Genomic DNA, 218,452 nt, shown 5'->3' on the forward strand with positions numbered 1-218,452 from the left:
CTGCAATCCCGAAACTTGATCTGTAAACTCGGAACTGGATTTTTCTAAATTTTCCAGTGCCACATTTTTTTCTTGTTCTACACCTGACTGTAATTCCAAAAGTCGCGATGTAAATTCGAAGCGCAATTGCTCTAAACTTTCCAGAATTTTGTTCTTTTGCTGCTCCGTCTTAGACTGCAATCCCGAAACTTGATCTGTAAACTCGGAACTGGATTTTTCTAAATTTTCCAGTGCCACATCTTTTTTCTTGTTCTACACCAGACTGTAATTCCAAAAGTCGCGATGTAAATTCCAAGCGCAATTGCTCTAAACTTTCCAGAATTTTGTTCTTTTGCTGTTCAGTATCTGAGTGCAATCCTGAAACTTGAACTGTAAATTCCGAACTGGATTTTTCTAAATTTTCCAGTGCCACATCTTTTTGTTGTTCTACACCAGACTGTAATTGAGACAGTCGCGATGTAAATTCCAAGCGCAATTGCTCCAAACTTTCCAGAATTTTGTTCTTTTGCTGCTCCGTCTTAGACTGCAATCCTGAAACTTGAACTGTAAACTCGGAACTGGATTTTTCTAAATTTTCCAGTGCCACATCTTTTTGTTGTTCTACACCAGACTGTAATTGAGACAGTCGCGATGTAAATTCCAAGCGCAATTGCTCCAAACTTTCCAGAATTTTATTCTTTTGTTGCTCAGTATCTGACTCTAATTCAGACAGGTGGGTGACAAACTCCGAACTCGATTTTTGTAAATTCTCAAGGGCGATATCCTTTTGCTCTTGAACACCCACTTGTAATTCCGACAGTTGTGATGCAACTTCTGTTTCTAATTTTCCTAAATTTTCAACAGTTATATTTTTTTGTTGTTGGGCTTGCAATTGTAAATCAGAAACTTGAGAGGAAAATTCAGATTCTAAACTTTTTACCTCTTGTTTAGAGTTGTTTATTGCTGTTTCTAATTCTACTAAAAATTGCTTTCTTGACTGAGATATTTCAACTGGAAGTCTAGATAAATTTTCTTGCTCTATTTTGATTTTTTGTTGAAGTGCTTCTACTTCCTTGTCTAAGTCAGAAGTGATATTTTTAGTTTCTTGGATCAGCTTTTGTGCTTCTTGCTTAACAGTGACTAGCTGTTTTTCTAATTCTTCCAGTCCCTGTAGCCGTTCCATTGCTCTATCAACTATCTCACGAATGGCAACCCGTCGCAGGAGCAATAAAGCAGCAATGACTGTGAGTGGAACTACAGTCACTATGGCTAGCCAGACATGAAACAAGATAGTTTTATCAACAGAGTCGCGATCTTCTTGTGTCAGTCGTGGGAATTCTTGCCGATTTTGATTAGACAGCGCAGGCTGTGGGGAAGAAGGTGTTCTTTGCGCACTGGCAATACCAACGGACACTAGCACGGGTGAAAAGACTATAGCGCTTCTCAACAATAAGGCGAAGATGACTTGATTCTTGCTCTTCATAAAGATAATCTCTATCCGTTGGTCAGTTTTGGAAGCAGCACAACACATATTTCCAATCTAGCAGTCCTGATTGGGTAATTGAGTTACATTTGTTGAGAAAAGGATGCTAGCTAAACTACCCCGACCGTCTATCGACTGCATTGGTTAATTATACAGAGTTTTTGTTTTTTGTCAATAAAAAATATACTTAATTTTTTCGGTTCGTACTCGACTACGCCGACAGATCAATAAAACAAAGGGTGCCTCATTTTCTTATCGGCGAGTTTCGCCAGTGCAGAGCAAATCGATTCATCAAATAGCTGACAAAACCTGGAATGGGGTTTGGTCCCTTCAACACTGGCGGTCGAACGATTCTTTGGATTTGAAGGCATGTACATAATTTGCAAAGGGCAAATCAAAGGCGTTATTATATCGAAGGGAATATTTTACCGCAAGCAGAATTCGTATCTCAAATTTTTGGAGTGGTTGCTTCTCTCGATTCTTAGTCAAGTCAATCGCTTGTCATACTCCAGTTTTTGCAACACAACCCATGATACTCATCGGGAGAGAGTTCAATGATTGGCCTAGCCGGAGTCGCCATCCATTGCAAAATCTATTCAAGTTCAACATCTTTGGTGTATCGGGGCATCAGAGTGCAAGATGAGCGAGCGATTGCGCGAAGCGCACTGCCAGAGGCAATCATTGTAAAAATGCTTAAGCAAGATTATCCCTCTGCGCAAGAAGTAACCCGCTACAGACAAGAATATGAAATTACCCGTTCCCTCAAAGAGGAAGGAGTTGTTAAGGCATACAGCCAGCAGGAGTATCAACGCACTCTCGTCATTCTCTTAGAAGACTTTGGCGGAGAGTCCCTAGAGCAATGGATGCACAAGCGCCCAGACTTCTGCCCGATGCCCTTATCCACGTTTCTGCGTCTTGCGATCGCTCTCACAGACATTCTCGGCAGAATCCATGCAGCTAATGTCATTCATAAGGATATCAACCCTGGAAACATCGTCCTCAATCCGGATACTGGCGTTGTCAAAATTATTGACTTCGGGATTGCCACCCGCTTTAACCGCACGAATCCGACGTTCAAGAGCCACTATGTTTTAGAAGGGACACTCGCCTACGTGTCTCCAGAGCAAACAGGGCGGATGAACCGTTTGCTCGATTATCGCACGGATTTTTACTCGCTCGGTGTAACGTTCTACGAACTTCTAACCGGACAGTTGCCGTTTGCAACAACGGACATCCTTGAGCTAGTCCATTGTCATATTGCTAAACAGCCTGTACCGCCTCATGAGGTGAATGCAACGATTCCCAAACGAGTTTCAGATATGATTCTAAAACTGATGGCGAAAAATGCGGAAGATCGCTATCAAAGTGCCTGGGGCATCAAAGCGGATTTAGAACGGTGTGCTAACCAACTCATAGAAACAGGGCAAATTGATTGCATTCAATTAGGTCTTCAAGATGTTTCGGATCAGTTTCAAATTCCCCAAAAACTGTATGGACGCGAAGCGGAGATTGCAGCATTATTGGCGGCATTTGACAGAGTGGCTGGAACGGGGAATGTTGGCGAAGCCATTAGACCAGAGGAAAGCATAGGAAATTCTCAATTCAAAGTCGAAATGATGCTGGTCTGTGGCTACGCTGGCATTGGCAAATCAGCGTTAGTGCAGGAACTCTACAAACCCATCACGGCAAAGCGTGGCTATTTTATCTGTGGCAAGTTTGATCAATTGCAGCACAATATTCCCTACAGCGCTGTAGCCCATGCCCTGCAAAAATTGGTGCAGCAATTGCTCGGTGAACCAGACGAACAGTTGCAACAGTGGCGATCGCGCCTGATCACGGCATTAGGCAGCAATGGACAACTCATCATTGATGTGATTCCCGAAGTAGAACTCATTATTGGCAAGCAGTCACCCGTACCAGAAGTTGGAGCAACCCAAGCTCAAAATCGCTTTCATCGAATTTTTCAATCGTTTGTACGGGTGTTTTGTTCAGAAGAACATCCTCTTGCGATTTTCTTAGATGATTTGCAGTGGATCGACTCCGCCACGCTGAAGTTAATCGAACTGATGCTGCTTGATGAGCAAGCCCAATTCTTATTTTTGATTGGAGCGTATCGAGACTCGGAGGTCAATTCAACACATCCCCTGGCATTAACGCTCTCGAGATTGCGAAAAGGGGGGGCAGTGCTTCAGGAGATTGTTCTAGCCCCCTTAGCGCTGGAACCGTTGACTCAGTTGATTGCCGAAACGCTATATCAGAATACAGACTCCGTTCGTTCCTTAGCCCAATTAGTGCTGCGTAAAACGGAGGGCAATCCCTTCTTTGTGAACGAATTTTTGCGGATGCTGTATAGCGAAAATTGGTTGACCTTTGATGCCCAGCAGCGAAGCTGGCAGTGGAACATTGCTCAGATTGAAGCCCAAAATATCACTGATAATGTGGTGGAGTTGCTGCTTCACCAGTTAAAGAAACTACCAGAGAACACACAGCAAATTCTCCAGTTAGCGGCTTGTATCGGTGCCGAATTTAATTTAGATACGTTAGCAATCGTTTGTGAGCAATCCCCTAAAGCAGTTTCTCTAGATTTACTGGTAGCCATCCAAGCTGGATTAATTCAACCGCTGTCTGAATTAGACGAAAACTTGTTAGTTCAAGAATATAAGTTTTTGCATGATCGCGTGCAGCAGGCAGCATATGCCTTAATCGATGAGTCGCACAAACAAGTTGTTCATCTCCAAATCGGTCGCAATCTACTAGAAAAGACCTCACCAGAGCGGCTATTTGAAATTGTTGATCATCTCAATCATGGGATTGAACTTGTCAGCGAGCAACCCGAACGAGATGAAATTGCCAAATTGAATTTGATGGCAGGTCAGAAAGCAAAAGGGGCGATCGCCTATAGTATGGCTAAAAAATATTTGGCGACAGCAAGAGTTTGGCTGGGAGCTTCTAGCTGGCAAACAAACTATGACCTGACATTAGATTTGTATTTAGAAACAACAGAAGTCGCGTACTTGTGTGGCGATTTTGAGCAGGTAGAATCTTGGGCAGCGATCGTTCTACAAGAAGCCAAAACGGTTCTCGATACTATAAAAGTTTACGAAGTCAAAATTCAAACCTGTATCGCGCAGGTTCAACTATTAGAAGCCATCCATACTGCATTGCAAATTTTGCAGCAACTAGGAATCAGTTTTCCTGAAACGCCCAGTCAGTCAGATATTCGCCTCGAACTAGACGCGATCACATCTCTCTTCAGTGAAAAACCGATCAGCGGCTTGACCCATTTGCCCCAAATGACCGAGCCAGAGAAACTGGCGGTGATGCGAATTCTATCCAGCATCACGATTACCGCCTATATTGCGGCTCCTGATTTGATGCCGCTCCTTGCATCTAAACAGGTCAACTTGTCAATTCAGTATGGTAATGCGTTTGTGTCTCCCTTTGCTTATGCCATCTTTGGAATGATACTTTGTGGAACAATCGGAAACATCGAGTCTGGCTACCAGTCCGGAAACATCGAGTCTGGCTACCAGTTTGGACAGCTTGCTCTAGGGCTGTTATCGCAGCCGAGTACTCATTCACTTAGAGCTAGGACATTGTTCATCGTTCATAACTCTATCATTCACCACAAAAAACATCTAAGAGGAATATCGGAGCCATTACTAGAGGCCTATCAAAGTGGGTTAGAAACCGGAGATTTAGAGTTTGCCGCCTATTGCGCTCATGTTTACTGCTTTCAATCCTATGTCACCGGCAGGGAACTCGTGGAACTTGAACGCAACATGGCAATATATGGCGAAGCAATCCGTCAAATAAAACAGAAAACTGTACTAGCCTGGAGTAAAACATACCGCCAAACGATCGCAAATTTGATGGGACGCTCGGCCAATCCAACTCGTTTAATTGGCGAATTCTACAATGAGGAGAAGGAACTACCACAACACAAAGCAGCAAATGATGGAATCGCAATCTTTGGTGTTTATTTCAACAAACTTTTCCTATGCTACCTATTTTCTGAGTATGCTCAGGCAGTTGAAAACTCCACTTTAGCAGAACCTTATTTGAGCCGCACCACAGCGACACCCCTTGAGCCTTTATACTACCTCTATGATTCTCTGGTAAGACTAGCAACATACCCTGGAAGCAGTGCTCAAGTGCAGAAGGAAATTCTTCAAAGAGCTGTGGTTAGACAGGAGAAAATGAAGCAATGGGCACATTATGCACCAATGAATTGTTTGCATAGATATCATTTGGTACAAGCAGAGATAGCGCGAGTTATGGGTCAGTTGCTTGAGGCGGAAGAATTCTACGAACAAGCAATTCTTGGAGCGAAAGAAAATGACTATCTTCAAGAAGAAGCCTTAGCCTATGAGTTAGCCGCTAAATTTTATCTAGAGCGGGGTCGGGAAAAGTTTGCCCAACTCTACATGAAGGAAGCTCACTACTGCTATGAACGGTGGGGAGCAACTGCGAAAGTAAGAGATTTAGAGACTCGTTATCCAAAGTTTTTTCCTCAGTCGTCCAGCGTGGCTGACACGCCAATCCGCACCACTGCTGGAACTACCTCTAATAGCTCAGATATCGCTTTCGATTTAGCAGCGGTGATGAAAGCATCTCAAGCGATTTCGAGTGAAATTGAACTGGAGCAGTTGCTCCGTTCCTTGATGAAGATCTTAATCGAGAACGCTGGCGCACAAACGGGGTTTCTGCTTTTGGAAAACGCAGGAGAATGGGTGATTGAAGCGTCTGGTGAACTCAATGATGGCGAGAATGTTTCTGCTACGCAAGTGCTGCAATCGATCCCAACGGCAAATCGCTTACCCGAATCAATTATTAATTATGTTATTCGTACTCATGAATCTATCATCTTAAATAATGCGACTCGTGAAGGTAATTTCATCAATGAGCCATATATTCAGCACAACCAAACGAAATCACTTCTCTGTTTGCCACTGCTGAATCAAAGTAAGCTCGTCGGCGTTTTGTATCTGGAAAATCAATTAGCAACTGGAGCATTTACACCAGAGCGAGCGCAAGTTTTGAATCTGTTATCGACCCAGGCAGCGATCGCCATTGAAAATGCCAAACTCTACTCAAAGCTCCGCGAAGGCGAAAGTAGAATGGCTCAATTTCTAGAAGCGGTTCCAGTGGCAATTGCAGTATTAGATGCGGCGGGTCGCCCCTACTACGCTAATCAACGGAGAATTGAGTTAGTAGGTAAAGGGATTGATCCTTCTGTCACACCAGAGCAATTCGCACAAGTGTATCAATTTTATCTGGCGGGAACGGATCAAAAGTATCCAACTGAGAACCTGCCAATCATCCGGGCGTTGCGCGGCGAACGCACCACAGTTGACGATATGGAAATTCACCGAAATAACGCAACCATTCCAATTGAGGCGTGGGGAACTCCAGTATTTGACGAACAGGGCAATGTGGCTTATGCGATCGTAGCCTTTCAGGACATCACAGAGCGGAAACAAGCAGAACAGTTCTTAGCCGATTACAACCGCACTTTAGAGCAACAGGTAGCTCAACGAACGGCGGCTTTACAGAAAAGCGAAGCCGCACTGCGCGATGTCTACGACGAACTTCGCTTACGAGAACAGGAATTACGACTGATCACCGACGCTCTACCGGTTTGTATCAGCTATGTAGATGCCAATCAACGCTATCGATTTGTCAACCGCACCTATGAGGTCTGGTTTAGCTGTAGTCGAGATGAGATTCTGGGCAAGTCTGTTCGTGAACTGCTGGGTGAGGCGGCTTATCAAATTGTTGAACCGTATATCAATCGGGCGTTAGAAGGGCAAACTACAACCTTAGAAGCAGAAATCCCCTTTTCGCTTCGTAAAAAGTATATCAGTGCTACCTTGATCCCCGATTTCGATCGCAATGCTCAAGTCAGAGGATTCTACGGTCTAATCACAGACATTAGCGAACAGCGAAACGCTGCACTGCGTGAAAGCAAACGCGCTGAAGCCGCCTCAATTCTAGAAGAACGCAACCGCATGGCGCGAGAAATTCACGACACTCTAGCGCAAGCCTTTACTGGCATTGTACTGCATGTCGGAGCAGCGACACAAGTGCTAACGGATGATTTAGAAGCGACACAGGCACATCTAGAAATGATCGATGAATTGGCACGAACTGGGCTTGCCGAAGCCCGTCGTTCAGTCACAGCACTCCGTCCCCAGCTATTGGAAGATGGCAGCTTGCACAGCGCCCTTTATCGTCTGGTGACTCAAATGAGAGCCGCTACCGATACCGCTCTTATCTACGAAATCAAAGGCACAGCCTATCCCTTGCCTAACGAGGTTGAGAATAACTTACTACGGATTGGACAGGAAGCATTAACCAATGCCATAAAATATGCTGATGCTGGCGAAATTCGTGTTGAGTTGGTGTATGACAATGCACAATGTATCTTGCGCGTTAAAGACGATGGACGGGGCTTTGGGGTTGGTATTATACCAAGATTTGGCGGATTTGGATTGCTGGGAATGAGCGAGCGGGCAGAACACATTGGAGCACAACTGACGATTGCGAGCCAACCTGGGCAAGGGACAGAAATTGTTGTCACTATCAATCGAGAGTAAGAATTATTAAACAGGAATGCATTATAAATGCAACGTGTAGTAACATCTCAATTTCTAATTTTGTACTTTCAATTTCTTAATAATTATGAGCCAATCAACGAATATTCGTGTTCTGATTGTTGACGATCATTCCATTGTTAGACAAGGATTGGCAACCATCATTAACCGCGATCCAGAAATGACGGTGATTGCTCAAGCAGAAGATGGACAACAGGCGATTGATTGCTTTCGTGAATACCAACCGCATGTAACACTGATGGATTTGCGAATGCCGCAGATGGGAGGGGTTGAAGCTATTACTGCTATTTGTGCTGAATTTAAACTTGCCCGCATTATGGTGCTAACAACCTACGATGGTGATGAAGATATCTATCGCGGATTGCAGGCAGGTGCTAAAGGATATTTGCTCAAGGATGCTAAACCCAACGAACTTCTGAATGCGATTCGCAGTCTGCATCGCGGTCAGCAGTATATTCCACCATCCGTGGGGGCAAAACTGGTGCAGCGAATGAGCAATCCAGAACTGAGTGAACGAGAGCTAGAGGTGCTCCGTTTAATGGCGCAAGGAATGAGTAATTTAGACATTGCTACTGCTTTAAGTATTGGTGAAAGTACCGTCAAATCTCACGTTAATCGAATTTTAAGTAAGTTAGGAGTGAACGATCGCACTCAAGCCGTGATTGTTGCGGTTAGACGAGGGATTGTCAGTTTGTAAGCAAGTCGTACTAAGGTTTGAATTTGGATTCCAACTTTAGTTGGAGCTTACCTTCCATTTTTATATGGACTGATTCATCAATCACTTTAGGCTGATTACAGCAATGGGGATGCGGGATGAGACAGAAACACTGGACATGGCGCTGCTTGCGCGCATTTCCGCCGAGATGGGCGATGAAACCCTTGATCCGCCTGGAACCCTACCCTCCGCTGCTACGAGAACATAGCAAATCCATTCCAGCGAACTACGGGTACATGGGGTTGAGGGATTGCGGGTAGTTGATGCCTCCATCATGCCAACAATCACGACAGGAAATACGAACGCACCCACCATTATGATTGGCGAAAAAGCAGCCGATTTAATTAAAGCCGCAAGTCGCGTTTCATAGCAAGTAGCTTCAGTAATTGCAAGCTAACATCGAGACTTTCCTCTGTGACGTTGAGGGCATGAACGCCTTCTTTATCTGAGTCGAAAGCTTGAGAGCTAAGGCAACGTACCTTGGCAGAGTTCTTCGCTTAGGTGCTGTATCACCCGCACAAACCCAGATGGATCATCCAATCCCTGAGATACAATCAATGAGCCTTGAATCGCGGTCAGTGCGTCTTCTGCACGCTGTTGGGCAAGTCCCTCATTCATACCACACTCAATTAGCACGGTGGCGATCGCATCAATCCAGACCCGATAAATTGCTTTCACTCTGTCATGAAAGACATCGCGGGCGGAACCCAACAGCAAAATCGCAGATAAGCAAGGTTGCTTTCCCCCTTCATAGACTTCATTGACGTGATCGCACATATGTTGCAATCGGGATAAGGGTTCGCCTCGGCTGTTGAGCGTTTGCACAACATTTTGATCTAACCAGCACTCAAGATAATCCAGCACCACTTCAACCATCTCATCCTTGCCGCCAGGGAAGTGATGGTAAAGGCTAGCTTTCCCTAATCCAGTTGCTTCAGAAATCTTGGATAGGGTTGCGCCATCGTAACCATACTGCCGGAACAGGCGCAGCAGATAGGGAATATAGGTTTCTTTAGGCATAAGAGCGCAAGGCAAAAAGTTTTCTCTTGACATTATACCAAACGTTCAGTACAGTTAATTGTACCGAACAAACGGTACAGCAGGAAATCTGATTCCGTCTTATCTGATTTGGAAGACTAACCCATGATTAAGCTCTATGGTCACGAACTGTCTGGCAACAGCTACAAAGCAAAATTAATGCTCTCGTTGCTGGGCTTAGACTACGAGTGGATTAAAGTCGATTTGTTGGCAGGGGCGCACAAACAGCCGGAATTTCTGGCATTGAATTCGTTTGGGCAGGTGCCGGTGTTGGTTGATGAAAATACCGTTCTACCGGATGCTCAAGCGATTCTCGTTTACCTGGCTCGGCAATATGGTGGTGAATCCTGGTTGCCAAGAGAGGCTTCACCGATGAGCCGCGTGATTCGATGGCTATCGACCACAGCGGGAGAAATTCGGCAAGGTCCAGAAGCCGCACGTTTGTACTACCTGTTGAAAGCGACCAGCATCAACCTGGAACAGGCAAATCAGAAAGCAGAGTTCATCTTGACTCAACTGAACGATCATTTAGCAGATCGCCAATGGCTGGAGTTAGAACGTCCGACGATCGCCGATGTGGCAGTCTTCCCTTACGTTGCCCTCGCCCCGGATGGCAAAATTTCCCTGGACAATTATCCAAATGTGCTTGCTTGGATCGAGCGCGTCAAACATCTTCCTGGTTTTGTCGGCATGATTGGCATTGCAGAGCCTGTTGCAGCGTAAGGAGGGTACCATGCCACGTAAGTTTGGAGAAATTGCTTTTACGCCTGAAGTGAAAGCCGCACAAGAACAACGGGGTTCGCGGCAGACCTATGAACGCTACATTGCGAATGGTCCTAGCAATGATGCTATCACCCCAAAGATTGAGGAATTCATCGCGCAACTCAATGGGTTTTACTTGGGAACCGTCAGTTCTAATGGCTATCCCTATATCCAGTTTCGGGGCGGACCACCCGGTTTCCTTAAGGTTCTCGATGAGAAAACCCTCGGCTTTACCGACTTTACTGGAAATGTGCAGTACATCACGGTGGGCAATCTATCTGGCAACAACAAAGCGTTTTTGTTCTTGATGGATTATCGGCATCGCAAACGCATCAAGATTTGGGGAACAGCCGAATATGTTGAAGATAATCCAGCATTAATTGAACGACTACGAGTTCCAGATTATCCTGCCGCAATTGAACGCGCTATCCTCTTCCACGTGGAAGCCACCAGCGAGAATTGTCAAGAGCATATTCCCATCCGCTATTCAGAAACAGAAGTTGAGGCGATGATCGCTCCCCTGCAAGCTCGGATTGCCGAGTTAGAACAGCAGTTGAGCGATAAGCCGGAGGCTTGACGCTACGCGTATCGCACTTGTTCAACTACTGCTGATTATGCATAACGCTATGAAAACATAGCAATCCTCTTAGCCTAGAACAAAAAATTAAACCCTTGATTTTGTCCTGAGCTGCGGTGCTAATAAACATGTCCTTGTGCTTGTTTTTCTGCTTTCAAGGGCTTTGGAGAGCGTTCATTCACCTGAACAATCAAGTTCTGAAGGAGAACTAAAGCAGTGTTCTGACCGCTATTCAACTGCTGTCTTTCAAACTTGCTAAGGAGTTATTTTTGAAACTCTCACAAACTGAAACTCTCTTTTTCACTCTAGTCCAGCCAAATCTATTGCCAGAAAAAGGTTTAACTTAGAATAGCAGAAAGACTCAACCTAAACTTTCAATTATTTGGGTGAAAGAATTTGATAGAGAGCGTGAGCGCTTAGTGGCGCGATGGTTTACACAGGATTAGCTTCTCAAAAAGTTGCAAAGAAAAGTTTGTAAGCAAGTCGTACTAGGGTTTGAATTTGGATTCCAACTTTAGTTGCAGCCAATCTTCCATTTTTAGATGGACTGATTCATCAATCATTCTATTGTGCAAAAGTTTCAACTCTTAGTGGACGACAAAGTTAGAGACAATTGCATATTATTGAGTTCAATCCTCTTCTCACTGCCTTTCACGTTACCGTCTCTCGCCTGCGTAAGTCGTATCTGACTACATTAATCCATTACAGACAACACAGCAGGAGAATTTTATGACTCAGTATGACTATATTGTAATTGGTGCAGGTTCGGCAGGCTGCGTTGTCGCTAACCGTCTGACCGAGGACAGTGACACAACTGTGTTACTACTCGAAGCGGGTAACCCAGATACGAAACCGGAGATTCACATCCCGGCGGAATGCCTCAGCCTACTAGGCTCTGAGGTGGACTGGAGCTATTTCTCTGAACCAGAACCATACCTGAATAACCGCAAAATCTTTTGTCCCCGTGGCAAAGTCCTGGGAGGCAGCAGTTCGATTAATGTCATGATTTATATGCGGGGCAATCCTCACGATTATGACCACTGGCAGTCATTGGGGAATCCCGGTTGGTCGTACCTTGATGTCTTGCCATACTTCAAGAAATCGGAGCACTCCTCACGAGGCGCGTCCGAATTTCACGGGGTCGATGGAGAGTTGAGCGTGACCGATCTCAGTGATTTTAAGTGCTGGCGCGTTCGATTCGCCTATTGGCCTACCCTGGTAGAAACTTGGGATTCGCTTTGGACGGCCGGATATGGTGAAACGATTTCTGGCGAGTCGTCGAACCGGATTTTACTTGCGTGTTTTGCAAGAGGGTGAAGTTGGAGCCGGAGACACGAAGAGAGTTGGTGAGCCGAGATGACAACAATATTACGGTTGCCGATATCACTCAACTTTATACCCGTGAGCAGGACAATCCAGAGTTACTTCACCGTGCTGCTCAACTTGAAGCCTTACCCGAAAGTTGGCGCGACTACTTCCAGGAGCAAAGTCGTCGTCAGGATGTGAGATAGATTAACTTGCCGTAATTTGAATCGGTTCAGTCATTCTAACTGAGCCAAAGCATTACACAAAACCTTGAACAAGGAGTCTTTTCCATGAGCAATACGATTCAAGTGGGTCCTGGCGGTATGCCGATCGAACCAAGTCCCGATCCGAATGTCGTGATTGAGTGGAACAACGTTGCTTCGGATGCGATTCATGATACGGATACAGGACCGACCGTGGCAGCACGCACGCTGGCGATCGTGCAAACTGCCATCTTCGATGCCTGGGCAGCTTATGATCCAGTTGCGGTTGGGACACAGCCTAACGCTCCGGCGCAGCGCCCTGAATCAGAAAACACACAGGAAAACAAAGAGACAGCGATTAGCTATGCGGCTTATCGCGCTTTAACCGCGTTGTTTCCTAACGATACCGCCAGATTTGATCCCCTGATGACCCAACTCGGCTATGATCCCGCTGATACTTCCACGGACACCACGACTGCAACGGGAATTGGCAACGTTGCTGCCAAAGAAATCCTGGAAGCCCGCCAGTATGATGGCTCGAACCAATTAGGCGATTTGCATCCCGGTGCCTACTCTGACTACACGAACTATCAGCCAGTGAATACGCCAGACAATTTTAGTTACCCTGATCGCTGGCAGCCGCAGCTAATTTCAGACGGCAAGGGCGGCATGGTAGCTCAACAGTTCCTCACGCCCCAGTGGGGAATAGTTAAGCCGTTTGCGCTGGAGTCGGGTGAGCAATTTCGTCCAGTGGTTGGTCCAAAGACGATTGAATCTGACCCAGACGGCTACAAGCAGCAGGCAAAAGATGTCTACGAGATCAGCCAAAATCTAACTGATAAGCAAAAAACCATTGCCGAATTCTGGGCACAACTACCCGGAACTGAAACCCCGATTGGCACCTGGAATCGGTTTGCTGAAGCCATCTCCAATCGGGATAACCACGACCTGGACGATGATGCCAAGATGTTTTTTGTGCTGAACAACGCGCTGTTCGATTCTACGATTTCCTCCTGGGATACTAAACGCGTCTACGATTCCGAGCGTCCTATCAGCGTGATTCAGTCTTTGTATGACCCAGGCTGGACTCCTTACTTGAAGACCCCGCCTTGGTCCGAATACGTTTCTGGACACAGTGCCTTTAGTGGGGCAGCGGCAGAAGTGCTGAGACGGTTTACCGGAAGTGATGCGTTTAATGCTTCTTATACTCAGCCTGCAGGCGTTTCTGGCTTACCCGATAAACCTGGGCACGATACGGATGTGACGCTGCACTGGGATACTTTTAGCGATGCAGCCGATGAAGCAGGAATTTCCCGTCGCTATGGTGGCATCCACTTTGAAGATGGAGATTTGGTGGGACGGCAAATGGGTCGATACGTGGGAGGTGTGGTCTGGAACAAAGCGATGAGCTATATTGATCCGGAATCGGCTTCAGCCCAGCAAACAGATCCATTGACAGGTTACTTACTGATGGAAGGATACGACCAGGATACGCTAGTAGGCAGCGAAGGGAGCGATCGCTTTAGATTAACCACAGACGAGACAAATACGATTGTTGACTTCACACAGGGACAAGATCAGATTGAGCTAGACAACATCCCGTTTGACCAACTGACAATCTCTCAGGGGACAGGGATGCAGCAAAATGACACATTGATTCAGCTTAACATGGGCGACACCAGCAAATTGCTCCGTATTCTAACAGGAGTACACTCCAGTACAATCACGCCTGCTGATCTTGTCACAGTCTATGCAACCCCGCTTTTTTAAGACAGGTAAACCAGATATGCTGCTCCCTGATGAATCATCCCAAATATGCAATGGCTCATGCTCGTCATTACCACAGCCACAATCGGATGTGAGCGTTTGAATAAACGCCATCACTTGCTTGCTAACTATGTTGAATGATTTGAATCTAGGGGTTGATTTACAATTTTTTCGCCGTTCAATCATCTGGCTCAATGACATTGTTCAGTTACTTGATCTGCTGTATGTCGCCACAATTTAACCTTTACAAACTTACAAGGAGAACGAGATCGTTGATGAAAGTTGCTCAATATCGAACAGTGATCGTGGTTCTTCACGCGATCGCTTTACCTGACTTTTCCCGTTAAGTCTCAAAAAGCTTGCTCAGATAGGATTGTGGAAAAAGGACAGCATACACGGTAGAGTAATTGAAATTCGGTATTAAAGGTGACAAGCAATGTTGGATTGGTGGGAGAAAAATTTTGCGACCTGTGAGCTAGGCGAACTGCCGGAGGCGGCAGCGCTTCGCTATCGCCGATTGAATGAGCGTGCAATGTCGATAGGCTATGCTCTAAGTCAAGGATTTGGCAAAGCACTATCGGAAATCTTCAGTGGAGCAACTGTACTCAAGAGAGCCTATGAGTTTTTGCTAACCCCAAAGTGGAATTTTCAAGTATTATAGAGCCGCACTGTCAAATGACGGCGGAAACTGTTGCAGAATACGATGTGGTGCTGTGTGTCGGAGACACCAGTTTTCTTGATTATGGCAGTATTGCGGCTAAAAAGGAAGGTTACGGTCCAATTGGTAAGGGAGGTAACGGTTTAATATTACACAGCGCTTTAGCTATAGAACCTGAAAAAGGTCAATCGATAGGTTTGTTGTGGCAAAAACTCTGGAATCGAGAACCAAAACAGAAGCCACCCCAAAATGAAACACCAGCCAAGAAGAAAAAACGGCAAGCAGCAGCAAGAATTGAAGCGCGAAAACGTCCCTTTGAAGAGAAAGAATCTTACAGGTGGGTAGAGGCACTTACCACTGTAGAAAGCCTTGTAAGTAAGCATACACGAGCGGTTCATATTTTTGACCGAGAAGGTAATATCACAAAAGTTTTTGATCAACTTCGTCAACTTCAGCACACAAGAGTTTTAGTACGTGCGGCTCATAACCGTAGTTTAGATTCTGATAGCGAACGTCTTTGGTCAAAGATGGAAGCACAACCTATCAGTTTGGAAAAGGAAATTGAATTACCCAAGACTTGTAAGCGTTCTGCCCGCAAAGCCAAGCTGTCTGTACGATTTTGTTCCGTGAATCTCCGTACTCCCTATCGTTTTGACAACCGTGCTCCTCTACTCGTATATGCTGTTTATGCTACTGAAGTTGATTGTCCAGAAGGCGAAACACCTGTAGAATGGATGTTGTTAACCACTGAAGTTGTCGCAGATATTCAGGCTGCTTCTACGATTTTACGTTGGTATTCTTACCGTTGGCGTGTGGAAGAATATCACAAAATTTTTAAATCGGGCTGCCAGGTCGAACGATACAGACTTGCTGCTAATGGGATGAAAGCTTTAGTTGGTTTTTTGAGTGTAATTGCTGTGGAACTCTTGCAATTGACTTATCTACACCGCACCCAGCCAACTGCTGACGCAATTATTGTCCTCAATCCCCTTCAGCTTCGCATTTTGAAAGCTAAATCACCCAAACTACCCAAGATATTAACAGTTAGTTGGGTGCTTGGTTGCGATCGCTCGTTTAGGGGGTTACTTAGAACATCGACATAAAACCCCTATTGGTATCCAGGTACTGTGGCGAGGCTGGTTAAAATTGCACGACCTTTGTGAGGGTTGGCAGCTTGCTAGAGAGACTTAACGGGAAAAGTCAGTCGCTTTACTGGTACATAAAAATGCATACTTGGCGATTTTTGTAAATGCGTCTAGTTAAGTCAATGTTGATTCAAAAACTTAGTACATGCGAAGAATTCATCGCCGGAGATGGCACACTTTTGCAAGAACTTTTGCATCCTGATAAGCAACCTTTGGAATTACGGTATAGTCTAGCTCATGCAGTAGTGCCAATTGGAAAAACGTCAACTTCCCACTCCTTGACAACTTCCGAAGTCTATTACATCCTCAGTGGGAGAGGAGAAATGCATATAGATAGTGAACTTCAGATAGTAGAACCAGGAGATGCGGTGTACATTCCACCGAATGCTAGGCAATTTATTCGTAATTGTGGGGAAGAGCCGCTGGCATTCATTTGCATAGTCGATCCCGCATGGCGTAAGGAAGATGAAACGATCTATCCTGTTTAGTCACTTTGAACAACTCAAGTAAACAGCCGACTATCAGTCTCGTGACTTAATTGTGCTGTATCCACAGGTTCCAAACCTCAGCACTCTCCTGGCTAAGTTTGACGCAATTCACCACCACACTGACCATGAAGTCCATGAATACAACTAACGGCATTATCAGCCAGCCCAGTCAATATTCAGTGACTGAAACTATTAATCGCTTAGAAGCCGTCCTTCAGGCAAAAGGCATCACCATTTTTGCCCGCATTGATCAACAAGCTGAAGCTGAAAAAGTCGGGCTCAGTCTGGGTCCGACGCAATTGTTACTGTTTGGCAACCCTAAAGCTGGAACTCCGCTCATGGTGGCAGAACCGATGATCGCCCTGGATTTACCCTTGAAAGTGCTGGCATGGGAAGCGGCTGACGGCAAAGTATGGCTGAGTTACAATGATCCCAACTACTTAAAACAGCGGTTTTCTCTCTCTGAGGAGTTGGTTAAGGATATCGCGGTCATTGCACCTTTAATCCATCAAGCAGTGCTATAAACAACTCACTCAGCGGACGAATGGTGGCGTTGCATGATCGTTTGCATCTCTCTATTGCAGCCAGGAACTCGACCATGAGAAAATCACGTCTAAAATTTGCCTTCCTGAAATCCAATCGCATTACGATCCCTGCTTCTTTTTTTAGTATGATTCTAGGTTTAGTGGGGTTAGGAAGCTGCTGGCGGGTAGCTGCCAAGATCTGGTACCTGCCGATCTGGATTGGCGAAAGCATTATGCTGCTTGCAGTTGCAGTCTGGCTCCTGTTGTTGCTGCTCTATGTCAGCAAATGGCTGTGGGCGAGGGAGGCTGCCCTAACTGAGTTCGAGCATCCCGTTTTGTGTTGCTTTATCGGGTTAGTGCCTGTGTCTACAGTGCTGGTGGGGCTAGCGATCGCGCCCTATGCTCATGCGATCGCTGTCTCATTGTTTGTGATTGGTGCGATCGGTCAATTGAGTTTTGGCGTGTATCGTTCCGGTCAGCTATGGATGGGCGGACTTAATCCAGAAACGATTACACCTGTTCTCTACCTGCCGACAGTTGCGGGTGGTTTTGTCAGCGCGATCGGTGCCAGTACTCTTGGTTATCGAGAGTGGAGTGCGTTGTTTTTTGGAGCGGGAATATTTTCGTGGTTGGCACTGGAGTCCATTATCATGCATCGCTTATACCTGCTGCAGGCTTTACCCATCTCCCTACGTCCAACACTGGGCATTCAACTGGCACCCCCTGTTGTCGGTTGTGTTGCTTACCTGGACATCACCAGTGCTCGGCCTGACACCTTTGCGCAGATTCTCTTTGGCTATGGACTGTTGCAAGCATTGATTCTACTGCGGCTGCTACCGTGGTTGTTGCAACAACCCTTTGCTGTATCCTACTGGGCATTGACGTTTGGCGTTGCCGCCCTGGCGTTGGCATCCTTGCGTTTTGTCGAACGCGGCATGACCGGAATGATGGCAGGCTTAGCAGTGCTGCTATTCATTAGCGCAAATATCGTTATCGGTAGCATTGCTCTAGGGACATTACGACTCTTGCTGCAGGGCAAACTACTACCGCCATCAATACCAGCGAAAGTTCCCTGAACCCAATCGATCATCGAGAAAACCACGAAATTATCCTAATTTCACGCCACAATTCCACACGAGATTCTAATGTCACAGTTAAGTTGATAACTGGGAGTTCTCGCGGCTTAGGTCGATCACTTGCCGAAGCGTTATTAGCCCAAGGACACAAGCTCGTCGCCACGGCGCGTAATCCTGTACAGCTTTCGGTGCGCTAGCCCAATACCAGCGCGATCATAACGGTGTCCAGGTAGGCGATTCTATCAAAGCTGCCTCCGTCATCCTCTACATCACCAGCCTTACTGAACCATCGGTGCGGCCGCAGCTGGGAAGCGATGCCGTTCATACAGCAGAGCAGAATAATATAGCGCGACTAGAAACCGACAGGAAGTGGCGGGAGTTAAGCATCTCCAGCGACTTTGAAGCAGGTGGCGGTTCCAAAGTCTATCCCTGGGAGCGAGAGCTGATAGATTGCTTAGCAATCTATCAGGTAAAGAACCTGTCGCCGGAGTGCTAACAGCTTAGCTGGGAGGAAAAGAAAACCGTGAACATCAACAAATTAGGAGAAAAACCATGAATATCAACAAAAGCGACACCGCTGTAGTTGTCATCGATCCGCAGAATGATGTATTGAGCGAAAAAGGGGTTTCCTGGGAGTTGGTGGGTGACAGTGTTAAGGAGAACAAGACTGTCGAGAACATCGAGCGAATCTTCAAAGCCGCGAAGCAGAATGGATTTGAAGTTTTCATCTCCCCCCACTATTACTACCCCACCGACGATGGCTGGAAATTTGCCGGAACGCTGGAGCAGATGGTGCTTGAGTCCAAAGAATTTTTTCGCAGCGGCGCATTAAGCCTCGACGGTTTCTCTGGTTCTGGTGCTGACTGGCTCGAGCGCTTCAAGCCCTTCATTGAGGATGGCAAGACGATCGTGGTCAGTCCTCACAAAGTCTTTGGACCGCAGAACAACGACCTGGTTTTACAACTGCGTAGGCGCTACATCAGTAAAGTCATTCTCCTGGGAATGTTAGCAAATCTCTGTGTAGAATCTCACTTGCGCGACCTGCTCGAGCAGGGATTCGAGGTCGTCGTCGTCAAGGACGCAACGGCTGCCCCTCGACATCCGGAACTGGGCGATGGCTACAAGGCGGCACTGATAAACTATGGGTATCTCGCCAATGCAGTTCTGTCTACGGATGAAGTTGTAAAAGCAATGAAGTAATGTCACACTCAAAGGAGATATGGAATGGACACCCAATACTACGATGACATTATTATCGGTGGCGGTAAAGCGGGTAAAACGCTTGCACCAGCATTGGTTGCGGACGGACGGAAAACCGCTCTGGTTGAACGCAACTTAGACATGATAGGTGGCAGCTGCATCAACGTCGCCTGCATTCCTACCAAAACGATGGTGGCGAGTGCTAATGTGGCAAATATAGTCCGAAACAGTGCTGCTTATGGTGTTAAAGTTAATGCATCCACCGTTGATTTAGCAGATGTGATCCGACGGAAACGAACAGTTGTGCAATCCATGCGTGAAATGAACTTGCACAATCTAGAAACTGCTTTGGGTCACGAACTGATCATTGGAACGGGACGGTTTGTTGCTCCCAAAACGATTGAAGTGACAACAGCTAAGGGCAATACTCAGTTACTCACCGCAGAACGATTCTTTATCAACACAGGCACGCGACCGTTGATTCCATCGGTGCCGGGGCTTAAAGAAACTGGGTTTTTGACGAGTGAGTCGATCATGGAGCTAGAACAGTTGCCTGAGCACCTGATAGTTCTCGGTAGCGGCTACATTGGGTTGGAGTTTGCCCAGATGTTCCGGCGCTTTGGCTCGAGCGTCACTGTGATTGGGCATAGTGAGCAAATCCTGTCACAGCAAGATCCAGATATTGCGATCGCCGTGCAAACGCTACTGGAACGAGACGGCATAGAATTCTTGCTGAAGGCTAAAGTGTTAAGGGTCGAGCGCTCTGGCAATGATACCGTACTTCAGATCCAGATCGCTGATCGTGAGTTCAGCATCCAGGGAACGCATTTGCTTGTCGCAGTCGGTCGTGCGCCAACAACCGATACTTTAAATTTAGCCGCTGCTGGTGTGGCGGTGGATACACGCGGATTTATTCAAGTCAATGATCGCCTAGAAACGAACATACCGGGAATTTGGGCGTTAGGCGATATTAATGGTGGACCGCAATATACCCATGTGTCGCTCGACGATTATCGGATTGTCAAAGCGAATCTGATTAATGGGGGCAACCGCAGCACGCGCGATCGCTCCCTTCCATCGTGTCTATTCATCGATCCAGAACTGGCTCATGTGGGTTTGACCGAAACAGAAGCGCAGCAACAAGGGTATTCCATCCGAGTGGCTAAGCTGGATGCGTCAGCTGTTCCCAGAGCGAGAACAGTTGGTCGAACCGATGGGCTGCTGAAGGCGATCGTAGACACTGAAACAGGACGTATTCTCGGTTGTTCACTGTTGTGTCATGAAGCGGGTGAAGTGATTTCGACGGTGCAGATGGTGATGCAAGCTCAGATGCCCTACACTGTTTTGCGGGATGGCGTGTTGACTCATCCCACGATGACTGAAGGGTTAAATATGCTGTTTTCAAAGGTGTAAGAAGGCATTCAGAAGGGTGTAGGGGGTAGGGTGTAGGGCTGACGGTAAAAACGTGGTATTGAAATAAGGACGCTGTATTTCATCGCACTGCGTGTCTCGAAATACATCTTTTTTTTACGCTTGCTTAAACCCAGAACTAAAGTTTTCTCTCCATCCCCCACACCCCACACCCTGCTTTTTGTAAGTGCAGACACCTCACAATGGTTTACACCCAAATGAGGCTTTTAGGCTAAGTGCCAAGTGGGCGATGTCCTGCGCCAACCGCTCATTCATCCTGTACGTTCTGGTGGTTCAGCGATCACCCTTGGCGGGCACTCTGCGCCATTGCCTTTGGTGATCGCTCTAGAAGGTAATCAAAACAGAACAATGCAACGCCTGTCATGCAATAATGCCTTCTCAAGCTGCAATCTTAAGTTCCTGTTTAACGTCACAATCTTGAGCGGTCAGAAATTAGATTATGTTACACACTGCAATAAGTTGTTGTTCTTGAGTAGTTCCAACCCAAAGGACGAACAGGTGTTTCAGACACTAGAATTTTTCAGCTTCAAAAAACATCAACACAATTTAGAAATCTACGTTTGCGAAGGTATGTAGTTTACATCGCTAATCCTTTGTATAAATTCAGCTTACGACCCTAAGGAGAGAAAGCAGTGATTGCCCAAACTCAAATTGCGAACCAAACTCAACTCGATGAGCTGTGCATTAACACGATTCGTACTCTATCGATGGATGCGGTACAGCAGGCAAACTCTGGGCATCCAGGTACACCAATGGCAATGGCTCCTGTCGCCTACTGTTTATGGCAGCGATTTTTACGGTTCGACCCCGAAGATCCCATCTGGGCAAATCGCGACCGCTTCGTGCTCTCGAATGGTCATGCCTCCATGCTGCTGTATTCGTTGTTACACTTAACTGGTGTCAAAGCAGTTAATGCCAAGTATGAGCAGTTGGGTGAGCCATCCGTTACGCTGGATGATATTAAGCAGTTCCGTCAACTTGATAGTAAATGTCCTGGTCATCCTGAATACCGTTGGACTTCTGGTATTGAGACAACCACAGGACCATTGGGACAAGGAGTGGCGACGAGTGTGGGGATGGCGATCGCCGGACAGTGGATGGCGCAATACTTTAATCGACCTGATTTCGAGTTGTTCAATTACAACGTTTATGCTCTATGCGGAGACGGCTGCATGATGGAGGGCATCTCCAACGAAGCAGCTTCTTTGGCAGGGCATCTCCGACTCTCAAATCTGTGCTGGATTTACGACAACAACCACATCACCATTGAAGGACACACAGATTTAACCTTTAATGATGATGTGGGTACTCGGTTTCTTGCCTATGGCTGGAACATTCTTCGTGTCAGTGATGCCAATGATCTAAATGCGCTGGAACAATCGTTCAATATCTTCCAGCAAACCCATGATCGCCCTACGTTGATCATTGTCGATAGCCATATTGGATATGGGGCACCGGATAAGCAAGATACGAGCGCGGCTCACGGAGAACCCTTGGGGGAAGACGAAATCCGGTTAGCAAAGCGCAGTTACGGCTGGCCAGAAGATGCGAAGTTTTTCGTTCCTGATGGTGTGCGTGAACACTTCCAGACGCAACTGGGACAGCGGGGACACAAACTACGTGCCCAGTGGATGCAAACTTTCACTAAATATGCTGCTGTGCATCCAGAAATGGCAGACCAACTTTACAAAATGCAACATCGCCAACTTCCTGATGGTTGGGAAGTCGCATTACCAACGTTTCCAACTGATGCGAAAGGAGTCGCCGGACGAGATGCTTCTGCAAACGTGCTTAATGCGATCGCCCAACAAATCCCTTGGTTGATTGGTGGTTCTGCTGACCTAGCTCCCTCCACCAAAACACGCCTCACCTTTGATGGCGCAGGCGATTTTAGCGCAGGCGATCGCTCTGGTCGTAACTTTCATTTTGGCATCCGCGAACATGCAATGGCGGCGATTCTCAACGGACTCTCGCTCAGCAAAGTGCGTCCCTATGGTTCCGGGTTCTTTATTTTCAGCGACTACTGCCGTCCATCCATTCGCCTGAGCGCGTTGATGGAGATTCCAGTCATTTATATCTTCACGCATGACTCGATTGGGGTAGGTCAAGATGGACCGACTCATCAACCCGTTGAGCAGTTGGCGTCCTTGCGAGCGATTCCGGGACTAATTACTCTACGACCTGCCGATGCTAACGAAGTTGTGGAAGCATGGCGAGTGATTATGCAGTTGCAGCATCAACCAGTCGTGCTGGTACTGAGTCGGCAGGCATTACCTACGCTTGACCGCACTCAATATGCAGCCGCATCGGGTTTAGCAAAAGGTGCGTATGTGTTAGCTGATGCCGAAGATGGCAAACCGGAGGTGTTGTTATTAGCTACAGGAAGTGAAGTATCCCTCTGCATTGCGGCGTATGAACAACTTAAGGCAGAAGGAATTAAAGCGCGAGTGGTGAGTATGCCATCCTGGGAGTTATTTGAGCAGCAAAGTCAGGACTACCGCGATAGTGTGCTCCCACCCTCGATTACTGCCCGTGTCTGTGTAGAACAAGCATCCACGTTTGGCTGGGGTGAATATGTCGGTTCGAGAGGGGGACGGATAGTTATGCACACATTTGGTGCCTCAGCACCGCTTAAAGAGCTGCAGCATAAGTTTGGCTTTACCCCTGAGAAGGTTGTTGAAGCCGCAAAAGCCCAGTTAGCAGGGCGACTTTGATATCTACATGCTAGTACGAAATTTTAAGCTAGACAATTCGTGCCAATTCAATTAAGGATATGAACTGATGAGTACTGTGCCAGCATTACAAACAAAAAATCCTTTGAAGGCGTTACAATCCTACGGACAATCCGTCTGGTTGGATTATATTCGTCGCAGTTTAATTAGCAGCGGTGAACTACAACGCTTTGTTGACGAAGATGGATTGCAAGGCGTCACCTCAAATCCTTCGATTTTTGAGAAAGCGATCGCGGGCAGCACTGACTACGATACAGTCTTAACTACGCTCGAACAAAGCCAGGATCAGGATGTCATGTCGCTATATGAGACCTTTGCCATTACTGATATCCAAGCAACTGCAGATATCTTGAGACCTATTTACGAGCAAACCAATCGGCGTGATGGTTACGTCAGTCTGGAGGTTTCACCTTATCTAGCAAACGATACTCAACAAACTATTTCAGAAGCTCGCAAACTATGGCAGAAGGTTAATCGTCCTAATTTGATGATTAAAGTGCCTGCGACATCTGCTGGAATTCCTGCGATTCAACAACTGATCGGCGAAGGCATCAATGTCAACGTGACGCTGCTATTTTCTCAAGACGTTTATGAGCAGGTCACGAATGCCTACATCACAGGCTTAGAGTTGCTGGCGGCAAAAGGTGGAGACATCAGCCGCATTGCCAGTGTCGCTAGCTTCTTTGTCAGTCGGATTGATACGGCAGTTGATAACCAGATTACGGCTCAACTTAAAACCACAACCGATGCAGCTCAACGTGATTTGCTCAAAAGTTTATTGGGCAAAGTGGCGATCGCCAATGCCAAGCTTGCATATCAGCGCTATCAAAACATATACAGCTCTAGTCGATGGCAAAAATTAGCCAGCCAAGGGGCACAAACCCAACGGCTGCTGTGGGCAAGCACAGGCACTAAGAATCCGCAGTATAGCGACGTGGTGTATGTTGAAGAACTCATTGGTTCCGACACTGTGAATACAATTCCACCAGCCACGCTATCTGCCTTCCGCGATCATGGACATCCGAAGTCTAGTTTGACTGAAGGTCTTGATGATGCTCAATCGACCTTATCAAAACTACAGAAAGCAGGAATCTCTTTGGAGCAGATTACAAACCAATTATTGGCAGAAGGGGTACAAGTTTTCATTAATGCCTTTGATCAATTGTTGAGTGCAGTCGAGAAAAAGCGGACAGCGATTCTTGGTAAAAAGCTTGATCGCCTCACCTACAAATTGCCTGATGCACTGAATACGGCTGTTGAAGCATCTCTGGACGATTGGCAGAAGAACGGCAAGATTCGTCGCCTATGGGCACAGGATGCGACCTTGTGGACAGGGGCAGATGAAAACAAATGGTTCGGTTGGCTTGGTATAACTGAAGACCAACTTGCGCACATTGAGCATCTCAAGCAACTGGCGCAAGAAGTCCAAAATCTAGAATTCACTCATGTGTTGCTGCTAGGGATGGGCGGTTCATCACTCTGCCCAGAGGTGATGAAGCTCACCTTTGGTAAAGCGCAAGGCTTTCCCGAACTGCTGGTACTCGATTCCACTGATCCGGCTCAGATCAAAGCGATCGAAAGTCAGATTGACCTCACCAAAACATTGTTCATCGTGTCGAGCAAATCTGGCAGTACACTAGAGCCAAATATTTTTAAACAATACTTCTTTGATCGTGTGCAGCAAATTGTAGGTGCAGAATCAGCAGGCAATCGCTTTATTGCCGTGACTGATCCCGGTTCTAAACTGCAACACATTGCCGAAGGTGATGATTTCCGCCATATCTTCTTTGGGGTGCCAAGTATCGGTGGTCGCTATTCTGCCCTATCGAACTTTGGCATGGTACCTGCGGCGGCGATTGGAGTGGATGTAGCAAAGTTCTTGAATACGGCTGAAGTCATGGTGCATTCTTGTGCATCATCAGTTCCGGCAAAAGAGAATCCCGGCGTTGTGTTGGGAAGCATTTTGGGTGTTCTGGCAAAGCAAGGACGAGACAAAGTCACGCTGATTACGTCACCGGGAATTGCAGACTTGGGCGCATGGTTAGAGCAACTGTTGGCAGAGTCTACAGGTAAAGATGGCAAGGGATTGATTCCAGTGGATCGAGAACCGTTAGGAACTCCAGATGTGTATGGGAGTGACCGCATCTTTGCTTACATTCGCCTAGATTCTGCTCCTGATTCTGCTCAAGATGCTGCTGTCACAGTGTTGGAGCAGGCAGGACAACCTGTAGTTCGGATTGCGATCGCTGATTCGTACCAACTTGGTCAAGAGTTTTTCCGCTGGGAAATTGCGACTGCTGTAGCAGGTTCCATCATTGGCATCAATGCCTTTAACCAACCGGATGTTGAAGCCAGCAAAATTGTTACCCGCCAGTTAACAGATGAATACGAGAAAACCGGAAAACTGCCGCCCGAAAGCCCAATCTTCACGGTAAATGACATTCAACTCTTCAGCGATCCAAAAAATGCAGCGGCACTGAAAGAGGTAGTAGGAACCGCTGAATCGTTGACTAATTATTTACGTGCCCACTTGAATCGACTACAAGCGGGAGATTATTTTGCACTGCTTGCGTATATCGAACGCAATGATATACACCAAGCACAGCTTCAAGACATCCGAGAAAAAATTCGCGATGCAAAGCAAGTCGCCACCTGCCTTGGCTTTGGTCCCCGCTTCTTGCACTCCACAGGGCAGGCTTACAAAGGTGGACCAAACAGCGGTGTTTTTCTCCAAATTACCTGTGATGATGCCACTGATCTTCCTGTTCCTCAGCAGAAATATACATTCGGAGTTGTGAAAGCAGCTCAAGCACGGGGCGATTTTCACGTTTTAGCGGAGCGTGAGCGACGGGCGTTGCGCATCCTTCTTGGCAAAGATGTTCAAGCTAGTTTAGCTACTTTAAAAACCGCGATCGAGCAAATTCTGTAAGCACGTTCTGTAAGGGTAAGGCAGTTGCGAAGGAATTGTTGAATGCTGCAACAGCACTGACTAAATGCTTTACCCATAAACAGAATGACACTGACTTAAGAAAAATGGCACTGAAATAACAATCCGCTCCGCCCCCCAACTCCCAATCCTGGGGGAGCTGGAGTTCAAAGTCCCCCAAAATTGGGAGATTTAGGGGGCAACTGATTTATCTATAAATAAAAATGTCCAACCTCCAAGACGATAACCCTTTTCTTAAAATCAAAGCCCGAAATCTATTTCTTTGGTTTTTTATAATCACCATTTTAGTTGGTATAGCCTCTGCAATAATTATTGGCTATACTGGCTTTTCTCGAAAAGACCCAATTATGACCTATATATATTACTGTTTGAGTTTTGGGTTGCTCTGCGTTTGGGTGTTGCGGCGATTCTATAAGCTCAAAATCAACGTCAGGTATTTGATTGGAAATTTCCCAAAGGGCTATAATTTGCTACCAGTTTTTGGTCTAGTTGTTGCTGCTCTAACATTTTCATTAGGCGCTGGTCTACTATCCTTTTACGTACTATCGTTAATTGCACCTTCCTTCTGGGAATCGTTGCTCAAGTCCATGAATGCCGATCAAGCAAAATTTTCCTCTGTCCCAATCCTTTACAACTCCCTGAAAGTTTTTTCTCTAGTTTTAGTGGCTCCAATAACTGAAGAGTTCCTATTTAGAGGTGTTCTATTGCATAGATGGGCGACTAAGTGGGGGATTACACCTGCAATATTATCTTCTTCTATTCTTTTTGGATGTCTCCATATGAATCCTTTTGGTGCATCAATTTTTGGGATTGTAATGACACTACTTTACTTTAAAACCCGCACATTAATTGTTCCGATGATTGCTCATTCCATGAATAATTTTCTTACTATTTATATACATTTTAGTAAAGCGCAAACTAATAGTGCAAACTTTCATTTGTGGTTTGGACTACTTTGCGTAGTTCTTTCAGCTCCGTTCCTCGTTCGTTTCATCTACAAAAAATGGCCAAATCAGCGTATATCTTTACCTTACTTCGCTAATGCCTCACATTAATTACGTAGGTTGGTGAGGAAAAAGGGGAGAGAAAAGACATAAGTAATACGGCATTCTCCCTCCCTTTGTCCCTTGTCCCTTATCCTTTATCCCTTGCTTTAAAAATTTAGGAGAAAGAACAATGCAACTTGGTGTAATTGGTCTAGGACACATGGGCGCGAATATCGCCCGACGACTGCTACGAAACGGGCATGACTGCGTTGTGTTCAACTTCTGTTTTTGATGCAAAATGGTTTCACCACGGGGACAGTGCTGCATGTTGATGGTGGACATCGTTTGATTTGATGTCAATATCCCGAACTCAGGTTAATCACTTCAAATAGGAGTTTTTTGTAATGAATGGACACCAAGCACAAGTGGCAATCGTAGGTGCTGGTCCGGGAGGATTAGTAGCTGCAAAATGGTTGAAACAATATGGTTTTGAGCCTGTAATTTTTGAACAAAGTGATGACATCGGTGGACAGTGGAATGCTCATGCTTCCCATAGTGGAGTATGGTCTTCTATGCGGGCAAACACCAGCCGTTTAACGACTAGCTTTAGTGATCTTCAATATGAGCCAGGTACGTCTGTCTTTCCCTCTAACCAACAGGTTCACGCTTACTTGCAACGCTATGTAACTCAGTTTGAACTCGACTCCCACTTGCGGTTAGGTACACAGATTAAACAAATTGGGCGTGCGACTGACAACGGATGGGCAATTACGTTTGTAAGCCAAGTCGGTGAACTACAAACTGAATCTTTTCCCTATGTGGTCATTGCATCCGGTCGTAATAACAAACCAATGATTCCATCAGTCCTTGGACTTGACTCATTTTCTGGTGCAGGTGGAATCATTCACACCTTTGAGTACAAAGACCCCGATCGCTATCGTGGGCAACGAGTACTGGTAGGAGGTGGTAGCATCAGTGCTCTGGAAATTGCCAGCGATTTAGCCAATTTGGGTGCGACTCGTGTCGTTTCAGCCAATCGTCGTCAACACTATATCCTCCACAAAATCCTGGCAGGAGTTCCTACAAGTGATATTGTCTACACCCGATTTGCAGCCCTAGCCGCAGAATCCATGCCGTTGGAAGTAATCGCTCAAGAACTAAAGAACTTTGTGGTGCAAACTAGTGGTAGTCCTGAGCAATTCGGTGCTCCTAAACCCGCAGATAATATTTTTGAGGCGGGTTTATCTCAAAGTCAGCAATATTTACCCTTGGTTGCTGAAGGTCGAATTACAACAAAACCCTGGATTCGTGCTGTTAAAGGTCAGATGGTTCACTTCACAGATGATACCAAAGAAGAGATTGATGCCATGATTTTTGGCACAGGTTACACGCTACATTTACCGTTTCTCAGCCAAGCCATTCGTCAGACGCTAAATCTAGATACTCACCATCTTGACCTCCATAAATTTACCTTCCATCCTGACCTACCTGGTCTTGCATTTCTGGGACTGTTTAAGCAGCCAAGTCCTTATTTTCCAATCCTGGAATTGCAAGCTCGTTGGCTCACCTATGTGTGGAGCAACGTTTGCCCGACCCCTTCGCGAGTCGAGATGGATATGGGTTTAGCCATGTATCGAGCGAGACGAGGGCAACCCCAAGAGATGCGCATGCATGACATGGCACTTTTGTTTGCACGAGAGGCAGGTGTAGAGCCTGATCTGTATCAGTGGAGCGATCACCTGCGAGCACTCCTGTTTGGACCGTTGAGTGCTACATCATTTCGCCTTAGCGGACCCGATAGCCTACCCGATGCGGCTCAACGCTTTGCCGAAGAGGCGATCGCCTTTGGTGCTGTTCCCTCACCTCAGCTCAAACCTGAACAGCAGGCTCAACTAAAAACATTAGCCGCGATCAGTAACAATTCTGATCTTGCTCGCCTTATTAATCCGGTGAAACTAACCGAACCTGTTAGCATCTGAGGACTGTATAGTTGCAGTTCTAAAAATGATTTTTGAGGCAAAGAATTATGACCCTAGAAGAAGTGAACTTACTGCATCAGCCTCGTTGTTTCCTACGCTCGCAGATCGCGATCGCTTATTAAATATGGAGGCATGCAGCTTAACTAAGTGCCATTTTGCTTTACCCATAAACAGGATGTATTTCAAAAAATTGAGAATCACATAGGAGAAAGCTATGCAACTTGGTGTAATTGGTCTAGGACGCATGGGCGCGAATATCGTTCGCCGACTGCTGCGAAACGGGCATGAGTGCGTTGTGTTCAATCGCACACCTGACAAGGTGAAACAGCTTGAATCAGAAGGGGCGAAAGGGGCATACACGCTCGACGATTTTGTACAAAAGCTCGACAAGCCCCGTGCCATCTGGTTGATGGTGCCTGCGGGAGATCCCACCGAGCAGATGGTCAAAGAACTGGCTGAAAAACTCGACTCAGGCGACATCTTGATTGATGGCGGCAACTCCTACTACATCGACGACATTCGACGAGCGAATGATCTGGTACCAAAGGGCATTCACTATGTGGATGTGGGAACCAGCGGCGGAGTGTGGGGACTAGAACGTGGTTACTGCATGATGATCGGCGGCGAACAGGTTGCAGTTCAGTACCTCGACCCCATCTTTAAGACACTGGCTCCCGGACGGGGAGAGATTCCGCGTACTCCTGGACGTGAGAAGGTCGGCGGTTCGGCGGAAGAAGGCTATTTGCACTGCGGAGCGAATGGAGCTGGCCATTTTGTCAAGATGGTGCATAATGGCATTGAATACGGATTGATGGCAGCTTACGCGGAAGGGTTGAATATCTTGCATCACGCGAATGTTGGCAAGCAAAGCCGTGCTACTAATGCTGAAACCACTCCACTCCGCAATCCTGAACACTACCAGTACGATTTGAACCTGCCAGATATTGCCGAAGTGTGGCGACGGGGTAGTGTGGTCGCTTCGTGGTTGCTAGATCTGACGGCGATCGCGCTACTCCAGCAGCCTGACTTAGCAGACTTTGCCGGTCGTGTGTCGGATTCAGGTGAAGGACGCTGGACGGTTACAGCAGCAATTGACGAAGGCACACCTGCTCCTGTTCTCAGCGCTGCCCTGTATCAGCGCTTTAGCTCACGCGGGGAAGATGATTTTGCTGATAAGTTGCTGTCTGCGATGCGCTTCCAATTTGGCGGACACGTTGAGCAACATACGGAGACAAAATCATGACAATTGCAACTGCACCTCATTCTCAAGTTGAAACCTCAGTTCGTCCTGCCGATCGTTGTGTGATTGTCATCTTTGGTGCTGCCGGAGATTTGACCAAGCGTTTATTATTGCCTGCACTTTACAATTTGGCACGTAGCAATTTGCTGCCGCAGGAGTTTGCGATCATCGGGGTTGCTCACACTCAAATGAGCCAAGACGACTTTCGCAGCAAACTCAGTCGAGATATTCACGAATTTGCAACGGTTGTAGTTGATGACCACCTCTGGCAGCAGTTTGAGCAGCGATTGTACTACCTTCCCGGTGAGTTTCAGGATGCTAAGACGTACCAACAGTTGCAAGATTTGTTGACTCAGGTAGACCAGAACTGTGGCACTCAAGGAAACTATTTATTTTACCTGGCAACCGCTTCTAACTTCTTTTGCGACATTATCGCGCAGCTTGGTTCAGCGGGACTGTTGCAGGAACACAACGGACACTGGCGGCGCGTCATTATTGAGAAACCATTTGGGCATGATTTGGATTCTGCTCGCACCTTAAATAAGAACATCAGTAGCGTGCTGAAGGAAAGCCAGATTTACCGCATTGATCACTACTTGGGTAAAGAAACCGTCCAAAATATTCTGGTATTTCGCTTTGGGAATGGACTGTTTGAACCAATTTGGAATCGGGAACATATTGACCATGTGCAAATTACTGTGGCTGAAACGGTCGGCGTAGAGGGCAGAGGTAACTTCTACGAAGGAACGGGTGCAGTACGCGATATGGTGCAAAATCACCTGTTTCAATTGCTAGCGATGACTGCAATGGAGCCACCCGTTTCATTTGATGCAGATGCCGTTCGCGATGAAAAATCTAAATTGCTCAAGGCAATTCAACCGTTAACTCCCGAAGATGTACTAAAGTATACTGTACGAGGTCAGTATGGTGAGGGAGCGATAAACGAGAAACCTGTTCCGGCTTATCGTTCAGAACCACGGGTTGCTTCAGACTCTACCACTGAGACCTATGCTGCCTTAAAGCTCACAATCGATAACTGGCGTTGGGCAGATGTGCCGTTTTACCTCCGAACCGGGAAACGGTTGCCGAAGCGTACTACTGAGGTTGCGGTTCAGTTTAAGCGAGTTCCCTCACTGCTGTTTCGTCAAACTTCAGTTGATCAATTAACGCCCAATTTCCTTGTCCTCCGCATTCAACCCGATGAAGGAATTAACTTCCAATTTGGCGCAAAAATTCCCGGTCCGACAGTGCAGATGGGCAGCGTGAATATGGATTTCTGCTACGCCGATTACTTTGGCTCAACCCCCAGCACAGGCTATGAAACTTTGCTCTATGACTGCATGATTGGCGATGCCACCCTGTTTCAGCGAGCGGACAACGTGGAATTGGGTTGGAGTGTAGTTACCCCAATTCTGGATGTTTGGAGCGCATTACCAACACGAGAGTTTCCCAACTATGCGGCAGGAAGTTGGGGACCAAAAGATGCTGACGAACTGCTCTGGCGCGATGGTCGGCAATGGCGTTGTTGAAACTAACAATGTTCGAGGTAACAAACAATGTTTGCCAAAATTTCTGAACGACAGGCGCACCGAGTTCGATGGGTACTTACAAGCGGTTGGCTGCTGCTGATTGTTTCTCTTTTTTATGACCCCATCTCGCCTTGGCTAACGGATTCAACAAATTTGATAAGTCCCTTTCGCATCGATCTAGCAAGCTGCGTGAAGGTTCAGGGCAATTGTTTAGAAGAAGTTCCTTATGCCCTAGGAGCGCCCATCTTTTGGGGCATCGTTCTTCCATCGGCTATTTTTAGCCTTCTAGTATTTGGACACGAGTTTTGGCGACGGATTTGCCCGTTGTCGTTCCTTTCCCAAATTCCTCGCGCCTTGGGACGACAGCGACAGCGGAAACGTACCGATCCAAAAACTGGGAAGGTGCGGTATGAACTCGTTAAAGTTGCTAAAAATTCCTGGCTGGCTCGCAATTACCTCTACCTGCAATTTGGATTACTCTTCCTGGGACTGTGCAGCCGCATCCTGTTTGTTAATTCTGATCGCCTTACCTTGGGAATCTTCCTAGTTGCGACTATCCTAGCAGCCATTACCGTTGGCTACCTCTATGGCGGCAAATCGTGGTGTCAGTATTTCTGCCCGATGGCTCCTGTCCAAAAAATCTATGCTGAACCCAGAGGATTGCTCGCCAGTACAGCTCATGAGGACGATCACCAAACGATTACCCAATCGATGTGCCGTAGCGTGAATCCGGAGCAGAAAGAGCATAGTGCTTGCGTAGCTTGTCAAAGTACGTGCATTGATATCGATGCGGAACGCTCCTACTGGGAAGGTGTCACCAAGCCCGAACAGCAATGGCTCTACTACGGTTACGTCGGATTGGTCGTTGGCTACTTCGTTTACTATTACCTGTATGCAGGCAATTGGGACTATTACTTCTCTGGAGCCTGGGCGCATCAAGAAAATCAGCTACCCACATTACTCAGTCCGGGGTTTTATGTCCTCGACCGTCCGATTCCAATTCCCAAATTAGTGGCTGTACCGCTGACACTCGCTGCCTTTACCACAGCAGGTTATTTCCTAGGACGTAAATTAGAAAAACGCTATAAAGGATATCAGTTGCGCCGACAGCAACCGCTGAGCCTGGAACTCCTGCGGCATCGAATTTTTACACTGTGTACGTATTTTATTTTCAATTTCTTCTTCATTTTTAGCGGACGTCCGTTTATTCAGTTGCTGCCTGCACCCGTGCAATACTTGTTTACCGTTGTGATAACCGCTTTGAGTACCCTTTGGCTCTATCGGACGTGGCAACGGAATCCAAACCTGTATTCGCGAGAAGGTCTCGCTAGCCGACTCCGGAAGCAGCTCGGCAAGCTCAATCTGGATATTGGGCGCTTTTTGGAGGGGCGCTCACTTGACGACCTAACTGCCGATGAAGTCTATGTGCTGGCAAAGATCCTTCCCGGCTTTTCTAAGGAGAAACGGCTTCAGGTTTATAAGGGAGTTCTCCGGGAGGCGATCGAGCAAGGCGATGTTGACTTCTCCGATAGCCTAAGACTTCTCCAGGAGATGCGCCAGGAACTCGATATCTCTGAGGAAGACCATCTAGCAGTCATAACGGAGCTGGGAGTTGAAGATCCAGAGCTGCTCCATCCTGCTAAACAACGCAGCCGCGAGGATGGGTTACGATTAGAAGGCTATCGCGAGGCTCTCCTAGACAAGGTGGCGGAGTCTTGAAAACAGCGCCCTGCTTCAGCAGGGCTGTTTCATTCCACAAGGGCAAGGAGTTTGTCAATATCATTAGAAAGAAATCTATGAGCAATTGTGATGGAAGTATGACCATTGCGGCGGAGTATATTCCAGGGCGAACGCATCTAAATATTGACAAAGCGATAGGTAAGGTGTGTACAAAGTAGTACAGATAAACTAAAGAAGGGTATCCGGAGCGATCGCTCTGGTGGGGGTAAGCAATCGGACTTTGATGGTAAAGTCATTGTAAAAGTAGGAATATTGTCCCATAAAGCGTGAAGCTCAAGCCCAAAATCACCATTGCTGACAACTTTGCACAAATGTCAGACCCAAGAATAGACCGCACGAAGCGACACAAGTTGATAGATATTTTGACAATTGCAATCTGTGCGGTGATATGTGGAGCAGACAGTTGGGTGGCAATAGAATTGTATGGGTGCACGAAGTATGAGTGGTTAAAAACATTTTTAGAGTTACCAAAATTTTTTACCTATTTTCTGGGATGACTTTATTGATTTACGCCTAAATGCTAAGTTATTGTAGCTTTAAGCACATTGTTTTGTGGTAAATAAGCAAATTGATAATTTTGGGTATTTTTGATTTATTCGGTTTATCATTTCCTCAAATTTTGCAATTATAGAGATTATTTTGAAATGCTGATTAGTTTTTATTAGGAAATAAGGTGCGTTGACCCTGAACAACACCCTTAGACTAGAACGATTGGGCAGCAAGGGCAGCAAGTGCTCACCCGTTCTCTGGTATCCCACTTGAGGGCAAGTACGATGTTTATCCTAAGATGGCAGCAGTCAGTTTGTGGACGACAGCAACGGACTTAGCCCTAGTTGGCGTCGAACTCTTACGAGTATTGCATGACAAGCATGCCGCTGTATGGAGAAGAACATACAGTAAGTAGGTGCAGGGGTTTTTTGTTAGTAATCCAACTGCTGAATTTTCTACATAGGCTGTTCCTTATTTTGTTGAGGCTCCTCTAAGAGGGGAATAAATTCCGTTTCTTGAGGCACTTGCTCAAACCGTCCCTCCTGCCAATCCCGCTTTGCTTGCTCAATGCGATCAAGACGGCTTGAAACAAAATTCCACCACTTGTGCCGCTTTCCCACAGGTTCACCTCCAACCACAATACAGCGAGCATCGCCCTTACAGGAGATGTCTACCGATACGCCTGAAGTCAGAACAGCTAAACGATGTTGCTCCAGAGGGACACCGTTAATTTGCAGTCCTTCAGTCACGCTGTAAACCGCTTGCTCACTGTAATCGCCAGGTAAAGTAAATTGCGTTCCAGCAGCCAGTTGCACATCTAGGTAAATCATGGGTGAAAACGTTCGCACCTTAGATGTGTGACTATACGCTTCTCCGGCAATCAGTGTGAACGAAACTCCTGCATTTTCCCAAGTAGGCAAATCGGTTGCTGGATGATGCCTGAACCAAGGGTCAGTTTCCTCATGCTCGTCAGGAAGTGCTACCCAGGTCTGAATTCCGTGAAGTGTTGCTTCTTTACTGCGTTCATGGTCGGGTGTACGTTCTGAGTGGACAATCCCTCGTCCTGCTGTCATCCAGTTCACGGCACCAGGATGAATTTCCTGAACGCTGCCTACACTGTCGCGATGCAGTAAAACACCTTCAAACAGGTAAGTGACTGTTGCAAGGTTGATGTGCGGATGCGGTCTGACATCAACGCCCTTGCCGGGTGGAAACACTGCAGGACCGAGATGATCAAAAAAGATAAACGGACCTACTAGTGTCAGAACATTTGAGGGAAGGAGCCGACGGGCTTGAAACCCTCCCAGGTCTTGAATATGTGGCTCAATGATGTGCTGAATGTAATCAGTCATGATGAATGTTGAAGGGGTGGTCTAGGTAGCAGCGTTAGAGATAATTGTGAATTATGCAAGGGTCAATGCAGGCAGCGTCGCTAAGTTGAGCAAATTCTAGAGGATCTTAATTTGAACTTGATTGCGGTATCGGCGATCGCCTTTAGAATGACTTCCAAGTTTGATAGATGCCGAAGTGGATTGCACCTTTAACAGTGAACAGTGAACAGTGGACAGTACCAGCCGCAGTGAACAGTGGATAGTGGACAGTGAACTGTTAATTGTTAATTGTCAACTGACAACTGACAACTGGTAACTGATAACTGATAACTGATAACTGATAACTGATAACTGATTTAATAATTCTTTTGTTGCTCATCCACAAAACACCACAACCATTGCTCTCCTAATTCCGCTGAACTGATCACCATATGTCCGGTTTCCTCATAGTGACGGCGAGAATGCTGATGTTCAGACGAGTCACAGCACAGCATCTTGCCACAAGTCTGACAAATGCGAAGATGCACCCAGCGACCATTAATCCGAATGCACTCTTCACAACGAAATACAGGGTAGTTCGCTTTAGAGATTAGGTTTTCCTTCTTCAGTTCATTAAGATGTTGGCAGGGCATAAAGCTTCCTGATAAGTGGATGAGTTGGAGTTGCTCATTGAATGCTTCCAATTCTAGAGTCTAACCTGGCGGTGCGATGTAGAAAAGTCGATCTCAAGTAAGAGTGACATAATTTAATCGATGCCCTCATCCATTAGGCGACACTCCCATAACAACTTGGCGTAAAGCTAGAGAAAGTGCCACCAGGTGCCCCCAACCCCTAAGCGGTTGAAAATACAGGTATGATTGGTTTTAGCTATTTTCTTTCAAAGCACACGCTCATTTTACACAGTTCCGGTTTCTAGTAGTGTCGGAACATTTCTCCCACAAGGTGCGAAAAATTGATGAATTTTTGGCATCAAAATCAGGAGAAACAAGGATAAATAAGCTATATTCAAGCAAAAGCTATAGACCGATATTTTCTCCCCAATAACTTCTAATTGGTGGAGAATACTCGCTACAATCGGGAGAACTGCCTGGTTGTGCAAATCCCCGGGCGCGATTTTCAATTGCTAAGATGCGGTCAGTATCTCGCACGTACAAAGGAACGATTGCTTCGAGCTGTTGCAACAATATGGGTAAATCTATTACCATCGGTTTACCTGAATGGAAAAGCGATCGCGCTGCTTTCTCCACCATCCGCGCCAACTCTGCACCAGTGCAATTCACTGTCTTATTGAGAAGATTCTTTCACTCTTGTTGGCTGAGAGGGTCACCACCATCCCTGTAACGCTCGTCAAATCGTGCCGCATGAAGGGAAATAATCTGCTTGCGCTCAAAAGCATTGGGAAAACCCACATAAAAGATTTCGTCAAATCTTCCCACCCTGGTTAGTTCTGGCGGTAGCACATCTAACCTGTTAAGGGTGGCGACGACAAACACAGCACTGCCCTTGTCTTGCAACCAAGTGAGCAGAATTCCCAGAATGTGCCTGCTATCACTATCTTCCCCTGAAACGCCTACTGCAGTAAAAAGTTTATCCAACTCGTCAAAGTAAAGCAGTACAGGAGCGCAAGCTTCTACCCTGCTCAAGAGGCGCTTGAGGTATACCGCGTAAAGCAGTACAGGAGCGCAAGCTTCTACCCTGCTCAAGAGGCGCTTGAGGTATACCGCACCACCCACAACAACTGCACCTGTATCAATGCTAATAAGGGGAAATCCCAACTCCCGCGCCGAGACGTTAGGTGCCAGGGTTTTACCTGTTCCTGGTGGTCCTACAAGCAAGCATCCTTTTGGCAGTGGGATATTTGCAGTGCGTGCATCGGGTTGGAAATCTCGTTTGGCATCTTGAATAAAACGCCTGAGGTTATCTAGCCCGCCGAAGTTATGCACGTTCGGTTCTGGGACAAAGTTGAGATTGAAAGAACGAAACCGATTGATTTTGTAATGGGGCGTGAGTAGCAACGGAACAGAAAACCGGGATAGGCGTCACCGTGCCGAAACGGGAAAATTGTACGCTAAGGCTGGAAGTGCCTCAGAGTAAGCTTTTCAGACGATAAATGTACACCCATCTCTTGAGTACAACCTCAAAGCCTTGAGAATAGCTTGTTTTGAGCCATTTTGACATCCTCATATACCACACCGAAGCTTGAAGGTGCATTTAGACTCAGTTTGATGGTGCAGAGTAGTATGCATTAAGAGCACCTTGATAGTATTTTTAGAAAAAAGTATTTTTTACTGCCACATAATAAAGTTATGTACTGAAATTACTCCAAAAAATCTGGTAAAGTTTTTAACGCCAATTGTGCCACTTCTTCTGCATGTTGTGACGTGACTTTTTGATACCGTAATGTTGTCTGAATGCTTTCATGTCCCATGAGTGCCCTGAGTTCTTCAATCCCCATTAGTCCCACTCGCTCTGTAGCAAAAGTATGCCGTAGGTCGTGAATACGAATTTCTTGGAGTTCGGGACTGTCTCCAATCAGGTTAGTCCAAGATTTGCAGCTAACCTCAATCCCTGGATCAAGATTTCCTTCGGTCAGCTGTTCAGTTCTGCTGGTTCTGAGAAAACTGTAGCAGGTATTGCAGGTACTGCCAGTCTAATGTTCACCCGGTTTATGAAGAAGAACACCTTAGGGTGCTTTGTGGGCAAGACCACTCTGCCCTTGGAAATCAAGGGTAAACAGATGATTATCTTTGGTTTGGACAGGGAACGCAGAAATGCTGTTGATCCACTATTGTGTAGCATCCTTCATATGACTGTCGCTAGGGCGATCGCCAAAAAACGTTTTGACCCCCTCATCGTCGTGCTGGACGAAGTGCCTTCCCTATACCTGCCCCAATACGGTTCAGTTAAGCCTCAAAGTCATGTAAAGTAGGCATTATTACCATGAATGAAAACTGAGTGTAGTGCATCTTAAGGATTTCTCGTTGGTGTCTCCTGAGATACAAAGTGGTGATGTGCTGAAAGCAATTGAGATGGCAATCCCAGCTTTTGTCATCGAGCAGGCGAGCCTCCCAAAGGGAGGAGCTTCGCTAACGCTAATACCCAAAGCGAACAGGAACGCAAGCGCTCGCTACCAGCACAATTAGTAGTAAGTCTGGTAATAGCAATGAGTTTTTGGTCTAGAGACTCAATGCGAGATGTACTTAAAAACCTCATAGATGGGATGAGTGATGCATGGGTGAAAGTTGGTAAATACTGGCGGGTGCCCTGTAAATCAGCTCAGGACTTACGCAAGTGGCACAGTGTTGATGCTCTCACATGCATACAGATGAGTACTCTGAAAGCTCTTGGCTTAGGCTTTTTCGCCTCGCCTGAAGAAGAAAGTGGAAGAGCGATTGCATGCGTAGCGCACTGCCCTTACGGGCAATCGCACTCAAGTGGCAGGAAACTTTGAAAGCACCCTAGTGTGAGAAAATGAAAAAGTGGCTGCTAGCAATAATAAATAATCGTATTTCTGAATAAGCAACTAGCATCAAGGAGCGAGTAATTAGGGCTATGAAATTTACGAAACTTGACTATTGTCAATACTTACTTAGTAGTCAAGTTAATTATACTCTGACTAATTTAGCAGAGCATCTGGAATCGATTAGCCACGATAGGATTAATCGTTATTTGAAAAGAGAAAAATTAACACCACGCATGTTGTGGGAAAATGTTCAACCTCTCATAGTAGTAAATGAAAAGGCTTTTAACCACAGTTGTTACCCCGTCAGGGTTTCAAGTGGGAAGCATTGAGTGCTGGGGCTAATTGCGTAGTTGTCAACAACTGCACTAAACTGAGGTTCAAAGGTGCTTGAGTGATCGCTTTAGCATAGGATGCACTTAGATAGGACTGGTACTCTGGTTGATTAGCAACATATGTTTTTGCAAAAACCACACTAAGTACCTTTAGGTAACGTTTGGCTAAGGCTGGTTCTAGACCGTTCAACTCTGGTGGAAGAACGGGCAACCCACTGTTAGTAACTGACTGGCTCAACATGGAGAAGTGGGTGCCCTTTTCGACCAAGACCAGATACTTATGCAGGTTTGTCAGCTGAGTGAAGGGAAGAATCTGTTCTGGTACTGCTGGCGCAAAAATATCTCCTTGACTTGCAACTAGCATCACAGGGACTTGAATTTCGCTCAAGCCTCTTGAGCCGAAGATACTGCTTACTGGATTAATAGCAATGACTGCTTTAACCCGTTTGTCCTGCAATTTGTAGGTCAACGACGGTAGCTCAGTAGCTCGACACTGAACCAGTAGTGACAAATTCAAGAATATGTCGTTAGGTTTAAGTTGACCACAATCTGCACGCAACTGTTCAAAGTTGAGTTCCGCACCAGCTACAGCTAGAGCGGTGTAGCCACCCATAGACTGACCAATCACCCCCACATGGGTTAGATTTAGCCGACCTTGCCAAGCTGGTTCGGACTGAGACCGACGCTGAAGTTCATCCAGCAAATACGTTACATCCAAAGGGCGGTTAATGAATTCGGTTGGTTGCGGTAGCTTATCAAAGCCAGCAAAGAATTGCTGAAATCGTTGGGCATTATCAGCGTGTTCAAGCACAGCTACCGCAAAACCATGAGATGCAAGATGTTGAGCTAAATACGCAAAGGTATTGCGGTCTGAAGCCAGACCATGAGAAATTACAATCACCGGAGCTGATTGCTTAGTTCTTCCTTTGCTTTGAGTTTGAGGAAGGTATATATCAGCAGGAAAAACACGATTCCGGTTGCGGTCATTGAGGGTCAGTGTTTCTTTCTGCCAGGTAAACGCTCCTAAAAGCGACAAATCAGGTTTTGAAGAAAAATCTATTTGGCTTGCAAAGGTCGCCTCGGCATTTGTCTGTTGCAAAATTTTCCCGATGATAGCTTCTCTTTGCTTTAAGAGTTGTGCCATCTCTGTGGTCATTCGGAAACTACGGTTTACGTCAATCCGGATACTGTCATTCGGGAACTTACGTAACATATTCAGTATTGTCAAGCCTTGTGCATCACCAGCAGCTAAAATGCAAGCAGCTCTAAGTGCGTAAAAGCCATTTTGACCAGATTGTGTTTGCAAAACCTGTCCTAGAAGTTCTAGGAACTTTACTCCAATCGGCGAGTAAGTAAATTGAGCAACATTGGTAGAATTTACCTCTAAACGTTTAAGTAAAATATCCCGCAGTAGAGCCCGTTGTTGCGGATTGATACGCTTAGCATAAAAGGCAAATTTATCCGTTATTTTGCCTTGCTTAGCGTATAACTCCAAATCTTCAATTGGAAGGGAAAACTCTAAGGCACCATTTACGAAAGAAATCTGCTCCGCGCCAAAGGCTGGAACCTCTACCACTGCTGTAGCAAGCAGGCAAGGCCCCAAGCAGCCAAGTACTATGTTCATCCTAACTGACTGTCTACTCATTAAGTAGATTCTCTGATGCAGCCAAGCACTGTGAGCAAAAAAAGACAGGACTAGAAAAAGGCGGTTTTTAGGTTTACAGTTCCCGATTTTTTTCTTTAGGAGTTGTGTATTGGACATAGTTCTAGCAACTTGGGTTTTATAGTCTTGCCTTACCCTGGAATAATTTTTTATTTGGAAGTCCCTAATGCTGTTCGGTACTCAGATTTAACCTGTTGCTGATGACCAAGCATAAGAGAAGTGATGTTCTCCTTCAGTTGATTGATTGCGCCAATATTTGTAATCAGTTCTGCTACCGTTGAACCCCGCTGACCCGCTATGGTCATTTGACCGTCGTAAACAAAGGTGTAAGCTGTTCTTTCTGGAAATGTGTTGATTTGTTTGATGTACTTCGGCTGTGAATTGACCGTTGAGGCGTACTCAGGGGACGTAAAGAAGTTAGCCATATCCAGGGGATTAGAGAAGGCAATTTCAAAAGCAGCCTGATATTGCTTCTCTAAAGGTTCAACATGAATGACCCCTGGTGCATCTGGTCTGGAATTGTCTACTTCTTCAAACAGATGCAGTCGGAACTTGAGAACTGAATCACTCTTGACAATAGCGGGGGCAAAGTTGTCTGTCATGTATTTGCGAAAGGCTTCCACACTCACGGCATCTGTTTTTTTGACCATGACGTGAAACTTCAGAATCCCTAACTCTCCGTTGGGGTCGCCTGTGGGAATACCATCGACATAAGTTTGAGAATTGCCAGGACTGGTATTGTATCCAATTGCTTTGCTGAAGATGTTGTATTCGTCATCCATCAGAATAGCAGCGGCATTGAACCAAGTCTGACGGTCGGCAACTGTTGCAAAGGTTAATTCGGCAATGCCATCGAACTGGTCTGATTCTGAGCAGCTATAATCTATGCCATCCAGAGTGGGCCACATACCGCCTTCATTGTGAGCTACGTGAAATTGCCAGTATTGGTATTGACCTGGTAATCTAGCGCAGACTGGGCCATGTACATTGCGCCAGTAGTCATCAAACATCTTTAAGGTGATGCCTTTTCTTTTCCACAGGAGAACGTAGAATACTGCTTTTCCATTGCGATCGCGGGATGCATAGTTGACTTTTGTTGTTTTCTGATTGATGGTTTTCATGGCTGATAACTACAATATTTCGATTCCGTACTTGGGAGCAACTTCGAGCATTTTTTTGATTTGGTCTGCAGGCATTTAGGGACGCGGGCGTATCCTTCTACTGCCTTGGTGGCAGTAGCTAAAAATACCGCTATAACTTTAATCGAGTTTCATCAAGCGACTGAGGGACGGCTTTGATACAAATCTTGAATGACTTGGACAGCACAGACTAAAGCTACAAGTCCGATTACCACAACGGGCAACAAGCCTTTGCCAACTATAGCAAGTACAAGAAGGACAACCGCAGAGCGAAGGCGGAACCTGGAACGGACTTTGCAGTAGCGTATAACTCCAGTACGATGCAGAAGAGCTAGAGCCAGCAAGCACAGGGCTACTGCGCCACAGAGAAGCACACGCTCTGGAGCGGGGAGTGCTACACTAGGCTGACTGGATACAATGTGTTCCACGCCAACTCCGGTAGCAGTAAGTCCAATAACCAGCGGTAAATGCCCGTAAAGCCAGATTTGATAAACCCCGATTCGACCAGTTGCACCAACAGACCTCAGAGCTGAGCTACCGATGTTCTCGAAGTAGATCCACCACAAGCTAAAAGCGATGCTAAAGCCGAATACTGCGGCGATTGCCCAAGGGGCCGTGCCGAAGGCAATCGCGCTCTTACCATCCCATTTCTGATTGGAAAGACCATTGACGACCGCTATAATTGCTTCGCCTAGGACAATTATGGTAAACAGCCCGAAACGCTCCGGTAAGTGTTCGACGTGGTGGGTTAGCCCTAGCTGCAAGCGTTTTGCGCTGAGCGGCGTGGCGAAATCCACGATTAATCCTAACGCCCAAAAGCCGAAACGCAATGGAATGGGTACAAATGCTGATATCAGCCAGAGGGCGGCAGCGATCGCAAAACCCTGTGCGTAACGAGTTGCCAGTGGACGCGCTAGGGGAATGTGCCTTGCAGCACGCAGATATTCGATGACAAGCACGACCCTTCCAGCACCATAGGAAAGGGCGAAGCCAGCTGAACTTTGGCCCAAGCCATGGTGTATGTTCACTGCTAAAGCGGTGATCGCGATCATTTGCACACCAATCAGCAAGCGATGACCTATGTCATCGATATCAAATCGGTTGGCATAGAATGTAGTGCCAATCCATGCCCACCAAATCGGCATAAACAGAAACACAAAGCCGAAAAATCCTGATAGAGAAATATTTTCGCTAAGGTTATGGGCGACTTGTGAGACCGCTACCACAAACACCAAGTCATAGAACAGTTCCAGCCAAGTAGCGCGGCCGTTTTCTTCTTCGCTTTCTGCATTAATGCGTAGGCGAGGAGGTTGCAACCAGGTTTTCACTTGTAAAGCCTCAGATTTTTTAGTTAATGACCTATGATAAATACACGTAGGTTTTATCGGCATAACACCAGCCCCAGTTCTCACCGGGCTCCAAAGACTTTACGAGGGGATGACCGGTGCTGTGGAAGTGCTTGGTGGCGTGCTTGTTCTTGGAAGAGTCGCAGCAACCAACGTGCCCGCAAATTAAGCAGATCCGCAGATGTACCCAGGTGTCTCTACTTGCCAAGCATTCCTCACAGCCATCAGCACTGGGTGTGACTGGTTGTAGCTGACTCAGATGTGTACACTCGATAGTCATTCATTCTCCTTTATGCACTCTAGTCAAGTAAGCGCTGCTTCACTTTTACCTTTGTTCATTTCTTGAAACGGGCGAATGGGTATAGTAACCTGAAAGCGTGTGTCGCCTGGCTTTGAAAAGCAGCGAATCTCTCCGCTATGCTGACCTACTACAATCCGATAGGCAATTTCTAGACCTAGCCCTGTCCCTACACCAATACCCTTAGTTGTGAAGAACGGATCGAAGATCCGGGACTGAATTTCAGGGGGAATACCTGGTCCATTATCCGCAATTTCCACCGTAATGCAATCTTGGGCACTGGATGTACGCACCCAAATCGTACCCCCCTCGCCCAAAGCGTCAATGGCGTTGTCAATCAAATTCGTCCACACTTGATTCAGTGCACTTCCGTAGGCCTCAATAGTTGGCAGCTTCTGCTCGTATTCACGCATCACTTGGATACGGTGTTTTCTAAGTTTATAGCTTAAAATAGTGAGCGTGTTCTCGATACCTTCATGAACAGTTATCTCCTTTAGTGGAGACTGATCCATATACGAGTAGGCCTTGACAGCATTGACAAGCTCAGAAATGCGAGTAACGCCCTGATCAAGGACATTTAACACACTTGCTATAGCCAACGTTGCCTCTAGCCAAGTCAGTGCACCGCTAAGTGCATTGGCGCTCACCTGCTCGCCAATCACTTCTAACTGCTGAACGTTAACTCCGGCTGCAACCAGGGTTGGAACAAATTTCCACCCATCAGCAACACCATGTGATTCCAGCCAGTCCGTTAGTTCATCTTCCAAATCAATTTGAACCAAAGGATCGAAATTGCAGGGTTGAGCGGTTTGCTCAATGGCCTTACGCTTGATCTCCAAAAGGTACTCTAGTTGAGATGAGGTGAAGTGTTGTTCAATAGATTCAAGCGAGAGGTTGTGCAAGACATTTACCGTATCGTGCAATTGTCCCGTAGCCCGACGTGCCGCTGCTGTTGGATTACCCAGTTCATGGGCAAGACCGGCTGCTAGCGTACCCAGGGAAATGAGCTTATCGTGTTGCTGAGACAACATCTGTAACTCTTGCATTCGGCTTGCCATAAAACCGAGAACAGCTTGTCTCACCGATGGGCAGAACATGAGCATTTGCCAAAACTCTTCCTCGTGTAAACAATACACGTGACATTCGCCTACTGCTTGCCCGCTTGCAAGATGAAGTGTGCCCGCAAGAAGAGGGACTTCACCAAAAAATGTACCAGCGTCGTATGTAGCTAAAACAACTTCTTGGTTACCAATCTCTCGTGTCAGCCGGATTGCTCCTTCAAATACCACGTAAAAGCATTTTGCGGGCTCTCCTTGCTTGAAGAGCAAATCTCCTGGATTCAGCCGGATGTGCGTGCCGTTCATCAAACACATCAGCTGATTCTCAGTCAAGTTTTGAAACAGGGGTATTTTATGCAACAACTCAAGCATGGCTAAAACCTAAATGTTTCTACAAGGATGAGAGATATTGATGTATAAATTGAATGGCGATCGAACCCTCACCTACCGCTGAGGCAACTCGTTTCACTGACTGATAGCGTACGTCACCTACCGCGAAAATTCCCGGTACGTTAGTTTCGAGAAGATAGGGAGACCGAGGTAGTGTCCATCCTCGCGGGTACATCTCACCATGCAAAACGTCAGGCCCGGTCAGGATGTATCCCTTTGAATCTCTCTCTACAATATCTTGCAACCAGTTGGTACGTGGCATTGCACCGATAAAGGTGAAAAGGGCGCAGGCGGGGACAGTTTCGACTTCACCAGTTGCTGAGTTAGCAATGGTTATTGCCTCAAGCTTGTCTTTGCCGAACACTTCAGTAACTTCGGTTAACACCTTTACTACGATATTGTTCATCTCTTCGATCTGATCGATCAGATACTTAGACATGCTTTTCTTGAGTGAATCCCCGCGTACGAGAAGAGTCACTGAGCGAGCGTACTTAGAAAGATGCATCGCAGCTTGTCCAGCTGAATTGCCTGCCCCAATAATAAATACGTCTTCGCCTTTGTAGCCCATTGCTTCGGTCATTGCTGCTCCGTAGTACACGCCAGCACCTGTTAGTTTGTCACTGCCAGGCACGTTAAGCTTGCGATACGATACGCCAGTTGCGATGATTAGGGTGTGGCAGCTTAACTCTGAGCCATCTGCTAGGGTCACATATCGATATTGACCGTCTACACGAAGGCTAGTTACTTCTTGCGGCGCGAGAATTTCGGCTCCGAACTTCTGAGCTTGTGCGACAGCACGTCTGGCTAAATCTCCCCCAGTTAGTCCCGACGGGAAACCGAGATAATTCTCAATCCGGGAACTGGTTCCCGCCTGTCCGCCTGGAGCTTCTCTTTCAACCATGACGGTGTGCAACCCTTCGGAAGCAGCATACACCGCTGCGGCTAGGCCAGCCGGACCAGCACCCACAATGAGCACATCGTAAAACGGCATTTCGGCACGAGTTTTCAGCCCGATTCTCTCAGCAATTTGGATGTTCGTCGGCTGTAAAAGATGTGAGCCGTCAGGGAAGAGCAGTAGTGGTAGTTTGAGTTCATCAAGGTAAACGTCCGCAGTCAACTTGCGTCCCTCCTCTGACTCAATGTCCAGCCATAGATAGGGAATATGATGGCGAGCCAAGAAATCTTTGGCTTGATGTGTTTTGGGTGACCATCGATCGCCAATTACGCGAACACCTTCAAACGATGGGAGGAACGTTTTTTTCCAAACCTCAAGCAAATCGTTAAGCACTGGAAACAAACCCTGTTCCGGGGGAGTCCACGGCTTCATCAAATAATAATCAATCTTAGCCTTATTGATAGCACGGATAGCCTCATCAGTGTCGGCATAGGCCGTAAGTAAGGCGCGTTTGGCGTCTGGGACGATTTCCATCGCCTGTTCAAGGAACTCTACACCGGTCATGTTCGGCATCCGCTGGTCTACTAGCAACAAAGCTACTGGTTGGTTACGCAGTTTCAGTCTTTTCAGCGCCTCTAGGGCTGCTTGACCGGAGTCTGCGCGTAGTACCCGGAAGTTTTCGCCGTATTCACGGCGTAAATCGCGCTCGATCGCCCGTAGAACTTCTGGATCGTCATCTACTGTGATTAGAACAGGCTTAGCCATAATATTTCCTCATTCGTTAACGTGGCGATCAAATCGATACTCTTTCCGTGCCAGAAGGTGCAGCTTGTTGCTAGCAGACGGAAATCATGATCTTTTGGTGTAGACTGTTGACCTTACAAGAATTTTCGGGTAAATGAACCATACCCTTTGTAAGGGCGATCGCGCAGCATGCCGACCAAGGAGGCATACGGCCGTTCACCCCTACGGCTGTAGTCTACTGATTTAAAAACTGCTGTAACTACACGCTAGCCAGCTCAGCAGTTTCATACTTATCTGCCATTATGATGCCTTCGCAGAATGCACTCACCCTCAAGAATTGCTCCACTTGTACTTGTGCGCCAATGACATACAACTCCACGTCAGCGCCCAGCTTTTGCTTGATGAAAATGAGGGCCCGCATACCAGCAGTGGTTATACATTCTAGGTCTTGTAGCAGTAAAACGAGGCGTTTGACTGGCTTTTGTGTTGCTTTGGCCAACTCTTCCTGAAAACGTGGCACAGCATCTGCATCCAATAATCCAGTTAAGGATATCTTGGCAGTACCATCAGTTACTTCCAACACAGTTGCGTCAAAAAATACTTGAGCCGGTAGAAGTCTCACTCGAACTTTCAATTCGTCTTGAGAGGATGGTAGTTTAACTGTCAGGCTTTCAGCATCAAAATCGGAATGCTTTTGCCCGTTGATCCATACTTCGCCAATACGCACGCTGCCAGGTGGCAGGATATCTGGTGCAACCCGCAGGATGTTGTCCTTAAAGCCAGCCGGTTTTGGCTTGAAGTACAAATCCATTGGCTGCTTAGTAATCAGCAAGTTCGTATAAACTGTAGCCAAGTAAGCCAACTCGAACGAGTGGTAACCGCTCATGGAGTGGCTACCCTTAGCTCGCTCCGTTCCTAGCAGGTAGGGAACCCCATTTGCCAAAACATTAAAGTAGACACCTCCAGCTTCATTATCGAGAAACCAAGCGTTATAGAAAGCTGCTGATTCACGTGCCAACCGTTGATGCTCAGGTTTATCCAATGAGCCAGTCAGGATGAGGTAGGCTAAGATAGCCTGTTCCTGCTGCCACCAAGCCTTGCGGTCATGCCAGACAAAGCGGTTTACCTCTTGTCCTGGTTCTAGTATGCGCTCTACGACGTCGTACCACCCTCCACGCTGTCGATCGCTGCCAACTGCAGGCATGATTTCTGCAATCTTTTCGGCTAGGGCGACATACTTTTCTTTTGGTTTCAGGTGATTCATGCGCATTAAGTTCCAGGCAATTTTAAGGTTGTGACCTACGACTGCTCGATTTTGCTGCCATCCCCAAGTTGTGTCATGACTCCAATCCTCATGAAAACGTTCTTGAACGAATGGGCTATGGTCGTAATCCGGGAACCGCTTTTCAATGGTGTCAAACGTGTACTCAAGGAAATCAGCGTATTTTTCCTCGCCAGTCGCTAACCAGAGATTGATCAAATAGGCTGGAGCATGGTCACCTACCGAGTTCCAGTTCTTCTTTGCGCGGTTATGGCCTAAAGTCTCAGAGTAAGGGCTGAGAGTAATTGGGTCAATGTGGGAGAAAAATCCTCCAGATTCCTTTTTGTCCAGGTAATACTTGTTAAACAAATTGACGGTCAACTCAATATCGTTCATAATACGGGGATCGCCCGTCACCCGATAGGTTTGAGTAGGACCAGCCAGCGCGTAAATCTGCTCGTAAGCTGGAACAGCATTATAATCATCCCCAAATTCTGAGGAAAATATTTTCTGCTCGCTGCCATCTGGCTTCACGTCAACAGCGTGGTACCAATAGCAAATCCCTTCGCCCTCATCCAGAAAACGCATATGTTGGCGCAGGTATTCGGTGCCTTTTTCTGCAGCTTCTAGGTAGCGGTCATCCCCAGTCATCATGTAGGCTGTAGCAAAACCGTAAACTAGGCGCGAAATGGTGTCAGTCTCCTGACGATTACTATCTTCCTTAGAGCCAACTAAGCCGATACCAGTGCGATATTTTCGATAATCAATTTCGCCATCTTCAAACTGAGCTTTCAGATAAAAATTGGCAAGGCTTTGTATCTGCTTGACCCACCAATCTTGCTTCTCAAATATATACTCCTTTTCTGTCCTGCCTAGAAAAACTATGTGTTTGCCTTCAAACTTGTGTTCACCCGCTTCAGCATAGAAAATGCCATACACAAAAAGATAGCGATTTGGAACAAGCATTGCTCCCATCTGGCTAGTGCAATCGTAATAAGGTTCTTCTAGATTGCGTACCAGTTCAGCATAAGTGGTTGAGGTTAATGCTATCTTAAAGTTCCTTCCGTCTGATGTCTTGAGACCGAAAGTGCCATTCGCTCCCTGATGCGGGTCAAAATCAGTGACATACCCAGCGAGCATATCTGAAAACGAAAAATCTATGTTATTCATTAAATCTCTTCCTAGAAGTGAAGTTGATGAGTTGAAATTATTGGGAAATTAGAACGACAATACTGCGATTTTTGACGATATATACATCATCTGAAACCATAATTTCTTTCCCTCTTTCCACAATATCCATAGGAGAAGCAAGAGCTGTGTCTATGACTTTATACCACCTCCTGTCTTGAACAGAGGGAATTTCAAACTCTATATCCTCCCAGTACATATTAAACATGACGTGAATATCTGCGTTTCCGTCGAAGCCCCCCAAAGTATATGCGAGAACTCTGGCATGAGGGTCGTGCCAACCCGGGCTATATAACTTACAACCATGCCAAGAGATATCCGCTAGACCGCGTTCATTAACTTCGCCGTTGAAGAAATAACTGCGCCGTAAGCCAGGATGACAATAGCAACTACGGAAGTCAATCATCAGCTTAAAGAACCTGAATATATCTGCGTTCTTCTCGACAAGATCCCAGTCAAACCAACTTATCTCGTTATCTTGGCAGTAGGCGTTGTTATTGCCCTTTTGAGTGCGTCTGACTTCATCACCAGCCACTATCATTGGAACGCCCTGAGAGAGCAAAAGAATGGCTGCAAAGTTTTTAATTTGTCGTCGCCGCAATGCATCAATTGTTGGGTCGTCAGTCTCTCCTTCAGTGCCACAATTCCAGCTCAAATTTTCATTGATACCATCTTGGTTGTTCTCACCATTCGCTTCATTGTGCTTGTCGTTGTACGAGACCAAATCATTGAGGGTGAACCCATCATGGCAAGTAATGAAATTAACGCTATTAATCGGTAGATGTCCGGTTTCTTGATAGAGATCGGCACTTCCGGCAATGCGTACAGCGACTGCCCCAACCAGTCCTGGCTCCCCTTTGACAAAGCGCCGAATGTCGTCTCGGAAGCGCCCGTTCCATTCTGCCCAACGATATCCAGGAAAGTCGCCAATCATGTAGAGCCCAGCAGCATCCCAAGCCTCAGTAATGATTTTGGTTTCAGCCAAGGCTGCGGATGTTTCAATGTGCCAGACTACCGGCGGATGGGCCATGGGTACTCCGTCCTGCCCACGGGATAAAATAGACCCTTCATCAAACCGGAAGCCATCAACGTGCATTTCTTTCACCCAAAATTCCAGGCACTCCACAATTAACTTTTCCGCAATTGGGTGATTGCAGTTGAATGTATTTCCACAGCCGGAGTAGTCCATGTAGTACTGTCTATCCCAAGATACAAGGTGATAGTAAGTACTATTCCCAAGACCTTTGAAGTTGATGGTTGGACCCTGATGGTTGCCTTCACTGGTGTGGTTAAAGACGACATCCAGGATGACCTCAATCCCTTCCTTGTGCAACGCCTTAACCATATCCCGAAACTCGTTAATCGGGCTTTTCTCCTGAGGAGCATAACAATAAGAGGTTTCAGGCGCGAAGAAGCTGTGGGGGTTGTATCCCCAGTAGTCTTTCAGTGGTGTTCCGTTAACTTCTCGGACAATTTCCGTTTCGTCAAAGTCAAATATTGGCAGCAATTCAACAGCGGTTATGCCTAGTTTTTTTAAGTAAGGAATTTTCTCGATGACTCCAGAAAATGTACCGCTATGTTTGCAGTCAGAGGAAGGTGACTTAGTAAATCCACCAACATGTAACTCATAAATGATAGTGTCACTCATTGGCCGATTGAGACAACGGTCGCCTTCCCAATCATAATCAGATATATCAATGACTACACTACGCATTGAGGTAGCCAGATTATCTTTTGAGCCTAAAGCATCAATACGGTTCCAAAGGACATTGGCGTTTCCCTTAGAGTAGGGATCGAGGAGTACCTTATTTTTGTTGAAACGGTTTCCTGTTTGGTGTAAATCCTGAGGACCGTCAACTCGATAGGCGTAGCCAGTTCCGGGTTTCAACCCCTTGACATAGATATGCCAAAAGTGGAAGGTTTTATTGTTCTTTGGGTCTAGTTTAATAATCTGGATAGGTTCCAGGTCATTAGGGTCTTCAAATAATAAGAGTTCGACAGATGTCGCATGTTCTGCAAAGACTGAGAAGTTTACTCCATCTTTGCATAGTGTTGCACCCAAGGGATGTGTCCGTCCCACTTCTACTTGGTACTTTTGTCCAGCCAGTTCTGTCTGGAATTTAGGTGTTGTTGCAGTCATTTTGCTCTTTTTCTTACTTAAGAGTGTTAATTAATCATCTACCCCAATTCGGTGCGATGTTTTAAGCCTCGCAAAGATATTGCCGTCTGGTTAACTGCTTCCTTATTTGATGCGTAGGCGGTTGCACAAAATCTTATCTGATAGAATTGCACAAACCTTCGTGCTCGTATGAATTTCCAGCTGAGCATCCGGCGGTGCTTCAAATAAAAGACGTTGTCCTGGGAAAATAACTCGCTCAAAGTACCAATTGGAAACATTCACGATCCGAGCAATCTGAATCTGGCTAGTGGCATTAACGTAGGCGCAGAGAATCTTACCGGGCTGCTCTGAAGGTAGAAAATCAAGTATTTGAGTCATAATTGCAGGTTTGATGCTGAATCTTCTGCTAATTAGCCACTCCAGAGTTCGACCGTTAACCCAAATTTTAACGTGAAACCGAGGGAGCGGCCTTTTTCCCACCTAAAAAGCTCGGTTCTTTAGTTCTAGTTTAGTTTTACTTTCCTACTTGGTCAGTACCTGCAATTGCTGCTCCTTAATTGCCTTTAAGAAGATGTCCATAAACTCGGCGACTACATTAGGGTGTTTGGCTGTGATCAGATTGCCATAGATATGTAAGTCCTTGGTACCATCACCATCGAAGATAATGATGCCTCCAGCGTTTTCGACATCACACAAGATGTTATGGGCACAAGTAACCTCACGGTTTTTCAGCAGTTCTGGATCGGCAGTAAATAGCCATAGGCTATGGCAGATAGTTCCAATCTTTAATCTGCCAGCATCCATAGCCTTGACAGCTTTTCGGAGAAATTTAATGGCAGGAGCTTGGTTGGGTTGACCCTTTTTATGACGCTCTTCATAACGAAGACGATCCATAGCATATGCACCAATTAGAAGAATGCCTTCATAATCGGTAGGCTCAATATCGTTCACTTCTACCGTAACTGTGACTTCTTCTGTTAAGTCAATACCCTTAAAGGTCAATTGCTCTTGGTTCCATAGATGGGATATGTACTCTACCTCGTATCCATTCGCAGGGAAGAACTCGTTGAATGCTCGAAATTCAATTTCGTCAAAGTGCTCCTCAATGAGTATACCTATTTTTCCCTTAGTCTTAGAAGCTGTAGTTGCCATGTTGTCTTTTGTCCCTTATCATCTGGGCTGATAAATTTTCAGTGTGCCGCCTGGTAACTTGCTACATTTCCTATTAGCGCTTGATCAACTGCAGCAATTCAGTTGGTGCAAAAACATCGCGATAAAAGGTAAGTTGCTCGCATTTTAAGTGGCATGCGCCTCTGTGCCCGCGTCGGAGCCAGGTTACGTTTCCCTTAGCGATGACTTCATTCGTCTCGTCATCCATACAGTACCATTCAAAGTAAACGACTTCACCATGAAACATAACGATGGGCCAAGTCATCGTTACATCTGGTTGGGCAATAACTGCCCACCAATTTACCTCTCTCTGTGTCCCAGCTGTTCTACCAAGAAAAGGTCCATCAGCGCACAGGTAGACAAGATTATTGGCGTATTCACCTGCTAAAATGTCTCCCCTGCCTTGTCGCAGGGCTTCACAGTGGGTTGGCCACCAATCTCTGTTTTCCTTTTCTATTTGCGTTAAGTTGTATTGCGGAGTTATTTCAGGTAAGGTTTCTTCACGAAGAGAAATGTATTCCTCAGCGTCCTTGATCAGTTTGCCTGCTAACACACTGTCAACTAGACCTGGCTTTGAATAATCTGCAGACAGTTCTTGGTAGTAGTTAGTTCGTTTTTTCATCTGAAACCTCTGTGATAGTAGTAAAAATTGCAGTGCTCGGTTGTACACTTTACTAATCGGCTGTAGTCAGATAGTGCAGAGTTGCAATAAATGACTGAAATAGAGGATGATTTGGTGTTTAAGCACGTGATCACGCACTGAATTATTCTGCAATTTATCAACTCTATGAGCCTTTTAGAAGATCATGCTGAAGAGCCGAGAATATCATTCAGGGTACCAAAGCACCCTGCAGCCTTATTGAATCCTGCGTAAACGCACATGAACAAAAGAAGTTCTTCGATTTCTGCACGTGTGGCTCCTTGTTGGATAGCCATATTCACGTGGGCTGCAAAAGGGCTACCAGCTCCTACTTGATCTTGATTCACAACATCAACAGCGACTGTTATTAGAGCCTTGGTTTTTTGGTCAATTAATGGAAGACCCCATGCTTCGCCTGCTACGCGGGTACAAAAATCTCCAAATTTCGGATTGATGCTTTTTAAACCATCTTGAAGTTTTTTATCATCTAAAACCGCATTTTTGTATGCAGTTGCCTTTCCATCTTGAACGAGTGTCCCAGAATCAGCCTGTTTCATAGTTTCTCTCCACCTCTTAGATGAGTTTTGCTATTCTATTGCAAAGATTGTTTTGAAACACACAAAGCCGCTAAGTGAGCTCTGCTTGTGTGGTAAGGCTAAAAACTTTAATGACAAACTTGACACCTAGATTTCCATCATACGTAAAGGTGCAGTTATCCTTATCATTACTCTTTTTACTGCACTCTTATCAAGGATGGAACGCTTTTCGTCTTTTAGTTTTTCAAGTCTGGAAAGTTTTAGCCAGAGAAAATCGTTAGGTTAAGGATCAACTTAAGCGGTTTCACTATAACTTAAGTATTTTTGGGTTACTCACATCTTGCACCTAACCGTATAAGGCCGTACAAACCAAAAATATGCGCTTATAAGCTACATTATTTTTCTTGGCTTTTCTCCCTAAATAAAGGGCTTTTGGTTTCATACTGAGTGACAAAATCCCATCAATTTTTCTTGAACAAAAATGTGAGGTAACTTATTTCCATTTTATGATTCTACTTAGTTATTCATTGGCGATTAGAAGGTATCTATAAAAACAATATTAAGGAATTGGATACAGAGTTCTAAAGGTGAGATGTTTAATGTAAAGCCAGCGATGGAGCGAAAAGCATATCTTATAGATCTGATACCAATTCTATGTGAGCTTGCGCTTTATTCACCCACAGCCCTTAGCGTACGAGCAACGCGGGCAGACAAACAAAGCCTGCGGCTGAGCCAGGTTGATTAAGTGCATCTTTATAAAGAAACGGTATGAATGATAAACAGTGGCTAATCATCGAACCATTACTACCAGTAGCGAAGTCGGCAACTTGACATTTTGCACCAAGTCCTAACGAATGAAATTTGTATGGTAGTTGTGGGACTGTCGGTGGACGATTGAAGCTACTGTTATGCAATTAAAATTGCGCTTGTACAAAATTTGAGCAACCTCGTTGTTGTCAAAAACGCACTGTCAACTTACAAGAAATAGTGAACGCAATCTTGTATTGGAGTCGTGGTGATTGCCCGTGGGAGGTTACAGCGCTTTTCATATGCATAGACTACAAACCACATAGTAAGGGCACAGCAATGCTGTGCCCCTACAGCCAACCTGTATTCTACCGAATTGAAAACTGCTGTAAGCTGTGAGACGTTTAATTTTCCCATGTTGGCGAGGGGGGAGTGGGAGAGTGTGGAGATTATAGGGGTAAACCAAGTGCTTGCTGCATGTTCCTATTGCAGTTAAGTTTGTCCTTAACTTATCAATCTTTAATAGACAAAACTCTACCTAGGTGAAAAACTCAGTAAGAACTCTCTCAAGAAACACATTTTGTAAGCCTGATACAGCAAAGCTTTTAAGGATTTAGATAAATGTGTTTCTTTCATCTGTTATTAGCAGCTTTGGGCAGCTAGTAAGAGACTTATATTTTGCACCACGTCACCCTCCCTTTAGAAAGGTGGATCACGACGAATAAAGCCTGCAGAGGCAGGCCTTGAAAACCATGACTTTTCGCTCGTCTTGGCAGGGGGACTTAGTACAACTCGTCATTAATCGGGGTCGGAAATCAAAATGTTGACAACTCTGGACAATAATTTATTCCTCAGGCGAATTCCGAACCCTCTTGTATGGTGACCTCTACTTAGTACGTGTAGTCCTAGATTTCTAGCGTGATAGCGTGAGGTGCATTCCGGTGAATTGAAGAAACACAAGACCACACAGACAACACAACTCAACCAAATACATCAAAACTCAATCTCTCAAAAGAAAACACATATGTCTAAGAATATGAATGATTGGCTCAATAAGAATTTAGAGGAAGTAGAATTGCCTTGCAATGAAAAGAAATCACTGATTCAGAGGTATCTACAAAACCCCTTTTCTATAGTATGGTCAAAGTTGACTGCCCTGATTAAAGCTACCCAAGCTCCTAGCCAACCAGAAGCGCTTGAAAACAATCAATTTGAAGAACATGAACTCAAGTCTATCCGAGAGCATTATTTATACACTCATTTCACAGACAGGGTTGAGCCCTCACTCTACTACCAATACCTTCGCCAATTTTGAAGAGGGGTTGTGGTAGTAAGGTGGGTACCAAGGAGTGTAAGAACTGAAGTTGAGACGCTTATTAAGGGGCGATCGCCAGCAATAGTCTCAACTCCAGTTAGCCGTGATGAAAAGGTGTGATCACAGATCAACCGGAAATGATCGGGTTGTCTCAATGTGGCACAAGAGGGGTTCCATTGGTGTCAACTTAAAGGAATTGCGATTGGCAATGCCTGTGCCCCGTTCGGCTGAGCGCTCACGGCAAAGCCTTGGGCAATCACCCCTTGGGGGTGCCTCTGGGAGCATAGTTGAAAGCGGCCACTCGATGCCATCCCCCAGTGGCGGGCGCTCCTTTGTCATTGCTCAAAAAAGATTTTTCGTGTGAGTTCGAGTTGCGTTCAGGGCATATAAGTTAGCACGCCTGTTCTACCGGATATGGACAACTGGTGGACAGTATGTTGACCCTAGCATGGACTACTATGAGCAGAAATACCATGAGCAAGTCCTTAACAATCTCAAAAAAAAGCTCAGTCTTTAGGCTTTGACGTCGTTGCTCAACCTACTGCCACGGAATGTCTTTATTGAGAGTATAATTACATTTTACAGCATGGAAATTGTTAGCACTAAGTTCAGCTTTAACGTACATATCTTAACTGGTGAAAACAGGTTTGAAGATAAATAATATTATTCATAACTTCTTTCTTCTTTAATGCCATTACCACAATAAAGGGCAAAGGTGAAAAGTTAACTTTTCACCTTTTTCTTATTCCTTAATTTCCTCTGCCCTCTTCTTTGCTTTTACAAAGCATACTTTTGCTGAGAACATATAGTCGCTAATTGCTAATTGTTGTATCACCATGAGCTATTAGCAGTCTTCAGAAACTAACGTTTCTTTGTACGACTTACTTATAATTCATGGAACAGGAAGGGTTTGTCAATGCATTGGGTAGGAACCACTTGGAGTGAGTCGTCGATTAAAGTTGGAGGCAGTCAGCAGTCAGCAGCTAGCTTTAAACTAGCTGTTCAGGTGAAAAATTGTCCTTGCTGCTCCCATCGACTGTTGCAACATATTCGTAATAAGCGTGTGTACTGGTTCTGCCGAAGCTGTTGGCAAGAAATGCCGTTGCTGAATTTAGAAAGCCATAACTCATTATCCGCTTCTGTTGCAACTATTAGTTTGGAAAAAAAATTGATTCATTTTGGAGAACAAAGATGAACCAAGGAGTAAAACAAATTCTCAGTAGGTACGGTAGATTGCACTGGCCTGAATATGGTGCAGAATTTCTTGGAACTGCATTTAATCTCTTTGTGGGACTCAATGCAGTTGTCTTCAATTTTGGTAAGGGTTTGCCAATGGAGGCTCTTATACCTGACAAAGGTACTCGTTTGCTGATTACAGGGTTATTGTTTGCTGGCAGTGGGTCACTCTTTGCGATTTCTCCATTGGGGAAATTGAGTGGATCTCACCTCAATCCTTCGGTGTCGCTGGCATTCTGGGCGCAAGGCAAGATGCATCAACATGATGTTATCGGATACATCATTGCACAATTTTTTGGTGCAATTACTGCTGCTGTCTTGGTGGTTTTTATTTGGGGAGATTACGCTGCTAGTGTCAGTAATGGTATGACTGTGCCTGGGCAGAGTTACGCTCTTTGGTATGTATTTCTAGCTGAAGTAACCATAACCTTTTTACTGGTGTTGTCTATTTTTATCTTTTTAAGCAATCATCGGCTTATGCGTTGGACACCACTAATGACATGGCTTTTAGTGGCAACAATAGTCTGGTTAGAAGCTCCTATTTCTGGTACAAGTTTAAGTCCCGCACGCAGCATTGGACCAGCTTTAGTCACATGGTATTGGAAAGACCAGTGGCTTTACTGCATTGCTCCACCAATAGGAGCGATCGCTGCGGTAGTTGTCTTTCGACTCCTCGCTATGGGTAAAGGCGAGATTCTGACAGGCAAGCTTTTTCACGTTCCTAATTATCGTTGTATTTTCAAAAATGTTAAAGTACCACATCGTACTGAGTAGTCTGATTGACCCTGTCCACGTAGGACGGTAAGCGCTTCTTAGCCAGAGCCATAAAAACCGGATTTTAGCCTATGACGTATTGTCACCAGGAAAAGTCGGACTACAAAAAGTGTTTGCTGAACTCCTTATCAAACAGGGAGAGCAAATCAACAATAAGCCTAACGGGATATGTCAGGACTCGAAAGGGAACTTTTACGTCGCTCATTATGGTATGCGTCAAGTGCAAGCCCTCAATCCTAATGGTCACCTGCTTTATCAATATTCAAGTGCTAACCTCATTAAGAGGAACAGTGTTTTTGGCGGTCTGAATCAGGATTATCTCTTCGTGACCAGAAAGAAAAAGGTACAAGCCCCTAAATTTATTTATGGAAAAACAAAAAATGTATTTCATCGAGTAGGCGCAAGAAATACGGGTCCGGTGACTCAAGCCCCCAACTTCAGTTATGGGGTTCTTACTTTTGACTTTTGAATGCGTGACTTTTGACTTCCCCGTAAGCGCAAAGCGCACGCTACGCGAACGCGCAGCGTCTCCGATAGGAGAAGGGGCTGACTGGTGGTATGGGAACGGAAGATGATCCAGGAAAAATCTACCGCCTAGATTTAAGGGTGCGATAGTTGGACATCCGCTTTTAGCGCGATCGCCCGTATAGCCCAATAAGCTTGGTGATAAGAGTTGATCCCCCTAGCCCCCAAGATTCGGGGGGGGAATAAAAACCCCCAATGTATCGGGGGGTTGGGAGGATCTTCGAGGATTGAACATGGTTAATTGAACTGTATTGCCATATAGCTTCGGTAGATTTCTAGAAGAAATCTGCCTCCAATCTTAGAGGGACAGGGCAACAATCGCACAGAGTGCGGTTGAAAGGAAGGGTGCGCTATGCGATCGCCCTTGCCCCTACCTTAAACAAAAATTACCAGCAGACAACAGACCAAACCCAGAGATTAAACTATGACTAAGAAAATTATTAATCTGACACTCTCAGCAGTTGTTGAAGAAATTGAGAATGTTCTAGAAACTTATCCTTATCATCCTTATCGACAGCTTTTCTCAATTCCTGACTTACGTCAAGAACTAATTGCTTATGTTTTAAGTCGAGTTTCCAATCGTTATGTAGCAGTTGATCAAGAACAACAAGCATCTTTTAAGTCCTTACATTTGCTTACAGAAGAAACGTTATGTATCAAAATTTTGATTCATAAAGGTATTGAGAAAATTCTTCATAAAAAGGAAGAACACATGACTCACTTAATTCCAGGAGTTGTTGATCCAGGTTTCGCTCCTTCTAATTGGTTTGGCTGATCTCACAAAAAGGTGACAAGAAGTGCCCATAACTTTCACAGAATGGGAGGAGAAAGGCACCGCCGCCCTTTTTCACACGCTTTCACTGCTCAAAAGTAATACAAAGGACTTTTGACAAATGACTTTTGACAGGAAATCCCCCGGATCTTTATGAAACTAAGCAAGAGCGATATGTTCTTGTCCGGGGTATGAGTTAAAGTCAGCTTTACCGAAAACTTTTCTAAAAGACTTAAGCGGCCTTCATTTGAGCGAGGAAACACAATATACCGAAATCCTTCCATAGTCTGCCTTTTGGGCAACAGGCTCGTGGGTGCCAAGGGTAGCGATCGCTTTTACTCCTAAGATGCACATTTTATAACCTTTATACAGCAAGGCTTTCACCAAAGCTAATAAAAATGTGCTTCTTTCATTTTTTGCGAGGAGGCTTAATACTTTTGAATGCGTGACTTTTGATTTTTGACTTCCCCCTCGTGGGCGCTCACCGGAATGCACCTAACCGTATAAGCCCGTACAAACCAAAAACATGTGCGATAAAGCTACATTATTTTTCTTGGCTTTTCTCGCTAAATAAAGGACTTTTGCTTTCATACTGAGTCACGAAGTACCATCAATTTTTCTTGGTGCAAGATGTGAGTTTACTCGCTGTGATCCATTCCAAAAACGCAGCCTGAAACCCTCATTCTTGCGTTGACTGACAAAACTTTTCGGTAAAGCTGAAAGTAATTCAAGATCCAAACCCACCAGCGCCGAGGGAGAAACTCAAAAAAGTTTCTCCCTCGGCGCGAACTGCAAGTCGGCACGGGCGAACGTTCATACAGTATTTGGGATTGCTCTATCCTACAAGTGCATAAGTTGATTTTACTTACATCTATTACGAAGACAGAAAAAACTTAAAAGGCTTAACTATGGAATTGAGTGAGCGCACCTACAACCAGCATTTACTAGTTATCGATGTATATTGAGGTAATTTTGTCAATGTGTAAGTCCTCGGTCATTAAAACAGTACCAGCCGCAGTACCAGCTGTAAGGCGTATGGTGGGATCACGCTCACACCACTTGCTCTACGCCGTGGTTCCCTAAGTTTCCAGTGGTGAACCACTAACGCTTTGATCCAATCGGTGGACCTTTAAGTTACCCAAATGATGAAACTGATAACTGAAGCGTGCAGATACTTGATAACTGATAACTGTTACAATTTTTATGGAAGTTAGATTTCTTAAAAATTTGTAAAGTTTAAGGGACTTGCGTCTTTAGGCACTTTTTGTGGTACTATTTGATGTATATTTGATACCATTTTTAGGGTGTTTGTCCGCAAGTTTGATAAAAAGCAAGTAGCAAGTTGTAGTTGCAGATCTTAAATAGTCCGCATCATAGCACCTAAGGGATTGTAGCTCCGCTTTGGTTATGTTACTGCTTTCAAGCTGGTGTTTATAATGAAACTCTCAAAGAACAAGCGTAAACGCGGTATTATTCTTACTCCTGAAGGATTGGAAAAACTTCAGTCTGCTAAACTGGCATCTGAATTAAATGAAAATTATGGAAACAGGTACACCCTTGAAGACTTAGGGGAACGTATTGGAATTAATACTGCTACCATTGCTAAGGTATTGTCTCGCGAAGGCGGGGTTGACAAACGAACACTTGAGCTTTTTTTCCAAGCTTTTAATTTAAAACTGGAGAAAGATTACTATACGAACTCAACGCAATCTCAGCGCCTAGATTGGGGAGAAGCGATTTGCGCGTCAGTTTTTTATGGACGCACAGAAGAAATAGCCACCTTAGAGCATGTGCTTGTTGAGGAGCGCTGTAGATTAGTGGCAGTGTTGGGAATGGGGGGATCGGTAAATCTGCTCTATCTGTAAAACTTGCAGAAGAGATTAAGGATAATTTTGAGTATATTATATGGCGATCGCTACGAGAAGCTCCTCCCGTTAAAGCTATCCTGGGTAACTTGATCCAGTTTTTGTCTGATGAGCAGGAAACAGAAGCTTCATTACCAGAAAGCGTCGGCGAGCGAGTGTCGCTGCTGATTGATTATCTGCGAGCCTCACGCTGTCTGCTGATACTAGATAATATGGAGTCGATTTTGCGTGGTGGTAGTCGAGCGGGAGTTTATCGAGAGGGATATGAGGGGTATGGGGATCTGCTCAGACGGGTGGGAGAATCAACTCACCAAAGCTGCTTGCTGCTGACAAGCCGGGAAAAACCGAAAGATGTGGCGTCATTAGAAGGAAACACGCTATGCGTACGCTCATTCTGCCTAAGTGGTCTAAAATCGGTTGACGGGCAGGAAATCTTGAAAATGAAGGGGATCACTGCTTCTGAGTCAGAATTCAGAAAACTGGTAGAGCGCTATGCAGGCAATGCCTTAGCTTTGAAGGTAGTTGCTACGGCTATTCAAGATGTTTTTGATGGTAATGTTACTAAATTTTTGCAACAAGAAGCAACTGTTTTTGGCGATATTTGCGAGCTTTTAGACCAGCAGTTTTCGCGCTTGTCATATTTAGAAGTAGACATAATGTACTGGCTGGCGATTAATCGTGAGCCAGTTTCGCTTTCAGAGTTACGAGAAGATATTGTATCACCAGTAGCATCACAGAAATTACTGGAAGCGCTGGAGTCTCTGGTCAGGCGATCGCTGGTTGAAAAAAGCGCAGCAACCTTCACGCTACAACCTGTAGTCATGGAGTATGTGACTAATCGATTGGTAGAGCAGGTTTGTGGAGAGATTGAGACTCAGAAAATCGATTTGTTCAGGTGCCATGCTTTGATGAAGGCGACGGCGAAGGACTATGTGAGGGAAACTCAAATTCGCGTCATCCTTAAACCACTTGTAGATGGGCTGCTCACTGTTTTTAGAAGCAAAAGAAATCTTAAAAATCAGCTAACTCAAATTCTAGCAAAGCTACGAGAAGAATCTCCGCTAGAACAAGGTTACACGGCTGGAAATATTCTTAATCTGCTTTGTCATCTGGAAGCAGATTTAAGTGGTTATGATTTTTCTTATCTAACCGTTTGGCAAGCGGACTTGCGGAATGTGGATTTGCACGATGTAAATTTCGCTCACGCTAATCTAGCTAAGTGTGTTTTTGCTGAAATCCTTGGCGGTATCCATTCGGTAGCCTTTAGCCCCAATGGGAAAGTTTTGGCTACGGGAGATACTTATAACGATATTCGCCTGTATCAGATAGGGGATGGAAAACAGCTGCTTAGCTGCAAGGGACACACGGGTTTCGTCTGGCCGATTAGCTTTAGTCCCGATGGTTGTGTTCTTGCCAGTGGCAGTGATGACCAAATGGTAAAGTTATGGGATACTAGCACCGGGCAATGCCTCGCAACCTTACAGGGGCATAATGGTGGGATCTGGTCAGTCGCCTTCAGTCCTCAAGGTACTATGCTTGCCAGTAGCAGTGAGGACAAAACAATACGATGCTGGGATGTTAGCACTGGTCAATGTCTCAAAACTTTGCAAGGACATAGTAATCGGGTTACATCAGTCGCCTTTAGTCCTCAAGGTACTATGCTTGCTAGTGGCAGTGATGACCAAACGATAAAGTTGTGGGACACTAGCATCGGGCAATGCCTCAAGACCTTACAAGGTCATAACAGTGGAATCCGGTCAGTCGCCTTTAGCCCAGATGGTCAAACTCTTGCCATTGGTTACCATGACCCAACGATACGCTGCTGGGATATCAGCACTGGTCAATGCCTTGAGACTCTACAGGGTCATAGTGACTACGTAAATTCAGTTGTCTTCAGTTCAGATGGCTATACACTAGCCAGTGGCAGCGATGACAAAACGATGAAGCTGTGGGATATCAATACAGGTCGTTGCCTTACCACTTTAAAGGGACATGGTAGCAGAGTGTGGTCAGTCGCATTTAGTCCAGATAGTCAAACAGTGGTGAGTGGCAGTGATGACCAAACTGTAAGGTTATGGAATGTTAGTACTGGTCAATGCCTAAAGACCTTGCAGGGTTATTGTGATGGGATCTGGTCCGTCACCTTTAGTCCCGATGGTCACCTGCTTGCTAGTGGCGGTAATGACCAAACGGTAAAGGTGTGGGATGCTAGTACTGGTTATTGCCTCAAAACTTTGCGGGGACATAGTAATCGAGTTATATCAGTCGCCTTCAGTCCCGATGGTCATCTGCTTGCTAGTGGCAGTGAGGACCAAACGGTGAAGCTGTGGGATGCTGATACTGGTAAATGTTGCACAATTTTGCAAGGGCATAGTAATCGGGTCACATCAGTTGCCTTTAGTCCCGATGGTCACATATTAGCTAGTAGCGGTGATGATCAAACTGTGAAGCTGTGGGATGTTGATACTGGTCAATGTTTCAATACCCTTGTGGGGCACACTCATCGGGTATGGTCAGTCACCTTCAGTCCAGACGGACATATATTGGCCAGTGGCTGTCATGACCAAACAGTTCGATTGTGGGATGTCAGCACAGGTCAATGTCTCAAAATTCTACAGGGTCACACTGACTGGATATGGACAGTCAGCTTCAGTTTTGATGGTCGTATGCTGGCGAGTGGCAGCAGTGACCAAACAGTAAGGTTGTGGGATGTCAGCACAGGTAAGCATCTCGAAACCTTGCAGGGACATTCCAGTGCCGTACACTCAGTTGGTTTTCTTGATAATTGCATGCTGGCGAGTGGTAGCAATGACTCCTCAGTTAAGATATGGGATGTCATCACAAGCAGAGAAATAAGAACTTTGTCGGGACATTCCAAGTTAGTCTGGTCAGTCGCCTTTAGTCCTCAAGGTAAGACCCTAGTCAGTAGTAGTCAAGATGATACGATTAAACTTTGGGATGTCAATACTGGTGAACACGTGAAAACTCTGAGAAGTAAAAGGTGCTACCAAGGCATGAACATTATCGGTGTTTCAGGTTTAACCGAGGCAACTATTAGCGCTCTAAAAGCTTTAGGGGCAGTTGAGTCCAAAGAAGACTAGCGCTTGAGTTACTCTCTATTTGTTCTGAAAGGCGTTTAGCTAATTCCACATTCCGTACTTACTTGTCTTTGACAAAACGGATACTTTTGAAGCGAGTAAGAGTGATGATTTCTCACCATTCATTAGACCTGCCTTACTGTGCGCTATATCCCCCATCTATCATCATGTTCTGGCCCGTGACAAAGGAAGCTGCGTCTGAACACAACCATACCACAGCCTCTGCAACCTCCTCCGGCTTACCACTACGTCCTATGGGATGCTTTGCCATAATTTGATTGAGCACATCTACAGGATGGATAGCCAGCATATCGGTATTGATGGCACCTGGGCTCACGATATTGATACGGATGCCAGACTTGGCATATTCTATCGCTGCCGCTCGGCTTAAGGCGATGACCCCGCCTTTACTCGCACAGTAGCTGGCATAGCCTGCGAAACCAACAATCCCACCGACGGAAGCTACATTTACAATCGCGCCGCTACCCTGCTCTAGCATGGCTGGAATCTCGTACTTGAGGCAGAGCCACGTCCCTTTGAGGTTCACGTCGATTACGCGGTTCCAATCATCTTCAGATACATCGGTGAGCGAACCGGACGATGGGATACCGGCATTGTTGAAGGCACAGTCCAGACGACCATAAATATTGACGGTCTTGTTAACTAGCGCCTCTACTTCAGCAGCATTTGACACATCAGTTTTGACAAAAATAGCCTCACCTCCTACCTCTTGTATGCGCCGCACCGTCTCCTCCCCCTCAATAAGACGACGGCTGGCAGCCACAACCTTTGCTCCAGCGCGTGCAAATGCAATCGCTGTCGCCCGACCAATGCCTGATGAAGCTCCAGTGACTAGCGCGACTTTTCCATATAATTGACTTATCATGCGTATGCTCCTTTTAATTTCTTTGTTTTGCACTAACTGATAGCTATTTGCGTTTCCGTAGCAATACTGCACCTAAAGCACCAAACGCTAACACTCCTAACACAATGGAAGGTTCGGGGACAGGCAGTGGCAAGAGTGCTGAAAATGCTAATTCTCCAATTAGCTTATGAGTAGCAGTTGTCGGATGGACTTCGTCCCAGAACAAAAACTTGTCTGGGGTACAGGCAACTGGCTGTCTAGAAACGTTTATGGGTACCACCGATAAGTCTCCAATACAAGAGTCGGTTACATTCATAAAACCGAATTCCCCGGGAGCAGCGATGATCCGATTAAATAAGGAATTAACATCGAGAGGAATGATGTTGATCTCGGGGCTTAGTTCTTGGCTCAAAAAGTTAAGAACCGTGGTCAAACCAGAGTTATGTGCATTCGTGAAAGTGCTTAATACGCCTGCTACCTGACTATCGCCGCTTGTAATTGGAAACTTCCCCAAATCCGGCAAGTTAACTACCATGATATTTTGAGCGCCGACGGTGGCAAGCGAGGTTACTGCTGTTGATAAATTTGTGACTGGCTCAATTGGGTTAGGAATGTTACCAAAAAAGTAATCAAGGTAATCATTAGTACCGACCCACACGATATAAAGGGCGTTCGGGTCAGCGGACTTATTTGCTGCCGTAAAGTCATTAATTTGTTGCTGTAATCCCGGTAAAATAGCGAGTCCAAGGTTCTCGAATCCAGTGGTCGCACCACCTATGGCAAAGTTAATGTTCAAATTGAAAGTTAACCCTAGCTCAGAGGCGAGATATTCCACCCAAACTGGACCATTGGAAAAACGTCCATTAAAGTAGGTTGGACTAGGGGGAATAGCTCCTTTAGTGGTATCAAATACATTACCTATATCAGAGAAGCTGTCACCAAAGACATAAATCTCGTCATAATTCTTTGCCGAGGCTTTGAGCGGAAACATCAAAGACAACAGGAAAAATCCTGTCACCAGAATTTGTTTTTGCACAATCAACTACTGAGTATGCTTGAAATTTTGATAGATATACTTAACAAAGAGCGAAGCTACGGTCTGAGGAACTTTTCAGTGCTGAGTTAGGTTCGATGAGATATGGAACAGAACCTAGCGCCACGTTGCCCCAGCGCATCACACATGCAGAGGAGGCACCTGCTGCACCTAAGCCATATACAAGAACTAGGTCATTTTCGTGAATTTGGCTCAACTGTGCAGCATAGTACAGATTGGCTACCGTGATTACTGGTCCAATGTTTGCAAACTGAGGGTAGAGGTTGATTGTGCGTTCTTGGTCAATGCCCAGTACGCGCGTGCAAAAGCGTGCCCCCCAAGCAGTGGATGTATTGAAAATAAAAAAGTCGATTTGCTCAATAGTTACACCGGCTGCGGCGATAGCGCCCTCACAACACGTACGCAGAAGCCCTACAGCCGTTTCGCGGATCGCCTTGTTTGCACCCTTGCCCATCTGCATATGCACCTGCGGATTGCCCTGCTCGTCGGGAGTGAGTTTAGCAAAAAAACTGTCACATAAAGCAGCAGTATGAATGGTCTTGGTACCGAGGATTCCCTGGTTGGCTTCGAGTGAACCGACCACGAAAGCTCCAGCACCGTCACTCATAAACCACGAAAGGGTATCGTCTTCATCGAAAAAGCGAGAGTAATTACACGAAATAACCACCAGGACATTGCGGTACTCTCCCGTTCGTAGTAGGGCACAAGCAGTTTGAAGCGCAACCGGGGTAACCCCGCACGCTGCATCGAGATTCCATGCCGCACCCTGCAAACCCAGTTGACGGGCAAGGAACGCTGCATCACCAAATCCTATTTGTTCAGGCCAAATCGAGGCGACGAGCAAGAGATCGACATCTTTGGGAGTAAGATTTGCTGCGTCGAGGGCGTCACGAGCCGCACGCTCTTCCAGCATCAGCGACGATTCACCTGGACCTAACACTCGCCGTTGAACGGTGCCGCGAAAGGGGTCCTTAAGATAGGGCAACATCTCCAAGTCAAACTCGTTTTTGGGAATAGAGCCAGCAAGCGAAAACAGCTTTGCTAAGTTTTTTTGCTCTGCCCGAGCGACTAGCTCAGGGTATTTTTCCTTGTAATAATCATTTGTACGTGTGATGCTTGGAAAGTTTACAGCAAGCGAGCGAATACCTACAGGAGGATGCATCATATCTAATCGCCTCTTAATAATTCGTAGCGCCTTGTGAAATCAGACTTTGATTGCGACTCTCAGAGGGTGGTATCTGCGTGGGGTCGATGACCACGTCAATCACAAATGGCTCGCTTGCTGCGAGGGCTTTCTCTAGCGCTACATGGAGGTCGGACTCCCTTTCAACCCGAATACCCTCCGCTCCGATCCCACAAGCAATTTTGACGAAATCCACCTGCGGAATCGTTGCATCCGCACCCTTGAAACCTACATACGCCATGCCCTGCTCGCACATATTGTAGCGCCCATCGTTGAGTACAATCCAGACGGCGGGGATTTGATATTTCACAGCTGTGCTTACCTCGTTGTTCATGAGCATCGCACCATCCCCGACGATAGCAGCAGCCTTACCCTTGCATGCCAGCGCCGCACCCACAACGCCCGTGACGGTATGACCCATAGCCCCGAAGCTGGTACTGACCCGGAAACGACCTGGTTTGGTAAATCGCAGTAGGTTAATTGCCCAAGCAAATGAGTTTCCCCCCTCAGCCATCACTACTGCATCGCTCCCCTCAACAATTATCCGTTGCATCACATTCATAAGTACTTCGGGTCGCACCGGACCCGAAGCGCTGGGATTGATTACATTACGCTTAGGTCTTGGAAACGACAGAGCCTTTGACCGACTTTGACGCTTCGGGAAGTGCTTCAGCAGCCCCTTCACAAACATTCCCACGTCGGACTGAATGGCGAACGTCTCAGCAGATGGATACGCGGTTCCAGGCACTTCCGGGTCGATATCAACATGCACAAAGCCTCGCTTGGGGATCATCACGGGGTTCCAAAACGAGGTAAATTCACCAAGGCGTGTTCCAAGTACCAGCGTCCGCAAAGGACGATACTCTTGCATATATCTCAAAACCGACGAATGCCCAGCAAAGCCCGTAACGCCCACGAACTGAGAATGATCCTCCGGAAAAATACCTTTACCGCGCGGCGAACACATCACCGCAGCCCCCGTTTTCTCGGCAAGCTGGCGAATCTCTGCAGCAGCAAAGCGCGCACCAAAGCCAACCCAAATAGCAAATGGTTCTTCCGACAACAACCGCGCACATTCCGCAATCGTTTCCTCACTTGCGGCTGCGGGAGCGGCAGAGAGAGCCACTCGTGATAATGATGTCTTGACTGAACTTGTTTGGATGTTGGTGGGGATACTCAAGTGTGCTACAAAGCCATCCGGTCGGGCAAAGCCTTTCGCCAGCCGTCGATAGACTTCTGGGAGTTCATCACTGCATTCGAGAGTGGTTGCGTAATGAAACAGATCTCCCGAGGTAAAAATTCCAGCGTTGGGCATGGTGTAAGTGCTAGTTTCTTGGAGTGCCCACCGTCCGCGTTGCGATGTCGAGGTGGAAGCCGACAGGAAAATCACCTTAGCACCCTCCCAACGTGCAGCGAATAACCCAGTTAACGCGTTCGTGATCCCCGGACCGGTTGTGGTAAACACTACGACCGGACGACCACTTGCAAAGTACGCTTCAGCGGCTGCAAAAGCTGCTCCCGCTTCATGACGAAAGTGCAATACGCGTATGGAACTATGTTGCAGTGCCTGCCAAAGGGGGGCGATCGCACCACCGGAAACACCAAACGCATATTGCACTCCCATATCTTCCAGCATCTTGGCGATCGCCTCAGCTACCGAAAAAGACGTAGATTGCTGGCTGCTAGAGCAAGGCAGGATATCCAACCGGCGATTTAAATGGACATCTGCAAGAGGAATCGAAGAGTCAGATGAAGACTTTCGCTGCTTAGCATGATCTGGCGCGAATGAAACAAGGGTGTCTCGTTTTAACTTTCCAGTCGTCTTCTTATTAATAGGATGATCTATAGCGCTCATAATCGGTAAAGTAGATGCACATAGGTTGACAATCAGCCATTTTTGTGTTATTGAACCAACAAATAAATTATCCAATATTGTGGAGTGGGCATCCCGGTTCCTCCAGTTTCTAGGACGGGCACCAAGCTTCTCCCACAAGAAAAAATTGGATATTTTTTAATTTGGAAGTTCCCAAAAGCTATAGGGCATTCGCTAGAAAGGCAATTGAACGCAGCGGCGGCGTCCGCAAGTGGTTCAACATATCAATGGTCACGGCTAGCGACCTACTATAAATCTCGTTGACATCGCACACACCATTGACATAATCGATGTCACTACCGAGAAGTTCCAAAGAGTGGCAAAACCGAATCGGCAGTAGTTCACCAAGGTGTGCTGCCTTAAGTAGCCGCGTCAAACACCTCACATTTTGCAGCGGCTGCATTACTCCAAAATACATATGTATATTAATGCAAAACTAGGGTGGTTTGTCAACTCTATAATGTGTGTTCATAGCAAAATGCAAAGTAAATAGGACTTATGCATTGACATACATTCAATTCTGTGTTTTGTACGTACTTGAAAAACTGAAGGTCAGTTAAATTTGGTGAGATTTCCCTTCTATATTCTTCATAGGTGTAAGCAAAATCTACTTATGCACTTAAGGGATAGAAATACTTTTTGTGCCAGCAAATCGCTCAAAAACTGGACATCTGACAACTACGCAACCGTGCTGCTTGGCGCATGGAAACAACAATATGTTTGCAAAGTGCGTAAGTCCTAGTAAAGTTACTCCTGATCATGTTTTGCTCTTAGAGCATGTTTTAAAAGTGGTTAGTTATGTATCAAAAACTTTTCGGTTTCCCTAAATCTCCTTTATTAAGGGGGACTTTGAGGTTATTTTCCCCCCTTTGTAAGGGGGGTTAGGGGGGGTTCTCGATACAACTCGGTACTTTACAAACATCCTCTTAAGGAATTCCAAATTAAAAAATCTCCAACTTTTTCTTGTAGGAGTGGCATTAAGCGCCCGTCTTAGAAAGTGGGCGCTTAAGGATGCCCACCCCACACTCTTATTGGATAATTTATTTGTTGGAAATCCCTTAAACGCAATACGCAACTTATCTCTAGTAGGTGCTTTCTTCGTTTAAAACCTCTGTTGGTATGTAAATTCTAAAGTCCTTTACTATTAAAGTACTTTGGGCAGAAAGTACTTTTTCAAGGTCTAAAATACTTATTAAAACTCGTTTATTACTGCTCAAAAGCTGTTAAGCCCTACAGATTCTCCAACAGCTTCCTACATTCTCAGCCAATACTCTAAAAGTTGCACATCGCATTCTAAAGTCTTGGGGCTAGAGCACGCTTAGTATCTTAAAGGAAATTTCTTATTGCAGCTAGACTCAGGACAATGCAATATGCACTGGAATCGTCCCAACTGCCCTTGTCGTTCTGATTGGGTAATATGAATTCCAAAGTACCCTTTAATTGCAACATTGGTGACAAAAGCATGGCGAGTGACACATCTGGCCAATCATCAACTATACTCTGTTGAAGCCGCTGTCGGGTAGCAGACTCAATCTGTGATGGCAAGAGAGAATGTCCAGGCAAAGCGGAAGAACTAGACACGATGCCCCCTTTTCTTGTATAAAGTAGTTTTAAATGTCTCAGGGTATATAGCAGCAAGTCATCGATGAACAACTCGCTCCAAGACGATTTTTGAAACCATTTAGAGACGCTTTAGTTCATCTGCTTTAATCACAAAGACTTTAATGACTTCATATTTTATACCTCGATACAACTGCTTTTTTGAATAGCTCGGTCTACAACTGGTTGCAGATATGCATAACAAACGAAACTCCGTAAGCTAACCAGGCAAAATGTAGCAATCGTAACTTATTTAAGCTTTTTTTAATTTTTTTCACCCAATTGTTAGATTTATTTTACTACATTTTTACAACTTTAGACTGAAGTACAAAATTTTTTATTTTGATACATAACTTAGGTTTTGCTAATACCCTTCGATTCCAATTCATTTTTCGCTTTTCATTTTTCGCTTTATTGCCTGAAATTGTAAGTTAGTAACGAGTACAGGTATTTGACCTCTATGCACAGACAGGCTTAGTTTGTGTAGTTCCAAGTTTCTAACCTGAGGAACAAAAGCAGTCTGTTGAATGCAGATTTGGTATTACAGGTTGGCTTAACCCTTGATTAGTTCAGGACAAATCTATCTAAATTGATATTGACAAAAAAAATTATGTATCAAAGAAAGAATCAGAATTTATCGTTTGATTGATTTTCCATGGCTCAGAGCGATTGCCCTGCATTACACTGCTCTGGGCGTAATCGCCTAAAATTTTGTCAATAAGCGTTCGCGTTGACTGCGATTCTTTTCCGGTTTATTGACATTGAAATGTTGTTCTTGACAAGATGCATTTGCGCTCTTGATTAGTCTGATAAGACAAAGATTGCTCTGTTCAGGCAAATTCAAAATTTAAAATAACAAAATAAAATCAATTTTTAATTTTGTTTTATTGTTCATAATCGTTTAAGTGGACTGAAGTTTTCTGTTACTGAGTTTTTCAACTCTGTGAAGTTTAGTCCATTTAAGATCCACAATTTAAGGACAAATTTAACAGCAATAGGTATGAATCTGCTGAAAGACTTGATTTGTTCTTATATTCTTCACCTGGAACTGTCGAATCAGGTATTTTCCGATTTTTGAAAAACTGAGAGTTAATAATTTTAGCCGAGATAGGATGCTCGATGAAACCACCGCAAGCATCAAATTTTGTATAAAGGGAGAGATTTTGGCAAAATAGTCGTAAGCATTCAGGTGGGCTACCTTCTATAGCAATTTAATTAAAGCGGCAAATACCCACAAGTAGAACCACCCCTTTCTATCCATTGCTTGATGAGCATATATAAGACAGAACGTATCGTAACTCGTTTCTGAGTGCAGAGCATTTTGAACTGAAGCTTTAAAGATTTTGGGACGTATGCTTTAACATCCTCAGGGTCTTGGTTAGACATATCCATAGAGGATTCAGTAATAGGCGCATCTGCTTGTATCCATTGCCTGATCAAATCCTCCAACACCTCACTCATCTCCAATTCTTTCTGTACACAAACAACTTTGAACCGAAGCTTTAAAGTTTTCGGTATAGCTCCCTTCACAACTACAGTTTCCTCACTATCTTTCTTAGCCACAAACTTATAAATTTTGCTACAATAGTTGATTAATAAATTTTCCTTACTACTATAAATAGCAATTGTAGATGATTAGGTAAGCTGAGAAATCCAGTTTTTTGAAGAAACCGGGTTTGTGAGAGCAAGATTTCTTACAACTTAAATCAAATTGCTATAGCTCTTTGCTTCTTCGTTGACAAAATTAAGCTAATGTGGTTATAAGTTACATATCTGTCGTTAAGACGGTTAGCGGTTAGTCGTTTAAATCCTGATATCTTGTACCAAAAAAAGTTAAGGTAACTGACCAGAAAGAAAAAGTACAAGCCCCTAAATTTATGATGTTGTTGGTCAATTCGTGTGGGGTAATACCCCTGATAAACTCGTTTCCAGCCTCAGGCTGGAAATGCCAGCGAAGAGGCTCTGCCTCTAAGTACCGGAGGCCGAGCCTCCTAGTAGTGCATTCCCTGGCTGAGCCAGGGAACGAGAAACTTAGGGGGTGTGGCTCCTCATTTATTCGCCAACAACTATTTATGGGGTTCTTACTTTTGACTTTTGACTTTTGACTTTTGACTTTTGACTTCCCCGTTCGCGTAGCGTGCCCGAAGGGCTTAGGGGCTGACCTCTCCCCTACCCCTCTCCTACAAGGAGAGGGGATAATTTGCTCCAGGGTAAGCACATCTAAATTAGACTTGACAAAATTATTGGTTAATGGATAAACGAGAAAGTCAGGATTTATTCTTTGATTGATTTTCACGCGTGTGAAGGCGATCGCCCAAAGGGCACTGCGCTGGGCGCAATCGCCTAATCATCGTCAATAAGCAAGCGAAGACTGCAATTATTTTGGGCTTGATTGACACTCAGGTATTTTTATTGACAAGATGCGCTTACCCTGTAATTTGCTCCCCCTTGCCTCGTAGGAAAGGGGGCTGGGGGGTTAGGTTTTTAATTCGCCAACAGTGTCCGTAGGTAAGCACTGCACACCCTACAAATTGAGCTTTCTAGTAATTCGCCAACAACATCCTTCAATTTGGAGATTGTTGACCTCCTGTGCTTGTTGACCATGTCTTGTTTTTCGCAACACTCCTGTTTATTAAATGATCCAATTTAGTATTATGCACTCTGAAAATTTTGACAACTAAAGAACGTTAACTTAAGGCGAAACTTAAACAGTGGTTTTCATGTTATCGAGCCAACAGCGGGAAGCGTAGCGTTAGGCTTAACAACTTTTACCAAAGCATCGTCAGTTTTTGGAACGAAACCATTTTCTCCGCCATATTTTGCGTACTGCTGGATGAGTTTTGCTACTAACCCCGTCCAGCCCGTTTGATGGCTAGCACCAATTCCGGCACCGTTATCGCCGTGAAAATACTCATTAAAAAGAATCAGATCGCACCAATGAGGGTTTGTTTGGAACGTTTCTGTACCCCCATAAACAGGTCGGCGACCGGATGGTTCTTGTAAGAAAATCCGAGTCAGCCTTTGAGATAACTCAGCTGCAACTTCCCAAAGTGTCATCATTTGACCAGAACCAGTCGGACATTCCACTTTGAAATCGTCGCCTAAGTAATGATGAAACTTTTGGAGTGACTCAATGATCAGATAATTTATGGGAAACCAAATCGGTCCACGCCAGTTGGAATTACCGCCAAACAAATTGGTGCTGGACTCAGCGGGTTCGTAATCCACCCGGTATTCTTGACCATCTATTGCAAGAATGTAGGGATGGGACGCATGAAATTTAGAAACAGCGCGGATGCCATAGGGACTTAAGAATTCTGTCTCATCTAGCATTTTTTGCAGGATGCGGCGGAGTTTATCTCGATACGCGATCGCTAGCAATCTTCTGGCACCAACACCAGGTGTTTCCATACAAGCGACATTTCGGCTCAAGTCAGGACGATTGCGAATAAACCATTCCATCCGGCGTCTAAAGCCTGGTAACGTCTTCAAATCTTCCGGTTCCAAAGTGGTAACGGCAAACAGTGGAGATAACCCTACTATCGAGCGCACTTTCATGGGACAATGGCGACCATCGGGCAAATGCAGCGCATCGTAGTAAAAACCATCAGCTTCATCCCATAAAGCGATTTCTCCCTCGCCAATGCCATCTATCGCATCAGCAATGTAAAGGAAATGTTCAAAAAACTTGCTGGCAATATCTTCATAGGTTGAATTGTCTTTTGCCAGTTCCAGTGCGATCGTCAGCATATTCAGACAATACATCCCCATCCAGCTGGTGCCATCCGCCTGATTAATGTGTCCACCTGTGGGAAGTTCAGCACTTCTGTCAAAAACACCGATATTGTCCAATCCCAGAAAGCCGCCCTGAAAAACATTGTTTCCTTCTACATCTTTCCGATTCACCCACCAAGTAAAATTAAGCAGCAACTTCTGAAACACACGTTCCAGAAAATCTTTATCAGCGCGACCATACATTTTTCTTTCTATTTGATAAATACGCATGGCAGCCCAAGCGTGAACAGGTGGGTTGACATCGGCAAAAGCCCATTCATACGCTGGAATTTGACCGTTAGGGTGCATGTACCACTCTCGCGTCAGGACATCCAACTGGTACTTGGCAAAATCTGGGTCAATCATTGCGAGTGGGATCAGATGAAACGCCAAATCCCATGCTGCAAACCAAGGGTATTCCCACTTGTCCGGCATAGAGAGAATATCATCATTAAACAGATGAATCCACTCATGATTTCTGCCGCGCTTGCGTTCGGGTGGTGGTGGTGTGTTTCCTGGATCGCCTTTAAGCCATTCTTCGACTACGTAGTAATAGAATTGCTTACTCCACAACATACCAGCAAATGCCTGTCGTTGCACATTCCGCATATCATCAGATAGCTGGAAGGGACAGATGCGGTGATAAAATTCATCTGCTTCTGAGATACGATTTTGAAAAATTCTCTCAAACTCAGCACCAAACGGTTCCACACCTTCTTGTGTCCCCTCTTGATAAGGGGGAGTATCGCTTAGCCGCAATTGCACTATTTTGGTTTCGCCTGCACCGATTGACAATTCATAATAAGCTGAGGTTTTGGTGCCGATCAGATTGGGATTGACAGCTTCTTTTCGACCATGCACCACATAATCGTTAATTCCATCTTTGACGTAAGGAGAAGCGTTCCTCACCCCAAATAATCTTTCATGGTTAGTTTCATTTTCTGTAAAAAGCAGTTGCGTTGCACCCTCACAGTAAAGCCATCTATCTCCTAGCGTTGAATGGGAAGCTTCTATGACGCTTAAGTCAGTGTCAGATTTGAAAACCTTTAGAAAAGGCTTTTCTTTACTGGTATCCCAAGACCAGGTATTGCGAAACCAAAGGGTTGGCAAAAGATACAGCGTTTTTGCTTCTGATCCCCTATTGATGATACTGACTTTAATGAGAATATCTTCAGGTGAATTCTTTGCATACTCTACAATGACATCAAAATAGCGGTCATCGGTAAACACACCCGTATCAAGCAATTCAAACTCACAGGCTTTGCGACCTCTGTTGCGATTTTCTTCAACTAATTGGGCATAGGGGAAAGCAGCTTGAGGATATTTGTAAAGATATTTCATGTAGGAATGCGTGGGGGTATTGTCCAGATAGAAGTAGTATTCTTTGACATCTTCCCCATGATTGCCTTCACTTCCCGTTAAGCCAAACATTCTCTCTTTGAGAATAGCATCCTCACCATTCCAAAGGGCAATGGCAAAACAAAGTCGTTGGTGGTTATCTGAAATTCCGGCAATGCCATCCTCTCCCCACCGATAAGCGCGGGAACGGGCTTGGTCATGGGTGAAGTAGTCCCAAGCTTCCCCAGTCGCGCTGTAATCTTCTCGCACTGTTCCCCACTGTCGTTCACTTAAATAAGGACCCCACCGCTTCCAGTACTCTGTGCGATCGCGATCGGCTGCTAATCTTGCTTCTTCTTGAGTCATAGTTTTCTTCTTAGGTAATGTCTAATTTTCACCTGAATAATACGGGAGGGTGGGAGTCCCTAAAAATGTGTCACTATGCCATGCCACATTTGTGATTTATCTAGGAGAGGAAATCCGACGCGGGTAATTTTAATTGCAGTGAATCAATGGTAAAATACAAAATACTAGTCTAAATACTAGTCTATTGTTTGACCCTGAGAGCAGGCTACGAGAAAGTTACGCCTCGGAAGTTATCAATTCATGTGGATTGAGCCACCGAATCAAACCTAAGGAATTTTTTAGATCCGACTGTCGGATAGTTAAGAGATAATGTTGAACCTCTTAACGAATCTCCGTAGCTTTAGGTGGGAGAAAGTGAAATTCCGTCCTTTTAATCAGTTGGTTACCAACTACTCCCGCGCTCAAGAGCACTAAAACTCCCTACTGCTCCTGATAATTCCAGAGCAAACCACCATCCACAAAGAAGGTTGTACCTGTCACATAATCAGCATCAGAGGAGGCTAGGAAAGCCACTACTGAAGCCACATCTTGCGGCTTGCCTAAGCGACCCAATGGGATATTCTTGAGTAGAGCACCCAGCTTCTCTGGATCGTTTAAAAGCTTGGTGTTGATGGGAGTCTCAATCGCTCCTGGTGCGACGGAGTTGATCGTTATTCCAAAAGGTCCTAGCTCAATAGCTAGGTTGCGCGTCATCATTTTGACGCCACCTTTGCTAGCACAGTAAGAAGTAAAGTGTGGGAACGGGAGTTCTTCATGGACTGAACTGATGTTAATAATCTTTCCAGTCCGTTTGGTCTCAATCAGGTGCTGGACGAAGGCTTGAGTTACAAAAAACACACCTTTTAAGTTGACATTCAGCACTGCATCATAATCTGCTTCTGATACCGACCAAAAATCAGCGTTCTTTTCAATGCCAGCGTTATTCACTAAGATATCTAGTTTACCAAAGTGTTGGATACACGATTCAATCAAGTGGCGGACTTCACTCACTACACCCAAGTCTGCCTTAATAATAAAGCCAGAGCGTCCTGTGGCTTCTACCTTGGCTAGGGTTTCCTCGGCACCCTCCCGATGGCTGCGGTAGTCAATTACGATGTCTGCGCCTTCTTGGGCGAGACGCGCTGCAATGGCTTGACCAATTCCTTGGCTGCTGCCAGTTACTAAAGCGACTTTACCTTCAAGCTTCAATGGTATTCTCCTTTTAAAATAGTGTGATGTCTGTTCAGGCTTTAAGAAAAAGAAGGTTGTAGATTAGAATGATTGGTATGAATCTACAACCTTGTTTCAGTCTTCAACGCTCTACGTTGTTTATTCCAGCGACATCCTCCTGCGTTCTTTTGGGTTTAAGCTAAAACTGGAGTTGGCTTGGCAAACAAATCGTGACCTTTAAGAACAGAAGCGATTCTAGAGACATTTGCGCCGTGGTGCGTTGCAGCTTCCAGCCTCTCGTCCGTTACGCCCGTTTGCTCCATCTTTTCCCCAGCAGAACGTCCGTAAGGTCCCCACTGAAGTCCTGCCAAGTAGTAGCCTGGGGTATTTTTGGGAAGAGGTACCAGCACCATCCCCAGTTCAGCAAGGTTATTTAACAGAGCCAGCATCGTGAGTTCAGATCCACCTCCAGCGTTTCCATAGCCACTGCCGGTAGCGAATATAGCACCAACTTTGCCAACCATGCTATCTTTCATCCAAAGCCGACTGCACACTGTATCGATAAATTTTTTGACACGCCAATCTGGGCTTCCCATATGAACAGGCGTCCCAACAATAAGTGCGTCACTGGCAATTAAGTCATCTGTTGTGACATCTTCCGCTAATTTGATGGAAACTTGAGTATCGGGGACTGACATAGCTCCTGACGCGATCGCCTCAGCCATCTTCCGTGTATTGCCATAATCTGTTGCATACACTATCAATACGTTAGCCATTTTTTATCTCCTTAGTTTTGTTTAGAGGTGAGGTGAAATTCCCTATCTATGCCTGCTTCTGTAAGAGGCGGGCTGCCGCCTGATCTACCAGCCATAACAGCGTCCCTTGTTTTGGACGGATAATCTGAGCGGGAAAGCGATCAGGCTCAAGATTGCCCTCCAAAACTGCTCGCAGAGCTTCGGCCTTTTCTGCCCCACTCACGAGAAAAATCGTGCAAAGGGCATTATTTAGCACTGGTGGTGTCAGGGTAACCCGGTAGGTATTCTGCTTTTCTACCCAGGGAGCAGCGACGAGATGTGTTTGTTCGTGGATAGCATTGGTTCCTGGGAATAGGGAAGCGGTGTGCCCATCCGGTCCCATTCCTAAAAGCACCAAGTCAAAGCGCGGCCAATTCCCCTCGTGCAACTCAAAGAAATCCCGTAATACTTGCTCATATTCGTCTGCTGCTTTGCTAACATCTGGATTTTCAGTTAAGATCCGGTGTACGTTTTCTGGTGGAACAGGCACTTGAGATAGCAGCCGCTCTTGCACCATGCGGTAGTTACTATCGGGATGATCTGGTGGGACATGGCGCTCATCACCCCAGAAAAAGTGAACTTTGTTCCAGGGCACTTGTTCTCGAAAGGATGCGGTATCGCTAGCCAGTAGCGTGTAAAGACTTTTGGGCGTCGAGCCGCCAGCTAGGGCGATGGTAAAAATCCCTCGTGCTTGTACCGCTTCTTCAGCCCGGTGAACAAATTCCTCTGCAGCTTTTAAGCTAAGCTCTTCAGCGTTTGTGACAACTTGGATGTCAAACTTTACTGATAACATGGCCCGTCCTTTCATGGGTGTGAGAGACTAAGGAATTTCTCTGTAAATCTCCATGATGCTGTTGAGTAGCCGCAGCGCATCAGACTTGGGCCGCTGGAACGAGTTGCGTCCGATAATCGAGCCAAACCCACCGCCATAGTGGATAGAGCGGATCTCATCAAGTATTGTTTCATCGCTTTCGGTTGGACCACCAGAGAAGATGACAATACGCCGTCCATTGAAGGTACACTGTACTACGTGACGCACTCGCTCAGTTAAGGTCCCAATCGGAATTTGCTCTTTTTCGTAAACTTTGCGTGCCGCCTCTTGCTCGATATGTGCAGTCGGCAGCTTCACCTTGATGATATGTGCGCCGAGCTGGGCGGCAATCTGTGCAGAATAACCGATGACATCAATCGCGGTTTCACCCTTTTTGCTCAAACCGGATCCACGAGCGTAAGCCCAAATGACCACCACCAAGCCACAGCGCTTGGCTTCTTCAGCGTAGGCGCGGATCTGCTGATACATCTCCATCCGATGTGCTGAGCCAGGGTAGATAGTAAAGCCGACGCCCACGCACCCCAAGCGTAGCGCATCTGCCACGCTGCCAGTCAAAGCCTGGTTCGGGTCTTGCTCATCGAAGAGGACATCGTGGTCGTTGACTTTGAGGAGCAGGGGGATCTCACCAGCAAACTCCCGCGCCCCTGCTTCCAAAAAACCTAAGGGAGCAGCATAAGCATTACAGCCAGCCTCGATTGCCAGCTCAAAGTGATAGCGGGGGTCGTAAGCAGGTGCGTTGGGAGCAAAACTACGCGCTGGTCCGTGTTCAAAGCCTTGATCCACCGGCAGGATCACCAGTTTACCAGTGCCTGCAAGCTTGCCGTGGTTGAGGAGCCGGGACAGGTTGGTCAGCGTTCCTGGATTGTCGCTGCCGTACCAGCTTAAGATTTCTTGCACATATTTGTTCATCTTGTTTCTTCCATCTGATAAACTGCGCTCGGGGCGTGAGCCGAACTTTGGCTGCTTAAAATGTAGCGTTCTACTGCGTTGGCGAAGCCTTCATCTTCGTTAGAGGTCGTTACATATTTGGTGGTATGCTGTACCTCAAGGCTAGCGTTGCCCATTGCGATGCTCAGACCGCTTTTTGAGAACATTGGCACATCGTTGGGCATATCCCCGATAGTTGCAATTTCGTGAGTGGGAATTGCCAGCATCTGTGAGAGCCGCTCGACCACAAACCCTTTGTTAGCGCGTGGATGAGTGACATCCAGGTAATAGGGCTGGGAGCGAGCAGCAGAGACCTGCTCCCCGCCACCTGAACTTGCGCCAGCTTCACAGCACACCTGCTCTCTAAACTCCCGCTGGGTGTCAGCTTCGCACCGCACCACTGCTTCTAGGTCGTCGCTAACGCCGACAATCTTTGCTACGTTGTTGAGTAAGTTATCAAATGTTGGCACAACTGTTGGCGGGAACTTGATCGTCCATTCTTCGCGGTCAACGTGGGGGGCGTGGCGATCGCGCACAAACCAGTCGCTATCGCTGTAGATCCAAACATCAAGACCATGGGAATCAATAATCTCGATAACGCGCTTGGCGATCGGCGCACTCAGAAGATTCTGCTCAATGATTGATAAATCTGGACGTAGGAAGACCGCACCGTTGAAAGCGGCAATCGGTGCTGTCAAGGCAAGATCGTCGATGAGTGTTTTCATACCTCGGGGTGGACGCCCGCTTGTGATTGTGAAGACGATATCCGCCGCGTGCAACTTACACACCGCATTTCGAGCACGCCCGGTGAGAACCTTCTGTTTTGTGACCAGAGTGCCGTCCACGTCGGCGACCAGCAGAGAGACTTTCGGTGGTATTATTGAGTTAACTTTGTTTTCTATTATACTCACAATCTATGTCCTCCTATAGCTGACAAATTGGTCTGTTTCGGTGCAACTTGGGTGTAGCCAGCCCGAAGCGCAGCGCCTAGCAGAGCCGCCTTGCTATTGACGATAACGCATACTGGCATTGCTTCTAACAACGACTGGAGACGACCTTTAGCTGTAAAGGCTTCCATAAAGGTCGAGTCCTTCAACTTCTCAATAATTTTGGGTGCAATGCCACCGCCGATAAACACTCCCCCGGTCGCCATCAATTTCAGCGCCAAGTTGCCTGCTTCTGCACCGTAGAGGGAGACAAACAGCTCCAGCGCCTGCTCGCAGAGAGGACACTTTCCTGCCAAAGCTACTTGAGCAATGACCGTGGTTGGGTCTTGATGGCGCAGTTCTTCTGTAAGCCAAGTAGGCTCCTGAGCGCGACCAGTATCGCGGAGGAATTGATAGATGTTATACAGACCCGGTCCAGAGAGAACCCGCTCCCAACTGACGCGGGCATATCGCTGCAACAGGTAGCGCAGCAGTTCCATCTGGAGTTCATTCCTTGGTGCAAAGTCGGCATGACCACCTTCACAGGCAAAAGGACGATGCTGCTGACCATCCCAGTAGAAACCCGCTTCTCCCAGCCCTGTGCCGGCTGAGATGATAGCAGCATTGCCCTCCGCTTCCTTAGCACCCTGGTTAAGGACTATAAAGTCTGTGGGCGCAAGTGCCGCAATTCCGTAAGCGTTAGCTTCAAGGTCATTGATCAACCCAACCGTTTCTAACCCTAATTTGCTGGCTAATACTTTAGCATCGACCACCCACGGTAAGTTGGTCGTCTCAGAGCGTCCGTGCTTGACGGGTCCAGCAATCCCAAAACAGGCATGGGTAAGGGGTAGGTTGTGCATTGACACGAACTTGCTGACAATCTCATCAAGGTTGGCGTACTCGCGGCTGGGGAAAGTAGCTTCCATAATCGGTCTCAAACGTCCGCCTTCAGCCTGGAAGAATGCTAGGATTGTCTTTGTGCCGCCAATGTCACCTGCTAGAATCATGGGTCAATCCTCCGCCACTGCCGCCCATCGCGCTCTAGCAAGTCGAAAGCTTCTTTAGGACCCCAGGTACCCGCCGCATAGTTGGGGAAACTACGAGGAGGTAAGGCTTTCCAGACATCCAGAATTGGTGTTACCACACTCCACCCAAGTTCAACGTTGTCAGCTCGCTGGAATAGGGTGGCGTCGCCAATCATGCAGTCGTAGAGCAGCGTTTCATAGCCAGTACTCGGCTGAGTGCCAAAGTAGTCAGCGTATTCAAAATCCATTTGCACCGCGCCCATGCGTACGGAAGGACCAGGAACTTTAGCACCAAACTGCAAACTGATGCCTTCATTGGGCTGGATGCGTAAAACCAGAAAATTCGGTGTCAGTTGCTCGACGGGTGTCTGACGGAACAGTAAAAACGGGACGTGCTTGAACTGAATGGCAATTTCAGTCACGCGACTGGGTAGAGCTTTGCCAGTCCGCAGATAAAACGGCACACCAGCCCAGCGCCAGTTGTCGAGCATCAGCTTCAGCGCTACAAAGGTTTCAGTACCGGAATCAGGAGCAACGCGCGACTCAGTGCGGTAAGCAGGCACTAACGAGCCTTTCACCGTGCCCGCACCATACTGTCCGCGTACTGTCTGGGTAAGGACTTCTTCCGGGCTCAGGGGTTGGATTGCCCGCAGCAATTTAGACTTCTCATCCCGCACTGCATCGGCTTCAAACGAAAGCGGCGGCTCCATCGCCATCAGCGCCAGCAACTGGAACATATGGTTTTGCACCATGTCCCGCAATGCACCTGCTCCTTCATAGTAGCCGCCCCTGCCTTCTACACCAACACTCTCGGCAACCGTAATTTGCACGTGGTCAATGTAACGGCGGTTCCAGACTGGCTCAAATAGGCCATTACCGAATCGAAAGACCAAGATATTCTGCACCGTCTCTTTACCAAGGTAGTGATCGATGCGGTAAATTTGGCTTTCTTTCAGCACGGCACTGATATTTTTATTGAGAGCGCGAGCCGAATCAAAGTCATGCCCAAAGGGCTTCTCGATAATCACTCGCCGCCAAGTACCTTCTTCACGAGCCAGCCCAGCAGTCCCCAGTTGCCACATAATGTCGTTAAAGAAGTTGGGCGCTGTCGCTAGATAGTATAGGTAATTGCCGCGCGTGCCGCATTCCTGGTCCACAGTAGCCAGTAGCTCCTGCAACTGCTCATAAGTGCTGGGGTCTTGAAATTCACCCGACAGATAGTAGAGCCGCTTTTCAAACGAATCCCAAAGCTGTGCATCGACTGAGCTGGTCGCAAATTCATGAATGTCCCGACTCATTTTCTGGCGGAAGTCATCGGTGCTCATCTGAGCACGAGCCACTCCCACGACGGCAAATTCCTTAGGTAACAGGTTGCTTTGCACTAAGTTGTAGAGAGCCGGAATCAGCTTGCGCTTGGTCAGATCTCCAGCAGCGCCGAAAATTACCATCACGCAGGGGTCACCGGGTCGATTTAGCCGTTCATCAGTCATGTTCATTGTTTTTGCCCCGTCATGGCTTTATCTTTCTTAATGCCCAGCGTCAACACGCTTCTCATCTGCCTTTCTGCTCTATGTGCCCACCAAACTTTTGCCGCATCGCTGACAGAACCTTCTCGGCAAAGGTGTGCTCCTGGCGCGAGCGGAAGCGGGTGTAGAGTGACGCCGACAGCACATCGGCAGGCACGGCTGACTCTATCGCTGCCATAATTGTCCAGCGCCCTTCGCCAGAGTCCTGCACAAAGCCTGTATAATCGGAAAGAGTTGGGTTTTCGGCTAGAGCCATCGCCGCTAAGTCTAGTAGCCAGGAGCCTACAACACTGCCCCGACGCCAAACTTCGGCAATGTCTGCTACATTAAGGTCATAGCGATAAGCCTCGGACAGTTCCAGCGAGTTGGCATTACGGAAGATATCGAAGCCTTCGGCGTAGGCTTGCATCAGGGCGTACTCAATGCCGTTGTGAACCATCTTGACATAATGCCCAGCACCGTTTGAACCACAGTGCAGGTAACCAGCTTCAGCAGTGCTGCTCAGTTTTTCCCGCCCCGGCGTACGGGAGATGTCACCTTGTCCGGGAGCAATAGTCTTGAAAATCGGGTCTAGATGTTCAACAATCCCTTTTTCACCGCCAATCATTAGGCAGTAACCTCGCTCCAATCCCCATACTCCGCCGCTGGTTCCCACATCTACATAGTTGATGCCCATATCTTGCAGAACCTTAGCACGGCGCACATCGTCTTTGTAGTAGGAATTGCCGCCATCGATGATGATGTCACCTGGCTCCATCTTCTGTGCTAGCTCCATGACTATTTGCTCTGTTGCGTCACCGGCTGGCACCATTACCCAAGCTACACGAGGTTTAGTCAATTGATTGACGAAATCGTCTAGGGAAGTCGTCCCTTGTGCCCCTTCACTTTCTAACTGCTTCACTTTGTCGGGGGTCCGGTTGTATACGATACACTCGTGTCCGTCTCGTAGCAGACGCCGGACTATATTTGCGCCCATGCGCCCCAGACCACACATACCTAGTTGCATATTATTTCTCCTTCAGATTGCTGATTTAGAGCAAAACTTGCTTGATGGCTGTTTGTAAGGTCGCTAAACCTGCCTGCACATCCGAACCCAGGTGCACTCGCAAAGCGCGTCGCTCCCGCTCCGCCAATACCTGGAAGTCGCCGCGTGCTTGAGCCGCTTTGACAACACCAAAGCTGTATTTCTGTCCGGGCACAGGCAAATCGATTGTCGAATCGCAAGTAATTTGCAAAAAGACACCCGTATTCGGTCCACCCTTATAAGCCTGCCCTGTGGAGTGTAAAAAGCGGGGACCGAAGCCCAAACAAGTTGCTACTTGCTTCGCATCGCGGACAGCTTGCCGGATTGTTTGTAGTTGCGCTTGGTGCGGGTCGTTCATCTCGACATAAGCCAGCAGAGCAAAGTAATCACCAGCTTGGATACGGTCTAGGTGTGCCCGCAAATAGCCCACCAGTGAGCGTTCGCCTGCCGCTTCAAAGAGTTCTGCCGCATTTTTCTGGTCGGTGAACAACTGAATGCCGTTTTCTGCTAAAATTGGCGTTTCTGCTGGGAATGCACCCGTCTGTTCATACTCGGACGTCAACTGTCGCGTGGCGATTTTGCTCGCTTCCACATCCGGCTGGTTAAAGGCGTTAATCCCAATAATCGAGCCTGCAACAGCAGTGGCAATTTCCCACCGGAAAAACTCCTGACCTAATTGATAGGGGTCTTGTATCAGGATGCGTACTATCGGCTCCCCTGCTTGTTCTAAGGTATCTACCGCTGCATCCTGGTTTGGATCTGGGGCTGACTCCAGCCTGACGTAGACAAACAAGCGATCGCTGCCGTAGACCTCGGGCTTCCCTAAGGGTTCCTGGTCAATAGGAATCAGTCCCTTGCCGTCCTTGCCCGTTGACTCAGCCAGCAACTGCTCCAACCACGCGCCCAAATCTGAGATACCCGGCGAGGTGATGAGGGTGACTTTGTCCCGACCCGCTTTAGCAAGCACCCCCAGAATTGTTCCTAGAACCACACCGGGATTGTCTGCGGCGGGAACGGTTGCGGCGCAAGAGTGTACCATTTCCTCAGTATAGTCGAGGAACTTCGCGACATCCACACCCATAATCGCTGCAGGCACCAAGCCGAAATGTGACAGGGCCGAATACCTCCCGCCGATACTGGGTAAGCCAAAGAAAATATCACGGAAGTTGTCGCCAAGAGCCACCTGCTGGAGTTTCGAGCCGGGGTCAGTAATGGCAATGAAGCGTTTACCTGCTTCTTCAGCACCAAGGACTTGTTGTATCCGGTCGAAGAAATACTGCTTGAAGATGTTTGGCTCTAGGGTGCCGCCCGACTTACTAGACACGATGAACAGGGTCTTGGTAAGGTCCACTTTACTCTCGACCGCCTTGATTTGGTCCGGATCTGTCGAATCCAGCACGTGTAGTTCAGGGTAACCCAGCACCCTGCCGAAGGTGAGCTTCATCACTTCAGGGCACAGGCTAGAGCCGCCCATTCCTAGTAGTAGTGCGTGTTCAAAACCCTCACTCTTGACTTTTTCGGCAAGTTTTTTGAGGTGGTCAATGTGCGCCAGTTGGTCTTCAGTGATACCGAGCCAACCGAGCCAACGGTTCTCATCCGTACCTGTCCAGAGCGAAGCATCTTGCGCCCACAATCGCCGCACCTTGCCGTTAACAAGCCAATCTTTGAGAGATGCTTGAACGCTCTTGGTGAGGTCATCTGGCAGAGAATAAGTTTGCCGATCTAGGTCTGTGCCTAGCACCGCTTCACGCTTTTTCTCCACGACACTTAACAACTTGTCAAACGCTTCAATGAATAGCTGTACCCCCTCCGTCAATAACTGCTTTGTGACATCCTGCATTGAGATATTGACCCGAGAGAGGGTTTCCATTATGTCGTGCGCTTCTTCCAGATGCTCTTTCAAGCTGGCACGGGGCTGTCCGCGATCGCGAAACGCGTCAAACGTTGCTGGAGGAATCGTGTTCACTGTATCTGCACCAATGAGTTCCTCCACGTAAATCACGTCGCGATACAGGGGGTTCTTCGTGCTGGTGCTGGCCCACAAGAGTCGTTGCGTTTGTGCACCCTTACCCGCTAAAGCCTGCCACTGGGCGCTCTGATAGATTTCCTGATAGCGTTGATAAGTCAGTTTAGCATTAGCAATGGCAACTTTGCCGAGGATGGTGCGTAAGGACGCCTGCTCACTGGCACTGGTAGCTGTCTTGATACGGGCAGTGGCGATCGCATCAATCGCAGTATCAATGCGGCTGATGAAGAAGCTAGCGACGCTGGCTACCTTACTCACGTCCCCACCTTGTGCTGCAAACGCTTCTAAACCACTGATGTAAGCATCTGCGACTAGCTCGTAGGTTTCCTGAGAGAATAGCAGCGTGACGTTAACGTTGATGCCCTCGCTAATGAGTTGCTTGATGGCAGGGATACCTGCAGGCGTTGCGGGCACTTTAATCATTACGTTCGAGCGAAAGGCCACGTGCCAGAGTCGTCGTGCCTCTGCAATCGTGCCTTGCGTGTCGTGAGCAAGGTACGGTGATACTTCCAAGCTAACGTAGCCGTCACGCTTGTTCGTTTGCTCATAAACAGGTCGCAATACATCAGCAGCGTTTTGAATATCGCTTATCGCCAATTGCTCATAGAGCGACATGACGTCCATGTCTTGCTGCTGCTCAAGCGCAATGAGTGCATCATTGTAATCAGTGCTGCCAGCAATAGCTTTCTCGAAAATGGCAGGGTTGGACGTGACACCACGCAACCCATCCTCATCCACCAAGCGTTGCAGTTCGCCACTGGTAATCAGGCTGCGCCGAATGTAATCTAGCCAGACAGACTGCCCGTAATTCTGCAGGGTTTGCAAAGGGTTCATAGTTGCGTTTTTCAAAGCATTGATTAACGTTACTTGCATTACAGGTTCTCAACTTGTTTTGCCAGTTATGGTGTCTTCTGCAGCAACAACCTTTAAAGGGGCTGAAGCCAGAGTTGCTCAGGAGTTCCTTCAAAGCCGAGACCCGAAGGTATACATCTAATACACGAGCTACTGTTAGCAATATACTGGCCTTCACTAAAGGTGAGGGTTTATTCGACACAGACCAAGCGGTACTGGGAAGGATAACTCTGTATTAAAGTTTCTACCTTTAAAAAAGGTTTCACCAGTTAAAATCGCTAAGTTAAGGACAAACTTAATTTCTGCTGTAATTATCGTAACTGCTGACTGCAACAGATCTGTGCTAAGCTGTTGTACATCGAACTTGCACTTTCAGTTTTATCGAAAAGTTTTTCCCTTAAGGCGATAGCAAGGGAGCACAGTGCCCTTACGGGCAATCGCCAACAGAAACCACAACCACCTCTACAGGTGGGGGTAACCAATAGTCTATTTATAAGAATAAGTTATCAGTGAAGTGGAAGCTTCAATTTTCCTATGATAAAGAGTTAAATGCATTGCTTACCTTAAGCATTCGTGACATTTTCAGACAAGATATCATATGTCAATAAGTAAAAGAACTTTAATATGAGCGTGATTCTTAATTCCCATCCCGCCCTGGTCGTGAATCTGGCAGATTTAAAACACCTCCAACGATAGTGTGCAACTATGAATATCGAAAAAGTATTGATTCTTGGCTTAAACGGTGGATTCGGTAAACTCTTTTCCAATTTACTTGCAGAAGAAGGGCTTAGTATTTTTGGCATCGATTTGGCACCGCAGCCAGACAAACTAGCCAAGTGCGCTCGCTATCTTTGCGGCGACCTTAGTCAACCTGACAAAAATATGCTGGCGATCGCTCGCCAAGTCGATTGCTTGCTCATCTGCCTCCCTGAAAGTGTAGCATTTGTAGCTTTGGAGCATTTCATCCCGGCAATGTCTGCCGATGCGCTTATAGTGGATACTCTATCGGTTAAAACTACCTTAGCGGAGAAGGTGACAAACATTAGGGAAGACCTACAATTACTTAGCATCAATCCAATGTTTGCTCCTGACCTCGGATTTCGCGACAACAACGTTGTCACCGTGCAGTTATCGTCAGGTCTCCGTTCAGATAATTTTATCAGCCTTATGGAAAAGTGGGGCGCTCATGTAACCTCAATGACAGCAAGCGAACACGATCGGCAGACTGCCATCACCCAAGTTGCAACACATGCGGCAATTATTTCGTTCGGAATCTGCCTAACTGAACTTGGTTACGATCCAAATAAAGCGCTCCCGATCTCGACACCAGTGCACCGAACCCTGCTCGCGCTGTTTGCGCGTATTACGAATCAGGCTCCTGAAATCTATTGGAGAATTCAGGTTGACAATCCCTATGCTGCACAAGCACGCGAAGCCATGTCTGCAAGCTTAAAACAGCTTGCAGACATGGCTTATGCGAATCATCAACAAGAGTTTTACAATGCACTTACTAGATCCAAAGAAACACTCTCACCTTGCTTGGAGGAACTGATTGCCTATGCTTCCCGCATATTCCAAATTTAACCGCTCACAGTTCATTGATGCACGAGCTTCTTCTCAACCTGCGTGCCAAGGATCTGATATCGGCTCGGATCGATCTCTCCATGAACGGTGAGTAGAATGGCACGGATCAAAGCCTGTGCCTTGAGGAGAGTTTCATCAAATTCCATTTGAGGATCGGATAGAGCCACGATTGCTCCTCCCACACCAATAGATATATCGCTAGGAGTAACTACCATAGTGCGGATGACAATATTGAGGTCTGTAGTACCATTCAACCCTAGAAATCCAATCGCCCCTGAGTAAACACCGCGTGCTTCTCGCTCCAGTCTGTCAATAATCTCCATTGTTCTCAGTTTGGGCGCTCCAGTCATTGATCCGCCAGGGAATGCTATTCGGATGCAGTCAATGGCTCTCATATCTGGGCGCAGGCGACCACAAATAGTACTTACCAATTGGTGTACTGTAGCATAAGTTTCCACATCCATTAATTTCGGAACGTGTACGCTGCCTACCTCACATACTGGTCCTAAATCGTTGCGTAACAAATCTACAATCATTAAGTTTTCAACGCGATCTTTTTCTTCGCTGCGTAAGTTCTCGCGCATAGCAAGGTCTGCTTCCGGAGTTTCCCCACGAGCTCTAGTTCCTTTAATCGGTTTCGACTCCACCCAGCGATCGCGGTCAATTTTAAGAAAGCGTTCTGGGGAAGAACTGAGGATAGCAAGATCGTTAAATCGCAGGAATGCCGAGTAAGGTGCTGGATTAGTTCGGCGTAAGGTTCGATAAAGGGTCAGCGGAGCGGGGTTGGTGTCTGTATGAATTTTGTTAGTTAAACAGACTTCGTAAGTTTCTCCTTCAGCGATTTCTTGCAGGCATTGTTGAATGTTATCTAGATATGTCTGATAAGATCGACTGAAGCAAAAAGTTACTGACTTCTGAGTGTACTCCTCTAGAGATGGGGGTAAAGGAGGCAGCGTGCAAAGTTGCTGCTCTATGGTATTGAACCAGGCTTCCGCTTGCGCCCTCTCCCCCATCTTCGTAAGGCAAAGCAGATAAGTCGTTTGTTCCTGGTGGTCGAACGCAATAACCCGCTCAGCCAACAAAAAGGTCGCATCGGGAAGCTGTGAGGGATTTTCCAGTTTGCCTCCGCATTCCGCCTTGAGTTCGTAACCAAAGTAACCAACAAATCCACAGTTGAAGTCAAAGGGAAGCTCATCAGAGCTACAGTACAGGCGCTCAGTTTCGTGCTTCAGATACTCAAAGATGCTGTCTTTGTGAAACGTCACTTTACCTGCTTGAGTGACAGCTAATTGTTTGAATTGAGTGTTGTACTGGACTAGCAGACTGTTAGAACCGCTAGCATCACCCATGAAGGAGAAGCGCGATAAACCTTGTTCTACTTGACTGCTATCAAGCCAAAAAGCGTTTGGTTGTTCCCCAAATAGATGGACGAATACTTGCTCTGTATCTGGACAAATGTTGAGTTTACGGCTCTTTACTTCGTATTCCTGATTCTGCGAATGACGCAGTTCACCTGTGGGAATAATGGAAAACTCTTGGGACTTCGCTTTTGCTGCTCTTTTTTGAGGAAACTGCAAAGTGAGATCTGTGACATACTCCTACACTGTACTGTACTCAGTCAGTGTAGGCTCAAGAGTGACTCCCGGTATCCCGTCGGACATTGACTGAGCTTTAAGAACGCGATGCCCCAGCGCTCTATTTTTTATATTTCTGGCTGCGTTGTGGTCGCGGTCGAGACTACATCCACATTGACAAGAATGCCATCTTTCATGCAGCCTTTTAGGAACTTTCACCCCACAACTAGAACAGTCTTGTGATGTGCCAGAAGCATTCACAGCTATTACCAACAACCCAGCATTTTCGGCTTTGGTGGTTAGAATTGACAGGAAGCTTGACCATCCAGCATCATGCACAGACTTGGCAAGCTGTGACTTTGAAAGTCCTTTAACGTTGAGGTCTTCATGAGCAACAACGTCGTATTTTGACAGCAATTGTTTGGCTGTTTTGAAGTGAAAATCCTTCCGTTTCTCGGCAACTTTTTTGTGTTGCTTAGCCAACTGTTTTACAGCTTTGCGTCTACGATTACTCTCCTTTTTGCGTCGTGATAGTCGCTTTTGAATGACACGTAAACGTTTTTGAGACTTGCGGTAGTGCTGAGGTATTTCGACCGTTTCACCTGTTGAAGTGGTTAAAAACTCCTTCAAACCAAGGTCAATACCAGTCATTGAATCTGGATTAATGTCGGGATTAACACTTGGAACTGTTGGATCTTCAAGGCTCAGGGTTAGATAATAACCATCAGCTTTTTTCGTAACTGATACGGTTTTTACCTTAAACCCATCTGGCATTGGACGATGCAAGATTAACTTGATATTTCCTGATTTTGGCAGACATATCACTCTTCCTTTAATGCAATCATCCTTCATTTGTGGATAGGTAAAAGTCCGGTAACGGTCACGAGACTTAAAGCGAGGTTTACCACTTCTCTTACCGTTGCTATCTCCACTTAAAAAACGGTCAAAAGTTACTTTAACTCGCTTGACTACATCCTGCAAAACTTGTGAGTGAATATCACTGTAATGAGGATGCGTCTTTTTGAGTAATGGTAACGTTTTCTTCTGACTGTAATAGTCTGGATTATCTCTTAACCCTGGAAGATGACAAACAAGAGGACAAGCGTTGACTGGGCAACGATTATGTTTATACCAATTAAATCTGTCTGCTAGCAAATAATTGTACTGAGAGCAAAGCATAGACAACCATCTGTCTATTAGTCTTGCCTAACTTTCTCTAACCATTTATGTATTTTCTCGTCATCTAAATCAGCAGCATAATGCCCTGCTGCATATTCACATAACGTGAGATGAATTTTCTCACGACCTGACTTTTCACGGTATGTGGAAAAAGTTATTTTGAGGGTTTCCCAAGCCCTGATTTTTCCGTTCGTCATTTTCATTAATCTAAAACTATTGAGAATAATTTTGTGGAAAAAGCCACGCTGTTTCGTGGTTTGAGGGCTTCCCGTGAAAAGTCAGAACTATGGATGAGCAACGTCCAAGGGTTATGGTTGCTGAGGCTACTGGATATATTGGTGGCGACCCATTCTCAAAATTGAGGCATTGCCCTATAGCCTAACCTTAGTCATGTGATTCTGTGTTGCTTACCGTAGTACCCATGTAATAACATATCTGCTCTTTTGCATTCCTCACAAGTTTCTCAAATTATTTTTCTATACCTAACTGTAAGACGAGGATCTTTTCAAAAACTCACCTAGCCTAACTATTAGAGGTTTATATGTTTCCTGTACCAAGCAAAATATCTCAAACTCACGTAGAATCGGAAAGCACAACTTTATCATCTAGTGCTGCTAGAAAATGCTTACAGTCTAGCCATGACACCTGTGCTGTTAACTGATCGCAGCACTCCTGTCGTAACAATTTTAGTTCTCTTGGAAATTGGGCGATCACCCTTTGGGCGATCGCCTTGCTATTCAATTACAAAAACAAACCTAGGGCAGTTGACTAGAAGGCATACGAAGAATGTAATCATTCACTCCTTCCTCACAAGTTCCTCAAATTTTTCGCCTAATTTCAAAATGTAGCTTGCAAAGGCTGGCGATTCATCTAAGACCGTTTCTAAAATGCGGCGAATTTGGTAATGCAGTTTTTGAAATGCCAAATCTTGTCCCAATACAGGCTTTTTCGACACAAGAATTGGGGATTTTGCAAACTATGTTACAGCGCCAAGTCAATACTCCTATGACTTCCAGTTGTGCACGATTGTTTGATGCGATCGCCTCAATTTTGGGGTTACGTCAGCAAACCAAATATGAAGGACAAGCTGCAATGGAATTAGAGTTTTTCATAAATGGTCTATAAACTGATGAACAATATGAATTTGAAATTCTAGCTCCTGTAACTGCTGATAAAGTTTCACCAATAATTGTTGATTGGGTAGTGAGAGTGAAGGAAATCTTAGAGGATATTCACTCTGGTTCATCCCTGAGCAACATAGCAGCTAAATTTCACAATACTTTAGTAGAAATGATAATTGCAGTAGCCAAATGTGTGGGAGAAGAAAAAATAGTTCTGAGCGGCGGTTGTTTTCAGAACAAGTATTTGACTGAAAGAACAATTCAACGTTTGAGAGCAGAAAATTTTTGCCCCTACTGGCATCAACGTATTCCCCCAATGATGGTGGCATCGTTTTGGGACAAATCATGGCAGTTTTACGGGAAATTGGGATTCAAAAAAATTGATATATGGTAAGAGGGTGCATATTGATTACCTATCACTAAAAACTTTCAAATTATCAATAGCCTTATTTTTGAGAGAGTTTCTTGTGGTCTCACAATTTCCTCACAAATTTAATTTAGGATTGATAACATCGTTCTCTTTACAGCAGTTCTCACGTCTTTGAACCACACTGTAAGGGCACAGCAATGCTGTGCCCCTACGGCAAATGTCGTCTATTTACCTGAAAATAGCTGTAAATTGAAAGTCATATAGAACTAATCATGTGTTTAGCAGTACCAGGTAAAATTCTTAGTATTTCTGGTGACGCTCTACTGATGCGAACTGGAAAAGTCAGTTTTGGTGGAGTCATTAAAGAAGTGAGTCTGGCTTATATACCCGAAGCGAAAATCGAGGATTATGTCATTGTCCATGTTGGGTTTGCCATTAGCATTCTTGATCCACAAGAAGCAGAACGCACACTCGATGCATGGCGCTTACTTAATTCTGAATACTTACAAGCGGCTCAGGGCAAAAAAGAATCTCCCGCCAGCGCTCCATACTGTAATCATTGGTCAAGGGTTAGCAGCACTCTATATAAGTTACACGCTGCTTGTCAACTACTCCGCTCATGCTTAATGCATGGGCGAGGTATTGTGCCGCAAGAAACGATGTAAACTATAGCCCTTCTCACTTGGATGAAATACATATTTTGTGGGGTGGGCATCCTGCCCGCCCTCAATATAAGACCAGCCCCAATTCCATCCCACAAGAAAAGGTTGTATTGCACTCAATCAAGAACCGCTATATATAACTACTATTTAATAAACAATTTGTATAAATTGAAAATCATAATTTGCAGCGAACTACTCTGACTATATGACTATATATTACCAAGCAAAGAAAGTATGCGAGCTAAAACAGCAATTAACCAATCAGTTGATCCTCTGTCTTTTGAATTGCCCACTTTAGAGTATGTCATTGACTGCTCTGGCTTAACAGTTGCGCCACAGACTCCTGTGGTGGATGCCATTGCCTTAATAAGCCAAGCACTCGGCAGCATTTGCTTACTATCGAACAGCAATGTATTGCCTGACTCAATCCGACTCAATCAGGAAAGAGTTAGCTGTGTCTTGGTAGTGGAAGGGTCGAAGTTAGTGGGGATATTCACACAGCGAGATGTCGTCAGGCTCACTGCTAAAGGGGTTGACTTATCTAACCTTAGCATTGCTGAAGTGATGACACAGCAACTCATTACTCTGGTGCAATGCCAAGCTGAGAATGTGTTCACGGCGTTGTTACTTATGCGTCAGCATCGAATAGGTCATCTACCAATTATGGATGACCAAGGTCAATTAGTAGGACTTGTCACACTCGAAACTATAGTCAACCAGCTACTGTACCAAACTACTGACGAGATAGAAAGACGGGTACAGGAACGCACAGCTGAACTTTCGGGAGCAAACGCGCTACTGCATAGGGAAATTGAGAATCGCAAGCAGGCAGAAGAACAAATCAAGTTTCAGGCTTATGTTCTGTCTCGGGTGAACGATGCGGTGATTGCGATTGATTCTCAAAATTGCATTACTTATTGGAACCAAGCAGCGGAACAATTATACGGCTTTAAGGCTGAGCAAGTTCTTGGTCGCAGGTTGGAAGAAGTTTATCACTATCGCTGGGTCAAAGCAGAGGATGAACAGGCTGCGTATAATGCTTTGGCAGCGAGAGGGATTTGGCAAGGAGAGAATATTCATTGCAAAAAGAACGGGGAAGAAATTTACGTTGAGTCATCGGTGAGCATATTGACAGATGATAACGGTACTGCTAAAGGTTTTCTTGCTGTAGTCCGCGACATTACTAAACGCAAACAAGCAGAACAACAGCGCCAACTACTTCTTACCCAAGAACAGGTAGCGCGTGCGGAGGCAGAGGTAGCAAAAAACCGAATCTTCAATATTCTCGAAAGGATCACCGATGGCTTCTTGGCACTGGATCACAACTGGCGGTTCACTTATGTCAATCAGCAAGCAGCCCGGATCTTGCACAGAACCCAAGAGCAGCTCATTGGCACAAACGTTTGGGAGGAATTTCCAGATGCGCGAGATCTGGCATTTTATCGGGAGTATCATAGGGCAGTCGCACAACAGGTCACTGTTGAATTTGAGGAATTTTATCCGCCACTTAACACTTGGTTTGGAGTACACGCCTATCCCACACCAGATGGTTTGTCAGTATATTTCCAAGACATTACCGAGCGTAAGCAAGCAGAACAGAAAATCAACCAGCAAGCAGCTCTACTAAATATCGCAAAAGACGCGATTGTTGTTCACAATCTGGAAAACCAAATATTATTCTGGAATAAAGGTGCTGAACATCTGTATGGATGGCAAGCAGCCGAAGCGCTTGATAAAGATGTCAACGAGCTTTTGTGCAAGGAAACATCGCCTCAACTAGAAGAAGCTGTTTTGGCTGTCTTTGAACGTGGCTCGTGGCAAGGAGAGTTGAGCCAAGTACGAAAAGATGGCAAAAACATCATCGTTCAAAGTCGCTGGACACTGGTACACCATGAAACAGGACAACCGAAATCAATTCTTATCGTCAACACTGACATCACCGAGAAGAAACAACTTGAAGCGCAGTTTTTCCGCGCACAGCGACTGGAGAGCCTTGGTACCCTAGCCAGTGGCATTGCCCATGACTTCAACAATGTACTTACACCCATTTTAATCATTGCTCAACTGTTGTCACGTAAATTTTCCGCTCTTGATGAGGAAAATCGGGAACTATTGAAAACGCTGGAAGACAGTTCTAAACGCGGTGCAACTCTTGTCAAACAAATTTTATCGTTTGCACAGGGAGCCGAAGGCAAGCGCATTTATTTACAAGTCAGACACTTGTTAAAGGAAATTGTGCGGATTATTGAAAGTACATTTCCAAAATCTATTGAAATTAGCATGAACATACCAACGCAAAATCTTGGGACAGTCTGGGCAGATCCCACTCAACTACATCAAATTTTGCTGAATTTGTGCGTCAATGCTCGTGATGCCATGCCCAACGGGGGTACTCTCACTCTTGGTGCTGAGAATGTGTTTGTTGATGAAAACTATGCCAGGATGAATTTGGATGCCAAAGTCGGTTCTTTTGTTGTGATCACAGTCTCAGATACAGGATGTGGCATTCCTCTAGAAATACAAGAGCGTGTTTTTGAACCCTTTTTTACAACCAAAGAAAAGAGCAAAGGCACAGGATTAGGTCTATCAACTGTTCTTGGTATTGTTAAGAACCACGGTGGGTTTGTGAACGTATACAGTGAATTGGGTAAAGGCAGCCAATTTAAAGTTTACTTACCAGCCAGTGATACACACGTAACACAGGAAGCTTCTGACACTAAAATTAAGATGCCCAGAGGAAATGGCGAATTAATTTTGATTGTGGATGACGAAGCATACATTCGAGAGACAACTAAAACCTCGCTCTTAAACTATAACTACAAAATCCTCACAGCCAGTGATGCTATTGAAGCGTTCTCACTCTACACCTTGCATAAAGATGAAATCAGTGTGGTGTTGATGGATATACAGATGCCGTTGATGGATGGGTTAAATGCTATTCGCATCTTGCAAAAAATCAATCCCTCTGTCAAAATTATTGCCATTAGCGGGCTCTCCTCTAATCAGAAGCTTCTAGAAGCTAGTGGTATTGGTGTGAAAGCATTTGTGTCCAAGCCCTACATGATTCAGGAATTATTGAACACCATTAAACGTGTCTTAAGTGCGCCATAAACTTAAAATTCCTAAATCGAGAGCTACAGAAGATCTAACATGCTTTTTTGTTGGGTAATTTATTTTTTAGAAGTCCCTTAGCCGATTTATACAATGACTGTAAGTCACTCCCATCTTCAGGAAACTGAGCTAGACCAGCGCTAGCAGTTACCCGAAATTTGCTGTTGTCGATCGCACTAAACTCTTGCTTGTCTAGAAATTCTAGAACTTGAACGAGTCGTTGATGTGCATGATCTCGGGTCATGCCATACATACCTACCACAAATTCTTGTTTATCCCAACGACTGACAACATCTTCTTCACGGAATAATTGCTGTAGCAGTTGTCCAAGTTGGCGCAATATAGCATTATCGGTTGCAGGATCGAAACTATTGTTAACCTGATTAAAGTTGTTCAAGTCCAAGATAAGCAAGCACATAGGTTGATTGTGCCGTAGACACAACCGCAGCAACTTATTCAGGTCTTCAGTCGCCCGATGTCGGTTGTATAGTCTAGTCAGGGGATCAATTTCACCTAAGTTCCGCTGTAAGTTGATACGTTTTAGGCGGTGGAGAATGCAAGTCACTAATTCTCGTCCAACCATAGACTTGCTGGCACAGTCATCTGCCCCAGCAGCAAAAGCTTGATGGATAGTATTGGCATCTAGGCGATCAGTAAGCAGTAAAATAGGTAATCCACCCCACCGCATATCATTTCGTACCACTTGACACAATTCAATTGCTTTCAAATCAGGCATCTCAAGGTTGATTATCAGCAAATCTGGTGCAGTTACTTCCAAAGTCTGCCAAAAATTTTGGGGATCGCCTAAGTTACTTACTTTAATTCCCCAAGGCTCTAGTAAACTACTTAAAGTTGCTGAAAACTGAGAATTGTTGTCTGCAACCATAACGTTTGCTTCTGTTTTTATGTCTATTGGTAACAATACCTGCATGACTGTCTGTAAAACTTCATGTGCAGGTATTGGCTTTTGTAAAAAAGTGCGTCCACCCAATCGAGCGATTTGTATGCGATCGTCTAGATTGTTCTTAGCTGTAAAGACCAAAAAAGGTACTGGTGGGTTTTGCAGCAAAAGTTCTGCCAATAGGGCTAAACTTTCTTGGGTTGTATTCCCAACAACGAGATCCAGTAACACCACATTCGGACGAGTACGGTAAATTTTCTCTCTGGCTTCTGACAAGTTTGTTGCTACTTCTGCGACGATCCCCTGAGTTTGTGATTTGATAACTAATTCACGAGTCAGTTTGCAATCACTGTCAACGATTAATAACTTGGGAGGATCATCCTTATGACTTGCAGATTTTGAAACGAATCTTTCGCGAGAACACTCTATTTCTTTGCGTAAAGCCAACACCAACTTATGGAAGTGCTTAGCTTCTTTGGTTTCACTAGACTGACTAAGTTTTAGGTAGTAGTCGATTGTCCGAGCTAATTGAGAGCCTTTGTTTAAACCAAAATTACATAATAAAGTTGCTAGTGTATGAGCTTTCTGCTCTGCTAGAGTACGTAGTTCTTGAGTCAGTGTATCTTGCAAATAAGCCGTGGCTGCTTGTTCAAGCACGGAGATATACTGATTAATTCTTTCTCTAAGTCGATTTTGCGACGCAGCTAATGGTGAAACTGTCTGCTGCTGTTGTTTGTTTTCTGTTTCAGAAGAGAGGTTGTTTGAAGGCTTTGCTTGTTGTGCTTTCAGACGATACCCGACGCCATAAACAGTTTCGATTAAATTAGGATCTGCTCCTACCGTTTTCAATTTCTGCCTCAAACCTTTAATCTGAGTTCTGACTGCTTCTTCTGTTGGTGTGTTCTTAAAAGACCAAATATGTTCAAGAATTGCATCACAACTAAACACTTGCTGAGGATGTCGCATAAGCAACTCTAACAGAGCATACTCTTTAGAGGTTAACTGTATAGGATGCGTTTCATAGTGGACCTGAATACGACTCAGATCAAGGCGCAAGCTTCCCCACTCCAGCACGGGTAATGGAGCAGAACTACATCGACGTAGTAAAGAACGGATACGAGCAGTTAATTCTTCAGAACAGAAGGGTTTGACAACATAATCATCTGCCCCTGCATCTAGCCCTATTGCTTTATTGTTACTACTATTTTGACCTGTTAGCAAGAGGATAGGTGTTTTAAAACCCTGTGAGCGCAACCGTCGGCAAAGGGTAATACCATCGATTTTAGGCAACACAATATCAAGCAAGATTAAATCATAGTTGAAGGCTTCTACTAAGTCCCAAGCAATTTGACCATCTGTGGCAACTTCAACTACATAATTTTGGTACTTGAGCAGTGTAGTGAGTGGTTTGATCATTAACTCGTCATCCTCTACAAGCAAAATTCGCATTGTTGCTAATTCCTCCAAATTCTGGTACTGACTACGTTAACAGTTCGCAATCATTTATGAAGTATGAATCGAGAGTAAAAAATAAGCTGTTTTTCTTACCTTCTGTTTATGCATAAATAAGAAGGTATGTATTCAATTCAAAAAAATGATGTTCAACTGGTCGCGGCAGTCGCTTTCCACCATACGTACACGCGTTGGTGTGGTCAGCCGCTCCGCGATTGGGGACTGGGAAAACATTTCAAAATTTGGGAGGGGCTTTATTGCCCCTTCCATAATTTTTCGTTTGAGATACCACTACCCCAATCCAAGGGTCCCCAATCTCCAGTCCCTTTTACGCTTATACCAATCGGCTAGCTAATAGTACAGCCAATAGGTTCTAGAAATAGACTGATCCACAAATGCTAAATGCTGCTCATAACAGAGCTTTAGGGATTAAACCCTAAGGGCGATCGCTTCGCCTTGGCTCCTACAACTTGGGTTCAGGATACTTTTGTAAGAGTTCACAGTTGAATCGCCATTATATTGGAAATAAAGTTCACTTAACTGAAATTCAGTTAAAGAACTTATGTTGTAATACTCCAATTATAAGTTAGCTGATATTTTGCACTCTTCTCAATTAGACCTGAAGAATTAAGTTAATCAACAAACAAATCAAGATATTTTGTTTGGTAAAATTGTAAGAACCCCGATTTTGACCACTGCCCGATTTTGGTCACTGTAAGATGGAAGTGACATCGATTAGGGTAAACAGGATAATCATTCATGATTTGTTGAAACTTTAGTTAATAAACAGTTATAAAAATGCTGTCAAACAATCACGTATTTAAATACAATGGGAGAGCCAGGTAAGTTAAGTTGTTCAGTTAAGTGTGTCTAAACTTACATATTTTGCTGTATGCATAGCATGACCATGCTCTGTCCCTGCCGTATTGATGTAAAAAATTAAACATTTAGACTGAAGTTTAATATAAATTTTGTCTAATTGCAACTTGAGATTGAGAATTTGAGTGTAAAGAATTAATAACGTACCACTACTATCCCGAAATGCGCTTTTTCCCCAAGTTAGCTCTGCAATAATTCTCTTATTCATAATGGTATGGTTGATTTAATATTTTTTTTATATTTTCCTCACAAGTATCCCAAATTTTAAGTTTATTTTTGAAAGTAAGGACACCTTAAGTCTTTGCCTCTGAATATTTTGATGTACACAGCTGTGGAATTGCAACTATAACTCTACAGTTCCTTCCAGTGTGTTTTCATCCAAGGGACTTCCAAATAAAAAAATATCCAGCTTTTTCTTGTGGGATGGGATTGGCGCCCGTCCTATTAACTGGGCGGGCGGGGACGCTCACCCCACAAGATGAATAATTTATTTCTTGGAAATCCCCAAACTCTCATCAATGAGAAATAACCAGTGAGTGAAGGGTGCTATATGCCACAACAATCTTTATTATCATTCGTTAACTATTGCACTGATACTGTTGCATCGCGTATCGATAAGCAGGTCATTTGGCAGGGTAAGGGCGTAGTTGAATAGCGCATAGTTGAATATTGCTCTCAGGAGCATCCTTAGCCTAATAAGCTGTTCCATATTTAACTTGCATTATTTGGGCGGGCAAGATGCCCACCCCACAAGAATTTGAAAGAATTTAAATATGCAAACCAAATGTGCTTTAGCTTACAAATACAGCATCCCAAAACCATTTTCAGATCCCTCGATTCATAGAGCCACATTGGTGGCTTTTCATAGAGTACGTGCTGTGCGCTCCGGGGACGGAGTGCCCGCCTTTCCTGCGGAATGCTACGCGTACCTCACTTTGCAACGAGCTTACCGGCTTGGCGCAGCCTGTTTGCAGGACTTAGGGCGATCGCATATGCCAAAAAATATATCTCTCCAGACCTGAATGTTTTTTCTAGATTAGTTAATTGCCTGTATTCTCTGTGTTTTGAGCATGGTTATCTCTAAACAAGCTAGATGCTTGTGCAGATTACGCTAGAGGTTATGACAGATATGAATTTCTTCTTAAAAATTTCTCGCCCCTTCATGCAAAACCTGATGAACACTTTGTTGGCTCAATTGCTGAAGCTGAGAAACCGCCATTTTCTGATTTTTGACATTATTGTTTTTTTAATCACGCCCTTGTTAGCATTGCTCTTGCTTTTAAATGGTCGTCTTGTCTTGGAACAACACATACCCGATTTAGTAAAAGACACAATACTGTTTTTAATAGTCAAACTCTCTGTATTTTGGAGTTTTGGTTTTTATAAGCGTTACTGGCGATATGCCAGTATTGAGGAAGTGACATACATCGTCATGCTAGTGACGGCTACAGTGGTTATTGAAACTTTATTATTTAATATTATTCAATACATACCATATGTTGGTATGGATACACTACCACAAACCCTTCCGTATATTGACGGATTGCTTTCGTGTCTTTTCATTGGGGCACTGCGTTTCAGTGTGAGGCTTGTGGAAAGAGCTTATCAGGGACGTGCATTATTCAACTCACGGGAGCGGATATTGGTAGTTGGTGCTGGTAGTGCAGGGGTTTCCTTAGTACAAGAAATGCAAAGAAATCCACAATTAGGTTTTTATCCAGTGGCTTTTATTGACGACAATCCCGAAAAATTAAACGCACACATTCGTGGGATACCTGTCGTTGGCGATCGCCACCAAATTCCTGATGTTGTGAAATCTCTGCAAATCCAAAAAGTCATTATTGCGATGCCGACAGTCGCAGGACGAGTGATTCGAGAAATCGTTGATATTTGTAAACTCACTGGAATTCACACAAGCACTTTACCAGGGATACACGAAATCCTCAATGGTCGCGTTCGCTTAGACAGCATTCGAGACGTCAGGATTGAGGATTTACTCAGACGCGAACCCGTACAGACAGAGATTGAAAAAGTTTCCCGATTTCTCAAAGCAAAGAAAGTATTGATCACAGGCGCAGGTGGGTCAATTGGTAGCGAACTTTGCCGTCAAATTTTCCAGTGCTGTCCCGCCGAAATGATGCTTGTGGGACACGGAGAAAATTCTGTCTTCAACATCCAACAAGAATTGGAACAACTTGTACAGGGCATCAAACATGGTGATAATGCACAAGAACATATCCCTCGTCTTTCTGAATTCATTGCTGATATTCGCGATTACGAAAGACTAAAACACGCTTTTGTGAAATTCCAACCCGACGTGATTTTCCATGCTGCGGCTCATAAACACGTCCCCCTAATGGAATTAAATCCACCAGAAGCAATCACCAACAATGTGATCGGTACAAAAAATTTACTCGAGTTGGCACAGCAATACGATGTGAAAAATTTCGTAATGATCTCCACAGACAAGGCGGTTAATCCGACCAATGTCATGGGGGCGAGTAAAAGAGTTGCTGAAATGTTAGTCCTAAAAGCCGCAAGAGACAGTGGCAAGCCTTATGTGGCGGTACGTTTTGGTAATGTTTTAGGCAGTCGGGGTAGTGTGGTTCCTACCTTCAAAAAACAAATTGCAGCAGGAGGTCCAGTCACCGTCACCCATCCCGACATCCGTCGTTATTTTATGACCATCCCAGAGGCGGTTCAACTCGTCTTGCAAGCCACGGTAGTCGCTCATGGTGGTGAAGTGTTAATGCTGAATATGGGCGAACCTGTGAAAATCGTTGATTTAGCAAAGGAACTTATTCACCTTTCGGGATACGAAGCCAACAAAGATATTGAAATAGTGTTTACAGGATTGCGACCAGGGGAAAAGCTATTTGAGGAGTTGTTTATTACTGGAGAGGAATACGAATTAACCGAACACAAAAAACTGTTGTTGGTGAAAAATGCCAGTCGGATTATTCCGAATAATTTGGACATCAGTGTAGAAGCACTGTTAAAAGCAGCAGTTAGAAATGATGTGAATACTATTTTGTTTTTGCTGGAGCAGCTAGTACCGGGATACACTGCCAAATACTTACAAAATAAGGTGATCGAAAGCGCTGCAAAAAATATCACTATCGTGCCACAGCAAAACGTGAAGATACTGGCAAAAGTAGAACCAAGTAGTGTGTAAGGAGGAGAAAACCACAACAATTTGCTTCTTTGCAAAGCACTACGGTATTTAAACAATAGAATCTACCATCATAAAGCCATAAAATTCTGTCAGATCAAGACTTGAGCAAACTATATCAAACAGCTTGTTAAAGTGAGGAAGTTACGCAGCAATGGAACAAATTAAACCACTAACACTACGTCGTAACTTTTCCTGGACCTTCATCGGTAACGCTGTCTATGCAGCTTGTCAGTGGGGGATGCTGATAGTGATGGCTAAACTGGGTAACCCAGAGATGGTAGGGCAGTTTACCTTGGGGTTGGCAATTACTGCACCAGTAATCATGTTCACAAATCTCCATCTGCGATCTGTACAAGCAACAGATGCGAAACGCCAGTATCTGTTTGGGGACTACTTGGGTCTGAGGCTCATATCTATAGGGCTGGCACTTTTCCTGATTCTAGGAGTGACTTTTGCAGCAGGATATCGTTGGCAGACATCGCTGATTATCTTGGTAATTGGCTTGGCTAAAGCATTTGAAGCTATCAGTGACGTATTTTACGGGCTCATCCAGCAACATGAGCGTATGGATCGCATCGCTATGTCAATGATGATCAAAGGACCTTTATCACTATTACTCCTGGGTCTTGGGGTTTACCTAACCAATAGTGCCTTATGGGGAGCAGTAGGGTTGGCTGTAGCCTGGGCTATAGTCCTAGTCAGCTACGATATCCACAGTGGGGCATTGATGCTTAACAGGTTGCCACGAACACTGCAAAGTGAGATCTCTGGAACTGGCTATTTGTCAATGGCGCTAAGACCTCGTTGGCATCTAGAAACCCAGAGGCAACTCATATGGCTTTCTTTGCCTCTGGGTGTTGTGATGATGCTGATTTCGCTCAACAGCAATATTCCCCGCTACTTTATTGAGCGCTACTTAGGTGAGAGGGAATTGGGCTTTTTTGCTGCTATAGCCTACTTGATGGTAGCAGGAGGCATGGTAGTCAATGCGCTGGGAGAGTCAGTTAACGCACGACTAGCCAAATATTATGCAGCCGGAGATAGTACAGCTTTTCGCACCCTTCTGTTCAAGCTGCTCTTAATTGGTGCTTTGTTGGGTGGAACGGGTGTCTTAGTGGCTCTTGTCGCTGGTAGGCAGATTCTCACCCTTCTCTATCAACCTGAGTATGCGGAGTATGCAGATTTATTTGTCTGGCTCATGTTGGCTACAGGTATCAATTATGTGTCCTCGTTTCTTGGTTACGGAATGATGGCTGCTCGGTACTTCCGTATCCAAATTCCCATATTTGCTTCAGTGACAACTATCTCAGCTATGATTTGCTTCTGGTTGATTCCAACCCTAGGACTACTAGGGGCAGCGATCGCATTGGTGGTAGGAGCCGTTCTTCAAGCTGGAATCAGTCTAGGAGTCATCGTCCATGCACTACATAAGCTCAAAACCTCAACAACTTAAAAGGTTCTCCCAATCAGTCACAAATCTCATGCTGAACGGAATCAAAGCGGTTTTTTAATGATTAAGAAGGTCAAACAATGAACTTATTAACAGTCATTAGTCGGAAAATTGGTACTTTAAAAAAAATGTTTCGTCTCACAGGTATCAAAGGAATTTTAATTTTAAGACCTTTACCTAATTTTCTCTTGGCTATCTTATCGAAAATGGGAATTCATTTGAAAGATAAACCGATAAAATTACAAATTAAAGGTTATCCACATCCTATTTATATGCGTTATGGAAGTAGCGATCCAGCAATTTTTTATCAAATTTTCATTTTTCGTGAATATTCTTGTATAGATGATTTGACTGAAGCAAAAATTATCATTGATGCTGGTGCAAATGTCGGTTATTCCTCTATTTACTTCCTAAAGAAATACCCAAATGCTCAGATAATTGCTGTTGAGCCAGACCACGAAAATTTTAATATATGCCAGAAAAATTTATCAGGTTACAAAGAAAGAGTCTCAGTGATTCAATCAGGTATTTGGTCGCACAGAACAGCGCTGAAAGTTTGTAATGAAGATAGTCGGGAAAAATGCTCAATACAGGTAAAAGAATGTCAAGAAGGGGAAAGCCCAGATATTTACGCCATAGATATAGATACCTTGTTAAAAAAATATAATTTGACAACAATTGACCTGCTAAAAATTGATATAGAAGGCTCAGAGAGTGTTATTTTTTCAAAAAATTATCAAAACTGGCTTGAAAAAGTTAAAAATATCGTCATTGAATTGCATGGTACAGAATGCGAACAGGAATTTTTTAAAGCTTTGTCTGTGTATGATTATGATTTATCAACCTATGGAGAATTAACCATTTGTCAGAAACTATCATCTCAAACTGCCAAAGCTTGCAGGTAGTTATAGCGTAACTCAATTGAATAAACTACAGATTTATTTGTGTCCATCTGGAGGAAACTGCGTTGCGAGGGTTCCCCCCGTTGTTCAAAGCAGCGTCTCCGGAGGAGATAGCAAGTGTCCGTTGTCCATCTGTGGTTGATTATTTCTTTGTGTATCTTACCCAATTGCAAACGGCTATAATTATTCACTTCCGCCCATGCTTCACAGTAAATCAAGGTTTAAGCAACTTTTTAAGGAATGGGATGAAACATGACTGCACATAGTTGCTATTGAAATTTACGGCAATTGTCCTGTTATTACTTTGGGAGTAATTATGTATGCCCTACACAGACGCCAAAAACATCAGAACCCCAAATAATAAGTACAAGTTAGTTAAACCTAAGTTTGTTTTTTTGGTGCTGATGTTCTTAACACTAACGCTGGCACTAGTAGCTAACGCTTCCCTTGTAGTTAGCCAAGATAGAGTTCTGGAACTGTACCCTACACCTATGATCGCCCAAAAAAGCAACACCTATGCAGTCAGCGTTAACGGTAAGTCTGTATTTGTGAATAAATACAACTCAATAAATTACGTCCACTTTGCCTTTGCTGGCACAGCTGACATTGAAATCAGCTATAAAGAACCGATCAAAGATTATACCCTTAGCCCCAAAAGTGCTAAGATTCCATCACGCACAAACGGTAAAAAAATTTCCTTCTCCCTAAAAGTCCCCAGAAAACTTATCCTCCATAAAGTCAATGGACTGGGTGAACAATTGTATATTCTCGCAGATCCCCTAGAAGACAACGCGCCCCAACTGGGTCATGTTAACGTTACCAACCTCCTCAACTACAACGTAGACAGCACCGGTATAAGCGATGTTACTGACAAGATTCAACAAGCCATCAACGAGGTTTCTGCACGCAAGGGAGTACTTTATATTCCACCCGGAGTTTACAAAACTAAGCAATTAAACTTAAAAAGCAATATGACTCTGTACTTAGCAGGGGGAGCTGTGCTAGAAGCTACTAAAGAGATTAACCCTTCCTATGGTCAAGGAGTTCTACAACTCAAGAATGTCAGTAATGTGAAAATCATGGGGCGTGGAGAACTCTACGGTCATGGTTCTTATTGGCGACCAAGGGGAGGATGGTACAGCATGATCAACATGTCAAATGTGAATGATGTGGTGTTAGAAGACATTATCATTCGCGATCCGGCTGTTCCCAACGTTTGGATCGAATATGCAGAAAATTGCAGCATATATAATGCCAAAATCTTGGCGGAACCAGAACCAAAATTTGTCAATACAGATGGTTTTGATATCATGTCTTCACGAAACATTACTGTCGATAATGTCCTCTACAAGGGTACAGATGATGCTACGGCTATCGGCGGTGACAAGCAAGGTAGGATACAAAATACTGAAAATATTAATATTAGAAATTCGGTCTTTTATTCTAATAATAGCGGTGGTGCTGGTTTCACAATTGGAGCACGTTCCAATCAGGACTTTATCCGAAATATCACTTACGAGAATGTAGACGTTGTTCACGTGAATAGTCTTGCAAATATGTGGGCTGTTACAAGAGCTAAGTATGAAAATATTTACTTTAAAAATATTCGCCTAGAGGACGTTCTTGATGCGCCAAAAACTCCGAATGATTCTGCCTCTTTATTTAACTTCCGGGTTATGGTAGCAATTCCTCAATGGGAACCTACCTCATCTCCTAATAACTTAGGTTCTATTAAAAATGTCTATTTTAAAAACCTGCTGGTGGATGATAAAGGTGGTAAAAATTCTATTTTTCAGGGCTATGATTCGGAGCGGGGTATCAACAAAGTAACTTTTGACAATTTTTATATTAAAGGCAAACTGGTAACTACACCTAAGGATGCCTTCTTCAGTTTAATCCCTAGTGACAAAGACGGAAAGAATTATGTGAAATCCATAGATTTCACCCAAAGTAATCCCACAATTGTGAATATTACAGCAAACAAAATTTATGCATCTAAAGCAGGGGATACTGGTGAATTTATCGTGACTCGCACAGGTGGCAAGAATCAAGCTTTAAGGGTAAAATACACCATTAGGGGAACAGCTAAGAATGGAAGAGATTATAAAACCATTTCTCATTATGTAACGATTCCTCCTGGTGCGGCTTCTGCGAAAATTCCAATTCAACCTATACGAAAGAACAAAAATCAAGGGCTGAAGACAGTCTTTTTGAGTTTAGAAAATCTCCCTAACACCACCGAATATATGCTGGGTTCTAACTTCCACGCGGTGGCAAATATTGGTGGGTTGTGACAGGGTGTGGGTAGCGAGGCGAGATAATTTCATGTCCTTGAGAAGAACTGCTTAGATAATTTAGTTTCTTACGGAACAAGGTAGATAATATGCTTCAGCAACTCAATAGAGATATAAAGGAAAACAGAAACACCTTATTGAAAAATCAAGATCGCCTGCGTATTCTCCATGTTGTTGGCGGGATGAATCGGGGTGGAATCGAAACCTGGTTAATGCATATCCTGCGCAATATTGACCGCGATCGCTTTCACATGGATTTCCTAATTCATACCACCGAAGCTTGTGCTTACGATGAAGAAATTCTCTCCTTGGGCAGTCGAATTATTCCCTGCTTGAAGCGATCGCAACCTTGGTTGTATGCTCTCAATTTTCAGCGGATTTTGAGTGAATATGGTCCTTATGACATTGTCCACAGTCATGTTCATTACTTCAATGGCTATGTCCTGCGTTTAGCCCAGCAGGCAGGTGTATCCGTTCGCATTGCCCACAGCCATATAGATAGCTCAGCATTGGAAGCCAACAGAGGCAGACATCGGCACTTATATCTAACTTTAATGAAATCTTTGATTGCTCGTCATGCTACTATTGGTTTAGGATGCAGCAAAGTTGCCAATGCAGATCTATTTGGTGTCAACTGGAAAACTGACGAACGATGGCAACTTCTTTACTATGGCATTAATCTAACTCCGTTCCAAGAATCTATTGATGCAGTTGAAGTTCGTTCTGAATTTAAACTCCCTGTAGATGCCTTTGTTATTGGTCACGTTGGCCGCTTTGATGAACAAAAGAACCATCAATTTCTCCTAAAAATTTTTGCAGAGGTTGCAAGACTTGCACCACAGGCATACCTCTTGTTGGTGGGTGAAGGCATTCTCCAACCAAAAATCAAACAGCAAGCCTTGGAAATGGGCATTGCTGACCGAGTGATATTTGCTGGCAGTCGGTCTGATGTCCCCAGATTGATGCAAGGTGCTATGGATGTATTCCTCTTTCCCTCCCTCTGTGAAGGGCTTCCCCTAGTGTTACTTGAAGCACAAGCAGCAGGTTTAGCTTGCCTGATTTCGAATGCCATTACACAAGAGGTAGAAGTCGTCAAGCCACTGGTGAAGCGAGTATCCCTATCACAGCCAGTTTCAAACTGGGCTGGGGATTTGTTGCCTTGGCAAGATGGGATACCTAAAAGCGCCCAAACCGATGCTTTGAGACTTGTAGAAGCTAGCCCCTTTAATATTGAAACTTCGTTGAAGCAGTTGGAGAAGATTTATCAAGCCCAGTTCGCCAAACAAGTTGTCCTATGAACCAGAAGAGCGTTTACCCGAAGACTTATGTAGATAGTGTAATTGTTTCTTTCTTTATATGCTGTTTAATAATCTTGTGGTGTCTTCAAACCTCAGAACAGTTCGAGCATTGGTTTTTGATTCCCGTCACATTAAGTGGAATTTTGATTGGTATTGACACTGTTAACTGGTTTCGTGGTCGTCTAAGTATCTTTGACCCTGTTGGGATTATTGGTATATTGGGTTTTCATTTCTTCTTTTTAGCGCCCATACTTCATGTTCATTGGGACAGTTGGTTAGAACCTTGGTATCAGTACCCGACCGACTGGCGACCCTGGCTAGGTGGTATGGCAATCCTAAATTTATTGGGTCTTTTGGTATATCGCTGGAGCAGAAATCTAGTGCCAAAAAAACCAAAGAATCAGTCTGCTCAAACCGTATGGCGCATAGAACCCAAGCGATTTAGTCGGATTGTTAGCATTGCTATGATGCTTTCTGCGGTACTCCAGATCAGGGTTTATCAGCAGTTTGGTGGAATCATGGGCTATATTACCTCTGCCACTGAGGATTCAAGTGAATTCGATGGCATGGGTTTTGTATTCCTTTTCTCAGAGACCTTTCCAATTCTGGCAATGATGGCGTTTACAGTCTATGCTCAACGAAATAAACGCTTGCAAACCTGGCCAGTACTGATTGTAGTTTTGCTGCTATTTCTGGTACTGCAAATGTTTTTTGGTGGTCTCCGAGGCAGTCGTTCTAATACCATCTTTGCTTTATTTTGGGCAGCAGGCATAATTCATTTCATGATTCGCCCAATTACTAAAAAAGAAATTGTTATTGGACTGGTTTTTCTTCTCTTTTTTATGTACTTATATGGTTTCTTTAAATCAGGAGGCGTGGATGGACTCAAGAATGCTCTGGAAGGTCAGGAAACTCGTACCGAGTTGGAAAGTAAGTCAGGTCGAACTTGGCAAGGCTTAGTTTTGGCAGATCTTGGACGCAGCGATGTTCATGCTTATATGCTCTACAAACTTATGCTTCCTAACAGCGATTATGAATATGTCTGGGGAGAAACCTATGTAGCAGCAGCAACTATTGTAATACCCAAATTCATAATGCCCAATAAGCCTTTTAAACATAAGATCCAGCAAGGAACAGACCTGTTCTTTGGTAAAGGCTCTTATAAACCTGGCACCTCGAATGATTTAAGCGCATGGACTACTTCAAAGGTATTCGGGATTACAGGTGAAGCAATGCTCAACTTTGGGCCTTTTGTGGTGCCCTTAGCATTTATTCCTCTGGGGATTTTGATTGGTTGGGTTCAGCGCTGTCTGTTTACCTGGAAATATTTAGATAGCCGCTTTATTTTATTACCCATGCTTGTCAATTTTTGTTTTGCTGTTGTCGTGGGTGATCTTGATAATGTAATTTTTTTCTTATTGAAAAATAGTGGTCTTCCTACTCTTGTTGTTTGGTTAAGTTCTCAAAGGAAGATTTTGTCAGGGTGTTCAACTCATTGTGATTTGAAATACGGGTAAAAGCAACGGTCAGTTTCACAATCATTACTTAGAGGATGTTTTAAAAGTCCTACTGTCGGTAGCAAAGTGTTCTAGATCCCCCTAAATCCCCCTTAAAAAGGGGGACTTTGATTCCGGTTCCCCCTTTCCAAGGGGGCTAGGGGGGATCAATAAGTGCCAAAAATCACAGCCAACCACTTTTCAAACAACCTCTTAGCGGTGATTACAACAGACTGATAATCAAAAAGTTAATCAAGAGGTAAAAACAGTGCTAAAAAATAAAAAAGAAAATGTACGTCAACTATATGTTGGTGAGCGTGGTATCGATTACCATGCTGCAAGACATTCTCGTGATCCATATGTAGAAGAAGTAGTGGCAACAGAACGTGCACGCAAGTTACAACCATTGATAAAGACTGATGATACAGTACTGGAATTTGGGGTTGGTACAGCATTAAATCTGCGGTACCTCCAGTGTAAACGGCGGGTAGGATATGACGTGAGTATTGCTGGGCGTGAAATCTGCACGTCTGCTGGTATAGAGTTTATGAACGATACTGCATCATTAATGGGAGAGCAGTTTTCAGTCGTGCTGTGTCATCATGTGCTGGAACATGTTGCTGATCCTTACGATGTTTTGGAACAGATTTGGCAATTTCTCCTACCAGGAGGAAAATTGATTCTCTGTGTACCTTTTGAAGTTGATCGTCGTTACCATCGTTTCTATCCTGGTGATTTGAATCAGCATTTATTCTCTTGGAACGCACTGACTCTGGGCAATTTGGTTTCCTCAGTTGGTTTTAGTGTAAACCGTGCAGAAGTTCATCCGTTTGGATATGAACAACGCTTAGCTTTTCTTGCTAGATATGGACTCTCAACTTACCATTTAGGGCTGTGGATAATCAGAAAACTCATTCCAGCAGACGAGATTCTTCTCACCGCAACTAAGAATGAATAAAAGATTTGCCATATTTATCATCTACTCCTACTATGAAAGTTGTTATTACTATTGAGCATCGCTTTGATCGCACACCAGATGGTAAAGTGTGGACATATACCACCTGCCCATATTCATTCTGGAAGCGCTATCTAGAAGTTTTTGATCATGTGCGCGTGGTAGCACGTGTACGTGATGTTCCTTCAGTACCATCCGACTTTAGACGCGCGGACGGCGAGGGAGTTTCATTTGCAGCGATACCATACTATGTTGGTCCGTGGCAATATTTGCAGCGATCGCACCAAATCAAATTTGTTGCCCAAAATGCAGTTGGTGCAGAAGATGCTGTCATTCTACGTGTGGGTTCACCGATTGCTGCCTTAATCCAATCGCTGTTATACAAAATTGGTCATCCCTATGCTGTGGAAGTTGTAGCCGATCCCTATGATGCCTTCGCGCCTGGTTCTGTCAGACATCCTTTACGTTCATTTTTTCGTTGGTTAGCTCCGCGTCAATTGCGGGGTCAGTGTGCCAAGGCTTGTGCAGCTGCCTACGTCACTAAATACGCACTTCAGCGTCGGTATCCAGTTGCCAAGGAAGCTTTTTCGACTCACTATTCAAGTGTTGAATTGCTTGATACAGCTTTCGTATCTTCTACCCGTTCCCCTAAGCAGGAGATGGGCAGATTTAGTCTTATTAGTGTAGGCACACTAGCGCAACTATACAAGGCTCCAGATGTGCTGATCAAGGCTGTGGCTGCTTGTGTACGAGAGGGATTAGACCTTCAGTTAATTCTGATAGGAGATGGCAAGCATCGACCAGAATTAGAGACGCTAGCGAAAAATTTAGAGTTAGGAAAACGGGTCAATTTTCTGGGTCAATTGCCGACTGGTAATGCTGTACGCACGCAGTTAGATCAAGCTGACTTGTTTATCCTAGCATCCTATCAGGAAGGCTTGCCCAGAGCGATGATTGAGGCAATGGCTCGAGGACTACCGTGCATTGGCTCTACTGTGGGTGGGATACCAGAACTCCTTCCTCCTGAAGATATGGTATCACCTGGTGATGTGGTTGCTTTAGCAAACAAGATTCGTGAGGTGGTGACTAACCCAGAGCGCATGGCTCGAATGTCTACCCGTAACTTAGAGACGGCAAAAGATTACAGAGAACAGATACTTCAGGAACGGAGGATTGCGTTCTACCGCTATGTGCGAAAAAGGACAGAAGAATGGTTAAAAACACAAAAATGAATGAAAAAAATATATGTTGCAGGGTAAAACAATATAATGTGTGGAATTACTGGCTTTTTTGATACCTCTGGACAAATTTCTACTGAGAAGATTGGGTCTGTCGTAGAAAAAATGTCCTCTCTTCTTGATCATCGTGGACCAGATGATGGTGGTATATGGGTAGATGCAAAGAACGGTATTGCCTTAGGGCACAGACGACTCGCTATTATTGATGTTTCTCCAGAAGGACATCAGCCTATGAAGTCTGCTGATGGTCGTTATGTCATTGTGTTTAACGGCGAAATTTATAACTTTTTAGAGTTACGGCATCAACTAAAAAATTTAGGTCACCATTTTCGAGGTCATTCCGATACTGAGGTGATGCTGGCAAGTTTTAGCCAGTGGGGAGTGAATAAGGCAGTTGAGCTATTCAATGGGATGTTTGCTTTTGCTCTGTGGGATGTCAGGGAGCGAGTTATATATTTAGGACGCGATCGCTTGGGTGAAAAACCCCTATATTATGGTTGGTTAAATAACACTTTTGTATTTGCCTCTGAATTAAAAGCTCTCAAAGCCCATCCTGATTTCTATCCAGAAATCAACCGTGATGCTTTGGCATTGTTTTTGCGTTATAGCTATATTCCTGCACCTGATTCTATTTACAAAGGAATCTATAAATTACCGCCAGCGACTCTCCTGAGTTGGGATGGGACAACTGCTCACCCTCAACTGATCCCCTATTGGTCTGCAAAACAAGCAGCAGAATCAGGTGTTGCTCACCCCTTCACAGGCTCAGAATCTGAAGCAGTAGAACAGCTGGAGGCACTACTAAAGAATGCGGTGGCGATACGAACGATTGCTGATGTTCCTTTAGGTGCATTTCTCTCAGGAGGGATTGACTCCTCTACAGTGGTAGCCTTAATGCAAGCTCAAAGTAGTCAATCAGTGAAAACCTTTAGTATTGGCTTTTATGAAGACAAATATAACGAAGCGCAACATGCTTTAGCTGTAGCACAGTACTTAGGTACAGACCACACAGAATTTTACGTTACTCCAAAAGATGCACTTTCAGTCATTCCTAAGCTACCAAGTTTATACGATGAGCCTTTCTCCGATCCGTCCCAAATTCCTACCTTTCTAGTCTCTCAACTTGCTAGACAGTATGTTACAGTCAGCCTGACTGGCGATGCTGGCGATGAATTGTTTGCTGGATACAAACGCTATTGGTTGTGTCGCAATATTTGGCAAAAAGTTGGCTGGATGCCTCAAACAATGCGCCATATAGCTGCTCATGCCTTGAGTAGTGTATCTCCAAAAACTTGGGATCATAGTTTTGTGACCTTTGGTGCTGTACTGCCAGCTAAACTCAAACACCAGGGCGGTTATGGCGATAAATTACACGCATTGTCAGAAATTTTGGCAGTTCCCGATTCGGATGCGATGTATGCTAGTCTTATTTCCTACTGGAAGAAACCAGAGCAAATAGTCATTGGTTGCTCTGACACTGTGACAGCTTTCAACAATCACCAATCTTGGTCAGAGCTACCCGATTTTACTCAACGGATGATGTACCAGGATATGGTAAAATATCTACCAGATGACATCTTGGTGAAAGTGGATCGCTCCAGTATGGGTGTAAGCCTGGAAGGACGAATCCCATTGTTAGATCACCGTGTAGTGGAATTTGCTTGGCGCATACCCCTATCAATGAAAATCCGTAACGGTCAAGGAAAATGGCTGTTGCGTCAGGTTTTATATAAATATGTGCCACAAAAACTCATAGAGCGTCCCAAAATGGGCTTTAGCGTGCCGCTTGAGAGCTGGTTGCGTGGTCCCTTGCGTGAGTGGGCAGAGGAGTTACTTAATGAAAGTCGCTTATATCAACAAGGATTCTTAAATCCCCAACCAATTCGCCAAAAGTGGACAGAACATCTGAACGGCGATCGCAACTGGCAGTACCATCTTTGGAACGTACTGATGTTCCAAGCGTGGCTAGATAAATATCACTAAATACTGAATTTATGGCTATCATCGTAACCGGAGCCGCAGGGTTTATTGGTTCTCACCTTGTAGAAGTGTTGTTGAAACAAGGACAAAAAGTTATCGGTATTGATGAATTCAATGATTACTACAATCCTGCCTTAAAGCGCAAGAATATTGCACACTTGCACTCCTCACCCAACTTTCAATTCATTCAGGGAGATATTCAGCTTTTAGACTGGCAAACACTTCTAGCAGATGTTGAGATTGTTTACCATCAAGCGGCACAAGCAGGAGTCAGAGCGAGTTGGGGTCAAGGTTTCCACGCCTACACCGAACGAAATATTAATGCTACGCAAGTGTTGCTGGAAGCAGCTAAGGATGCTAAACACCTGAAAAGGTTGGTGTTTGCCTCTACATCTAGTGTGTATGGTGACGCTGAAACTCTACCCACTCACGAGGGGATTTGTCCGCAGCCAGTTTCTCCTTACGGTATTACAAAACTAGCAGCTGAGAGGTTATGTGGGCTGTATCACAAAAACTTTGGCGTCCCTTTTGTAGCGTTGCGCTATTTCACAGTTTATGGACCCAAACAGCGTCCGGATATGGCTTTTCATAAGTTTTTTAAATCAATTTTGCGGGGGCAGTCAATTTCCATTTACGGTGATGGACAGCAAACGCGAGACTTTACGTTTATCAGTGATGTTATCGCAGCCAATTTAGCTGCCGCTACTGTACCTCAAGCCGTTGGCGAAATCTTCAACATTGGCGGTGGTAGCAGGGTGCCTTTAACGCAAGTCCTAAACATGATGGAAGAAGTTGTTGGACGCCCTATACAAAGGAAGCACATTGAAACAGCGATGGGAGATGCGCGTCATACTGCGGCGGATGTATCCAAAGCACAGAAGATTTTGGGTTATCAACCGCAAGTTTCTTTGAGGGAGGGTCTAACCCAGGAATGGCGGTGGGTTAAACAGTTGTATACATAATAAAAACTTATATTTTTTTCAATTGGGTGGAATACATCAAAAAGTCTAGGAAGGGCACCGTTAAGACAGATTAACACAATTGAACCCATACTTTATCCGGATAAGAACCCCTGTAAGCAAATACCAAGAGAATTAGAAGTAGAGAAGAACTATGCAAAAACTTTTAATAGTTGCGACAATTCCAGTGACACTCAGTAGCTTTTTCCCTTACATTACACGCCACTTACAAGCTAAGGGCTGGTGTGTCGATGGTATGGCGGCTGGAATCTCTACCGATCCTAAATGCTTGGAACTTTTTGATCACGTTTGGGATGTAGAGTGGTCGCGCAACCCCTTAAAGCCGCAAAACCTCATGGTTGCTCCACAACAAATTCGAGAGGTGATGGCACAACAGGAGTACGACATAGTAAATGTAACCACACCTGTTGCTGCATTTGTTACTCGCTTAGCGCTGAATGATTTACGAAAGCAGGGCAAATTTAAGATGATCTACACCGCCCAAGGGTTTCACTTCTACCGTGGAGGAGCAGCAATCAAAAACTCTGTTTTTCTGGGACTAGAAAAGCTGGCTGGACCTTGGACAGACTATCTAGTTGTGGTGAATCACGAAGACGAGGAGGCTCAAAAGCGTTATCGTCTTGTCAAGGATGAACAAATCCGCTACATACCAGGAACAGGGCTGAATACAGAGCGTTTTCATCGTCATATTATTTCTGAAGCCCAGATCATGCAGCTGCGCCAAGAGTTAGGTCTACCACCTAATTCTCCACTATTTCTCTCGGTCGCTGAGTTCATTAAGCGCAAACATCCTCAAGATGTTTTAAAAGCATTTGCTCGCCTAGCGAGACCGGATGTATATTTGGCTTTTGCTGGTAATGGACCACTCATGACCCAGACGCAGCAGTTAGCATCTCAATTGGGTTTGGAAAATCAAGTTCGCTTTTTGGGTGTACGCCGGGATATTCCTACTTTAATGAGTGCGGCAATAGCTACTGTGCTTGCTTCTGAGCAAGAGGGATTACCCAATTGTGTCATGGAGTCTATGTGTATGGAGACTCCAGTACTTGGTACGGATATCCGTGGAACTCGTGACTTACTAGAAGGAGGCTGTGGTCTGTTCGTCAAGGTGGGAGATATACAGGCACTGACGGCAGCAATGGCATGGATGCTGGATAACCCACAAGCAGCTAGAGCGATGGGTCAGCGTGGGCGAGAGCGGATCGCTAACTATGAAGTGTCACAAATTCTAAAGCAATACGAGGCTTTGTATACCGAGGCTTTACCGCGTAAAGAATTCGCCAGTGCTTCTGGGTGATGAAAAACCTAGCTACCAAAGTTTTTGCATTGATTAGACTTTAAGGATATATCTATCTATGAACGCTAAACATTTTCAGGGTGAGCGTGTCACAACCTATAACAGATTCATTAAGCCTGTATGCGATCGCGTCGTAGCAGCAATCGCCTTATTGGCTTTGACACCTGTGATGCTCATAGTTGCGATCGCCATTTACAGCAAGATGGGGCGTCCGATTTTCTTCTGTCAACCCCGCCCGGGTAAAAATGGTCGTATTTTTATCTTCTATAAATTTCGTACCATGACCAATGACAGAGGTCGCGATGGCAGCTTACTCTCTGATGGACGACGCTTGACACCTCTGGGTAAATTTCTCCGAAAAACCAGCTTAGATGAACTACCTCAACTGTGGAATGTACTCAAAGGTGACATGAGCTTTATTGGTCCTCGTCCTTTATTAATACAGTACCTGAATCGCTACTCGCCTGAACAAGCTCGCCGTCATGAACTTACACCAGGAATCACAGGTTGGGCACAAGTTAATGGTCGCAATATGATCCCTTGGGAAGAAAGGTTCGCTTTGGATGTTTGGTACATAGACCATCAATCCCTGCAATTAGATTTGTGGATCATGGTTTTGACAGTATGGAAAATTCTCAAACGTGAAGGCATTAACCATCCGGAAGCTGCAACCATGTTTGAATTCAAAGGAAATCCTTAGAAATTTACTGGTTAGTGGTTAGTAGCTACATAGTTTATGGAATCATTAACCACTAACTACTCTTGGCTAGGTCACATAGACCCTCTGAACTTGCACCGAAAAATCAATTCATGTCAAGGAGATGTAATAATGACTATAGCGCTTGAAAAAAGTACAAAGACTAAAAATTCTCACAAACCGTATCAATTTAGACGCTTTCTTGATCTACAGTGGTCTGATATCAACTGCGATCTACATATGCATACGAGTCGGACAGACGGCAAAGCTACAGTTTCAGATATCCTCCAGTTGTCTGTCCACCAAGGTTTAAGTTGCGTAGCCTTCACAGAACATGTCCGCAAAGATACAGATTGGTTTCCAGAGTTTGCCCAAGAAGTCAGGTCAAATGCAGAGTCTTATTTTCAACTTAAGGTATTGGTAGGTTGTGAAGCCAAGGCACTTGATTTCAACGGTGAATTGGATGTCTCAGAGGAAATTCTGGCTGAGTGCGATCTGGTGTTAGGTAGCGTTCACCGCTTTCCGAATGGTCAAGGGGGGTATATCAATGTGTCTCACCTAACTTCACAAGGATTTGCCCAAATTGAATTTGAACTCGCTCTGGGCTTACTGAAGTTTGCACCTATAGATGTGTTAGCTCACCCCGGTGGTATGTATTATAGACTTCACGGCGAGTTTCCAGCAGAGTTAATGCGCGAGTTAATGAAGGTCAGCCTAGAGCGAAACATCGCTATAGAAATCAATACTTCTTACATACGTAATCTCCCTAATTTCCTAGAGTTATGTGCAGAAGTTAACCCTTATGTTTCTATTGGTTCAGACATGCATCGTCTAGAGCAGCTAGCTAATTGTCGAGATCAGTTATTTCGGTTAGGAGTGGGAGCGTGATGAAAGTATTAGTGACTGGAGCGGGTGCTGTATTAGGTCAGGGTATCATCAAGAGTCTACGGATGGCTGATACTCCTTACCACATCATTGCGGTAGATCCCGATCCCCGTGCTGTTGGGTTGTATTGGGCAGATCAATCATACTTAGTTCCCTTAGCGACAGACCCATCTTATTTAGATGTCGTCTGCCGCATTCTTGAACGCGAAAGACCTGATGTGGTTCTGGTTGGTACAGATGTAGAACTCCTCACCTATGCTCAAAATAAGTTAGAGCTAGAATCTAACTATAAAACGCGAATCATTGTTAGCCCACCTCATGTCATCCAAATCGCTGATGATAAATGGTTGACTTATGAGTTCCTGCGAGCAAATGAATTTCCTTGCCCCAAATCAGCTTTGCCTAGTGGCATTTCTAAGCTGTTGCGGGAATGCGATTTTCCATTCATCGTTAAACCTCGGACTGGTGCTCGTTCTATTGGTGTTCACCTCGTGAGGAATGAGGAAGAACTCTATCAAGCATTAAGCCAAGTAGAAAATCCTGTCATTCAAGAATGTGTTGCCAATGCTGAGCAAGAGTATACCAGTGGCGTAGTCGTAGATATGGGAATTGCTAAGGCAGTAGTCACCATGCGGCGTGATTTGCGCGATGGCAATACTTATCGCGCTTATATCGAACCTGATGCTCCTTTCAACTGTTTGCTAGCAAAGATTGCTGAAGAATTGGGTGGAACGGGACCGTTAAATTTTCAATTCCGGGTTGAGCAAGGAATCCCGAAAATTTTCGAGATTAATGCCCGTTTCTCTGGTACCACTCCTCTGCGTGCTTATGCTGGATTTAACGAGGTGGATTACCTCGTACGGCATTATGTTCTAGGCGATTCTATTCCAGTACCTCAAGTGCGAGCGATCGCCATTTTCAAGTATTGGAATGAAATGATCGTTGAACCAGACCAACTGCAACGATTCACAAATAATTTAGAGCTTCTCAATGCTGTGGTTGCATGAATACCCAAATTATTCAATTATCAAATCCTTTGTGGTTAGAAACACTACAAAAAATCCGGCATGATATTTATCACTTGCCTGAATACTTTGCTCTGGAAGCCATCAGAACCAAAACGCTTCCAGAAGCGATTTTGATAGTTGATGACGACCGAATTCTTTTTGCACCGTATTTATTGCGTAGCTGCAATGACATAGGGACTTCATCAGAAAATATACAAGAAATTTTTCATGTAGTCTCACCTTATGGCTATCCAGGAATTTTGTTGAGCCAGACAGCTGTGAACACCTCAGATTTTCTGGATATTGCTATCAATGAGTTAAAACAGGTGTTAAAAGAAAAGGGAGCTTGCTCTGCTTTTTTTAGATTGCATCCCATTATTAACCAGAATTTATCTACATCTCATTTGGATATTTTTACAGATAATGGGAAAACAGTCTCTATAAATTTGGAACTGTCTGAGCAAAAAATATGGAGTCAGACCAAGTCAGACCGCAGAAAAATAATTAATCAATGCAAGCAAAATGGATTAAAAGCCAGGATGGTGATATTTGAGGAATACATTGAACAATTTGCGGAAATTTATGTAGAGACAATGACGCGAGTGGGTTCTGCAGCATTTTATTATACTTTCAATCATGAATATTTTTCTCACATGAAAGCCTTACTGGGGGAAAAACTACATTTATGTATAGTAGAAATTGATAATGAGGTTGCTTCAGGAGCTTTATATACTGAGTACTCCGGTATAGTGCAGAGTTTGTTCCGGGGAACGAGAACTAAGTTTTGCAACGTTTCCCCCAATTCCCTAGAAATTGATTATGTGAGATTTTGGGCTAAAGAACGTGGAAATAAAATTGTACACTTGGGAGGTGGACTGGGAGGTACACAAAATAGCCTCTATCATTTCAAAGCTACTTTTTCTAAAGTAAGGCATATTTTTTTGACCATGCGTCTGATTATAGATGAAAAAAAATACCTTTCTTTAGTTGAGCAGCAGGCAAAATATTTGAACATTCCTTCTGAACAACTACTAAATTCTCGCTTTTTTCCTGCTTACCGTTATCAAGAGCAAAACTAAGAGAAATTTCTTAGTTTTTTACACTTTTCATCCGAGTAAAGACAGTTTTTATACAATGGTATCCTTTTGCAATTGAAATAGAATTCAGGAGGTTTTCAAGATGACTGACACAATGAAAATATCTAGTATCAAGGAATTGTATAGTACGGACGAGTTTAATTTTTGGGCATATAAGGAATATTCTTTATTACCAGAAGAAAAATTTTTCATAGAAACTTTTTTAGATAAAAGCCTGAAAACTCTAGAGGCTGGTACAGGAGGAGGCAGAATAGTTTCATCAATGCATAAAATAGGTTTTAAAGACCTTTATGCCTTTGATTATGTATCAGATTTTATTGAGATAGCGAAAAATAAAAATAATTTCAACAATATCTGCTTTTCTGTTGATAATGCAATATCATTAAACTACAAAGATGGTGAGTTTGAACAATTGCTTTATCTCCAGCAAGTCATTTCTCTTATAGAAGATGAAGCAGGGAGGTACAATGCGTTTCAAGAAGCATATCGTATTTTAAAAAAAGGTGGAACAGCAATATTTTCATTGCTCAATTTTGACAGTAGAGTGACTAGCCCATTATATACACTCTATTTAGCGTATTTACGCATCTTGAGAAAATTTTGTAATGTCAATCGCTCAATTCAATATCTTCCCCAACTGAAGTATGCGGGTGAAATAAATTTAGAGTCACTGCTTGATAAACCACCTTATTTATATTGGTATCGGCTTGAAGAAGCATACCAAATTATCCAATCAGCAAATTTTAAAATAGTTGCCCTTGGTTCTGATTTTCAGGTGAGTCAAGGGAGAATGCATACTTCCTTAGAAACATTAAAACAAGCACCAAATCAGGGAATGCTGTATTTTGTTTGTACAAAATAAATATAGCAGTTGCCAGGTAAATTAGGACATGAACTCATGAGAAAATACGGACACCACGAGACTTACAAGTCTGTTCCCTGTTAAGAGTTCCCTGCTATACAAAAATAATCTTGGGTTGGCTTGTGAAAAGTCAAACAGAACTATGAATAAACCAATTCTCCTCTCAACTCCCCATATGGGCGATCGCGAACTAGAATTTGTCAAAGAAGCCTTTGATACGAACTGGATTGCCCCTGTTGGCCCTCATGTCGATGCTTTCGAGCAAGAATTTTGTCAAGTTATAGGTGCAAGTCATGGTGCTGCTGTAAGTTCCGGTACAGCAGCGATCCATTTAGCTTTGCGTTTGGTTGGTGTACAGCCAGGAGATGAAGTTTTTTGTTCTAGCCTAACGTTTGTGGCTACTGCGAACCCGATTACCTATTTAGGAGCAAAACCAGTCTTTATTGACTGCGATCGCATTTCTTGGAACATGAATCCCGACTTATTGTGGGAAACACTACAGCGCCGTGCTAGAACGGGAAACTTGCCCAAAGCTGTTATAGTTGTACACTTATACGGTCAAAGCGCAGATATCGACCCGATTGTAGAAGCTTGCGATCGCTATGGAATTCCTTTGATTGAAGATGCAGCAGAATCTTTAGGAGCCACGTATAAAGGACGTTCGCCCGGAACCTTTGGAAGAATTGGTATTTACTCCTTCAACGGTAATAAAATTATCACGACCTCTGGCGGCGGGATGTTGGTTTCTAACGACGAACAGCTGGTGAGCAAGGCTCGTTTTTTAGCAACCCAAGCACGCGATGGGCAAAGCCCCGCCAAGGGCGATCGCGCTCCCCATTACCAACACTCAGAAATTGGTTACAATTATCGGCTTAGCAATGTTTTGGCTGGGATTGGGCGGGGTCAATTGCGTGTTTTGAACGAGCGAGTTGCAGCTAGAAGACGCAACTTTGATATCTACCAAAAGGCTTTAGGAAAGCTACCAGGCATTGAATTTATGCCAGAAGTGAGTTTCGGTCAAGCAACTCGCTGGCTAACTTGCCTAACAATAAATCCTGAGGCTTTTGGGGCTGATCGAGAGCAAGTACGGCTTGCCCTTGCCGAACAGCAAATAGAATCCCGCCCAGTTTGGAAGCCTTTGCACCTCCAGCCAGTATTTGCTGATTGTGAATATGTTGGTGGTGCTGTGTCAGAAGATTTATTTGCACGCGGTTTGTGCTTACCTTCTGGCTCGAATCTCACAAGTGAGGACTTAGAGCGAGTCATTGATGCAATTTATGCTATTCACTGTAACCATAGCAAAAATCGCTCTTCCTTATTCACGGTTTTGTAGCTAATTTACAGCATAAACAAATTATCTCTGAAAATTTCAAATGGTTTAGCGATGCAATGAATATTTCATCTAACTAACAATCATAATAATTAACATAAACTGAAAATTGCTTTAAACATTATGGAAACACAAGAAACTAGTTTAAATTTCGCCAAATACTTGTACCTCGTCAAGCGCCATTGGTTACCTACTGCAGCAATATTTTTCCCGGTTTTCCTGATCTCACTGCTAACTCTCTCTTTGAAAAAGCCTGCTTATGAGGCAGAAGGAAAACTATCATTTCAAAGAACTAACACGATTTCTTCCCTTACAGGAGTAGGAACAGAAATCAGCAGGTTAGAACCCTTGGTAACTGATAGAAGTAATCCTTTAAACACAGAGGCAGAAGTCATTCGTTCTGTTCCGGTTGTGCAGAAAACTATCAACCAACTCAACTTGAAAAACAAAAAAGGGAAACCCTTAACCATAAAGGAATTTATGAAAATGTTGACAATTAAAGACGTTAAGGGTAGCGATGTTTTACAAGTTTCTTACAGAGACACTGACGCGAAAACAGCAGCAGAGGTTGTTAATACGCTGATGCAAAACTATTTAGACCAAAATATCGTTTTCCATAGAATGGAAGTTGCCGCCGCCCGCAAATTTCTAGAGGAACATTTACCAAAAGCCGAATTAGTTGTCCGCAAAGTAGATGCACAACTCCGCCAGTTTAAAGAAAAAAATCAAGTTGTTGCCTTGACAGAGGAAGCAACTAGAGCAGTGGAAAGAATGGCTGACTTCCACAAACAAATTGGCGACTCTCAATCTAGAATTGCCGATCTCGATGCTCAGTCTCGCGCTATCCGCAACCAATTGAAGATGAACTCTCAGCAAGCAGTTAGTACAACTTCAGTGAGTCAGTCTCGAGGGGTGCAAGATGTACTCACAGAAATCCAACAGCTAGAAACTCGACTTGCTGCTAAGAGAGTTATTTTGCAGGAAAATCATCCTGAAATTATCAATTTAAAAAGTAACTTAGCAGCGCTCAGACAAATACTAAAAACGCGTGTCAAAGAGGTTGTAGGAACCGCGCCATCAAATGTAAATCACAACTTGCAAATTGGAGAATTGCAACAAACACTCAGTGCGAGGTTAGTGGAATTAGAGACAACCCGTTTGGGTTTAACTAATCAAGTCATGGCTTTAAGCAACCTACAGGGTAACTATAGAAACAGGCTGAAGCTGTTGCCAAGATTGGAGCAACAACAACGAGAGTTACAACGTCAGTTAGAAGCTGCGCAATCTACCTATTCGCTGTTATTACAAAAGCTTCAAGAAAGCCGTATTGCCGAAAATCAGAATGTAGGCAACGCCCGCATTATATCTGCTGCCCAAGTTTATGAAGATCCGACTTCTTCTCCTATGATTTCGTACCTGAGTGCAGCCTTAATTGCTAGCTTAGCTGGTTTAGCAAGTATGTATATTTTGGAAGCAAGAGATAAATCCATTAAGACTGTTGATGAGGTAAAAGAATTATTAAAATTGACTTTTTTGGGTGTCATACCTGCCTTTAGTAATTCTAAAAAATCTCCTCGCCGTCAGGAAGAACTAGAGCCTTATAGCCAAAGACTTGTTGTTAGAAATATACCTCGTTCTCCTATTAGTGAATCTTACCGGATGCTACGAGCTAATTTGAAATTTGTGAGTGCAGATAAAGAATTAAGAACTATGGTCATCACGAGTTCTGTACCGCAGGAAGGTAAGTCAACAGTAGCTGCCAATTTAGCTCTAACAATAGCGCAAATGGAGCGTAAAGTATTACTGGTAGATGCAGATTTGCACCGCCCAGTTCAGCATCGAATTTGGGATTTAACAAATGATAAAGGTCTGAGCAATGTGATTGTTGGACAAGCGCAATTAAAGACAGCAGTCAAAACCGTCATGGATAATTTAGATATTCTTACTGCTGGCGTAGTACCTCCTTCTCCAGCCTCGCTGCTTGACTCCAGAAAAATGGCTGGTTTGATTGAAACTTTTGCTGCTACCTATGACTTCGTAATCATTGATGCTCCTTCATTAACGGTTGCTGCTGATGCTGCGACTCTAGGTCAAATGGCTGATGGTGTTTTGTTGGTAGTTCGACCGGGAGTAGTGGATTCTGTTAACGCCGCTATTGCTATGGAAGTTTTAGAAAAATCTGGTCAGAATGTCATAGGACAGGTGATAAATGGAGTGATTCCAGAAAATGAACGCCACAGCTACTACTACTTTAATAAGGAATACTATGCGCAAGAACAGGTAGCATTACAGAAAAGTTGAAAAGCTGGCTCATAAGATTTAACGCGAAATACAAAAAATATTGACCTTCAAATAGCCAAGTAATTTCTTACAATACATTTCTTCTCTAAACTAAATTTTCATCCATGTAGTCAAGTTTTTAGCGGAATTTTTACAGATAACAATAGGCTAAAAAAAAGACTAAGAAACGGCAAAATTAGTTGATGAAGCATCAGGTAAAACATTTTATGGTGTGGGTATTGTGTCCATCCATATTCTGTACTGGCGCTCTAGTAGCAAACGTGCAGATAGCTTTGGATCTAGAAACTTCTGAAATCTCATTAGTCATTCGTTTGAAGGAACAATGGCATTTATGAGAGGAGTGAGTATGTATAATCAAAATGGCTATATAGTAAATTTTTTTGGTCTATCTGTAGACTCGATAGAAATCATTAGCTACCTGCGCAAAAATTTACAATTGAAGGAAATTTGCCAGAAAATTTTCTATAAAAACATTATTTGTCAAGCGGCTCAGGAAAGAAGTTTAATAGTGACTCCAGAAGAAATTCAGATAGAGACAAACTACTGGCGCTTGGAAAAACATTTGGAGACAAATGACGATATTATTGTGTGGTTAACAAACCAGATGCTTACTGTAGAAGATTGGGAAGAAGCAATTCGTGATCGCCTGCTAGAGCAGAAATTATCTGAATCTTTATTTAGCCAAGAAGTAGAAATATTTTTTATTCAACATCAGCGTGAATTTGATCAGGTATTGCTTTATCAATTGGTTGTCCCCTATCAAGATTTAGCTCAGGAACTCTTTTATCAAATTTCGGAGCAACAAATTAGTTTTTATGAAGCAGCCCATCTCTATGATATTGATGAAAGACGCCGTGATAAATGTGGTTATGTAGGGCAAGTTTACCGCTACAATTTCAATCCAGAACTAGCAGTTATTGTGTTTAATGCTGGCGTAGGAGAATTAATTGGTCCAGTGACAACTCAAGAGGGAATTCATTTATTGACAGTAGAAGAGTTTATTCCATCTGAACTTACCACTACAATACGGGAAAATATCTTAAATCAGATGTTTATGCAATGGTTAGAAAGTCAGCTTAATCATCTGTTGCAAAGCGGTGGTTCAAGTTAATTGACTTGTACAGTACTTCGATGCCTGCTGGCTCCCCCACAATTGAGGATAATTTATTTCTTGGAAATCCCTAAGTACCCTCAAGGGTACCCTCTATAATCCAATACGGTTCAGTTAAGGTTGATGTGTAAAAAATCACGTTTTTAGAGACGCGACGCCAGTCGCCTACGGAGGGAGACCCTCCAAAGGGCGCTGGCTCGCCATGGCGCGTCTCTACATTGTGTTGGTGATAAGGGTTCTGGTGTAAAAATTCGTTTTGAGTACCCGGTCATTCATCCCACGCTCCCCTCCGGGTGAGACGTCGGGCTTCTGACCGAATCAACTAAGTTTGATTGGTGCTAGTGGGGTGGCGGGTATAGCTTGTTGATGAAGTTCTTTGGAGTAGTGAAAGAATACTGAGCAGGTTATTGCAATTGAGTATTGGTCGAAATTTTGGCTTAAGGGTATTTGCGGTTTTAGTTAGTTTGATGAAATACCAGAGGTGGAGTTATTGGTGAAACGTTTTGGCAAAAAGCGGAACCAATAGCAGAAGATTTTCATGAATCAGCGTTGTCTAATAAATCTGATCTACAGACATAGCATCTTAAGTCTCTACAACGCGTCTACCCTAGAAGAACAACCGCAAAGCAGACATCATGAAAAGACTTGTCCCCCCGAAATTAAATAGGTTTGCTACAGCAACGCTGATAAGTGTCTCAGTATTGCTTCTCCTCTGGTTGACCTCGCCATTAGCGAAAACACTAGCAAAACCAGAGATTAAAATCTTTGACCAAGTCTGGCAAACTGTCAACGAAAACTTTTACGATCCAAAACTTAACGGAGTGGACTGGAAAGCAATGCGGCAAAAGTATGAACCTCAAGCCGTGCGAACCAAATCTAACCAAGAAGTTGCTGGTGTTATCAATCAGATGCTTTCGGAATTGCGAACCTCTCACACCCGGTTTTACATTCCAAATGAGCCAGCATACTACCAGCTTTTGGGGATTTTTCAGGCAAGGAACCCCGAGTTTCAAAAGCAGTTAAAGAAATTCTTCCCGAAAGGCAAGATTGAATACAGTGGTATTGGTGCAATTACCAAAGACATTAATGGTAAGACCTTTGTCAGTGGTATTCTCGATGGAAGCCCAGCTGCTAAAACTGGGTTAAAAGTGGGCGACCAACTCCTAAGCGTAGATAATCGTCCTTACCAGCCGATACAATCTTTTACAGGTAACGCAGGTCAGAAAGTTACGCTGTTGATTCAAAGAACACCAGACGCCAACAGCCAAGAAAAAATTGTTGTGACTCCGAAGATGTTCGATGCGTCTACTATGTTTCTGGAGGCGCAGCAAGCTAGTACCCAGGTTATTCAACGCAACGGTAAGAAAATTGGCTACGTTCATATCTGGTCAAATGCTGCTGAGCCAGATCAGGAGAAACTTCGAGAAGACCTGATCTACGGTCGCCTTAGAGATGCACAAGCGTTGGTTTTGGATTTACGAGATGGTTGGGGTGGAGGAGATATTGGTTATCTCAACATCTTCACTGCACAAGAAGGTCCTAGTATTACCAGTATTCCCCGCAATGGCAAAAGATATACTTATATTTCTCAATGGAAAAAGCCTGTAGTTATGGTCATTAATGAAGGGAGCAGAAGTAGTAAGGAAATTTTGGCGTACGCCTTCCAGCAACATAAAATAGGACCTGTGGTTGGTTCCAAGACAACGGGAGCAGTGGTTGCTGGTCGTCCTTTTTTGATGTCAGATGGTAGCTTCCTTTACTTAGCAGTTTCAAATGTGTTTATCAACGAAAATCAACGGTTGGAAGGTAAAGGAGTCACGCCTGATATTAACGTTCCATTCTCATTGGAGTATGCTCAAGGTGCAGACCCGCAAAAAGAGCGAGCAATAGAAACTGTGCTGCAAGCAGTCCAGTAGCGCAGCTAAACGATGATATGTGCAATATCTTTTGGAAGTGACTTGATTTTTTGCTGCTCGTTGCTGTTCTGTTGGACAGAAAGCCGCAAATTATTAAAGCCTGAGCAAGCTACTAGAAATTTCTGCGATTTTCAGAAAAGTCCTTCTTCAAGACTGTATTAATAATTGAAACCAAACATTAATCAAATCAAGGGAGAAAACTCCAAAACTGAATTCCTTTTTAACCTCTTTACTCTGTGTTCTGGAGCGTCTCTGTGGTTAAATTACTTTAAAACCGCAGAGGCACAGAGGAGGACACTTCTGTGCCGGGGTTCTCTTCGTTGAAGCAACTGCCGTCCCGTTGAAGAAAGTGTCCATTAGCGCAGAGAGAAAAAAGAGATTTTATGAGTCATTATTAGGTCAAACTAATACCTCTATTGTCCAGAAAAAAAGTCAAAATCAAATATCCAAAATACAGGATTGATTCAAAATGAAATGTAATTTTAAGATTTTCTTATTGTTATTAACTTTGCTATGTTCTGTTGGCACTTCTATCAATGCAGCTGTTGCCCAAGAGACTAGTAGCACTACTTTATCAACTCAATTGAGCGCTCAACGAGAGAACGGCAATATTCTATTAGCACAAAACAGGACAGAAGAACAAGAACTTCAAGCTTTTTTTAATAGCAAATACGACTATTGGGATGCCCGTGTTTTGGCAGATTATTGGGGACAGTCGGTAAGCGATGCCAAAGCTCGAATGGGCAGAAAGATTCTTTGGGGTCCAGAAAATGTTGCTATCCTCAATCAGTTTCTTGTAGATGCAAGAGTGAACGCTTTACAGTCAGTGAAACCAGCGAAAAACCCTAGCTCCTACAAATTTTTTAGAGTGTCAAACTATTCCTATGATGATGCAAGAGCACTGGCTAAATTTTGGGGCGATCGCTCACCTATGGATGCAAAACTACGCATTGAGCGCAATCTCATTTTAGGCAATAACGAGATGATTGAACAAGCGTTACGATATTCTCGCCGCTAGATCTAGGAAGTGCAGGGTGGATGTCATTACGAAACACTTATAGCGGTAAGAACCCGGAGTAAGGTACACAAAGAAATAATGAACCACAGATGGACACAGATGGACACAGATAATTAATTACTTTATTCAATTGAATTACGCTATATGTCTTTGAACTGGAAAATTGGCTTTGAAATTGAGCTGATGGCACCTCGGGGACTCAGCAGACAGGACTTAGCAGAGTTGATAGCCCAACAACATGATGCGGGAGTGCGTCGTGTCTTTCATCCTCAGTCTGAACCAAGTCAGGTTCCGGGAACTCCCTTGTTCCAAAATCTGACTTTGGGGTTTGAGGTGATTGATCAACAGGGGCGTTTGATTGCAAGATGTGTGGATGATCTCACCCTTCAGGATGACTTGGATAAAACTCAAAAACCCAAACCAGGATGGTATCGAATTGTCAGTGACGATACTAGACTTCTGCAACTGGTGAACAGCCAAGCTAACCCTGCTGATTCCCTTACTACAGTCCTGAAGCCAATTGCGAGTTTATTTTCTACCTATGCGGAAGCAGGACCTGGGGGGATGGTACGTATTGCTGATAATACAGACAATCCAATTGCGATCGCCGCACCTCTACCAGGAGAACGAGAACGTCCTTGTGAGTTAATTACGCCACCTATTGATAGCAATCATGGCGATCGCCTGGAGGTTCTCTTATCAGCAGCACGTGCTATTGGCTTCACAATTCCTGCTGAAGGTGCAACCCACCTGCACTTCGATGCTATCCCCTTATGTTCTGCCCCTGTTTTCGCTAATCTAGTGAATCTCTTATGGACACATGGAGAAAATTTAAAACGATTGGTGGGAACTAATTCCAGATGCAGACGTTTGGGAATGTGGGACGAGGAGTTGTTGGTATTGATCAACGAATCGGATTTTTGCGATCTGTCGTGGTTTGATGCTAAAGCACGTCTTGCCAAACTTGAGTTAACAAAATATTGTGACTTTAACCTCAAAAACCTAATTCACCCCATCCCTGATAAATTTACCTTTGAAGCTCGTATTTTCCCCTCCTTTTTGCACACACAACCTCTTATCGAGGTAGCGGCGTTGATGGAAGCAATCCTACGCTATGCAGCAACGGCATCTAAGATATCACCCACTGCACCCTTGAAATGGAAATTAGAATCCGTGCAGGAATTTCTCAAAGCACTCCCAATAGCTGAACATTTTCGCTGTGTTTGGTTGTCTCGTGCTGCTAGCGTTGGCTAATATGATGTCCGGATGAGTACTTATAAAAAACGAAGAACCTCACCCCAACCCTCTCCGAACTTGCGGAGAGGGGAAGAGAGGCGGGTGAGGTAACGCAGGAATTATAAATTTATCTGTATCAGGACTTACGCACTGAAAACCCGAAACCTCGATCCCCCCTAGCCCACGCCAGTCCGCGAGGAACCCCCAAAACAAGGCTGGCTCTCCTTAAAAAGGGGGGAATCTTAAAAGCCCCCTTTTTAAGGGGGTTGGGGGATCTCTTCTGCGTAAGTCCGATGTATGTCACATATGGCGATCGCCTCCAGCAGTGCGGTACAACCAGCGATTGGCTTTGCCACTGCCCCTTGGGCGATCGCCCACTGCACCTGTTGCTCAAAACACTTACCGATTACCCATTGCAAATGAATCTTGTTTTCTTAAGCTTTGAATGGTGGCAATTGTATGCTGTGCCACCTTGTCAATTTCCTCAACCGTGTTGAACCGTCCTATACCAAAGCGTATTGACGCATAAGCGAGCGCTTCCGAGTGTCCCAGTGCTGTGAGAACATGGGAAGGGGCAGTTGTTGCAGAAGAGCAAGCAGATCCAGAAGACACCGCCATCACTGGTTGCAACCCTAACAGCAATGCAGATCCATCTACCCCTTCAATACTAATATTTAGATTTCCCGGTAATCGCTGAGTGGAATGTCCATTGAGATGAATTCCCTCAAGCTGAGAAAGTTGTTCCCACAATCTTTGCCTGAGTTGCGTCAGGCGTTGGCTTTCTGTCGCTTGTTCTTCTAAAGCAATCTCCACAGCCTTACCAAATCCTACAATTTGCGGTGTATACAATGTGCCAGAACGCATTCCGCGTTCATGTCCACCACCATGCTGCTGCGGAGCAAGTTGCACTCTAGGATTACGACGGCGAACGTACAGCGCACCAATACCCTTGGGACCGTAGACTTTATGTGCTGTTAGCGACATTAAATCAATTTTCAGCGCCTGCACGTCTAGGGGTATTTTACCAATAGCTTGTGCTGCATCGGTGTGGAAAAGGACATTACGTTCTCGGCACATTGCGCCAATTTCTGCCAATGGCTGCAACACACCAATTTCGTTATTCGCCGCCATCACTGAAACGAGAATAGTATCGGGACGCAAAGCTTTTTCCAACTCGGTTAAATCAATCAGCCCATCTTTTTGGACTGAAAGGAATGTAATTTCAAAACCAAGGGTTTTAAGATACTTGCAAGGGTCAAGAACTGCGCTATGTTCAGTGACAACAGTAATAATATGCTGTCCTTTTTGAAAATAGGCTTCAGCAACACCTTTGATACCTAAATTATTCGCTTCTGTCGCACCACTAGTGAAGACAATTTCTTCTGGCGTTGCGTTAATTGCTGCTGCCAAAATTTCCCGCGTTTGTTTCACAGCAGCTTCCGCTTCCCAACCGTAAACATGACTGATGCTGGAGGGGTTGCCAAAATGTTCTGTAAAAAAGGGTAGCATAGCAGCAAGTACCCGTTCATCCACAGGTGTAGTCGCTTGGCAATCGAGATAAATAGGGCGTTGAGACATAGCTATTGGCTGATAATTGTACCCAGTGTTTTTAATACAGCAAGCACTTGATATAATTCATTTCCTCGTCTTAACAGAGTGAATTCATCAGATAAAGCATACTTTGGTTTATCTTGCTGAGGCAGTTTCAGGAAAATAAAATGGCTACCATTCGATACTAATCCAAATACAGGTTTTTCTGGATTAGGATTTGCCAGGATGTAAGCGAATCCTTGGGGTATTGCTTCTAAAAGAGAAAAACTAGCCCTTTTGGATTCAATAACCAACAACCACAACTGCTGTTGCAGAACTAAAACATCTATTCGCCCTCTGATAATTTCTTCTTCATCCTCCAAGGCAATTTCTATAGATTCTTCGGTAGCAATAAAAAAAGGTTCACTATAAAAGCCGGCTAAATCTAATAAAGGAGACAACACTACCATTTTTACCGCATCCTCTAAAATTGGTGGGCGCTTAACCAATCTGAGGAAGTTGGTTTTAACTCTGTCTAAATATTGCTTTTCTAAAACTGTGATTTCAGGTAAACCCTCAAACCACTCTGTAAAAAATTCCTCATTCTCCACTACTTGCAAACCAAATCTTTCTTCTAAATAGCTAAGAGAGACATTTTGAGCCTGGATGACTTGAACCATAGTTCAATCAAAAAGTGATATTAACCATTGTATGGTGAAAATTTCCTAACAAATGGTGAAATGGTGGGTGATGCAATAGATACGCGATAATAGGAAATTAGCCTGGGTCGGCAAGCTTTATTTGTAAAGCTGTAACTTTACTCATCTGGCTATTTTAACCTGCTATTTTGACGCAAAATGACTAAAGATATGCAACGCGACTTTACCAACCGCGATGAGTTGGTAGCCTACCTCCGCGAACAATTCCCCAAAGCCGCAGAACGGGATGATCATATCAGCGAAACCGTCGGTGGACGTAAAGCCGCTGAGGCGGTACTACAAAAAGTAGACTCCGTACGCTACGCAAAAACACGTAACTTTTTCACAGGTGCTGTTACACGGCTTTCTCCTTACATTCGTTATGGCGTTCTCAGCTTACGCGAAATTCGGGATTACGTTCTTGGGCGCGTCAAATCCCAAGATGATGCAACGAAACTCATTAACGAGTTGGGTTGGCGTGACTACTGGCAACGGCTATATGTCAAGCTGGGCGATCGCATTTGGCAAGACCAAGAGGAGTACAAAACTGGGTATACTGTTGCTGAATATGCACCTGAGTTACCCGATGATATTAAACAAGGCACCACAGGACGAGTGTGCATCGACAGCTTCAGTCATGATCTGCGGGAAATTGGCTACCTGCACAACCATGCACGGATGTGGATAGCAGCTTACATTGTCCATTGGCGGCGTATTCGTTGGCAAGCGGGAGCAAAGTGGTTTCTTCAACATCTTTTAGATGGTGATCCAGCAAGTAATAATATGTCGTGGCAGTGGGTAGCCAGCACCTTCAGCCACAAACCGTATTTTTTCAACCGCGAGAACTTAGAACGCTACACTGAAGGCGTTTACTGCCGAAAATGTCCTTTATATGGTAAGTGTGACTTTGAAGGAAGTTATGAAGAACTGGAAGCGCGGCTGTTTCCCAAAGGGGAATTTACCAAACAACCTAATAGTCAAAGTTGGCAGAAAGGGAAGAAAGGCAAAAGGTAAAATTAAAGTTAACCGGAAATATGCAATTTCAATGTGTTTTAGCTTATTAAATGCTCTCAACTGACTTAGCCACGATGCAGCTAGATGGGGAAAAGTTCCAACAATTACAAAACGCTTTACTCAGCGCCTTTCCTAACCAAGGAGAATTAAAACAGTTTATCAGATTTAAACTAGATAAAAATCTGAATGAAATTGCGGTCAGTAGTGGTGCAACCTATTCTGATGTAATGTTCGAGCTGATTACATGGGCAGAATCTGAAGATAGGCTGACGAAACTTATTTCTGCTGTATGTAGTCAAAAATCCAATAATACTCAGTTAAAGCCATTTTGTGAACAACTGCGGCAAGAGCAAGCGACAACAAAACAATCTCATAGATTGCTAAATCCATGCAATTTTGATTTAAACCAATTAATTGAAGACTGTGTAGAAAAATTAGATGGCAAGCAAGGATTGGTTGGGCTATGTGTACCATGTGGTGATGCTATTTTTCAGAAAAACTTTTGTCAGCGGTTGAAGGATGGACTTGATACGAGTAACATCCAAGTCAAAACATCTCTCGCACTAGATCCGCGAATCACTTCTGTGGAAAGAGCCGTTACACAAATCAATCGGTACAAAAAACTCCTACAAACTAGCGAAATCATTTGTCCTATTCAAGTTCAGATATTTGACAAGAATTTAAACATTCCCCATGACTTCTGGCAAAAAATTTCTACCGAATTCAAAAACAATTTCCAAAACCGCTTAATCTTAATTATGTGGGGCAGTGAAGGCTGTATTTTTCCAAAAGATGTGATACCGCTAAATCCTCCACAATTTAAGAAAGTGCATGCACATCTGTGGGTTCGCGAAGTGACAAACAGTCTGGGATGGACACAACAAGAAGTTATGCAGGAGTGGAAGAGAATAATGATTACTGCGTGTTGTCAGGATACCTCCCAAAGCGACTCTCAAAGTGAACTGCTGGATATCATACGTGTATATGAGCATATAGAAGAAACTCGGGAACTTTTGCAACAAAACCTTTCAGCAAAAGATTTTCTACAAGAACTGGAGCAAAGGATTCAGGCTTATGTCTAAGCGATCTGTTGATACGTCTACCAGCTTCTCTACAATCGCTTACAAATCCTTACCGGACTCTCGTGAAATCGAAACTCTGGAAGTAACCGTATCTCAGAAAGACCCTACACAAAAAAGGATAACAATAGAGAAGGAACCTTACTTACCTGATGATAAGTTAGTTGAGGCGGTTAACCTGGCGATCGCCTTAGGTCGTCCTTTACTATTACAAGGCGAACCTGGTTGTGGGAAAACACGCTTAGCCTATGCTGTCGCTTATGCGTTGGGCTTACCTTTAGAAGTCAGCTACATCAAGTCCACTAGTCGCGCCCAGGATTTACTTTACACCTATGATGCTGTTAATCGCCTTTATGATGCTCAGTTAGGGGCTGAAGGATTGCGTAGTCGAGAAATTAAGAACTATATTCGTTTAGGTCCTTTGGGGAGAGCGATCGCCCGCGCTCAATATGGGCGTCGTTCAGTGGTGCTGATTGACGAAATCGACAAAGCTGATCTCGATTTTCCCAATGATTTGTTATGGGAGTTGGATCGGCTAGAGTTTCGCGTAACTGAGGCTCCAGATATATCTTACGCCGTTGGCGACAACCCAGCATTACGCCCCATCGTGTTTGTCACGCACAATGAAGAAAAAGCTTTACCAACGGCGTTTCTGCGCCGATGCATTTTTCACTACGTTGAATTTCCCCAAACAGAGGAGGATTTGCAACAGGTTTTAGCAACTCACCAAATTTCTAACCCAGAATTGAGCAAAAAAGCTATCGAAGTTTTGTTAAAGCTTCGCGACCCCAAAATAGTTGATCTTAGCAAGCGACCGGGTTTAAGTGAACTGCTGGATTGGGTGGGTTATCTAGAAGCGGTAAAAACTCCGGTCGAAGAACTCGACAAACTGCCGTATTTTGGAGCATTGCTCAAACAAGAGAGCGATCGCCAACGCGCAATGGAGGCTTTTGCCAAGCTGTGAAGCCACCCAAGTTACCCGCGTTTCTCTGGGAGTTATTTCAAAAGCTGCGTCGTCGTGGGTTTCCGCTGACACCAGATGACTATGAAGCACTGCGACAGTCCTTGCAGGCTGGCTTCGGTTGGTCATCAAAAGAAGCACTGCGGGATCTGTGCAATTCTCTGTGGGCGAAGTCGCGCCAAGAGCAAGAAATTCTCACTGCGCTGTTTAACCAACTTGCACCAAAAAACGAAGATTGGCAATTGTCTTCTGTGCAAGTAGAAAAAGATTTTGATGCGACAGACTCATCAAAAAAAGAACAGCATCACGACATTCCGGAGCATCAGGAGCGTGAGGAGATTGTAACCGAATCTCGTAGCGGCTTACCTCCGATTTTCTTGAAGGATGTGCAACTTTCGGAACGTCGATTTATCTTCGTACCGCAATTCCCATTAACTTATCGAGAAGTCGCTCAAACTTGGCGACGCTTACGCCGTCCCGTGCGGGTAGGACCTGCAACAGAACTGGATCTTGACGCCACAATTGCGCGTCGTTCTCAACAGGGAATTGCTGCCTCTGTTGTGTTAAGACCGAGACGCCGCAACGTTGCGCGGTTACTTTTGCTTGTGGATCGTCAGGGTTCAATGACTCCTTTCCATCGCTTTTGTGAAGAAGTTTGCAGAGCAATTCAACAAGCAGGAAGATTGCAAGAGACAGCGATTTACTACTTTCACAACGTTCCTGCTGAAGGTGCTGATGAGCAGCTGCTAGAACCTCTCAGTAACGAACTCTTTCCAGTTCTAGATGAGATTTTGCCCGAGATAACTCCCCTCAAAACAGGTTATCTCTACGAAGATCCTGATTTGCTTTCTCCTGTTTTGTTGGAGGAAGTTCTCCAGAAATATGCCGCCGATGCATTTGTGGTAGTAATAAGTGATGCTGATGCTGTACGTAAATATTACAATGTCGTGCGTCTGTTAGATACTATCTCTTTTATCAAAGCACTCCGCGCTTATACTTTAAACTATGTTTGGCTGAATCCCCTACCTAAGTCATATTGGAAGGATAACACCGCCGCCCAGATTGCACGCCATGTGCCGATGTTTCCTTTGAATCGGGAGGGCATCCAGCAGGCGGTGAATGTGCTACGCGGGCATCAATATATAATTGAGAAGCCACTATAAGAGTTAATTTATAAAGTAAATCTTAAGTAGGGTGCGTTAGGCTGAAGCCGTAACGCACCATGTTATGTGGCGGTGCGTTAGGCGCTTTGAACATATTTTTCGTTACAAATCATATTGAAAGGGTGCGCCTAACACACCCTACAAGAATTTTATTTTTACTTTATAAATGACCTTTAACTGCCACCATGTTTAGCAAACTTGTAGAGCGACGTTTGAATGACTTTAAGCGTAGATGTGGTAAGGATGGAGATGCAGCCTTGCAACTGGCGTATCACGCTGCAATGCCCGTTGCCTTAAATCCTGAGTTGCTGCACTTTCTGCGAATAAACTTCTTTCTTGATCCACCTGAGCAACTTCCTTACACCGTCGAGTTTGAGTTTCTCAGTTCTGGGCTGTGTCGTGAAATTGACGCAGAACTGTATGAAATCGAGCCAGAAATTCGTAGTGAGTTGTTGCAGGAGTTGATGAGCAGGAAAGATGCTCATCAACGAATTCGAGATATTGCTACGCTGCTTTGGCAGTATGTCGAATATCATTCTCCTTGGGCAGATAGAGTTGAATTAGAACGGGCACAACAACTGACTGCACTCAATTTTCTAGATCCGGCAAAGGCAAAAGAGTGGTTGAATGAAGCAGAAGCTGGTAGCTTAGGAAGAGGGGAGCGGGAATGGTTCATCGCGATGCGTCAGGAAATTGAGGAGCTTCCTGATATCTCTACCCTACCGCCAAACGAGCCACCTGAGCCAAGTGATCTTCCTTCTGAAAAAGGCGTAGATTACACACGGCTGCGAGATTTGCTCGCTGCTGGCAAGTGGAAAGAAGCGGATGAGGAAACTTTTGCAGTTATGCTCAAAGCATCTGGTAGAGAAAATGATGGCTGGCTTGATATCGAATCTATCAAAAATTTTCCCTGCACTGACCTACGCACAATTGACCAACTTTGGGTAAAATACAGCAATGGGGGCTTTGGCTTTAGTGTGCAAAAGCGCATATGGGAAAGCGTGGTGGGAATCGAATGCTGATTATGAAACTTTGAGAAGTTTGGCGATCGCGTTGGCTGGCGCAAAGGCAAAGGAATATTTGGAGGAAGATTACATGGCTAAATCAAAAAGAATTAACCTTCTCCATAAAAGCCTCTCAAGGACATCTCCCCGCGTGGCGTAGTGGCGAGCGTGGGGATTGGGGGATGGTTGTGCAAAAAGAAAGGTGGAATTTGGAATCTCTTCTCTCGCATCCAGACTTGTAAAGTGTAACATATAAGGCTTACACAAAATTGTAAAGATTCGCAAACAAGTGATTTTCCATGAAGTATTGGGGTTTCTACGTTTTCGTTACCTGGTACTGCATCCAAAGAGGGCCTTGTTGTTGTGCTTGTAGTACGATGCTGGCAAATTGTGGATTATAACAATTCGCGAAAATAAACTTGTACGCTACTTCTTCTATTTCTTGGTTTGTTCGCTCCCACTCATCCCAAGGTAGTTTCATTTGTCCTGGCGAGGATTTCTTTGCCTTTGTTTTTGCCTTCAACCCTGTTAATAACTTATTTTCCCAGTGGTTGCGCTTTTCTGGTTTTGGTTGAGGACGGTATTTTTTGCAAAAACCCCGGTACTTCTGGGCGCATTCTTCTAAAGTCTTCCCTAAAGACAAAAACGCCGGATGCCATTGGGTAAGACCATCATCACTCAGCCTATCATGGATGCCATAGTTGCTGAAATCGTAGAAAAAGCCCTGCTGCATTCCTGCCGCTTTCGGGTTAGCGTGGATGTAGCGTAGGGTATTCAATGCTCTTTTGGTGTCTGTATTAGCAAAACCCGTGCTGTGATAGCGCTTTTCCCAAAAGTGCCCTGTGCGTTTGAGCATTCGATTAAAGCACATAGCAGTGTACCAATTCACCCAGTGCATGATTTTAGGTAGTTCTTCGCTTCGTGCTGGTTCAAGCAGGTAATGGACATGATTGCTCATAATGCAAAGAGCATAGAGTTTGAAACCAAACTTGTCCTTTGCTTTCTTAATAGCGTAGAGAAACACCTCACGACACTCATTGCGGGTGAGGCGAAACTCTCGGTTATTGCAACGGGTGGTAATGTGATAGCAATATCCTGGTTGGAAATTTCGGGGAAAGCGAGGCATGAATAAGTAGAATTTACATGATTAGGGATTTACAGAAATATATTTATATGCCAGAAATATTAAATACTCAAGAACAACCTGAAAGCGAAGAATTCGATGTCTTCCTAGCACACAACAGTGCAGACAAGCCCGAAGTGAGAGCGATTGCTAATCAACTCAAGGAACGCGGTATTAAGGTGTGGCTCGATGAAGAGCAAATTCCACCAGGAAGATCATTTCAAGATGAAATCCAAAAAGCAATTCCACTCGTCAAATCTGCCGCCATATTTATCGGTTTGAAAGGATTAGGAAAGTGGCAGACAATGGAAGTGCGCTTATTAACAACAAGATGTGTTGAAAAGGGTATTCCTTTAATCCCAATTCTACTTCCAGGTGTGAATCAATTACCTGAAAAAGTAGTCATTTTAAAAGAGTATACATGGGTAGATTTTTCTAAAAATATTGATGATGTTCAAGCATTGAAGAAGTTGGTGTGGGGAATTACCGGAACTCAATCATCACCCCAACAAAAGCCAACTGAACTATGGTTCAATGGCGATCGCTTGCAGCAGTTCCACAAAGCACTCCTGAGTGCATTTCCTACGACAGCAAAACTCAAACAGATGGTTCGCTTCCGCTTAGATGAGAACTTGGAGGCGATCGCAGCAGGTGCAAATCTCTCAGAAACCATATCCAACCTGATAGAATGGGCTGAAGCTGAGGGAAAACTAGAAGAGCTACTCATTGCTGCTCGTAAAGAAAATCCTGGCAACCCGGTTTTACGTAAGTTTGACGAACAGATGCGAGATGGCTGATGAGCAAACCAATTATCTGGATACACGGCGACTGTCTCAGTCCCCAAAACCCCGCACTCGAAGAATACCCCGACGCACCCGCCATCTGGGTTTGGGATGATGCTTTAATTGAAGAATGGCAACTCAGTCTTAAACGCATCACCTTTATCTACGAATGCTTGCTAGAGTTACCCGTTGTCATTCGCCGTGGCGATGTCGCAAAAGAAGTTTTAGCTTTTGCTAAAGAGCATAATGCCAAAACAGTCGTCACAGTAGACAGTCCCAGTCCCCGGTTTGATGCTATCTGCGACGAAATTGAGCGTTCTGTGGAACTGGAAGTTTTTGAAGTAGAACCGTTTTTTGACTACGACGGTTATATTGACCTCAAGCGCTTCTCGCGCTACTGGAAAGTGGCGGAAAAGTATGTGTTTGATTAGACCTTATTGACAAATGTCCGACGAGGAATGATAAACCAAATTAAAGTTTTAACAGTTGGGCTTTGCTTAAACACGCGTCCTGTTGAACTTCACCCATTCTATCTTTATTTACCTATTTTTATTTAATTGATACTGTGGTCAATGACCACATCTAAAAAGTTGTACCTTGTATTCTCTGGCAAAGAGCTACCTACTGTTTCATCCAAGGATGCAGTATTGGGATTTACACACATTGAACTTGCATATAAATTTTTAGTATGAACAAGAACAACAATTGCTACCAAAGTTATTGATACAGAAGTAAAATATACGAATTTCATGTTCAAACCTCTAGAAAACATCAGGAATGTCTTTTGAAGCGAATAGTGCACCTTGTGGAAATTATGTTTCAGCTAATGTTACTATAGGTTTTCTCCACAATTTAGGATGGATAGTGCTAAGCATACATCATCCGATCAGAGCACCGAGAAAAATTTTTCAATGCCCAAATTGGAGCAACATTGGAGCAACACAAGTAACTCATAGCTATTTGTAAAGTAGCTAATGAAATCTAATGAAGCTAGAGATAAAAGTCATGGATTTGACATGACTTTAGTCATATATTGATAATGAGACAGTGTTGTGATATAGCAATCTGCGCAGGATTTATGAAAAATCTTAAGTATTGTAGGCTGGGCAGTGCTTACCGTATTTTGCTGACTACATCCGGGTTTTGCTAAGCACTGCCCACCGAACCGTGTCGTTCAAAAATCTGCGGAGGAGTCCTATATGTTCAGCCGATATCACAGGTAGGCTTTAATAACAACCTATGGTCTTTCTTCTGGTCGGGCTACTGGCTTTTTTGTCACCATGTCTACATAATTGGTAGCTTAGCCTGCGTTTATAGCGGTTCTTTGTGTTGAGTGCAATACATCAAGAAATAAGAACCACAGATGGACACAGATGGACACAGATAAATAATTACTTCATCCAAACGAGAAGCGCTATATTACGGCGTTCAGGGTATGATTTAACGTATATGATGATACTCTATATCTCAAGCTTCCAGTAGTATTCAATATTAGGTTGCCCATTAATTTTGTTTACTGTGAGCTTACCAGCTTTGAAGCCATGTTTCTCATAAAATATGCAGGCTCGTGTATTTTGTTGCAATGTTTGCAGCGTTAGTCCTTCTGGACAAATTTTTTTAGCTTTGTTAAGTAAGGCTGAACCAATACCACAGTTCTGATATTCAGGATTGACAAAAATCTGTGATAAATACTGTTCTTCTTTTATCACTACGACAAAGCCCACAATGTGAGATTCAACTTCGGCAACCCAAATTTCTCCTTTGACAGCCAAATCATCACGAAAGCGAGATTTCCATGCAGAATATAGCTGTGGATGTTGAATGTTGGGAAATGTTTCGTGCCAAGTTTTATACCAAAGCTGAACAATCTCTTCTAAATCATTTCGGTCGTAGAGTCGAATTTTCAGCACGTTACACGGCTTTTTTGTAAGGTAGGCATTGCCGCACAATATCTCAAATGTCCATTACATAAGCTTTATGAGCAATGCCTACCCACAGATATGTGGTCTAATCATAAGATGTGGTGCGATTTCAAACGCTTGTAGAGACGTACCCCTTCGGGTATGCCTTCGGCACGCCAGAAGGCGAACGCCAGTCGCCTGCTGTCGGGAAACCCTCCTGCAGCGCTGGACTCACATGGTACGTCTCTACACTTGGATTCATACTTCAAATCAGCAACGCCCTTAAACCAGTTACTGCGGATCTAAACGCAGCACTGCCATAAACGCTTCTTGCGGTACATCCACTGTACCCACCGATTTCATCCGCTTCTTACCTTTTGCCTGCTTTTGCAAGAGTTTCTTCTTCCGGCTAATGTCACCGCCGTAACACTTGGCAAGTACGTCTTTGCGTAAAGCTGGGATATGTTCGCTGGCAATGACTTTACTGCCAATCGATGCTTGAATAGGCACTTTGAATTGATGGCGGGGAATCAATTCTTTTAGCTTTTCAGCCATTGACCGCCCGACGTTGTATGCTTTATCTCTGTGGACAATCATCGCCAAGGAATCCACTGGATCACCATTGATCATAATATCAAGCTTCACAAGCGGATTTTCTCGGTAGCCAATCAGTTGATATTCCATGCTGGCATATCCCCGGGAGCGGGATTTCATTTGGTCAAAAAAGTCGGTAACAACTTCTGCCAAGGGCAACTCGTAAGTGAGTGTGGTGCGTCCTTGAGTGAGATACTTCATGTCTTTGAAGACACCACGCCGATTTTGCGCCAACTCCATCAAAGTGCCGACGTAAGTTTCTGGCGTAATCATATCTACTTTGACGTAGGGTTCTTCAATTTTTTCTCGTTCGTTAGGAGAAGGTAAGTGACTGGGGTTGTCGATGTACAGTTCTTCGCCCTTGACGGTGATCACTTTATAAACCACTGAGGGGGCGGTAATGATTAAATCCAAGTCATATTCTCGTTCTAGGCGTTCTTGCACAATTTCCATGTGCAGCAAACCTAAAAAGCCACAGCGGAAACCAAAACCCATCGCGCTAGATGTTTCTGGTTCAAAGTGTAGTGCCGCATCGTTGAGTTTCAGCTTATTTAAGGCTTCGCGCAAGTCTTCAAATTGGTCAGCATCAATGGGGAACATCCCACAGAATACCATTGGGTTAGCTTCTGTGTAGCCAGGCAAAGCTTCAGTAGATTTGGCGTTGGCTTGAGTGATTGTGTCTCCCACCCGTGCATCAGCCACAGCTTTAATTGCTGCTGCTAAATAACCTACTTCCCCAGCATGCAGTTCTTGCACTTGCTTTTGGGTGGGAGAAAGCACTCCTAACTCGTCAATTTCGTATTCTTTGCCAGACGCCATCAAGTAGATGCGATCGCCTTTCTTCACTGTGCCATCCATCACCCGGAAATAAACAATCACTCCCCGGTAGCTGTCGTAGTAGCTATCAAAAATTAATGCTCTTAATCGGTCATTCACCGTGTTTTGTGGCGGTGGTATACGTTCAACAATGGTTTCTAAAATCTCGTCAATGCCTATACCCTCTTTAGCAGAGGCAAGAATCGCACCGCTGCAATCTAAACCGATAATTTCTTCAATTTCGCTGATGACTCTGTTTGGTTCTGCTCCAGGTAAGTCAATTTTATTCAAAACTGGAATAATTTCCAAGTTATGCTCTAGAGCCAAATAGACATTTGCCAGGGTTTGCGCTTCCACTCCCTGGGAAGCGTCTACTACCAACAGCGCACCTTCGCAAGCAGCAAGACTCCGGGATACCTCATACGAAAAATCCACATGTCCTGGAGTATCAATCAAGTTCAGTACATACTCCTGACCATCTTTTGCCTTATAATTCATCCGGGCAGCTTGCAGCTTAATGGTAATGCCGCGCTCCCGTTCCAAATCCATGTTATCGAGAAACTGTTCCTTCATCTCCCGCTTGTCTACAGTGCCTGTGACTTGCAGCAAGCGGTTGCTATAGTGATTTCCATGATCAATGTGAGCAATAATACAAAAATTCCGAATGCGAGCTGCGGGAACGTCAGTCATATACTTCTTTGCTTTAGCGGCAACAAGGGATAAAAGAGCAATATACTTAACGTATTTTAATGCTTTCTTAGGTGAGACGGTGAAGACTGCAAGGGGAGACGAGGGGACAAGAGAACAACAACCATAACTCATGACTCAAAATTATTGGTTCAGGATGATGCGACAAGAAGAGATGTACAGACGCTTTGATTCAGCGCGTCTCTACAAATGACTAATGACTAATGACTATTGACTATTGACTACTGACAAATGAATATTGACTTGTGGGCTTTCAAGAAGATATGAGCGCGAGTCGTGTTTCCGTTCGGCTGACGCTCACGGCGGAAGCCTGCCTAGCTTAAAAGCTGAGGATTGCCAAAACGAACGCTCCTGTTTTATGAAGGTCTATCCATAGCTTCTAGTATTCATCAGTTAGAGGCGTACAATAAACAACAAGAAGTGCATTCATATGGACTTATGGGCAATTGCAAGCCGCAACAGCCCCGCTGTGTGAATAGAGCTACTTTACAAAGCCTTGGAAAAAACAAATTCACTAAGTAACCCTATGAATATGAAAGAGAAAGCTACCGATGCGGAACAAAGACTTGCCGATAAGGTAGAGATTGCTATTCGCCTAGACTCCGAGTTACTAGAACAAATTCAGCATCTCACCAATGACCCCAGCAAAGTGATTGAGGTGGCGATCCGCCAGTGGCTGAGGGGTGAAACCCCAAGAGATGATGAACTGACGCGCAACCCTGTGCGTAAACCTTTACCACCTCGAGGGGAATGGAACGATTAAACTCAAAAAAAATCTCAAAAAAAGCTAAAAAGTAAGATATATATGGAGGATTAAAAAATGTAAAATTTCCGATGCTAGACTTTAGAACAACCAAAAATCGCCGCTCAAGTATGCTAAATCTGAAAAATTTATGCCAAACTTTCAGCAGCGAATAGCAAAGCTTTTTTGGGGTGCCATTTACTTATCCAACTCGAGTCATGAGTATTACTGCTAACTCCCAAAGGTCGAACATATTGTCAGAAAATCTAGAAGATATTACCAGTAACACTAATGGCTCATGGGCAAATTTAGGAGCCGAGTTGGTGTACACGCAAGATGGTACAGGACGCTACCTGACTTTCTGGTGGAAACACAGCGAATGCTTAGGGTTAAACCCACAGCAGATCGTTGCAGACCAAAGCGGCAAAGAATGTGCCTTCTCTCCAGTGGATCAGGCAGCATATTTGTACATATTGCAGCAAGTTTTAACAACTTTGATGCCGCAAAGGTATCAGTGCTGGTTTAGCTACAACCAGCAGTTGTTTGAGTTGGAGTTGGTAATCAGTCCAATCATACCCTCCTTGGCTAGCACCCCAACAACAGTTTTAGTCATGGGACGGCTACTGCAAACAGCACTCAGCAAAGAAGAAAACTTGGGTTCTCAAACACCCGTAGATCAAGCAGCGAGACATTCACAGCGCCACCATAACCTGATCAACCAAATTACCAGAAATATCCGGCGGACATTAGATCTGGATATTATTTGGCAACAAACGGTGGATAGTTTGGGGCAAGCGCTGCAAGTGGAACGGTGCATCATTTGTCCCTACCAATCATCTAGCACGAAAGTGCAGGTGATAGCAGAGTACCGCCAACCAAATCTAGGTTCTATGCTTGGCTTGGAAATAGATATGGGTTCTGAGCCAGGCTTTGCTCAAGCATTGGCAACTTTACAACCTATTGTAGTAGAAAAGCCACAACATTCTCTGTTTAACCAGCAGAGAATGTTAGTGGTGACAACTTGTTACCAAGACCAGCCAAATGGATTAATTGCTGTGACTCTCAGCAAAATGTGCTCCGAGATCACCTTAGAGGAACTTGAACTGGCAAAAGAAGTAGCAGATCAGCTAGGAACAGCGATCGCCCACGCAACTTTATACAAAGAATTAGAAGAAGCACGTCAACAAGCCGAACAAGCCACCCGCCGCATTAGAGAATTTCTCGCCAATGTCACCCATGAACTGAGAACGCCACTCAACGGCATCATCGGATTTTTAAAGTTGATTCTCGAGGGCATGGCAGACGATCCAGAGGAACAAACGCAGTTTCTGCAAGAAGCTCACAAATCATCAATTTACCTGCTTGATATTATCAACGATATGTTGGACATTGCCAGAATTGAAGCTGGCAAAATGGAACTGGAATTGCGATCAATCACCTTAGATGAGCTATTTAGTGATTTAGAAAGCTTTATGGGACCTCAGGCAGAGGGGAGAAATCTCAGCTTCCGAATACAAATGCCTCCTACCTCTGATGAAATTATCGTCTATGGTGATTACCAGCGCCTGAAGCAAGTGATGTTAAATCTGGTTGGCAATGCTATTAAATTTACGCATGAAGGTGGTATAACTATCAGTGCCGATGTCGTTCGCAAAAAAGTGACATTTCAAGACCAACAATTTCCAGGTATGGTGAGAGTCCGTGTTGCCGACACAGGTATTGGTGTTTCTCTAGACAAACAGGACAAACTGTTTCAATTATTTAGTCAGGTAGATAGTTCCCGCACTCGCCAGTACGGCGGAACCGGCTTAGGACTGGCAATTTCCCAAAAGCTGGTAGAGGCGATGGGAGGTGAGGTGAATTTTTACAGTTTGGGCGAAGGGCTAGGATCAACAGTCACATTTACTGTACCACTCTATCAACAACCAGTTATGGTTTCATCCTCAGATAGCGACTCACAAGATTAGTTCAAAAGACGCACCATGCATGATGTGTCTCTACTTTAGACTAAACTGAAAAAGGTGAAGTCAAAGTGGTTATATGACACATCCAACAACAGCCCGTCAATTATTCCAAACCGCTTACGAAAGTCGTTACACTTGGGATGAAAACTTTCCTGGCTACAGTGCAGATGTGCAACTTGTTCAGGAAAATGAAGTCCACACAGGTAAGATTCGCATAAACGGCGACCTCAGCGTAGAAGTTACGGGTGTTGCAGATGAGCAAGTGGAAGAAGGTATTTATACTCAATTGCGAGATATAGTCACTCACCGTAAACGCACAAGCTTTGAGGAGTCTCACGGAAAGCACGAGTTTAGCCTTGGTCAGCAAGACGCAAACGGTGCGATAGAAATCCTGGTGAACGGCGACTCTATGGGTTCAAATTATAGAGTCCGGGGCAAGGAAATTTCCCAGGTAAGTCGGGTCATGGGTCGCATGGCTTTTATCATTGATACCCACGAAAGCTTGGACACAGGTTCTGGCTACATTGCAACTCGCTATGATGCGATTTTCCGCAACTCCAAAACCAATGAAGTCACCAGCATTCTTAAATTTGAAGATTCTTATAAGAAAATTGCCGAGTATTATGTAATGACTAAGCAAGTTGTGCAAGAGTATAAAGATGGCACTCGCACGACAACTGAGTTCAGCTACTCCAATATTAAGCTACTAGAACCAGCAGCTGTTTAGTCACGAGTCATGAGTCATAAGTTATTGATGGCTCACAAAAGACTAACGCTAGAGAACAAAAAGTCATGAAGCTGGAATTAGATCTAGGATTGGTTTAACAACACTGGAAAATAATAATTTTGGGAAGAGGTCTACAACTATGGAACTTACAATTGACAATGTCGAAACAGTTTTGGATGAATTACGCCCATATCTCATGTCTGATGGCGGCAATGTGGAAGTCGTAGAACTTGATGGTCCGATTGTCAAACTGCGGTTGCAAGGTGCTTGCGGTTCTTGCCCCAGTTCCACAATGACCTTGAGAATGGGGATTGAGCGCCGCCTGAGGGAAATGATTCCCGAAATTGCAGAAGTTGAGCAAGTGATGTAAAAGTCAGGGACTCCTGGTTAAATGCAAACCCCACGAATAGAATTCGGGGCTTGCAGTTGACGCGACCTGACCAGCTTCAGTCTATTAACTAGACTACGTTTAGAGGAAGCGCTAAAAGTCGTACCTACAAATGCTTGCCAGTTTGTAGCTCTAGAACCAAATGATTAAACAGGCTTAAAGGAGTTAAACCAGTGTCATTTGGAGTCAGCCGACTCTAAACATTTGCGTTAGCGAAGCGGAACCTTTTAGGTTCGGCAAACTTTACCCACAAGGAGTTCCCGGCAACGGGGTTTTCGGATAAGCCTTACGTGCAATCTTCTTGCACGTCGGGCTTCATCCCGATAAATAGAATTTAGAGGCTTCCGCCGCCCTTCGATATCGGTGATTAGTCAAGAGTCAAGAGTTTAAAGTCAAAAGTCCAAAGTCCATAGACCGTCAACTCTTGACTCTTGAGCCTTGAGCGTTGAACGCCAGTCGCCTAGGCGCGGGAGCGTCATTTGCGCTGGCTCCCCTTAACCCTTGACTCTTGACTCTTGCTATGTCTCATCCTCTCTACGTCGCTTTTATTTGGCATCAACATCAGCCACTCTACAAATCTTCTTCCAGCAACGGCGTTTCGCAGTCTCGTCAAGAGCGTTATCGTCTACCCTGGGTGCGTTTGCATGGTACTAAGGACTACTTGGATCTTGTGCTGATCCTAGAGCGCTATCCTCAATTGCACCAAACGGTAAATTTGGTACCATCGCTGATATTGCAGCTTGAAGATTACGTCGCTGGCACTGCCTTTGATCCTTATTTGGAACTGAGCTTAACACCAACAGAGCAACTGTCTGACCAACAACGGGAATTTATTGTCGAACACTTTTTCGACGCAAATCACCACACCCTGATTGATCCCCATCCCCGCTATGCTCAGTTGTACAACCAACGGCAAGAGAAAGGACACGCTTGGTGTTTGTTAAACTGGCAGGTGCAAGATTACAGCGATTTATTAGCTTGGCACAATCTGGCGTGGATTGACCCGATGTTTTGGGATGACCCGGAAATTGAAGCTTGGTTAAAACAGGGTCGGAATTTTACTTTAGGCGATCGCCAGCGAATTTACTCTAAACAACGACAAATCATTAGCAAAATTGTCCCGCAACATCGGGCAATGCAAGATGCCGGGCAGTTAGAAGTGACAACATCGCCTTATACTCATCCCATCTTGCCTTTGCTCGCCGATACCAACTCTGGTCGAGTTGCAGTGCCTAATATGACTTTACCAGAGTATCGGTTCCAGTGGGCAGAAGATATTCCCCGGCACTTGCGGAAAGCTTGGGATTTATATGTAGATAGGTTTGGAAGAACACCACGAGGTTTGTGGCCCTCAGAACAATCCGTTAGCCCAGAAGTTTTACCGTATATTATTAATCAAGGATTTAAGTGGATTTGCTCAGATGAAGCGGTGCTAGGGTGGACGTTGAAACACTTTTTTCAGCGCGATAATGCCGGGAACGTTCAAAACCCAGAGTTGCTGTACCGACCATACCGCTTGCAAACAAGTGCAGGTGACGTGTCTATTGTCTTTCGAGATCACAGATTATCAGATTTAATTGGCTTTACCTACGGTTCCATGCCGCCAAAGCAAGCAGCAGCAGACTTGGTGGGTCACTTGCAGGCGATCGCCCGAAAGCAAAGAGACAGCCAAAGCGAACAACCTTGGTTAGTGACCATTGCCTTAGATGGTGAAAACTGTTGGGAATATTATCCCCAAGATGGCAAACCGTTTTTAGACGCTTTGTATCAAAGCTTGAGTAACGAACCACACCTGAAACTTGTTACCGTCTCAGAATTTGTCGAACAGTTTCCGCCAACAGCAACTATCCCAGGAGAGCAACTGCACAGTGGTTCTTGGGTGGATGGCAGCTTCACCACTTGGATCGGTGATCCTGCTAAAAATCGCGCTTGGGATTACCTAACGCAAGCTAGGGCAACTTTAGCCAATCATCCAGAAGCAACCGAAGAAAACAACCCGGAAGCATGGGAAGCTTTGTATGCAGCAGAAGGTTCTGACTGGTTTTGGTGGTTTGGTGTGGGGCATTCCTCGAATCACGATGCCATTTTTGACCAGTTGTTTCGAGAGCATTTGTACCGGATATACAAGGCGCTGAATGAACCTATACCTGCTTATCTCCGGCAACCCGTAGAAATTCACGAGGCACAGGCTGATCATCGCCCACAAAGCTTTATTCATCCAGTCATTGATGGTCGAGGTGATGAGCAAGACTGGGACAAAGCCGGACGCATAGAAGTCGGCGGGGCGCGGGGAACAATGCATAACAGCAGTGTGATTCAACGGCTTTGGTACGGCGTGGATCACCTGAATTTCTATTTACGGGTAGATTTCAAAGCAGGCACTCAACCTGGAAAGGATTTGCCACCAGAGTTGAATTTACTGTGGTTTTATCCTGACAAAACGATGCACAACAGCCCTGTTCCCTTAGCAGAAGTGCCGGATACATCCCCAGTAAATTACCAGTTTCACCACCATTTAGAGGTTAATTTACTGACGCAATCAATACAGTTTCGCGAAGCAGGAGAGCATTATCAATGGCATCCGCGTGCTAGCCGCGCTCAAGTTGCCTTGAGCAAGTGTTTGGAGGTGGCGGTACCTTGGGCAGATTTGCAAGTTCCGCCAGATTACCCCTTACGGCTGATTTTGGTGCTTGCAGATGAAGGGCGTTTCTGCAATTATCTCCCAGAAAATGCTTTGATTCCGATTGAAGTACCTTGATTAATTTTACACTCAGTGTAGGAGGGGAAAGGGGAAATTTGCTCTTCAAAATCTAAAATTTATAATGTAGGGCGCATTGCTGCCGCCTCTCTACACCCCTATAACCCTTCTATTCCTTAATTTTTCTATCTTTCATTGCGCTGGTGGAGTCCTGGAAAAGTTACGATTTCGCAAAGATATCGTATTGCTACTAGCGAAAAAAAATGTTTTTGGTTAGATTGAAAAGACTTTAAAGTTCAATAAGCCTTTGTGCTTAATGAACTGCTTATCTGCGAAAAGATTACATTGTCACATGGATCTTTTAAACCAAAGTCAGCTTGGTCAAATGTGCAGTTCCAAGCTTCCTGGAGCGCGATTGCCCTAAAGGGCAATCGCGCTCGGCGCCATCGCCTTTGGCGGGCATTTGCTTGCGATCGCAAGAAAGTGCAGAGCCACCAAATACTACAAATTTTGGGCATAGGTAGTTTTGATGTGACATTTTTACCAAAGAATGCAGTGTTATCAGGGAATTGCTATGGAAAGACTAAAAACAAACTTTCTGACCATTTTAGCTATATTTAATCAAAATTTTGCCAAATTTCAATGTTTAATTTATCGATAGAAACAACAAGGTAAACATACATCAATTATGTCTGGGCATCTGTGTTTATCTATAATGATAAATTAAAAAACACCAGTATTTTGTCATCAATTCTTGTCGTTAATTCGTTTTTATTAATACCGGAATTTATGGTCTTTGTGGGGATTCAAGTAAAATCCTTAATGTTTTGACATGAAAAACTTTTGGAATTGAGATTTTGTATAATAAGGAGAATTATTAATCATTATGAAAAAAATCAGGGATAACTTAAGCGTAATGTGTCACGCAGTCGCACCTATCAAATGATGATCTGCTGCCTTAATCCTGATTGCCCAAATCCTCTAAATCCTAATGGGAAGAAGCATTGCCAAACGTGCAGCACTCCATTAGTGGCAATGCTGCGAAATCGCTTCCGTATCATTCAAGTTCTTTCTGATGAAGGTGGATTTGGTAGAACTTATTTAGCAGAAGATGTAGATAAATTAAATGAACGGTGCGTCATCAAGCAATTAGCACCAAGAGTCCAGGGAACTTGGGCGCTGAATAAAGCAATGGATTTGTTTCAAAAAGAGGCTCAGCGACTGCAAGAACTAGGAGCGCATCCCCAAATACCTACGCTTTTGGCTTACTTTGAGCAAGATAACTACCTGTATTTAGTACAGCAGTTTATCGATGGGCAGAATTTGTTAAGTGAATTGCAACAGAAGAAGAAGTATCACTGTAGTGAAATTAAAGAAATTTTGCTGGATTTACTGCCCGTTTTGAACTTTATTCACGAGCAAGGAGTGATTCATCGAGATATAAAACCACAAAATATTATCCGCCGTCGAGCCTCCCTACCCTCAACAACAGTAGTTTCGGGAACAGTCGGGAATTTAGTTCTCATTGATTTTGGTTCTGCAAAGCAGTTAACGGCAAAAGTAAAGATAAAAATGGGGACTTCAATTGGTTCACAAGGCTATTCCCCTATTGAACAGATAAGAGATGGTTCGGCTTATCCAGCAAGTGATTTGTTCAGTCTCGGGGCGACTTGCTTTCATTTGCTCACTGGAGTTTCCCCTTTTAAACTGTGGGCAGAATATGGGTATAGCTGGGTACAAGATTGGCAACAGTATCTCAAAAGCCCAATCACTGGAGAATTGGCACAGGTTCTCGATAAGCTGTTGCAAAAAGATATGCAGCATCGCTACCAATCAGGCAATGAAGTACTTGCAGACTTGAGTATCAAGCAGCAACAAACCTCACAATTAAGAGCAGCAACTCCAACAAAGCACACAACAAAATTACCAGCGACTGAGTCGCCATCTGTACCAAAACGATATATCTTCTTGAGAAATTCAGTTTTGGCTGGCAGTGCCATCATCTTATTAGGTTCAGGAAAGTTTTGGTATGAGCAATTCCGTCGTCTGGAAATGAGAATATCTTCTAGTTTGAGTCAATCAAACAGTAGTGCTGCCAATCGAGATGTGATTTTTCATCAGCGTCCACAGTCTCTAGGACACTTTTCCTTAGCTTCTACTGTCAAAGGATATTCCAACTCAATTTTATCTGTCGCTATTAGCCCGGATGGCAAAACAATTGCCAGTAACAGCAATAACAGTATCAAATTGTTAAGTTTGGTCACGGGGCAAGAAATCTCTACCCTGAGCGGGCATACCGATACAGTTAATTTCCTGAGTATTAGTTCAGATGGGCAAATCCTGGTGAGTGCTAGCGAGGATAGAACGATCAAAATTTGGAATATGGCAACCGGACAAGAAATCCGCACTTTGGAGGGGCATACTAACTCAGTTCATACCCTTGCCTTTAGTCATAATGGCAGGATACTTGCTGATGGCAGCGACGACAACACGATTAAACTTTGGAATTTGGCAACAGGAGAAGAAATTCGCACACTCAGGGGGCATTCTAACTGGGTTCGGTCTGTGGCGTTTAGTCCCGATGGCAAAATCCTTGCCAGTGGCAGTTTTGACAAAACCATCAAACTGTGGAATTTGGCAACAGGACAGCAAATTCGTACACTCGAAGGTCATTCTGGCAAAGTGACTTCTGTAGCGTTTAGTCCCGTAAGCCCTGCGGGCACACTTCGTGAACGTGCAGCGTCCCCGCAAGGGTTTGGCAAAATCCTTGCCAGTGGCAGTTTTGACAAAACCATCAAACTGTGGAATTTGGCAACAGGACAGCAAATTCGCACACTGGAAGGTCATTCTAGCAAAGTGACTTCTGTAGCGTTTAGTCCCGATGGCAAAATCCTTGCCAGTGGCAGTTTTGACAAAACCATCAAACTGTGGAATTTGGCAACAGGACAGCAAATTCGCACACTCGAAGGTCATACCGATGGGATTCAGTCTGTCGTCTTTAGTTGGGACGGAAAGACTCTTGTCAGTGGAGGTGACGATAAAACTATTAAGATTTGGCAAATATCTTTTTAATTTTTGTGTTTTAGCTTGTCAACGCTACAAAAAATACCTATGGAGTGTGATGAATAATCCGGAATATTATCGCCTCAATAGGTAAGTAAATGTATTCCCAAATAAGTAAGATGCTCTCTGTTTCTTTTGAATAGCAATGTGAGAGTAGCACAACTGTAGAATTGGCAGGCGTTATGTAAAGATGACTGACTCAAAAATTAAAGTGTTGACGGGTGTAGCGATCGCACTTTTGGGATTTGGGGGAGTTTGGTATTGGCAATCTTCCCCTGCTGCCACTAGTGTATCTTCTGACAACAGTCAACCTCAAACGACACCCTTGGGAAATTTATCTGCAGCCTTCACCCTTGCAGGACACTCCGACTCCATTTTCGCTGTTGCCATCAGCCCGGATGGACACACTCTTGCCAGTGTTAGTGCAGACAAGACAATCAAACTGTGGAACCTCGATACAGGAAAAGAAATCCGAACTTTGATAGGGCATTCTCAGTGGATTAATTCAGTAACTTTTAGTCCAGATGGCAAGACCCTTGTCAGTGGTAGTGCTGACAAAACAATCAAAGTGTGGAATCTTGATACAGGAAAAGAAATCCGGACTCTGACAGGACATCTAGCTTCAGTGCAGTCTGTTGCCATCAGTGCTGATGGTTCAACCCTTGCTAGTGGCAGTTGGGACCAGACTATTAAATTGTGGAAGTTGGCTACAGGCGAGAACATTCGTACCCTCAAAGGTGCTTGCGACGTCGTTAACACCGTTGCGTTTAGTCCAAATGGCAAGATTCTTGCTAGTGGTAACTATTTTGACAACAGCATTAATTTGTGGGACATAGCAACAGGAAAGGAAACTTATACCCTTAAAGGGCATTCCCAGGCTGTTTCCTCACTTGCTTTCAGCCCTGATGGTGTCACTTTAGTCAGTGGCAGTTGGGACCAAACTATGAAATCATGGAATGTCACTAAGCAAAGAGAAATCTCTACCTTTACAGGGCACACTAACAAGGTTTTATCTGTCGCTGTCAGCCCTGATGGTAAAAGCTTTGCCAGTAGTAGTTGGGACAAAACTATCAAACTTTGGAATTTGGCTACTGGACAGCAAATAGGTACCTTAAAGGGGCATACTAGCAGGGTTTGGTCTGTGGCGTTTAGTCCAGATGGTAAAACCCTTGCTAGTGGCAGTTTTGACAAGACTATTAAGATTTGGCACGTTGCTGCAAAATGATGAATCATCAATAACGAATCATGAAGTTTTGCATCATTCATTATTTAAGATTCATAATTCTTTTTAAAAGAGCGTTAATCGGTATGTACCGCGTTCCTGCGCATTCGCTGAAATGACCACTATGTAGTAAGTGTCATCTTCCGGTAACCTAGCGCGGTCAATGAGAGCACTGTACTTGCCGTCTTTGTCACTATCTGAGGCTACGATTTGCCCTTTAGAATTTAGCAAGACTATATACGGAGAAAACTGCTCAAAAATACTATCCACACGGATACTAACAAGCTGGTTTTTCTTACCCTGAAACTTGGAAACATTGTAAGGGCTTCTGTTTTGTTTCAGGGTCAAGCCCGCTGATGTCAGTTCGCGGGATTGATCTAAAGTGTAGCTGGCTCTATCATTCCTCAGAGCGATGCTATAACGACCTTTTTGTGATGGGTTTTGGCTTGTGACTGCAATTTTGTAAGTACCCTTCGCGGGCAATCGTACAAATATAAATGCATCCTTCACTCCTCGATTATCTACTCCCCCGCCAGTACCTCGTTTTAAAAGAACTTGATTATTTGGGTCAAGCAGAAGCAAGTAGGGGTCTAGACTCAAATTGTTTGAGCGACGTTGATCCGCACTGCCCGTGAGTCTAATTTGAATCAGTTGGTTTTCTCTGCCCTCAAACTCGTAAAAATGAAAATATCTGCCTTGCGACTGATAGTCGCCTGGAGCCAGAACACCGAAGGCGATATCTACAAAATTAATTTCCCTAAAAGTAGGTGTTATGGAAGTAGCAAGTGGCGAACCTACATTAGCTGGCTGGCGGTTTCTTTGGCGTGAAGGAGTAGAACGACGACCTGAAGGGTTAGGCGCTGAGGTAGTAGTACCTGTCACTGTGGGTGTGGAAGGATAACCAGTAGTGGAAGGCTTAGGTACTGGCATGGTACTCCCCTGGGCTGTGGGTGCAGAAGTGGTGCCAGTGGCAGCAGGTTTCGCTGTTGAGGTGGTACTCCCCTGGGCTGTGGGTGCAGAAGTGGTGCCAGTGGCGGCAGGTTTCGCTGTTGAGGTGGTACTCCCCTGGGCTGTGGGTGCAGAAGTGGTGCCAGTGGCGGCAGGTTTCGCTGTTGAGGTGGTATTACCGGTTGCTGTGGGTGTGGAAGTTCTGCCAGTGGCAGTTGGTTTCGGTGCTGAGGTGCTAGTACCGGTTGCTGTGGGTGTGGAAGTCGTGCCAGTGGCGGCAGGTTTCGGTGTTGAGGTGGTACTCCCCTGGGCTGTGGGTGCAGAAGTGGTGCCAGTGGCGGCAGGTTTCGGTGTTGAGGTGGTATTACCGGTTGCTGTGGGTGTGGAAGTTCTGCCAGTGGCAGTTGGTTTCGGTGCTGAGGTAGTAGTACCGGTTGCTGTCGGTGTGGAAGTCGTGCCATTGGCAGTTGGTTTCGGTGCTGAGGTGCTAGTACCGGTTGCTGTGGGTGTGGAAGTCGTGCCAGTGGCAGTTGGTTTCGGTGTTGAGGTAGTACTCCCCTGAGCTGTGGGTGCAGAATTCGTGCCAGTGGCGGCAGGTTTCGGTGTTGAGGTAGTACTCCCCTGGGCTGTGGGTGCAGTAGCAGGAGGTAAAGGTGACTCAATAGGTTGTTTGCGTTGTTGAGATACAGGCGGTTGAGCCACAGGGATTTGCTCAATTCCTTTTTCTACCGCTTCTGGTTGTCTCTCATCTGGTGGTTTGGCAATTATGAAGTGTTGAGAGTGTAGCGGATTTGCCAAAACCTTTATAGGTAGAGCATAACTCGTTGTCAACCAACTACTGCTCATGCACAAAATTAAAACAAAGTTTAATCTATCTCTATAGTGTTTATTATTTTTTCCTGCCATCATTCACTCCTCATTTTTTATTTCCCAATTCAATCGGAAGGTAGATTTATACCTTGCTAAAGATAGATTTACACCTTGTTTTATTTGGCTTATGAACTACGTTCTGCTTAATTTGCTTTTTGCTTGTCGAGCAGAACTAAAAAAAGTTGATTTACCTGTATAAATTTTACTGAAATACGGTGAAAAATTGCCGTTAATTTTTCTACAAATAAATCATCACCTTGTACGGTTTACATATTTGTGATGACAAAAAAACACAAAAAGCAGTATTATGACTATCCTGGAGTAAAAATGTTCCTCAATTTGTTGAGGTGATGAAGAAGCTGACTTCAACTTGAGGGGTAACAAGTTTCTTAAAGTCAATAATAATAAGTAGTATATCAATGCGTTAAAATGACAAATTGCCTTTTGCACACGCAAAATTGTTTGTCTTATCGCATTCAGACTAAGCGTAAAAATCCGGAGAACACGCAAAACAGGATGAAATAGATAACAGGTAGAATTTAGGCACACAAGCATATCCATATGTATTGCTCAAGCTTAATGCCCTGAAATTCACTTAGATTGTAAGATAGTTAGTTGACAACAAAGCAAAGCGCCTTTATGTAAAATGGCAATCTTACTGAGTCAAACAAGAGATGGCAAAATTATACGGCATCGCTTAACGTTAACATATACTCAACCTGCACATGGATTCCCAGTATGCTCTGCTGCCTGAATCCCGATTGCCAAAATCCTTTAAATCCAGATGGTAGCCAGCAATGCCGAAGTTGCAATACACCATTGATTCCTTTGTTGAGGGGTCGTTATCGTGTCATTAATGTACTGTCTGATGAAGGGGGATTTAGCAGAACTTACTTAGCAGAGGATATAGACAAGCTAAATGAACCTTGCGTTGTTAAGCAATTAGCACCAAAACTCCAGGAAACTTCTGCTTTGAAAAAGGCGGTGGAGTTATTTAAAGAAGAGGCAAAACAGCTTCAGCAGTTGGGACAACATCATCAAATTCCTACACTTTTGGCTTACTTTGAGCAGGATAAATACCTGTTTTTAGTGCAGCAATATATCGAAGGACAGAATTTACTAAAAGAATTGCAGACACAGGGAACTTACAGTGAAAGCAAAATTCGAGAACTTTTGCTGGATTTACTGCCTGTCCTTGAGTTTATCCATCAACGTGGGGTGATTCATCGAGATATCAAGCCGCAGAATATTATCCGGCGTGATAGCGATCGCCGATTGGTACTGATTGATTTTGGAGCTTCAAAACAGCTTACCGCAACTGTGCAGACTAAAATTGGCACGACGATTGGTTCGCACGGTTATACGGCGATCGAACAGATGCAAGATGGAAAAGCTTACCCAGCTAGTGATTTATTCAGTCTGGGTGCGACTTGTTTTCATTTGCTGACTGGGGTTTCTCCATCTAAACTATGGATGCAACATGGATATAGTTGGGTGAATCATTGGCAGCGATATTTGAATCAACCTGGTCAAGGTGTAACAATTTCACGCCTAAAATTGGCTAAAGTTTTAGACAAGCTGTTAAAAGTAGACTTCCAAAAGCGTTATCAATCGGCTGATGAAGTTCATAAGGATGTGTTACGTCAGTCACAACCACTATCCTCAACCTTACTTTCAGTCGCCCCATCATCAGAGCAATTAACTTCATTACTACCAGACGGTAAGCTAAAGAAATATTTGCTGCTTGGTGCTGGGATTGTGGTGTTGGGATTAGGAGGATGGTATTCATACTTTCGTCCACTCTTCATCACCAAGGCTTCTACACCCAGTCCGCCGATAACTAGAACCTCGGAGGATTCTGATTCACCCAACACCCTGAAAGGACATTCCAGCGATGTGAATTCTGTCGCGTTTTCTCCTGACGGTAAGTTCCTTGCTAGTGGCAGTGATGATAACACAATTAAACTATGGAATGTAGCGAACCAACAAGAAATCGGCACTCTTAAAGGACACTCAACATGGGTTTGGGCTGTCGCCTTTTCTCCTGACGGCAAAACTCTTGCTAGTGGCAGTGCAGACAAAACCATCAAATTATGGAATCTAGAAACAGGAGAGGAAATTGGCACTTTAAAGGGACATTCTAGTGGGGTATCTTCCATCACCTTTAGCCCAGATGGCAAAACCCTTGCTAGTGGAAGTTTGGACAAAACCATCAAATTATGGAATCTAGAAACAGGTCAGGAAATTGGTACTTTCAAAGGACATTCCAATGCAGTTGCTTCTGTCGCCTTCAGTCATGATGGTGCAACGCTTGCAAGTGGGAGTTGGGACAAGACAATTAAACTGTGGAACTTAGCAACAGGAAAGGAAATTCGCACCTTTAAAGGACATTCCGACATGGTTCTTTCTGTTACCTTGAGTCCGGATGGTGTCACTCTTGCTAGTGGTAGCAAGGACAAGACAATCAAACTTTGGAATTTGGTTACAGGAGAAGCTACTTACACCCTGAACCAGCATTCCGAGAAAGTTAATTCTGTTGCATATATGTCAAGTGCTCTTAACGACAAAACTCCCAATGGAGTGGTTCTGGTTAGTGGTAGCAATGACAATACTATTAAGCTTTGGAATCCAGCAACAGGACAGGAAATTCGCACTTTACAGAAGGATTCTGGCTATATCTATTCCGTCGCCATCAGTCCAGATGGACAGGCGATCGCCAGTGGTGGTAGTGCTGATAACATTATCAAGATTTGGCGGATGCCTCGTTCATTCTAATTTATTTCTGATTTATTAATTTAAAAAAAACATGACCAAACATATTTTATTTTTTATTCACGGTATGGGCGAAAGCTATTCAGAAAATCAGTACGATGTTTTGTGGACGGGAATTGCAAAAGCCTACTGTGAGCAATGCCAAGTGCCAATAGATATCTTTAATAATCAATTTGAGCGCGTATTTATTAACTGGCAAAGCGTCACTTCTGATGCAGAACTTACAATTTTTGATGCAGCGTTTCCCCAATTAGAAGTCACCCAAAAAAATTTACCTTTTAGCGACGTAATGCATCCAATTCGTGCAATTCGTAAATTCATAACATTTTTTATGGGTGATGTTGCTGCTTATGTATCTGAGAATGATAACAATATTCGCAGTACAGTTTGGCAGCAAATGGAATCTCATATTAGCAAAGGCTTACCGTATAGTATTGTTGCTCATTCTCTTGGTTCAATCATCGTTTTTGACTACTTGTTTAATTTATTTGAAGAAAATCATTTGTTTCTACCGGAATCTGAGGGTCTTGAACATGAAAGTGAACTCTCCGCTAACAAAATTTCTCAACTAGGTGTTAACTTCCGTCATCTCTTTACCTTAGGCTCTCCAATTGGTTTATTTTTGTTACGTAAAGGTGATTTGTGGAAAGATGGGAAGAAATTTAATTCCATCAAAAATCCTATTAAAGATGATATAGAAAAAGGTATTAAGCGAACTTGGCTCAACTTTTATGATGAACAAGATGTTATTGCTTACCCTTTAGAAAAGCTGTTTAGTTTGAATACAACTAGACCTCAAGGTTCAATCAAAGATGTTTTAGTGAATACGGGTTGGTTCGCTGTTGATTCTCATACCCGCTATTGGGAAAATCAGCAGGTTGCTGTAGAAATCAGTCAAGTTCTACTTAGAGATGCTTAATAAATCTCTTGCAAAAGTCAATTGCTATGAAAATGAAACCACAGATAAACCTTGCCCTCGAGCGAAGCGTAGACGCCCGCAGGGCGGCTTCCCGGAGGGTAGGGACAGATGAACACGGATGATTTATTTGTGCTTATAAATATCACATACAGACGAATACCCAGACCAAAAGGTGCATGATTAAGCAGCCATTGCCATTGTTGCCAGTTTTCGCAGAGATCTATTGGTCACTAACAATGCTTACTATTTTATAAGTATTCATAAGTATTCCAACTTTACAATGAGAAAACTCGTTAGCTAATAAAGGGTAGTGGTAATATCATAGATGGCAACACAGTTACGCTTGCCAGACAATGCTCTGCTGCCTCAACCCCGATTGCCCACATCCTCTCAATCCTGACGGGATAACGAACTGCCAGAGTTGTGGCGCGCCACTGATACCGCTTTTGAGAGGTCACTATCGTGTTATCAAAGTGCTTTCAGATGAGGGAGGATTTGGCAGAACCTACTTGGCAGAAGATGTAGACAAGCTCAATGAACGCTGCGTTGTCAAGCAATTGGCACCGAAAGTCCAGGGAACATGGGCTTTGAAAAAGGCGATTGAGTCATTTCAACAAGAAGCTCAACGATTACAAGAATTAGGCAAAAATCCGCAAATTCCTACCTTGCTAGCTTACTTTGAGCAGGATAGCTATCTGTATTTAGTGCAAGAGTTTGTTGATGGGCAGACTTTGCTCAAAGAGTTGCGACAACAGGGAATATATGGCGAAATAGAAATTCGGGAAGTTTTGCTCGATTTGCTGCCGGTTCTCAAGTTTATCCATGAGCGCGGGGTGATTCATCGGGACATCAAGCCACAAAATATTATGCGGCGAATCTCTGTGACTCCCTCTGGAAGCGGGGGGAAAACAAGCGGGGCGGGGGAGCTAGTACTGATTGATTTTGGTGCCTCTAAACAGCTTAGCGCCACAGTGCGGACTAAACCGGGAACGACTATTGGCACACGTGGATATACCCCTCTAGAACAAATGCAGGATGGTGAGGCTTATCCAGCGAGTGATTTGTTTAGTTTGGGAGCTACGTGCTTTCATTTAATGTCAGGTATTTCACCAGCTATATTTTGGACAGAAAATGGCTATAGCTGGGTTGGTTCTTGGCGGCAACATTTGAGACGTCCCATCAGTACAGATTTGGCAGAAATTCTTGATAAGCTTCTGAAAAAAGACATTCAAGAGCGTTATCAGTCAGCGGATGAAGTGATCAAGGACTTGGTGCGTGATCTAGCGATTCAACCATCTTTGCAGCCAACTATACTTAAAAACAAAGTTTTGGCAGGTGGTGCCATTCTGTTGTTGGGATTTGGAGCAGTTTGTTATGTCAACGATTTTCAGCCCTTAGACTTTTTAGTGGCACAAAACAGTTTCCTGATGAAAACCCTCAACGGGCATTCTAATTTAGTGAGTTCTGTCGCTATCAGTTCCACGTCCAATGGCATAACCCTTGTAAGTGGCAGTTTTGATACGACACTGAAACTGTGGAATTTGGCAACTGGCAAGGAAATTGCCACATTAGAAGCAAATGCTGGTTCGGTTCATTCAGTCGCTACCAGTCCAGATGGTCGGACTGTTGCTAGTGCCAATGGTGACAAAACAGTAAAACTGTGGAATCTCTTGACTGGGCAAGAAATCCGTACTCTCTACGGGCATTTAAGTTCGGTTGAGTCTGTTGCCATTAGTCCAAATAACAAAATCCTTGCTAGTGGCAGTTTTGACGGAAACATCAAACTATGGGAACTGCCATCAGGAAACGAAATCGCTACTCTGAACTCACATTCAGGTGCTGTTAAATCTGTCGCCTTTGGTCGTGATGGGCAAACTCTTGCTAGTGGTAGTGAGGACAACACAGTTAAGTTATGGGATTTAGCTTCTAAGCAGGTCATCAGAACTTTTAAGGGGCATTCGCAACCGATCCGGTCTGTCGCCATAAGTTCCGATGGACAAACTCTTGCCAGTAGCAGTGCTGACGCCACTATTAAACTGTGGAATTTGGCAACCGGAGAGGAAATTTATACTTTTAAGGGTCATTCCTACTCGGTTAATTCGGTTGCCTTCACCTCAGATGGCAAGACTCTTGCCAGTGGTAGTAGCGACCATACTATCAAACTGTGGGATGTGGCAACGAAAAGCGAAATTCGCACTTTCAAGACGCCTTCTAAAGAGGTGACTTCCGTCGCCTTCAGTCCCGATGGCAAAACTCTTGCCAGTGGTTGTACTGACGGGACTATCAATCTTTGGCGGGTGGTTCGGTGAAATCTTGGTTGCAAAAAGTCTAATTTTTCTGCAAAAGGCGTGCAAAACCCCCGTTGTTGTAAGCTTCGGCAAGATCCGGCTTGCGGGCGATCGCACTCTTGAAATCTTCCATCGCCCCTTTGTCATCTTTTTCTTGCAAACGCGCAAAACCCCGGTTGTTATAAGCTAGCGCAAGCTCTGGTTTCAAGCGAATTGCTTCTGTAAAATCAGCGATCGCTTTTTCATAATCTTTGCGCGTATCCTGTGTATCCTTTTGAGACTCTGGGTTGATATATAACACGGTTGGAATGTTGGAGTTGAGGCGAATAGATTGATTGTTCTGAGCAATGGCTCCTGGATAACCTTGCTCTTGCACACGCGCTAGACCCCTGTTGTTGTAAGCTAAAGCAAAATCTGGCTTGAGGCGAATCGCTTCGTTATAATCTGCGATCGCTCCTTGATAGTCTTTCTGTTCCTGTCGGGCATTACCCCGCAGCGTGTAGTATAAATATGCTACTTGAGGAAACAGACTGATGGCTTTGTCGTAATCTGCAATTCCTCCTTGTTTATCTTTCAGGAGAAATCGAGCATATCCTCGGTAACTGTACACCCAGGCGTTATCAGGTTGGAGACGCAAAGCTGTGTCAAAATCCTCTGTAAATGAAGTTTGTCCCATCACAGCCTGAACAATCCCCCGACCAACGTAAGCAGGGGCATAATTAGGTTCTAGGCGTATCGCTTCCGTATAGTTTTCAATTGCTGTTTTGTAGTCTTTTTCGACAGTTCGGACATCGCCAAGCTTTTTGTAGTAAAGATAAGCTGCTTGGGGAGCAAAGCGAATTGCTGCGATGTAATCCTCAATCGCTCCTTTGTTATCTTGCAAAATAGAGCGAGCAGTACCCCGCTTATTATAAATAGCAGCCGAGTCAGGTTCAAGGCGCAGCGCTCTGTCGAAATCTTGAATGAATGCTTTGCGGTTTCCCATCATCGCGTTGACAATTCCCCGATCAACGTAGGCATAGGCATTGTCAGGCTGAAGGGCGATCGCTTTGTTTAAATCTTCAAGCGCTTCTTGATAATTGCCTTCACTCGATCTTGCCACACCCCGCTGTCGGTATGCGAAGGGATTGTCAGGCTGGAGGCGCAAAGCTTCGTTAAAATCCTTAATTGCTTCGCTGGTGTCTCCCATGCTGATACGGATATCACCCCGGAGAATGTACTGCAAAGGCTGGGGATTGATTTTAATCGCTTGATCGCAAGCCTGAATTGCTTTTGGGTAATTCCCTAATTCGCCCAAGACATTGCATAGTCCTCGATAAGCGATGAATTCATCTGGCTTGAGTGAAATCACCTTTTCTAGCGCTTGGCGTGCTTCTTCGTATCGATTCAAGGCGAAAAGCGTATCGCCTAACTCACGCCACGCTGGATCGTATGTTGGGTTATATACAGTTGCTTTGTTGAAAGATTGAAGTGCTTCTTTATACTTTCGCTGTAGACGCTGTGCCCGTCCGCGTGCATACCAAGCTTGAGACAAGTCTGGCTTGATTTGAATTGCTTGCTCAAATGCATCTACTGCTTTTTCATATTTCTGCGATCGCAACAGTTTATTACCATAACTGAGCCACTCAAATTCATCACGGCTGTTTCCTGGTGATGCTACATTCAGAGCAGATGTGATAATTGCGTCTTGTTGTGGATCGGTTAATCGCGGTGGTACTGTGGTATGCTTTTTGAAGTTGATCTGCGATTTTTCCTGCTGTACCAGTGCCAAAAAGCTACGGATAGGCACACCCAAGCTGTAACCCAGTTGGATTTCGCGTTCCTCACCAGTTTTTTGCTTAATTAAGGTTGGTTCTCCTTCGGCTGCTGTATGAATCCCAATCACTCGACCCAAGCTATCTAACACTGGGCTGCCACTCATCCCTTTATCAGTAGAATTGGTATAAACCAGTTCATAACCAAAAGCAAAAGAACGAGAATCCTTGGCGCGATCAATTCCTCCACCGTAGAGCAATCCAGCACTAAACTGACGGTTTGGTTTTGTGGTAGCTTCTTTTGATGCGGGCATACCAGACACAAAAACCACTCTGTCTTCGTTTTCTAAGTCATAGTCAGCTAGAGTAGCGACTTGGTAAGTTTGGTTGCTAGTAAACTGCAACAGTGCTAAATCTGTTCCTTCCCAAGTTTTGATGGTGCTAGTGTTTACCGCATACTCCTGATCATCCAGAGTCACCACTTTCAAGTCGTTCTTTCCTCGCACGACATGACCAGCGGTGAGAACATAGTATGTGTTACCTTCCTTGGCAACAATTACCCCCGATCCATGACTGTTTTGCCAAGTGATTAACACTGTAATTTCTTTGGCAATGTTGTTAACCACAGTTGCCACCAACGGCGTGGATGTGGCTGTTGATTTGGTAACTGTGTTCCTTGCTTGCGGGTTTTCTGGTGGAATAATTGGGGGGTCTAGCTGAGATAATATCTCAATAGGAACTCCCCAGCTCGAACGCCGCATCCGCTCGCGCAAAGCATCATTAGGCTGGGAACCATCTTCATACACATACGGATCGCCCCACAAAGGCTGAGCATGGATGCCATTGATACCAATGACCTTACCATCACTATTGAGCACTGGTCCGCCGCTCATCCCCTTTTCAACTTCATTGGTGTATCCAATCCGGTAGCCCCCTTTCAAGGAGCGTTCTAGCAACAGAGAAATACGTCCCGGATGCGTGACAAACTGCCTTGAACTAGATGAATCCTCTTCAAAGGGAAACCCCGCAGCAAAGACTTCATCACCTTCTTTTAAGGTTGATGAACTTCCTAAGGAAGCTACGGTATAGTTATTCAGAGCACGAAACTGCAATAAAACCAAATCCTTGTTATCATAATTTACATCTTTGACCAACTGGGCTGGATGATTTTGACCATCGGGTGTATTAATCAGATGGGGTTTCCCTACTTCTAGGACGTGCTGACTTGTCAAAACTGTATACAGCGAACCGTCTTTTTGAATCAATATCCCCGAACCGCCCTTTTCTCCAGAGATAATTTTGACAGTGATGGACTGAGCTAGCTTCTGCAGTTGCTCTTGGGATAACTGGGAGATTTGCTGCCGTGCATAAAGCTTGGGGGCAGAAATACTGATATAAAGACTTTGTACTGGCAGCATCCATAACGTGCCTACCCAGACGACCAAAGTCAGTAACCGACAATCCATTTGCCCATGTCCCATGAGTGTCAATTTAGTGATTCGGGAAATAGGGGGCAGCCCTAGGGGGAATTCAAAATTCAAAATTCAAAATTCAAAATTCAAAATTGTTTTTTGAATTTGAAATTTTTAAACACACAGGGTCATTGTCCTTGTTTTCCTATTTCCCGATGGTGAACTATGCATTCTTTGATGTATTTAAACCAGAATATCCTACTTAGCGGCGTTAGCGGGTTCTTCTCGTAGTAACTGATTCATGTCAATATAAACTTGGGGAGACCCATCATCTGATTGAACAATCGGACCGCTAGCGGTGTAACCCATTTGCCTGAGATTTTCAATCACTTGACCAGCATCGTCATCTGCCCTAAGTGTGAGTAGCAAAAGGCTGCAAGTACCGCCATATCGACTCGCGGCGCACAAAACCTTTTGACCATTCATATTTCCAGTTGTCAGGTAATTCAGCACACCGTTAACAGAAGCATTTTGAAATCTGGCAGAGACGACCTCACAGCGTTGTTTTGCAGAAAATTTATTGTTCCAATTTCTTTGCCAGCTAATGACTTGAATTTTCGTTCCTGTTGCGGTTCGGGCGTATGTTGTTGGTACGCCGTCCTTATTTGTACCACAAAAGTATGTATTGTTTTGAGCATAACTGGATTGACTCATACTAGCAATGCTGCCTAGGGCGATGGCATTGGCAATTAGCATATTTGCAAATAATTTGGCTTTCATAGTGATGCTATTCTTCCTATAAACTAAGAAGTTATATTAACTACATCCTTGAAATCAGTAAATCCCAAACGTCTGTAGCAAATGAAAAAATATTGTTAGTTAGTATTAATTGCTGCATTATTCTTTTATTATCAATTATAATATCAAGTTTGAAATAATTGTGAAAAAATTGTGAAAATTAATCTTTTCACTGATTAACTTAAGTCTTTAAAGATACAATCTATTTTTCTGTTACTACTGTCTTCTAGATTAGACTTCAGTTGGAAATAAGGCAGAACGGGGAAGAAACATTTTCATCCAACGCTTATGAACAAAGTTCATCGTATCTCTTGCAAAATCGATTTTTCATGGGGCTTAGATACGAGATCAGAACGCACCAAGGCAGTATTTCTCCTGATGTCTGTGTTGTTCTATACTGATGGATGACTGGAAGAGGTTGATTCTAAAAGGCGTCATTCCTTACGAGGTATTTTTTGATCATACAGATGCAACTTCAAGCAGATATAGGTTTCCAGCCAAGGATTGATTCTGGCTTGAGTGGAACTTAATAAGATGTCATTAAATACTTGCAATCATTGAATTGAGGAATTTGAACGTGAAACGCTTTGATGTCTCTAAAGTTTTGGGTATTAGCGCTCTAGCCCTCAGTTTAGCTACCCTACCTGCTGTTCTGCCTGCTTCTGCCCAAACAACTACCACTCCCGATGGCACTGTTAGAACTACCAATACAGAGCGCTCTGCAACTGATGGAAATTCTCAGGATGGTGATTGGGGTTTGTTAGGCTTGCTCGGTCTGTTTGGTCTGTTTGGTCGCAAGAGCCGCAAAGCTGATGAATCCGTAACTTATGGTAACCGTGATGTTGTCGGCACCTCAGGCAACCGCTCTAACTATTAATATTAATGACTTGCAGCGAAAGCCGTTGCTGTATACCACCAAGTGCAGCGGCTTACCACAATCATCACAACAGCTAAACTTGCGCTCACATCAAGAAGGTGAGCGTTTTTGATTTTGACTGGTACTTTGGAATGAATGCAAGAAGTCTAGTTTACTGCCTGCTTTTGCAGTTAACTGGCTGCTTCAACGGATGTTGCACCGTTGGATCAGGTGTGGTGGCAACCAGGATGATTTCTCCGGTGGGAGTTCTCTGCCATCCGGTTGCTTCGATGATTGGGGTGTAGGATTTGGGGTTTGGGGTGCGAGTGGTTGGCGTTTGGGGTGTGGGCATCTGTGGAGTATGCTGACCAACTGTTAACCTGCGTCGGTCTTGCCACTCGGCATCATCGTCCAATTCTTGCTCAGGAGTGGGCGGTAAGCCACCCCGCCCGGTGATAACGAAGGAATTGCCTTCGTTAGCAGGACAGCGAGTAGCAATCAACCGCGACAGGTCGGCAAAGTCAGTCGGTAATTCAACTAAACCAGAACTTGGGTCAATTCCTGCTGTGGTGACATCGAGCGTGCCACTTAAGGCAGAGGTCGCTCCCGTCGCGGTGATGTCGCTCAGGGGGGTGAGTTGAGGACTCGGTTGAATGCCAAAAATAGAATAGGCATTGATGCTGACATTGCCGCCGCGAAAATCCTCAGAATTGGCGCTGATATTGCTATCTTCATTCTTGCCAGCCACGAGAAACCGGGTATCAATCGCGATGTTCCCACCGGGAATGTTGCTGCCCTTGGCGTTGGTTGTGATGTTACTGCCGTTTCGTAAGAGAATTAGGGGCGATCGCAGAATGATATCTCCCCCACCGCCCGTTGTGTCTGCCCGAATTCTGCCCTGGTTGTCGAGATAGATTTGATTGGCATTCACGAACAAGGAACCGGCACTGCCTGTGCCCGAACTGCTGACCGTCACTTCTGCTTGGTTTTGGATGTTGAGGGTGTCGGTTGTGAGAGTTAAGTTGCCACCCGCACCACTGCCACCTGTTCCAGCCGCAATGATCGAACCATCCCCTGTGAGAGTAATTGAATTGGGAGCGGTAATGGTCAGTTGTCCCCCACGACCACTGCCAGAGGTGGAGGCAGAGATTTGTGCCCCATCCTGAAGGTTCACCCGGACACGTTGCCCGTTCCCCTGTGGCTGAATGGTGAGGTTGCCTGCATCGGCAGAAGTGGTGGTCTGAGCGAATAGCCCACTGGCAGCACCGGACAATTGGATATCTGGGGCATTCAGTGTGACGTATCCTGCCCGTCCGCTACCAGAAGTGCTGGTCACCAAGCGGGCACCCTCTTGAACAGTTAACTGCCCAGCCGTAATTTGGATATTACCTCCGCGCCCTGCGGAAGAGGGTTCTGTATTTGCAAACAACCCAGCGGCTGCACCAATACTTTCCACTCTCGGTTTACTGTAAATATCGACTTCGGAACCGAATTGAGCCAGTCGCGCCGAGTAGGATGGATCGCTGCCAGCTATTTTTACAGTGTCAGTCGCTCTAAGGGTGATGTTACCCGCAGTTCCATTACCAGACGTAATGGCAGTTAGCTGCCCACCCGATATTGCTTCAAACGTATTCGTATTGATAAAGATTGCTCCTCCTGGGCCATTAGCTGTAGTCCGAGAATCAATGACCGCACTGTTTGAAACGCTAAAAGCACTTGTGTTTACCTCGATCTTGCCGCCAACTCCTGAGGAATTGGTACTGGTGAATATACCGCTAGAAACTCCATCGACAAACTCTGGAGGGGATGTAAATCTAGGTGGAGTGTAATTGAAAAGTTTTATGGGAGGAGCTGTCGTATTAGTCCCAGAAACACTGACACTATTAGATGCATTAATGAGGATATCACCTGCATTTCCTTCTCCTGAGGTGACCGCATTCAATTGAGCACCGTTAGTTAACGTGAGCGATCGCGCTGTTATATTAATCCCTCGGGCGTTGCCAATTGCTCCTTTTTGCACGGCAGTGGAGATGTCGCTATCGTCCAGGACGATTGAATCGGTAGCTAACACGGAAATCCCACCAGCATCACCCTGTCCTTGAGTGCTGGCAGAAATCAAAGATTGAGAAGAGGAGACAGACCCAGCTCGAATGTCGATGTTTCCAGCCTTGCCGATACCATTAGCAAAAACCCGACTAGTGATATAGCTCTGGTCTAAGGAGAGGGCATCTCTTAGCTGGATTGATATGTTTCCGGCACTCCCCTGCGCCTTTCTGTTTAGAAAATTATCACCAACTCCAGTAGCCAAGAAAGAGCCGTTAATCAGGTTGAGAGATGACGCATTGATGGTAATGTTACCGCCGTTACCTGTTACCGTGTCGGTGCTGGTGCTACATCCGATACTGTTGGTTTGGCAAAATCCAAGATTGCTGAATGCACTACTTCCATCAATAAATGAGACGGGACCACTAGCGTTAATGGTTATATCGCCTCCATTTCCCCGTCCATTCGCGCTAGCGGTTAAAAAAGCTTCATTGGTGACAGAAAGCGAGCCTGTGGTGATGGAGATATTGCCTGCATTCCCGTCTCCATAGCTATTGGCAACCAGTTGACCACCATATCTGACCACAAGCGATCCAGCGGTAATGTTTATGTCACCTCCGTTACCTTTTACCGGTTGTTTGGCAACGTTAGATAAATAAGGTGCATTGACATCGGTATATAGCTTAGCTCCATACTCAATTGAGACGGGACCACCGGCATTGATAGTTATACTGCCTGCATTTCCCCGTCCGTTCGCGCTGGCAGCGAAGAAAGATTCATTGTTAACAAGAAGAGAGCCAGTGGTGATAGTGAAATTGCCTGCATTCCCCTGACCTGCGGTGCTAGCTAGCATGTGAGAGCCATTTGTTAAGGCAAGCGACCCAGCGGTAATGTTGATGTCGCCTCCTCGACCTTTCCCTGTGACATCGGTATATACCCTAACTCCATAGTCGAATGTGGCAGCATCGCGAACGTTAATCGTTATATTGCCTGCATTTCCCTCATTTCCCTCTTCCTTAGCGTTGGCAACTAATAAAGATTCATTTTTAAAATCAAGAGAACCAGTGGTGATATTGAAATTGCCTGCATTTCCCTGACTTCTAGTGCTGGCAAGCAGTTGAGCACCATTTGTTACGAAAAGCGACTCGGCGGTGATATTGACGTTACCAGCATTGCCCACAGCTCCCAATTCCACTTCATTGGCAATCTTGCTGCCGTCTCCTGTTACTGTGACTGTCCCTGTCGCATTAATTTCAATATTCCCTGCCTGGGTGTTGGGTAAACCCACCCCGGAAATCCCTGCCAGCAGTTGACTGCCTTCCGACAGATTTAAGTTCCGAGCACTAATGGCAATACTCCCACCGCCGGTAGCACGGGTATCCACGAGTGAGCCATTGGTTAGGGATATATCGGCAAGTGCTACACTTTCAGGAACACTTAAACTCAGGTTAGCGCCATCCCCATTCAGCCCCAGGGTGTCCGTTCCCGCCACTCCTACCAACTCGACTTGACCTCCCGGATTCAGGAGCTGCCCTCCCTCTAGATTGACATTTCCTCCAAGTAGTGCTAATGTTCGACCGGGATTTACTTGTAGATTCGACCTCTGTACCTGAAGCCTTCCAGGGTTGCTTCCATATTGCAAACCAATGGGAACGCTGATTGTTAGCAGAGGTGCAGCTTGAGGATTCGTGGCATTGAACTGAAAGCCATCAGTAAAGTTGATGCTGTTGGCAGTACTGGCAATAAATGAGCCACCAATATTGAGTCGAGCACCTGCACCAAACAGAATGCCATTGGGGTTGAGCAAAAATAGATTGGCAGTAGCGTTTGCCCGAATCAAGCCATCAATATTAGAGATTGACCCACCTGTGACGCGGCTGAAAATGTTCTGCACATCGGCGGCATTGTTGAAGAAGGCAGAACCGCCAGTGGGGATAGAAAACTGCTTAAAGCTGTGGAACAGATTGCCACCCCGCCTTGCTCCTCCGTCAATTTGGAAATTGGGATTGCCGGAGACTTGCGTTTGCTCTGCTGTCGGCAGCGTGTTATCGGGAACAACTTGAGCGGCGATCGGTTCAGTACAACCGAGTACCCACACAGCACTCCCCATCAAAACCGATGTATTTAGATGCCACCTGCTCATCTTGTCTTGCCTCCAGCATAAGGATTGTTCGATGCGATGCTCCTGAGGAGCATCGCTGCGAAGGCGGGTCCTCTGCGGCAATGCCCTGCATAGCAGCAATCGCGCTTTTAGCAATTGGCAATCTCCGCTTGAACGCCATGATGATTGCCTGTGTTCATGATGATTGCCGCTAGCTTAGTTGAAATGGCGAAATGCAGCATTTCAAAGTTGCGAGCCAAATGTGTATACACACTCTTTGTGCTGACATCAGCAGATGTCTGTTCGTAGCTGGGTGGGTATCATTATCTTAAGTTTTGCACAATAAGACCATGCAAGATAAGTAAGTTAGCTTCAACTTACAGCTATTTTCAGTTAATTAGACATCTGGTGAAAAACAATGTAGAGACGCGACGCCAGTCGCCTGCGGAGGGAAACCCTCCCGCAGCGCTGGCTCGCCATGGCGCGTCTCTACAAGGATTGTAGACAACGCAAAATTAATTTCTGGAGATATCTATTGAACCACAGATTTTTGTAGGGGTTGAGAACTGTAACTTAATTCCTCACCATTCCTTACCATATCTAGCAAAATGGTGAGATAATGGGATGTAGTCATGAACAGAAGTTACAAATGAACATCCCAGAAATGACAATTAGCGTTGGAGATGCCGCCAAAGAATTAGGTATCTCAATCACAACATTAAGGAGGTGGGCTGACTCAGGAAAGATTCGTTCAGAGCGCTCACCAACTGGACAAAGAAGATTTTATTTGGCAGACATTAAGCGGATTACGCCGCGTGATTTGAAGCAACTAGATGAACGCATAACCATCAATTATGCTCGTGTTTCAAGTCACGACCAGAAAGAAGATTTAGTCCGTCAAGCGCAGGTGCTAGAGGCTTTTAGTTCTGCTAATGGTTGGCAGTTTGAAACCATTCAAGATTTAGGTAGTGGTTTGAACTATCAAAAGAAAGGACTTCAAAGACTTCTCAAACGAATTATGCAAGGTGATGTTGCAAGATTAGTCCTGACTCACAAAGACAGGTTGCTACGATTTGGTGCTGAGTTGGTATTTGCCATGTGTGAGGAGTTTGAGACAGAAGTAGTCATTATCAACAAAACCAATGAAGAGGTGACATTTGAGCAAGAGTTGGTTCAAGACATGATTGAACTTATCACTGTTTTCTCAGCGCGTCTCTATGGCTCTAGGAGCAAGAAAAACAAGAAGTTAATTGATGGTATGAGTCAAGTTGTAAAGGAGGTGTCATAGTGCTGTTAGGTTTCAAGACTGAATTGAAACTGAATAATCAGCAACGTACAGCATTAGCGAAACATTGTGGAGTAGCTCGTCATGCTTGGAATTGGGGATTAGCTTTAACCAAACAGATTCTTGACCACAACAAAGTCAATCCCGATTCCAAGATTAAGTTTCCTTCTGCTATTGACCTGCATAAATGGCTGGTGGCACTAGTGAAATCGGAACATGAATGGTACTACGAGTGCAGTAAATCTACTCCACAACAAGCGTTAATGGCTTTAGGTGAAGCTTGGAAGCGCTGTTTTAATAAAACTGCTGGCGTTCCGAAGTTCAAGAAAAAAGGCAAACGTGACTCTTTCACATTGGAAGGCACAGTCAAAATCTTAGGCAATAACAAAATTCAAGTACCTGTAATAGGTGTTCTTAAAACTTATGAACGACTACCACAAGTATTAACTAAATCTGCCACAATTAGCCGTCAAGCCGATAGATGGTATATCAGTTTCCGGTTTGATGTAGAACAACAGGAGTCTGAGCATACGGACGTTGTAGGCGTTGACCTAGGAGTAAAAACACTGGCAATGCTCTCAACTGGTGAAGTGATAGAAGGATCCAAATCTTACCGAAAGTATGAGGCTAAATTATCTCGAATGCAGTGGTTGAACCGCCACAAGGTAATAGGTTCAGCTAACTGGAAAAAAGCTCAAATGCAAATAGCCAGATTACACACAAAGATAGCCAACATCCGAAAAGACACCTTGCATAAGTTAACAACATTGCTTGCCAAGAACCACGGCACAGTAGTAATTGAGGACTTGAACGTATCAGGTATGTTGGCTAACCACAAACTGGCTAAAAGTATTCAGGACATGGGATTTTTTGAGTTCCGTCGTCAATTAACCTACAAGTGTGAACTATATGGTTCTAAGCTAGTTGTGGTTGACCGATGGTTCCCGTCCAGCAAGACTTGCTCTAACTGCGGAACCAAGAAAGAAACACTCAGTTTAAGTGAGCGAGTGTTTGAATGTGGTCATTGCGGTTTTGTTATTGACCGTGATTTAAACGCGGCAATTAATTTGTCAAGAGTCGTCAGTTAGACGATGCTAGCTTGTGGACTGGTTGAAGCCGACTTCTCCAGGATGAAGCAGGAAGTAAACGAAGTTCAAAGTGATAAGCAATGGATATTGTTGAGTAGCTTTGAGTAGGTTTTATATAACGGTTGTTCTATGCCGTGCCCCTACAGAGTGGTTTATTTACTTGAAAAGCGCTGTAAGCAATTTACTGCCTGCTTTTGCAGTTAACTGGCTGCTTCAACGGATTTTGCACCGTAGGCGGCTCAGGTGTGGTAGCAACTAGGATGATTTCTCCGGTGGGAGTTCTCTGCCATCCGGTTGCTTCGATGATTGGGGTGTAGGATTTGGGAAAAGCCGTGAGCTCTGCGGCTCGGGTGAGCTTGCCGAACCCCGAACGGTTTGGGGTGCGAGTGGTTGGCGTTTGGGGTGTGGGCAGCTTTTCGTTTTGCTGACCAACTGTTAGTCTGCGTCGGTCTTGCCACTCGGCGTCATCGTCCAATTCTTGCTCAGGAGTGGGCGGTAAGCCACCCCGCCCGGTGATAACGAAGGAATTGCCTTCGTCAGCAGGACAGCTAGTCGCAATCAGACCAGATGAATCAACCAGAGTCGTGGGCAGTTGGAATAAGCCGGAGGTGGGGTCAAGTCGTTCGATGTTGAGTTGGACGGTGCCACTTTGAGCAGAACTGGCTCCTGTAGCAGTGATGTCGCTACTAGGAGTATCTTGAGGGCGAAACTGAGTGCCAAAGATGCCATTCGCATTAATCGTTACGTTACCGCCACGAGCGTTCACAGAGTTGGCACGGATGTCACTATTTTCAGTGGGAACGGCGACGAGTGAGGACGTATTAATTTTGACGTTACCGCCGTTACCAGTGCCAGCAGCAGAAGCTGTAATCGGACTGTTGTTTTGCAGCAGTAGAAAATCTCGCACATTGACGTCAATGTTGCCGCCTTCACCGGATGCGGTAGCCGCAGTAATCGTGCCTCCCCGGTCTAGAAGAAGCGAGTTGGCATTGATGCGTAAGGTTCCAGCACTAGCCGTGCCTTGATGACTCACATCAACTTTCGCACCGTCAGTCACGCTCAAGCGTCCGGTGTTGATGGTCACATCTCCAGAATTTTGATTGGGGATAGGTGGGTTGGGAAAAAACACACTTGGTGGAAGAAGTTGGGCAGAAGCACTCACCTGGCTGGGAAAGAGAATACGGGTAAGAGGAAGTTGTCCGATACCGCTGAATTCTACTGATTGGGTGGCGTTGATCGTGACACTCCCCGCTCTCCCCGTCCCGAAGGTCAAAGCACTGACGCTTCCTCCGTCGCGACCCACCAGCTTGGACGTGTTGATTGTCACATTTCCACCATTTCCAGTGCTTTTCAAGCTAGAAGTGGAACTCACGTTACTGAGTGTGGACGTCCCTACTCCAATCAGTTCTACCGATTCAGTTGCATTGATCGTCACATCTCCTCCATTGCCACTACCTGTATCTGCGCCAGATGTAATGATGGCTCCGTTGAGAAGGCTTAAGCGTTGGGTGAATAGCGTGATATTTCCTCCGTTTCCAGAACTGACAGCAAAAGCGGTGATAGTGCTGACGAAGTTCGAGGTGTATCCAATCAATTGCGCTGAATCGGCACCGGCAACGGTAATATCTCCTGCGCGACCTGCACCATAGGAGGGAGTAAAGATTCCTGCGCCATCTCGAACCACAAGTTTCTGCGTTGACACTGCAACATCACCTCCGCGTCCACTCCCGATTGTTTCGGTATTCAACCCACCTCTTAACTGACCGCTAGGGCTGATTCCACTCATTTCTAAAGAATCAGCAGCATTGACACGCAGACTTCCCGCCGCTTGCCCGCCTTGATTTTGAATTAACACAAGTGAGCCATCTGTCAACGAAACTCGATTACCTTGCACCTGAATTGAGCCGCCTGGTGAACCACTGGTATCAGCTAATGCCTGCCGCGAGAGGCGAATATCAGCAAACGTTTGCATCCCTGGATAGCTCAAAGCAAACCCTGCGCCCAGGTTCACAATTCCATCCCGCACACTGCCTAACTCAATCCGTCCTTGCTCTGCCGTCAGCACACCTCCTTGGATATTGATGTCTCCTCCAATCAATGCCAGCGTTTGTCCTGGTGGCACTTTTAGACCTGTTGAGGCATTTCCTCGAATCAGGGGAGTGAGGAAAGGAGCTGTGCCTGATATGTTGTACCCATTTCCCTGCACTGCAATCCGCCCCGGATTTGATCCCATCTGCAAGCCAATGGGGACACTGACGGTCAATAGCGGTGTCGTTTGGGGATTACTGGCACTGTACTGAAAATTATCGGCAAACTTGATGCTGTTAGCGGTACTAGCAACAAACGAACCACCAATATTGAGTTGGGCTCCTGCACCAAACACAATGCCATTCGGGTTGAGCAAGAACAGATTCGCCGTGCCCTGAGCTCGAATCACACCATCAATGTTAGAAATTGAGCCGCCTGTGACTCGCGTCAGGATGTTCTCCACATCGGCTGCATTGTTGAAGAAGGCACTACCGCCCGTGGGAACAGAAAACGATTGGAAGCTGTGGAACAGGTTGCCACCTCGCCTTGCTCCTCCGTCAATCTGAAAGTTGGGATTGCCGGAGACTTGCGATCGCTCTCCCACTGGAAGTGTGTTATCGGGAACGACTTGAGCGGCGATCGGTTGAGTACAGTGAAGCACACTTAAAGCGCTGCCAATTAAGAACCATGATTTCAGATGCCACCCGTTCATTTCTGTTTTGCCCTCCGCATCCCTAACGACAACTCAGACGCTGATTACAAAAGCTTAAACAATAGTAGCGATCGCCCTTAGTGTTTCTTACAAACCCTTCAACTTTATTAACTACCTATCGCCCCCCTCACCAAAATCACTGTACTATCTACACCAGAAGCTATTGCCTCCGGAATATTGCCTGTAATTGCTTGTTGCAGCATTCCCTCACGCGAAGCACCCAAAACGACTACATCGTAGTGTTCTTTTTTCACCAAATTAATCAAACCTTCAGAAACTGAGTCAGATTTAACTGGGCTAGCGAAAACGGTGCTTCCCAACTTACGGCGACGAATGAGTTGGCGAATAGCTTCTTCTAAAACTGTCATATCTGGCTCGATTTCTGAGGGTTTGAACACCCGAGTTAAGCGGACTTTTGGATCATTTCCCAATGTCACTAAAGCGGGTAACAATTTAAGCGCCACCCAGGCGTTAGGACCACCAGCCATCGGAACAAGCCAGCGGTTGAATTGGGGAGTGAGAGCGGATTTAGCAACAGATATATCAGATGATGTTTCTGTTAAATCTGTTAACCCATCCATTGCTCCTAACTTAACTAGCATCACATCACAGGTGGCTTGGCGAATTATCGTGTCTACAACGTTGCCAAAAATACGACCTGGGGTGGAAGTGTTACCCTTCCACCCCATCAAAATCAGGTCGATGTGCCGTTCTTTAATTGTTTCGAGAATTGCCTGCGCCACATCATGGGTGACGCGAATTTGTGTATGCACGGGAATTTTCCACTTTTTGCCCAAAGCCTCTGCAAGCCTCAGCAAGCGACGACTTTTTGTTGTTCTGACTGGGGTTTCTGTTGGGGAACTGTGGCGAGAGATTGGCATCACTTGGATGCACTCTATTTCATAATGGCGATCGCGAGCAATAGCAGCTGCCATCTCCAATAGTGTTGCTGCTGTTTCGGGATTAGCTATAGGTACGAGTAATCTACCCCTACCAATACTTGGAGAACGTGTTTGATAAACAACATAAGAGGGTTCTGGTCGCGGTCCTTGTTGCCTGTTTTCACAGTTGATATGGTCTGCTTCTGCCCGGATAATATCCGCACGGGTAATGATTCCAATCAGTCTGCGCCCCTCGACAACTGGCAAGCGACTGATTTGATAGCGGTCTAACAAATACAGCACATCGCTGAGGTTTTGGATGGGAGTGACTGTCAAAGGATTGCTAGTCATGATTTCCCTCAAGGTGGCGTCTTTTGGGAGATTGCGATCGCGTATTTTTAGCAAATCGCTTTGTGTCACAATTCCTACTAGCTTACCATCTTCTACTATCGGAAAACCCCGGTGGTGCGAACGGGAGAAAGCCTCTACAGCTTCATCCAAAGACATTTCTGTCTCCAGAGTATCCACCCGTCTTTGCATCACATCTTTTGCTGTTAACGTTGTCAATAGTCCTTCAATCGGAGCTTGTTTTTGGATAGTGATGCCACTTAACTGTAAAAGTTTGTCATACAGTGACCCAGGGACTATTTTTTCAGCAACTAAGTAGGATGTCACAGAACCAATCATCAAAGGTAACACCAGGTTGAAATCTGTGGTCATCTCAAACACAATTACAATTGCTGTAATTGGCACTTTAGAGACGCCGCTAAAAAATGCCCCCATTCCTGCCAGTGCATAGGTTGTCGGAGAACCCTGTCCTAAGACATAAAGCTGGAATATACCAATGATGTATCCTAAACAAGAACCCAAAACCAGACTGGGAGCAAATAATCCTCCTGGCGCTCCTGAGCCAAATGCCACCAAAGTCAGGATAAACTGAGCGACAAAGGCGATCGCTGCTATGGAAGCATGAACTTCACCAGTGATGATAAACTCGCGCAATGCAGTATTATTGCGGAAAGATGGTGGTAGCAGCGCAATAACGACACCTGATATAAATCCAGCTAACGCCACCCTCAGCGGTAAGCTGATGTGTAAGTTACGGTAAATTCCTAAACTCGCAATTAGTCCACGATTGAATAATGCAGACAGTAACCCCGCCAGGACACCTAAAATCAGGTAAAAGGGAATTTCTAGAATTGAGAAAGTGCTGGAGTAATGAGTTGCTGCCAAGTCAAGTTGCAGACTGTTACCCCCTAATAGCCGGGAGACAACGCCACCAATAAACGAGGCGATAATGGCAGTTCCTAAAGTTAATCCTGATAAATCTTGAAGTAATTCCTCGACAACAAATATCATCCCGGCAATGGGAGCATTGAAAGCCGCTGCCAACCCAGCACCAGCACCAGCGGCAATCATCTGCCGTCGATGATCAGGGGAAGTGGGAACCCAGCGACTCATCCCTGCTGCCAAAGCTGCACCAACATGGACAGTAGGACCTTGCCGCCCCAGAGTTAAACCCGAACCCAACGTGATGATGGCACTAATTAATTTGACAGCTGCAACGCGCCATGATAATCTAACTGGCACATTAGCAAGAGAAGCTTTGACTTGTGGAATTCCACCACCAGATGCTTCGGGTGCTAACCGATCTACAAGTAAGCCAGCCAAAAATCCAAAGCTAAGACCAATGAGTGGTAGAACAAGCCATGCTGGAAAAAGGTAGGAAGTATGAACTCGCCATGTTCCTAACCATCCTGTTCCAAATTTGAAAAACACAGCAGATAGGGCTGCGACTACACCGATAACTGACGCTTCTGCGATCGCTAAACCTCTTCTAGGCTGCCACAAAGCGCGAAAGCTCTGAGAAAGAAAAAGAGGTGACATATCAATTCAAAATTCGCTCATTCAAAGTTCAAAAAAAAGAAAAATCAAATCATTAGACTTGCCTGGAAAGTCTAATTTCATACTTGATTGCCTACTCAAAGAAAGCAGTTTGCGCTCACGTAGTTTTTGGTGTGTATTGCAAAAGCCAGCATTTGGAATACCAAACCACAGATAAATAAGATGTACACAAATAAATTCTTTGCGTGCATCTGCACGGCAGGTGCTTCAAGCCGGGGAACCCTTTCGCCAGTCGCCTGGCTGTCGGGAAACCCTCCTGCGTGCGCTGGCTCACCAACGCACGCAGGAGTCCATCTGCGGTTCCAAATACTCTTAAACGAAATTATTGCCAGCAACGTATCAGGGTTATCACTTGAATCGTCCATAGCTGCCAAGTCATTTTTCATGTTTAATTTTGCTTGCTAGTACTCGATAGCCCATCTACTAACAAAGATGGAGTGTAGCAAGAACCATTCCAGTCAGCATCGTCACCCAGTTTAACCAATTGTTTTAAAGCTGTATAGACGTTTCCAGCCACCATTGTATCCTTCACACGCCCAATCACATGACCCTTTTGGACGCGATATCCTAGATCAACGTTGATGGAAAAGTCACCGGAAATACTGCCATTACCTCCCAGCATTTGATCCACAATTAAACCATCATCAAGATGGTGAATTAATTGTTGTAGCGATTCCGTTCCAGGCTGAATCAGGAAATTAAATAAGCCAGGAGTAGGATAACTTCCTAAACCAGGGCGAAAACCATTACCTGTGGAGGCAATACTTAACTGGCGTCCGGTAGTGCGATCGCAGTAAAAATGCTGCAACACACCGTCTTGGATAAACACCAAAGACTGAGTTGGGGTGCCTTCATCGTCAAAAGGGCAACTGTAAGGTCCCGCGTGGGGGTCTTGGTAAACGGTGATTGGTGAAATGACTGGTTTGCCTATGCGTTCCCCCCAAGGAGAAGCCCCCTCCAAAACTCGCTTGCCATTCAAAGCTGCTTGTACAGTCCCCCAAAGCATATCAGCAGCTTTAGAAGTAAACAGAACCGGGACACGACCGTTGGGAGGCGTCACATTTTCTCTTGCCCAAGCCAACCGTTGTAAAATTTGGTGAGCAACTTTCTCTGGCTGCAGGTTACCTCTTTTGGTTTGACCATCAGAAACGTTCAACAAATCGTCACCTCGTACCCACTCTGCATCCACATAGCAGCTGAGAGTGGTATCAGTGTAGTGGCAATCTAAACCTTTTGTGTTCACGAGTCTAGTGGTTTCAACATCACATTCCCAGTCTGCCGTACAAATGACATCTGGATATGCGTCGCGGATGATGGCGATCGCTTCTTTACCCCACTCCACCAACTTTTCTATAGGGACATCTTCACCCAAATCTGGGTAGGAAGGCTTAGAATCACTGTTCAATTCCAATGCTTCAGGTTGATTGAGTTGACTCAAAGCTAAAGCACGTTCCACTAAGGCTTGCGGTTCCACAGGACCATAACCCACAGCTAATCCTGGACATCCGTTACGCCACAGCCGCAGTGCTGTACCTTCAGATTGGCTGGTTTCCAACTGCTTGAGACGATTTGCTTCAAAAAATACAGGTCGAGAAAGCGATTTTGACTGATAAACTTCAGCCGCTTCTGCACCTGATTTTATGGATAGTTCCAGCAGTTGTTCTGCCAGCGAATTGTTTGGTAATTCTTTATACACCATATTGTTTCGGGCTGTGGACATAGAAATTGGCTTGTAGTCAGGCATGCGATCGCGCAGAGCCGAAAGTGGGCGACCGCTGACTACAAACCCATTCCCTCAATCAAATTTACGGCAGATTGACCTCTTGCAACAGCCAAAATCCGGCAAAAGATTCTTCTTGAGGATTAGACTGCACCGCGATAAAATGCACTCCGTTAGCTTTTTGCTTTGCTTGTTCAAAGCCTTTGGCTTCTGCTAAAGTTTCGGGGTTTTTGATATTCGCCAAAATCCAACTCTCAGTCGCACCAGTTTCCAAAAGCAATCTCGCCCCTTGGCTACTATCAAATTTCAAGCACGCCAACTCTAAACCAGACATCCACCCTGCTATTGGCAATGCTCTGGGTGAATATATCAAAACACCAGGAATTGGGGTTTCGGGGGAAACTTGCGCTATGTCCAAGGGGAAAGCTTCGCTAAAGCCAATTTCCCACTCGTGCATTACCGTAAAATCCGCGCCTTGCAAAGTAACAAATGTCCACTGTTTCCCTTCCAAAGCATCTGGTAAGCGTTGGGGTGAGGATTTCTCCAAGTTTACCGAGGGATTTGTGCCTGCTTGATATCCTGGCTCTTGAGGATACACTTGCTCCAGCCGCTGTTGCAGCCATTGGTTCAGCAGCAAAGTGCGACGACTTGGCTCGGCGGGAATACCCAAATCTTTGCACGCTTTGGTAATCATGTTGTTCATTTGGCGGCGGAAAAAGCGGATTCTTCTCGGTGTTTCTCCTGCTTTGCCAATTGCTTCCTCCAACGCCGTCCGTAACCAAGCTGAATTGACCTCAGTACTGGGGCAATATTTTGCAAAGCGAAACAAAGAATCAATTTTTGTGCGGGTTTCCAAAGGAGTTTCGCATACTAAGACTTCCCAAACTTTTTTCTGGTTTTCGTCCACAATCGGACGCGAGTAAAAATCGAGTTCCCAAATACTGCCCATGTGATGCCGTTAAGATTTGGCTACTTTTTTATATTTTCATGATACGAGCGTATGGGTAGCGTCGGGGCAAATGAGAGGGAGATGAGGGTAGAGAGCGTATCCCTCACGGGACGCTTTGCGACGAGCGCGAGTATTGAGGGGGACATAATTTCTAAAATTCGATCTAAATAAGTCAGCCGTGCGCCTGTACCTTCTAGATCTACATCAAGGTTTTCCAGCTAATCCCAACTGACGTTAGACAACAAAACATAGGAAGTTTTTGCGGTGGTAGATGTTTTGAGAACTGAGGAATTCATCGAGCGATCGCAGCAATTCTAAATCGTTGGTGAACAACAAGGTCCCCTACTTCTGCGAAGCCGGGAATCTAAACATGCGCGATTTTCACAAATCAAATAGGACTGCTATATATTCGTCACCTGACTTTTCACGGCTTACAGGCTTTGCCAGAAAGCGGAAGCAGAAGCCACCAGTTGACGAGACACCAATTGCCAAGAAAAAACGGCTGGTAGCAGCACGAAAAGCAGCACGGCAAAGACCTTTTCTACAAAAAGCAACAGTAGCCTCAGATAGCAAAACTTAACAAAATTGGTAATTCAGAAATTTGAAGGGATTGAGAGGAAGTCTTATAGTAAATGACAACGGCTGATAGACGCCCAACTATGATCTACTGCCTCAATCCCAGTTGCGAGAAGCCCCGAAATTCTGATACCACTTTCTGCCAAAATTGCGGCACACAACTGATATCCCAGTTGCGAAACCGTTATCGCATTATCCAACCACTGGGAGGCGGAGGATTTGGCAGAACTTTTTTGGCAGAGGATGAAGACAAACTGAATGAACATTGTGTCGTCAAGCAGCTAGCACCACAAGTTCAAGGAACCAGCGCCCTGGTTAAGGCTACAGAACTCTTTCAAGAAGAAGCGCGACGGTTGCAACAGCTTGGAGAACATCCGCAGATCCCGATTTTGTATGCTTATTTCCGGCATGATAACTACTTGTATCTGGTGCAGCAGTTCATCCTCGGGCAAACTTTACGGCAAGAGTTGAGACAGCAAGGAACTTTTAGTGAGGAAAAGATTTGGAAACTGTTAACTGAACTCTTACCCATTATCAAGTTTATCCACGAACATCAAGTTATTCACCGAGACATTAAGCCAGAAAATATTATTCGTAGATCCCCTCGGGAAGATTTAGTACTGATTGATTTCGGAGTTGCCAAGCAGTTAACAGCAACTTCACTGGAACAAACAGGTACAACCATTGGTTCTTTTGGCTATGCACCGATGGAACAAATGAAGTATGGCAGTGCATATCCAGCAAGTGACTTGTTTAGTTTGGGTGTGACTTGCTTTAATTTATTGACAGGAATTCACCCATCTGGGCTTTACATGGAACACGGTTATAATTGGGTGATGCATTGGCGACAACACCTCAAGTCTCCCTTATCTCCACAATTGGTGCAGGTATTGGACAAATTGTTACAAAAAGATATCGAGCATCGCTACCAGTCAGTGGATGAACTGCTGCAAGATTTGCATCAAAAGCCACAACCTGCCTCAATTCCACGAGATTTTTCTTTACCGCAGCCGCCGTCAAGGATAAACCCGAGACAATCGGTTTTTCCTAGCACTGTTCTTCAACCGAGAATCCAGTTAAAACATAAACTGCTAGCGGGGGGCATTATCCTGCTTTTAGGGTTAGGCGGATATATTTATTGGCAAAGCTTGGGGTATATCCCAACTTTGACTGGGCATTTAAGCGAGGTTAATTCCTTAGCGTTCAACCCTTCAGGTACAACCCTTGCTAGTGGTATCGATGACAAGACTATCAAACTTTGGAACCTGAATAATAAACAGGAAATCCGCACGCTTAAGGGGCATTCAGACAAGGTTTATTCTGTCGCCATTAGCCCGGATGGTCAAACTGTTGTCAGTGGCAGCAAGGATAACACAATTAAAATCTGGAATCTGAACACGGGAAAGGAAATCCGTACCCTGACAGGTCATACAGCCTTAGTGAATTCTGTTGCAATCAGCTCAGATGGTCAAAATATCGCTAGTGGTAGTTATGATAACACCATCAAAATCTGGAATTTGAACACAGGGCAGGAATTACAAACTTTAATCAAGCACACAAGTGCCGTTTTGTCTGTTGCCTTCAGTTCAGATAGTCAAACGCTTGTTAGTGGAAGTGCGGTTAGGGAAATTAAGGTTTGGAACTTGAAGACTGGTAAGGTTCTACGTACCCTACCACCACATTCAGGTGATGTGAATGCCCTTGCCATAAGTCCAGATGGTCAGATGTTGGCTAGTGCTAGCGATGACAAAACTGTCAAAGTGTGGAAGCTGAACACTGGAAAGGAAATAAGCCCGTTGACAGGGCATTCAGGTCATGTGAATTCTGTCGCCTTTAGCCCAGATGGCGAACATATCGCAGCTGGCAGTGATGACAAGAGTGTGAAAATCTGGAACTTGGATACGGGAGAAGTCTTAGATCTAAAGGGGCATTCAGGCAAGGTTTATGCCGTTGCTTTCAGTCCAGATGGCAAAACTTTGGTGAGTGGTGGTAAGGACAAGACTATCAAGATTTGGCAACTGCGGTAGTGATTTGGGAGACTCCCTAACCCCTGTTATCGAGGAGACGGTAGAATAAACCTAATTTTCAAAGCTTCAAAAGACGAAATATGACAATGCATCCCACTCTCCAAAGTGCATTTGCCAATCGGTGCGCTCTTAAAGTGATCAGCGGTTTGAATAACTTTGATCGCGATCGCGTCGCAGCAACCGTCAAAGCAGCCCATCACGGTGGTGCGACTTTTGTTGATATCGCTGCTGATACCACCTTAGTACAAATGGCAAAAAAATTGACAAATTTGCCTATTTGTGTATCAGCAGTTGAACCAGAGAAATTTGTCCAAGCTGTGGCAGCAGGTGCAGATTTGATTGAAATTGGTAATTTCGATTCTTTTTATGCTCAAGGACGTAAATTTGAGGCTGAGGAAGTTTTAGCGCTGACTCACCAAACCCGCGCTCTCCTGCCTAAAATTACTCTCTCTGTGACTGTTCCCCATATTCTGACACTGGATCAACAGGTACAACTAGCAGAGGAACTGGTGAAAGCTGGCGCAGACATCATCCAAACCGAAGGAGGTACAAGCAGCAACCCAACTCACCCCGGAGTTTTGGGACTGATTGAAAAAGCTGCTCCCACTTTGGCAGCAGCTTATGAAATTTCCCGTGCGGTGTCAGTTCCAGTGCTGTGTGCTTCTGGTATTTCCAGCGTCACAGCACCCCTTGCTATTGCTGCTGGCGCTACTGGTGTTGGTGTCGGTTCTGCCATCAACCAACTCAACAGCGAAGTCGCAATGATAGCCGCTGTACGTGGTTTGGTAGAAGCGTTGGGAACGACAAGACTGCTGAGTGCTAAGGGACTTCCAAATTAAAAAATACCCAACTTTTTCTTGTGGGATGGGCTTCTAGCCCGTCCTAGAAACTGGGCGGGCAGGGATGCCCACCCTACTCTTAAAGAGTATAATTTAATTCAGGTATTAGGTTGAGTGATGAGTACCGAATCCTAAGTGTAAAATATTGAGCACTCATTGCTTAGGACTGATTACGCCAAGCAATCTTTCAAAGCATAAATTACCTGGTCTTGCTGTTCTTCTGACAATTCTGGGAACATAGGCAAAGACAAAACTTCCTGACAGGCTTGCTCTGCCACTGGCAATTGCCCTTGTTTGTACCCCAGACTTTCATAAACTGGCTGCAAATGTAAAGGGTGGGGATAGTAAACCATTGTGTTTACACCCCGATCTTGCAATTGGCTGCGAATCAAGTCCCTTTTATTGCCCAGTACACGAATGGTGTATTGATTCCACACTCCCATACCCCCAGCTAATTCTTGGGGTGCAGTGATACCGAAAACTTGATTGAGAAACTGGTGATAACGAGATGCAACTTTTCGCCGCTGATTATTCCAAATATCTAGATAAGGCAGCTTTATTTGCAAAATAGCGGCTTGGATGGCATCCAAACGGCTGTTGACACCGATTTCCTCGTAATAGTATCTATTTTTCTGTCCATGCTCCTTTAGTACTCGTAACTTTGCCGCGATTTCGGGGTCATTCGTCGTTATTGCCCCGCCGTCACCGTAAGCACCAAGATTTTTGGTAGGATAAAAACTGAAGCAACCGATGTGTCCAATGCTTCCTACCTTTTGCCCTGCCCAACTTGCCCCTGTGGACTGAGCGCAATCTTCTACCACTAGTAAATTATGTGCTTGTGCTACATCCATCAATTCAGTCAGATCTACAGGTTGACCAAACAGGTGAACTGGAATAATTGCTTTCGTTTTCGGTGTAATTGCGGCTGCTACTTGTTCTACGTTTAGATTAAACGTAGTAGCGTCGATATCAACAAATACTGGCACCGCACCCACTGCACTGATAACCTCAGCAGTAGCGATAAAAGTAAATGGTGTGGTAATCACTTCATCACCTGCACCAATATTTAAAGCTTTCAGTGCTAAGAAAAGAGCATCAGTACCAGAGTTACAGCCTACACATTCAGTCACACCAGTATAGTCGGCAAACTGTTGTTCAAAGTTTGCTACTATTGGACCGCCGATATAACGACCAGAAGCTAGAACCTCCAAAACGGCTGCGCTGACTTCTGCTTCAATAATGCTGTATTGTTGCTTGATGTCAAAGGCTGGTATGGAATGTTTTACACTTTGAATCATGAGATTTATCTTAAGTTAAAAATAGATACCGATGTTAGATTTGCGCTTATTGAGTTTTGAATCAAAAACACGCGTGAAAGTCTTTTTCCCAAAATCACGCTATTCAAGGGTTTTTACCTAGGTTTTTTATCAAAAAGGCTACCATTTGCTAGGGTGAAAGGAGATGGATATCCACCAAGAACTAATACCTTTAATTAAAGTTCCCAATGAGTCCTTTTAAAGCGAACAGGTGACAGGGAAAAATCTGTAACATAGAACCCTGTAACCTATACCTTGTAACCCATATACACAAGAGGTAGAAAACCCATGCAGGAGTTAATCAAGCTAGATTTCGTTGATTTGGCTTGTGCTGTTGGATTAATGGGCGCAGCCATAGCTTTATCCGCGTGGGAAAGAATAGGGCTGGAACTAAATTTAGCGATCGCAACAGGGAGAACCATCCTACAACTCGCTGTATTGGGGTATGTTTTAGAGTTCATCTTTGCTTTAGATAATCCTTGGGCAGTTTTGGCGATTTTATCAATCATGCTGACAATTTCGGCAATTGTCGCACGAAATCGCATTACTCAAAAAATACCGCAGATGTTGCCCTTAGTGTGGGGGTCAATTTTCCTCAGCACAGCCTTGACAATGGTTTATACCAATGTATTGATCATTCAACCAGATCGGTGGTTTGAGCCGCAGTATGTGATTCCTCTAGCAGGAATAGTCTTAGGTAATGCGATGAATGCTGCTGCGCTTACCGGAGAACGTCTTGTCAGCACCATTAATGCTAGTCACTTGGAAATAGAAACCCACTTAAGCTTGGGGGCAACTCCCCAACAAGCTATTGTACAGTACCGTAAAGATGCTGTTCGCGCTGGATTGATTCCTACTGTTAATCAGATGATGATTATAGGCATGGTGACGCTTCCAGGAATTATCACCGGTCAGTTGCTCAGTGGCGTTAATGCTCGCGAAGCTGCATCTTACCAAATTTTGATTATGTTCATGATTGCTTTTGCCAATTTGCTGACAACAGTGTTAGTCACTCGGGGAATAAGTCGTCAATTTTTTAACTCTGCTGCCCAATTGGTAAGATGATTAATTATTAATTATCAATTCATTATTAATAATTACTACCACAGCAGCGCTTTTTTGAAACAAGGATGCTCCCCAATCTATATTAACTATAAAAAATGGTACAAGTAAAAAACATGGATGACGAATTATGAATGATTAAGTCAAGCCATGAATCAATCTGATAGAAATACTGTTCAATGTTGAACAAAAGAAAGTCTAAAAGACAAAGGATAAAAAATGAAATAGTTCATCCTTTAGTTCAGACGTTATACCTCAAATTTCATTCTTTGGGTGAGCTAAAAAAGCTTTGTGCTTGTGTAATAATTAAGTTTTAGTCTCTAGAGAAAATGTCATGTAAAATTTTAAATTGGTTAACTCACGATTAAAAAAAGCCAAATTATCTAAAAATGAGGGTGCCTTTGATGTTAGGTTGTATCAAGGTTTATTGACAAAGAGGGTTGAGAAGCGCAATACTAGCAAATTTACTGATGCAATTAATGGCGTCTTGTTTACTTGCAAAGAGTAAGTGTTTTGATAAAAAATAAATTTTCCTTATAAAGTGAATTAGTTAAAATTGATCAGGGAAAATAAGTATTTATAGCGAAAAAAAGCTTTATCCTGCAACTAGGGTGCAGCGTCAATGTTTTCGACAGCACCGCAGCAAAGAATGAAAATGTGGTAAAAAAGGTGTGTGTCAATGGATTTATTAGAGTACCAAGTTAAGGAATGGTTGGCAAAAAGAGGCATTCCTGTATTGCCTTCGCAACGAATTGACCATCCCACGGATTTAAAACGTTTAAAAATTAGCTACCCGATTGTTCTGAAATCTCAGGTGCATGCGGGTGAAAGAGCAAAAGCGGGTGGAGTCAGGTTTGTAGAAACGACTATCGATGCGATCGCCGCTGCACAAAATATCTTTCATTTACCCATTTTGGGCGAATTGCCAGAAGTGTTACTGGCAGAAGCTAAGTATGACACTGAACAAGAATTTTATCTCGCGGTCGTTTTAGATACAGCACTGTGCCGACCTGTACTTTTGGGTTGCACAGAAGCAGACGATATTGATTGGGAATCAGCTAGCGAGAAAATGCAGCACGTTGTCGTTGAACAGGAATTTTCCCCATTTTATGCTCGACGACTAGCGTTGAAAATGGGCTTGCAGGGTGAATTGATACAGTCTGTCAGCACTGTTATTGAAAAGATGTACCAGTTATTTGTAGAAAAAGACTTAGACTTGGTGGAAATTAATCCCTTGGGTGTGAGTTCTTCTGGTCAAGTTATGGCGCTCAATGGTAACATCACCGTTAACGAACGGGCAATTGGGCGTCACTCAGATTTGGCTGAAATGGCAACAAAAATCGTAAAGCGTTATACCAGTAGCGAGACAATCAGAAATTTGGGCGACTGGGATGTCGTAGAAATGCACGGGAAAATTGCCATTTTGGGTAATGGTGCTGGTTCGGTAATGGCAACTTTGGACTTAGTGGTTAATACTGGTGGAAAGCCAGGTGTGTGTTTGAATTTGCGTCATGCGTCTGTTACCGAAACTTCACCAACTACCTTCAGGAGTCGCTTGGAAAAAGCTTTAAAAAACTTGAGTACTGATAAAAGCATTCAAGTGATACTGATTAACTTCCTGGGTAGTATTTCTCAAGCTGGCGAAGTCTCTGAAGTGATTGGCAACTTTGTGGAGAATAGCACAACCGAAGTCAAACCATATATGGCAAGGTCTAATGGCAACAAAAACCGTCGAGAGAGCCATTTTCCGCGCTTAGTAGTCCGTCTTGCCGGTTCTGAGTTCGAGACAGCAAGGAAATACATCGCAACACTGAAAACCCCAACTGATGGGTCTATAGTGGTGGTAGAAAATTTGGATGAAGCGGTAGCAGAAGCAGTGCGTCTTGCTAAGTCCACAGCATACAACAGAAGGTTTTGACCAATTAACCTGTTATGAATTTGACACCAGACAGTAAAGTGTTACTCCAAGGCTTTTGTGAATATATTACAGCAACTCATGTTGCTCAAATGAAAGCTCAAGGCACAAATTTGGTAGGTGGGGTCGATCCTGGATGTGGTGGACAGCAAAGATACGGTTTGCCAGTATTCGACTTGGTAGAGGAAGTGGTGGGGCAATTTGGAGGTATTGATACGACAATCATCTGCGTAGATCCGTACCAAGTCCTAGATGCAGCACTAGAAGCGATCGCATCTAATATCCGCCAAATCATCATTATCTCCCCTGGCGTGCCACCATTGGATATGGTGGAATTACTTCGCGAAACCGAAGCAACCGAAACCTTGATAGTAGGACCAAATAGTCCTGGGATCATCGTACCGGGGAAAATTCTCTTAGGGACTCAACCGAGTGAATTTTACACGCCTGGTTCAGTAGGTATCCTCAGTCGCAGCACCACTCTCACCTACGAAATTGCTAGAGAATTAACTAATGCTGGCTTAGGACAGTCGATTAGTGTCAGCATTGGTAGTGATGCGATCGTTGGTTCGTCTTTTCTGCAATGGCTACAAATATTAGATGAAGATGAAGCCACAAAAGCAATTGTTTTAGTTGGTCAACCAGGTGGTGGTCGTGAAGAAGCCGCAGCGCGATATATTGCGGAAGCAATTGATAAACCAGTTGTTGCTTATATTGCAGGAACACAAGCACCACCCGTTAAACATTGGCGTCAAACTGGAACTTTAGCGGCTGTCATCGGACGCGATCCTGATTTTGGCACAGCAAAAAGTAAATTAGCGGCTTTTTCTGAAGCAGAAGTCCCAGTCGCCGAACGTCCTTCTCAAATTCCAGAATTAGTCAAGAAAGCAATGAAATAGTCATTAGTCATGAGTCATTAGTCATTGTAGAGACGCGCCATGGCGCGTCTGTACATCTTCATTAGTCATTAGTGATTAGTGTAATAACTATTGACTCATTAGTGCTTTTGTCGCTGACTCTCCTGCAAGTCTCACCTGCTTTCTCAAGTGGAAGTTTAACAATACCAAAACACTGAATTCTCCCAACAAAGCCATAAAAATTGTTGGCGTCGAACTGTACTCCAAACTTGCCCAAGGGAAAGTCGAAAACAGCCACACAATAGCGTATTTGGAAGGCTCAACATGAAGCATTCCTAAAATCAGTGGTGGCAAGAAAATTGCTGCACCAATAGTGCCAATTGCCCAGAAAGAACGCTTAGCAGTTTTCATCAACAACATCTTCTGGGCTATCGTGGCGTAAATCATCATTAAAGTGATAAACAAACCCACACCCAAGATGGCATTTAACCTACCAACATCGTTAATTAGCCAATTTAGGTTTCTGCTATGATGAACATTCAAAATAGGTGCCAGTAAAATCCAAATGGCTACTGGAGTCGTTACCATCACAAGATGAATCACCATTGCCACTAATGGAGGGCTTTTTTCACCTAAAATCAAATCCAGCAACAAAGAATTTTTCCAAACACTTTGATGACCAGAAAGATTATGGTGTCGATACCTTGCCCAATCTTGTACTGTTTGACGGTGAGGCGAGAGAATTGCAATCAAACCAAACAACAGCACTAAGTTGAACAAGACTAGCCAAATAAAATTCTGTTGTATTTGGTAATTCAGATCATGAATAGAACAACTCAACTTGTATGGAGGGGTAGAGGGACAGTAGTTTTCTATATACTGTATAGTAAATCCCCAAAGAATGACTTGGGAACAAGCGACCAGAAAATAACTTTGACCCTTGCTGAGGATGGTAGCGTTTGGATTACGGAAACAACGCTTTAGTGCTTCCCAAATCCAGTAAGTCCACAAGCCATAATTCAACAAGTGTAAACCAATCAAACCGACAAGATTTGTTCCTATCGGGATATAAAAAAACTGCACTTTTTCGATGAGTTCAGAGTTATATCGCCTGGAAAACAGGTTTGGGAACAAATATCGCGTCATGTCAAATGGGCTTAACAGGCTAAACCAAGCAGTTGAATGGTTTAAAGATGAACCAGACAACGCTATTTGCATCGTCAGTATCAAAAATAATAGAGCAGCACCACTACCCAACCAAGGCTGAAAACCACTGAACCCACGACAACATAAACCAAAAAGGAGTGCAGCGCTGTAGAAGAAAATGCAGCCAGCAACCAGGACAGCCCAGAAGCTTAATATGTAACTTGTGGCAATATTAGCAGCACGTCCAGCAATGAAATGTAAAGGTGTTGCTGTGAAGATGAACAGGTAAATTAAGATGGGAACACCCAGCATTTTACCAGTCAAAATACTCGTTTCCAATTGGGGAGTGAGGCGAATAAAATTGAGCGTACCGCGCCGTTCTTCCGTCGCTAAATTATTAATCAGCAAATAAGTGCCAGCCACTAACAGCGTGAAAATAAAAATCACACTCAGCGAGAGGAATATGTATTCCCAATGTTCCCGCCACCACATTTGCATATCAAGTTGGTCTGTGGGGCAGAAATTATTGGATAAATAACTCTCAAACTCAGAATTTTTTGTCTTTACTTGCGCGATTTGTGATTTAAGTTCTTGTATTCTATCAGAGTTGAGTGGTTGAGTATTTCTATAACCATCTAATTGTCTATGAAGGTCATTAGATTGTCGAAAAATCTGGCTTTGTTGCTGTTCGTAAAATGGACGCTGACGACAGTACTTGCCGACTAGTGAATGTGTTTCTCCAGGGAAATCTTGTAATTGATAAAGGAATAGTACCAGTTGACCAAGTAGTGATAAGACAACTGCAATTGCTACGTTAAAACCTTTGAGGCGTCCTTTCAGTTCTCGGAATAATTGAGGATTCCAATCGCCTACTCGGTCTATTAAATGGTGTATCATCAGAAATTCTCCATACTACCACAAGAAATTAAAATCTCTGGCTTATAGCTAAAGTCGGTTAAAACAGACAAAAGTTCTCCGTTTTTTCAATTAACTTGCCTTGAAAATAAGGCAGCTATGCTGAAGGCAGAAGGAAGAACCAAAATCATCCTTCTTTGTGAACTTTTGCTCATGGAGTAAGATTGCAAAAGCCAATGGATGAAAATAAAACCACAGATTAACACATCTATTCATATGAAAACCGCTGTAAGGTATAAGGTAAATGTGCCTTTTTGCCTTGTCGGCTATGGCGGCTTCACTCTGGAAACACAAGCAGTGAATGTGTAGTCTATACCTAGATATCCTTACTTTTATCAAAAGTGTCACGCCATGCCAGTGATCACGATTCGGGAAGAAGGAAAAACCGAAACCGGATTTGAGGCAACTCTCAGATTTGCAGCGGAAGAAAACTTTGTTACCATTACTGAGCCATTCACTACCAAGGAAGAAAAAGAACTGGAGTGGTATTTTGAAGAGTGGCTGGAGTGCCCCTTTAGTGATACTACTATAGCCCAAAGGGGCAGCAGCAAGTATTAAAAAATACGGTGAAAATTTATTTGACCAAGTTTTTACGGATATAAATGCTTACAGCGAATATCAGCAACTGCGGAAAGGGCATAATCCGCTAGAGATACAAATTGTGGGAAAACCCCAGAATTTCAAGCACTGCACTGGGAGGCGCTGTGGGAACCTGGTTTTCCGCGACCACTGGCGGTAGACTGTGTGTGATGGTACGCAAGAGTATTAAACGTGGCGCAAAGCAGGCGGATGTTCCACAGTCGCCAGTGATTAATTTGCTGGTGGTGACGGCGCGACCGAATGAAGAACAAGATGTTGGTTATCGTACCATTTCCCGACCACTGATTGAGGCGATTGAAAATAGTCAGTTGGCGGTAAACGTGGAGTTATTGCGTCCGGGTACTTATGAAGCACTCGCAAGACATCTGGAAGAGAAAGGCGCGGGCTTTTATCACATCATCCACTTTGATGCCCACGGGGCGTTGATGAAATATCAGGAGATCCAGAATGAGGAACGGCAAAGCCCTATGCTTATCAGGTGAGATGGGGACGTTATGATTTGCAACGGTACGACGGGGTGAAGGCGTTTCTGTTTTTGGAAGGGGAAAATGAAGGGCAATGCTGATCCGGTAGAGGCGACGGAGTTAGCGAATCTGTTGACGGGTAAGGGAATTCCTGTGTGTCTTCTCAATGCTTGTCAGTCGGGGAAGCAGGTGAAACCTAACCCCCCACCCCCTTCCCTGCAAGGGAAGGGGGAAGGAGGAGAAGAGGGAGATTTTCTCCCTCCCCTCGTAGGGGAGGGGCTGGGGGAGAGGTTAATCAAGATTACACAGAGACTAGTCTGGGTAGTCAGTTGATGGCGGCGGGGATGCAGATGGTGGCGGCGATGGGGTATTCCGTCACTGTGGATGCTGCTAAGCTGATGATGCAGCGGGTTTATACTAGTCTGTTTGATAACAAGGAAATCACCGAGGCGATACGGCTGGGCAGGCTGGAACTTTTTCATGACAAGAAGCGCAAAGCTTATTTCAACCAAGAAATTGATTTGGAAGATTGGTTGCTACCTGTGGTTTACAGCAATCAAGCGGTAAAGTTCAACCTGCGGGAGTTTACGCCACAAGAAGAGGAGCAATTTTGGCAAACTGAAGGTGAAAGGTATCGCTTCACGCCGCCGGAATATGGATTTTTCGGGCGAGATTTGGAGATTCTGAAAATTGAAAAGTCGTTGTTGCGGTACAATATCTTGCTGTTACAGGGAATGGGGGGAACGGGGAAAACTACTCTGCTGAGATATTTACGGCAATGGTGGCAGAGGACAGGTTTTGCAAAAGATGCGTTTTATTTTGGCTATGACGAGAAGGCGTGGAATTTAGAGCAAATCATCTGGGAAATTGGCAACCAAATTTATGATAGGTTTGACAATTTCCATCGGATGCTACCAGAAGCGAAAAAGCAAAAATTACTCAAAACACTCCGCGCTGAATCTTATATTTTGATTCTGGACAATTTAGAATCGGTGACTGGGCAACCTCTGGCGATTCAAAATACTCTACCAGAAACGGAACGCAACCAAATCAAAGATTTTTTGACGCGGTTGGTAGGGGGAGAAACGCGGGTAGTGCTGGGTTCGCGCAGTCGTGAAGATTGGTTGCAACCAACGACTTTTAAAAGCAATATTTATGAGTTGCAAGGGCTAGACAAAGAAGCGCGTTCTGACTTGGCACAAGCAATTCTTCAACGTCATGTGACAGAAAAGCGTATTCCCAGTATCCGCCAAAACGAGGATTTTCAGCAGTTGATGAAACTGTTGGCGGGGTATCCTTTGGCGATGGAAGTGGTGCTGGCGAATTTGAAAAACCAATCGCCCAAGGAAATTCTTGGGGCGTTGCAGTCTGCTGATGTGAAGTTGGATACGCCCAGTGAGGAGAAGACGAAAAGTATCCTTAAATGTGTGGAATATTCCCACAGCAATCTTTCACCAGAGGCGCAAAAGTTGCTGTTGTGTTTGGCTCCTTTTAGTGGGTTTATTAACTGCCGTTCTATTCATAATTATATTGAGGAATTGCAAACACTGGAACCATTCAAAGATTACCAGTTTGAGAAATTTAATGAGGCGATTCAAGAAGCGATTAACTGGGGTTTACTCTCACCGATGAACGTCACCCCCAGCCCCTCTCCTTGTAGGAGAGGGGGAGAGGAAGATTCACCTTTGCTGGCAATTCAACCTGTTTTTCCCTACTTTTTAAAGACAAAGTTAGAGGTTCTTGATAAGGATACTCGTGAAGCTTTGCAGAAGGGATTTAAAAACCACTATCAAGATTTGGCAGATTATTACAATGATTTAATGAAATCCAAGGACGCGCAAGAGCGGCAATGGGGTATAGAATTCTGCCGATTGGAATATGAAAATCTCTACAATTCGCTGCAAATTTGTTTGGAAAAACAAGAGAGCATCAGCATATATTTCTGTTTAAAGCAATACTTTGATTTGAATAGTGATAATCAAAGTAACCTGAAGTTGGCAGAAATGGTTTGTCAACGTTTGGAGAAGTACCCACCTGCATTTATCGAAGGGGAATTAGGTTATCAGATACCCTTAGCAATTCAGAGACTTGGTAACTGTCAACTGTTAGCAAAGCAGTATCAGCAAGCAAGAATCTCCTACGAGAAGACTTTGCAACTGTATGATCCGCTTGAAGGTGAAGCAGAAAGACAAAAACAACTTTGGAAAGCTGTTTCCTACCACCACTTGGGAATAGTAGCCCAAGATTTGCGGGAATTTGAAGAGGCAAGGCGCAATTACCAACAAGCTTTGCAAATCAAAATCGAATTTGGCGATCGCTATTTAAGTGCAAGCACCTACCACGAGTTGGGAAGAGTAGCCCAAGAATTGCGCGAATTTGAAGAGGCAAGGCGCAATTACCAACAAGCTTTGCAAATCTATATCGAATTTGGCGATCGCTACGAATGTGCAAGAACCTACCACCACTTGGGAATGGTAGCCCAAGCATTGCGGGAATTTGAAGAGGCAAGGCACAATTACCAACTAGCTTTGCAAATCAAAATCGATTTTGGCGATCGCTATTTAAGTGCAAGAACCTACCACCAGTTGGGAAGAGTAGCCCAAGATTTGCGGGAATTTGAAGAGGCAAGGCGCAATTACCAACAAGCTTTGCAAATCAAAATCGAATTTGGCGATCGCTATTTAAGTGCTCCCGCTTACCACCAGTTGGGAATGGTAGCCCAAGATTTGCGGGAATTTGAAGAAGCAAGGCGTAATTACCAACAAGCTTTGCAAATCTCTATCGAATTTGGCGATCGCTACGAATGTGCAAGCACCTACCACGAGTTGGGAAGGGTAGCCCAAGCATTGCGGGAATTTGAAGAGGCAAGGCACAATTACCAACTAGCTTTGCAAATCAAAATCGATTTTGGCGATCGCTACTTAACTGCTAGCACCTACCATTGTTTAGGAACACTGGCAGAAGCAGAGGAAAACTACGCGGAGGCGAGGGCTAATTTGCAAACAGCTTTGGAGATATATGTTGAGTATAAGGATGAATATTGGGCTGAGAAAGCACGGGAGATTTTAGAGAGATTACCAAAACAGTAAATTCCCCCTCCTCGCTTGCGGGGAGGGGGTTAGGGGGTGGGGTGCTTCAGGGTTGGTTTCCTGGCGGTTGTTTTCCACAAGCATCAGCATCCGGTTCCGTATATTCACAAAATATATCGATGCCGATATGGACAATGTACAACACAATAATAGTCGCAATGGTGGGGTCGAGCGGCACTCCAGTCATGGCTAGCAAAGAGACAATCAACGCTGAGAGTAACGGCGCACTAGCGGGATTTTTTTTGTATTCCTGCACCTTGGTACGGAAACTCTCATCAGCGCCGCAGAGTTCTTTCCGCAACCGCTTGAGTGTCACTTCCCGCAGAGATTTTTGATAGTCTTTAGTAGCACCGAATTTCTCTAACAAAATCTCATCTAAACAAGCGTCAATGTCGCCGTTGTTTTGTTCCAGCTTAGTCAACGCTTCCTGTGCAGATGCATCATCTGGCAAAACTTCTCGATAGTACCGAATTTCATCGGTAGATAATTGAGTCATTTTGAATCTTGGTTATTTAATTTGGGAATAAGAGAACATCTGAATATCTTGCAGCATTCTCTATTAGACTGCATAACCGCCCGGAAATACAGCGCTTTCAAAAGCATAAAGTACAAACCACATGGTAAGGGCACAGCATTGCTATGCCCCTACAGTACTGCCGTGTGTTCTAGCGAATTGAAAACTGCTGTAATCAACTTTTCCCATATTTTACCAACTTTGGTGGTAAAATGGTCTGTCAAAATTAAAAATGGGAAAGTTTATTTGCTTATAGCACAATACGGTTCGTCTCAAAACTTATCGCCCTGCTAACAATGCTTGTGTAGCAGACTCGCCTGCTAATTTCGCTTGGCGTGTCAACTGGAAGGTTAACAATGTTAAGATGCTTAACTGACCTAGAAGAGCCATAAAAATTGTGGTAGTTGCAGCCTCTGAAATACCCGCCCAAGAATAACTTGTGAATAGCCACAAAGTTGGCATTTTGTATGCATGAATGCCTAGTATTGCTAACAGCATCGGTGGTAAGAAAGCTGCTGCTATTATAGTGCTAATAGCCCAATAACCACGCTTGGGAGTTTTCATTAACAGCATAAGTTGAGTCAGAGTGGCGTAAATCATTATCAAACTTATGAACAAACCCACAGCCAAAAGTACCTTCATTCTATAAATAAGGTTAACTTCCGCCGGATGATACCAAAGTAAAATTCCCACTAAGAAGGGGGTGGCAGCGATGACAAGATTGATTGCTATTGCCAAAATAGCTGGGCTTTTTTCACCCAAAATTAAATCTTCTAACAAAGAGTTTTTCCGAGAAGAACTGTTGCTACTCGTACCATTTTGGTGTCGATACCTTGCCCAATCTTGTACAGTTTGACGGTGAGGTGAGAGAATTGCTATTAACCCGAGAAATACCAATAAGTTCAAAGGACACTGCCAAGCTAGGTAGTTTTGCACATCATAGAAAGTTAACTTATTGATGTTTTGATAAACCCCAAAGTAAAATCCAAAATTGACAATTTGCAAGCAACCCATCCAGAAATAACTTTGCTGTTTGTTCAAAATAGTAGAATTGGGATTACGAAAACAACGCTTCAGTGCTTGCCAAACCCAGTAAGTCCACAAAGCATAATTCAATAAATGCAAGCTCACAATACCAACAACAGTTTTACCTATTGGTAAATCAAAAAACTGCAATTGTTTTAGCGATGAACCATCGTATATATTGAATAATTTGGGAAAGAGATAGTTAGTGACATCAAAGGGACTGAATATTCTAAAAAACACAGTGACAGGAATCATGTATGAGCGGGATGTTGCCAAACCCATAGTGACTAACAAAAATAATAGAATAGCACCACTACCTAACCAAGGTTGAAAACCACTAAACCAACGGCACCATAAACCAAACAGCAGTGCAGCACTGTAGAAGAAAATGCAGCTAGCAGCGAGGATTGCCCAGAAGCTCAAAATGTAACTTGTGGCTATATTAGCAGTATGTCCGGCAATGAAATGTAGAGGAACTGCTGTGAAGATGACCAGATAAATTAAGATAGGAACACCCAGCATTTTGCCAGTCAAAATACTGGTTTCTGACTGAGGACTAAGGCGAATAAAATTCAGCGTACCGCGCCGTTCTTCTGTTGCTAAGTTATTAATAAGCAAATAGGTGCCAGCCACTAACAGTGTGAAAATAAAAAACACACTTAGCGATAGGAATATGTATTGCCAGTGGTCACGCCACCACATTTGCATATCAATTTGGTCTAAAGGACAAAATTGATTACTTAAGGTCTGATCAATATGATGTTGTTTGTATTTTACTTCTGTTATTTGTGATTTAACTTGCTCAAGTTTTACCTGGTCGAACTCACTAGAACTGCTATAGCGTCGGAACTGTTCTTGCAGTAGTTGATATTGTATTGACAGTTCTCTGTCAAGTTTGATTCTTGCTTGCTCAAAAGTTAAACCTATTTTGCAGTATTGTGCGTACATCGAGTAGTTTTCGCCAGGAAGTTCCCGCAATTGATACAGGAAAACGACCAACTGAACAAGTAGAGAAGTCACAACCGCTATCACAGCCGGAAAAACTTTCAGGCGACCCTTAAGTTCTCGTAACAATTGCGGATTCCAATCGCCGAGTTTTTCTATAAAGTTGATTATCATTTGAAAGAAACTCCACAATTAAGTGAACCATTTTGCATCAAAGTCGTTTAGACGCTTCAAACAGCGCGTCTCTACAAATGACTAATGACTCATCAAGATGCTTGCTTATGACCTAGTTTGAGGAAAATTGTTTCTAGGTCTTCTTGAGTACAGTGAAAATCAGTCAGAGGAACACCAGCTTTAACAAGCGATCGCAACAAATCTGCACAATCTTCTTGTTTTCCAGAAAAATTTACCCGCACACTATTTTTTGTAGACATCACCTCCCACTCTTCCACGAAAGGATTATTTTTCAGTTCGCTTAAAAGTTCGTCTAACTTCCCTAAAGTCGATATCACAATTTGCTGGCGGGCAAGACGTTGGTAGAGTTGTTGTAGTGATGCACTTTCTACCAAGAAACCGAGTTCCATAATTCCCACTGAGGTACACAGTTCTGCCAAATCACTCAGAACGTGGGAGGAAATCAATATCGTCATCCCTGCTTCTTGCAACACTTTGATGATTTCGCGAAACTGCATCCTGGCGATGGGATCTAATCCTGAAACGGGTTCATCAAGTAGCAAGACAATGGGTTCGTGGATAATTGTTCGCGCCAAACACAGACGCTGTTTCATTCCTCGCGATAAGGTTGAAATCAAGCTATTGCGTTTATTACCGAGTTGTATGAGTTCTAGAACTTCGTGTAGGCGTTGAGTGCGGCGTGGTTCTCGTAATTTATAAAGTCGGGCAAAATAATCTAGGTAATCCCAGACTGTGAGTTCGTCGTACAGCGGATAGTCATCCGGTAAGTAGCCAAGACGACGCTTGAGGGTAGGGTTGCTTTTGTCGCGTCGTAGGCGATCGCCATTAATATAAATCTCACCCGTAGTTGGTTCCTCAGCAGCAGCCAACATCCGCATGAGAGTCGTTTTCCCTGCACCATTTGGACCAATTAGTCCGTAAACTTCACCCACTTCTATTTCTAAATCAATATCATTTACGGCAACGTGTCTGTCAAATTGCTTCGTCAGCCCACAGGTGCGAATTGCCAATTCTTTTGTCATAGCTACTGGTGCGGTTTGGAATTATACTGAGTTGCATTCAGCCATCTAGACTGAAATTTTAACGCGCACGACACTATGACATAGAGAACTGTCCACATCTAGCGCGTCTGGTAGCCTACCCTGTTTCTTTTGCTGTGATTGTTCAATAACAGTCAGCGTAGCTTCTGGCTACAGTATTTGTCAGGCTTGTTTCGGAAATTGAAACTAGTTTTAATGAAAACTTGATTTTCTCTCTAGGCTTTGCAGATTTTCTACTTTAATATATATAAATTTATATCTATAAATTTTTGTTTAGAATTAAGCAAAATAATCCCCTTCCATGCTGAACTTGGAAGGAGATTATCTTAAACACTATTTGAAAACTTAAATCTTGAATTTGTTGCCGCAGTATTAATTTGCAACAGGTGGCGTTAAGAGAGTACCCTGACTTCCATTATGAGATACTTCACTAATAGCATAGCGGTGTTCGGGAGCAGGATAGCCAGCTTGACCAAAGGTTTCGCTGATGGCTTTGTTAGTGTCGAAATACACCTGCCAGTAGTGTTCATTATTCGTGTATGGACGTACTGCCAGTACAGTTCCCGCCAAGTTAAACTCCAGAATATCTACCTCTGGTGCTGGATTTGTGATAACGTTAGGGATTTCGCTAATTCTGGCTTTCAAAAGGCGAATTGCATCGTTGTGATTTACACTATGGTGAAGTTGGGCAACGAGGTCAACGCGACGGTAAGAATTGGCTGAAAAGTTTTGGATGTTGTCTGCAAATATCTTGTTATTGCCGATAATCGTCAAGATGTTATCGAGCGTATTAATCGAAGTTGTGAACAGTCCAATTTCTGTAACCGTACCCGTGACGCCTGCTGCTGTAATGAAATCACCAACTTTGAACGGTCGAAAGATAATTAAAAACGCACCTGCTGCAAAGTTTGCTAGTAGTCCACCCCATGCAGCACCAATAGCCACGCCAGCAGCTGCTAATAATGCTGCAAAGGAGGTTGTTTCAATCCCAAAAAAGCCGAGAAGTGCAACAACGAGAACGATTTTTAGTGTGACGCCAATGATATTGAGAAGATAGCTAACGATTGTCGGATCAATATGCTGGCTTCTGAAAGCACGTCGCACCAGTTTCAATGCAAAATCAATTAACTTTTGACCAACGACCCATAAGGCGATCGCACCTAAAAGCTTAAGTCCAAATTCAGTTAACAGTTGGATAGCAACCTGGCTGATCTGATTAAGATCCATAATCTTTCTCTATTTGTGGATCATAACTACAATACAGAGAAAATACCGTTAAACTATCCACAAATACGTAAAACTACTTTATTTTTTAAACTTTCGGTTATTATTGTATGGTAAAGAAGCAGTTAAAAAGTCTATCTTTATTCAACCACTGTCAGCCCTTCTCCTGCTGTTTGCGTTCTTCTTCAATGCTGGCGAAGATACCCCAAACGTAACATTCTGTTATCAGTGGTAAGCAAAACGTCGCCATTTCCTGCTTCTGTACAAGCAATATGCAGTGCATCATAATTAGCCAAGATAATGAAAACAGCCTCAGCTTCCAAACGAATTCGTTCTTGTGTTTGGTCATTAAAAGGGCGATTGAGGCAGCAAACATCTAAATAAATTAAAAACTCCATCGGTACATTTGCTAGGTATGATATTTTATCTGCAAGAATTTTTGCGCAATTAAACATTTACCCAGCTAAAACGAACTATGGCACAGCAGTACCGCATTACCCTACTCCCTGGCGATGGCATTGGACCCGAAATTATGGCAGTGGCGGTAGACGTGCTAAAAGTCGTAGGGAAGAAGTTTGATATTCAGTTTGAATTCACTGAAGCACTCATCGGTGGTGCAGCAATTGACGCTACAGGCGAACCCCTACCAGCCACCTCCTTGGATATATGCCGCAATAGCGATACTGTATTACTAGCAGCTATTGGCGGTTACAAGTGGGATTCCCTCCCATCCCATTTACGCCCAGAAGCGGGTTTGTTAGGACTGCGTGCGGGATTGGGTTTATTTGCCAACTTGCGCCCCGCGAAAATATTGCCCCAGTTGATTGACGCCTCTTCCTTGAAACGGGAAGTTGTGGAAGGTGTCGATATTTTGGTGGTGCGCGAACTCACAGGTGGAATTTACTTTGGCAAGCCCAAGGGCATTTTTGAAACAGAAACTGGTGAAAAGCGCGGTGTGAATACGATGGCTTACACCGAATCGGAAATTGAGCGCATTGGGCGGGTGGCGTTTGAAGCTGCACGCAAACGCGGAGGGAAACTTTGTTCTGTGGATAAGGCGAATGTGTTGGAAGTTTCTCAACTGTGGCGCGATCGCATCACCAAACTAGCCGCAGAGTTTCCGGATGTGGAACTCTCTCATATGTATGTAGATAATGCAGCCATGCAGTTGTTACGCGCTCCCAAGCAGTTCGATACGATCGTCACAGGTAACTTGTTTGGCGATATTCTCTCGGATGCCGCTGCTATGCTGACTGGTAGTATTGGGATGTTACCCTCGGCGAGTTTGGGTGCTTCTAATCCAGGAGTCTTTGAACCCGTCCACGGTTCCGCCCCAGATATTGCAGGACAGGATAAGGCAAATCCTTTAGCACAAGTTTTGAGTGCCGCTATGATGCTTCGATATGGTTTGAACGAACCAAGTGCAGCAGATCACATTGAACAAGGAGTGTTACAAGTTTTACAAAGAGGCGATCGCACTGGAGATATAATGTCTCCGGGCATGAACCTTCTGGGTTGCCGTGCTATGGGCGAGGCACTTATTCAAGTCCTCGAAGCCGAATAATTGCCTAGGCTCAAACCGACAATTTTGGCAACATTTGCTGAAACTTTTCGGATAAACTATTAACACAAACCTACAACAAGATACAGTGAGTGGTGTACGCTTTAAAACAAGGACAAGCAAATTATACCAACCCCAAAAATCAGCCAGCTTTGATTGATCCTGCCGTCATCAGAGCCGCTGGTCAGATTTATCACATTTACTGTGAGGTACATCCCGAAATGACTGGGCAACCTTCGGGAGTCGCAATTAACCGGTTTAATCACCGAGGTAAGGTGATTTTTACCAATCAACCAATCCTCTTGCCAGAAGAATGTTTCGTGCAATTGAATCAAATTGAATCGTATACGTATTAAGTCACAAGTCATCAGTCATGAGTCAGTGTTATAACCTTTGAGCAAAGGACAAATGACAAAGGACAATTGACTTAATGGACACCTTGATCATAGTCCAGACAAGTGTCATAGTTTTCACCCTAGGAGCTTCTATTGGTAGCTTCATAAATGTTGTCGTTTATCGTTTACCCGCTAAGCTATCGATTCTTTTTCCGCCTTCTCGCTGTCCCCATTGCTTAAACCAGCTCAAACCCTACGATAATGTCCCAGTGTTGGGATGGCTATGGTTAAGAGGGCGTTGCCGTTATTGTAAAAAGAAAATCTCTATCCGTTACCCTGTGGTAGAAGGGGTAACGGGTATTATTTTTTTACTAATTTTTTGGATATTTAAATTTTCGCTCTCTACAATAGGCTACTGGGCGTTTTGCAGTTGGTTATTAGCGCTATCGTTGATAGATATAGATACAATGACATTACCCAACCCGTTGACTAAGTCGGGTTTGGTCGTGGGAATTGTTTTTCAGATGGTTTATGGTTTTTTATTAGAAGCGAGTTGGCTAGGATTGGTAGATCATTTCATGATCGCGATCGTAGGAGCAGTACTGGGGTTATGGCTGTTTGATGCGATCAGAATCATTGGTTCAATTGTGTTAGGCAAAACTGCTATGGGTGAAGGAGACGCCAAATTAGCAGCCATGATGGGAGCATGGCTAGGATGGAAGTATTTCCTTGTTGCTAGTTTTCTTGCTTGTGTAGTAGGAGCGATCGTAGGTGGAGGTAGTATGATACTATCGCCTCAAAAATGCGGACAAAAGATACCTTTTGGTCCTTTTCTTGCTTTAGGAGCAGTTATTGCTTTATTTGGCGGCGAGGCTATTTTATCTTCTTACCTGCGCTTATTCTTTCCAACCAGTTGAAACACAAGAACACAACCCAACAAATAACTCCCTCACTCCTCCATCTCCCTATCTCACCATTCCCCGCTACACTATAACTGTAAATTTCATCACCCCATCTATCTTTCAGCTTTTGGTAATATCAACATAGTGACTTGGATCACTCTCTTAACAACAAGTACTCGTTGGCAAGCAGAATTAATGCAACAACTGCTTGCCTCTCATGATATATCAACAAAAATTATTGATTTGGGGGTGAAATCGTATTTGGGGGCTGGGACTCCAGCCGCTTTACAAGTACGTTTACAAGATAAGTGGACTGCGTTGCTACTCTTAAGTCCCCCAGAAGACGAGCAAGAGACTTGAATTCGTTTACGTATTTTCGTTAAGCTGGCAACCAAAGATGTATACAGAAGGTCTGATTTGCTTACAAGAGGAATTTGAATAAGTAGTTATGAGTTATGAGTCATTAATCCTTAGTATGGACAAAGGACTAATGATAAAAGAATAAAGACAACAAACAAGGGGCTTGACCTCTTTTCGACATACTATCCACTCAAATAAAATACAAATGGCGAACAACGAAGAATCACGCGGTTTAAAATCTCTGTTAGATTGGTTTGCAAATCGACGGAAATCAGGATCTACCATCCTGGAACGTCAAGAACGTGAAATTGCTGATGGGCTGTGGCATAAATGTTCTAACTGTGGTGTCTTGACATATACCAAAGACTTGAGGGCGAACCAAATGGTTTGCGTCGAGTGCGCACATCATAATCGAGTTGATAGCGATGAACGCATCCGTCAATTGATTGACGCAAACAGTTGGAGACCAATGGATGAGCAATTGCGCCCTACCGATCCATTGCAATTTCGCGATCGCAAAGCTTATAGCGATCGCCTGCGGGAAATGCAGGACAAACTTGATTTAGTAGACGCCGTTAAAACTGGTTTGGGTCAAATAGACGGTTTACCTATTGCTCTTGGCGTCATGGACTTTCGCTTCATGGGTGGAAGCATGGGATCTGTTGTCGGAGAAAAACTCACCCGTTTGATTGAGCAAGCCACTCAGCGAAGATATCCTGTGGTTATTGTTTGTACTTCTGGTGGAGCCAGGATGCAAGAAGGGATGCTCTCGCTGATGCAGATGGCGAAAATTTCAGGAGCTTTGCAGCGTCATCGGGAAGAGCGGTTACTGTACATTCCCGTTTTAACGAACCCCACCACAGGTGGTGTGACAGCAAGTTTTGCCATGTTGGGCGATATCATCTTAGCAGAACCGAAAGCTACGATTGGTTTTGCTGGTCGGCGAGTGATTGAGCAAACCCTACGGGAAAAACTGCCAGATGATTTTCAGAGTGCAGAAGATTTGCTAAAGCACGGTTTTGTCGATGAGATTGTGCCTCGTACTGCGCTCAAGAGAACTTTAGCACAGTTGATTGCATTGCACCAGCCACCCGCACCAACGACAACTCATAATATGGTGGTTTGGGAGACAAGAAGTTTGAGTTCCACGGTTGCAGAGTAACGCTAGATGGAGAGTGGGGAGAAAAGGGAAAAGTTTGTACGGACACAGAGCATTGCTCATACGTGTCAACAATCACGTTCAAACCTTTATCCCACGTTGGTTTACCCCACACGCCAGTCGTCTGCTGTCGGGAAACCCTCCTGCAGCGCTGGCTCCCCTTAATCCCCTCCCCCTCCGGGTATGCCTTCGGCACGCCAAGGGCGAACGCCAGTTGCCTGCTGTCGGGAAACCCTCCTGCAGCACTGGTCTCACCGCAAGCGGGGAGGGGCGGTTTTGGCGTAAGACAAAACCGGGGTGGGGTTAAATGAAGCGTTTCACACCCCATTACCCCGATTTCACTGTTTAGGACAACTGGTAGGAGTAGACCTCAAAGCATTAGCATTGGATGCATGGGAGATGAGGGTAACTTGCCCCTTACCGTTGAACACCCAACCCGTTGCGGGGAAAATTTCTACAACTTCAGCTTTAGACGGTGGTTTAGCAGCAAGTGTCTTTCTCGCCTGCTGCTGTGTTGCGATTGCCGAAGCCACTGCCCTCTGGGTCATCACTGAGGTGCGAGTATCCGACCACACGACATCAGTGCTGAGGGGTTCGTAAGGGTTGGGGGGTAAACCGCCGCGTCCGGTAACAGTGAATTGACTACTCTTTCCGTTAGCAAAAGCAGCACAGCTAGTGTCTACTATATTTGAGGCATCAGCTAACAGTGGCAGTGGCACTAAACTCAAAGCCATCCGCAAATTTGATGCTGTTCGCCGTACTCGCGACAAACGAACCGCGAATGTCCAAACGGGCATTTGGTCCAAAGACGATGCCATTAGGATTGAGTAGAAACAGGTTAGCGTTTCCTTGCAAAACTTTGATTAAACCGTCAACATTCGAGACAGACGAACCTGTCGCCCGGCTAATGATATTTTGAATGTCAACTGCATTGTTAAAGTGAGCTTCGCTACCAGTGCGTACAGAAAACTCATTGAAGCTGTGGAACAGATTGCTTTCCGCTTGCGTTCCGCCACTGATATTGAAGATGTTCCCGTTGATGTTGACAATGGAATTATTAGGTAGAGTGCCATCAGGGGTAATTTGGGCATGAACGCAATGTCCAGAGACGCTGACACCAGCGATTGCCCAGAGGGCAGTGGCTTTGCCAATCGCAATCCCTAAGAACCAACCCAAACTATTAATCATCTTAGACATTGCACCCTCCAGCACTTGGTAGCAGTTGCAGTATTTTTCAGTCAACCATAATTAGTGAACGTCACCTTAATACATACTTCTTGACTTCAGGAGTGTAAGCTTTATGCAACCGCAGAATTCGCCCCTCCTCGCTTGCGGTGAGACCAGTGCTGCAGGAGGGTTTCCCGACAGCAGGCAACTGGCGTTCGCCCTTGGCGTGCCGAAGGCATACCCGGAGGGGGAGGGGTTGGGGGTGGGGTCAAACCAACGTGGAATTAATGGTTAAACGTGATTGTTGACACGTATGAGCAATGCTGTGCCCCTACCATGCGGTTTATAGTGTATGCAAATGCAAACCGCTATAGATTCAATCAAGAACCTGTGTACTCTAATCACTACTAAGCGGGAATTTTACGCAAAGTTTTATTAATCTTTACAAAACTTTTTAAATCTTATAAGTCATTTGACGTACATATGACATCAACTACCAATAAGTCACTGTATGTCTGCCAAGCAGGCTAGTGTCTAACTCTCAACTACGTTTCTACGAAATATCGAGAGATTTTGTACCATCTGGGTGAAAGATTGTCTTCCCGGTTCTTGGACAAACATCAGCGGCACAAGCGCTGCAAGTCGGAATACGGCAGAGACTGCGAACAATCCTGCTAGACCTCCAAAGGAAGGATTTTCTGCGACGAAACCGCCTATGGTGGTACCTAGAGCACCACTCACCCCGCCAACTGCAGCAGTAGTCGCGAAATAGATGGATTTATTTTTAACTGGTGTCACCTCTATGTGCAGATTGTTGTTGCACAAGTCAAGTGCTGCCCAGTTACCTCCAATAAAGATGTGTATCAGCGGCAACCACAGCCACAAATCCCAGGAATCAATAAGGTTAGTACCAATCGCCAGCCATAACACCGGTACGCTTGCAGCCACCATCCCTATAACTAGCAAAATTGGACGATTACCGATTTTGTCTGCTAACCTGCCCCAAATGATAAGCATCAGCAAATTCGCCCCCGCTTGAAGGCTACCATACAAAGTTACCCAGCTTACCTCTAAATTAAGCGTACCCAGCATATACATGTTGAAGAAGGGGAGGCTGAGGTTAGCAGCAAACATCCACGAGCTGAAATACAGCAGAAACTTTAAAAAGTTAGAGTTCTTCCAGATGCTGTCTTCAGTAGTTGCATTATTTGCATCATCAGAAACTGCCTTTTGGGCAGAAGATTTCATGGCAGCAGCGTTTTGCTCTTGTGGGTTCACATCCACTTGGAAGTACTGACACCCCAAGCTAATTAGCCCCGAGATGACACCCACAAACAGCACCACGCCATAACCTTGTAAAGTCCCACCAGGCCATTTCGAGACAGCTAGACCCGCTAAAGGTACACAGAGCAAATTGGTTAGGCTAGCCAGACTGTTACGTAATCCGAAATACCGCCCCCGCAACCGCCGAGGGACAAGCGTTGCCATCCACGACAGCCATGATGAACTATCCAATGCTGCCGTTAGATTGGTTAACAAGACAATCACCAGCACCAGCATCACCACTTGGTGAGAATTAATCCGTCCTAAGCTTAGGGCTGCAATGCCAATGACTAGAAGTAGCCAGAGTAACCGACTAGTCCCGTTTGTCAATATAGAAAACCGAAAACGACTGGTTGTGCGTTCTGACAGGTAAGCACCCAAAGGCTGAATGAGATTTACTATCATCGCAATAGAAGACAGCATCCCAAAAACCACGGGACTGGCATGTAACTCTACCAGGAAATTACTGAGCAAAATCCCGCTACAAGTAATATTCATAAACGTTGCAAACACAGCATCCACTGTTGAGGCTCTCAGGCTGGTGCGAATACCATCCTTAGAGAGCCGTGGGCTGAGTTTTGAGGTAGGAGAGGGTGCTGTTTGGGAAACTGTAATCTGGGTTATTTCAGAAGCAGTCATTTCTAGTGGAATAGAATCCATAATTTATCTCTACAGGTAGATGAAACATCTCTAACTGTGTGGGTGATCGTTTGTTATTCTAACTTGCATTTCTCAACAAAAATTTAGATAACAAAGAAATTTCATCCTAAGCTACAAAAACAGTATGTAAAGTGACAGAATTTTTATCTAGCCATGATGCGAACTAAATTGTTGAAATTTTTGGGACTGTTAGTAGCGATTGGCTTTGCTTACTTTTCACGGAATGTGGAAAACCTCTCTCCAAACCTCTCTTTTTGTAGGAGAGAGGCTCTTACCTTAGCCCCTTCCGTACTAGGGAAGGGGGTTAGGGGGTTAGGTTTTTCGTGGATTTTTCGACATAGCGTGAAAAGTCAGATTGGCTTTGCCAGTTTGCTTTGCGCGATCGCCCTGTGGGTTATTGGTTGTCACAACCTACCCAATCTTAGCGCCTCAGCACCAACTCCTGTAACCATCAAACTTGGTGGTTGGATAGCTAGCCCAGCAGAGCAAAAGCTCTTGAAACAGGTATTACAAGACTTTGAAGCACAGCATCCAGGTATCAAAGTTAGACATGAGGTCATCAACGACCAATACATGGATGTTATTAAAACTCGTTTAGTTGGTGAAGCTGCACCTGATGTCTTCTATTTAGATGTTTTTGAGGCTCCTTTCTTCATGAGCCAGAATGTTTTAGAACCACTTGATGCATATATTACCTCCGAATTTGACCTAGCTGACTTTGAGGACACGCTACTCAATAGCTTCAAGTACGGTAATCATATTTATGGTCTGCCCAAGGACTATTCCACACTTGCTCTGTTTTACAACAAAAAAGCTTTTGCTGCTGTAGGGTTAACCACACCTCCAAAAACTTGGGAGGAATTACGTACCTACTCACAAAAGTTGACCGTAGACCATAACCGAGATGGCAGAATTGACCAATATGGCTTCGGGGAAATCCCTGAATTAGCGCGTCAAGCTTACAAAATCAAAGCTTTTGGTGGGCAACTTGTAGACCAGAATGGTTATGCAGCCTTTGCCAGTGATGCCGGATTGCAAGGATTACAGTTGGCGGTAGATCAGTATCAAAAAGACCGCTCCTCAGCACAAAAATCTGATGTTGGAACCAACTCAGGGAGTGAAATGTTCGGTCAGGGTAAAGTCGCAATGGTGATTGAAGGGAACTGGGCAATTCCCTACCTAACGGAAACCTTCCCCAATTTGGAGTTTGCAACCGCAGAATTACCTAGTATTAATAATAAGAAAGGCACGATGGTATTCACTGTTGCTTACGTGATGAACAAACAAACCCAGCACAAAGCCGAAGCCTGGAAGCTTATTTCTTACCTTACAGGGAAAGAAGGTATGACAAAATGGACGAAAACAGGCTTCGCTTTGCCATCGCGTAAATCTGTTGCCCAAAAATTGGGTTATGACCAAGATCCCTTACGGGCTGCACTTGTGGCAGGAGTGGATTATGCTATGGCTTGGCAAGCAGGTGAGTATCCAGCAGCGATTATAAACAATTTTGATAACCAGTTTGTCAGTGCCTTACTAGGACAGCAATCACTACGACAGGCAATGTTGCAAGCGCAGGATGAGGCAAATGAACTGATAAAGGCGATCGCCATGGAGTAAGCTTACCCCACGGCTAGAAGCCGGGGGCAATCGAGCCACTCACATAACTTCTAGAACGTAGACTTTCAGTAGCCCTAAGAAATTAACGATGTTGAAGAAGGACTTCCCAATCATGTTAATCCTTGAACCTCGAGGACGGCTTACTCAATATCAACAATTGATATTGCTTCTACCTCCCTTGACAATTCCCGGACGCCCCCATTAACCACGGTTTGCGTATCACGGAGACGATACTTGCCTACTGCGAGACCCTTTCTGCATGGCTACCACAGTGCCTTTCGCTATTTCGACATAGATATATTGTCCCAGATTTTTCGACTAAAGTTTCCGGATATAAGACGGCAGTTAAAACTGCCTTCGGGCTTCCTCCCCATGTTTGGAAAACAGGGGCTTCCGCCCTTTGAGCTTCGGTGACAAATTGAACAAATAAGTAAAAATTGCTTAATCTGTGGGTAGAGGGACATAGAAAGTCCACCTGGCAAGTATTTTTGGCATCGCTCCCCAGTAATAAAAATTACCTACTGAGCATCCAATATTACAATTTTGCCAGATTAATCAGCAATTAATCTTAAATTTTACACTAGAGGAAGCTGAGTCTCTCTACCGCCTACCGACAGATGATTCTGGGATTGCTCATTCGTTGCTCCTTCTAGCCATACTTCCACATCATTCGCTAGGAGATTGTGCGCTGCTTCCAGCATTGATGCTGCGATGTCCTTGAGGTCTTCGCGGTTGTTCAAATATGTTTTCAACGCTTCCATTGGGTCGATGCTGTTACTCGCGCTCAATTCCGGAATCCGGGGTCGAGCCAACTGGCTGACCAATTCTGGTTGAATGGTGTAGGTATGCGCTGGACTTAAAGCACTATGCACCTCGGTGCTATCAATTAAATCCAACTGCTCTGAGCGAAGTTTGTAAATCAACCGCACGACCGCATCTTGGATATCGCGTTTGGCTAAGGCTTTCATGATCGCCGCCTGCGGGTCTTCAACCTTAGAAACATCCACCTCAATTGTATGGAAAGCCCGCACTGGCAAAGGACAAAATTCCCACTGGACTCGACCTTTTTCCAGTTCTACCATTACATAGCCTTTGTCTTCCTTTTCTTCGCTAAAATCTACCCGTTCAATACTCCCTGGATAAATCACTGGCGGGTCATTAGATTTATTCAGGTTTTGATGGCGATGAACGTGTCCCAACGCTACATACTCAAAGCAAGGTCGCGTCAGCAAAGATAGGGGAAGCGTAAAACCTTTACCAACTGCTAAAAAGCGTTCGGCTCCCAAGCTAGCATTGTCCGTCATCAAGTGACCCAAAAGAACAGTGGGTAGGTTGGGGTCAAGACGGCGAATTTCTCCTTCTAGGACAATCCGCAAACGTTCAGTAAGCAGTTGGTTGACTTCAACCATAGATAAACTTTCGGTTTCCTGGCGAGTCATCAAAGTGGAACGGGTTAGCCAAGGGAGCGTGATCACCTGCACGCTTCCATTACGGGTTTGGATGCTATGAGTGGTTAAGGTATCACCGACGACAATTCCCGGAACTCCCAAGGCGCGGTAAATACATAGACTGGCTCCACCTTGTCCTTGGGAATGTTGGTCGTGGTTCCCCACCAACAGGACTGTAGGGATATTTGCATCTACAAGGCGGCGAAACTGACCAGCAAAGGCTTCTTGTACGTAGGGCGGCGGTGTCGCATCGGGAAAGGCATCACCGCCAAATAGAACCAAATCCACTGGTTCTGCTAGCGCTCGGTCAATACATTTGGACAGACTATTGACAAAATCCTCCAAGCGTGTATTTAATCCAGTTTCGGGATTGATGCGTCCGTGGGAGAAACCGCTTCCCATATGGATGTCGGAGAGGTGGAGGATTTTAATCATAAGGGAATCGGGGAGTGGTGGAGGAAACTAGTTTGTCTCCCCATCATTTTATATCTGTGACGATAAAGATGGAATTGAATTGAGGCTGTCTTGATACCATACGTAGTCTTTCATGTCGCTTGGCCATGATACTTCATTGGGTGTGGCAATTTGTAGGGTGCTGGAATTGAGTTTGTTATATAAACCAGCAAAATCACCAACTTCAATCTGATTTTTTTCAAAGGTTTGGCGAAGAAGTTCGATTGTAAACATCATGTTATGGGCTTCAAAGCTGCCTTGAGGAAACAAACGTGGAAATATCAAAAACTTGATATCATTTCGTTTTTGCTTAATAGCTCTTTGGGGTGTCATTCCAAATTTTTCTGGTAATTGATCGCCTTGAATGAAAACCATAATGTAATTTGGACCTAGTACCCATTTTCGATAGCCGTTTCCGAAGGTGAAGACATTGATAAGTTGACTAGTGCGCTGCTTCCACTTCTGTTCTTGAATTCGTCGTTCTCTGAAGTCAAACACCCTGGCGCGTCCACTGATAAAGTTTCTTTTAGCAACCTTAATAGCTCTAGCCAAGAAAATTGTTCCAAGACTATCGCCTGATAAATTGAGAGTTACCCTGTTGTTTACGGCATAAGTAATCAAAGTTGCCGCATTTTCAATGACTGGACTACCAGATAAACCTAGATAGTCAAGAACTGCATTAATCCAGTCAAGGTATCGGTTAATGAAAGCGATAATTGGACGTTGTTTAAGAAAAGTGGAGTTGTTTATATTGGCGATGCCAGTTAAGAGAGTAGTAGCATACCTACGGCTCCTTTTTGAAGATTCTGCCTCACGTTGTCCCAGCCCAGAGATAAAAATTGCAAAAAGTTCGCGCTTATCGTTTTCTGGATAATAAACGATATCAGATGCAATCATGGTGATTGGGTCAGGTGATGCCATCACCGCGTCAAAATCAAAAACCTGTTCGCTACCTGGATTTTGAAATTGTCCATCAAATTTTTTATCAGGGAATAGAGCTTCAAGAGGCCAGCGCCACCAGGGAGATACGATTTGTTTTGCCTTATCTGATCTCTTCATAAAAGATCTTCCTAAAGTACTGCATTATACACTAAAAAATGCAAGCGTGAGAAAAGCTATGTATTTGTACAAGTATAAAAAGAAAAGGAGCCTGTCTTTGAAACAGACCCCTTGCACGGTGAGTCAACCCCTAAGCCCTTCGGGCACGCTGCGCGTTGGCGGAGCCTGCCCGAAGGGCTTACGGGGAATTCATAAGGTACGGCATTCGCTCATTCAAAATGGAAGACCCCAAAGGATGAATCCGGGGGCTTGAATAATTAGCTTGTGCTTCTTTTCCTCTCCATGAATAAATTCAGAGGCTTGTATCCCTTTCTTGTTCGGTCAGAGAAGCATCACCCTTTTAAAGATTAAAGAATATTTACGCAAGTTAGGGTAGCAAGCGACAAAATCCAGAAGCGATCGCTCTATTCAATTATCCAAAAACCCTTGCCACCAATTGATACAGCAACAGAGGCTGAATTAGCAGATTTGGAACAGCTTTTTCACAAAGATACTTGTTAAACTTGCTTACAAATTGTTTTATCTAACCGCAGAGGCGCAGAGTACGCTGAGGAGGAGAGAGGGCGAGGGGGAGAGTTAAGGGAAATTCTTCTTTTCCTCCACTCCCCACTCTCTACTCCCTCTTAAATATGAATTCCACACTCAGTCTTACCAGTTCCCCGCCAACGTCCAGCGCGTTCATCTTCACCTTCGCCTACTGGAGTCGTGATAGGTTCATCGCCAATGCTGGGATAACCTTGGTCATGCAATGGGTTGTAAATCACGCCGTGTTCAGCTACATACTCCCAGCTTTTTTCGCGTGTCCAGTTAGCTAGGGGATTGATTTTTAGGCGATTGTTGCTATCTAGTTCAAATACGGGCATATTGGCACGGGTGACGGCTTGATCGCGGCGGCGTCCGGTGATCCAAGCGATAGTTTCGAGTTCACCTAAACCCCGTTGCAATGGTTCAATTTTGGTGAGTTCGTGGAATTTGGCAATATCTTTGTCCCAAAGTGCTTCACCGTATTTTGCGGCAAAGGCTTCGCGAGTGTCTACATCTGGAGTTTTGTAAACTTTCAAATCCAGATTGTAAACTTCTTTAGCCTTAGCAACCAGTTCTAGAGTTTGGGGAAAATGGTGCAGCGTTTCGAGAAATACCACAGGAACTGGGTGCTTAAGGTCACGGTAGAAAATATCAGTGATTATTAAGTCATCTACGTTAAAGGCGCTAGTTTGCACCAGTCCAGTAGGAATATTCTCGACAGACCATGCCAGTATCTCTCTTGGTTGGGCAGTCTCAAATTTCTGATTGAGTTGCTCTAAGTCAAAACTGGCATTTTCCGGTGTAATTGCTGTCGAAGCAGTCATTAATTATTCTCCAGTCCAATAAATTCCTTGCTTGATTAAACTTAATTTTACACTACAAAGGCACATAGATCGGTCGGAATTCTGTGATTCGCATCGGGAACCATTGCCAAGAGGGCGGGACTTGGGGAAAACTTTAGGTTTTCCCCGAGGGGCGTGCAAGTGGTGTGCGAGTGCCGATGCCAATGAGGAGGAATGGAGAACTAGGCAAGTTAAATGTACAACAACTGATATCTTGCACCTCACCGTAGAAAACCGTACAAGTTAAAAATATGCGTGATAAAGCTACATTGTTTTTATTGGCTTTTCTTGCTAAATAAAAGACTTTTGGTTTAATACTGAGTGACTAAACACCATCAAATTTCCTTGGTGCAAGATGTGAGACAAGCTATTTACAAAACTTTATACTTGAGGCAACTTTACCAAGGTATCTATCTTGAGGTAAGTAAATACTATTGTATTTAATAAGATTATTTACCGTTGTTTAATTTTTACTATGTTTCTATTTATATATATGGCGATACTGATATTGTTAGTAGAATCCTTAAAATTAAAGAATTCGACAAATGAACGATTTCAAAACTCCAAATTCATTGAGCCAGTCTATAGTTATGGGCGCTTTGGTCATGCTAACCAGTGCTGGTGTTATCACTATCATGAATTTGTTCTAGGGGAACAACTGCAATTTTTAGCAAAATAACTTTACAAAACCCCTCTCAGTATTGAGAGGGGTTTTTACATTGGGGGTGGTCTTATTGTTCTGGAACTTGATTTGTGGGAATAAAAATTAAGGTTCAGCGACAGTGTGTTGCTTTAACAACGTAAGTAACTACTTTTATAGGTATTTTGCCAACAGTCCTTATTCCTTATGGATGATCGCTCACTACCAACGATGGAAATCTATTTTCTAGTCAGGCTAAGAAAATCATTGAGAACATCTTCTGGGAAGCAGGGCTGTTTCATTTCCTAAAACGTGTATACTGACAAGCGTCTAGGGGATGAAAAAACAATTATATAATTTTATAGTTGTTGCAGAAGTATGTGCATTTTGTAAAAAATTTGCTTTGTCATAATCAATTACATTTAGAATACAAGGTATCAAAACAATAGCCTGTCTTGATAAACTATTTGAAATCGGAAGCGGATGAGTAACTCCATCACTCAGGCAATCCAGGGTAAAATCAAATATTGGAAAAATAAACTTGCTGATGACAGCAACAGCAATCCGCTACTCAACTTCCAAAAAAGCGAAAAGCTCAGAGTTGACATTGATACACCACCCTCAATCCTATTTAAAGACCTTGCAGGAGATGAGTCTCGCCCAGTCCCAGTCAGGGAGTTGAGAACCAAGCAAACTGATGCTGAACTCACCACGCTTCTCGAAAAGCTTCGTCAAAACGCTAAATCAACCCTGGAGGAGAAGGGGTTCAATAGTCTTTTCTTAGTACTGGGTACTTTAACATGGTTCGATGCAGATAAGCCTAAGGAAAAGTTTGTCTATCCTCTTTTACTGATTCCAGTTCAATTACAAAAGAAAGGTAAAAAGCCACCAGAGTACACACTGCACCCTGTTGACGAGGAGATTTCCTTAAACTTTCTTTTAGTAAACAAGTTACGTGCTGAATTCGATATCACCTTGCCTGAAAGCGATCGCGTTCAGGAATTAGGCTATGAGAAATTTCTAGATGCGGTTCGTAGTGCGATCGCCCAAAAGCCAAATTGGAAACTTGAAGATACTGCCCATATCACCTTGTTCCAAGAGACAAAGGCAGCAATGATCCAAGACCTGCAACAAAATGAAAAGAGGATTGCTGCTCACCCAATTCTACAAGGGCTTGCTCTCAAAAAAATCCCCGATAATTTTAATTCTCCTAATCTTATCAAAGAAAAAGAACTAGATCAAATCCCTCCATCATCCTTATATCAAATATGTGATGCTGACTCTAGTCAACAAGTGGTCATCGAAGCAGCAAAGGCGGGGCTTAGCTGTGTAGTCCAAGGACCGCCAGGAACAGGTAAAAGCCAGACCATTGCTAACATCATGGCTGAGTTAATCGGCAAACATAAAAAAGTGCTTCTGGTTGCTGAGAAGCAAACCGCCCTAGAAGTTGTCTCTGGAAAGTTTCAGAAATGTAGTCTTGAGGATGTCTGCCTCAACCTCCATCATCAAGGCACGACTAATACTAAAGACTTGCTTGAAGAACTCAACAAAACTATGTCTCGGCTGTCGCAAAGTCAGGAGTCACAGCAGCAAAACAGGGACGTATTCTTTCAAAAACTGTGTGACCGTAGGCAAACCCTTAATCAATATGTAGCAAGTCTACACGAGAATCAACCACCATTAAATAAATCAGCTTACGACCTCTACGGCGAACTGCTCAAACTCGAACGCGAAGAAGTTCCCTCCCTCGAATTTCATCTTTCTAATATTCAAAATTGGTCAGAAGATCGCTTATTGGAAGCTAATAATTTACTGGACGAACTTGGGAAATTTGAGCCATTTTTTCGGGGAACCGAAACAACTATATGGTCGAGTAGTCCGGTGCAGTCTTGGTCAGCTAATGTTAACAAAGACTTGCGTCAGAATCTTCAAAACCTCGATCAGGGGGTTCAACTCGCCCAAAAGACTGCAACTCGTTTGCGGCAGTTATTTGGCATACAACAACTCCCTAATACCAATTTAATGTGAAGCTGCACTAAATAAATAACCTCCATTCTTGGCGCTCTTGGCGTCTTGGCGGTAGCCTGCGGCACGCCGCTGCGCGTCTACGTTTTTTAATATTCTATGCATCTTCATAAA

At 44.6% G+C, this 218,452-nt stretch carries 160 protein-coding genes and 15 pseudogenes; 102 read left to right on the forward strand and 73 right to left on the reverse strand.

The window, feature by feature from the left end; translation table 11 throughout:
- Positions 1 to 169: 169 nt before the first annotated feature.
- Entirely contained in the window at positions 170 to 1,462 is a 1,293-nt protein-coding gene (locus tag V5G28_RS15825) for a hypothetical protein (RefSeq protein WP_332991075.1), read from the reverse strand.
- Between the two features lie 554 nt (positions 1,463 to 2,016).
- Here V5G28_RS15825 and V5G28_RS15830 point away from each other — a divergent pair.
- The 3 genes and pseudogenes from V5G28_RS15830 to V5G28_RS15840 all read left to right on the forward strand — a co-directional run.
- Positions 2,017 to 8,061 carry an AAA family ATPase gene (locus V5G28_RS15830; RefSeq protein WP_336230884.1) on the forward strand — a complete coding sequence of 2,015 codons (6,045 nt, stop codon included), beginning with the start codon at positions 2,017 to 2,019 and terminating at the stop codon, positions 8,059 to 8,061.
- 85 nt (positions 8,062 to 8,146) lie between these two features.
- Positions 8,147 to 8,776 carry a response regulator transcription factor gene (locus tag V5G28_RS15835; RefSeq protein ID WP_332991086.1) on the forward strand — a complete coding sequence of 210 codons (630 nt, stop codon included), beginning with the start codon at positions 8,147 to 8,149 and terminating at the stop codon, positions 8,774 to 8,776.
- 241 nt (positions 8,777 to 9,017) lie between these two features.
- Positions 9,018 to 9,164, forward strand: a pseudogene (locus V5G28_RS15840) (GMC oxidoreductase); the annotation flags it as partial.
- A gap of 95 nt (positions 9,165 to 9,259) precedes the next feature.
- On the opposite strand, the gene V5G28_RS15845 reads toward V5G28_RS15840, so the two are convergent.
- Complete coding sequence (locus V5G28_RS15845) at positions 9,260 to 9,814, reverse strand: TetR/AcrR family transcriptional regulator (RefSeq protein ID WP_336230885.1); 555 nt, start codon at positions 9,812 to 9,814, stop codon at positions 9,260 to 9,262.
- Between the two features lie 123 nt (positions 9,815 to 9,937).
- Here V5G28_RS15845 and V5G28_RS15850 point away from each other — a divergent pair, with 123 nt between their 5' ends.
- The 11 genes and pseudogenes from V5G28_RS15850 to tehA all read left to right on the forward strand — a co-directional run bounded on the left by V5G28_RS15850 (position 9,938) and on the right by tehA (position 18,337).
- Positions 9,938 to 10,555: a glutathione S-transferase family protein gene (locus V5G28_RS15850; protein WP_332991090.1), complete on the forward strand. Its 618-nt coding sequence runs from the start codon at positions 9,938 to 9,940 to the stop codon at positions 10,553 to 10,555.
- 10 nt (positions 10,556 to 10,565) lie between these two features.
- Positions 10,566 to 11,171, forward strand: coding sequence for a pyridoxamine 5'-phosphate oxidase family protein (locus V5G28_RS15855; protein WP_336230887.1), 606 nt, complete (start codon positions 10,566 to 10,568; stop codon positions 11,169 to 11,171).
- Between the two features lie 729 nt (positions 11,172 to 11,900).
- Positions 11,901 to 12,338 (forward strand): annotated as a pseudogene (locus tag V5G28_RS15860) (GMC family oxidoreductase); the annotation flags it as partial.
- Positions 12,339 to 12,423: 85 nt separating this feature from the next.
- A complete protein-coding gene (locus tag V5G28_RS15865; RefSeq protein WP_336230888.1) occupies positions 12,424 to 12,531 on the forward strand; it encodes an MOSC domain-containing protein in 108 nt (35 codons plus the stop codon).
- Positions 12,491 to 12,682 (forward strand): 3-alpha domain-containing protein, encoded by a 192-nt coding sequence (locus tag V5G28_RS15870; RefSeq protein ID WP_336230889.1) that lies wholly within the window; start codon positions 12,491 to 12,493, stop codon positions 12,680 to 12,682. Before V5G28_RS15865 ends, V5G28_RS15870 begins: the two co-directional genes overlap by 41 nt.
- Before the next feature lie 84 nt (positions 12,683 to 12,766).
- Entirely contained in the window at positions 12,767 to 14,449 is a 1,683-nt protein-coding gene (locus V5G28_RS15875) for a DUF6851 domain-containing protein (RefSeq protein ID WP_332991096.1), read from the forward strand.
- Positions 14,450 to 14,882: 433 nt separating this feature from the next.
- A pseudogene (locus V5G28_RS15885) lies at positions 14,883 to 16,295 on the forward strand (IS4 family transposase).
- 76 nt (positions 16,296 to 16,371) lie between these two features.
- Positions 16,372 to 16,737, forward strand: coding sequence for a cupin domain-containing protein (locus V5G28_RS15890; protein WP_336230892.1), 366 nt, complete (start codon positions 16,372 to 16,374; stop codon positions 16,735 to 16,737).
- Positions 16,738 to 16,759: 22 nt separating this feature from the next.
- A pseudogene (locus tag V5G28_RS15895) lies at positions 16,760 to 16,870 on the forward strand (acireductone dioxygenase); the annotation flags it as partial.
- A gap of 1 nt (position 16,871) precedes the next feature.
- Entirely contained in the window at positions 16,872 to 17,261 is a 390-nt protein-coding gene (locus V5G28_RS15900) for a DUF302 domain-containing protein (RefSeq protein WP_332991100.1), read from the forward strand.
- Between the two features lie 74 nt (positions 17,262 to 17,335).
- Positions 17,336 to 18,337: a dicarboxylate transporter/tellurite-resistance protein TehA gene (gene tehA / locus V5G28_RS15905; protein ID WP_332991101.1), complete on the forward strand. Its 1,002-nt coding sequence runs from the start codon at positions 17,336 to 17,338 to the stop codon at positions 18,335 to 18,337.
- A gap of 10 nt (positions 18,338 to 18,347) precedes the next feature.
- Here the strand turns inward: tehA and V5G28_RS15910 are convergent, their stop codons facing one another.
- Positions 18,348 to 18,500: a hypothetical protein gene (locus V5G28_RS15910; RefSeq protein WP_332991103.1), complete on the reverse strand. Its 153-nt coding sequence runs from the start codon at positions 18,498 to 18,500 to the stop codon at positions 18,348 to 18,350.
- A gap of 129 nt (positions 18,501 to 18,629) precedes the next feature.
- On the opposite strand from V5G28_RS15910, the gene V5G28_RS15915 reads away from it, so the two are divergent.
- The 13 genes and pseudogenes from V5G28_RS15915 to V5G28_RS15975 form a co-directional block, all read left to right on the forward strand.
- Positions 18,630 to 18,833: a hypothetical protein gene (locus tag V5G28_RS15915; protein WP_332991105.1), complete on the forward strand. Its 204-nt coding sequence runs from the start codon at positions 18,630 to 18,632 to the stop codon at positions 18,831 to 18,833.
- A gap of 56 nt (positions 18,834 to 18,889) precedes the next feature.
- The gene (locus V5G28_RS15920) at positions 18,890 to 19,537 is read left to right on the forward strand and encodes a cysteine hydrolase (protein ID WP_332991107.1); all 648 of its coding nucleotides are present in this window, start codon (positions 18,890 to 18,892) and stop codon (positions 19,535 to 19,537) included.
- A gap of 24 nt (positions 19,538 to 19,561) precedes the next feature.
- Entirely contained in the window at positions 19,562 to 20,950 is a 1,389-nt protein-coding gene (locus V5G28_RS15925) for a mercuric reductase (protein ID WP_336230895.1), read from the forward strand.
- 240 nt (positions 20,951 to 21,190) lie between these two features.
- On the forward strand, positions 21,191 to 21,544 hold the full coding sequence (locus tag V5G28_RS15930; RefSeq protein ID WP_332991113.1) for a hypothetical protein: 354 nt from the start codon (positions 21,191 to 21,193) through the stop codon (positions 21,542 to 21,544).
- A gap of 56 nt (positions 21,545 to 21,600) precedes the next feature.
- On the forward strand, positions 21,601 to 23,682 hold the full coding sequence (tkt, locus tag V5G28_RS15935) for a transketolase (RefSeq protein ID WP_332991114.1): 2,082 nt from the start codon (positions 21,601 to 21,603) through the stop codon (positions 23,680 to 23,682).
- Positions 23,683 to 23,749: 67 nt separating this feature from the next.
- The gene (locus tag V5G28_RS15940) at positions 23,750 to 26,629 is read left to right on the forward strand and encodes a bifunctional transaldolase/phosoglucose isomerase (RefSeq protein ID WP_332991116.1); all 2,880 of its coding nucleotides are present in this window, start codon (positions 23,750 to 23,752) and stop codon (positions 26,627 to 26,629) included.
- Positions 26,630 to 26,850: 221 nt separating this feature from the next.
- The gene (locus tag V5G28_RS15945; protein ID WP_332991118.1) at positions 26,851 to 27,702 is read left to right on the forward strand and encodes a CPBP family intramembrane glutamic endopeptidase; all 852 of its coding nucleotides are present in this window, start codon (positions 26,851 to 26,853) and stop codon (positions 27,700 to 27,702) included.
- Positions 27,703 to 27,823: 121 nt separating this feature from the next.
- On the forward strand, positions 27,824 to 27,925 hold the full coding sequence (locus tag V5G28_RS15950; protein ID WP_332991120.1) for an NAD(P)-binding domain-containing protein: 102 nt from the start codon (positions 27,824 to 27,826) through the stop codon (positions 27,923 to 27,925).
- Positions 27,926 to 28,037: 112 nt separating this feature from the next.
- A complete protein-coding gene (locus V5G28_RS15955) occupies positions 28,038 to 29,612 on the forward strand; it encodes a flavin-containing monooxygenase (protein ID WP_332991122.1) in 1,575 nt (524 codons plus the stop codon).
- A gap of 214 nt (positions 29,613 to 29,826) precedes the next feature.
- Positions 29,827 to 30,855: a phosphogluconate dehydrogenase (NAD(+)-dependent, decarboxylating) gene (gene gnd / locus V5G28_RS15960; RefSeq protein ID WP_332991124.1), complete on the forward strand. Its 1,029-nt coding sequence runs from the start codon at positions 29,827 to 29,829 to the stop codon at positions 30,853 to 30,855.
- The gene (zwf, locus tag V5G28_RS15965; RefSeq protein WP_332991127.1) at positions 30,852 to 32,381 is read left to right on the forward strand and encodes a glucose-6-phosphate dehydrogenase; all 1,530 of its coding nucleotides are present in this window, start codon (positions 30,852 to 30,854) and stop codon (positions 32,379 to 32,381) included. Before gnd (V5G28_RS15960) ends, zwf (V5G28_RS15965) begins: the two co-directional genes overlap by 4 nt.
- A 27-nt stretch (positions 32,382 to 32,408) precedes the next feature.
- Positions 32,409 to 34,100: a 4Fe-4S binding protein gene (locus V5G28_RS15970; RefSeq protein ID WP_332991129.1), complete on the forward strand. Its 1,692-nt coding sequence runs from the start codon at positions 32,409 to 32,411 to the stop codon at positions 34,098 to 34,100.
- 287 nt (positions 34,101 to 34,387) lie between these two features.
- Positions 34,388 to 34,591, forward strand: a pseudogene (locus V5G28_RS15975) (transposase family protein); the annotation flags it as partial.
- A gap of 474 nt (positions 34,592 to 35,065) precedes the next feature.
- On the opposite strand, the gene V5G28_RS15980 reads toward V5G28_RS15975, so the two are convergent.
- The 5 genes and pseudogenes from V5G28_RS15980 to V5G28_RS16000 form a co-directional block, all read right to left on the reverse strand.
- Complete coding sequence (locus V5G28_RS15980; RefSeq protein WP_332991131.1) at positions 35,066 to 35,962, reverse strand: pirin family protein; 897 nt, start codon at positions 35,960 to 35,962, stop codon at positions 35,066 to 35,068.
- Between the two features lie 335 nt (positions 35,963 to 36,297).
- The gene (locus V5G28_RS15985) at positions 36,298 to 36,573 is read right to left on the reverse strand and encodes a UBP-type zinc finger domain-containing protein (protein ID WP_332991133.1); all 276 of its coding nucleotides are present in this window, start codon (positions 36,571 to 36,573) and stop codon (positions 36,298 to 36,300) included.
- A gap of 384 nt (positions 36,574 to 36,957) precedes the next feature.
- Positions 36,958 to 37,221: a hypothetical protein gene (locus V5G28_RS15990; RefSeq protein WP_332991135.1), complete on the reverse strand. Its 264-nt coding sequence runs from the start codon at positions 37,219 to 37,221 to the stop codon at positions 36,958 to 36,960.
- A 21-nt stretch (positions 37,222 to 37,242) separates the two neighbouring features.
- Positions 37,243 to 37,956 carry an AAA family ATPase gene (locus tag V5G28_RS15995; RefSeq protein ID WP_332991136.1) on the reverse strand — a complete coding sequence of 238 codons (714 nt, stop codon included), beginning with the start codon at positions 37,954 to 37,956 and terminating at the stop codon, positions 37,243 to 37,245.
- A gap of 302 nt (positions 37,957 to 38,258) precedes the next feature.
- Positions 38,259 to 38,492: pseudogene (locus V5G28_RS16000) on the reverse strand (tyrosine-type recombinase/integrase); the annotation flags it as partial.
- Between V5G28_RS16000 and V5G28_RS16005 the strand changes: the two are divergent.
- From V5G28_RS16005 to V5G28_RS36735, 3 pseudogenes are all read left to right on the forward strand, one after another.
- Positions 38,493 to 38,831, forward strand: a pseudogene (locus V5G28_RS16005) (type IV secretory system conjugative DNA transfer family protein); the annotation flags it as partial.
- 201 nt (positions 38,832 to 39,032) lie between these two features.
- Positions 39,033 to 39,218: pseudogene (locus V5G28_RS16010) on the forward strand (transposase domain-containing protein); the annotation flags it as partial.
- Positions 39,219 to 39,493: 275 nt separating this feature from the next.
- Positions 39,494 to 39,667, forward strand: a pseudogene (locus tag V5G28_RS36735) (IS701 family transposase); the annotation flags it as partial.
- Positions 39,668 to 39,707: 40 nt separating this feature from the next.
- Here V5G28_RS36735 and V5G28_RS16015 read toward each other — a convergent pair.
- The 13 genes and pseudogenes from V5G28_RS16015 to V5G28_RS16075 all read right to left on the reverse strand — a co-directional run bounded on the left by V5G28_RS16015 (position 39,708) and on the right by V5G28_RS16075 (position 55,097).
- Positions 39,708 to 41,360, reverse strand: a complete 1,653-nt coding sequence (locus V5G28_RS16015; RefSeq protein ID WP_332991138.1) for an alpha/beta hydrolase — start codon at positions 41,358 to 41,360, stop codon at positions 39,708 to 39,710.
- Between the two features lie 188 nt (positions 41,361 to 41,548).
- Positions 41,549 to 42,520 (reverse strand): EthD domain-containing protein, encoded by a 972-nt coding sequence (locus tag V5G28_RS16020; RefSeq protein ID WP_332991140.1) that lies wholly within the window; start codon positions 42,518 to 42,520, stop codon positions 41,549 to 41,551.
- Positions 42,521 to 42,672: 152 nt separating this feature from the next.
- Positions 42,673 to 43,866, reverse strand: coding sequence for a low temperature requirement protein A (locus V5G28_RS16025; RefSeq protein ID WP_332991383.1), 1,194 nt, complete (start codon positions 43,864 to 43,866; stop codon positions 42,673 to 42,675).
- Positions 43,867 to 43,897: 31 nt separating this feature from the next.
- Complete coding sequence (locus V5G28_RS16030; RefSeq protein WP_332991142.1) at positions 43,898 to 44,164, reverse strand: ubiquitin carboxyl-terminal hydrolase 14; 267 nt, start codon at positions 44,162 to 44,164, stop codon at positions 43,898 to 43,900.
- Positions 44,165 to 44,187: 23 nt separating this feature from the next.
- On the reverse strand, positions 44,188 to 45,546 hold the full coding sequence (locus tag V5G28_RS16035; RefSeq protein ID WP_332991144.1) for an ATP-binding protein: 1,359 nt from the start codon (positions 45,544 to 45,546) through the stop codon (positions 44,188 to 44,190).
- 85 nt (positions 45,547 to 45,631) lie between these two features.
- Positions 45,632 to 47,290, reverse strand: a complete 1,659-nt coding sequence (locus V5G28_RS16040) for an FAD-dependent oxidoreductase (RefSeq protein ID WP_332991147.1) — start codon at positions 47,288 to 47,290, stop codon at positions 45,632 to 45,634.
- A 238-nt stretch (positions 47,291 to 47,528) separates the two neighbouring features.
- Entirely contained in the window at positions 47,529 to 49,700 is a 2,172-nt protein-coding gene (locus tag V5G28_RS16045) for an AGE family epimerase/isomerase (RefSeq protein WP_332991149.1), read from the reverse strand.
- A gap of 37 nt (positions 49,701 to 49,737) precedes the next feature.
- A complete protein-coding gene (glgX, locus tag V5G28_RS16050; protein WP_332991151.1) occupies positions 49,738 to 51,858 on the reverse strand; it encodes a glycogen debranching protein GlgX in 2,121 nt (706 codons plus the stop codon).
- Positions 51,859 to 51,966: 108 nt separating this feature from the next.
- Positions 51,967 to 52,215 (reverse strand): annotated as a pseudogene (locus V5G28_RS16055) (DUF1830 domain-containing protein); the annotation flags it as partial.
- Positions 52,216 to 52,359: 144 nt separating this feature from the next.
- Positions 52,360 to 52,989 carry a DJ-1/PfpI family protein gene (locus V5G28_RS16060; RefSeq protein ID WP_332991153.1) on the reverse strand — a complete coding sequence of 210 codons (630 nt, stop codon included), beginning with the start codon at positions 52,987 to 52,989 and terminating at the stop codon, positions 52,360 to 52,362.
- Between the two features lie 73 nt (positions 52,990 to 53,062).
- Complete coding sequence (locus tag V5G28_RS16065) at positions 53,063 to 53,629, reverse strand: hypothetical protein (RefSeq protein WP_332991155.1); 567 nt, start codon at positions 53,627 to 53,629, stop codon at positions 53,063 to 53,065.
- 182 nt (positions 53,630 to 53,811) lie between these two features.
- Complete coding sequence (locus V5G28_RS16070) at positions 53,812 to 54,204, reverse strand: carboxymuconolactone decarboxylase family protein (protein ID WP_332991156.1); 393 nt, start codon at positions 54,202 to 54,204, stop codon at positions 53,812 to 53,814.
- A 665-nt stretch (positions 54,205 to 54,869) separates the two neighbouring features.
- Positions 54,870 to 55,097, reverse strand: coding sequence for a hypothetical protein (locus V5G28_RS16075; RefSeq protein ID WP_332991158.1), 228 nt, complete (start codon positions 55,095 to 55,097; stop codon positions 54,870 to 54,872).
- A gap of 857 nt (positions 55,098 to 55,954) precedes the next feature.
- On the opposite strand from V5G28_RS16075, the gene V5G28_RS16080 reads away from it, so the two are divergent.
- On the forward strand, positions 55,955 to 56,245 hold the full coding sequence (locus tag V5G28_RS16080) for a hypothetical protein (RefSeq protein ID WP_332991160.1): 291 nt from the start codon (positions 55,955 to 55,957) through the stop codon (positions 56,243 to 56,245).
- 120 nt (positions 56,246 to 56,365) lie between these two features.
- Here V5G28_RS16080 and V5G28_RS16085 read toward each other — a convergent pair whose 3' ends face one another.
- Positions 56,366 to 56,584, reverse strand: coding sequence for a hypothetical protein (locus V5G28_RS16085; RefSeq protein ID WP_332991162.1), 219 nt, complete (start codon positions 56,582 to 56,584; stop codon positions 56,366 to 56,368).
- Positions 56,585 to 57,161: 577 nt separating this feature from the next.
- On the opposite strand from V5G28_RS16085, the gene V5G28_RS16090 reads away from it, so the two are divergent.
- The 5 genes and pseudogenes from V5G28_RS16090 (at position 57,162) to V5G28_RS16110 (ending at position 64,518) form a co-directional block, all read left to right on the forward strand.
- Positions 57,162 to 57,440: a hypothetical protein gene (locus V5G28_RS16090; protein ID WP_332991164.1), complete on the forward strand. Its 279-nt coding sequence runs from the start codon at positions 57,162 to 57,164 to the stop codon at positions 57,438 to 57,440.
- Complete coding sequence (locus tag V5G28_RS16095; RefSeq protein ID WP_332991166.1) at positions 57,437 to 58,255, forward strand: MIP/aquaporin family protein; 819 nt, start codon at positions 57,437 to 57,439, stop codon at positions 58,253 to 58,255. The genes V5G28_RS16090 and V5G28_RS16095 overlap by 4 nt, the downstream gene beginning before the upstream one ends.
- A 52-nt stretch (positions 58,256 to 58,307) precedes the next feature.
- Positions 58,308 to 58,724: pseudogene (locus V5G28_RS16100) on the forward strand (SMP-30/gluconolactonase/LRE family protein); the annotation flags it as partial.
- 480 nt (positions 58,725 to 59,204) lie between these two features.
- The gene (locus tag V5G28_RS16105; RefSeq protein ID WP_332991169.1) at positions 59,205 to 59,555 is read left to right on the forward strand and encodes a late competence development ComFB family protein; all 351 of its coding nucleotides are present in this window, start codon (positions 59,205 to 59,207) and stop codon (positions 59,553 to 59,555) included.
- 1,433 nt (positions 59,556 to 60,988) lie between these two features.
- Positions 60,989 to 64,518, forward strand: a pseudogene (locus tag V5G28_RS16110) (NB-ARC domain-containing protein).
- 133 nt (positions 64,519 to 64,651) lie between these two features.
- Here V5G28_RS16110 and V5G28_RS16115 read toward each other — a convergent pair.
- The 17 genes from V5G28_RS16115 to V5G28_RS16195 all read right to left on the reverse strand — a co-directional run bounded on the left by V5G28_RS16115 (position 64,652) and on the right by V5G28_RS16195 (position 87,669).
- Positions 64,652 to 65,401, reverse strand: coding sequence for an SDR family oxidoreductase (locus V5G28_RS16115; protein WP_332991171.1), 750 nt, complete (start codon positions 65,399 to 65,401; stop codon positions 64,652 to 64,654).
- 43 nt (positions 65,402 to 65,444) lie between these two features.
- A complete protein-coding gene (locus V5G28_RS16120) occupies positions 65,445 to 66,416 on the reverse strand; it encodes an SGNH/GDSL hydrolase family protein (RefSeq protein ID WP_332991173.1) in 972 nt (323 codons plus the stop codon).
- Between the two features lie 40 nt (positions 66,417 to 66,456).
- Positions 66,457 to 67,599: a 3-oxoacyl-ACP synthase III family protein gene (locus tag V5G28_RS16125; RefSeq protein ID WP_332991174.1), complete on the reverse strand. Its 1,143-nt coding sequence runs from the start codon at positions 67,597 to 67,599 to the stop codon at positions 66,457 to 66,459.
- A gap of 13 nt (positions 67,600 to 67,612) precedes the next feature.
- Positions 67,613 to 69,472, reverse strand: coding sequence for a ScyA-related TPP-binding enzyme (locus V5G28_RS16130; RefSeq protein WP_332991175.1), 1,860 nt, complete (start codon positions 69,470 to 69,472; stop codon positions 67,613 to 67,615).
- 178 nt (positions 69,473 to 69,650) lie between these two features.
- Positions 69,651 to 69,893, reverse strand: a complete 243-nt coding sequence (locus V5G28_RS16135) for a hypothetical protein (protein ID WP_332991177.1) — start codon at positions 69,891 to 69,893, stop codon at positions 69,651 to 69,653.
- 923 nt (positions 69,894 to 70,816) lie between these two features.
- A complete protein-coding gene (locus V5G28_RS16140; protein ID WP_332991179.1) occupies positions 70,817 to 71,071 on the reverse strand; it encodes a hypothetical protein in 255 nt (84 codons plus the stop codon).
- Positions 71,072 to 72,304: 1,233 nt separating this feature from the next.
- A complete protein-coding gene (locus V5G28_RS16145; protein WP_332991181.1) occupies positions 72,305 to 72,652 on the reverse strand; it encodes a hypothetical protein in 348 nt (115 codons plus the stop codon).
- A gap of 1,155 nt (positions 72,653 to 73,807) precedes the next feature.
- Positions 73,808 to 76,567 carry an MGH1-like glycoside hydrolase domain-containing protein gene (locus tag V5G28_RS16150; RefSeq protein ID WP_332991183.1) on the reverse strand — a complete coding sequence of 920 codons (2,760 nt, stop codon included), beginning with the start codon at positions 76,565 to 76,567 and terminating at the stop codon, positions 73,808 to 73,810.
- A 420-nt stretch (positions 76,568 to 76,987) separates the two neighbouring features.
- Positions 76,988 to 77,755 carry a glucose 1-dehydrogenase gene (locus V5G28_RS16155; RefSeq protein WP_332991185.1) on the reverse strand — a complete coding sequence of 256 codons (768 nt, stop codon included), beginning with the start codon at positions 77,753 to 77,755 and terminating at the stop codon, positions 76,988 to 76,990.
- A 155-nt stretch (positions 77,756 to 77,910) separates the two neighbouring features.
- The gene (locus V5G28_RS16160) at positions 77,911 to 78,492 is read right to left on the reverse strand and encodes a flavodoxin domain-containing protein (RefSeq protein ID WP_332991187.1); all 582 of its coding nucleotides are present in this window, start codon (positions 78,490 to 78,492) and stop codon (positions 77,911 to 77,913) included.
- A 46-nt stretch (positions 78,493 to 78,538) separates the two neighbouring features.
- Positions 78,539 to 79,303, reverse strand: a complete 765-nt coding sequence (pgl, locus tag V5G28_RS16165) for a 6-phosphogluconolactonase (protein ID WP_332991189.1) — start codon at positions 79,301 to 79,303, stop codon at positions 78,539 to 78,541.
- A 27-nt stretch (positions 79,304 to 79,330) separates the two neighbouring features.
- Positions 79,331 to 80,251: a class I fructose-bisphosphate aldolase gene (locus tag V5G28_RS16170; RefSeq protein WP_332991191.1), complete on the reverse strand. Its 921-nt coding sequence runs from the start codon at positions 80,249 to 80,251 to the stop codon at positions 79,331 to 79,333.
- Positions 80,248 to 81,180, reverse strand: a complete 933-nt coding sequence (locus tag V5G28_RS16175) for a Cof-type HAD-IIB family hydrolase (RefSeq protein WP_332991193.1) — start codon at positions 81,178 to 81,180, stop codon at positions 80,248 to 80,250. Before V5G28_RS16175 ends, V5G28_RS16170 begins: the two co-directional genes overlap by 4 nt.
- Entirely contained in the window at positions 81,177 to 82,202 is a 1,026-nt protein-coding gene (locus tag V5G28_RS16180) for a glucokinase (protein ID WP_332991195.1), read from the reverse strand. Before V5G28_RS16180 ends, V5G28_RS16175 begins: the two co-directional genes overlap by 4 nt.
- On the reverse strand, positions 82,199 to 83,710 hold the full coding sequence (zwf, locus tag V5G28_RS16185) for a glucose-6-phosphate dehydrogenase (RefSeq protein ID WP_332991385.1): 1,512 nt from the start codon (positions 83,708 to 83,710) through the stop codon (positions 82,199 to 82,201). Before zwf (V5G28_RS16185) ends, V5G28_RS16180 begins: the two co-directional genes overlap by 4 nt.
- Before the next feature lie 61 nt (positions 83,711 to 83,771).
- Positions 83,772 to 84,752: a phosphogluconate dehydrogenase (NAD(+)-dependent, decarboxylating) gene (gene gnd, locus V5G28_RS16190; protein ID WP_332991197.1), complete on the reverse strand. Its 981-nt coding sequence runs from the start codon at positions 84,750 to 84,752 to the stop codon at positions 83,772 to 83,774.
- A 25-nt stretch (positions 84,753 to 84,777) separates the two neighbouring features.
- Positions 84,778 to 87,669 (reverse strand): bifunctional transaldolase/phosoglucose isomerase, encoded by a 2,892-nt coding sequence (locus V5G28_RS16195; RefSeq protein ID WP_332991199.1) that lies wholly within the window; start codon positions 87,667 to 87,669, stop codon positions 84,778 to 84,780.
- 684 nt (positions 87,670 to 88,353) lie between these two features.
- Here V5G28_RS16195 and V5G28_RS16200 point away from each other — a divergent pair.
- Complete coding sequence (locus tag V5G28_RS16200) at positions 88,354 to 89,232, forward strand: prephenate dehydrogenase/arogenate dehydrogenase family protein (protein WP_332991201.1); 879 nt, start codon at positions 88,354 to 88,356, stop codon at positions 89,230 to 89,232.
- Positions 89,233 to 89,243: 11 nt separating this feature from the next.
- Here the strand turns inward: V5G28_RS16200 and pabB are convergent.
- From pabB to V5G28_RS16215, 3 genes and pseudogenes are all read right to left on the reverse strand, one after another.
- A pseudogene (gene pabB, locus V5G28_RS16205) lies at positions 89,244 to 90,818 on the reverse strand (aminodeoxychorismate synthase component I); the annotation flags it as partial.
- 12 nt (positions 90,819 to 90,830) lie between these two features.
- Positions 90,831 to 91,985 (reverse strand): RNA-guided endonuclease InsQ/TnpB family protein, encoded by a 1,155-nt coding sequence (locus V5G28_RS16210; RefSeq protein ID WP_336230907.1) that lies wholly within the window; start codon positions 91,983 to 91,985, stop codon positions 90,831 to 90,833.
- Between the two features lie 17 nt (positions 91,986 to 92,002).
- Positions 92,003 to 92,182 carry a hypothetical protein gene (locus V5G28_RS16215; RefSeq protein WP_336230908.1) on the reverse strand — a complete coding sequence of 60 codons (180 nt, stop codon included), beginning with the start codon at positions 92,180 to 92,182 and terminating at the stop codon, positions 92,003 to 92,005.
- Positions 92,183 to 92,215: 33 nt separating this feature from the next.
- On the opposite strand from V5G28_RS16215, the gene V5G28_RS16220 reads away from it, so the two are divergent.
- From V5G28_RS16220 to V5G28_RS16240, 4 genes and pseudogenes are all read left to right on the forward strand, one after another.
- A complete protein-coding gene (locus V5G28_RS16220) occupies positions 92,216 to 92,347 on the forward strand; it encodes a hypothetical protein (RefSeq protein ID WP_332991209.1) in 132 nt (43 codons plus the stop codon).
- 556 nt (positions 92,348 to 92,903) lie between these two features.
- Positions 92,904 to 93,500, forward strand: a pseudogene (locus tag V5G28_RS36740) (Kae1-like domain-containing protein).
- A 248-nt stretch (positions 93,501 to 93,748) separates the two neighbouring features.
- Positions 93,749 to 94,141 (forward strand): HypC/HybG/HupF family hydrogenase formation chaperone, encoded by a 393-nt coding sequence (locus tag V5G28_RS16235; protein WP_332991214.1) that lies wholly within the window; start codon positions 93,749 to 93,751, stop codon positions 94,139 to 94,141.
- 231 nt (positions 94,142 to 94,372) lie between these two features.
- Positions 94,373 to 97,249: a PAS domain S-box protein gene (locus V5G28_RS16240; protein WP_332991216.1), complete on the forward strand. Its 2,877-nt coding sequence runs from the start codon at positions 94,373 to 94,375 to the stop codon at positions 97,247 to 97,249.
- Positions 97,250 to 97,283: 34 nt separating this feature from the next.
- On the opposite strand, the gene V5G28_RS16245 is transcribed toward V5G28_RS16240, so the two are convergent.
- Complete coding sequence (locus V5G28_RS16245; RefSeq protein WP_332991218.1) at positions 97,284 to 99,599, reverse strand: response regulator; 2,316 nt, start codon at positions 99,597 to 99,599, stop codon at positions 97,284 to 97,286.
- Between the two features lie 1,655 nt (positions 99,600 to 101,254).
- Between V5G28_RS16245 and V5G28_RS16250 the strand changes: the two genes are divergently transcribed.
- The 23 genes from V5G28_RS16250 (at position 101,255) to V5G28_RS16360 (ending at position 131,024) form a co-directional block, all read left to right on the forward strand.
- On the forward strand, positions 101,255 to 101,503 hold the full coding sequence (locus V5G28_RS16250; protein ID WP_332991220.1) for a hypothetical protein: 249 nt from the start codon (positions 101,255 to 101,257) through the stop codon (positions 101,501 to 101,503).
- Between the two features lie 107 nt (positions 101,504 to 101,610).
- Positions 101,611 to 103,656 (forward strand): nucleoside-diphosphate sugar epimerase/dehydratase, encoded by a 2,046-nt coding sequence (locus tag V5G28_RS16255; protein ID WP_332991387.1) that lies wholly within the window; start codon positions 101,611 to 101,613, stop codon positions 103,654 to 103,656.
- 151 nt (positions 103,657 to 103,807) lie between these two features.
- A complete protein-coding gene (locus V5G28_RS16260) occupies positions 103,808 to 105,109 on the forward strand; it encodes a lipopolysaccharide biosynthesis protein (protein ID WP_332991222.1) in 1,302 nt (433 codons plus the stop codon).
- 77 nt (positions 105,110 to 105,186) lie between these two features.
- The gene (locus tag V5G28_RS16265) at positions 105,187 to 106,011 is read left to right on the forward strand and encodes an FkbM family methyltransferase (RefSeq protein ID WP_332991224.1); all 825 of its coding nucleotides are present in this window, start codon (positions 105,187 to 105,189) and stop codon (positions 106,009 to 106,011) included.
- A gap of 317 nt (positions 106,012 to 106,328) precedes the next feature.
- The gene (locus tag V5G28_RS16270; protein ID WP_332991227.1) at positions 106,329 to 108,302 is read left to right on the forward strand and encodes a glycosyl hydrolase family 28 protein; all 1,974 of its coding nucleotides are present in this window, start codon (positions 106,329 to 106,331) and stop codon (positions 108,300 to 108,302) included.
- Between the two features lie 89 nt (positions 108,303 to 108,391).
- Entirely contained in the window at positions 108,392 to 109,600 is a 1,209-nt protein-coding gene (locus V5G28_RS16275; RefSeq protein WP_332991228.1) for a glycosyltransferase family 1 protein, read from the forward strand.
- Entirely contained in the window at positions 109,597 to 111,117 is a 1,521-nt protein-coding gene (locus tag V5G28_RS16280; RefSeq protein ID WP_332991230.1) for a hypothetical protein, read from the forward strand. The genes V5G28_RS16275 and V5G28_RS16280 overlap by 4 nt, the downstream gene beginning before the upstream one ends.
- A 247-nt stretch (positions 111,118 to 111,364) precedes the next feature.
- Complete coding sequence (locus tag V5G28_RS16285; protein ID WP_332991232.1) at positions 111,365 to 112,054, forward strand: class I SAM-dependent methyltransferase; 690 nt, start codon at positions 111,365 to 111,367, stop codon at positions 112,052 to 112,054.
- Positions 112,055 to 112,086: 32 nt separating this feature from the next.
- A complete protein-coding gene (locus V5G28_RS16290) occupies positions 112,087 to 113,283 on the forward strand; it encodes a glycosyltransferase family 4 protein (protein ID WP_332991234.1) in 1,197 nt (398 codons plus the stop codon).
- Positions 113,284 to 113,319: 36 nt separating this feature from the next.
- Positions 113,320 to 115,272, forward strand: coding sequence for an asparagine synthase (glutamine-hydrolyzing) (gene asnB / locus V5G28_RS16295; RefSeq protein WP_332991236.1), 1,953 nt, complete (start codon positions 113,320 to 113,322; stop codon positions 115,270 to 115,272).
- Between the two features lie 11 nt (positions 115,273 to 115,283).
- The gene (locus V5G28_RS16300; RefSeq protein ID WP_332991238.1) at positions 115,284 to 116,231 is read left to right on the forward strand and encodes an NAD-dependent epimerase/dehydratase family protein; all 948 of its coding nucleotides are present in this window, start codon (positions 115,284 to 115,286) and stop codon (positions 116,229 to 116,231) included.
- A 151-nt stretch (positions 116,232 to 116,382) separates the two neighbouring features.
- On the forward strand, positions 116,383 to 117,546 hold the full coding sequence (locus V5G28_RS16305) for a glycosyltransferase (RefSeq protein ID WP_332991241.1): 1,164 nt from the start codon (positions 116,383 to 116,385) through the stop codon (positions 117,544 to 117,546).
- A gap of 58 nt (positions 117,547 to 117,604) precedes the next feature.
- Complete coding sequence (locus tag V5G28_RS16310; protein ID WP_332991243.1) at positions 117,605 to 118,246, forward strand: sugar transferase; 642 nt, start codon at positions 117,605 to 117,607, stop codon at positions 118,244 to 118,246.
- Between the two features lie 129 nt (positions 118,247 to 118,375).
- A complete protein-coding gene (locus V5G28_RS16315; protein WP_332991244.1) occupies positions 118,376 to 119,131 on the forward strand; it encodes a PHP domain-containing protein in 756 nt (251 codons plus the stop codon).
- Entirely contained in the window at positions 119,131 to 120,135 is a 1,005-nt protein-coding gene (locus tag V5G28_RS16320) for an ATP-grasp domain-containing protein (protein WP_332991389.1), read from the forward strand. The genes V5G28_RS16315 and V5G28_RS16320 overlap by 1 nt, the downstream gene beginning before the upstream one ends.
- Positions 120,132 to 121,214, forward strand: a complete 1,083-nt coding sequence (locus V5G28_RS16325) for a peptidoglycan bridge formation glycyltransferase FemA/FemB family protein (protein ID WP_332991247.1) — start codon at positions 120,132 to 120,134, stop codon at positions 121,212 to 121,214. The genes V5G28_RS16320 and V5G28_RS16325 overlap by 4 nt, the downstream gene beginning before the upstream one ends.
- 100 nt (positions 121,215 to 121,314) lie before the next feature.
- On the forward strand, positions 121,315 to 122,094 hold the full coding sequence (locus V5G28_RS16330; RefSeq protein WP_332991250.1) for a class I SAM-dependent methyltransferase: 780 nt from the start codon (positions 121,315 to 121,317) through the stop codon (positions 122,092 to 122,094).
- A gap of 142 nt (positions 122,095 to 122,236) precedes the next feature.
- Positions 122,237 to 123,427 (forward strand): DegT/DnrJ/EryC1/StrS family aminotransferase, encoded by a 1,191-nt coding sequence (locus V5G28_RS16335; RefSeq protein ID WP_332991253.1) that lies wholly within the window; start codon positions 122,237 to 122,239, stop codon positions 123,425 to 123,427.
- Between the two features lie 120 nt (positions 123,428 to 123,547).
- Complete coding sequence (locus V5G28_RS16340) at positions 123,548 to 125,725, forward strand: GumC family protein (protein WP_332991255.1); 2,178 nt, start codon at positions 123,548 to 123,550, stop codon at positions 125,723 to 125,725.
- 346 nt (positions 125,726 to 126,071) lie between these two features.
- Complete coding sequence (locus tag V5G28_RS16345) at positions 126,072 to 126,836, forward strand: peptidylprolyl isomerase (protein WP_332991257.1); 765 nt, start codon at positions 126,072 to 126,074, stop codon at positions 126,834 to 126,836.
- A gap of 635 nt (positions 126,837 to 127,471) precedes the next feature.
- Positions 127,472 to 128,752 carry a S41 family peptidase gene (locus V5G28_RS16350; protein ID WP_332991259.1) on the forward strand — a complete coding sequence of 427 codons (1,281 nt, stop codon included), beginning with the start codon at positions 127,472 to 127,474 and terminating at the stop codon, positions 128,750 to 128,752.
- Positions 128,753 to 129,221: 469 nt separating this feature from the next.
- A complete protein-coding gene (locus tag V5G28_RS16355) occupies positions 129,222 to 129,770 on the forward strand; it encodes a hypothetical protein (protein WP_332991261.1) in 549 nt (182 codons plus the stop codon).
- 144 nt (positions 129,771 to 129,914) lie between these two features.
- Positions 129,915 to 131,024, forward strand: a complete 1,110-nt coding sequence (locus tag V5G28_RS16360; protein ID WP_332991263.1) for an amidoligase family protein — start codon at positions 129,915 to 129,917, stop codon at positions 131,022 to 131,024.
- A 239-nt stretch (positions 131,025 to 131,263) separates the two neighbouring features.
- Here the strand turns inward: V5G28_RS16360 and V5G28_RS16365 are convergent, their stop codons facing one another.
- From V5G28_RS16365 to V5G28_RS16375, 3 genes are read right to left on the reverse strand one after another with little or no spacing between them, the layout of a single operon-like run.
- On the reverse strand, positions 131,264 to 131,425 hold the full coding sequence (locus V5G28_RS16365) for a hypothetical protein (RefSeq protein WP_332991265.1): 162 nt from the start codon (positions 131,423 to 131,425) through the stop codon (positions 131,264 to 131,266).
- Complete coding sequence (locus tag V5G28_RS16370; protein ID WP_332991267.1) at positions 131,406 to 132,584, reverse strand: IscS subfamily cysteine desulfurase; 1,179 nt, start codon at positions 132,582 to 132,584, stop codon at positions 131,406 to 131,408. Before V5G28_RS16370 ends, V5G28_RS16365 begins: the two co-directional genes overlap by 20 nt.
- Positions 132,585 to 132,586: 2 nt before the next feature.
- On the reverse strand, positions 132,587 to 133,216 hold the full coding sequence (locus V5G28_RS16375) for a type I restriction endonuclease (protein ID WP_332991269.1): 630 nt from the start codon (positions 133,214 to 133,216) through the stop codon (positions 132,587 to 132,589).
- A gap of 177 nt (positions 133,217 to 133,393) precedes the next feature.
- Between V5G28_RS16375 and V5G28_RS16380 the strand changes: the two genes are divergently transcribed.
- The 5 genes from V5G28_RS16380 to V5G28_RS16400 all read left to right on the forward strand — a co-directional run bounded on the left by V5G28_RS16380 (position 133,394) and on the right by V5G28_RS16400 (position 138,473).
- The gene (locus V5G28_RS16380; protein ID WP_332991272.1) at positions 133,394 to 134,248 is read left to right on the forward strand and encodes an FAD-binding domain-containing protein; all 855 of its coding nucleotides are present in this window, start codon (positions 133,394 to 133,396) and stop codon (positions 134,246 to 134,248) included.
- A 50-nt stretch (positions 134,249 to 134,298) separates the two neighbouring features.
- Positions 134,299 to 135,330 carry an effector-associated domain EAD1-containing protein gene (locus V5G28_RS16385; RefSeq protein WP_332991274.1) on the forward strand — a complete coding sequence of 344 codons (1,032 nt, stop codon included), beginning with the start codon at positions 134,299 to 134,301 and terminating at the stop codon, positions 135,328 to 135,330.
- Entirely contained in the window at positions 135,323 to 136,291 is a 969-nt protein-coding gene (locus tag V5G28_RS16390) for an AAA family ATPase (RefSeq protein ID WP_332991276.1), read from the forward strand. The genes V5G28_RS16385 and V5G28_RS16390 overlap by 8 nt, the downstream gene beginning before the upstream one ends.
- A 383-nt stretch (positions 136,292 to 136,674) precedes the next feature.
- Positions 136,675 to 137,451: a VWA domain-containing protein gene (locus tag V5G28_RS16395; RefSeq protein WP_336230949.1), complete on the forward strand. Its 777-nt coding sequence runs from the start codon at positions 136,675 to 136,677 to the stop codon at positions 137,449 to 137,451.
- A gap of 185 nt (positions 137,452 to 137,636) precedes the next feature.
- Positions 137,637 to 138,473 carry a GUN4 domain-containing protein gene (locus V5G28_RS16400; RefSeq protein WP_336230922.1) on the forward strand — a complete coding sequence of 279 codons (837 nt, stop codon included), beginning with the start codon at positions 137,637 to 137,639 and terminating at the stop codon, positions 138,471 to 138,473.
- A gap of 298 nt (positions 138,474 to 138,771) precedes the next feature.
- Here V5G28_RS16400 and V5G28_RS16405 read toward each other — a convergent pair whose 3' ends face one another.
- On the reverse strand, positions 138,772 to 139,581 hold the full coding sequence (locus tag V5G28_RS16405) for a transposase (RefSeq protein WP_332991281.1): 810 nt from the start codon (positions 139,579 to 139,581) through the stop codon (positions 138,772 to 138,774).
- A 17-nt stretch (positions 139,582 to 139,598) separates the two neighbouring features.
- On the opposite strand from V5G28_RS16405, the gene V5G28_RS16410 reads away from it, so the two are divergent.
- Both V5G28_RS16410 and V5G28_RS16415 read left to right on the forward strand, forming a co-directional pair.
- The gene (locus V5G28_RS16410) at positions 139,599 to 140,375 is read left to right on the forward strand and encodes an effector-associated domain EAD1-containing protein (protein WP_332991283.1); all 777 of its coding nucleotides are present in this window, start codon (positions 139,599 to 139,601) and stop codon (positions 140,373 to 140,375) included.
- Positions 140,375 to 140,791, forward strand: a complete 417-nt coding sequence (locus V5G28_RS16415; protein WP_332991286.1) for a hypothetical protein — start codon at positions 140,375 to 140,377, stop codon at positions 140,789 to 140,791. Before V5G28_RS16410 ends, V5G28_RS16415 begins: the two co-directional genes overlap by 1 nt.
- A 1,029-nt stretch (positions 140,792 to 141,820) precedes the next feature.
- Here V5G28_RS16415 and V5G28_RS16420 read toward each other — a convergent pair.
- The 3 genes from V5G28_RS16420 to lepA all read right to left on the reverse strand — a co-directional run bounded on the left by V5G28_RS16420 (position 141,821) and on the right by lepA (position 144,361).
- The gene (locus V5G28_RS16420) at positions 141,821 to 142,270 is read right to left on the reverse strand and encodes a GNAT family N-acetyltransferase (protein WP_332991288.1); all 450 of its coding nucleotides are present in this window, start codon (positions 142,268 to 142,270) and stop codon (positions 141,821 to 141,823) included.
- 121 nt (positions 142,271 to 142,391) lie between these two features.
- Entirely contained in the window at positions 142,392 to 142,523 is a 132-nt protein-coding gene (locus tag V5G28_RS16425) for a hypothetical protein (RefSeq protein ID WP_332991289.1), read from the reverse strand.
- Positions 142,524 to 142,552: 29 nt separating this feature from the next.
- Positions 142,553 to 144,361, reverse strand: a complete 1,809-nt coding sequence (gene lepA / locus V5G28_RS16430; protein WP_336230925.1) for a translation elongation factor 4 — start codon at positions 144,359 to 144,361, stop codon at positions 142,553 to 142,555.
- Between the two features lie 544 nt (positions 144,362 to 144,905).
- Here lepA and V5G28_RS16435 point away from each other — a divergent pair.
- From V5G28_RS16435 to V5G28_RS16465, 7 genes are all read left to right on the forward strand, one after another.
- Positions 144,906 to 145,142, forward strand: a complete 237-nt coding sequence (locus V5G28_RS16435) for a hypothetical protein (RefSeq protein ID WP_041036982.1) — start codon at positions 144,906 to 144,908, stop codon at positions 145,140 to 145,142.
- Positions 145,143 to 145,339: 197 nt separating this feature from the next.
- Positions 145,340 to 147,088, forward strand: a complete 1,749-nt coding sequence (locus V5G28_RS16440; RefSeq protein ID WP_332991293.1) for a sensor histidine kinase — start codon at positions 145,340 to 145,342, stop codon at positions 147,086 to 147,088.
- Between the two features lie 73 nt (positions 147,089 to 147,161).
- Entirely contained in the window at positions 147,162 to 147,812 is a 651-nt protein-coding gene (locus tag V5G28_RS16445) for a DUF3386 domain-containing protein (protein WP_332991295.1), read from the forward strand.
- Positions 147,813 to 147,951: 139 nt separating this feature from the next.
- Complete coding sequence (locus V5G28_RS16450; RefSeq protein ID WP_073635024.1) at positions 147,952 to 148,182, forward strand: NifU family protein; 231 nt, start codon at positions 147,952 to 147,954, stop codon at positions 148,180 to 148,182.
- Positions 148,183 to 148,720: 538 nt separating this feature from the next.
- Positions 148,721 to 150,958: a glycoside hydrolase gene (locus tag V5G28_RS16455; RefSeq protein ID WP_332991391.1), complete on the forward strand. Its 2,238-nt coding sequence runs from the start codon at positions 148,721 to 148,723 to the stop codon at positions 150,956 to 150,958.
- Between the two features lie 885 nt (positions 150,959 to 151,843).
- The gene (locus V5G28_RS16460) at positions 151,844 to 153,970 is read left to right on the forward strand and encodes a serine/threonine-protein kinase (RefSeq protein WP_332991393.1); all 2,127 of its coding nucleotides are present in this window, start codon (positions 151,844 to 151,846) and stop codon (positions 153,968 to 153,970) included.
- A gap of 181 nt (positions 153,971 to 154,151) precedes the next feature.
- Positions 154,152 to 155,186 (forward strand): WD40 repeat domain-containing protein, encoded by a 1,035-nt coding sequence (locus tag V5G28_RS16465; protein WP_332991298.1) that lies wholly within the window; start codon positions 154,152 to 154,154, stop codon positions 155,184 to 155,186.
- Between the two features lie 63 nt (positions 155,187 to 155,249).
- Here the strand turns inward: V5G28_RS16465 and V5G28_RS16470 are convergent, their stop codons facing one another.
- Positions 155,250 to 156,113 (reverse strand): hypothetical protein, encoded by an 864-nt coding sequence (locus V5G28_RS16470; protein WP_332991300.1) that lies wholly within the window; start codon positions 156,111 to 156,113, stop codon positions 155,250 to 155,252.
- On the opposite strand from V5G28_RS16470, the gene V5G28_RS16475 reads away from it, so the two are divergent.
- The 4 genes from V5G28_RS16475 to V5G28_RS16490 all read left to right on the forward strand — a co-directional run bounded on the left by V5G28_RS16475 (position 156,112) and on the right by V5G28_RS16490 (position 163,001).
- The gene (locus V5G28_RS16475) at positions 156,112 to 156,693 is read left to right on the forward strand and encodes a hypothetical protein (protein WP_332991302.1); all 582 of its coding nucleotides are present in this window, start codon (positions 156,112 to 156,114) and stop codon (positions 156,691 to 156,693) included. The two genes, V5G28_RS16470 and V5G28_RS16475, sit on opposite strands and share 2 nt — an antisense overlap.
- Positions 156,694 to 157,739: 1,046 nt before the next feature.
- Entirely contained in the window at positions 157,740 to 159,776 is a 2,037-nt protein-coding gene (locus V5G28_RS16480; protein WP_332991304.1) for a serine/threonine-protein kinase, read from the forward strand.
- A gap of 31 nt (positions 159,777 to 159,807) precedes the next feature.
- Positions 159,808 to 160,692, forward strand: coding sequence for a hypothetical protein (locus tag V5G28_RS16485; protein ID WP_332991306.1), 885 nt, complete (start codon positions 159,808 to 159,810; stop codon positions 160,690 to 160,692).
- A 353-nt stretch (positions 160,693 to 161,045) separates the two neighbouring features.
- On the forward strand, positions 161,046 to 163,001 hold the full coding sequence (locus V5G28_RS16490; RefSeq protein WP_332991308.1) for a serine/threonine-protein kinase: 1,956 nt from the start codon (positions 161,046 to 161,048) through the stop codon (positions 162,999 to 163,001).
- Positions 163,002 to 163,020: 19 nt separating this feature from the next.
- On the opposite strand, the gene V5G28_RS16495 is transcribed toward V5G28_RS16490, so the two are convergent.
- Positions 163,021 to 166,215, reverse strand: coding sequence for a tetratricopeptide repeat protein (locus V5G28_RS16495; protein ID WP_336230931.1), 3,195 nt, complete (start codon positions 166,213 to 166,215; stop codon positions 163,021 to 163,023).
- Positions 166,216 to 166,404: 189 nt separating this feature from the next.
- Positions 166,405 to 166,926, reverse strand: coding sequence for a COP23 domain-containing protein (locus V5G28_RS16500; RefSeq protein ID WP_332991311.1), 522 nt, complete (start codon positions 166,924 to 166,926; stop codon positions 166,405 to 166,407).
- A gap of 595 nt (positions 166,927 to 167,521) precedes the next feature.
- Here V5G28_RS16500 and V5G28_RS16505 point away from each other — a divergent pair.
- Positions 167,522 to 167,821, forward strand: a complete 300-nt coding sequence (locus tag V5G28_RS16505) for a WGxxGxxG family protein (RefSeq protein ID WP_332991313.1) — start codon at positions 167,522 to 167,524, stop codon at positions 167,819 to 167,821.
- A gap of 151 nt (positions 167,822 to 167,972) precedes the next feature.
- On the opposite strand, the gene V5G28_RS16510 is transcribed toward V5G28_RS16505, so the two are convergent.
- Entirely contained in the window at positions 167,973 to 171,986 is a 4,014-nt protein-coding gene (locus V5G28_RS16510; RefSeq protein ID WP_336230933.1) for a two-partner secretion domain-containing protein, read from the reverse strand.
- Positions 171,919 to 172,125, reverse strand: coding sequence for a hypothetical protein (locus tag V5G28_RS16515; RefSeq protein ID WP_336230935.1), 207 nt, complete (start codon positions 172,123 to 172,125; stop codon positions 171,919 to 171,921). Before V5G28_RS16515 ends, V5G28_RS16510 begins: the two co-directional genes overlap by 68 nt.
- Positions 172,126 to 172,593: 468 nt before the next feature.
- Here V5G28_RS16515 and V5G28_RS16520 point away from each other — a divergent pair, with 468 nt between their 5' ends.
- Positions 172,594 to 173,232: an IS607 family transposase gene (locus V5G28_RS16520; RefSeq protein ID WP_442994269.1), complete on the forward strand. Its 639-nt coding sequence runs from the start codon at positions 172,594 to 172,596 to the stop codon at positions 173,230 to 173,232.
- Positions 173,232 to 174,317 (forward strand): RNA-guided endonuclease InsQ/TnpB family protein, encoded by a 1,086-nt coding sequence (locus tag V5G28_RS16525; RefSeq protein WP_332991320.1) that lies wholly within the window; start codon positions 173,232 to 173,234, stop codon positions 174,315 to 174,317. Before V5G28_RS16520 ends, V5G28_RS16525 begins: the two co-directional genes overlap by 1 nt.
- A gap of 181 nt (positions 174,318 to 174,498) precedes the next feature.
- Here the strand turns inward: V5G28_RS16525 and V5G28_RS16530 are convergent, their stop codons facing one another.
- From V5G28_RS16530 to V5G28_RS16550, 5 genes are all read right to left on the reverse strand, one after another.
- Positions 174,499 to 177,057, reverse strand: coding sequence for a two-partner secretion domain-containing protein (locus tag V5G28_RS16530; protein ID WP_332991323.1), 2,559 nt, complete (start codon positions 177,055 to 177,057; stop codon positions 174,499 to 174,501).
- Positions 177,058 to 177,164: 107 nt separating this feature from the next.
- Positions 177,165 to 179,825 (reverse strand): chloride channel protein, encoded by a 2,661-nt coding sequence (locus tag V5G28_RS16535; protein WP_332991325.1) that lies wholly within the window; start codon positions 179,823 to 179,825, stop codon positions 177,165 to 177,167.
- A 95-nt stretch (positions 179,826 to 179,920) separates the two neighbouring features.
- Positions 179,921 to 180,208 carry a hypothetical protein gene (locus tag V5G28_RS16540; protein WP_332991327.1) on the reverse strand — a complete coding sequence of 96 codons (288 nt, stop codon included), beginning with the start codon at positions 180,206 to 180,208 and terminating at the stop codon, positions 179,921 to 179,923.
- A 23-nt stretch (positions 180,209 to 180,231) separates the two neighbouring features.
- A complete protein-coding gene (locus V5G28_RS16545) occupies positions 180,232 to 181,542 on the reverse strand; it encodes a TldD/PmbA family protein (RefSeq protein WP_096571468.1) in 1,311 nt (436 codons plus the stop codon).
- A 106-nt stretch (positions 181,543 to 181,648) separates the two neighbouring features.
- Positions 181,649 to 182,512, reverse strand: coding sequence for a Tab2/Atab2 family RNA-binding protein (locus V5G28_RS16550; protein WP_096568738.1), 864 nt, complete (start codon positions 182,510 to 182,512; stop codon positions 181,649 to 181,651).
- A 370-nt stretch (positions 182,513 to 182,882) separates the two neighbouring features.
- On the opposite strand from V5G28_RS16550, the gene V5G28_RS16555 reads away from it, so the two are divergent.
- The 3 genes from V5G28_RS16555 (at position 182,883) to V5G28_RS16565 (ending at position 185,954) form a co-directional block, all read left to right on the forward strand.
- Complete coding sequence (locus V5G28_RS16555) at positions 182,883 to 183,092, forward strand: hypothetical protein (RefSeq protein ID WP_332991330.1); 210 nt, start codon at positions 182,883 to 182,885, stop codon at positions 183,090 to 183,092.
- A 79-nt stretch (positions 183,093 to 183,171) separates the two neighbouring features.
- Positions 183,172 to 185,115 (forward strand): serine/threonine-protein kinase, encoded by a 1,944-nt coding sequence (locus tag V5G28_RS16560; RefSeq protein WP_332991400.1) that lies wholly within the window; start codon positions 183,172 to 183,174, stop codon positions 185,113 to 185,115.
- 80 nt (positions 185,116 to 185,195) lie between these two features.
- Entirely contained in the window at positions 185,196 to 185,954 is a 759-nt protein-coding gene (locus V5G28_RS16565; protein ID WP_332991332.1) for a DUF561 domain-containing protein, read from the forward strand.
- A 170-nt stretch (positions 185,955 to 186,124) separates the two neighbouring features.
- Here V5G28_RS16565 and V5G28_RS16570 read toward each other — a convergent pair whose 3' ends face one another.
- Positions 186,125 to 187,252, reverse strand: coding sequence for a DegT/DnrJ/EryC1/StrS family aminotransferase (locus V5G28_RS16570; protein ID WP_332991335.1), 1,128 nt, complete (start codon positions 187,250 to 187,252; stop codon positions 186,125 to 186,127).
- A gap of 306 nt (positions 187,253 to 187,558) precedes the next feature.
- Between V5G28_RS16570 and V5G28_RS16575 the strand changes: the two genes are divergently transcribed.
- The 3 genes from V5G28_RS16575 to V5G28_RS16585 all read left to right on the forward strand — a co-directional run bounded on the left by V5G28_RS16575 (position 187,559) and on the right by V5G28_RS16585 (position 191,146).
- Complete coding sequence (locus tag V5G28_RS16575) at positions 187,559 to 188,335, forward strand: ABC transporter permease (RefSeq protein WP_332991336.1); 777 nt, start codon at positions 187,559 to 187,561, stop codon at positions 188,333 to 188,335.
- A 676-nt stretch (positions 188,336 to 189,011) separates the two neighbouring features.
- Positions 189,012 to 190,250: a succinate--CoA ligase subunit beta gene (locus tag V5G28_RS16580; RefSeq protein WP_332991338.1), complete on the forward strand. Its 1,239-nt coding sequence runs from the start codon at positions 189,012 to 189,014 to the stop codon at positions 190,248 to 190,250.
- Between the two features lie 14 nt (positions 190,251 to 190,264).
- A complete protein-coding gene (locus tag V5G28_RS16585) occupies positions 190,265 to 191,146 on the forward strand; it encodes a succinate--CoA ligase subunit alpha (RefSeq protein WP_332991341.1) in 882 nt (293 codons plus the stop codon).
- A gap of 87 nt (positions 191,147 to 191,233) precedes the next feature.
- On the opposite strand, the gene V5G28_RS16590 is transcribed toward V5G28_RS16585, so the two are convergent.
- Positions 191,234 to 193,147 carry an ABC transporter permease gene (locus V5G28_RS16590; protein WP_332991343.1) on the reverse strand — a complete coding sequence of 638 codons (1,914 nt, stop codon included), beginning with the start codon at positions 193,145 to 193,147 and terminating at the stop codon, positions 191,234 to 191,236.
- A 369-nt stretch (positions 193,148 to 193,516) separates the two neighbouring features.
- Here V5G28_RS16590 and V5G28_RS16595 point away from each other — a divergent pair, with 369 nt between their 5' ends.
- The 4 genes from V5G28_RS16595 to V5G28_RS16610 all read left to right on the forward strand — a co-directional run bounded on the left by V5G28_RS16595 (position 193,517) and on the right by V5G28_RS16610 (position 197,318).
- Positions 193,517 to 193,723 (forward strand): hypothetical protein, encoded by a 207-nt coding sequence (locus V5G28_RS16595; RefSeq protein ID WP_332991345.1) that lies wholly within the window; start codon positions 193,517 to 193,519, stop codon positions 193,721 to 193,723.
- 101 nt (positions 193,724 to 193,824) lie between these two features.
- Positions 193,825 to 194,247, forward strand: a complete 423-nt coding sequence (locus V5G28_RS16600; protein ID WP_332991347.1) for a hypothetical protein — start codon at positions 193,825 to 193,827, stop codon at positions 194,245 to 194,247.
- Positions 194,248 to 194,313: 66 nt separating this feature from the next.
- Entirely contained in the window at positions 194,314 to 194,562 is a 249-nt protein-coding gene (locus tag V5G28_RS16605; protein WP_336230940.1) for a hypothetical protein, read from the forward strand.
- Complete coding sequence (locus V5G28_RS16610; RefSeq protein ID WP_336230941.1) at positions 194,562 to 197,318, forward strand: tetratricopeptide repeat protein; 2,757 nt, start codon at positions 194,562 to 194,564, stop codon at positions 197,316 to 197,318. Before V5G28_RS16605 ends, V5G28_RS16610 begins: the two co-directional genes overlap by 1 nt.
- 46 nt (positions 197,319 to 197,364) lie before the next feature.
- On the opposite strand, the gene V5G28_RS16615 is transcribed toward V5G28_RS16610, so the two are convergent.
- The 5 genes from V5G28_RS16615 to V5G28_RS16635 form a co-directional block, all read right to left on the reverse strand.
- Positions 197,365 to 197,814, reverse strand: coding sequence for a hypothetical protein (locus tag V5G28_RS16615; protein ID WP_332991349.1), 450 nt, complete (start codon positions 197,812 to 197,814; stop codon positions 197,365 to 197,367).
- Between the two features lie 297 nt (positions 197,815 to 198,111).
- Entirely contained in the window at positions 198,112 to 199,977 is a 1,866-nt protein-coding gene (locus tag V5G28_RS16620; RefSeq protein ID WP_332991351.1) for an ABC transporter permease, read from the reverse strand.
- 92 nt (positions 199,978 to 200,069) lie between these two features.
- A complete protein-coding gene (locus V5G28_RS16625) occupies positions 200,070 to 201,020 on the reverse strand; it encodes an ABC transporter ATP-binding protein (protein ID WP_332991353.1) in 951 nt (316 codons plus the stop codon).
- Between the two features lie 390 nt (positions 201,021 to 201,410).
- Complete coding sequence (locus tag V5G28_RS16630; protein ID WP_332991355.1) at positions 201,411 to 202,265, reverse strand: mechanosensitive ion channel family protein; 855 nt, start codon at positions 202,263 to 202,265, stop codon at positions 201,411 to 201,413.
- A gap of 182 nt (positions 202,266 to 202,447) precedes the next feature.
- On the reverse strand, positions 202,448 to 202,660 hold the full coding sequence (locus tag V5G28_RS16635; RefSeq protein WP_332991357.1) for a hypothetical protein: 213 nt from the start codon (positions 202,658 to 202,660) through the stop codon (positions 202,448 to 202,450).
- Between the two features lie 77 nt (positions 202,661 to 202,737).
- On the opposite strand from V5G28_RS16635, the gene leuB reads away from it, so the two are divergent.
- The 5 genes from leuB to accD all read left to right on the forward strand — a co-directional run bounded on the left by leuB (position 202,738) and on the right by accD (position 206,582).
- Positions 202,738 to 203,826: a 3-isopropylmalate dehydrogenase gene (gene leuB / locus V5G28_RS16640; protein ID WP_332991359.1), complete on the forward strand. Its 1,089-nt coding sequence runs from the start codon at positions 202,738 to 202,740 to the stop codon at positions 203,824 to 203,826.
- Between the two features lie 92 nt (positions 203,827 to 203,918).
- Positions 203,919 to 204,179, forward strand: a complete 261-nt coding sequence (locus tag V5G28_RS16645) for a hypothetical protein (RefSeq protein WP_096571464.1) — start codon at positions 203,919 to 203,921, stop codon at positions 204,177 to 204,179.
- 74 nt (positions 204,180 to 204,253) lie between these two features.
- Positions 204,254 to 205,075: a prepilin peptidase gene (locus V5G28_RS16650; RefSeq protein ID WP_332991361.1), complete on the forward strand. Its 822-nt coding sequence runs from the start codon at positions 204,254 to 204,256 to the stop codon at positions 205,073 to 205,075.
- A gap of 129 nt (positions 205,076 to 205,204) precedes the next feature.
- A complete protein-coding gene (locus V5G28_RS16655; protein WP_096568685.1) occupies positions 205,205 to 205,420 on the forward strand; it encodes a hypothetical protein in 216 nt (71 codons plus the stop codon).
- A 205-nt stretch (positions 205,421 to 205,625) separates the two neighbouring features.
- Entirely contained in the window at positions 205,626 to 206,582 is a 957-nt protein-coding gene (accD, locus tag V5G28_RS16660) for an acetyl-CoA carboxylase, carboxyltransferase subunit beta (protein ID WP_332991366.1), read from the forward strand.
- Positions 206,583 to 206,917: 335 nt separating this feature from the next.
- Here accD and V5G28_RS16665 read toward each other — a convergent pair whose 3' ends face one another.
- From V5G28_RS16665 to V5G28_RS16675, 3 genes and pseudogenes are all read right to left on the reverse strand, one after another.
- Positions 206,918 to 207,313, reverse strand: a complete 396-nt coding sequence (locus V5G28_RS16665; protein ID WP_332991367.1) for a hypothetical protein — start codon at positions 207,311 to 207,313, stop codon at positions 206,918 to 206,920.
- Positions 207,288 to 207,767: pseudogene (locus tag V5G28_RS16670) on the reverse strand (filamentous hemagglutinin N-terminal domain-containing protein); the annotation flags it as partial. The gene V5G28_RS16665 and the pseudogene V5G28_RS16670, both read right to left, overlap by 26 nt.
- A 513-nt stretch (positions 207,768 to 208,280) precedes the next feature.
- Positions 208,281 to 209,729, reverse strand: a complete 1,449-nt coding sequence (locus tag V5G28_RS16675; RefSeq protein ID WP_332991371.1) for an MFS transporter — start codon at positions 209,727 to 209,729, stop codon at positions 208,281 to 208,283.
- A gap of 342 nt (positions 209,730 to 210,071) precedes the next feature.
- Between V5G28_RS16675 and V5G28_RS16680 the strand changes: the two genes are divergently transcribed.
- Positions 210,072 to 211,346: an ABC transporter substrate-binding protein gene (locus V5G28_RS16680; protein ID WP_332991372.1), complete on the forward strand. Its 1,275-nt coding sequence runs from the start codon at positions 210,072 to 210,074 to the stop codon at positions 211,344 to 211,346.
- A 575-nt stretch (positions 211,347 to 211,921) separates the two neighbouring features.
- Here the strand turns inward: V5G28_RS16680 and V5G28_RS16685 are convergent.
- The 3 genes from V5G28_RS16685 to cysH form a co-directional block, all read right to left on the reverse strand.
- Positions 211,922 to 213,229 carry an exonuclease SbcCD subunit D gene (locus tag V5G28_RS16685; RefSeq protein ID WP_332991374.1) on the reverse strand — a complete coding sequence of 436 codons (1,308 nt, stop codon included), beginning with the start codon at positions 213,227 to 213,229 and terminating at the stop codon, positions 211,922 to 211,924.
- Positions 213,230 to 213,277: 48 nt separating this feature from the next.
- The gene (locus V5G28_RS16690) at positions 213,278 to 214,306 is read right to left on the reverse strand and encodes a hypothetical protein (protein ID WP_332991376.1); all 1,029 of its coding nucleotides are present in this window, start codon (positions 214,304 to 214,306) and stop codon (positions 213,278 to 213,280) included.
- 623 nt (positions 214,307 to 214,929) lie between these two features.
- Entirely contained in the window at positions 214,930 to 215,655 is a 726-nt protein-coding gene (gene cysH, locus V5G28_RS16695) for a phosphoadenosine phosphosulfate reductase (RefSeq protein ID WP_332991378.1), read from the reverse strand.
- Between the two features lie 1,141 nt (positions 215,656 to 216,796).
- On the opposite strand from cysH, the gene V5G28_RS16700 reads away from it, so the two are divergent.
- Entirely contained in the window at positions 216,797 to 218,341 is a 1,545-nt protein-coding gene (locus tag V5G28_RS16700) for a DUF4011 domain-containing protein (protein WP_332991380.1), read from the forward strand.
- The last annotated feature ends 111 nt before the right edge of the window (positions 218,342 to 218,452 follow it).

Origin of the sequence: Scytonema sp. PRP1 (assembly GCF_036697665.2) — a bacterium.
Classification (GTDB): Bacteria; Cyanobacteriota; Cyanobacteriia; order Cyanobacteriales; family Nostocaceae; genus Kalymmatonema; species Kalymmatonema gypsitolerans.

Bases quoted from the DNA above. Each gene is read 5' to 3' on its own strand.
- V5G28_RS15825 (WP_332991075.1), bottom strand. From the start codon at position 1,462: ATGAAGAGCAAGAATCAAGTCATCTTCGCCTTATTGTTGAGAAGCGCT.
- V5G28_RS15830 (WP_336230884.1), top strand. From the start codon at position 2,017: ATGATTGGCCTAGCCGGAGTCGCCATCCATTGCAAAATCTATTCAAGT.
- V5G28_RS15835 (WP_332991086.1), top strand. From the start codon at position 8,147: ATGAGCCAATCAACGAATATTCGTGTTCTGATTGTTGACGATCATTCC.
- V5G28_RS15845 (WP_336230885.1), bottom strand. From the start codon at position 9,814: ATGCCTAAAGAAACCTATATTCCCTATCTGCTGCGCCTGTTCCGGCAG.
- V5G28_RS15850 (WP_332991090.1), top strand. From the start codon at position 9,938: ATGATTAAGCTCTATGGTCACGAACTGTCTGGCAACAGCTACAAAGCA.
- V5G28_RS15855 (WP_336230887.1), top strand. From the start codon at position 10,566: ATGCCACGTAAGTTTGGAGAAATTGCTTTTACGCCTGAAGTGAAAGCC.
- V5G28_RS15865 (WP_336230888.1), top strand. From the start codon at position 12,424: ATGGTGAAACGATTTCTGGCGAGTCGTCGAACCGGATTTTACTTGCGT.
- V5G28_RS15875 (WP_332991096.1), top strand. From the start codon at position 12,767: ATGAGCAATACGATTCAAGTGGGTCCTGGCGGTATGCCGATCGAACCA.
- V5G28_RS15890 (WP_336230892.1), top strand. From the start codon at position 16,372: ATGTTGATTCAAAAACTTAGTACATGCGAAGAATTCATCGCCGGAGAT.
- V5G28_RS15900 (WP_332991100.1), top strand. From the start codon at position 16,872: ATGAATACAACTAACGGCATTATCAGCCAGCCCAGTCAATATTCAGTG.
- tehA (WP_332991101.1), top strand. From the start codon at position 17,336: ATGAGAAAATCACGTCTAAAATTTGCCTTCCTGAAATCCAATCGCATT.
- V5G28_RS15920 (WP_332991107.1), top strand. From the start codon at position 18,890: ATGAATATCAACAAAAGCGACACCGCTGTAGTTGTCATCGATCCGCAG.
- V5G28_RS15925 (WP_336230895.1), top strand. From the start codon at position 19,562: ATGGACACCCAATACTACGATGACATTATTATCGGTGGCGGTAAAGCG.
- V5G28_RS15940 (WP_332991116.1), top strand. From the start codon at position 23,750: ATGAGTACTGTGCCAGCATTACAAACAAAAAATCCTTTGAAGGCGTTA.
- V5G28_RS15945 (WP_332991118.1), top strand. From the start codon at position 26,851: ATGTCCAACCTCCAAGACGATAACCCTTTTCTTAAAATCAAAGCCCGA.
- V5G28_RS15950 (WP_332991120.1), top strand. From the start codon at position 27,824: ATGCAACTTGGTGTAATTGGTCTAGGACACATGGGCGCGAATATCGCC.
- V5G28_RS15955 (WP_332991122.1), top strand. From the start codon at position 28,038: ATGAATGGACACCAAGCACAAGTGGCAATCGTAGGTGCTGGTCCGGGA.
- gnd (WP_332991124.1), top strand. From the start codon at position 29,827: ATGCAACTTGGTGTAATTGGTCTAGGACGCATGGGCGCGAATATCGTT.
- zwf (WP_332991127.1), top strand. From the start codon at position 30,852: ATGACAATTGCAACTGCACCTCATTCTCAAGTTGAAACCTCAGTTCGT.
- V5G28_RS15970 (WP_332991129.1), top strand. From the start codon at position 32,409: ATGTTTGCCAAAATTTCTGAACGACAGGCGCACCGAGTTCGATGGGTA.
- V5G28_RS15980 (WP_332991131.1), bottom strand. From the start codon at position 35,962: ATGACTGATTACATTCAGCACATCATTGAGCCACATATTCAAGACCTG.
- V5G28_RS15985 (WP_332991133.1), bottom strand. From the start codon at position 36,573: ATGCCCTGCCAACATCTTAATGAACTGAAGAAGGAAAACCTAATCTCT.
- V5G28_RS16015 (WP_332991138.1), bottom strand. From the start codon at position 41,360: ATGAACATAGTACTTGGCTGCTTGGGGCCTTGCCTGCTTGCTACAGCA.
- V5G28_RS16020 (WP_332991140.1), bottom strand. From the start codon at position 42,520: ATGAAAACCATCAATCAGAAAACAACAAAAGTCAACTATGCATCCCGC.
- V5G28_RS16030 (WP_332991142.1), bottom strand. From the start codon at position 44,164: ATGACTATCGAGTGTACACATCTGAGTCAGCTACAACCAGTCACACCC.
- V5G28_RS16035 (WP_332991144.1), bottom strand. From the start codon at position 45,546: ATGAACGGCACGCACATCCGGCTGAATCCAGGAGATTTGCTCTTCAAG.
- V5G28_RS16040 (WP_332991147.1), bottom strand. From the start codon at position 47,290: ATGGCTAAGCCTGTTCTAATCACAGTAGATGACGATCCAGAAGTTCTA.
- V5G28_RS16045 (WP_332991149.1), bottom strand. From the start codon at position 49,700: ATGAATAACATAGATTTTTCGTTTTCAGATATGCTCGCTGGGTATGTC.
- glgX (WP_332991151.1), bottom strand. From the start codon at position 51,858: ATGACTGCAACAACACCTAAATTCCAGACAGAACTGGCTGGACAAAAG.
- V5G28_RS16060 (WP_332991153.1), bottom strand. From the start codon at position 52,989: ATGGCAACTACAGCTTCTAAGACTAAGGGAAAAATAGGTATACTCATT.
- V5G28_RS16065 (WP_332991155.1), bottom strand. From the start codon at position 53,629: ATGAAAAAACGAACTAACTACTACCAAGAACTGTCTGCAGATTATTCA.
- V5G28_RS16070 (WP_332991156.1), bottom strand. From the start codon at position 54,204: ATGAAACAGGCTGATTCTGGGACACTCGTTCAAGATGGAAAGGCAACT.
- V5G28_RS16080 (WP_332991160.1), top strand. From the start codon at position 55,955: ATGTCTAAGAATATGAATGATTGGCTCAATAAGAATTTAGAGGAAGTA.
- V5G28_RS16085 (WP_332991162.1), bottom strand. From the start codon at position 56,584: ATGACAAAGGAGCGCCCGCCACTGGGGGATGGCATCGAGTGGCCGCTT.
- V5G28_RS16090 (WP_332991164.1), top strand. From the start codon at position 57,162: ATGCATTGGGTAGGAACCACTTGGAGTGAGTCGTCGATTAAAGTTGGA.
- V5G28_RS16095 (WP_332991166.1), top strand. From the start codon at position 57,437: ATGAACCAAGGAGTAAAACAAATTCTCAGTAGGTACGGTAGATTGCAC.
- V5G28_RS16105 (WP_332991169.1), top strand. From the start codon at position 59,205: ATGACTAAGAAAATTATTAATCTGACACTCTCAGCAGTTGTTGAAGAA.
- V5G28_RS16115 (WP_332991171.1), bottom strand. From the start codon at position 65,401: ATGATAAGTCAATTATATGGAAAAGTCGCGCTAGTCACTGGAGCTTCA.
- V5G28_RS16125 (WP_332991174.1), bottom strand. From the start codon at position 67,599: ATGATGCATCCTCCTGTAGGTATTCGCTCGCTTGCTGTAAACTTTCCA.
- V5G28_RS16130 (WP_332991175.1), bottom strand. From the start codon at position 69,472: ATGAGCGCTATAGATCATCCTATTAATAAGAAGACGACTGGAAAGTTA.
- V5G28_RS16135 (WP_332991177.1), bottom strand. From the start codon at position 69,893: ATGCAGCCGCTGCAAAATGTGAGGTGTTTGACGCGGCTACTTAAGGCA.
- V5G28_RS16150 (WP_332991183.1), bottom strand. From the start codon at position 76,567: ATGACTCAAGAAGAAGCAAGATTAGCAGCCGATCGCGATCGCACAGAG.
- V5G28_RS16160 (WP_332991187.1), bottom strand. From the start codon at position 78,492: ATGGCTAACGTATTGATAGTGTATGCAACAGATTATGGCAATACACGG.
- pgl (WP_332991189.1), bottom strand. From the start codon at position 79,303: ATGTTATCAGTAAAGTTTGACATCCAAGTTGTCACAAACGCTGAAGAG.
- V5G28_RS16170 (WP_332991191.1), bottom strand. From the start codon at position 80,251: ATGAACAAATATGTGCAAGAAATCTTAAGCTGGTACGGCAGCGACAAT.
- V5G28_RS16180 (WP_332991195.1), bottom strand. From the start codon at position 82,202: ATGATTCTAGCAGGTGACATTGGCGGCACAAAGACAATCCTAGCATTC.
- zwf (WP_332991385.1), bottom strand. From the start codon at position 83,710: ATGACTGATGAACGGCTAAATCGACCCGGTGACCCCTGCGTGATGGTA.
- gnd (WP_332991197.1), bottom strand. From the start codon at position 84,752: ATGCAACTAGGTATGTGTGGTCTGGGGCGCATGGGCGCAAATATAGTC.
- V5G28_RS16195 (WP_332991199.1), bottom strand. From the start codon at position 87,669: ATGCAAGTAACGTTAATCAATGCTTTGAAAAACGCAACTATGAACCCT.
- V5G28_RS16200 (WP_332991201.1), top strand. From the start codon at position 88,354: ATGAATATCGAAAAAGTATTGATTCTTGGCTTAAACGGTGGATTCGGT.
- V5G28_RS16210 (WP_336230907.1), bottom strand. From the start codon at position 91,985: ATGCTTTGCTCTCAGTACAATTATTTGCTAGCAGACAGATTTAATTGG.
- V5G28_RS16215 (WP_336230908.1), bottom strand. From the start codon at position 92,182: ATGACGAACGGAAAAATCAGGGCTTGGGAAACCCTCAAAATAACTTTT.
- V5G28_RS16235 (WP_332991214.1), top strand. From the start codon at position 93,749: ATGTGTTTAGCAGTACCAGGTAAAATTCTTAGTATTTCTGGTGACGCT.
- V5G28_RS16240 (WP_332991216.1), top strand. From the start codon at position 94,373: ATGCGAGCTAAAACAGCAATTAACCAATCAGTTGATCCTCTGTCTTTT.
- V5G28_RS16245 (WP_332991218.1), bottom strand. From the start codon at position 99,599: ATGCGAATTTTGCTTGTAGAGGATGACGAGTTAATGATCAAACCACTC.
- V5G28_RS16250 (WP_332991220.1), top strand. From the start codon at position 101,255: ATGCAAACCAAATGTGCTTTAGCTTACAAATACAGCATCCCAAAACCA.
- V5G28_RS16255 (WP_332991387.1), top strand. From the start codon at position 101,611: ATGAATTTCTTCTTAAAAATTTCTCGCCCCTTCATGCAAAACCTGATG.
- V5G28_RS16260 (WP_332991222.1), top strand. From the start codon at position 103,808: ATGGAACAAATTAAACCACTAACACTACGTCGTAACTTTTCCTGGACC.
- V5G28_RS16265 (WP_332991224.1), top strand. From the start codon at position 105,187: ATGAACTTATTAACAGTCATTAGTCGGAAAATTGGTACTTTAAAAAAA.
- V5G28_RS16270 (WP_332991227.1), top strand. From the start codon at position 106,329: ATGCCCTACACAGACGCCAAAAACATCAGAACCCCAAATAATAAGTAC.
- V5G28_RS16275 (WP_332991228.1), top strand. From the start codon at position 108,392: ATGCTTCAGCAACTCAATAGAGATATAAAGGAAAACAGAAACACCTTA.
- V5G28_RS16280 (WP_332991230.1), top strand. From the start codon at position 109,597: ATGAACCAGAAGAGCGTTTACCCGAAGACTTATGTAGATAGTGTAATT.
- V5G28_RS16290 (WP_332991234.1), top strand. From the start codon at position 112,087: ATGAAAGTTGTTATTACTATTGAGCATCGCTTTGATCGCACACCAGAT.
- asnB (WP_332991236.1), top strand. From the start codon at position 113,320: ATGTGTGGAATTACTGGCTTTTTTGATACCTCTGGACAAATTTCTACT.
- V5G28_RS16300 (WP_332991238.1), top strand. From the start codon at position 115,284: ATGGCTATCATCGTAACCGGAGCCGCAGGGTTTATTGGTTCTCACCTT.
- V5G28_RS16305 (WP_332991241.1), top strand. From the start codon at position 116,383: ATGCAAAAACTTTTAATAGTTGCGACAATTCCAGTGACACTCAGTAGC.
- V5G28_RS16310 (WP_332991243.1), top strand. From the start codon at position 117,605: ATGAACGCTAAACATTTTCAGGGTGAGCGTGTCACAACCTATAACAGA.
- V5G28_RS16315 (WP_332991244.1), top strand. From the start codon at position 118,376: ATGACTATAGCGCTTGAAAAAAGTACAAAGACTAAAAATTCTCACAAA.
- V5G28_RS16320 (WP_332991389.1), top strand. From the start codon at position 119,131: ATGAAAGTATTAGTGACTGGAGCGGGTGCTGTATTAGGTCAGGGTATC.
- V5G28_RS16325 (WP_332991247.1), top strand. From the start codon at position 120,132: ATGAATACCCAAATTATTCAATTATCAAATCCTTTGTGGTTAGAAACA.
- V5G28_RS16330 (WP_332991250.1), top strand. From the start codon at position 121,315: ATGACTGACACAATGAAAATATCTAGTATCAAGGAATTGTATAGTACG.
- V5G28_RS16335 (WP_332991253.1), top strand. From the start codon at position 122,237: ATGAATAAACCAATTCTCCTCTCAACTCCCCATATGGGCGATCGCGAA.
- V5G28_RS16340 (WP_332991255.1), top strand. From the start codon at position 123,548: ATGGAAACACAAGAAACTAGTTTAAATTTCGCCAAATACTTGTACCTC.
- V5G28_RS16345 (WP_332991257.1), top strand. From the start codon at position 126,072: ATGTATAATCAAAATGGCTATATAGTAAATTTTTTTGGTCTATCTGTA.
- V5G28_RS16350 (WP_332991259.1), top strand. From the start codon at position 127,472: ATGAAAAGACTTGTCCCCCCGAAATTAAATAGGTTTGCTACAGCAACG.
- V5G28_RS16355 (WP_332991261.1), top strand. From the start codon at position 129,222: ATGAAATGTAATTTTAAGATTTTCTTATTGTTATTAACTTTGCTATGT.
- V5G28_RS16360 (WP_332991263.1), top strand. From the start codon at position 129,915: ATGTCTTTGAACTGGAAAATTGGCTTTGAAATTGAGCTGATGGCACCT.
- V5G28_RS16370 (WP_332991267.1), bottom strand. From the start codon at position 132,584: ATGTCTCAACGCCCTATTTATCTCGATTGCCAAGCGACTACACCTGTG.
- V5G28_RS16375 (WP_332991269.1), bottom strand. From the start codon at position 133,216: ATGGTTCAAGTCATCCAGGCTCAAAATGTCTCTCTTAGCTATTTAGAA.
- V5G28_RS16380 (WP_332991272.1), top strand. From the start codon at position 133,394: ATGACTAAAGATATGCAACGCGACTTTACCAACCGCGATGAGTTGGTA.
- V5G28_RS16385 (WP_332991274.1), top strand. From the start codon at position 134,299: ATGCTCTCAACTGACTTAGCCACGATGCAGCTAGATGGGGAAAAGTTC.
- V5G28_RS16390 (WP_332991276.1), top strand. From the start codon at position 135,323: ATGTCTAAGCGATCTGTTGATACGTCTACCAGCTTCTCTACAATCGCT.
- V5G28_RS16400 (WP_336230922.1), top strand. From the start codon at position 137,637: ATGTTTAGCAAACTTGTAGAGCGACGTTTGAATGACTTTAAGCGTAGA.
- V5G28_RS16405 (WP_332991281.1), bottom strand. From the start codon at position 139,581: ATGCCTCGCTTTCCCCGAAATTTCCAACCAGGATATTGCTATCACATT.
- V5G28_RS16410 (WP_332991283.1), top strand. From the start codon at position 139,599: ATGATTAGGGATTTACAGAAATATATTTATATGCCAGAAATATTAAAT.
- V5G28_RS16415 (WP_332991286.1), top strand. From the start codon at position 140,375: ATGAGCAAACCAATTATCTGGATACACGGCGACTGTCTCAGTCCCCAA.
- V5G28_RS16425 (WP_332991289.1), bottom strand. From the start codon at position 142,523: ATGAATCCAAGTGTAGAGACGTACCATGTGAGTCCAGCGCTGCAGGAG.
- lepA (WP_336230925.1), bottom strand. From the start codon at position 144,361: ATGACTGACGTTCCCGCAGCTCGCATTCGGAATTTTTGTATTATTGCT.
- V5G28_RS16435 (WP_041036982.1), top strand. From the start codon at position 144,906: ATGAATATGAAAGAGAAAGCTACCGATGCGGAACAAAGACTTGCCGAT.
- V5G28_RS16440 (WP_332991293.1), top strand. From the start codon at position 145,340: ATGAGTATTACTGCTAACTCCCAAAGGTCGAACATATTGTCAGAAAAT.
- V5G28_RS16445 (WP_332991295.1), top strand. From the start codon at position 147,162: ATGACACATCCAACAACAGCCCGTCAATTATTCCAAACCGCTTACGAA.
- V5G28_RS16450 (WP_073635024.1), top strand. From the start codon at position 147,952: ATGGAACTTACAATTGACAATGTCGAAACAGTTTTGGATGAATTACGC.
- V5G28_RS16455 (WP_332991391.1), top strand. From the start codon at position 148,721: ATGTCTCATCCTCTCTACGTCGCTTTTATTTGGCATCAACATCAGCCA.
- V5G28_RS16460 (WP_332991393.1), top strand. From the start codon at position 151,844: ATGATCTGCTGCCTTAATCCTGATTGCCCAAATCCTCTAAATCCTAAT.
- V5G28_RS16465 (WP_332991298.1), top strand. From the start codon at position 154,152: ATGACTGACTCAAAAATTAAAGTGTTGACGGGTGTAGCGATCGCACTT.
- V5G28_RS16475 (WP_332991302.1), top strand. From the start codon at position 156,112: ATGGTACTCCCCTGGGCTGTGGGTGCAGAAGTGGTGCCAGTGGCAGCA.
- V5G28_RS16470 (WP_332991300.1), bottom strand. From the start codon at position 156,113: ATGCCAGTACCTAAGCCTTCCACTACTGGTTATCCTTCCACACCCACA.
- V5G28_RS16480 (WP_332991304.1), top strand. From the start codon at position 157,740: ATGCTCTGCTGCCTGAATCCCGATTGCCAAAATCCTTTAAATCCAGAT.
- V5G28_RS16485 (WP_332991306.1), top strand. From the start codon at position 159,808: ATGACCAAACATATTTTATTTTTTATTCACGGTATGGGCGAAAGCTAT.
- V5G28_RS16490 (WP_332991308.1), top strand. From the start codon at position 161,046: ATGCTCTGCTGCCTCAACCCCGATTGCCCACATCCTCTCAATCCTGAC.
- V5G28_RS16495 (WP_336230931.1), bottom strand. From the start codon at position 166,215: ATGGGACATGGGCAAATGGATTGTCGGTTACTGACTTTGGTCGTCTGG.
- V5G28_RS16500 (WP_332991311.1), bottom strand. From the start codon at position 166,926: ATGAAAGCCAAATTATTTGCAAATATGCTAATTGCCAATGCCATCGCC.
- V5G28_RS16510 (WP_336230933.1), bottom strand. From the start codon at position 171,986: ATGAGCAGGTGGCATCTAAATACATCGGTTTTGATGGGGAGTGCTGTG.
- V5G28_RS16515 (WP_336230935.1), bottom strand. From the start codon at position 172,125: ATGGCGTTCAAGCGGAGATTGCCAATTGCTAAAAGCGCGATTGCTGCT.
- V5G28_RS16520 (WP_442994269.1), top strand. From the start codon at position 172,594: ATGAACATCCCAGAAATGACAATTAGCGTTGGAGATGCCGCCAAAGAA.
- V5G28_RS16530 (WP_332991323.1), bottom strand. From the start codon at position 177,057: ATGAACGGGTGGCATCTGAAATCATGGTTCTTAATTGGCAGCGCTTTA.
- V5G28_RS16535 (WP_332991325.1), bottom strand. From the start codon at position 179,825: ATGTCACCTCTTTTTCTTTCTCAGAGCTTTCGCGCTTTGTGGCAGCCT.
- V5G28_RS16540 (WP_332991327.1), bottom strand. From the start codon at position 180,208: ATGGACGATTCAAGTGATAACCCTGATACGTTGCTGGCAATAATTTCG.
- V5G28_RS16545 (WP_096571468.1), bottom strand. From the start codon at position 181,542: ATGGTGTATAAAGAATTACCAAACAATTCGCTGGCAGAACAACTGCTG.
- V5G28_RS16550 (WP_096568738.1), bottom strand. From the start codon at position 182,512: ATGGGCAGTATTTGGGAACTCGATTTTTACTCGCGTCCGATTGTGGAC.
- V5G28_RS16555 (WP_332991330.1), top strand. From the start codon at position 182,883: ATGCGCGATTTTCACAAATCAAATAGGACTGCTATATATTCGTCACCT.
- V5G28_RS16560 (WP_332991400.1), top strand. From the start codon at position 183,172: ATGATCTACTGCCTCAATCCCAGTTGCGAGAAGCCCCGAAATTCTGAT.
- V5G28_RS16565 (WP_332991332.1), top strand. From the start codon at position 185,196: ATGACAATGCATCCCACTCTCCAAAGTGCATTTGCCAATCGGTGCGCT.
- V5G28_RS16570 (WP_332991335.1), bottom strand. From the start codon at position 187,252: ATGATTCAAAGTGTAAAACATTCCATACCAGCCTTTGACATCAAGCAA.
- V5G28_RS16575 (WP_332991336.1), top strand. From the start codon at position 187,559: ATGCAGGAGTTAATCAAGCTAGATTTCGTTGATTTGGCTTGTGCTGTT.
- V5G28_RS16580 (WP_332991338.1), top strand. From the start codon at position 189,012: ATGGATTTATTAGAGTACCAAGTTAAGGAATGGTTGGCAAAAAGAGGC.
- V5G28_RS16585 (WP_332991341.1), top strand. From the start codon at position 190,265: ATGAATTTGACACCAGACAGTAAAGTGTTACTCCAAGGCTTTTGTGAA.
- V5G28_RS16590 (WP_332991343.1), bottom strand. From the start codon at position 193,147: ATGATACACCATTTAATAGACCGAGTAGGCGATTGGAATCCTCAATTA.
- V5G28_RS16595 (WP_332991345.1), top strand. From the start codon at position 193,517: ATGCCAGTGATCACGATTCGGGAAGAAGGAAAAACCGAAACCGGATTT.
- V5G28_RS16605 (WP_336230940.1), top strand. From the start codon at position 194,314: ATGAAGGGCAATGCTGATCCGGTAGAGGCGACGGAGTTAGCGAATCTG.
- V5G28_RS16610 (WP_336230941.1), top strand. From the start codon at position 194,562: ATGGCGGCGGGGATGCAGATGGTGGCGGCGATGGGGTATTCCGTCACT.
- V5G28_RS16615 (WP_332991349.1), bottom strand. From the start codon at position 197,814: ATGACTCAATTATCTACCGATGAAATTCGGTACTATCGAGAAGTTTTG.
- V5G28_RS16620 (WP_332991351.1), bottom strand. From the start codon at position 199,977: ATGATAATCAACTTTATAGAAAAACTCGGCGATTGGAATCCGCAATTG.
- V5G28_RS16625 (WP_332991353.1), bottom strand. From the start codon at position 201,020: ATGACAAAAGAATTGGCAATTCGCACCTGTGGGCTGACGAAGCAATTT.
- V5G28_RS16630 (WP_332991355.1), bottom strand. From the start codon at position 202,265: ATGGATCTTAATCAGATCAGCCAGGTTGCTATCCAACTGTTAACTGAA.
- V5G28_RS16635 (WP_332991357.1), bottom strand. From the start codon at position 202,660: ATGGAGTTTTTAATTTATTTAGATGTTTGCTGCCTCAATCGCCCTTTT.
- leuB (WP_332991359.1), top strand. From the start codon at position 202,738: ATGGCACAGCAGTACCGCATTACCCTACTCCCTGGCGATGGCATTGGA.
- V5G28_RS16650 (WP_332991361.1), top strand. From the start codon at position 204,254: ATGGACACCTTGATCATAGTCCAGACAAGTGTCATAGTTTTCACCCTA.
- accD (WP_332991366.1), top strand. From the start codon at position 205,626: ATGGCGAACAACGAAGAATCACGCGGTTTAAAATCTCTGTTAGATTGG.
- V5G28_RS16665 (WP_332991367.1), bottom strand. From the start codon at position 207,313: ATGGCTTTGAGTTTAGTGCCACTGCCACTGTTAGCTGATGCCTCAAAT.
- V5G28_RS16675 (WP_332991371.1), bottom strand. From the start codon at position 209,729: ATGGATTCTATTCCACTAGAAATGACTGCTTCTGAAATAACCCAGATT.
- V5G28_RS16685 (WP_332991374.1), bottom strand. From the start codon at position 213,229: ATGATTAAAATCCTCCACCTCTCCGACATCCATATGGGAAGCGGTTTC.
- V5G28_RS16690 (WP_332991376.1), bottom strand. From the start codon at position 214,306: ATGAAGAGATCAGATAAGGCAAAACAAATCGTATCTCCCTGGTGGCGC.
- cysH (WP_332991378.1), bottom strand. From the start codon at position 215,655: ATGACTGCTTCGACAGCAATTACACCGGAAAATGCCAGTTTTGACTTA.
- V5G28_RS16700 (WP_332991380.1), top strand. From the start codon at position 216,797: ATGAGTAACTCCATCACTCAGGCAATCCAGGGTAAAATCAAATATTGG.